This is a genomic window from Streptosporangium sp. NBC_01810 (assembly GCF_035917355.1).
In the GTDB taxonomy this organism is placed as follows: Bacteria; Actinomycetota; Actinomycetes; order Streptosporangiales; family Streptosporangiaceae; genus Streptosporangium.
Window position 1 is genome coordinate 627,972 of the sequence record NZ_CP109070.1, and the last position, 226,489, is coordinate 854,460.

Here is a 226,489-nt window from a genome sequence, read left to right on the forward strand (position 1 = left end):
TTCCATCGCGGTGGAGTTCCCGTCCGGCGGGGTGGAGTCCCGTCCGGCGGGGTGGAGTCCCGTCCGGCGGGGTGGAGTCCCGTCCGGCGGGGTGGAGTCCCGTCCGGCCGCGGCGGGGGGAGACGCCGGCCACCCGGTCGCGGCGTGTAGGGGGAATCACAGCCTACGATTTAGTAACTTACGCTACCGTAGGTTTATGGCCACGACCGTTACAGAAACGCTCGCCGAGTCCGTCAAGCCCCGCCTCCGCGGCTGGTTGCACGCCGGGGCGCTCCCCGTGGCACTCGTTGCGGGATTCGTCCTGGTCGCGCTGGGGCCCACCCCGCAGGCGAGGATCACCGCCGCGATCTACGCGATCACCTCCGGCCTGCTCTTCGGAATCTCGGCCACCTATCACCGGGGGGTGCTCTCCCCGCGGACGGAGGAGGTGCTCCACCGGCTCGACCACGCCAACATCTATCTGATCATCGCGGGCACCTACACCCCGTTCGCGCTGCTCGCCCTGGACGGTCAGGCCGGCGCGGTGGTGCTCGGCGTGATCTGGGCGGGTGCGATCGCCGGGGTGCTCTTCCGGGTGCTGTGGGTCGGTGCCCCCCGGTGGCTCTCGACCGCCCTCTACATCGGCCTCGGCTGGACCGCCGTCTTCGTGCTGCCGCAGCTCGTGGCGGGCGCCGGCGTGGTCGCGGTGGCCCTGCTCTTCCTCGGTGGGGTGCTCTACACGGTGGGCGGCGTCGTGTACGCCATGAAGCGGCCAGATCCCTCCCCCCGGTGGTTCGGCTTTCACGAGGTCTTCCACGCCTTCACCGTCGCCGCCTACCTGGTGCAGTACGTGGCGGTCTCCCTGGTGGTCTACGCGGCGGCGTAACGTGCCGCGCTGACGCGAATCCAGGATCCGGGCACCGGGAAGTGCGTAACGGCAGGCCGATTTGACTGATCTGTGGTCTCGGCAGGGGGGAACCCCGGGAAGGGAGACGGTCATACGAGAGGAGCTCGGGCCGCACGGTCCCGGCGCCCGGGTGTCCATGTCCAGCTTGCCGCTATACCGGAAAATCTTCATAAGAGTCGCCTCTGATGCGTAATCTCTCCGTGTAGATGCGTCAATGACGGGGGATCATCTCTTCGGATTACCCGTGGAGGGGACATGGACGTGCACGGCCGTCTCGCTCGTCATCTGCTCGTCGACGGCTACCGGCTGGTGCTGGACCTCGAACGGAGCCGAGGTTCCCGGCTCGTCGACGCCCGCACCGGCCGAAGCTACCTGGACTTCTACAGTTTCTTCGCCTCGGCCCCGCTCGGGGTGAACCCGTTCGACGACGACCCCGAGTTCCTGGCGCTGCTCGGCCACGTCGCCGCGAACAAGCCCGCCAACTCCGACCTCTACACCTCCCACCTCGCCGACTTCGCCGACACGTTCGCCAGGGTGCTCGGTGACCCCGAGCTGCCGCACCTGTTCTTCGTGGAGGGCGGATCCCTTGCCGTGGAGAACGCGCTGAAGTGCGCCTTCGACTGGAAGAGTCGTCTCAACGCCTCGCGGGGGCGATCCCCCGAGCTCGGCGGCAAGGTGCTCCATCTCACCCGCGCCTTCCACGGGCGCAGCGGCTACACGCTCTCGCTGACCAACACCGACCCGGTCAAGACAGACCGGTTCCCGAAGTTCGACTGGCCCAGGATCGAGGTGCCCGCGATCCACCTCGGGGACGTCGAGGCGGCCGAGGAGAGGTCCCTGGCCGCGGCACGGGCGGCCTTCGAGCGCCACCCCCACGACATCGCCTGCTTCATCGCCGAACCCATCCAGGGGGAGGGCGGCGACAACCACATGCGGGCGGAGTTCCTGCTCGCGATGGAGCGGCTCTGCCACGAGCATGACGCCCTTCTCGTCATGGACGAGGTGCAGACCGGCGCCGGGATCACAGGCACCCCCTGGGCCTACCAGCAGCTCGGCCTGAGTCCCGATGTCGTGGCCTTCGCCAAGAAGGTCCAGGTGGGCGGGATCATGGCGGGCCGCAGGGTCGACGAGGTGCCGGACAACGTGTTCCAGGTCAGCGGCAGGATCAACTCGACCTGGGGCGGAGGGCTGGTCGACATGGTCCGCTCCCGCCGGATGCTGGAGATCGTGGAGCGCGACGGCCTGATCCCGCGCGCGGGCAGGCTCGGCGCCGAGCTCCTTGAGATGCTGCTGGAGATCCAGGCCGACTTCCCCGGCCTGGTGGAGAACGCCCGGGGGCGCGGCCTGATGTGCGCGTTCGACCTGCCGGACGCCGCGGAGCGCGACCTGGCGGTGGCCAGGCTCAGGAAGGACGAGGGCGTGCTGGTCCTGCCCTGCGGCGAACGCTCGGTGCGGCTGCGCCCGGCGCTCTCGATCACCTCGGAGGAGCTGGCGGAGGGCACCTCCGCCATCGCCCGTGCCCTGGAGGCCTCCCGCCCGCCGAGGCGTACCGCCCGGCACGGCCTGACGCCTCCGAAGCGGTCCGGAGATGTCGTGCCGCCGTTCAGCAGTGCTGAGGATCCTCGCGCGCGGCCCGTTCCAGCCACAGATCGATCGCGGTGACCCGCGAGTCGACGCCGAGCTTGGCGTATATCCGGTTCACGTGATTCTTCACGGTCTTCTCGCTCAGAAACAGGTGCCGGGCGATCTGCCCGTTGGAGCGACCCGTCGCGATCAGTTCCATGACCTCGGTCTCGCGCCTGCTCAAGCCCGTCACGACTGTGGGTTCCGCGTCGAACGTGGCATCGTCGACTCTCATTCGGCCTCCGTGGTTGCAACACGGTCAGGTCGCCGAAACCCCCGATCCTACGGCGTAGCGATAGCTGCGAGCATAACCCGCAATATCCACTTTTGGTGGGTAAAGGGATTGGAAATACGGAACGGCCGGTCCCGAGGGACCGGCCGTTCTGATGGGGTGAGCGAGGGGACTTGAACCCCCGGCATCTAGGACCACAACCTAGCGCTCTGCCAACTGAGCTACGCCCACCATCGCCGCCGTGGCAGCACATGAAAAGTGTAGCGGTCTTTGGGAGTCGTTTCGTACCGGGTTTCGCGCGAACCGATCAAGATTTCTGCGTGGACACGCTCTCGGCCAGTTCCCTGGCGGTGGCGGAGTCGGGACCAGGCTGGGGCACGAAGACCGCCGCGCGGTAGTAGCGCAGCTCCCGGATGCTCTCCACGATGTCGGCCAGCGCGCGGTGACCGCCCTGCTTCTCGGGCGAGGCGAAGTAGACCCGTGGGTACCAGCGCCGGGCCAGTTCCTTCACCGAGGAGACGTCGATCATCCGATAGTGCAGGAAGGCGTCCACGGCGGCCATGTCACGGGAGAGGAACGACCGGTCGGTGGAGATGGAGTTGCCGCACAGCGGGGCCTTCTTCGGCTCCTTGATGTGTCCCTTGAGGTATTCGAGCACCATGGTCTCGGCCTCGGCCAGCGTGACGCCCTCGCTCAGCGCGTCCAGCAGGCCGGAGGCGGTGTGCATCTCCCGCACCACCTCCGACATCTGCTCGATGGACTCGGGAGGAGGCTTGATGACCACGTCCACACCCTCGTCAAGCTGGTTCAGCTCGCCGTCGGTGACCACGCAGGCCACCTCGACAAGCGCGTCACGGCCAAGGTCAAGCCCGGTCATCTCACAGTCGATCCAGACCAGCAGGTCACTCATAGCCTTCAGGGTAGTACTCACTTACGAGAGCTTGAATGACTTGATCACCTTGTCCACCGTTGAGATGCCGAGATTGTCCGGCACGGTGATGTAGGCCAGCGCCGGTCGGCTGCCCTCACCACGGTCGACGATCAGGAACGCGGCCCGCTCTCGCTTCCACTTCCAGCCGTTGGCCTCGGACTGCTCGGAGAAGTCCAGATCGAAGACGAACAGCCAGGCGTCCTTGCCGCTCACCTTGACGGCCTTGTCCTCGATGATCTTCCGGCGGTGCGGGGGGCTGTAGAAGTTGGGCTCCACGACCTGCAGTAGCGTCGCGGCGACCGAGCGCATGCTCTCGACACCCTGGTAGCCGTACTGGTCGGGAAGCTCGCCGGTCAGCACGTTGCCGACCCAGTTGCCGCCCTTGCCGTCGAAGTTCTCATGGGCGGGGGCGATGGCCGCGCTGGTCCAGGTGAACCCGAGCCCGCTGCCGATGCTGGGAGGGACCCGCCACGGTCCTGCGGGGACCTCGTAGGACAGGCCGGTCACCGGGTCGGTGATGCGCCCGTACACCGGCTGGGGCGGCGTGTTCTGCGATGGCCCCGGCCCGGGGGTCGGCTCCTGGCTGGGGGTCGGGCCGGGTTCCCGGCTAGCGGTGGGAGGCGGCGTACGGGGTGTGACGGGCTCGCCGGCGTTGTTCCTGCTGCCGGGGTTGACCAGATACATCGCGGCGACCACGATCACGACGATCAGGACCAGCGCGCCGCCACCGCCCAGGATCCACGGGAGCGGACCGCTCTTGCGCGGCGGTGGCCCGGACGGGTAGCCGTCGTACCGTGGGAGTGGCATCTGCGCCGTGTTGCCGTCCGGCTGCGCCGCGCCCGCCGGTTCCCGCTGTGCGGCCTGCCGGCTCCACTGGCCGGCCGGGTCCGTCCCCGCGAGCTCTCCCGGCGGGGGAGGCGGCCCCATCTGCTGGACACCCTGCCCTGCGGGGTGCGGCTGGGGGAGGGGGCCGGTCTGCGGTCCCTGCGGCGTGCCCTGCCCTGCGGGGGTATCCGCCTGATGGGTGGCGTCGGTCCATTGGTGGCCGTCCCACCACCGCAACAGCGGCGAGCCGTAGGGGTCGGGGTACCAGCCGGAGGGGATCTGCGTGGTCATGGCCGTCAGAGTAGTAAGAACGGCTTTGTACTGCATTGCGGACCTTGCGGACCACTCATGAACATTTGTAGGTGAAGGTGGCTCTGTCCTGGATCTTTTTGCCCTCGGGGACCGGTGAGAGCAGCGACAGGGTGATGGTCCCCTTGAAACTTCCCTCGCCCTTGACCGTCCAGTCCAGGCTTACCTGGTGCGAGGTCGCCCCGGACGCGGTCCGGTCGGTCTGCACGATCGGCTCCTTGCGGTCGCTCCGCTTCCACCGGTAGCGGACCTCCCCGCCCGCGCCGTTGGTGTACAGGACACCGGTGATCTTCACCGTGCTGTCGCATCCCTGGGTCTTCCTGGGGGCGCTGACGTCCACCCTCGTCACCTCCAGCGGTGTCGCCGAGCCGCGGAACAGCCAGAGCGCCAGCGCGCCCACGACCATCAGCGCGAGGATCGCCGAGGAGAGGATCGTACGACCACGACGCCGCCGGGCATGGGGGGCTGCGGCGGCCCCGAGCCTGTCGGAGGGCGGCTCGGTCTGCTGCTGGTCCCGGCCGGTCCGCCAGATCTGGGCGGCCGTGGTCTCGGCGGGCACCCCGGGACCGAAGCGCAGGACCACGTCCTCGGGCCGGTGCTCGCCGGTCCCCGGGGTTCGCTGCTCGCCGGTTCTCGGGACGTGGAGCAGTGTGACGATCTCCCCCTCGTCGGGGGCGGCCGGCACGGGTGGCGGAGGCCCTCCCGGATTGGGCGCCTCGTGTGTCGGCCACCGATGCAGGGTCTCCACGAGCCTGTCACGGGTCGTGAACCCGGACGGTAGCGTGTCGCGCCCGGCGAGCAGGGCGTCGCGCGCGGCGGGGAGTCCTCGGATGGAGGCCGTCGCCGCCACCCTCTCCAGCAGCCCCGCCGCCTCCCGGTCGGCTGAGGCCCAGGTGGCGGCCAGCCCTCGGGCGAGTGACGCCCAGGCGGCCACGTCCCGCTCCGGCGCGGGCGGGCGGCCGAGCAGCGCGTCGAGCAGCCCCCGCTCCGAGAGCAGCGCCGACCCGTCCGGGGCGATCACCACGGTGCCGGGGTGGAGCTCACCGTGGCTGAATCCGGAGGCGTGAACGGCCAGCAGTGCCCGTGCCGTCTCCATCAGGACCGTGGCCGCGCTGCCCGCGTCGGGCCGGGGTGATCCAGGTGCGCCGGACAGCAGGTCGCGCACCGTCGGGCCCGCCGGTTCCGAGGTGATCAGCCAGACCTCGTCCTGGGCCGTGATGAGGTCGGCGATCGGGACCAGCCCGGTCAGGCCGCTCTGCGTGAGCCTGCGGTCGGCGATCACGGCCGCGATCAGCCTCTCGCGGGCCGAGGGATCGGCGACCAGTCGCGGGTCGAATCTGAGCGCGCTTGCCTGCCGCCCGTCGGCCGCGACGGCCGACGACCAGATTCCCAGGTCGTCGGCCCAGGTACGACCGGTCAACCGGAATCCGGCGACGCCGCTCCGGTCAGTGTTCATGATCGTGCCCGCTCCCTGTCCTTAGCGGCGTTTCCTGTACCGTCCCGTCATGCCGCGCTTGACGGTCAGTGTGACCGGCACGGCACCGCTTGTCATCAGACCCAGCGCGAGGAACACCGCGGGGGTCACCGCGGCGGAGGGCAGGGGCGAGCCGGTGAGCTGGGGGGTTCCCTCGGGGGTCGGGGTTCCCGCAGAGGTCGTCCCGGAGGGTGAGGGGGCGGGGGTGGTCGGCCGCGTCCGGGTGGGGGAGGCCGTTGGCCGGGTTGGGGTCGGGGTGGCGGACGGCGGTCTGGTCGTGGGCCTGTCCGGATTACCCGGACTGCTGAGCGTGGAGCTCTCATCGGGGGAGGGAGACGCGGACGCCTTCCTGGTCGGCTTACTCGTCGGCCGCTTGGTCGGCCTCCTGGTGGGTGTCGCCGACGCCTTGGGTGTCGCCGACGCCTTGGGCGTCCTGGTGGGCGGCGCGGTGGGCGGCGCGGGCGGGAGGCCGGAGGTGCTGCCGCTCGGTGTCGGCGTCGCGGAGGGCGCGCCCGCGGTCGGTGACTCCGCGGGTTCGTCCGGCTCGTCGAACTCGTCGCCCTCGTCTCCGGGGAGCACCGTCTCCAGCGGGTCCGAGGGGGTCGGGTCCTGCGTGACGGCGGAACTCTGCGACTGGATCTTCGTGGTGCCGCCTGAGCCGACCAGTACCGCGCTTACCCCGCCGATCACCGCGATGCAGCCGACGCCAATGAGGATCTTGACACTCAGCTTGCCGAGCGAGGAGGTCCTTCCCCTCTTGCCGTCGAGCTCGGTCATGGCCAGCGAGGTGTCGGCCGCCGGGGCGGGGGCGTCCAGCGGGAACATCCCGGCCAGCAGCCCGACGATCCCGGCCAGGCGGCGGCGGCCGCGCTCCTGCCAGTCGGGGCCGTAGGCGTCGGCCGCCACCGCCTCCAACTCGGTGAGGAACGCGGAGGCGGTCGGCGGCCGGTCGGCGGCGTGCTTGGCCAGGCCGCGTTCCACCAGTCCCTGCAGGGCCGGGGGCACCTCCTCGACCGGCGGCGGCATGACCTGGTGCTGGCGGGCCAGCGCGGCGATGTTCGTGGCCCGGAAGGGGCGGGCGCCGGTCAGGCATTCGAAGAACACGACGGTGGCGGCGTAGACGTCCGTGGAGGGCCCGGCCGGTCCGCCCACCCACTGCTCGGGTGCCATGTACGGGGGAGTGCCCGCGGGGGCGTCGCCGTTGCCGGAGCGGACCGCGATGCCGAAGTCGACGAGCTTGCTCTTCCCGTCGGCCTCCACCATCACGTTCTCGGGCTTGAAGTCACGGTGCACCACGCCCGCCGAGTGCGCGGCGGCCAGCCCCATGAGCGAGCCCTTGAGCACGAGCAGCGCCGCCTCGGGGCCGGTCGGCCCCTCAGAGCGCAGCAGCGCGCGCAGGGCGACGCCGTTGATCAGCTCCATGACGATGGCCGCGCCGGCGCCGGTCTCGACGTAGTCGTACAGCCGGACGGAGTGCGGGCTCTTCAGGGTGTTGAGCACCCTGGCCTCGTGCCGGAAGCGCGCCACGAAGCCGACGTCGTTCCTGAGCTCGTCGGACAGATACTTGATCGCTACCAGGGCGCCGTCGGCATCGTGGCGCGCCATCACCACACGCCCCGCCGCGCCGGCGCCCAGCTCGCGGATCTCGGTGTATCCGGGGACTTGCCAGGCCGATGGCGTGCCGTACATAACGGTCTCCTCAGTTGTCTGGGCCCCCACCCATAACAGACGGACCGTAGCCTAGCCATAGAGAAACGTATTTCGCGCATTAATCGCGAATCGGTCTCGCGCCGTATGGCTGATCAGTGCGAGCGGCCGGACTTCGGACCAGGAGGCGCGCCCCGTGGCGTCGGCCTGTCGCGGAGGCTTAGCGAGCGGGCATGGTCCGCGACGCGATGTGCGCGGGGACGGTCAGGTCCCCGGTCATCGCGGGGTCGGGCTCGGGGGTTCCCCAGACCTGGTGGAGCGGCAGGACCCCCGCCCAGATCGGCAGCTCGTAGTCCTCCTCGTCGTCGATCGGCGGGCCCTGCCGCACCTTCACCGACGCCTCGGCGAGGGAGAGGGCGAGCACTGTGGTCGCGGCGAGCTCCTTTCCGGTGGGCGCGCGGCTGGCGTCCCACTGGCCGGGGGCCAGCTGCTCGGTGATGGCCCGCAGCCCGGCCAGGTGCTCCTCGCCGCCCGCCACCCGGCGGACACGGCCGTAGACCATGGCGCAGCGGTAGTTGAGCGAGTGGTTGAAGGCCGAGCGGGCCAGCACGACGCCGTCCAGGTGGGTCACCGTGACGCAGACCTCGTCCGCGTTCCGCAGGGAGGTGGCGCCGGTGGAACCGTGCAGGTAGAGGGTGTCGCCGATCCGGCCGTAACCGGTGGGGACGACCATGGGGAAGCCGTCGACCACGACGCCCAGGTGACAGACCAGCCCGGCGTCCAGCACCGCGTACAGGTCCTCGTGAGAGGTCAGGCCCCTGTTCTTCGAGCGGCCGAGGGTGGTACGGGGAGTCGTAGAGAGCATGGCACTAGTCTAAAGAGAAGTGGACATTCAGAATACGTCCACTTTCACGCACTTATAGGAGACCACTTTGCCGCGCCTCGCCGTCGACCTGCCCGTTTTGGTGGACCGCGACTCCGGCACGGCACTCGCCGTCCAGCTCGGCGACCGCCTCAGGGCCGCCATGCGCGACGGCACCCTCGCCTCCGGCGAGCGCCTGCCCTCCACCCGCTCCCTCGCCGGCCAGCTCGCGGTCAGCCGTACCGTCGTCACCGAGGCCTACCAGCAGCTGTACGCGGAAGGCTGGCTCGAAGGACGACACGGCTCCGGCACCTACGTGGCCGACATGGTGGTTCCCCCCGTGAACGAGCGCGCTCGCGGCCCCCTCGCTCCACCTCCCGCCGCCCTTCCAGGCCGGGACACCCCGCCAGGGGACGGAGAGCAGGTGATCGACCTGCGTCCCGGGCGGCCGTGGGTCCACGACTACGACAGGGCGGCCTGGCGCAGGGCCTGGCGCGGAGCCGCCGACCTGCCGCCGGTGAGCGACCCCGACCCCCGCGGGCTGCCAAGGCTCCGCGTGGCCCTCGCCGAGCACCTGCGCCGGACCAGGGCGATCCCCGTCGGGCCGGAGAACATCATGGTCACCCGGGGCACCGGCAACGGGCTCGACCTGGTCGCCGCCACCTTCCTGCGGCCCGGTGACCGGGCCGGCGTCGAGGAACCCGGCTACCGCGTCGCCAGGAACGTCTTCGCCGGGAGGGGAGCGGAGATCGTGCCCTGCCCGGTCGACGAGGACGGGATCGTCGTGGACCGACTCCCGGACGACCTGCGCGTCCTCTACACCACCCCGGCCCACCAGTACCCCCTCGGCGGCCGCCTGCCCATCCCGCGCAGGGAGCGCCTCCTCGCCTGGGCCCGCCGCACCGGCGCGATCCTCGTGGAGGACGACTACGACGCCGAGTTCCGCTACGACGTCGCGCCGCTGCCCGCCCTGCACGGCCTCGATCCCGAGCGGGTGGTACTACTGGGCAGCCTGAGCAAGGCCCTGACGCCGGACATCGGCGTCGGCTGGCTGGTCACCCGGCCGAGCCTCATCGAAGCCATCGCCCTGACCAGGGACAACCTGGCAGACCGCACCGGAGGCCCGGCCCAGCAGGCGGTGGCGGTGCTCTGCGAGAGGGGGGACCTGGACCGGCACCTGCGCCGGATGCGGCTGGAGTACGCGCGCCGCCGCGCCGTGGTCGTCGACATCCTCGGCTCCAGGGTCACCGGCGACACCGCGGGCCTGCACGTCATGGTGGAGCTCGCGGAGCACGCGGTCACACCCCTGGTCGAGGCCGCCCGCGCCCGCGGCGTGCTGCTCGACTCGATGGCCCGCCACTACCACGGGCCGCAGCTGCGGCACGGCCTGGTGATCGGTTACGGCTCCGCGTCGCAGGCGGACGTCAGGCGGGGCGTCTCGGTGGTCGCCGGGCTGATCGGGTGAGAGCGGCGTCTCGGTGGTCGCCGGGCTGATCGGGTGAGAGCGGCGTCTCGGTGGTCGCCGGGCTGATCGGGTGAGAAAGGACCGTTCCCACATCGCGGACGCGGTCAGGAGGACTGCAGGGACGTTCGCAGGCGGCCGTACGTCTTGAGCGCGCGGTCGGCGGTGGTGCGCAGCAGCGGGTTGGCCAGGACCGTGCCACGTGCCTTGCGCACCGGCACCCGCAGCATCCAGTGGACCCCGGCGCCGGGGCTCAGCCGGGCGACGCGGCCCTCCGAGACCTCGTACTCGCCGTTCTTCAGCTTCTCCTTGTACTCCTTCTCCCCTCGGCCCATGTCGATGACTCCGATCCCGGCCTCCGCGGCCTTCTCGGCCATGGCCAGGTGGTGAATCAGGCCGGGGGAGTACTTCGCGAAGGCGGTGTCGTAGGCGGGGAACCAGCCCGCGAGCGTGGTGCCGGTGCGCAGGCCGAAGTGCCCGGCGACCGGCTTCTCGTTCACGTACACCATGTCGAGGACACCGCCGAAGTGCTCGGTGTCGGTGGCGAGGAGCCGTTCGACCAGCTCCACGATCCATGGCCGGGCGAACCTGTCGTTGCGGCCGGTGCGGCGATACTGCTCGGTCTTCCAGCCGAGCAGGGTGCGCAGCGGCGCCAGGTCGGTGGTGGCGTAGTCGTGCCGGAGCGTCCCGGCGTCACGCTGGAGCTTGCGGCTCTTGTACGCCGTCGAGCGGTAGGTCTTGCCGGAGGTCACCTTGATCGTCTCGATGTACGACTCGAAACCGTCGCGGAGATCGATGATCGGTGAAGGGTGCCTGCTGTGCCCCGGCTGGAGCAGCGGCTGCCCCGCGATCAGGTGGTCGAACTCGTAGACGGCCAGACCACAGGCCCTGATCAGGCGCCGTGCGTCGATCTCCACGTCCTTGGCGTGGACCAGCCCCTGCGCGTCGGTCAGGCCCGCGGCCACGGGCATGCCGATCCCCATCGGATGGCGTTCGAAGGGGAAGAACCCCACCACGTCCTGTCCTTCGTACAGCACTGCGACCCGGACGCGCTCCTGCAGGGCGCCGACGGTGACTGTGAACTCCGGCGACAGGAACGGGCTGTCGAAAGCGGCGTCGGCACCCTGGAGAGTCCTCCAGCGGTCGATGTCGACCGGTCCGAGATCACGGGGCTGAACGATTGAGACGCGCATGAGCTCCTACTGGGATGTGCGGGGTCCCCTACGTCATCCTGTGCAGGATGCCGTAAAGCTCAAGCATGCTGGTAGGGACGTAATGTAACGATAAAGGATGGAAGGGATCCCCAGCGGTGGGATAGGCAACGTTTCGGGATCTCATTGTGGGGCTCCAGGTGGCGCCCCTGACCCGAGTGGCGTTCTAATGGGGGCCATGAGCACCCCTGGCATCGACTGGCTCCGCCTCGTCGGATGGATCGCCGCCAACGTCCCCGGCGCCGGCGAGCCCACCGGAGTCTCACTGATCGCCGGTGGCAGGTCCAACCTGACGTACGTCGTCGAGACCCCCGGGCGCCGTCTGGTGCTGCGCCGCCCGCCGCTCGGGCACGTGCTGCCGACCGCTCACGACATGAGGCGTGAGTGGCGGGTGATCTCGGCGCTCGCGCCGACCTCCGTCCCGGTGCCCGAGCCGGTCGCCTTCTGCGACGACCAGGACGTGATCGGAGCGCCGTTCTATCTCATGGCGCATGTGGACGGTGCGGCCGTGCGGAGCCAGGAGGAGGCGCGGGAGCTCACCCCCGAGCAGACCCGGAGACTGTCGGAGCGGCTGGCGGAGGTGCTCGCCGCGATCCACGCGATCGACTACCGGAAGGTGGGCCTGGCCGACTTCGGGCGCCCCGAGGGATACATGGCCCGCCAGCTGGAGCGCTGGGGACAGCAGTGGGAGCGGTCGAAGACCGGCGAGTTGCCCGCGTACGACCGTCTGGTGGCACTCCTTCGCGAGCGCCTGCCCGCCCGCTCGGCCTCGACGCTGGTTCACGGTGACTACCGGCTCGACAACACACTCGTGCGAATCTCGCCGGACCCCGACATCCTCGCCGTCGTCGACTGGGAGATGTCCACACTCGGCGATCCCCTGGCGGACCTCGGCCTCACCCTCACCTACTGGCAGGACCCCGGCGACACCGAGCGCGCCTCGATCCCGGTCGCGGCGGGCGTCACCGTGGCCCCCGGCTTCCTCACCACCCGCGAGTTCGCCGCCCACTACGCCAAGGTCTCCGGCGCGGACCTGTCCGACCTGGACTTCTACCTGGCCTTCGGCAACTACAAGCTCGCCGTCATCGTGGAGGGCATCCACGCCAGGTTCAAACAGGGCAAGACCGTCGGCGAGGGCTTCGAGCACATCGGCGCCGCCGTTCCCACGCTCGTCGACCGGGCACTGCGGGTCCTGGAGGGCTGAGTCTCCGGCGGTTGCGATCCCCGGCTGTACTGCGGGTTCTGGAGGGCTGAGTCGGCGGTCGCGGTCCCGCTGTACTGCGGGTCCTGGAGGGGCTGAGTCTCCGGCGGTCGCGGTCCCCGGCCGTTTCGGACTCGTGGCGGGGGTGTCGTACGACCCCGTGACCGGGGGCGTGCCGGGAACTACCGTTGACTTTCAACCGTCATGCAAGTCGTCATGGATACGCTGGCGACACGACCGGTAACGCTTGCCTGTGAACCATCTCAGGCCATCGTCACGCCCGTTGCCACTGTGGAACGCTACATTCGTTGACCTGCGAGGATTGAGGAATCGGTGATACCGACTAACGGACGGCACCAGCGACGGCGCCCGGCCTGGCCGGTCGCGCTGGGGGCGATGGCTGTAACAGCGGTGCTGGTGGTGGGCATTATCGCCTTTGCTGTCAAGCCGGATGTTCCTCGCGGACAGAGCATGACAATTCCTCCCACGCAGGCGGCGCCGACGCTGGAGGAACCACCCGCGGTCCAGGAGTGGCCACGCTGGGGCATCACCCACACCGAGTTCAGCGCCGACAACGAGGACGGCAAGGTCACCGAGGCCGCCTCCCACATGCTCAGCCGGGTTCCGCTGCTGCAGAACCAGCACATCATGGGCTGGGGCGCGGGCAATCCCGAGCCCGCGCCCGGCAAGAACGACTTCCGCGACCTCGACCGTCGCATCAGGTTCATGTCCAAGTCCCAGGCCATCCCGATCATCACGCTCTGCTGCTCACCCGACTGGATGAAGGGCGGCACCTCCGGCCGGACCGACTGGACGCAGCTGGAGACGGCGCCCCGGCGCGAGCACTTCGACGACTACGCGAAGCTCGCCGCGACGGTCGCCAGGCGCTACCCCACGGTCAAGCACTACATGGTCTGGAACGAGCTGAAGGGTTTCTGGAACAACGCCCAGAACCGCTGGGACATCGAGGGCTACACCGAGCTCTACAACAAGGTCTACGACGCGCTGAAGGCCGTCGACAAGGACATCAAGGTCGGCGGACCCTACGTGTCGGTCGGCAGCACCACCACTCCCGAACGGGGGGCGGAGATCCAGGGACCGTGGGGGAGCGTCGTCCAGCGTGACCTGGAGGCGGTCGAGTACTGGATCGAGAAGAAGAAGGGCGCCGACTTCATAGTCGTCGACGGAGCCTCGGTCACCAGGGAGGCCGGTGCCTACCCCGACGAGTTCACCGCCCTGGGCAAGTTCGGGGCCCTCACCACCTGGCTGCGGCAGAAGAGCGGCGACCTGCCGGTCTGGTGGGCCGAGTGGTACGTCGAGCCGGACAGCAGGAACTGGAGCGAGGAGCGCCGTATCGCCGTCCAGACCGCCGCGATGATGGAGTTCGCCACCAGCGGCGTCACCACCTCGCTCTACTGGAACCCGCAGCGCAAGTCCACCGGCGGCGACAACCAGGTCTGCCTGGGCTGCCTGTGGCACCCGAGCACCGGTGAGGAGATGCCCATGGCGGGCGTCCTGAGCGGCTTCGCCAAGTGGTTCCCCAACGGGACCAGGCTGGAGACGGTCACCTCCTCCAACGGGAAGGTGCGGGTCCTCGCCCAGGAACGTCAGCTCGTGATGGTCAACACCACCAACGCGGCCGCGAGCACCACCGTGGACGGCAAGCAGTTCCAGTTGAAACCGTACGAGATCAAGTGGAGCGAGCGCGTCGGCGCCTAGTCTCCGGTCGGACGGCGCCTCGCCGCATACGCCCGCGAGGCGCCGTCCGACGCTACGGCGCGATCCGCAGCGGTTAGGCGCTCTCCGGGCGGGCAGGGGAACGGGAGGGCCTGCGCCAGTCGGTGAACCAGCGCAGCAGCCACTCCACGGGCCCGTAGTGATGGCGGCTCAGCCACCACCGGCTCCACACGGCCTGGACCGCGAAGATGGCGATGCCGATCGACACGACGGAGAACGGGCTGAGCTGGTCGATCAGGCTCATCCCGTAGCCGGTGAAGATCAGTGAGCTGATCAGCGACTGTCCCAGATAGTTCGTCAGCGCCAACCTGCCGGGAGGAGCGAGCACCCCGGCCAGGCGCGGTGCCGCGGGGAGCAGGCGCAGCAGGGTGGCGGCGTAGGCCGCGGCCAGCAACGGCGCGGTGACCAGGTTCACCGACTGGCCGACCATGTGGTACGCGTGCCCACCGCCCGACCAGGTCGAGTGTGCGTAGACCACGGCCCCGGCGAGGCCGACGGTGAACCCCGACCACTGCAGCCGCCGCAGCGTCGCCGTGTGCCCGGACAGGTCCCTCAGCAGGCGCATCTTGCCCAGTGCCAGTCCGACCAGGCAGGCGGCGAGCACCGTGGGGCCCTGGAAGAAGACCCGCAGCACGAAGATCCTGGCGAGTTTGTGCAGGTGCTCGTTGATGATCATGGATGCGGAGCCGTGCAGGGCGCGGTCGGACATGGCGGCCTGGGCGGCGCTCTCGGAGACGGCCCCCGAGGCGTCGGTGCCCAGCGTCGCCAGCACGGCCAGCAACAGCGTCCCCACCGCCAGCGCCACGGTCAGCGCGACCGCGGAGATCATCGCGGTGCGCGGGGTGATCCGCCGCACCGCCAGCAGGACCAGCCCGACTATCGCGTACGTGGCCAGGATGTCACCGGGGAACAGCAGGATCCCGTGGGCGAGGCCGAGCAGGAACAGCCCTCCCAGGCGGCGCAGGAACCTGGGGGTGAAAGCCGTCGCCGAGGCGTGCGCCGAGTCGAGCTGGAGGGTGAAGCTGTAGCCGAACAGGAAGGCGAAAAGCAGATAGAACTTGTTCTCGAAGAACAACGAGACGATCCAGCGCACCTCCCAGTCGAGCGGCGCGGAGAACGACGGCGCCGCCAGCCCCGCCATCCGGTATCCGGAGGCGAGATAGGTGATGTTGACCACCAGGATGCCGAACAGCGCGAAACCACGCAGCGCGTCGACCGCCGCGATCCGCCGTCCCCCGGCCTGGGTGGAGGTCCCCGCCCGGCCAAGGGGTTCCCCAGCGAACATCCAACCGTCCTTCGACCAGGCTCTGAGACGTACGTCTCCCGGCAAACGGTGCCCAGTATGGCGCGGCGAGGCCGCGAGCCAAGAGACTTTGCTCTTTATTGAAGCTGGTACCCGATGACGATGAAGCGCTCCGCGATCACCGCCAGGGCCAGCACGAACGCGGGCACCGCGACGAACAGGATGCGCCTCCTGGCCCGCTTACCCCGGCCTCGGCCCCTCAGGCAGAACACCTCGTAGGTGAACAACGCGATCCAGGTCACACCCAGCGCGGCCAGGCCGACAGGCGTCCATGGCGAGGTCGGGTCGCTGCCGCCGAGCGGCACCCCGCGCTCGGGGATCTCGGTGCCCTCGGGGAAGGACTTCAGCGTGTAGACGGCGGCGTCTTCGCCGTTGAAAACACGTGTGACCTCCTTGCTGGCGTCCAGGGCGGCGCGGAACCGCGGGGCCCAGTCACGGGGGTAGCCGTGGTTGAGCTGCAGGTATCCGGCCTGCGCGCGGGTCGCCACCAGGTAGGTGTTGGGTGGTGACGCGCGAAGCTTGTCGATCACCGCGGAGATACGGGCCGGGTCCGGGTTCACCAGCGCCTGCTCGTAGGAGATCTTGTCGAAGTCCTGTTCGCCCCACGGGATGATGGGCGTGACCTCGGGGCCGAGCACCGGGCTCAGGTAGAGGACACGGGCACTGGGTTCGTCGTGGTCGTAGATGTAGCGCATCGCCGCGACCTCGCTCGCCGAGACTCGCTCGAACTGCTCGTTGCCGTATCTGGCGACCAGGAAGACCATCGCCAGCGCCATGGCGCACCCGGCGGCCAGCAGCAGTGAGATCCGGCGCGTCAGCTCCGGGTTGAACCGGATGTTGCGTTTGCGGATCGGCACCGTCTCCTCCGGCGCGTCCTCGGTGCCGGCGGGAAGGTTCGGGAAGAAGGCGTACGCGGCCAGGATGCAGGCGCCGGGCAGCGCGAACAGGTAGATCCGCAGGCCGATCTCGCCGCCGTAGTTCTGCAGCCCGAGCGCCAGCACCGGGACGCAGAGCAGCAGCAGGGCCGCGCGGTCGCCGACACCGCGCCGCACGCGGCGCAGCAGGCCGACGGCGGCCAGCGTCAGGATGACGCCGCAGATGCCGAGGCGGGCCATCAGGACGAGGGCGTGCCTGGGATCGCTGCCGTCGATCCGGTCACCGGTGTTGCTCTGCAGGTTCTGCAGGATCCGGCCCAGTCCGCCGAAGAGCTGGTCGATGTGCCCGCTCCAGAAGGTGACCGTCTGGTAGCTGATCCACGACAGCACGATCAGGCCGAGGAAGAACGGTAGCCCCCAGCTGAGCGAGGAGCGCCGGAGCAGGATCAGGCCGGTCAGCGCGCCGAGCATCATGAACGGCGTGATCTGGTGCGAGGCGGTCGCGGTGCCGAACAGGCCGATCAGCACGATCAGCATGATCACTCGGTCGTAGGCGCCCGTCGAGTGGGGCAGCTCACCGGGGGTCAGCCCGTCCAGGCGGGCCAGCAGCCGCCGGATGGGGCCCTTGGCCGGCATCGGTTTGTCGCGGGGCTCGACCTTGCCGAACCAGCGCAGCACGATCGCCACGAAGGCCAGGTAGATCGCGTACGTGAAGCCCTGGGAGGAGAAGTAGTCCTGGCCGATCCACTGGACGATGACGAACAGCAGGGCGGCGAACCAGCGGGCACGGGTGGTGGCGACCACCTGGCGCAGGATCAGCACGAACGGCAGCAGGTACAGCAGGTTCGACAGCAGCGGCGTCCACCGCATGATCGTCGCCAGGTCGGTGACCCCGGCGGCCTTGGTGACGAACGCCACCAGCGCGAAGAACCCCGGCCAGGCGAGGCGGGCGTCGAGGATCGCGGACGACTCGCCGGTGCGGTTGATGTACTCCACGAAGCCGGCGTGCACGTAGGCCGTGGGGAACCTGGCCTCGTCCGAGATCAGGGCCGACGCCCCGTGCAGGGCGAAGGTGATCGCCGCGATCTGGAAGAGCAGCAGGAACTTGCGGTCGGTGTTCTGCGCGATCGTGACGAAGAACGCGACGAGCATCAGCAGGATCGCGGCGAACGCGGTCAGCGGCATGGCCGAGATCAGGCCCAGGGCGTCGATCTTGGTCACGTCGACGCCCCGCAGCGGGCCCGGTGCCACGCGCAGGGCCAGCACGTACATGATCAGGCCTTCGACCGTGAGCAACGGCGGCAGCCACACCGCGGCCGACTGCATCACGGCCGTCATTCGCGACGGTCTGGCGGCGGCCGGAGCCGCCTGTCCCGAAATCCGCCGCGCGCTCTGCGGCTCCCGACGGCCCGTTGGAGCTCCCGGGGCCTCCGAAGCGGTCTCAGTGACCTCAGGGGCCTCAGAGGTCCCTGGAAGCAGGCTGGGCGTCGCGACGGCCCTTCTTCGCCGCTCCGCCGCCCCCACCGATCCCGCACCCACCGATCCCGTGCGTTCCGATCCCGTGCGTTCCGATCCCGTGCGTTCCGATCCCGTGCGTTCCGATCCCGTGCGTTTCGGCGTCGGACGGAGCGGTGCCGAGGGCAGACGCATCTCCGTCGTGGTGTCGATCTCGCTGTCGGAGGCGCCCTCGGCCGCCTCGACCTCGGGGGCGTCCGCCGTGGGCGGTGAGATCGGGCGTGCGGGGAGCCGGATGACGGCGGTGGTCTCCATGTCGTCGCCGTCGGAGGTGTCATCGGGAGCCCGGCCGGAGATCACGCCCGGTGGCGCACCCGGCGTATCCGGTGCGTCGTCCGCGTCTCCCGGGGCACTGTCGCCGCCGTCACGGTCTGCGCCCGGCGCTCCGCCGTCACGAGAGGCGTCGGTGGCCTCGCCGTCCCGGTCGGTACCCGGTGCGGCGGTGTCGGGAGTCTCGCCGTCGGGCGCCTCGTCCAAAACCTCCTGAGCCTCGGAGGACGCCGCGCCGGTGTGCTCGCTGTCGGACCCGTCGCGCGCTCCGTCCGAAGGCGCGGGGTGGGTGGGATCGGTCTCCCCGACCTCGGCGGTCTCCGTCGCCGGTGTCGTCGTCACGTCATTACCTGCCCGTTGCCTCACGTCTAACATCATGGCGGCTACGCGGACCGAGGTGCGACGGGCGAACACGGAGATACATCATGTTCGACTGCTTTGCGTAGACCGTTGAAGAGCAATACCGCGACCGGATTCCGCCCGGCGGCACCCGTACCGCCACCTGCGCTCCCGTGCGGGAGCATCGGCGAGGACGGAGAGAGAGACGAGCGCACCCGGGAGGGCGCCGGCCCGCGGGCCACGCCTCTCCCGGCTGGAGAGGCCGCTCACACCTGGCCGCGCACCCGGCGCAGACCATATCTCGTGCGCCTGACGACAGCGTAGCCCTTCGTCAGCATCCGTTCTTTCATGTAGATCAGCGGGACCTGGTTTCCCTCGACGGCCCGGCTGAACATTCTCATCGACGTGCCCTCGGCGATGGTCAGGCGCGGCAGCGCGAGCACGTCGTGCCGGTCGGCGGCGATGGCGTTGCTCACCGCGCAGGCGGCCCAGTAGCCGGCCCGCCGGACCTCGCGCCGCACCCGCGCGCTGGAGTAGCCGTACGGGTAGGCCATCGTCGAGACCAGGGAGCCGATCTTGTCTTCGAGCAGGGCCTTGTTGCGCCGCAACTCCTGACGGAGCTCGTCATCCGAAAGCTGGTCCAGCTGCGGATGGCTGTGGCTGTGGCCGCCGATCTCGATGCCGCACGAGGCCGCCTCACACGCCTGGCTCCACGACAGCATCGTGTCCAGTGGCCTGCCCGCCGCGTCCTTGCCCGCGTCGCTGACCCACCCGCTGGTCAGAAAGACGGTCGCGGGGAAGTCGTAGCGCTCAAGCAGGGGCAGCGCCTCGCTGTGGAAGTCGGCGTACCCGTCGTCGAAGGTCACCACCACCGGCCGCTCCGGGATGGAGCGGCCGTTGTTCTTGTGCAGCGAGGCGACCAGGTCGGCCACCGTCAGCGGCGTGAACCGGTTCTCCTTCAGGTAGGCCAGTTGCTCGGCGAAGGCCGAGGGGCGTACCGCCAGCGGCTTCGTCTCGGCGTTGGGCCGGTCGGAGACCGAGTGGTACATCAGGATCGGTACGCGGATCATGAACGCACCCGCTTCAGTCGAAGGGAACCGATGACGTAACCCCAGGCGGTCCAGGCGAGACCGACGACGATCGCACCTGCCCTGCCCAGGCCGGACAGATCACCCCGCAGCGCCTCGCCGACCCCGCGCAACGCGCCCAGCGGCAGCGCCTTCAGCACGTGCGCCCGCTCGCTCGACAGCCCGTCGCCCGCCCCCACGCTCTGGGTGACCAGCGCCTTGGACAGGCCCTCCGCGTAACACCGCGAGCGGAAGTAGGCGAAGGTGGCGCGCACGGCCGGCACCTTGTGGCCGATCACCGCGGCCGGTTCGAACAGCATCCCCGAACCGGGCATCCGCTGCGAGAGCCGGATGCAGAACTCGGTCTCCTCACAGCCCAGCGGGCGTGGCTTGCGCCCCTGCACGCTGCGCCCGATGCCGGTGTGGAACCCGCCGACACCGCCCACGACCTCCCTGCGGAAGGCCGCGTTGCCGCCCATGACGTTGCGGATCCGCGCCCGCTCCGTGGGCATGCCGCGATAGCTGCAGCCCACGGTCCAGTCGAACTCGTGGGGATACCAGCCGGGCCGGTGCCCGGTGCCCCACAGCGGCCTGGTCAGCCCGCCCACCCCCACGATGGTCGGGTCCTGGAAGCCCTCCTCCAGTGCTTCCAGCCAGCCAGGCTCCGCGACGGCGTCGTCGTCCAGGTACGCCACGATGTCGCCGGAGGCGGTCGCCGCGCCGGTGTTCTTGCCACCGGACAACCCCTTCTCCTGAGCGTTCTCCACCACGATCGCGCCGGGGTACTCCTTCTTCAGCTTCAGATGGAGGTCCGGGTTGTAGTCGACGACCAGGATGATCTCGTGCGGCCGGTGGCTCTGGTTCTCGACCGACTCGACGGCTGCTCGGATGTCCTCCCAGCGTTCCTCGGTGTAGACGCAGATGACGACACTGCTTCTCATGGCTACGCGGCGCCCTGGTCCGCCGCGCGGGAGGCGGCCGCCGGCTCGTGAACGACGGGAGCGGGGCTGCTCCGCCACTCGCGGATGATGGTCTTCAGCACCCGGATGCCGTCGCGGACGGCGTGCAGGTTGCTCTCGCCGTGGATGCGGCAGCGCTCGTGGCTGGGAACCTCGTGAACCTTGAGCCCGGCCTTGGCGGCGCGGACGTTCATCAGGGTCTCGATCTCGAATCCGTCGCAGTCGAGGTTGAGGACGTCCAGGTGGCGGGCCCAGAAGGCGTTGTAGCCGTAGCACAGGTCGCTGTAGCTGGTCCCGTACATCCTGTTGACCAGCGCGGTCAGCGTCTTGTTGCCGAACTTGCGGATGAACGTCAGGTCGTCGCTGCCGCCGCCGGATGCGTAGCGCGAGCCCTTGACGAAGTCGGCCCCGGTGACCAGCGCGCCCACGAACTGGATGATCTCGCGGCCGTCCGTGGACCCGTCGGCGTCGATCATCACGATGATGTCGCCGGTGCAGGCGGCGAATCCGGCCGAGAGCGCGTTCCCCTTGCCCTTGCCGGTCTGGCGGACCACGCGGATGTTGGGGCGCAGCTTCCTGGCCACGGCGATGGTGTCGTCCACCGAGTTGCCGTCCACCAGGACGATCTCGTCGATCCACTGCGGCAGCGTCGCGAAGACGTGCGGAAGGTTCTCCGCCTCGTTCATGGCCGGTACGACGACGCTGACGGTCGGGGAGATCGCCATGTTGGGGGTGATGGGGGTGAACCGCTCGATGGGCGGCACCGCCCTCAGGGGCGGCTTGTTGTTGTAGTGCTTGGCGACTTCGGGACTCATGGTGACGGATGTCCTTCCGGGCGGTCGGTCGTCGGGGGCGACTGGCGGACGGACCCGGGGCCATAGGCGATCGGAGGGATCGGGGGAAATGGCGAATGCGATGAGGGTTGCATGCGAGGGTCCTGGCGAATGGGTGCGGTGGTGGGAGCGGGTCTAACCCACTCCCCATGGTTCCTTGACGACCGGGGTGCTTGATTGGTTCTGCGCGGGGGAGCGCATACGGCCGAACCCCTTCAGCACACGGTCAGCAAGCCTGTACAGATGCGGGCGATCAGTAACGATCGTTCGTGCTTTGTTGACCGGGGTGCGGCCGATCCAGTGGACGGCGGCCGCGGGGGAGGGACGTGAGACGCGGCCCTCCGCGACGAAGAGGTCACCGCTCTTCAGCCAGCTCTTGTACTCGCGCCCGCCCTTGCCCATGTCGACCTGCCGCAACCCTGAGCCGGCGGCGTGCTCGGCCATGTGCAGGTGGTGCATGATGCCGGGAGAGTAGCGCGCGAACTCGGTGTCGTAGGCGGGGAACCAGCCGACCAGGGTCGTCGCGGTACGGAGGCCGAAGTGCCCGGCGACCGGCCTGTCTCCGGCGTAGACCATGGTCAGGACACCCGCGAAACTCTCGGACCTCTCCGCGTGCATCTCGTCGAGCAGCTGGACGATCCACGGCTGGGCGAAGCGGTCGACGCGGCCCGTCCTGCGGTACTGGTCGGACTTCCAGTTGGTGAGCGTGCGGAGCGTGCCAAGGTCGGACGAGTCCCACTCGAAGCGGATCTCGCCCTGCTCGCGGCCGAGCTTGCGCTCCTTGTAACGGACGGTCTTGAGGTTCTTCGGCGAGTTGGCCTTCACCTGCTCGATGTAGGTCTCGAAACCCACGCTGAGGTCCATCACCGGCGCCGGTCGCACGTCGGACTCGTACGCCGCGAACGTCGGCTGGCCGGGGACCAGGTGGTCGAAGTCGAAGACCGAGAGCTTGCAGGCGCGCAGCAGGGCACGGACGTCCAGGTCGAGGCCGGGGACGGAGATCAGTCCGTGGCAGGTGGTCAGGAAGCCCCCGAGAGGCTTGCCGATCCCGAAGCTGTGCCGTTCGTAGGGGAAGAATCCCACGATCTTGCCATCGTCCTGTATCACCGCGACGCGGACGTAGTCACGCAGGCGCCCCATGGCGAGCGTGAACTCCACGGAGAGAAAGGGGTTGTCCAGCGACGGATCCGCTACCTGCAACTCCCGCCATCGCGAGATCTCGGATTCCCCGAGGTCTCCCGGACGAACGATGACGATGTTCACCTTGACCTGACCCCCTGTTCGGTCTGCAAGCTCCCGCTCCCCCGATACAACACGCGTAGTACGTATATGAAACCGCCGAGCACCGCGATCGTCGCAACTCCGGCACGAGGCGACCACGCGTCAAAAGTGAGCATGGCAGCGGCCAGGAGAACGTTCACAACCAGGCTTGCCGCTGCCCCCACTGATAGTGCCGCAAGAGGGTCACGATCACGCAACAGTCCTACCACCGCGAAGCCCGGAACCACCAACAGGAACAGGGGAGTGAGAACCAGGCGTAACGGAGTGTCGATGTCGACCAAGGCGATCACGGCCCCCGCGACACATGCGAAGGTGAGTGCCCATTTGAGCACCCTGCGGTTGATCGACATCTCCGAAACTCCCGGTTGGTAATGACGTGACTGATCGCGCCTTCATGTGATCAATCACTCAGCATGGACGTCAATGCCGACGCTCGGCACCCGTCCATGGTTTACCGGATTCCTGAGAGAAGTCTCGGTGTTAGGTAAAACGAGATGCGGGAATCAGCCTATCTCCCCCTCGGAGCCTGCCCCGGCGGAGGGGGCCGGGGTCGGGTCGGGGGCCGGGTCCGGGGGAGGCGCGGAGGCGTCCGCCTCCAGGTTCTCCCAGGAGATCGCACATCCGGCGTTGCCTCCGGCGGACTTGAACGCGACGCGGCCCGCGCCGCTCTCCGAGGGGTCCTTGGCCGTGACCCAGATCACGGCTCTCGCCCCCGCCTTCAGTTGCCCCCGGGCGGGATGCACATCGAGCCCGCCGGAGGTGGTCGCCGACCAGGAGAGCGTGGCGTTGCGGGCCGCGAGCCGGATCTGCCCGGCGCCCTCTCCGATGTTCGACGGGCACGAGACGGTCAGCCGCCCGGCTGCGGGCGGCGGGGTGGTGGCGCGGGTGGTGGCGCGGGTGGCGCGGGCCGGCCGCGCGGAGGACCCGCGGGTCGGCGCCGGGCGCGCCGCGGTGGGGGTGGAAGCGGGCGTCCCGGTCGCCGGGGTCCTTCGCGAAGTGGGAGTCGGCGCGCTCTCCGTCTCCAGGTCCTCAAGGGGCAGGTCCTCAAGGGGCAGATCCTCCGGCGGCAGGTCGGGCGTCGGCTCCGGGCCGGGCTCCAGTGTGATCAGCGCGGGTTCCGTACCCGGTGCGGCCCCGGCGCTCCCCAACGCCCCGCCGGCCAGGCCCTGCCCGCCCACCACGGCCACCGCCCCGGTGGCCGCCAGCACGCACACCGCCGCCAGCAGCAGCACGGGCCCCCTGCGCTTTCGCTGCCTCCGCCGCTGCGCCGGCAGTACCTCGGTATACCGCCCGGCACCATCCGGGGGCGTTGCCACGCGCCGGGACCGGGGGCCCGCGGGGGACGCGGTCTCCCGGGTTCCGCGGCTTCCCTCGTCGCGCGCCCGCCGGCCGGCCGGCTCCTTCCTCACCGCCCGCCGGCGGCCCGGTGGCCGCTGCCCCGCCACCGGGAACCCGGCCCTGTCGAAGTGGTCGCCCTCGGCGACGACGGAGGCGCGCTCCTCGCGCAGTTCCGGGTTCACGCAGGTCTCGATCACCCGGCGGCGCAGGGAGAGCGGCGGATAGGCCGGCGGCACCAGGTCCAGCAGCCGCCCGGCCGAGACGTGCCGGTCCCTGCGCTCCACGCATACCTCGCAGCGGCCGATGTGGGCCGACAGCCGCCTGCGCAGGATCGTGGTGAGGGGCCCCTCCCACGAGTCGACCATCGCCGACAGGTCGGGGCAGTGCGCCCGGCCGACCTTGGCGAGTACCACGGCCGCCGCCGCGTTCTCCAGGTGGTCGCGGGCCCGGCAGAGCCTCGCCGTCACCTGCCGGGAGGTCAGCCCGAGCACCGCGCCGACCTCGCCGCCGCCGAGGTCGTGACGGAGCGAAAGCTCCAGCACCTCGCGTTCCTGCCCGCCCAGCTCCGCCATCGCCTCGTGGACCAGGGCGGCCAGTTCCCGCTCGCCCGGGTCGTCGTGGACGTCAGGAGGCGGTGCCGTCCTCCGCCGGCCGCCGCGCTCCGCGCCCGCGCACCGGATCCGTACGAGTGCGTACAGCCACGCGCGCAGGCGGCCGGGATCGCGCAGGCGGTCCACCCGGCCCTGGGCCGTGACCAGGGCGTCGTGTACGGCGCCGGCGGCGCTCTCACGGTCGCCCAGCAGTGAGTGGGCATAGTCGTGGAGACGTTCGGCATAGGAGTCGTAGAGGCTCGCGGGCGCCGTCGTGTCGGCGCGCCGCAGCGTCTCAACGAGTTGTTGATCGTCGGTTCGGCCGACGGTCGGCCATCCGGGCACGGACATTCCTCCCCGCGGGACGGGCTCGTTCACGGGCTTCGACACTCGCCCGTTCCAGGCCTCACACGCGTAGGACGTCACCTCCCCGCAACCGGTTGACCAGATGGGTCAATATCATGCCAACCTGGTATGACCTGGGAAAATTGGTGCAGCTGGTGCCAATGTGGCGCCGGCCGTACGCGATGGGGAGTCAGCAGTTGGGGGCGCAGAGCCGGCGCTTCATGCCCTCCAGGAAGAACTTCCTGACCTCCAGGACGTCCTTGGCGATGTACGCGTCACCGCCGGTCGCCTTGGCCAGGGCCTCCATCTGGCGCTTGCCCTTGGGGGCGTCGGGGCCGAACGCGATGATCAGGACGCTGACCGGCTTCTCCGGGTTGAACTGCTCCCTCAGCCGCTTCAGGATCTGCTGGTTGCCGATCCCCCCGTCCGGGTCGTCGTTGCCCGCCCCGTCGGTGAGGATCAGCACCGTGTTGATCTTGTCGCTCTGGTATTCGTCGGTCATCTGCCGGTAGGCGGCGGCGAGGGTGTCGTTGAGCCCGGTGTCGCCGGTCGCCTTGGCCTGGGCCCCGATCAGCTTCTGGTTGAGCACGTCCCTGCGCAGCACGCCGTTCATGTCCTCGGTGAGCGGGCCGACCGGGACCGTCTCGCGGTAGTCGACCCCCTGGCCGTCGAGATGCGTGGAGAACTCCCACAGTCCCAGCTCGCTCTTGGCGGGAAAGAGCTTCATGCCCTCGACGGCGATCCTGCTGATCGCCTGCATCCGGGTCATGCCGGTGCCGGGCACCGGCAGGGCCATGGTCCCCGAGACGTCCAGCAGGGTGACGAGCCTGGTGCCGAGCTTGATCCGGGACCAGGTCTGCGACATCCTCGCGACGGTCTTGCCGTCGGGCGGCTCGATCGCCTGCGGTGCCTTGGCCTGGAAGCCCGCGGAGCCGGAGATCGCCTTTCCGCCCTTGCCGTCCGGGGTGCGGAAGCCCTGATCCTGCAGGGTCTTTTTGGAGGACTCGCTGCCGAGCTCCTGCTGGAACGCCTCGGCGGCCTTGCGTACGGCGGTGTCCTTGGCGGTGATCACCACCGGGTAGTCGAGGTTGATGGTCCCCTCAGCCGGATAGAGCGGTACGGCGGGCACCTCGGGCTTCTTGACCTTGTTGAACGCCCAGACACCCTGCTCCGAGGCGATGCCCAGCGGGGCCTTGCTGCCCTTGACACCGAGGCTGGACAGCAGCGCGTCCTGGTCGCGGACCGTCGAGGTCGATCCCGACAGGTTCTTGAGCGCACCGACCAGCTGCTCCTCGCCCGCGCCCGAGGCCGTGGCCACCCCGGCGGCGGCCAGGAGCGCGCCGAGCCCGGCGGCGTTGAGCGAGGGGTCCAGCACCAGTACGCGCACCTTGCGGCCGGGGCCGTCGACGTTGGCCACGTTGGCGGCGTTGATCATGCCGCCCCAGCTGGCCTCGCCGAAGCTCTTCTTCAGGTTCGGTATCACCAAGCCCGAGGCCACCATGACGATGGGGGAGTGCGCGATGGACGCGCCGGCCTCCGGCACCTCCTGATTCCGTGCCCGCAGGTTCGTCACCCACAGCCCCGAGTCCGGGATCCACAGATCCATCGCGGCGGCCCTGCCGCCGGCCCCGCTCAGGGAGGAGGCCACGGTCGCCGAGGCGCCCTTGGTCACCGCGACGGTGGTGCACCTGCCCTCGACCTCGTGGGACGCCTTGTTGAAGCGCTCGGCGATCTGGGACAGGGCGGGCTGGATGTCCGGTGAGGCGGTGATCCGCAGTGGCAGCGCGTCACCCGCACACCCGCGGTCGCGGTTGATGACCACGAACGCGGCCACACCGAGCAGCACCGCGAGGGCGACGGAACCGGCCAGCGGGACCAGCACCCTGCCGTGCCCCCCACGCCTCCGCCTGGGCTGCGGCTCCTTGGAGGAGGTGTAGCCGCCCTCGAGATCATCCGTACGGTGACGTCCCACGATTCCCTCTTCGATGTCGATGTCAGGAAGCTAGCGGGTCACCCTATCGGGAGGTTGTCCGCAATGTTCACGGAACTGTACTGGGAACGGTTACTGTGGCAAAACACCCCTTTTGGTGCTGTTATCACCATACGTGTTTATATTGGCACCCTGTGTCCCAGTGGGGCGGCCTGTGGTCAATGGTGCCGGGATCGCCTGGTCGTCGGCGGGAGAGGTGCGCGTCAGTGGTGGCAGGAATGGCCGTGCCACGCCCTGAGCCCCTCCCGCACCGCCACCGCCGCCAGCAGCACCGCCATGGCGGGATCCACCCACCACCACCCGGCGGTGTTCAGCGCCAGCCCGGCCAGCACCCCCGTGGCGAGCAGCGCGCACATCAGGTTCTGCGTCCCCTCGCCCGCGGTCGCCGCAGAGTGCAGCCGGATGGCCAGTCGCCGCTTGGCCACCCCCAGAAACGGCATGCCGACCGCGCTGGTCGCCGTCACGGCGATCCCGAGCAGGCTCGGCACGGCCCGGTGGCCCGCGCCCAGGTCGTGCGCCACATGCAGCACCAGGTAGGGGGCCAGCAGCCAGAAGCTGATCGCCACCGCCTTGCGTGCCCGCTCCTCGGCGTGCGCGGAACCGGTCCTCGAACCGGTGAACCGCCAGACCACGATCAGGCTGGCCACCGCCTCCACCAGGGCCGACGTACCCCAGCCGATGAGGGCGACAGAGTGCGCTCCCAGTCCCGCGACGATGCCGAGCACGCTCTCCGCGCCCAGCCAGAGGAGGGTGGCCAGGGAGAGCGCGCGGGCCCGGTGGGCGTCGCGCAGCCACTCGGCGCTGGGCGCCGGCACAGTCTGGTCGGTCACGGCGACCTCCGAATCCCCGATCTACGGCATTCGGTAATCTAGCCGTCACGGAGTGTGGTCGTGCCGGGAAGCGGCAAAGCTCACCACCGCGGTGGCTTCTCCGCTCCCCGGCGTGCCCACGCGCTGTGATCGTGCCACAGGATGGGACCTGCCCAGCAGATCGTCGGAGGGAAACCCGTGCCGTTCACGCCCAGTCATGTGGCCGCCGTGCTGCCACTGATCTCCTCGGAGCGTATGCGCCGGTTGCTCGACCCCTGGGCACTCGCCCTGGGTGCCATGGTGCCCGATCTGCCGATCTTCTTCCCGTTCCTGCCCGACTACATGATCTGGCACTCCTTCGAGGGCGTCCTCACGATCGATCCGCTCGCCGTCGTCGTGTTGCTGGCGGTATTCCACCTGGTGCTCCGCGACCCGCTGACCGCGCTCCTGCCTCCCGGCCTCGCCGGGCGCGCCGCGGCCCTGACCCCCGGCATGTACGGATTGCGGCGGCTGCCCGCCGTGATCGCCGGAGGCGCGGTGGGCGCCCTCACCCACAAGCTCTGGGACTCCTTCACCCACTCCTACAGCTCCACCACGTGGGGCTGGGACTGGCTGGACACCCGGGTGGCGGACGTGCTTCCCCTGTTCCGCCTGCTGCAGTACACCTCCACGGTGGTCGGCCTGGCGGTCGTGCTCTGGTGGGCCTGGCGTGGCCTGTCCGGAATGGAACCCCGGCCGGTTCCCGAGCGGCTGGTCATTCCCGCCCGCGGGCGGATGGCCGTGTTCCTGGCCACCGCCCTGTCCATCCTGCTGGGCGCGATCGCCTGGCCCATCGCCTTCCCACCACGCGGCACGGCGGAGCTCGTGACGAGGCTGGGTGCGGGAGTGGTCGTCGGCTGCTCCGCCATGCTCCTCGTCCACGCGCTGATATGGCAGCTCAGGCGGGTCATGGCAGTATTCGAGGGTGCCTGAAGCCATCGACCCCCACCTGGCCGACCAGTTGGCCGACCAGTTGGCCGACTACGCCAACCTGCGTGACGTCGAGCTGCGCAAGAGCTTGGAGGCCGAGCACGGTCTCTTCATAGCCGAGGGGGAGAAGGTCATCCGCCGCGCCGTCGCGGCGGGCTATCCCGTGCGCTCCGTCCTGCTCACCCCCCGCTGGGCCGAGCCCCTCGCCGACCTCCTCGACACCCTCGAAGGGCGGGTCCACGTCGTGGACGACGCCGTCATGGAGGGCGTCACCGGCTTCCAGGTCCACCGAGGCGCCCTCGCCGCGATGGAACGCCTGCCCCTGCCCGCCGTCGAGGAGATCCTCTCCGGCGGGGCCGCCTCCCCGGAGAGAAGGTCCCCGGGCCGGGCCACCGGTCGTGATCTCGGACGGGTGGGCGCGGAGGCCGTGGGCCCCGGCGCCGAGGGCACCCCGCCCCGGCGCGTCCTGGTCCTGGAGGACCTCGTCGACCACGGCAACGTCGGCGCCATCTTCCGCTGCGCCGCCGCGCTGGGCGTCGAGGCGGTCGTCCTCTCGCCGCGCTGTGCCGACCCGCTGTACAGAAGGTCGGTGAAGGTCTCCATGGGTGCGGTCTTCGCGATCCCGTACGCGCGGATGACCGACTGGTACGCGGGCCTGGCCGAACTGCGCGAGGCGGGCTTCCAGACGCTGGCCCTCACCCCCGACCAGTCCGCCACGCCCATGGACAGGGTCACCATGGCCGACCGGGTGGCGCTCCTGCTCGGCTCGGAAGGGGACGGGCTCTCCTCCCGCTGGCTGCGCGAGGCCGACGAGCCGGTCTGCATCCCGATGAGCCCGGCGGCCATGGGCCTCGGCGTCGACTCCCTCAATGTGGTGGCCGCGGCCGCCATCGCCTGTCACGGCCTGATGCGCGCGGGCTGAGCCTCACGGGTCCGGGTCCCATAGGCAACCGGTGCTCGGAGTGGATGCCGTCCGGCAGGGGCGGGCAGGCTCACATGTCGCGGTGGAGACTTTCGGCAGGTCGAGCGACCTCGCCTCCGGTGCCGGCCCGGGCCTCTCGGGGGAGTCCCTGCTCGCTCGCCCAGGCCAGGAGCCGCGCCGCGGTCTGGAAGCGCCGGTCGGCGTCGGACTCGCCGAGGATGACGCCGATGAGGCGGTGGCCGTCACGGTCGGCGGCGAACGACAGGCAGTATCCGGCGGCGCTGGTGTAGCCGGTCTTGAGGCCCAGGACCCCGGGAGCCTTGCCGAGCAGCTTGTTGGTGTTGGTCCAGGAGTGTGCCCGGTGCACCTTGGACCTGGCCACGACATGGCGCCTGGCGGAGGCGATGGTCCGCAGCACCGGGTCGCGCAGCGCGATGTCCGCCAGCTTCGCCTGATCTGAGGCCGTGGAGTGGCCGGGTGCCGGCTTCGGCAGGCCGTCGGCGCTGGCGTAGGCGGTGTCGACCAGGCCCATGGAGCGGGCCGTGGCGTTCATCTTCGCCACGAACCTCGCGTTGCCGGGACCGTAGACGCGGGCCAGGGCGTGGGAGGCGTCCGCCCCGGAGGGGAGCATGGTCGCGTACAGCAGGTCCCTGACGGTCAGCCGCTCCCCGGCGCTCAGGGAGGCGTGGGCCGCGCCGTTCGACGCCGCATGCCGCACATCCGCCGCCTGGATCGTGACGGTGTCGTCCAGCCTCGCCTCCCTGAGCACGACGTACGCTGTCATGATCTTTGTCAGGCTGGCCACCGGCATCCGCCTGCCGGCCTGCTTGCTCAGGTGGACCGCTCCCGTGTCCGTGTCGTACAGGTACGCTGCCCGTCCCGGCACCGAGGGCACGGAGGCGGGCTTTTTCCCGGCGGGTGCGGGGCTGAAAGCCGCCGCGGCCGGTCCGGTGACCAGGGTGGATTCCGGGGAACCGGCGGCCAGGGCCGACGTCGGGGACGCGGTGGCCAGGGTGGCCGCGGCGACCAGCGCGGCGCGGGCGATGAGGCGGATTCCCCCGTGATGCATGCGAGCCATGCTGGCAGAGGCCACCGTCAATATGCGGAAGTTGGCGGTTTGGCGATGGAAAGTTGACATCGGCGGCGGGAAAGGAGGATCCCGCACGGCGGCGGGATCGGCGCGTGTCAGAAGGGTCGGGATCGGTGCGTGTCAGGTGGTGGCGGTCGGCCTGTCGGCCTCGCCGTGAACGTGCCGGCGACCACGCCCGGGGCGACCCACGGGAGTCAGGTGGTGGTGGCGGCGGTCGGCCTGTCCGCCTCGTCGCGGGCGGTCCGGCGACGGCGCCGGCGACGGCGGACGAGCCCGGCGACCAGCGCGACCGCCGCCAGGCCCGCCAGGGCCGCCAGGAGCGGCGACCGCATGGCCAGCTCCAGCCAGCCCCAGATCACCGAGTACAGGCCGAAGGACGTCACCGGCACCCAGGTCAGGCAGCCGAGCGCGCTGGCCACGACGTACCAGGGATAGGAGATCCGCAGCACCCCGGCCACCCAGGGCAGCGTGTGGCGCAGCCCGGGCACCCAGAAACAGGCGTAGACGGCGAGCGCGCCCCACTTCCTGACGACGTTCTCGACCCGCAGGATGTTCTCCTGGCCGATCTTGGTGCCCAGGCGGGAGGTGTAGAGCCTGGAGCCCAGGACGTGGCCGATCCAGTAGTAGGCCTGGAACGCGCCGAACAGGGCCACGCCACCGATGATCACCCAGAGCCACAGGGGCATGCCCAGGAAGGACGCGGAAGCGGGGTCGGGGATACCCACCACAACAGGTCGCACTCTGAACATCACCGCCAAGGTCGCTCCGCCTGCTTGACTTGATATTAGGGCAGGCTTACCTCATCCGTTGCGGCGGGAGTCCCCTTAGGCACGCGAACTGCAAGCGGACGTCAACTCCAGAGCAACCACCGTGGCATACACCTGGGGGTAACGGAGAAAGGTGTCTGTCATGGGTTCGCGTAGCAGTATGGCGCCGGTGGTGGCGAGTGGGACCGCGAGCGTCGTCAAGCTGCTCATCGCCACCCTTGCCTTCGCCGGAGCCTATCTGGGAGTGGAGACCGCGTACGGCACCCCCGCCAGGATGCCGGTCGGGCAGGAAGTCACGGCCGGCACGGCGACGCGGGCACCGGTGCGGACCGTGGTGCTCTCCGCGAGGTCGATGCCGACCACCACGGAGCAGGCCCCGGTGGCGGGTACGGTCACCACGGAGCAGGCCCCGGTGGCGGGTACGGTCACCGTTGGCGCGATCGACGCGTTCGGTCCCTGCGACAGGCCCTACCTGGCCCAGGGCGTGGTCGACAACGACGACCCCCGGGCCGCCGTCTCCTACGGCTGGCGCCTGGAGCGCTGGAGCTCGAAGACCCACCGCTGGTACGCCTACCTGAGCGCGAGCTCCGGCTTCACCGGAGAGAGCCAGACCGTCGAGTGGCAGCCCCGGATCATCAACAACCCCGGCTGGTATCGCGTCGTGCTCGTCGTCTCCGGTGACGCCCCGCTGCGCAGCGAGAGGTTCCTGGTCGGCTGCTGAGGCGGGTCAGCCGCCGAGGGAGCGCCGTGCCGCCTCCACCCACCGGCTCACGCCGACCCGCTCGGCCACCGCGAGGGCGTTCTCGTAGTGCGGCCGCACCGCGTCGGTGAAGCCCAGCCGCAGCGCCAGGTCGCCCAAGGTCAGGGCGACCGGCCAGAGTGCCACCACGCCGGTTCCGGCGCCCGCGATCCGGTCGGCGAACGGCTTCAGCGTGTCGTACGCCTCGATCATCCGCTCCCGGTCGTCCAGCAGCATGCCCGCCAGCGCCCGCCAGATCATCGCCAGCTCGTAGAGGAAGTCGGGGCGCACCGGCGTCTTCACCGCGATGACGGCCCTCGCGTCGCGATGGTGGCCCGCCGAGGCGAGGGCCACCGCGTAGGCGTCGAGTGTCCATTTGGCCCCGCGCTGGTGCGCCTCGGCCAGTGGCTCGACCATCTTGGCGGCCTGCCCGTTGACCAGGTTCAGGCAGAACGTGGTGATCAGCGGCAGGTCCTGGCGGCCCTCCAGCATGCCGGCCCTGGCGGTCAGCCTCGCCGCGTCGCGGTAGGCGCGCTCCGCCCCGGCGAAGTCACCGGCGATCATCAGGCGCTGCCCGGCGTACCAGGCGACCACGGCGGCCGGCGCGGGCAGGCCGTACTGCCTGGCCAGCTTCTCGGTGGCGGCCACGTGTGCGTCGGCTTCGGCGAACGCGCCCGAGGCGGCAGCGCACTCCATCAGCACGAGGTGGGCCAGTGCCTGCACCGAGATCTGCCCGGTCGCCCTGCCGACCTCCAGCAGCTCCCTGCCGATGACCTCGCGCTCGCCCACCGGCGTGATGCCGTACGACTGGCGCAGCCGCCCGCTCAGCGCGGTCGCCAGCAGGGCGGGGTCGCCGGACCGCCTGGCCAGTTCCTCGGCCTCCAGCGAGGCCTGCTCGCCCCGGGGAGTGGCCGACCCCTCCAGCTCCAGGGCGAGCGTGGCCAGCAGGCTCGCCCGCAGCGACTGCTCACCGGCGGGCAACTCGACCAGCGCCTGCTCGGCGACGTCGACGATCTCCCAGGCAGTACGGGTGAAGTCGCGGGCCATGCCCTTGTGCGGCACCGCCAGCGAGGCGGCCACCCGGGCGGTGAGCTCCAGGTTGCCCAGCGGCAGTGCGGCGTCCATCGCCTCACGCCGCCGCCTGCGGGCCGCGGCCATGTCGCCGCAGAGCGCCAGTGCCTTGATCAGCCGCAGGGTCAGCAGCAGCCGCTCCCTGGTGCTGTCGGGAGTGTGGGTGATGCCCGACCTGTCGAAGGCGGCGATGGCCTGCTCCCACAGGGTGGCGGCCTCGCGGTGGGCGAAGCGGCGCTCGGCCTGCTCGGCGGCGAGCCCGGCGTAGTGCACCGCCTTGATGGCGGTCTCGCTGGTGCCCGCCGAGTCGTAGTGGTGGGCCAGCGCGGCCACGTCACCGGGATTCCTGCGCTCGATCACCGCGGCCACCGCGGCGTGCATCCGGGAGCGGCGCAGGCGGGAGGCGTCGGAGTAAAGCGTGTCGCGGACCAGGTCGTGGTCGAATCGGAGCATGCCGGGGCCCGGTTCGGTGACCAGCCCGGCGAGCAGCGCCGCCTCCACCGCGTCGACCACGGCGTCCTCGTCGCCGGAGACGTCGACCAGCACGTCCACGTCGACGTCGCGGCCGATCACCGCGGCCTGCAGCAGGATCTGCTGGGCGGTCACGGGCAGCCGGGAGATCCGCCTCCGCAGCACGTCACGGACGCCCGACGGCACGCCGGAGATCACCTCGGCGGCCGTCGCGCGGTCGCTCACCGCTTCGGCGTCGAGCAGGCGCACCGTCTCGCGGACGAAGAAGGGGTTGCCGCCGGTGCGCTCGACGATGCTGTTGACCGCGTCCTCGTCGACCTCGCGCACGCAGGTCGCCCGGACCAGCTCGGCCACCGCCTTGGTGTCGAGCCCGGTGAGACCGACCCGGACGGGACCGAGCCTGGCCAGCGCGGCCAGCACGTCGGCCTGCTGGTCACTCAGCTCGCTGTCGCGGCAGGTCACCACCAGCAGCACCCGGCTGGTGGCCAGCAGGCTCGGCAGCGCGCGAAGCAGCGCCAGCGTCTGGTCGTCGGCCCAGTGCAGGTCCTCCAGGGTCAGCAGGATCGGCGTCTCCTTGGCGACGGCGGCGAGGTAGCCGCCCACCGCCCGGTGCAGCCGGAATCCGCCGGAGGCCTGGTCGTCGTCGGGCTCGGGGGCCGCGTCGTCCAGGAGCGGGGCCAGCAGTGCGGCGTACTCGCCCGGGCCGGCCGCGCTCACCAGGGTGCGCAGGATCTCCACCCAGGCCCATCCGGGGGGAGTGGCACTGCTGTCGGGGCAGGCCCCGGAGGAGATGCCCCACCCGTCGTCGGACAGCCGCATGTTGAGCTGGCGGACCAGCGTGGTCTTGCCGGCGCCCGCGTCACCGCTGATGATCGCGACCGTGAAGCGGCCGGTCCTGGCCGCGGCGGTGGTCAACCTGCTCAGCTCCGCGTCGCGGCCGACGAACGGCTCGGGCTCCAGCGGGGGGAGCTTCACCTGGGCCACCGCGGGCCTGGGCGGCCAGGTGTCGGCGGTCACCTGCTGGCGCTGCCTGGCCGGTGGCGGGGCGGTGAGCTGCAGACCCGGATCCTGGGACAGGATGTCGGACTCCAGCTTGCGCAGCGCGGGGCCGGGGTCGATGCCCAGTTCCTCGGAGAGGATCGTGCGCGCCCTGCGCAGCGCGGCCAGCGCCTCGCCCTGCCGCCCGCAGCGGTACAGGCCCAGGGCCAGCAGCCGCCAGCCCTCCTCGCGGAGCGGATGCTCGGTGGTCAGCGCCTCCAGGTCGGGCACCGCCTCCGCGGGCATGCCCATCCGCAGGCCGCTGTCGGCGTGCCGCTCACGGGCCACCAGGCGCAGCTCGGCGAGCCGGTTGACCTCGGCCTCGGCCCACGGCTGGTCGGCGAAGTCGGAGTACGGGGTGCCGCGCCACAGGCCCAGGGCCTTCTCCAGGCGGGGCCGCGCGGAGGTGGGGTCGTCACCCTCCAGCTGCTCTCCGGCGGTGCGGACCAGCGTCTCGAAGCGGAGCGCGTCGACCTGCTCGGGGGCGGCGCGCAGCGCGTAGCCCGAGGCCACGGTCACCAGCAGCCGGTTGGGGCCTCCGCGTGGACGGCCGGGCTCCAGCACCCTGCGCAGCCGGGAGATGTAGACCTGAAGGCCCGACTGCGCGCCCTTGGCGGCGTCGTCGTCCCACAGGTCGTACAGCAGGGAGTCGACGGGAACGACCTGCCCACGCGCGACGAGCAGGCGCGCCAGGACCGCACGTTGACGGAGCCCGCCCAAGTCGAGCTGGTCCTCACTGGAATGCGCCTCGACCGGGCCGAGAACTCGGAACGCCACCATGTCAGCCGCCACGCTATGTGGGCCTTCCAATCGCACACAAGGTATTTCCCAATCTAGCGGCTGATCGGCTCCTTTTCAGGGGCCGGTGCGGCGTTCTCACGCCGGCGCAGGAACGACCACGCGCCGAGCGCCAGTCCACCGAAGGGGATTTCGACAGTGTAGGTCCAGAACCCGAAAAGCAGCGCGGCGGCGGTGGCGGAGTCCAGCGGAGCACCGAAGAAGACCAGCGCGCCGACGGTTCCCGCCTCCATTATTCCCGCCCCGCTGGGAGTCACCAAGGCCGTGGTCAGAATGCGGGACAGGGCGAAGGCGGCGATCGACTGGGCCAGACCCGGGTAGGCGCCGGTCGCGTGCAGGCAGACGACCAGGATCAGCCACTGAAAACCCAGGAAGAAGACCATGCCCAGCGTCAGCCCGGCCCAGCGGCTCCGCACGATCTCGGAGGTGTCGGCCCGCAGCTTGGCCAGCGCCTCGGAGACGGCATGCTCGCCGGGGCGGATCCGGCCCGGGAACAGGCGGACGAGGGCGTCGAGGCCCCGGCCCAGGACGTCCGCGGCGCGGTCCCAGTAGAGCGCGGTGATCACCACGGCGACCAGCACCAGGATGGACACCGCGCCCGCCCAGCCGGCCCCGGTCACCGAGGGGCTGAGCGGCTGCCCGCTGATCAGCAGGGCCATGATGCCCACCGCGGGCAGCAGGAATCGGAACAGGGTGTTCCAGATGCCGCTGGTCAGGGTGGAGACCACGACGGCCCGGATGGGGAAACCCCAGCCCCTGGTCATCGCGAACGTCATCGCCACCCCGGCCGCGCCGCCGAAGGGGAGCAGGTTGCTCACCGCGCTGCCGCTCGCGTTCAGCGTCAGGGCCTGCAGGTGGGTCAGGCCGGGCAGGGAGGCGGTCAGCACGAACGTGTAGGCCAGCAGGCTGAGCAGCCAGACGCCGGCCATCAGCGCGATCCCTCCGGGGCTCAGCGCGGCGAACTGGGCACCGATCTGCGACCAGGAGACGTGCTTGCCCGTCAGGGTCGCCACGACCTGGGGCATGAAGATCACGAGTGTGGCGGCCAGCGCCAGCGACGCGACCGACAACCCGATCTGGAGCAATCTGCTCTTCACGTAACACCCCCGATCCAGTGTGCCGCTCCCGGACTCATCCTCGGGGAGGAATTTCGAACGGGTGCCTCAGGCGGGAGCCCAGGGGGGCGTCCCGCCTGACGTACCACTCGGTGCCGAAGACGAGACGGTAGAGGGGCTGGGGGATCTTGAGCATGACTCCGAGCGTGCGGGTGTCGGCGCCGGTGGCCTGGGAGGCGTGGGCGGCCATGCTCGCCCGCTTCTGGCGGGCGAAGCGCCGCACGCCTACCCGGTGAGTGATCACCTCGCCGGGGGAGTAGGCCCGTTCGAAGGCACGGATGTCGAGTTGCGGGTAGAACCTCTGGACGAGCCGCAGCCCTCGCAGCAGGGGGTCGCGGTTGACCGTGGCCTCCAGCACGATCGGGGTCTTCGCGATCTCGGCGGCCCGGCCGCCGACCCGGTGCACCTGGACGTGGTCGGGGTGCCCGTAGCCCCCCGCCGGATCGTAGGTCGTCAGCAGGTCGGCCCTCTCCTCGGTGAGGATGGCGGCCAGCCGCCGGGCGGCCTCCTCCGTGTCGGCGTCGATGAAGGCGTTGTCCGGCCTGTCGTCGGCGATCCCACCGTCGGGAGCCAGCCCGGAATCTCCGTAGCCGAGGTTCACCACCCGGGCGCAGCCGAGCGCGGCCGCCGATTCGTACAGCTCGGCCATCCGGGCGGCGCCCAGCGCCTCACCGGGTTCGAGGTCGGCCTGGCCTCGTTCACCCGAGGTCGCCACGACGAGCACCACCCGGTGCCCCTCGGCGGCGAGCATCGCCATGGTGCCCGCGGTCAGCAGGGCCTCGTCGTCGGGATGGGCGTGAAAGAACACCGCTGTCTTGACGTTGCCGATCAGGCTGGACTCCGTTCGCGGGGGTTGAGCGCGCCCTCGGGGGCACACCGGCATGATCTCACGCGGGTCTACGCTGGCATCGTGAGGATCCTCCATGTCAGTGACTGTTACCTGCCGCGCCTCGGAGGGATCGAGGTGCAGGTCGCCGATCTGATCCGGATGCAGCGGGAGGCCGGTCACCATGTCGAGGTGGCGACCGCCACCCCGGGGGAGCCTCTCCCCGGAGTGCACAGGATCGTCGCGGGACTCCCCTTCGACCTGCCGGTCCACCCGTTCGGGGTGGGCCATCTGCTCCGCCTGATGAGGGCACGGCGCCCCGAGGTGGTGCACGTGCACACCGGCGCGGTCTCGCCGTTCGCCTGGATGGGGGTGCGGGCGGCGACGCGGGCGGGGCTGCCCCTGGTCGTCACCGTGCACAGCATGTGGGACCCGGTCACCAGGGCGATCTACCGGGGGCTGCGGCTGCTGTTCGGATGGCACCGCTGGGGGCTGGTGGGCACCGCGGTGAGCGAGGCGGCCGCCCTGCCGATCCGCGCGGTGGCCGGGCCCGGCGTACCGGTGTACGTGGTCTCCAACGGCCTGGACGTCTCCGGCTGGCGCGCCGCGTCCCCTGCCGCCGATTCCGCCGGTGCGGATTCCGCCGGTACGGGTTCGGTACGGTCCGACCCGGTGCATGTCGTCGCGGTGGGGCGGCTGGCGCCCCGCAAGCAGCCGATCCGCCTGCTGCGGCTCCTGCGGGAGGCCCGTGCCCTGGTGCCTCGGGAAACGCCGATGCGGGCCACGGTCGTCGGGGACGGTCCGGCCCGATCACGGATGGAGCGCTATCTGAGGGCCAACGGCATGACCGGCTGGGTCTCGCTTCCCGGCCGCTACAGCCGCGACCAGATCCGCGAGCTGCTCGCCGCGACGGACGTGTTCGTCGCCCCCGCGCCCCGCGAGTCCTTTGGACTGGCGGCGCTGGAGGCCAGGTCGGCGGGGGTGCCGGTGGTGGCACGCGCGCAGAGCGGGGTGGCCGACTTCGTCCGGCAGGGCAAGGAGGGGTTGCTCGGGCGGAGCTTCGACGACCTGGTCACGTCGGTGGCCAGGCTGGTCCGCGACCGCGAGCTGCGCGAGTCGATCGCGGCGAACAACCGGGAGACCGAGCCCGTCCGCAGCTCCTGGCCCGCGGTGCTCGAAGGCTTCGAACGCTGCTACGAGCAGGCCCGCGCTCGCGGGGGCTGACGGGGGTGCGTCAGGCCCGGGGCGGGGGGAAACGTGCAAGATCCCTGCTGTGCGGTGGCGGGGCCCGGGAGGTGTTCGGTACGGCCGCCGCGCCGCACTGCCCCCCGCAGGCGGAGCGGCGGCCGTACCGGGAGTGCCTCCTGTCGGAAAGGAGGCACGGTTCCGGTTACGAACAGGCGGCGGCGAGCTTGGTGGTCGCCTCCTGGATCTTCGTCCCGAGCGTCCCGAGGGTCGAGGCCGAGGCGGCCGGGTCGTTCGGGTCGATCTTGATCGCCCCGAACGAGGTGGAGAGGTCGGTGAGCGCGCTGGCCAGATCGCCGTCCGCGGTGTCCGCCAGAGCCTTGAGGTCGGCGGCGAGCTTGGCGGTGGCGTCGTTGAACTTGCCGAGGTCACCGGCGCCCGCCGTGGCGGCGGTGCTGTAGTCCGTGAAGATCTTCGACCACGTGGCCTCGGTGCAGATCGTGGCGTTGGTGGACGACCCGCCGCAGGCGGCGGTCATCGATATGAGAGCGGCTCCCGCAGCGGCGACGGCGATACGGCGGGGGGAAAGGGCGCGGAACATTTCTGCCTTTCATTGCATTTCGTGACAGGTAGCACGGTAAGCATAGGGACTTGCGCGCCACTTTCACGGCACTTACAGAAGTGACTCAAGTGACTTGATGTGATTCCGTCCTCGCGGTGGGTAAGAGCGGGGTATGGCTGAGGTGATCGTCGAATCCGGTTCCGGTCAGCACTCGCTCAAGCGGGTCATCGGGCGCAGGGTTCTGCTCCTGTTCGTGGTGGGTGACATCCTCGGCGCGGGGATCTACGCGCTGGTCGGGAAGGTCGCGGGCCATGTCGGCGGAGCACTGTGGGTGCCCTTCCTCGTCGCCTTCCTGCTGTCGGCGCTGACGGCGACCGCCTATGCCGAGCTCGTCGGCAAATATCCGCAGGCCGCGGGCGCTGCGCTTTATGTGAATAAAGCGTTTAATATCCCCTTCGTCACCTTCATTGTGGCGTTCGCGGTGATGATGAGCGGGATCACCTCGGCGAGTGCCGCCGCGCGGGCCTTTGGCGGCAACTACCTCGCGGAGTTCGTCACGCTGCCGGTCGTCGTCGGCGCGTTCATCTTCCTCGGCCTGGTCACCCTGGTGAACTTCGCCGGCATCTCCGAGTCCATCAAGGTCAACGTGGTGCTGACGATCATCGAGGCGTTCGGCCTGCTGGTCATCATCGCGATCGGGATCTACGCCCTGCTGTCCGGGGACGGCGAGCCGTCACGGGCACTGGAGTTCCATCCGGCCAACGGCGCCTTCCTCGGCGTGCTGGGAGGCACGGCCCTCGCCTTCTACGCACTGCTCGGTTTCGAGGACTCGGTCAACCTCGCCGAGGAGGCCAGGAATCCGCAGCGTGACTTTCCCCGGGCGCTCTTCGGCGGCCTGGCCGTCGCGGCGATCGTCTACCTGGGGGTCGCGTTCACGGCGACCATGCTGGTCGACACCAGGACGCTGACCACCTCGTCCGGCCCGCTGCTCGAAGTGGTCAAGGTCGCGGGGCTGGCGTTCCCGCCCAAGCTGTTCGCTCTGATCGCGTTGCTCGCGGTGGGCAACACCGCACTGATCAACATGCTCATGGCCTCGCGCCTGGTCTACGGCATGGCGCGTGCGGGGATCGTGCCGCGGATCTTCGCGTCGGTCCATTCGACGAGGTCCACCCCGTGGGTGGCCATCGTCTTCACCGTGGGGGTCGCGGCGGTGCTGGTCGCCACCGGAGACGTGAGCGACCTGGCCGACACCACGGTGCTCCTGCTGCTCTGCGTCTTCACGATCGTCAATGTGGCCGTGCTGGTTCTGCGCGGGGACCGCGTGGAGCACGAGCACTTCCGGGCGCCGAGCTGGATGCCCGCCCTGGGGGCGGTGGTCTGTCTCGTCCTGGCGCTGCCGGTCACCGGCAGGGGAGGGGACGTCTACCTTCGCGCGGGGACACTGCTCGCGATCGGGATGATCCTCTGGTTCGTCAACCGGCTCTTCCTGTCAGAAGGGCAGCGCTCGCCCTGAGGGGGTGCGGAGGTCGAGGTGCGGAGGTCGAGGAGGGGCGGGTTCCCGGCAGGGACACCGTCTGTTCCAAGCCGGCGACCTTGTGGTGGCGCGGGGGGACTCAGGGAGACTCCGCGGGGGGACTCAGGGAGACTCCGCGGGGGGACTCAGGGGGACTCCGCGGGGGACTCAGGGAGACTCAGCGGCGGAGCACGAAGGCTCTCTCGTCGTCGCCGGTGCCGACCGAGCCCACCGCCCACAGCGCGTCGGTGCCCGGCACCCGGGTGAGACCGGTGCCGCCGATGTCGTCGGTCCCGTCGTACTGCTGGGTGGCGGTGTAGGCGCGGAACAGCGGACCGTACTCACGTGACCAGGTGGTGCCGTCGAAGTGAAGGATGAGCACCTGCCCCGCATGATCGGCGTCGATGCCGCTGATCCACAGGTCGCCGGGGCCGGAGGCGGTGACGCCCTGCAGGACGCCGCGCGAGACCGGCACCTCGACCCGGGTCCAGCGGCTTCCGTCCCAGCGCATGACCAGCGGCTGCGCCTTGTTCACCTCCGGCCGCGGGCCCGGGGCGGTGGAGATCTCTCCGACCGCCCACACCTCTGTCGGAGAGACCTGCCAGACCCGGTTGAGCCTGCCGCCGGGGATCCGGGGCGTCTCCGTCTCCTCCCACGATTCCCCCGCACCGTGCCAGACCAGCGGAGTCCTGGCCTCGTCCGTCCCCACCACCCAGACATGCCCCTTCCTGAAGGTGATCGCCTCAAGGGTGCCCTTCTCGATGCTCAGCGCGTTGTGGAACGCGCCGTCCCTCCACTCCACGACGACCGCCCCGGCGGGGCCGTTGGCGGCGAACCAGGCGGTGCCGCCGCTCGTCGCGACATCCGCCAGCCGGTAGTCCTCGGCCACCCCGAAGGGCCGGTGCGTGGTCCACGCCCGCCCGTTCCAGTGCGCGGCGAACGGGCTTGAGCCGTTGCCCACCACCCACACGTCGTCGGGACCGCCCGCGCTGACCCCCTCCAGGTGATAGGCGTCGGCCTCTCCCAAGGGCACCTGCCGCCAGTGGCTCCCGTCCCAGCGGAGGATCGCGGGCGTGCCCTCCCGATCCTCCGCGCTGTCCTGGTAGCCCACGGCCCATGCGTCACGGGGCCCGGTCGCCGCCACGTCGAGCAGCGCCGTGCCGCCCGACAGCTTCGAACTCCCCGCCTCCGCCGCCCACTCGGTGGACGCGGGGACCACCGCGTTCGCCGAGGGGCTCGCCGCGGGGTCCTGGGCGGCCGGGCCGGGAGAGCCGATGGCCGGCGGAGCCTGGCCGGCCGGGCCGGGAGAGCCGGTGACCGGCGGAGCCTGGCTCTGGGACGCGGGGCTCTGGGAGACCGTACGGTTCGGCGCCGGGGTCGCGGTGGGTTCGGGCGCCGTCCGGCCCGCGCCGCACGCGGCGATCAGGAGCGTTCCGACGACCATGACCGCCACCGGGCGCAGCTGCAACATGCCGTCATTGTTCCTTATATCACCATCGATGGGCGGTATCCGCCGGGATGGGAACCGCTTGTTCGGCCTGACCTCGCCGGCTCAACCTCGCCGGCCCGACCTCGGTGTTCGAGATGTTCCCCACCGTGGCCGAGGCGCTGGAGGCGGCCTGAGGCGGGGGTTCGCGCGACGTGCGACCAGCGCGAGATCAACGGGAACCGGCGGCGGTCCGGCACGCCTGAGGACCGGTGCTCTCGCCGACAAAGGCGTCGAAGAGCCGTTCGCGGTCGATCGCGGTCGTGATGAACGTCCGGCTGCCGACGGCGGGCAGCGCGCCCCACGCGCCGCCCTCCTCCCGGATCATCCCGACCTCCGCCCAGCAAAGGCCACCGTGTCGCCGCGGTTTCGGCGGGAGCTGGAGACGATCATCTACGCTCCGAGTGTGATCCACCGAGGGGAGAGGGGACTTCCATGGCCGAGGAACCGTCGAAGCTGGCCGGCCTGCTGTACGAGATCGGGTTGCTCAAGCGCTACAAGCGCACCGGCTGGCTGGTCGCGGGAGTACGTGACCCCGAAAGCATCGCCGACCACTCCTTCCGGACAGCGATCATCGCAAGTGTGATCGCCGCGCTGGAAGGCGGTGACCCCGAGCGCGCGGCCTTCATGAGCCTGTTCCACGACACGCAGGAGACGCGGGTCACCGACATTCCCTACCTCGCCAAGCGCTACCTGAAGGCGGTATCGAACGAGGAGGTCACAGCCGACCAGGTGCGCGGTCTCCCCGGGCCCGTGGCGGAGATGGTGAGCGGCGCGATCGGCGAGTACGAGGAGAAGACCAGCCTCGAAGCCGTCTGCGCCCGTGACGCGGACAAGCTGGAGTGCCTGATCCAGGCGATCGAGTACCGCGAGCAGGGTCATCAGAACGTGCAGCCGTGGATCGACAGCTCTCTCGCCGCGCTGAGGACACCGTCCGCCAAGCGTCTCGCGGACGAAGCGCTCGGCACGGGATCGCTGGAGTGGGTGACAAGCGTTCTCAACGGGGAGCGGGATACCTGACGCTCGCCACCCGTACGAGAGGGGAGGGCGAATACCGGTCGGTCACAGCGGTCGGGCGGGTCCGGCCCGGTCGTACCGGCCCCCGCTGGAGGAGAGCCGGCGCGTCGCCGGGTTCATCTCGTTCTGAACCCGTCCTCCGTTCATGGGCGTTCTCCTGTCCGGAGCTCTGACCGGCTCCGGGCGAGAACACAGCGGTCCTTCGCGGCCGTTCGAAGTTCTCGTCCGGCCGATTTCCGGGACAGGTCAGGCGGCGGCGTGTTCCCGGCGGAGCTGGACGCCGCCGGCACGGCCCTCGCGCTCGCGGAGGATGGTGCGGAGCACCCGAAGGCCGTCGCGGACGGCGTGCAGGTTGCTGACGCCGTGGATCCGGCTGCGCTCGTGGCTGGGGACCTCGCGGATGACGAGTCCGGCCTGGGCGGCGCGGATGTTCATCAGAGTCTCGATCTCGAAGCCGTCGCAGTCGAGGTCGAGCGCGTCGAGGTGGCGGGCCCAGAAGGCGTTGTAGCCGTAGCACAGGTCGGTGTAGCGGGTGCCGTACAGCCGGTTGGTCATCTTGGTCAGCACCGTGTTGCCGAGCGAGCGGATCGGGCTGATGTCGTCGGATCCTCCGCCGGGAGCGCAGCGCGAGCCCTTGGCGAAGTCGGCGCCCTCGACCAGCGCGGTCACGAAGGCGTGGATCTCCTTGCCGTCGGTCGATCCGTCGGCGTCGATCATGACGATGATGTCACCGGTCGCGGCGGCGAAACCCTCGGTGAGGGCGTTGCCCTTGCCTTTCCCGGTCTGCCTGACGACGCGCAGTCCGGGACGGAGGGCCTTGGCCACGGCCACCGTGTCGTCGACGGAGTTACCGTCGACCAGGATCACCTCGTCGATCCAGGATGGCAGGGTCGCGAAGACGTGGGGCAGGTTCTCAGCCTCGTTCATGGCGGGGACGACCACACTGACGCTGAATGCGAAGGGGGCGCTGTTCATGCCCACAAGGTCTACCGAACCGCCTGCAGAACGCTTGAAAGCCCCTTGCAAGCCCGTCCGGGACGGAAGGCCGGTCGCCCCGACCTTCCTCTGAGGGTACGGGGAAGGTCTCTTTGCCGACGGTCAGAAAGGGAGTGCACGACCCGAGGGGCTGCGCAGATCGAGCGGTACCGGCCTGCGGGGGGGACGGGGGCGTTGCACGACCAGGATCCTTTTCACGGTGCCGCTCCATTCTGGGCTGGATCACCGGGTGTTACCCATGCCAGCCCCAAGAATCACCTATCTCCGTATCACATGAAGAACACTGGCCACACGCTCCGCGGCCGTGGCGACGTCCTCCGCGTTACCGATGCGCCCGGCCCAGGACAACCAGAACCACCACTCGCCGTCGGCCTCGTGGGCGGCGAGCACGTCCTCGGTCCTGGCGGGTGCCATCGGGTTGATCACGTGGAGCCTTGGATAAAGCCCCGCCGCCGACCGCAGGCGTACCTGGAAGGCGTGCGCCTCCAACTGGACGGCCAGCCGCCGCAGGTGGTCGACGGCCTCGCCGCGTTCTGCCATCATCCGGATCACTCCTGGAGGACACTCGTGACTTGCTTCTTTGCAGAGTGCGGTTTCGCGGCACTTGAGGCAATCGGTCCTTCCGCAAACCCCCCCAGGATCAGTGGAATAGACCGGAAAGTCGTTGATGTTCCGTTGAGAAACCGCGAATAACGGGAATCCGGCGCACGGATGCGTTTACGCTGTGGTGCGCCCTTGTTAATGTTGTGTAAACAGCGACCGGGAGAGGGGCGCCGTGGCCCGAGGTGAGCACTCGCCCGCATGTGCACGACGCTGGCGCGAGCAGGCGGCGTCCAGGCAGTGGACCCCCTGGCAGACCGCGCAGGCCATCCATGGCTGCTGCGGGGTGAGCCTGCTCAAGGCGCACCGTCTGGCCAGGGGATGGTCGGCCAGGCAGTCCGTTCAGGAACTGGAGGAGCTCTGTGAGCGCCAGGACCTGGGCGAGGCGCGGGCCAGCATCGACCTGCTCAACGCCTGGGAGAACAACCGGGCCAGACCGCGCCCGCAGACCATAGATCTGCTAGCCAGACTGTACCGCGCCAACGCCGTCAGGCTAGGCCTGGCCGGAGACTACTGCGAGGACGGCGGAGGCGCCAAGGTCGTGGTCGTCTCCGGCGGCGAGGGACGCCCGCCCTACCAGGCCGAGGAGCGGGAACGGTCCGAAGACGACATCGAGCGACGGGCGCTGTTCCACCACGCTCTGCTCGGCTCGCGGTCGGTGATGACGGGCCGGCTGCTGGCCGAGGTGGAGCGGACCCGCCAGGACCTGGACCGTACGCTCGCCATCGCCACCGTCTCCGAGGAGCAGCTCGACCGGCTCGACGAGCAGGTGCTGCGCTACCGGCGCGAGTACATCAGCAGCGCGCCGGTGCCGATGCTCTACCGGCTCATGCTGGAGCTGTCGGACGTCAGGACGCTCTCCCTGACCCGTCAGCCCGCGATGGCCCAGCGCCGCCTGCTCAACGCCACGGTCATGCTGGCACTGCTGTCGGCCGACGCGCTGATGAAGCTCGGCGACACCCGCCAGGCCCACGCCTGGTACAACACCGCGCGCACCGCCTCCGACGACATGGGCGACGTGCGGCTGCGCGCCCTGGTCCGGGCGCAGCAGGCGATGCTGCCGTACTACTACGGAGACCTGGCCGAGACCGTGCGGCTGGCGCGCGAGGCCAGGATGCTCGCGGGGAGCGCGCCCAGTTCCCCGGCGGCGCTCGGCGCGGCGGCCGAGGCGCGGGCACTGGCCCGGATGGGTGAGCACAAGGCGGCCAGGGTCGCGCTGGCCGAGGCGGAGCGGATCTTCGCCAGGATGCCCCCCGAGGGCCACGACCACCTGGCCTTCCGCTTCTCCGAGCGGCGGCTGCAGTTCTACCGGATCGGCACCCTGATCGAGCTGGGTGAGGACGTCGACTGGAAGCCGGGGCCCACGAGCCCTTCGGAACCGTACGCCATCGACCCGGTGCTGATCCTGCTCGACCAGGCCGCGCACCTGGTCCGCGACGGCAAGGTCGACGACGCCTGCCACCTGGCGGAGAAGGCACTGCTCCAGGTGCCGCTGGAGCACCGCACCTCCATCGTGCTCAACCGCGCGCGGGCGCTGCTGTCGGAGGTGCCGCAGACCAGGCACAGGGCGGCGGCGGTGCGCCGCCTGAACGACCTGGTCACCGGCGCGGCTCTGGTCAGCTGATGGGGTCGCTCGCCGAGGAGGCGTTCACAGTCCTACGGGAGGTCTGCGAGGATCTCGGCATCGACCACAGGGACGCGGAGCTGCTGCGGGTGCGCAGCAACGCCGTCTTCAAGCTGCGCAGCGAGATCGTGGTCAGGATCGCCACCGCGCCCAACGCGCTGACCCGGCTGCCGCTGGTCCTCGCGGTGGCCCGCTGGCTCGCCGAGCAGGGTTTCCCCGCGGTGCGCCCGGCCGACGAGATCTCCGAGCAGCCCGTGGTGCACGAGGGCAGGGTCGTCACGTTCTGGCACTACGTGCCGGCCAGCGGCCGCCCCACCACCACGGAACTGGGTGAGATCCTGCGCAGCCTGCACCTGCTGCCGGTGCCGCCGGTGGCTCTGCGGCGTTTCGTCGACCCGTTGTGCGAGGTGCGCCGCGCTGTAGACCGCTCAGAAGAGCTCACCCTCAGCCAGCGGGCCTGGCTGCGCGACCGCATCGCGGAGCTGACGGAGCGCTGGCTGGACCTCGGCGTGGACGACGAGCCGGTGCTGCTGCACGGTGACGCCTGGATCGACAACCTGCTGCGCTGCACGGACGGTCATGTGGTGCTCTGCGACTGGGACGGCGTCTCGGTCGGCCCCCGCGAGTGGGATCTGGTCCACACCTACCACGGCCAGCGGCGCTTCGGGCTGACCGCCGCCGACGTGGACGCGTTCGCCGACGCGTACGGCAGCGACCTGCGTTCCTGGCCGGGATACTCCACTCTCATGGAGGTCAGGGACATCTACGCGGTGGGCATCCACATCCGCAACGCCGCCGCGGATCCCTTCTCCCGGCGCGAATTGCCCCGCAGGCTCGATTCCCTCACCCGGGGTGAACAGCATGCTCGCTGGTACATGGCCGAACCCGCTAGTGTCTCCCAATAAAGACCTTCAAACGGGGGCAGAACATGCCAAAGGTCACGCTTCGCAATACCTTTCACGTCCGCAACACCCCGGAGGTGCTACGGGCCCACCTGAGCCGGCCGCAGAGCTACATAGGACTCTCGCCCATGGTGGTCGCGGTCAAGGACGTCGAGCAGGGGGAGGCCGAGACCCGTTACACCTCGGTGGAACGCTTCAGGTTCCTCGGCTTCGTCAAGTACGACAACATGATCAAGGTGACGTTGCGGAACACAGCGCGGACCGTGGAGGGCGAGGTCGACAGCCCCGGTGGGGTGCGCATGGACTACCGGTTCACCCTCAGTGAGAAGGACGGGGGCACCGAGGTTGAAGACATTCTCGTGGTGCACGCCTGGGCCAGGCCGCTGCTCGGCTACGCCGCGAAGAAGGCCCGCGAGGTGCAGCTCGCCCGCGCCGGGATCCTGGCCGCACGCCTGGGCGCCGCCTCCTAGACTCCGTCGGCCGGGGCGGGACGGGTGAGGGCGCCCACGGTCACCGGGAAGGTGATGGCGATCCTCGGCGCGTTTCTGCCGGGAGACGTGAGGCTGACGCTCACCGAGATCTGCCGCCGGGCCGAGCTGCCTCCCGCCACCGGTCACCGGCTGGTCAAGGAGCTGGTGGAGGGCGGCTTCGTGGAGCGGCTCCCCGACGGCTCCTACCGGGTCGGGATGCTCCTGTGGCGGATCGGCGCCCAGGCGGCGGAGCCGCGGGAGCTACGGGAGCTCGCCCTGCCGTACATGGAGGACCTCTACGCCGCGACCCGCGAGAACGTGCAGCTCGCGGTGCTCCGCGACGACCGGGCGCTGTACCTGGAGCGACTGCGCGGGCCCACCTCCGTGCCGATCGTCTCGCGGGTGGCCGGAGGACTGCCGCTGCACGCGACCGGGGTCGGCAAGGTCCTGCTGGCCTTCGCGGACCCGGAGACGGTGGAGCGGGTGCTCGCCAGGGAGCTCACCCCGCACGCGCCCAACACGGTGGTGGACCCCGCGCGGCTCCGTACCGAGCTGGAGGAGGTCCGCCGGACCGGGATCGCCTGCACGCAGGAGGAGATGTCGGTGGGCACCTGCTCGGTCGCGGTGCCGGTACGGGGGGCGGGCGGCCGGGTGGTGGCGGCGCTGTCACTGGTGGCCTGGCGGCACAACGCCGACCCGCGCCGGCTGGCACCCGCCGTGCTGACCGCGGCCGGGGCCCTCTCCCGGGACCTCGCCGCCCTCCGAAGGTGACGGGTTTCCGCTGACAGGTTTCCGGTGATGGGTTTCCGCTGAACGGAAGAGCGGCGCGTGCGGGGGTGAACCGTGCGGAATGCTCGACGCATGCGAACTCAGGTCGGGATCGTCGGGGCGGGCCCCGCCGGGCTGCTCCTCTCCCATCTGCTCCATCTGCGGGGCATCGACTCGGTGGTCCTGGAGGCACGGAGCAGGCAATACGTCGAGCAGCGCGTGCGGGCCGGGGTGCTTGAGCAGGGCACGGTGGACGTGCTCAACGAGGCGGGCGTCGGCGACCGGATGCGCGCCGAGGGACTGCCGCACCACGGCATCGAGCTGCGGTATGGCGGGGCCGGGCACCGCATCCCCTTCGAGAGGCTCGTCCCCGGCCGGGCCATCACCGTCTACGGCCAGCAGGAGGTCGTCAAGGACCTCGTCGCCCGCAGGCTGGCCGACGGAGGGAGGATCCTCTTCGACGTCCCCGACGTCGCCCTGCACTCGCTGGAGAAGGATCCCTACCTCACCTTCCAGGGCGAGCGCCTCGACTGCGACGTCATCGCCGGGTGCGACGGCTTCCACGGCGTCTCGCGGAGGTCGATCCCCGAGGGCGTCCTGTCGGTCTTCCAACGGGACTATCCCTTCGCCTGGCTCGGCGTCCTCGCGCGGGTCCCTCCGTCGGCCAAGGAACTGATCTACTCCCATACCGAGCGGGGCTTCGCGCTGCACAGCATGCGCTCCGAGGAGATCAGCCGCTTCTACCTGCAGGTTCCCCCGGACGCCTCGCTCGACGACTGGCCGGACGAACGGATCTGGGCCGAGCTTCGGGCACGCCTGGAGACGGTCCCCGGGTTCACGCTGGCCGAGGGGCCGATCATCTCCAGGGACGTGTCGGCGATGCGCTCGTTCGTCGCCGAGCCCATGCGCCACGGCAACCTCTACCTCGCCGGGGACGCCGCCCACATCGTGCCGCCCACCGGAGCCAAGGGGCTCAACCTGGCGGTCGCGGACGTCCGGCTGCTGACCGCAGCCCTGGCCGAGTTCTACGCGACGGGCTCCGCGGACCTGCTGGACGCCTACTCCGACAGCTGCCTGAAGCGGGTCTGGCGCGCACAGCACTTCTCCTGGTGGATGACCACGCTGCTGCACACCTTCGACGCCGACGACGCCTACGGGCGGCGCCTGCAGATCTCGCACCTCGACTACGTCACCTCCTCAGCGGCCGCCGCGACCACGCTCGCGGAGAACTACGTCGGCCTGCCCTTCGACTTCGGAGCCCGCCCGTGACCCACCCAGATCCGCACCCGCACCACCTCACCCCCGGCTATCTCAGCACCCTGCTCCGCGCCCCCTCGTACCCGCCGGTGCGACCCGCCCTCGACCCGGAGGCGGCGGAGCTGCTCGACCCGGTCTACGGCCATCGGCCGGTCGGGCCGCTGGACCACGACCTGACCAGGCAGCACGCGGGCGAGCCGATCGGCGAGCGCGTCATCGTCACGGGCCGGGTCCTCGACAGCCGGGGCCAGGCGGTGCCGAACACGCTGGTGGAGGTCTGGCAGGCGAACGCCACCGGCAGGTACGCCCATCCGGTGGACCGGCACCCGGCCCCGCTCGACCCCAACTTCACCGGTTTCGGCCGCTGCCTGACCGACGCCGAGGGCCGCTACCGGTTCGTCACGATCAAGCCGGGTGCCTACCCCTGGCGCAACCACCCCAACGCCTGGCGTCCGGCGCACATCCACTTCTCGATGTTCGGCGCCGCCTTCACCCAGCGGCTGATCACCCAGATGTACTTCCCCGGCGACCCGCTGTTCGCCTACGACCCGATCTTCCAGTCGGTCCCGGAGCCCAAGGACCGCGAGCGGCTCATCTGCGCCTTCGACCTTGACGTCACCGAGCCCGAGTGGGCACTCGGCTACCGCTGGGACGTCGTGCTGGGCGCGACCCCGTTTGAGGAGGAGTGATGTCGCAGACCCCGTCGCAGACCGTGGGGCCGTTCTTCTCGTTCGCCCTGTCGTACGCCGAGGGACCCCTCGTCGTGCCGGCGGACCATCCGGACGTGATCGAGTTGCGCGGCCGGTTGCTGGACGGCGCGGGCGAGCCGGTGTCCGACGCGCTGCTGGAGATCTGCCAGCCGGGGTTGTTCGGCCGCTGCGAGACCGAGGCCGACGGCTCCTACCACTTCCGCACGGCCAGACCCGACGGCTACATCCCGCTGCTGATCTTCGCGCGCGGCCTGCTCAAGCCGGTCTGGACCCGGATCTATCTCACCGCGGAGGCGCCGTTCCCCGCCGAGGTGGATCCGTCACGCCGGAGCACGCTCGTCGCGGTGCCCGAGGGGGAGCGGGCCTACCGGTTCGACGTCCGCCTCCAGGGGGACGGCGAGACGGTGTTCTTCGCCTACTGATCCCGGTGCTCGCCGGGGCGGACGAGGCCGTGCTCGTAGTCTCGCGCTCAACCAGCGGGCTCCTCCCCGGTGGCCCGTGTCGTCAGCGGGAACGAGGCACTGACGCGGTAACCGCCGTCCGGCAGAGGTCCGGTGGCGAGCCGCCCGTGGAAGAGCGCGACCCGCTCCCGCATGCCGATCAGACCGTGCCCGGCGCCCCGGGGTCCGGTATGGCCGTGGCGGGGGCCGTCGTCGACGACCTCCAGGCTGAGCGTGCGAGGCCGATGGGAGACGGTGACCGTGACGCGTGCGGGACCCGCGTGCTTGAGCGTGTTGGTCAGCGCCTCCTGGATGATCCGGTAGGCCGACAGCTCCAGCCCGGCCGGGAGCGGCCGCGCCTCGCCCTCCACGGCCAGCTCCACCTCCAGGCCGGCGCCGTGTACCTGCTCCACCAGGTCCTCCAGCCGGGCCAGGTTGGGCTGCGGGGCCAGCTCGTCCTCGTTGGAGTCGGTACGCAGCAGGCCGAGCATGCGGCGGAGCTCCTCGACCGCCTCTCGGCCGGCCTCCTCCACCACGGTCAGCGTCTCGCGTTCGACCAGCTGGTCGGGGCGGAGCATCAACCTGGCCGCGCCGGCCTGCATGACCATGACGCTGACGCTGTGGGCGACCACGTCGTGCAGCTCGCGGACGATCCGGGTGCGCTCCTCGGCCACGGCCTTGCGGTCGAGCAGCTCGCCGCGTTCCCGTGCCTGGATCGCGACCTGCCGGTGCCGCCACACGGCGAGGCCCGTGCCGCCGGCGATCGAGGTCATCACCACGGCCACCGCCAGGTCCCGGGGGATGGAGGGATGGTCGCCGGCCAGCATCATCGACCCGACGAAGAGCCCGGTGACCACGAGCCCGATCGCGATCCTGGGATCTCGCGGGGGAGTCTCGCTGACCAGGGTGAACAGCAGGATGAGCTGGACGTGGAACTGCCAGGCGGCGGAGAGGTCGCCGAGGTGCGCGAAGCTCACCGCGCTCACCAGCGAGTAGACGGCCAGGATCGTGAGCGGGGCACGGCGCCGTACGAGCACCAGGCCCGCCGCGGCCAGCACCGCCGCCGGCAACCACCAGGACTGCTCATGGCCGAAGGCCGACGTGCGCTCGCTGAGCTCCTCGGTGAGGCCGAACGCGGCCGTGACCGCCGCGATCAGCCAGTCGACGGCGCTGGGCGCGAAACGGCGACTCATGACGCGAGGGCAGGGGGGTGCGGCATGACGTGAGGGTAAGGGGCGGAAAGGAGGCCTGACATCCCTCTGGGGGTGGATTGCGGTTCAAGGCGGGCCCTGATGCGGGGGCCCCGATACCGGTCCTCTGATATCGGTCCTCTGATATCGGGGTCCCGATACCGGGACCCTGATAGGGCCCGCCCTACCGTCGTCGGTCCTCGTGCAGGTCAGGGGGCCGGTGCGGTGGGTTTCCCCGGAGGGGTGGCGTCCCCCTGCCCCGGGGGCCCTACGGGATCACTCAGGGGTGGCCGGGGGCTCTCTCCGATATTCCGGGACCTTGATCGTCGCCATCGTTGAGGCATGGGAAGTCAGGCGCTCACCGGATCCAGGATGATCTTCGGCGGCTACGCGGCGATCGGTGCCGGGGCCGTCACGATGCTCGGGCTGCACGTGGTCACCGGCCTGGACCCGGTGCACACGGTGATCAGCGAGTACGCGTTCGAGGCGGACGGCTGGCTGCTGCTCCTGTCGCTCACGCTCTTCGCCGCCGCCGCGACGATCATCGGGACCATGCTGGCCCGGCGGGGCGAGGACCGGGCCGCCGCCCTGCTGGTCGGACTCTGGGGCCTGTGCATGCTGCTGATCGGCGCCTTCCCCACCGACGAGCCCGGCGTGCCGCTGTCGATGTCCGGTGGCATCCACAGGTACGCGGCGTTCGTGGCCTTCCTGACGATGCCGATCGCCGGACTGCTCCTGGTCAGGCGGCACGCGGCCGGCCCGTACGCCCGCGCGATCCGGCTGCTCAGCCTGGCCTCCTTGGGAGTGCTGGTCCTGGTGGTCCTCCCGTACGTGGTGCGGATGGCCGGCTTGGACCTGACGGGCGACGACATCCCCGCCGGGGTGACGCAGCGGCTGGTGGTGGGCTTCGAGGTGGCGGTGCTGGCCATGCTGGGCCTGGTGGCCGGAACCGGATACGGCCGTACCCGCCGCCCGCTCCCGGTGACCGCTCGCGCCTGACCCCTCGCGATCCGGGGTGATGTGCTCCTGGTCCTGGGGTGACGTGCTCCCGGCCTTGGGGGATGCGCTCCCGGTCCTGAGGGCGGCCGGAGCGAGAGGGGCCTGCCGCCGACCGACGACCCCGCCGCTACTTTCCTGACTTTTCATTATTTGTCGTACGGCTGCCCTACGCTCCGGAAGCGTCGATCAACAGAGAGGGTGGAGCATGGCCGCGCGGAGCACTTACCTGGAACTGTCCGAGGACGGCGGGAGCTCGCACAAGTTCTACGAGGTGGTGCTCGACGGAACCCAGGTGACGATCAGGTACGGCCGCATCGGCGAGTCCGGCCAGTCCAAGATCTCGGCCTTCGCCAGCGAGGCGAAGGCCGAGGCGGCCGCCGCGAAGAAGATCAACGAGAAGGTCCGCAGGGGTTACGCCCCCGCGGTTCAGGGGGTGCGCCAGCGCCGCGCGGTCACCCGGCGCAGTGTGGAGAGCGCCCGCTCCACCGCCACCCAGGCGCCGGTGCTCTGGCGCTTCGCCAGCGGCGCGGCGGCGTTCGGCATCTTCGTCGACTCCGAGCGCTGCTGGGTCGGCAACCAGCGCGGCGATGTCTACACCGTCACCCACGGCGGCACCGTCACCGGTCGCTTCCGGCTGCCCGACGGGGTCAAGTGCATCGTCGGCGACGACTTCTGGATCTACGCGGGCGCCGACGACGGCAAGGTCTACGACCTCGGAGGCAAGGTCCCGAGGGTCGCGTACGAGATCGCCGAGGACGTCGACATCTACTGGCTGGACATCCACGACGGCGTGCTGGGCGTCTCCGACCGGGCGGGGCGGATCACCACGATCGACCACGAGGACGAGTTCCAGTGGGCGCGCAAGGGCAGGGGCGACTCGGCCTGGATGGTCCGCTGCGACGACGAGGCCGTCTACCACGGGCACTCCACCGGGGTGGCCCGCTACGACGCCGCCGACGGAGCGCCGGTCTGGGAGACGCCCATCAACGGCGCGGTGCTGTTCGGCTGGCAGGAGGCCGGATCGGTCTACGCGGGAACCTCGCGCGGCGCCGTGCACCGGCTGCGCAAGTCGGACGGCGCCGGCCAGGCGGTCTACCGCTGCGACGCCACGGTCTTCTCCTGCGCCACCGCCCCCGACGGCCGCTACGTCTTCGCCGGTGACAACCACTCCTCGATCTACTGCTTCGACCAGGGCGGCGAGCGCCTGTGGAAGCTGGCCACCGGCTGCGGCTCCGCCTTCTCCATGCAGTACCTCGACGACCGCCTCTACATCGTGACCACCGACGGCACCCTGGCCTGCATCGACGCGAGTGAGGAGGCGATCAGCGCGGCCCAGGGGGGTACCGTCCCCAAGCCCGTCGACGTCAAGGCATCGGCCGGGCTGGCGGTGGTGGAGCCCACCACCGTGCTGGAGACCGTGGTGCTCGACACGGTCTCGCACACCGGCGACGGCGTGGTGGTGGAGTGCTTCCGCGAGGGCGAGCGGCTCAGGGTGCGGGTGGTCAGCGAGGGCTACGACGTGCGGCGGAACGTGCAGTTCCCCAAGGGCGTGCGCGAGGTCGGGGCCCGCTACCTCGTCGAGGGCGTCCGCTTCTCCGAGAGGGGCGGTTTCTACCGCGCGTACGGCGACATCAGGCGCCTGCTCTGACCGCGAGGGCGAGGCGGCCGGTTCCCCACCCGGCCGGTCCCCTGGCTAGGCACTTGTCGGCCGCGGGGTTCACGATGTCGCGCGCCCCGCTGTAGACCCACTGCTGGGTGGCCAGCAGTGGGTCTACAGCGGGGCGCCCACCCGGTACGGATCAGGGGCGGCCGCCGGAGCCGTCGAGCCCGGCGCGGCGCAGGGCGTCGGCCATCGCGCCGCTCGGCGCGTTACGCTGCCGACCCCCGCGGTCTTGCCGCTGCCGGTCGCCGCGCCCCTGCCCGCCGCCTTGGCCGCCACTCTGCCCGCCGCCTTGCCCGCCACTCTGCCCGCCGCCCCGCTTGCCGCCGCCGTCACCCTGGCGCTGACCCCCGCCGCCCTGCTGGTCGCGCTGGTCGCGCGGTCCTCGCGGGCCGGAGGGCTTGACGTCGTCATCCAGTCGCAGGGTGAGCGAGATGCGCTTCCGCGGGATGTCGATGTCGAGCACCTTCACCCGGACGATGTCACCGGGCTTGACCACCTCGCGCGGGTCCTTGACGAAGTTGTGCGACAGCGCCGACACGTGCACCAGGCCGTCCTGGTGCACGCCGACGTCGACGAAGGCGCCGAAGGCCGCCACATTGGTGACCACGCCCTCCAGCAGCATGCCGGGCGAGAGGTCGGAGAGCTTCTCCACGCCCTCCTTGAAGGTCGCCGTCTTGAAGGCCGGGCGCGGGTCACGGCCCGGCTTCTCCAGCTCGGAGAGGATGTCGGTGACGGTCGGCAGCCCGAAGGTGTCGTCCACGAACTCCTGCGGGCGCAGGGTCCGAAGCACCGTACCGTTGCCGATCAGGGTCGTGATGTCGCCGCCGGTGCTCCGCAGGATGCGCCGCACCACCGGATACGCCTCCGGATGCACGCTGGAGGTGTCGAGCGGGTCGTCGCCGCCGCGGATGCGCAGGAAGCCCGCGCACTGCTCGAAGGCCTTCGGGCCGAGCCTGGCCACATCCTTCAGCGCCTTGCGGGAACGGAACGGGCCGTTGGCGTCGCGGTGCTGGACGATGTTCCCCGCGAGCCCGGAGGTGATGCCCGAGACCCGGGCGAGCAGCGGCGCCGAGGCGGTGTTGACATCGACGCCGACCGCGTTCACGCAGTCCTCCACCACGGCGTCGAGGGAGCGGGAGAGCTTGGTCTCGGCGAGGTCGTGCTGGTACTGGCCGACGCCGATCGACTTGGGGTCGATCTTGACCAGCTCGGCCAGCGGGTCCTGGAGCCGCCGGGCGATCGACACGGCGCCGCGCAGCGACACGTCCATGCCGGGCAGCTCCTGCGAGGCGAACGCCGAGGCGGAGTAGACCGAGGCGCCGGCCTCCGACACCACGATCTTGGTCAGCCCGGGGATCAGCTTCACCAGCTCGCCCGCGAGCTTGTCGGTCTCGCGCGAGGCGGTGCCGTTGCCGATGGAGACGAGCTCCACGTCGTGCTTCTTCGCCAGCGCGGCGAGAGTGGCCAGCGACTGGTCCCACTGGCGGCGCGGCTCGTGGGGGTAGATCGTGTCGGTGTCCAGCACCTTGCCGGTCGCGTCGACCACCGCGACCTTCACGCCGGTGCGCAGCCCCGGGTCCAGCCCCATGGTCGCGCGGCTCCCGGCGGGCGCGGCGAGCAGCAGGTCGCGCAGGTTGGCGGCGAACACGCGGACCGCCTCCTCCTCGGCGGCCTGCCACATGCGCGTCCGCAGGTCGATGCCGAGGTGGACGAGGATGCGGGTGCGCCAGGCCCAGCGGACCGTGTCGGCCAGCCACGCGTCGGCGGGCCGTCCCCGGTCTACGATGCCGAAGCGGTGCGCGACGCGGCCCTCGTAGGTACCGGTGGGCTCGGGCTCCGGCTCCAGGGTGAGGCCGAGGATCTCCTCCTTCTCCCCCCGGAACATCGCCAGGATCCGGTGCGAGGGCAGCTTGGTGAACGGCTCGGCGAAGTCGAAGTAGTCGGAGAACTTGGCACCCTCCTCCTCCTTGCCCTCGCGGACCGCCGCGACCAGGCGTCCCTTCGTCCACATCCGCTCGCGCAGCTCACCGACCAGGTCGGCGTCCTCGCCGAACCGCTCGACCAGGATCGCGCGGGCACCGTCAAGCGCGGCGGCGGTGTCGGCCACCCCTTCGCCGACGAACGCCGCCGCCGCGGCCTGCGGGTCGACCGACGGGTCTGCCAGCAGGCCGTCGGCGAGCGGTTCGAGCCCCGCCTCCCTGGCGATCTGCGCCTTGGTCCGCCGCTTGGGCTTGTAAGGAAGGTAGACGTCCTCCAGACGGGCCTTGGAGTCGGCTGCCATGATCTGTGCCCGCAGGGCGTCGTCGAGCTTGCCCTGACCGTCGATCGATTCCAGGATCGCGGTGCGTCGCTCCTCCAGCTCCCGCAGATAGCGCAGCCGCTCCTCCAGCGTGCGCAGCTGCGTGTCGTCGAGCATCTCGGTGGCTTCCTTGCGGTAGCGGGCGATGAACGGCACGGTGGCACCGCCGTCGAGCAGGTCCACCGCCGCCCGCACCTGTCGCTCGCGCACACCCAGCTCTTCGGCGATCCGCTGATGAATAGACGTGGTCACGATCTCTCTTCCTTCTTGATGGCGGTCCCCAAGCTACCGCCTCACTCCCCGGCGGGCCGGAGGGCTGGGGGACCAATCACGCGAGAGCCGGAAAAGAACCGGGTGAGAGCCCGGCGCGCACGGTCACCGGCCGCCTTCGAGATCGGTGTCGGGGATCCAGGAGCCGTGGATCCCCCCGGGGACGCGCCGGGGCAGCTCGACCGTGGCGATGGGGGCCGCGGCGATGTCCCCGGCGTCCAGCACCAGCAGTTCCGAGGTGTCCCTGGCGAGGTCGCCGACCACGGTGAGCAGGTAGCCGTCGTCCTCGCGGGTGCCGCCTGCCGACGGTACGAAGACCGCCTCGCCCGGCATTCGGTCGCGGCCGGTGGGGGCGATCCGCCGGGTGCCGGTCGCGCGGTCGTACTTGACGATGGCGTGGTCGGTAAGGTCGGAGCAGGGGAAGGCGACCGCGTAGTGGTAGCGGTTGAGCCGGCCCACCACTTCCACGAGGCCTCCCAGCCGCCGCGGTCGGTGCGGGGACCCTCCACGACGATCCGCCCGCCGGCGCCCTCGTAGGCGTTGGCGACGTGCAGCAACGCGCCGGGCTCGACGTCGTACCAGGTGACGGTGGCGGGGCCGGTGCGGGGCATGACACCGATGCGCGGCGCGTAGGTGTCGCTCCATCGGTAGGGGATGCCGGACGGCTCGGACGGGTCGAACACCACCGACAGGTCCATCCGGATGACGTGGTTCTCGGTGATGCCGAAGTCGTGCATCAGGGACGGTCCCGCTCCCTCGATCACCTCGGTCCGGATGATCTTTCCCTCCGCCGAGGCGACGTAGTAGATCAGGTGGGGCGGGAACGGGGAGTACGCGAAGAAGTGCAGCTCGCCGGTGACCGGGTCCTCCTTTGCGGAAGTAGCGGCCGGACAGCTCCGGCGGCAGGGTGCCCCGCACGGTGAGCTCGCGCGAGGTGATCTCGTCGGCGACGGGGGCGAAGTGGCCGGCTGATGTAGGGCTTGGCGTTCATGCGTTGCTCCTTGCGGTGTGGGAGGTGGTGGTGCGAGTGGAGGGAAGGGCGAGAAGGGGGATCGGGGAAGTCGCCCCGTGACCGCCTGCGGATTCTGGCCGGGGCGTATCGCGGGTGGGCCGTCGGCGATCCACACCGCTACCTGCTGTTGCAGGGGGTGCCGCTGCCGGGCTACACCGCGCCGGTCGACACCGTGCTGCGGGCACGGGCGACCCTGGGCCCGTTCCTGAAGGTCTTCACCGACGGGAGGCCAAGCCCGGCGGTCCTGCCCGTCGTGGAGCAGATGGAGGTGTGGGCGCGCAAGGAGCCGGCCGTCGCGTCATGGGTGGCCCAGGAGGGAGGGGTGCCCGAGGGCGAAGGCGGCGGAGCCGCCGGGCGGGCCCTGGCCGGGGCGGTCCTCGCCTGGTCCCTCATGCACGGCGTGGTCAGCCTGGAGGTCGCCTCGCAGTTCGGCGGCATGGGCCACGACCCGCGCATCCTCTTCGAGGCCCAGGTGGAGACGCTCGCGGACTCGTTCGGTCTCGGCTGACCGGGAGCGGCTGCCTCAGCCACCGCCGGGCGTTGCTCGGACACGCCCGCCGAGCATTGATTGCGGACGGGCGCGGTGTGACTACCGCTTTCTTTCGGTCGCGGCGAGTTTCTCGAGCGCGGGGCCCGTGAGCCGGTACCTCTCCCATTCGTCGAGAGGTTCCGCGTCGAGCGACCGGTAGAAGTCGATGGCGGGGGTGTTCCAGTCGAGCACCGACCATTCGAATCGGCCGTAGCCGCGTTCCACACAGATGCGGGCCAGCTCGGCGAGCAGTTCCCTGCCGTACCCGCCACGCCGGTGCTCGGGGTGGACGAAGAGATCTTCGAGGTAGACCCCGTGCGTGCCGGTCCAGGTCGAGTAGGAGACGAACCAGATCGCGAACCCCGTGACCTTGTCCCCGTCGGTGGCCATGTGGCAGAACACGCTGGGAGAGGGGCAGAAAAGCGTCTCGCGGAGCAGATCCGGGGTGTTCTTGACCTGGTCCGGCGCTTTTTCGTACTCCGCGAGGCCGTGGATCATGTCGATGATCGCCGGGATGTCGTCCGGCGTTGCGGGGCGAATCATGCTCGCAGTCTAGGGGCGGGGTACGGAAGGGCCGGGCCCACAAAGAGGATTTTTAGTAATAAAACGTGCTATATGACGCGGTGTGGCTGTACGGGTGGCTCCTCCCGTAAATTGTCTGCTGATCGAAGTGCAGGTCGTTGAGAGAGGCGGGTCACCATGTCGACAGAGCCCACGGGGGAGCGGTTGGCGGAACTGAGGCAGGCGTTCGCGGCCATCGACGCCGACGGTGACGGATTCATCACGGAGGCCGAGTTCCGCGGGCACTTCCCCGACCTGCCCGCGGAGGCCATCGGGTCGCTGAACCGGGACGGCGACTCCGACGGTGACGGCCGCTTCTCGTTCGAGGAGTTCGTCCGCCTGGTCTCCCGCGGCTGAGCCGCCCGCCCGCTCTCCTCGGGGAGCGGGCGTGTCCGGCTCGCGCCCCCGTCACAGGGCTGATCGCCGGAGGGCCGTCGGGATCAGCGTGAGACGGTGACGCTCTCGCCGGAGAGTTCGCGCAGTGACTCCTCGACCGTGGAGTTGATGGGAAACGCATCTCGCAGTCTGGTCAGATCGAGCAGACGGCTGAGGAATCCGTGCACGCCGACGAGGCGCAGCCAGCCCTTCCGCTCGTAGGCGCGCCGCAGGCTCGTCAGCAGCACCCAGATACCCGTGGAGTCGCAGAATCCCAGCCTCGTCGTGTCGACGACCAGACAGACATGGCCCCGCCTCATGAACTCCGCGAGCCGCTCCTCCAACAGCGGAGCCGAGGATTTGTCCAGATCGCCGACCAGGGTCACTACGGAGAACTGGGGATGTGTGTCCACGGTGACGGAAAGCCGAGTCATATCGCCCCGCTGTCTACGGCAGTTGGAGACAGCGCCCTGTCGGGAGCCGTGCAAGGACCGGTGCCATTGACACCACCGTACGCCCGTGGCTTGTGACAGTTCAACGGGTGAATGCGAACCGCCGGATGTCAGGACACCACCCGACGCGAAGTGGGACCTGCTCAGGGAGGCGCTGTTTGTCCATTCCGCAGTGTGTTCGGCGGTCGTCGGTGGGAACCCGGTCACCGTCCGCGGGCGGGGCGGCCTGCCCTTCCACGGCCTCGTGGGGACGGGAAAGGGCGGGCGGCCCCGGTGATCGCGGAGACGGCACAACGGGCTGTCACGCGAACGTGACTCCGTTCCAAGCGTGCTTGCCAGGCCCTACGAGGCGGACAACGAGTTCGTGGCCGGCTGCCCTGCCGTGAGCGTCTGCCGCAGTGGCTTGCCGACGCTGGGCGCCGAGGTGATTCCTTCCGGCGCTTCCTGGACGTCCACCGGGTTGATCCGGCAGCCGTGCTCGTCGTGGTGATCGGCATCGGCGTCGTCGAACCACACGCCGCCGTCCGCGAGATAGCGGAAACGGATGGGCTGCCGTGCGGGGACGGTCAGGCTCACCTGGTAGGTGCCGTTCTCCTTGCGTTGCATGGGATGGGCGTAGGGGTCCCAGCCGTTGAAGTCGCCGACCAGTGAAACCCCCCCGCCGGCCGGGCTCTCCGCTATGGTGAAAGTCAGCTTGACCTGGCCGTTCTTGGTCGGCTTACCGCGCTTGATCACTGAAATCCTCCTGACATCACTGTCTCCGTGCGTAACGTGCCGTGATCTCGGTTGCGGAAAGACGTGAAGATCACGCCAACTACCGGATCGCGCCGACAGGGACGTGACGCGACCGGGAGGCCGACGCCCGGTCACGGCCGAGCCGTCGATCCCATATGGATCGTTACCGCCCGTAGCGGCGGGACAACCCGGGCAAGCTGACTTTTGATCGGCATCACGTCCGACCTTGACCCGGGCATGGCGGTTGGCCGATCCACGGTCGGAGACGGGTCGGGCGTCGGCCAGGATGGTGGGGTGGACATAAGGCCGATCTCCCCGTCGTCGCTGGTGGCGGAAGTCGTTGACAGGGTCGCCGTGGAGCCCGGCGACTCCTGGGTGCGCGTCGCACTCGACGGAGCGCCGGCGGCGCGGCCGGGGGATCTCGCCGACGCGCTGGCCGACCCGCTCCGGCTCCGCGGCCGGGAGGTGCTCCGGGTCTCCTCCGCCGACTTCCTGCGCCCGGCCTCGCTCCGCTTCGAGTACGGCAGGACCGACCCCGACTCCTTCTACACCGACTGGTTCGACTACAAAGGGCTGGTCCGCGAGGTCCTGGGGCCGCTCGCTCCCGGCCGGTCGGGGAAGGTGCTGCCCACGCTGTGGGACAGCGTGGTCGACCGGGCCACCCGCGCACCCTACGTCACCGTCCCCTCCGGCGGGGTGCTGCTGCTGGACGGTCCCCTGCTGCTGGGCAGGGGGATGCCGTTCGACCTGACCGTGCACCTGAGGCTCTCTCCGGGCGCGCTCGCCCGGCGCACCCCGGACGAGGAACGCTGGACACTGCCCGCCTACGCGCGCTATGAGGCGGAGGTCGCACCGGCGCAGGTCGCCGACATGGTCGTCCGCGTCGACGATCCGAGACATCCGGCCCTGGTCACAGCGCCGTGAGCCGTCTCGTGGCAGGGCGGGCCGGACACGAAGGCTGGACACGAAGGCTGGACACGAAGGCTGGACACGAAGGCTGGACACGAAGGCTGGACACGAAGGCGGGGCGGGAACGAGGGACGGACACGAGGGCCGGACACGAAGGCGGGGCGCGTCCCCCGACACGCCCCGCCTTTGGATCATCCAGCGGCTCAGCTAGACGCCCGCGCGCGAGGGCATCCTGCCCTCGGAGTACGTGCCGTGGAGCATCTCCTGCTCCGTCGGCCGCATCTCGTCGTGGTGCTCCTCCATGCGCAGCGCGAGCCCGATCCCGAAGAAGGTGGGCGCCCACTCACCGATGAAGATTCCCCACCGGTCCGCCCGGTCGATCCCCGCCTTCTCCGCCGAATTCGATGCCAGCCACGCCGCGAAAGACAGGCCGACCGAGGCGATTCCGGCGATGTACATCGCGCTGGACTTGACGCCCATCTTGTGAAGCGTACTGATCATTTCATCCCCCTGATGGTGGTTCGCTCTTATGGTTACCCAGGGAGACTGTAGATAACCAGTTGTGACGAACCACAGGTAGATGCTTCTCCTGGCCTGTGAGTGCGCTGCTCCGCTCACTCCTCGCCGAGACGTTTGAGGAGGCCTTCACGCCTGGCGTCGAGCTCACTGACGAGGATCTCCTGCTCGTCGGCCTGGTTGATCATCATTGATCGCTCGACGGGGTCGGTGGGGCCGACCTCTCCGACCTGCCGACGCATCTCGGCGACCTCGTTACGCAGTCTCTCCAGATCCTCTTCGACCTGCCGTAGTTCTTCCTGAAGGCTCATTTGCTGTCCATACCCCTGCTTTCGGCCTCGACTCCCGACCTTGGTCGTCTCGCCGGGCCCGTCACTCCCACTCCGCGACCACCGGTGATCCAGGCGCCTCTCCGTCGCGACGGGAACCTGACCGGGCCGGCCGGTGTACCTCCCGCATGAGACGAATTCTTGTCGGTCAAGTGGTCAGTCATCGTCCTGGTCGCCGTGGTGGTCCCGGCCGTGGTCGTCCCGGTCGTTTCTGTCGTCCCGGTCATCCCGGTCGTCCCGGTCATCCCGGTCGTCCCGGTCGTCCCGGTCGTCCCGGTCGTCCCGGTCGTCCCGGTCGTCCCGGTCGTCGTCGTCCCTGCCGTTGGCGGCACGGTCGTCGTCGGTGTCGTCGTCCGCGACCTCCCGGTCCTGCTCCAGGATCGCGCCGGTGGTGGCGTCGACGTCGAAGTCGTGCTCGACATCGCCTTCGCGGAGCTCGACCTCCCAGTTGGCGGGCGTCTCGTCGCCGTCGAACTCGACCTTGACGAGCTTGGCGCCGGGCACCTTCTCCTGAGCGATCCTGACGGCCTCGTCCCGCGAGATCCCGGCCTCCTCCTCGCCGGGCGCGGGAGTCGCGGGGGTGCTCTCGGTGCCGGGCGTCGGATTCACCGGCGCGGGAGTCGTCGCACTGCCGCTGGGGGCCGGGGTGGGCGTCGTGGTTCCGGCGGAGGCGACCGCGCCACCTCCGGCGATGACGGCGAGGAGTCCGGTGGCGGCGATGGTGAGTTTCGTAGTGTTTCGCATGTCCCCGAGCTTGCCGGGGACCCCGTTAGCGCCACGCTGCGCCAACCCTAAACGCAGGTTAAGGTCCGCCGAACCGGTTCGGCGGACGCTCTCGCCCGCCGCGGGGGAGAGCGGGCCGAGCCCCTCGCGGGCCGGCAGGCCATGAGGGCGGCAGGCCGTGCCGATCACTGGGGCCGGGCTGAACCTGGCGGGTCGGGATGTTCTCCATGACGACACGTACGCTCTCGCTTCGGGGCAGTAGCGTCGGCGAGGTTTTGGAGGTGGGGTTCCTGGGTTAGAAATGAGCTGTAAAGGAAGATTTGTCGGTATATGCACATGCGATTGCAAGTGCAGACGCAAGTGCGCGTCCAGTAGGGCTGTGTGATTCACGCCGTATATGTGAAAGTGTGGCACCGTAGGAAGGTGCGACAGGGAGCCGACATGGCCAGACAGACCGCCGAAGACAGCGGCGCGCAGGGCGGCGTTCTCACCTACGCGGGTGGTGGTGGTCCCACCGTCCTGCGGATTCTTCTCGGTGCCCAGCTGCGGAGGCTGCGCGTCGCCAAGGAGATCACCCGAGAGCAGGCCGGTTACGCCATCCGCGCCTCTCATGCCAAGATCAGTCGGCTGGAGCTCGGGCGGGTCGGTTTCAAGGAGCGCGATGTCGCGGATCTGCTGACGATGTACGGGGTGACCGATACCGAGGAAAGGGCCTCGCTGCTGACCTTGGCCCGTCAGGCCAACGCCCCCGGCTGGTGGCACAAGTATGGCGACCTGCTCCCCAGCTGGTTCGAGGTCTACGTCGGGCTCGAAGAGGCGGCCTCGACGGTCCGGACCTATGAGGTGCAGTTCATCCCCGGCCTCCTACAGAGCCCCGAATACGCGCGGGCCGTCATCATGCTCGTGCACGGTGGCGCCTCGGCGGGTGAGGTCGACCGCCGAGTCTCGCTCCGTATGGCCCGTCAGAAGCGCCTGACCAGGCCGGATGCTCCGACACTCTGGGCCGTGATGGACGAGGCCGTGCTACGGCGACCCATCGGTGGGCCGCAGGTGCTGCGCGCCCAGATAGACCACCTGCTCGAAATCATCGAGCTGCCCAACGTCAAACTGCAGATCATGCCGTTCGACCGGGGCGGCCACGCCGCGGCGGGTGGACCGTTCTCCATCCTGCGCTTCCCCGGGCGGGACCTGCCCGACGTGGTCTACCTGGAACAGCTCACGAGCGCCCTCTACCTGGACAAGCTCGACGAGATCGACCACTACATACAGGTCATGGACCGCCTGTGCATTCAGGCCTACTCCCTCGCCGAGAGCAAGAGGTTCCTCGGGGACCTGCGTGAGGAGCTCTCGGGCTGATGCCCGGCACGTGGGTCACTGCCCGCCGGCGTCGGCCCGATTTGATGGGTTTTGAGAAGGATTGTGACGCTTGACGGCTTGAGTCCGCCTTAATTGTCGATCAGATGATATGTCGTTTCATGATCTGAACTGCTGGCTGCTCGTCTACCATTCGGGAAAGAGTGGTGAAGGCGAGGATATGACTGAGCGCGAGCAGGCTTCACCGGGAATCGACCCCACGATCCCGAGTGTGGCCCGTATGTACGACTACTACCTGGGAGGCAAGGACAACTTCACCTCCGACCGGGCTGCCGGCGACAGGATCATTGAGCTTGTCCCCAACGTGAAGGACGTGGCGCGTTCCAACCGCGCCTTCCTCGGGCGCACCGTGCGGCATCTCGCCGCCGCGGGGATCCGCCAGTTCATCGACATCGGCACGGGCCTGCCGACGCAGGAGAACGTGCACCAGGTCGTCCTCCGCGAGGCGCCCGACTCCCAGATCATCTATGTCGACAACGATCCCATCGTGCTCGCGCACGCCCGCGCGCTGCTCGCCGACAACCCGCAGACCACCGTGATCCCCGGGGACCTGCGGGAGCCGGATGTGATCCTGGATCACCCGGACGTCCGCGAGCGCATCGACTTCGACCAGCCGGTCGCCGTCCTCATGGTCTCCATCCTGCACTTCGTCGCGGATGACAAGGAGGCCGCCGACATCGCCACCTCCTTCGGGCGGCGGCTGGCCTCGGGCAGCCACGTGGTGATCTCCCACGTCACCTCCGGCGACCTCAGCGAGGAGCAGGTCCGTCAGGGGCGTGCTGTCTACGGCACGACCACCGCGGGCGGCGTCTTCCCCCGCACCCTCACCCAGATCCGCGAACTGTTCGACGGGCTGGAGGTGCTCGAACCCGGTCTGGTGCCCGTCTACGACTGGCGGCCCGACCCGAGTGACGTCGTCATCGCGCCGGGAGCCGGTGCCGTCACGGTGGGCGCCGTCGGCCGGGTTTCCTGACCGGTGACCCACCCACATTCCGAACCTTTGCCACCCGGCACGGCAAGGTCCAGTGGATGGACCAGGCACCGGAGTACACCCCCCATCTCCGTCGGGGAGTCGTGGACCGTGAAGTCCCGTCAGGGAGTCTGCCTGATCAGGCAAACCACTCTCGGTTCACCCCCATTAGAGGCATGATCGCGTGTCACGTCGAGCTTTCATGTTCAGTAGATGTGCGAGCCACGGTATTTCTGTCAGAGATTTTTTATCTAGCACTACTAGAGTCGGCGGGATGTCCATAAGCGGCCTAGCGAGAAGCCGCTCCCCTCAGGGGCGGAGGAGTCACAAAGGGAGCGTCGTGAGCGCGACGACATCGGCTGATCGTCACGGTCGCCCGCGAACCGGTCGAGACGGAGGGCGAACTTTATCCCTGAATGAAATGGATGCGGCATTGCCTGTGGATTCGCCGGTCCGTAGCATCCGTCACATGTCCATCACGCGTGAGTTCGCCTATGCCTCGTCCTCGCGTCCCGCTGACGGCGAGTGCGTGTGGTACCGCTCCAAGGGTGACGTCTTCGACCTGATCCGTACGGGCAGCGATGGGGACTTCCGGTATCACGCCTTCCACGCCCGCGACGGCCGCTATCTCCAGGCGTTCGCCTCCTGGCAGGACGGCATGGAATGGATCAGGGAGCGCGTCGAGAACGAATAAGACAAGCCAGAGGTCAGGCACGATCGGGCGCGGCAGCTGGGAGGTGGAGGAGGCGCTGATCCAGAACGGGGTGTCCAGGGCCAGCACGCCCAGTAGCAGGTCCGCGCCGCCGACCCGGAACTCGCCCCGGGGGTAGCACATGGGCGAGCTGCCGTCGCAGCAGCCGCCGGACTGGTGGAACATCAACGGGCCGTGTCGTTCGTGGAGCACGGTCAGCAGTTCCTCGGCGGTGGGGCTGAGCCGCACCCGCTCCACTCGGAGCGGGCCTCGTCCTCCGAGTCGAAGGTCGTCACCGAGACGACCGGCCCGAAGATCTCCTCCTGGAAGACGCGCATGTCGTTGCTGCCCTTGAAGATCGTCGGCTCGATCTCGGCCCCCAGGGCCGGGAAGCTGACATCTCAAGTCCGGCGGCTCCGGCGGGCGGGACACTCCCGGCAGGCGTTGCCTGCCTTACCCGCCGTTCGTCTCCCGCGATGCCGTCCCCGGGCGGCTGGACGACGGCTGGGGCGTCCGGGTGGCGGGGGAGATCAGGAGGCAGCCGCCACCGGGCGTGAAACCCTGGCCGGTCCCGGTGCGGGTTCTACGGCTGTTCCAGGCAGGGAGCATCGGAGATGCCCACCGAGAGTTCCTTGCCTGAGGCGCCCAGCACGCGGATGGAGTTGGTGTCGCCGAAGTAGGCGACCTCGGCTGCGGCGTCGCAGATCTCCTTGGCCGTGGCCGACTCGTCGTCGGTCAGGGAGGTCTCGATCGACACCGAGGTACACTGCCCCGCCACGGTGACCGACCGGACCCTCTCCTGTCGTACGTGCTGCTCGACCTTGTCGGCGACCTCCCCGCAGGACGCCTCGGCGGGCGGCGCCGTCGTCTGAGCGTTCCCGCTCGGACTGTCCGCGACGGGCGCGTCGTCCTCCCCGCCGCCACACCCGGACAGTAGGAGAGCGGCTGCGGCCACCAGGATCAAGTGCCTACCAGAAGTCATGAACGTGACGGTATGTCCGCCCCCTTGCGGGCCACTTTCCGGCGAACAGCGACGCGCCCTCCAATCTGCGGGGTCATCATCAGGGCATGGTCGTAGGGCTCGTTCGAACCCTTCATCCAGCCCTTCGCGAGAAGCGCCGACTCGACGGCGTCCTCGAAGACCTTCTCTTGATGCACGAGGGCACGATCACTTGCCCTTCTCCGAGTTTTGATCACTGTGAGCATCTGGAGGGTTACGAAATTCGGTCGAAGACCTGCGAGACGCCTGGTCGTACAGTGAAGATATGGGCGTGTTGACTGTTGATCTCGATGCCAAGGCGGAGAAGGCTCTGAACGAGCTGACTTCCGATGGCCGTTCGGCGACCGAAGCCGTTCGCGAAGCGCTCGTCATCGCTCAGCGTCTCCACCGTATGGAGTGGGCCCGAGTCGCAGCCAAGAGGCTGGCCAACGACCCCGCAGACAGGGCCGAAGCGGAAGCGATCATGAGAGACACGGAGCACCTGCGTGCGTGGTGACGTGTATCGGCTGCGTGCTCCTCGTGACGCGATGGCCCATGAGTAACGAGGTGAGCGTTTCCCGGTAATCCTCCAGTCGGACTTCTTGGCTCATCTCCCCACCGTGCTCATCGCCCCGACCTCGGCGAGTGCGCCTCCCGCCCTTTTTCGCCCCGAGGTCGAACTCCTCGGCAGGTCGCGTCCACGGATGTGGTGTACGAGCATCCGAATCCGGTAGGCCGGTCACGGTGGAAAAGCGTGGCGTCGTCCGTGGGGAAAAGCGCGGCGAGGGTGGCGGAGTGGTTCAGGGCCGCTCGTCGGTGTCGCGTCGTGCGGGGTCGAAGGTCAAAAGCGCGCCGAGGACCGTGGAGTGGCCCCAGACCGCCCATCGGTACGGGTCCGCCGCGGTGCGGAAGGGTTCGGGGCCGCTCCTCGCCGCTGCTCGCCGCCGCCTCGTGCGGGGCTCTCGCCGTGCGGGGTACGAAGGTCCGCGGGGCGTCCGGTCACGGGTCGCCCTCGGCTGGGCGCGGGGACGAATCGGGCCTTCCACCACGAAAAGCGGCCCACCCGAGGGGGTGGGAGTGGCGCCTTCCTTGATCGGGGTGAATCCGCACGCCCCCAGCGTGCCAACTCATCCAGATCATGGAAAATCCCCGATCGTCACCACCACGGCCCCGCCTCCACGCCCGCCATGACCCGCTTTGCCCCCTCCCGGAGCTCCACCGGCCCGCCCCCCTGTCACCCACACCCGGCCAATGCCCGCCACCACCCCGCACGATGCGTTACCGGTGAGCGGCCCCCAACCACTCCACGGCCCTCGCCGCGCTTTTGACCTCCCACCCCGCACGATGCGACACCGGTGAACGGCCCCACACCACTCCACCACCCTCGCCGCGCTTTTCCCCACGTGCTACGCCGCGCTTTTCAATGGCGATCAGCCAGGCGCGACGCAGGTACCGATCTCAAACACTCGTACACCACCTGCGCGGACGCGACCCCTCGGCAAGCAGACGTGGATCATGGTCGAGCAGACCATGGCTGTCGCCCCACACCGCCTGGGTGACTTCGCGGGACGTCTGGACCCAGCCGAGATCGAAGAGGTCGATGACGCCCTGCACACCGTCCTTGGCATGCTCCAGTAGAGAGGACGCGGAGCACAACGAGCCTGCTTCCTCTGTCGTGATCTCACACGAGCCGGGATCGTGACAGAGGAAGTAGGGTGTCAGCCTTGGTGGCCGCGGTCGAACTCGTTGGCCTTCACGCCGTTGATGAAGGCATCCCACTCGGCGGGGGTGAAGAAGAGCTTGGGGCCTTCGGGGTCCTTGGAATCGCGTACGGCGATCAACTCGGGGTGCTCGGCCTTGTGGCCGGGAGCGTCGACGACATCCTTGAGTTCCGCGACCTCAACGCAGTTTCCGCCGTTGTCGCCGGTCCAAGTTGACTTACGCCATTGAGCTCTTCTCAGGTCCATCTTTCCTCTGCCGTCCTTTTGATGAGGTCTATCGACATGCGTAGCGGCAACGCCTCGGTCCTGATGGACTCAAACTTCCGGATGGCGTAGCGGACTTCTTCGTGATCATTGACGGTGAGTCCATGTAGAGCCGTGTCCACGTACGCTACATCGATTCCACCATCAAAGGTCGCGATGGTGAACCCGCTGAGCAGACCCGGATGCATCCCGTGGGGAATCACCTGGATGCTAAGCGCGGGACTGATTATGGAACACAGATACTCCAGTTGCCCTCGCATGTCCTTGGGTTCGCCTATTGGTCGATAGAGAACGGCCTCATCGATGACGCACCGGAAGATCGGAGGCTGTGGGTCCTCCCGGGTGAGGATAGCCTGACGTTCCAGGCGGGCTCGTAGGGCTACCTCGTCGCCATGCATTACCACGCGGGCGTAAGCCTCGGTCTGAAGCAGCCCTGGAACCAGAAGAGGTTCGTAGGCGCGCAGTTCGGTTGCCTCTGGTTCCCTTGCCCTCCACTTACCGAACCACGACGGGAACTGTTGTGCTTTTCGCCAGTCGAGAAGGCGGCGGAGGGCGCCGCCCGTGTTGAGGACCTTGTCGCAGGCGTCGGCGAACTCGGGGCTGGCCGGAAGCTGGCCGGTCTCCACCCCGCTGATCAGGGACTCGCTGAAGTGGATCTTCTCGGCCAGCTGACTCTGGGTGAGCCCCGCCGCTTTCCGGTAGTGCTTCAGCTCTCGGCCCCATATTGCCTGAGGTGTGTAGAGGTCGATCACGATGCCCTCCTTGCCGGAATTCAACAACGGCCGTGCGAATCCCCAACGCTCGTCGATGGTAACCGTTCGACTACCAAGCGTAGCCATATCGCGGCACGCTGGCCATATGGATTCCAAAGAAGAAGGGGAGACCGGAAAAGAGGCTCTCAAGGCGTACGCGGCGCTGATCGAATATCGCTACACGCTGGACCCTTCCCTGGCCGTGCTGGGGGAGAGATGGATGCCGTGCGAAACGCGAAACGTGGCCTCCGCCCGCCGATTCGTCCGGGACATCGCCACCGACTGGAACGCGTCGGAAGACACCCCGGAAATCGCCGAACTTCTGGTCTCCGAACTCGTCACCAACGCGATCGCATACGGCTCGTCGGACGTTCCGGACCCGACCGTCATCCGCATCAGAACCACCAGGGAGAAAGAATTGATGACCGTGGACGTCTACGACTCCTGCATAGCCGTCCCCCGAATGAGGCAGGCCGACCACCTGGCGACCTCCGGCAGGGGCCTCACCATCGTCGAAGACCTCTCCCACAACTGGGGCTGGACCCTCAACCCCTACGGAAAGTCCGTCTGGTTCCAGTTGGTGGCATGGCCCTGAGGCTATGGAGATTGGAGGCGGTCACTTTTCGAAGTGACCGCCTCCAGGAGCCGAGTTCATGCTTGGTGTGTATGACTCGTTGACCCCTTCTCGGTGATGTCTCGTCGCGGAGCGTGTAGTTCGCGTGGGTGGGGTGGGCGTCTTGGGAAGCCTTTAAGTGGATCGTGCTGGACGAGTCGCGGGAGCGGATCGAGCGGCTGCTGCCGAAAGTGGGGCGGCAGTGCCGCCCCCGGACCGTAAGCGAACGGCCCCGTCGGCGCACCCCGCACGGCTCCGGGCCTGGTACGCGTCGATGATTGAGCCAGGAGTTCAGGGTATGAGCAGGACGCGGCCGAGCTGGGAGCGGCTTTCCATGATCCGATGCGCTTCGGCCGCCTCGTCGAGTGGCAGCCGGGCGTGCAGCCTGGCACGTAGTCTCCCCTCGACCGCGTGCCGGGTGACCTGGTCCATGTCCTCGCGCGCTTGTTTCGGCGCGGCGGCGCGCCAGGCGAGCAGCGAGAACGCGGCTGCCGATCTCATTGCGAAAAGGCTGGTCAGCGGGATATCGGTTGCCTCGCCGCCGGCCGCTCCGTAGACGATGGCTCGGCCGAACGGTGTCAGAAGGTCGAGGCTGCGTAGCAGGATGCGGCCGCCGACGGAGTCCAGGACGACGTCGACTCCTCCTGGTGCGGCCTCGCGCACCCGCTCGGGCCAGTCCTCCGCGGAGTAGTCGACGGCCACGTCGGCGCCGAGCGTGCGGGTGAAGTTCAGCTTGGCGGGGGAGCCGGCCGTGGCGATCACGGTGCCGGCGCCAGCGATCTTGGCGAGTTGCACGGCCAGATGGCCGATACCTCCAGCGGCGGCGTGGACGAGCACGGTCTCGCCGGGCGACAGCCGGGCGGCGCGCAACGTGCCCAGCGCCACGGGGGCGCCCATCGGCAGCATGCTCGCGGTGGCGTCGCCGACTCCCTCCGGTACGGGCGCGAGCCACCCGGCGTCGGCGAGGACGTGGTCGGCGAAGGCGTCCTCGGCCAGCGTGGCGACCCGCCGGCCGGTAAGGGCGGGGTCGACGCCCGGCCCCACCGCGTCGACCGTGCCGACCACGTCGCCGGTGAGCACGGCGGGCAGATCTCCATGGAACAGGTCGCCGCCGCGGCCGGAGTCGGTAACGGTGTTCCACCGTTTCGGCAGCCGGATGGGGCTGATGGTCGCGCTGATGCAGGAGCGGGCGTACGCCCTGGAGGAGGCCGTGGCGAGTGGACCTCCGCCGCTGGGGCCCGGCGCCCCGCCCGAGGAGCGGCTGATGGCCTTTCTGGACGCGATCGTCGACGTCGTCGGCCGCAACAAGGGGCTCCTCGCGGCGCTCGGCCACGCCGCCACGGCGGCGCCCAGGCCGGAGTGGAAGGAGCACGGCGAGCACCGGGACGAAGCCGGCGACCACCCCGTCTACCGGTTCTGGCACGGCCACACCAGCGCACTGATCGCCGCGCGGCGCCCCGACCTGGACGGAGAGCTACTGGCGCACATCCTGCTGGGCAGCCTCCAGAGCGAACCGGTCCTGCGACTGCTGGAGCGCGGAGAGACGATGCGGCTGGCCGCGTCGCTGCGTGTCATGGCCTCTGGGATGCTCACGGTCCCTGCCCCCTCCTGAGGCGGGGTGGGAGAACACCTCAGGCCGGCGGCGCGAGCGTTCCGGTGGCGAGGGCGTGGGTCAGGGCGGTGGCGGCGGTCTGGCCCGAGGTGGTCAGCTCCCGGAGTTCGGCCTCGAAGGTGAAGATCTCGCGGAAGGTGTCGCCGTACCTTCGCTGCTCCTCGACCGAGAGGCGCGGCACCTGGGCGCGGCGCGGGTCGAAGCGGGTGGAGCCGGACTGGGTGCCGGTCGTCGCGCCCGGGGAGAGAGCCCGGACGAAGCCCGCGAGGAAGAACGGGTCCAGCCGGTCGGGGTCGGGGCGCAGCAGGACGAGCCGGGGGCCGAGCAGCAGGCCGGGCTCCTCGATCACCCGGGTGGCCAGGCCGCCGCTTCCGATGGCGGCGACCACGTCTCCCGGCTCGATCCTGATCCGGCCCTCGGGGTGTGTGCGCGTCTCCACCGTGCCCCCGTCCAGGACGTGCTGGTCGATCAGCACCGGATCGCCCGAGCCGTCGATCTCGAAGCGCCCCGCCTGCCAGACGGCCAGCGCCCCGATCCGCTCCAACTCCGCCAGTGTGACGGAGGGCAACTCCTGGCCGGTGCCGGGGACGGCCTCGGGGACAAGGGTGGCGAGCCGCCCGAGCCGCTCGGCCAGGCGCTCGCGGAGCAGGAGGTAACCCTCCGCCGAGACCTGCTCCTCGGTGCCGAGATACCGGGAGGGGGTGACGTCGACGTCCTCGTCGACCAGCTCGATGATCGGGACCGTCCGGCTCTCGCCCGGCCTGTCGATGTCGAGGTCGGGATCCGCGCGGAACTCGCGCCACCGCTCGGCCACCGCGTCGAGGCTTCCCAGGTCGGCCTCGGCCATCAGGACACGGGAGGGGGTGCGGTCGTCGGCGGTGGGCTTGCGCAGCACCCAGATGTGCACGGGCAGCGCGGTGCCACCCGATGCGACCTTCGGGGGGAGGCCGATGACGGCCCGCAGGGTCCCGCGCCGCAGCAGGTTGCTGCGAATGCGGCGGCCCGAGCGGCGGTTGGCGGCGATCGCGGGCATCAGCAGCACCGCGACGCCGCCCGGCGCCAGGTGGGCGAGCGCGTGCTGGACCCAGGCCAGCTCGGACTCCATCTTGGGCGGCAGCCCGTACTCCCAGCGCGGGTCGCTCGTCAGCTCGTCGTATCCCCAGTGGCGCTCGTTGAACGGGGGATGGCACACGACGGCGTCGACGGTCAGGTCAGGCCAGGCGTCCTGGCGCAGCGAGTCGCCCGCCCTGACCTCGCCGGCGGCCTCCGGTGCACCGCCCGCCTTCGCCTTCGCCTTGCCGCCCGCCTTCGCCTTGCCGCCCGTCCGCTTCCCGACGCCCGCCGGAGCCTCGGCGCCCGCTCCGGCCAGTGCCAGGCGTGACTGCGCCAGCCGGGCCAGGGAGTCGTCGTACTCCTGCCCGTACGCGCGCCGCCCCGAGGCCGCCGCGGCGAGGAGGACGCCGAGACCGCAGGCGGGGTCGAGGACGGACCGGGCCTCGGGCCCCGACAGGTGGGCCATGAAGCCCGCGATCTCGGCGGGTGTCTCGGCCAGACGGCGTGAGTGGACGTCGGCGTAGCGGTCCAGCAGGAAGCGGATGGCCTGGGGGCTCCCCTCCTCCTCGGCATATCGCCTGATGAGCTCCCACGCGGGGGCCGGGACGGTGCGGGGCCTGCCCTGGCCGCGCAGGAGCTCGGTGGCCTCGGCGACGACCTCGCCGAGCCTGAGGTCGTCGCCGGCGGCGCGGACCTGCTGCCAGACGCGCTCGCGTAGCGGGAGCTCGGCCACCTTGCCCTGCTGGAGCAGCCACGCCTCGACGGCACCGAGTGAGAAGGTCGGGCTGGTCGCCGTCCCGCCCACGGGCTCGGGGAAGTCCTCGTGCCGTCGCCGCCAGTTGCTCACGGCCGCGCGGCCGACGCCGGCCATCCGCGCGATGTCGGCGGCGGTGACGCTCGCCTCGTCCCCTGCCATCGCCAGCCTCCGTTTTCCCACGTCAGCTCATTTGACATGTGGACGACAACTTATCTCACAGCGTTGACGGGCGTCGATCGGCGGCATCGAGTACGTGTATTTGGTTCACGTGACGGGGGTGCCGGGCGTAAAAGGACCTGCGAATTGTCGGTGGGGCAGGCAAAGATGACCCCATCATGGTTATCCACCAGTCTCTCCCGTTCACCGCCACGACGTCCCCGAGCGGCGACATCGTGATCTTCTACGTCGGCACCGAGCCCCGGATGACACCGGAGCAGGCACTCGCGTTCGCCGACCAACTCCGTGACCTCGCGGCCGGCGCGTCGCGCTCCGGCCGCCGGGAACCCCGGCCGGCGGACACCGGATGTCCTGACCGTGCCATGGCGTATTCACGATAATCCCTTTCACTCTACGTGGTCATTGCGTAACGTTCTGCCTGTCGTGGCTTCCGGAAAGGGGTGCCACCTCATCGATTCGCCGTGCTCCCGACGCCCGATGCCCAGGGTGCTCCCAGACGCGTCGAAGTCAGACATGGAAGGACGAACATGCAACCCTTCGAGCTCCCTGACTTCTACCTGCCGTATCCGGCCAGGCTGAACCCCCACGTGGAGACCGCGCGCGAGCACACCAGGGCCTGGGCGCACGACATGGGCATCCTCGATCCCGACCTCGGCATCTGGGACGAGGGCAAGCTCGACGCCATGGACTACGGCCTGCTCTGCGCCTACACCCACCCCGACGCGCCCGCCCCCGAACTCGACCTCATCACCGACTGGTACGTGTGGGTGTTCTTCTTCGACGACCACTTCCTGGAGACCTTCAAACGCAGTGGTGACCTGGCCGGGGCCAGGAAATACCTCGACCGGCTGGCGGCCTTCATGCCGGTGCACCCCACCGGGCCCGCTCCCGAGCCGGAGAACCCGGTGGAGCGCGGCCTGGCCGACCTGTGGGCCCGCACCATCCCGGCCATGTCCGCCGACTGGCGGGCCCGGTTCGTCGAGAGCACCAGGAACCTCCTCGACGAGTCCATGTGGGAGCTCGCCAACATCAACGCCGGACGCGTCGCCAACCCGATCGAATACATCGAGATGCGGCGTAAGGTCGGCGGCGCCCCCTGGTCGGCCAACCTGGTCGAGCACGCCGCGGGCGCGGAGGTCCCGGCCGTCGTCGCCGCCAGCCGGCCGATGCGCGTGCTGAGGGACACCTTCTCCGACGGGGTGCACCTGCGCAACGACCTCTTCTCCTACGAGCGGGAGGTCGGCGACGAGGGCGAGCTCAGCAACGGGGTGCTGGTCTTCGAGCGCTTCCTGGGCTACGACACCCAGCAGGCGGCCGACGCGATCAACGATCTGATCACCTCCAGGCTGCATCAGTTCGAGAACACCGCCCTCACCGAGCTGCCCTCCCTCTTCGAGGAGCACGGCCTGGACCTGAAGTCCCGCATCGACGTCCTCGCGTACGTCAAGGGGCTCCAGGACTGGCAGTCGGGTGGCCACGAGTGGCACATGCGCTCCAGTCGCTACATGAACGGTGCCTCGCAGGCGTCCCCGGCCGCCCCGGCCCTCCTCGGTGGTCCCACGGGCCTGGGCACCGCGGCGGCGCGCGTCAGGCTGGCGCCCGGCATCACGGGTCCGGGCGGGATCAGGAGCCACACCCACGTCCCTCTGCGGAAGGTGGGGCCGGTGCCGCTGCCCGAGATCTACATGCCGTACACGGCCAGGATGAACCCCAACCTGGACAGCTCCCGCCGCCACACGGTGGAGTGGGCGCGCGAGATGGGGATGTTCGAGCAGCTGCCCGGCTTCCCCGGTCTGGCCATCTGGACCGAGCACAAGCTCGACGGCTACGACTTCGCCATCTGCGCCGGGGCGATCAACCCGGACGCGCCCGGCCCCGAGCTGGACATCTCGACGTTCTGGCTCACCTGGGGGACCTACGCCGACGACTACTTCCCGGTGGTGTTCGGGCCGCGACGCGACATGATCGGCGCGAAGGCGTTCAACAAGCGGCTGTCGGCGTTCATGCCGCTCGACCTCTCCGCCACCCCGCCGCCGGCCAACCCGATCGAGCGCGGGCTGGCCGACCTGTGGTTCCGTACGGCGGCCCCCATGTCGGAGAACGCGCGCGCCAGGTTCCGCCAGGCTGTCGAGGACATGACGGAGAGCTGGCTGTGGGAGCTGGCCAACCACATCCAGAACCGGGTTCCCGACCCGGTCGACTACATCGAGATGCGCCGCAGGACCTTCGGCTCCGACCTCACGATGAGCCTGTCCCGGCTGGCCCACGGCCAGTCGGTGCCGCCCGAGGTCTACAGCACTCGGACGATGCGCGGGCTGGACGATTCGGCCGCCGACTACGCCTGCCTGGTCAACGACCTGTGCTCCTACCAGAAGGAGATCCAGTTCGAAGGCGAGCTGCACAACTGCGTGCTGGTCGTTCAGGACTTCCTCGACTGCGACCTGCGACAGGCGGTCGACATCGTCAACGACCTGATGACGTCCCGGATGCATCAGTTCGAGCACATCGTCGCCACCGAACTCCCCGCCCTGTACGACGACTTCGACCTCGACGAGGAGGCCAGGAAGACGCTCGACGGATACGTGACGGAGCTGCAGGACTGGATGGCGGGCGTCCTGCTCTGGCACATGAAGACCCGCCGCTACGACGAGTCCGAGCTGCACTATCCGCCGGCGACGACGCGGCCGGTCGGCGCCCCCACCGGGCTCGGCACCGCGGCCGCTCGCCTCGGGGCGGCCGCGCACGGATACCTCGCGGCGAGCCTTTGAACCCCGATTGAACCCCGACGCGGCCGAGAGCGTGCCCTGGTCTCCCGCCTGGCCGCCTTCGAACCTTCCTTCCGCTGCCGGTGGATCCCGGTGAGAACACGCGGCACGAGTATGCCCGTGTCCGAGGCCGGACACGGGCATGGGTACGGATCAATCGCCGCCGAGATGGCGATCACCGCGAAGTACAGGCCGGTGCGGGCGCCGATGGTGTCACCCACGCCCACCGCGGGCGGATTGGCGGGGTAGAACAGGAACGGCACCAGCACGACGGTGACGAACCCGCCGCCGGCCACCAACGCCGAGGCGGCGCGGATGCCGAACCCGCCGATCCGTCCATAGGCGAGGGCGAACGCCACGGCGAACAACCTGCCGATCGCCACTCCGAACAGGCCGATCGCGACGGCCAGACCTGAGGTCTGCTGAATGATACGTGAGACTATTTCCGGCTCGGCGGCCGCTGCCTCGTGCGCGTGCTGCCCCTCGAACGCGATGGCCAGGCTCACCTGGGGCTCGCCGAAGATCCAGGCGAACACCAGGGCAAGCGCGGCCGATACGAGCCCGACGAGCATTCCGCGCAGCAGCAGTGCGCGCATCGTCATAGCACGTCCCGTCTGCTGGTCAGTGACAGGGGAAGCCGAGGAGATGCCGGCCGTCGTGGACGAACTCATGGACGAACTGACCGCCGAACACGGAGAACACACCCTGCTCGGCTCCGACGAAGTAGAGGAGAAGGAGCGACAGCACCGCACCGAAGATCGCCCAAGGGAGGATTTCGCGGAGGGGGATCTGGAGGGGCCGGGGGAGTTGTCAGCGCAGATGGCCGTCCGCTCCATCGCCAAGGCATGCGAGGCCTACAAACGCGACAAGACCATCAAGCCGGCCTTTCGGGAGCTGGGGGCGGTCGCCTACGACCAGCGCATCCTGACGTGGAAGGGTCCTGAGGCGGTCAGTCTCCTCACCCTGAGCGGCCGGGTCGTCGTGCCCCTTCTCTACCGGGGCCGGTGGCTGAACAGCGCGGGAGCCGTCCTGCGGGGTCAGGCGGATCTCGTCTACCGCGACGGGGTGTTCTTCCTCGCCGTGGTCGTCGAGGTCCCCGCACCACCCCCAGGGGAGGAGCCGAAGGAGTGGTTGGGGGTGGATCTGGGCATCGTCAACCTCGCCACCGACTCCACCGGTAAGTCCTACAGCGGCAAGGGGGTACGGGCGGTGCGGCGGCGCAACGCCCGGCTGCGGGCCCGGCTCCAGGCCAAGGGCACCAAGTCCGCCAAGCGGCTGCTGAAGAGGCGCCGCAGTAAGGAGTCGCGGTTCGCCCGCGACGTCAACCACGTCATCGCCAAGCAACTGGTCGGCAAGGCCAAGGACACCCGCGCCGGGATCGCCCTCGAAGGCATCCGGGAGCGGGTCACGGTTCGCAAGGCTCAGCGTGCCGACCTGCACTCGTGGGGTTTCCATCAGCTACGGACGTTCGTGGCGTACAAGGCCGCCCTGGCCGGGGTGGCCGTACGGCTGGTGGATCCGCGCAACACCTCCCGCACCTGCCCCGGGTGCGGCCACCTCGACAAGTTGACAGTGGCATGCCGGCTCAGATCCGACCGATTCCGCTCGCTGTCGCAGTCAGGTTAATGACAATGTACGGTTCGAGTCCGGTTCCGCCTATGGGCCATAAGAAAACCAAAGGCATCTGCAGACGCCATCCCCTGCTCACCATTCGGAGCCGCCGCGTGACGATCCGTTTGATCTTGGTCTGTCATGGTCCCACCGTCGCGCTCTCCCGGGCGTCCTTCTCGGCCGACGAACCGCTCACCGAACGAGGCGGACACGCGGCCGGGAACGGGTGGGAGTCCGCGGCGACGGCCTGGTGCAGCCCCGCCGCCGCGGCCAGGGAGACCGCGGCGGCGCTCGGACTGGACCCGTCGATCGAGCCCGCGTTGCGCGACTGCGACTACGGGCGCTGGCGCGGCCGCGGGCTCGCCGAGGTCCAGGCCGCCGAACCCGAGGCGATCCAGGACTGGCTCACCGATCCCGCCGCCAGGCCGCACGGCGGGGAGTCGATCGTGGATCTGATCGAGCGGACCGGCGACTGGCTGGCGGGCCTGTGGCGGGATTCCTTCCACGGTCGCGCGGTCGCGGTGACGCACGCCGCGGTCATCCGGGCCGCGCTGGTGAACGTACTCGCCGCACCTCCCGCCTCGTTCTGGCGCATCGACGTCCCGCCGCTGGCCCGGGTTCAGCTCACCGCGCACCACGGCCGCTGGCAGCTGCGCGCGACCGAGCCTGACCGGCCGCCGGCCTGACGAAGAGCCACGACCTCAGGCACACCGGGCAGCGCGGTGGTGAGAGAACCCGCCGTGCGGCCCGACGTCCAGCACGGCGGTTGCGATACCGGGCTCGACCGGCGGCCTGGCGAGCGGGGCAGCGGCCTACCTGGCCGGGTCGGATCCGGCCCGGTCGGATCCGGCCGGGTCTGATGCGGCTGGGTCTGATTCGGCGGGTTCGCCGGGTTCACACAGGTGCGCGAGGAGATCGTGGTACCTCGGGGCGCGCAGCAGGTCGGTCACGCTCAACGCGCGGCCGAGGCGGGCCCCGACGCGGGACGTCAGGCGCACGCTGCCCAGCGAGGATCCTCTCTCCGCGTAGAAGTCGCTGTCCGGGGCCGGTGACCTGCCGGTGATCCGCTGCCATTCCTGGGCCACCACCGCATCGAGCTCGGCAGGAGCGGCCGCTACGGACGCGACCGCGTCGCGTGCGGCGGTAGAGGCGGGGACGGAGGTGGAGACGGCGTCGAGGACGCGCGTGGCGAAGTCGCCCACGTCCGTGGCCGTGATGGATCCGATCGGCTAATCGCACAGGCTCCTCTCGCCGTCGGTATTAAAGATTTCATGAAAAAAATCCATACAGCCGGATAGCGCTGTTCAGGGGCATCCGAAAATGCTGGCCAAAATCCGACGAGCCCGGGTTTTGGTACGGCCTTCTCCTTCCACCTCTGGTGGAGAGTGTCCGCTCAGAGGCAGCCGACGTGGGTACCGGGCAACGAGAGGTTCGACTATGCCGTCCAGGGGAGTTCACGCCCGGCCGCGGGGGAGCGCCGTGACAGGGGGCGCCGGCGCCCACGGATTCCCCCGGTCGCGATGCCGGAGGTGAAGGACGACCGGCCGTCCGACGCGTCGCTGGCCGGTCTGACCGTCATCAGCGGGCTCGTGGACGCGATCAGCTACGTGGGCATCGGCCAGGTGTTCATGGCGAACATGACAGGGAACCTGCTCATCCTCGGCTTCGCCGCGGGCGACCCGTCCCAGTTCCCGCTCGTCGCGACGGCCATCGCCGTGGTGGGCTTCTTCCTCGGGGCAGGGCTGGCCGGGCGGCTCACCGACAGGGTGTCGAACGTCCGCCGCAGGATGGTCCTCGCCATGGTCATAGAGACCAGCCTGTTCGCCGTCACCACGGTGGGCTCGTTCCTCCTGCCCACCACCCAGGCAGGCCGCTACCCGCTGATCGTCGCCCTGGGACTCGCCATGGGAGGACGGAACACCGTCGTGCGCCGCCTCAAGATCCCCGACATCAGTACGACGGTGGTGACCGGCACGTTGACCAACCTGGCGGCCGATTCGGTGCTCGGCACCGGAAAGCGCACGCGGGCCCGCCGGCGCGCGGGGGAGATCGTCGCGCTCGTCCTCGGCGCCTGGGTGGGGGTCCTGCTGCTGCGACACTTCGGGTTCAACGCCACACTGGTGGTGCTGACCGTCCTGATGGCCCTGATAACCGCCCTCTACACCTGGCGTACCTCACCGGCGCGTGCCCGCTGACCCGCTACAGGTCTTACCGGTCTCTTACTGGTCGCGGAAACAGGCTAGGTGGAAGGCAAGTGATCTGCTGGAACCCGCCCCTAGCGGAGCGCTCTGGCCAGCGGTGTGTCCGCCGTCGGGTCCAGCGGCGCCGTCAGCATGAACGGCATCTGCGCCATGAACCTGGGCCTCTCGCCCAGGTGCTCCTGCGCGGCGTGCACGGTCAGCGGATGCACCAGGTAGGCGTCCCCCGGCAGGCCGGTCGCCGGCGCCACCGGCCGGTCCTGGCTGGCCGCATCCACCAGCGCGCCCGCGCTCACGTAGTCGTACACCTGCTCGCCCGGCGCGCCCGCGCTCACGTGGCCGTGCACCTGCTCGCTCAGCGCTGCGAGGCTGTCGCGCTGTGACCCCGCCCTGACTCGGGTCGGTGCGTCCAGCTCGCCGACCTCCGAGAACAGCATCAGCACCAGGAAGGTATGCGAGCGGGCGGTCACCCCCCAGCTGCCGTCGGGGCGCGGCACATTGGCGTCCAAGTGCCAGCCGCGGTCGTTGGCCGGTGGCCGCCGCGGGAACCGGATCGGGATGTTGCCCGCCGCCCCGCGCGGCTGCCAGCCACCCTTCCCGCACACCGCGTCCAGCCCGGCCGCCAGCGCGGGCGACCTGACCAGCTCGCCGAACGGCCCCTGCCCGGTCAGGTCCGCGGCCCACACCACCGGCTCGCGCCAGCCCTCGGGCTCATTCGGTGACAGGCCGATCTGCTTCCACAGCAACGCCTGCGCCGCCTCACCCTGTTCGCGCGAGCCGATCGTCAGCTTCACGAAGCCGTCGCGCACGAACGACTCGACCTGCTCCTCGGTGAAGATCTCCATACCGGCCACGCTACTTCGGGCCGCAACTGCTTTTCGCGGTCGATCACCGGCATTACGACTTCCGATCGTCCGCCTGCGGGGGCCCGCAGCCCAAGTACGGCTCGAAGGGGCAGCGGATTGACATGAACCCAGATACCGAGCAGTGAGTGGGACGAGTCGCAACAGATGAGAGAACTCATCTCACGGTGTCCGCGAGGGCCTCGGTCAGGTGCCGACATAGGCCGCGAGGTGCTCGCCGGTGAGGGTGGAGCGAGCGGCGACGAGGTCGGCGGGTGTGCCCTCGAAGACGATCCGGCCGCCGTCGTGGCCGGCGCCGGGACCGAGATCGATGATCCAGTCGGCGTGCGCCATGACCGCCTGATGGTGCTCGATGACGATGACCGACTTGCCGGAGTCGACGAGCCGGTCGAGCAGGCCGAGCAGTTGCTCGACGTCGGCGAGGTGCAGGCCGGTGGTCGGTTCGTCGAGGACGTAGACGCCGCCCTTGTCGGCCATGTGGGTGGCCAGCTTGAGCCGCTGCCGCTCGCCGCCGGACAGCGTGGTGAGCGGCTGGCCGAGGCTGAGGTAGCCGAGTCCCACGTCGGCGAGCCGGTCGAGGATGGCGTGCGCGGCCGGCGTGCGCGCCTGGCCGGCGCCGAAGAACTCCCCGGCCTCGGTCACCGACATCGCGAGCACCTCGCTGATGTCGCGGCCGCCGAGGTGGTACTCCAGCACCGATGCTTGAAACCGCTTGCCCTCGCACTCCTCGCAGGTGGTGGCGACGCCGGCCATCATCGCCAGGTCGGTGTAGATGACGCCGGCGCCGTTGCAGTTGGGGCAGGCGCCCTCGGAGTTGGCGCTGAACAGCGCCGGCTTCACGCCGTTGGCCTTCGCGAACGCCTTGCGGATCGGGTCGAGCAGTCCGGTGTAGGTCGCCGGGCTGCTCCGCCGCGAGCCGCGGATCGCGCCCTGGCCGATCGAGACGACACCCGCGCCGACGGGGATCGATCCGTGGATCAGCGAGCTCTTGCCGGAGCCGGCGACGCCGGTGACGACGCAAAGGACGCCGAGCGGGATGTCGACGTCGACGTCGCGCAGGTTGTGGCGGGTGGCGCCGCGGATCTCCAGCGTGCCGGTGAGGGTGCGCACCGTCTCCTTGAGGGTGGCCCGGTCGTCGAGGTGGCGGCCGGTGATGGTGCCACTGGCCCGCAGTCCCTCGATGGTGCCCTCGTAGCAGATGGTGCCGCCTGCCGTACCGGCGCCGGGGCCGAGGTCGACGACATGGTCGGCGATCGCGATGGCCTCCGGCTTGTGCTCGACGACGAGCACCGTGTTGCCCTTGTCCCGCAGCCGCAGCAGCAGGTCGTTCATCCGCTGGATGTCATGGGGGTGCATGCCGATGGTGGGCTCGTCGAAGACGTAGGTGGTGTCGGTGAGCGAGGAGCCGAGGTGGCGGATCATCTTGACGCGCTGCGCCTCACCACCCGACAGTGTGCCCGAGGGCCGGCCGAGCGAGAGGTATCCCAGTCCGATCTCCACGAACGAGTCGAGGGCGTGCCGCAGCTTGACGAGCAGCGGTGCGACCGACGGCTCGTCGAGGCCGCGGACCCATTCGGCGAGGTCGCTGATCTGCATCGCGCAGGCGTCGGCGATGTTGATGCCCTTGATCCGCGAGGAGCGGGCCGCCTCGCTGAGCCGGGTGCCGTCGCACTCGGTACAGGTGGTGAAGGTGACCGCCCGGTCCACGAACGCCCGGATGTGCGGTTGCATCCCCTCCCGGTCCTTGGAGAGGAAGGACTTCTGGATCTTCGGAATCAGCCCCTCGTAGGTGAGGTTGACGCCGTCGACCTTCACCTTCACCGGTCCCTTGTAAAGGAAGTCGTGGAGTTCCTTCTTGGTGTACCGGCGGATCGGTTTGTTCGGGTCGACGAAACCCGACTCGGCGTAGACCCGCACCGTCCAGAAGCTGTCGGACTTCCAGCCGGGGATGGTGAACGCACCTTCGGCGAGCGACTTGGAGTCGTCGTAGAGCTGGGTGAGGTCGAGATCGGAGACCGTGCCCCGGCCTTCGCAACGCGTACACATGCCGCCAATGCGGGTGAAGGCTACTCTCTCGGCTTTGCTGGCGCCGCGCTCGACCGTGATCGCACCGCTCGCCCGGACCGTGGGGACGTTGAAGGAGAACGCGTTGGGCGAGCCGATGTGCGGCTGCCCGAGCCGGCTGAAGAGGATGCGCAGCATCGCGTTGGCGTCGGTGGCGGTGCCGACGGTGGAGCGGGGGTCGACGCCCATCGGCTGCTGGTCGACGATGATCGCGGTCGTCAGCCCGTCGAGTACGTCGACCTCGGGCCGCGCCAGCGTCGGCATGAAGCCCTGCACGAAGGTGCTGTAGGTCTCGTTGATCATCCGCTGCGACTCCGCGGCGATCGTGCCGAACACCAGCGAGCTCTTGCCCGATCCGGAGACGCCGGTGAACACCGTCAGCCGGCGCTTCGGGATCTCGACGCTGACGTCCTTGAGGTTGTTCACGCGCGCGCCGTGTACGCGGATCAGATCGTGGCTGTCGGCAACGTGCGGCGCAGGCGACTGCGTGTCCGTCCTCGTGGCCATGCTCATCGTGTCTCCATCTGTTGGGCGGGGCCGCCTTCGCGGTCTCCGTCGGTGTGGCTTGGTTCGATCTGAGCAGCTTCGAGCAGTATGTCTGGTTCTCCTTCGCCGGTGCGGTCGCGGCGACTGTCCGCTGTCCACCTGATCGGCGCTGCCGGCTCAACTCTGGGCGACATCCGGACAGCCGTTGGAGTTCGGGACACTCCCGCAGCTGTCCGGCCTGATCCGCGAAGGGAAGGGGCTTCCTCTATGTATCGAACACGCGTCCCCGTTCGTGTCACCTCTCCGGGGAGAAACCGGCCCGACAGGGGAGGGTGCGGGTGGTCCGGCCGGCGGTGCCGTTAGCCGCCCATCTCGTCCCACCGGTCAGAAGACCTGGAGGCCCAACTTTGTACACCGGTGGTGTGCCGGCGTCCAGGAACGCCTCCAAGTACACCGGTGGTGTGCCGGCGTCCAGGAACACCTCCGACTCGGCCGGGAGGAGGCGTTCGTCCGGCCGACGTCAGGAGCTCGTGAGAATGACGAGTTGCCGGGTCGCTCGGCTCATCGCGACATAGCGGTCGACCGCTCCTTCGATGCCCTTGCCGAACGCCTCGGGGTCGACGAGGACGACCAGGTCGAACTCGAGCCCCTTCGACAGCTCCGGGGTCAGCGACCGGACGCGGGGCGTCGCCCGGAACGTGGGATCACCGATGACGCAGGCGATCCCGTCGGTATGCGCGGCGAGCCAGGTGTCGAGGATCGAGCTCAGATCCGAAGCAGATCCGTGTACGACGGGGACGTCGCCGCTGCGGATGGAGGTCGGCACGTTGGCGTCCGGGAGCACGGCCCGGATGACCGGCTCGGCTTCCGCCATGATTTCCTCCGGCGTCCGGTAGTTGATGCTCAGGGAGGCCAGGTTGATCCGGTCGAGCCCGATCCGCTCGAGCCGTTCCTGCCACGACTCCGTGAACCCGTGCCTGGCCTGGGCACGATCGCCGACGATGGTGAAGCTCCGGGACGGGCACCGCAGCAGCAACATCTGCCACTCCGCGTCGGTCAGTTCCTGAGCCTCGTCCACGACGATGTGCGCGAACGGGCCGGCGAGCAGGTCCGGGTCGAGGGTGGGCAGCTCGGACTCGTCAACCAGATTTCGCTGGAGGTCCTCTCGGCGCAGTTGCGTCACGAGGCCTTCGCCGTCGTCATCGGCCTCGATCAGGGCGTCGACGACCTGGGCCATACGCTCGCGTTGGGCGGCGAGAGCGGCTTCCTGCCGGCGCTTGCGTCGTGACGCCTCCGGGTCGCCGAGCCGCTGCCGTGCCGCGTCCAGGAGCGGCAGGTCGGACACCGTCCAGGCCTGGGCGTCCCCGCGCTGCAGCGTCCGAATGTCATCGGGGCTGAGCCAGGGAGCGCACATCCGCAGGTAGGCGGGTACCGACCACAGGTCTCCGACGAGGTCGGCCGCTTCGAGCAGCGGCCACGCGCGGTTGAAGGTCGTGAGCAGCTCCCTGTTCTGCAGCAGCGACTTGCGGAGCAGGCCGGCCGAGGCGTCGCCGTCGTCAGCCGAGGCGTCGTCGTCGTGCTTGTCCATCAGGATCGTGAGCAGTTCCTCCCAGATCTGGTCGCGCGCCTCGTTGTGCGGAGTGCCGGGTTCCGGTGCTTCGAACGCCTCGGCCCAATCGTCGGCGCTCAGCCAGATGTCGGACCAGTGGGTCGTGACCGTCATCCCCTTGGTGGGCGGGTTCTCGTAGAACCTGACGGCCGGCTCGATCGCCTTCACCAGGTTCGCGGACGACTTCAGGAGGGCCACGTCCGGGTCGGCCTCGATCGCTGCTGCGGCTCCCTCGGCGACGAGGTCCCGCAGGGTGCAGGTCTGCACGCCCTCCTCTCCGAGGCTGGGGAGGACGTCGGCGACGTAGGCCAGGTAGGGCTGGTGCGGACCGACGAACAGCACGCCACCCCGGCGGTGACCGAGGCGAGGGTCGGAGTAGAGGAGGTAGGCGGAGCGGTGCAGAGCGACGACGGTCTTCCCCGTGCCCGGACCGCCGTCGACGACGAGAGCGCCGCGGGATCCCGCGCGGATGATGGCGTCCTGGTCGGCCTGGATGGTGCCGAGTACGTCTCGCATCCGGGCCGACCGGTTGCTGCCCAGGCTGGCGATGAAGGCGGACTGGTCGTCGAGTGCGGCGTGCCCGACAAACCCATCCAAGGCGAACACCTCGTCCCAGTAGTCGCTGATCCGGCCACGGGTCCAGCGATACCTGCGGCGGATTGCCAGCCCCATCGGGTTGGCGTGGGTGGCTCCGAAGAACGGCTCAGCCGCGGGGGAGCGCCAGTCGAGCAGCAGCCGACGACCCGCGCTGTCGGTAAGGCCAAGTCGTCCGACGTACACGGGCTCGGGGTCGTCTGCGCTGACCATGTGTCCGAGGCACAGGTCCAAACCGAAGCGACGCAGGGCGCGCAGGCGAGCGGTCAGCCGGTGGACCTCCAGGTCCCGGTCCATCGCCTGCCGGCCTTTGCCGCCGGGCGCCTTACGCTCGGCAGCGAGGCGGTCGGACAGGTCGGCGATCGACTGCTCGAGGCTCTCCGCGATGGCCGCGAAGTGCTGCTCATCGCCGGCGATCAGCGTCGGGTCGGCCTTGGGCGCGAGGTGGTCGGGAAGGTCAAACGCGCTGGTGGTCAGGGGATTCATGTCATTGGCTCCGATCTGAGGTCGCTTGCGACATTGCGCGCAGCAAGGCGTCTGGACCGGCGTGACGAACCTGGCGGCCATGACGGGCAACGCTCCGTCTGACGTGGACCCCGTGGCCGTTGTCGGTCCAGGTCGCCAGGGTTTGCAGGGTCTCGTCTTCTGGGTCCTGGCTCGACGATCCCGCGTGGTTCACGCGGGCACCGGCGGCCTTTCCCGGCTGACCGCGTCGAGCAGCAGCTTCGCGGCCACCGTCGCCCCGTCGGTGCGGATCGTGCCGGCCACTGCCCTTGCTCGTGCGCGGGTCTCGGGGGTCAGGGCCGTTCTGAGCGCGGCCGACAGGGACTCGGCGGTCGGAGTCGGACCGTCGTGTGCCGCGCCGATGCCCAGGTCGGCCACCCGGCCGGCCCAGTACGGCTGGTCCACCGCCTGGGGTACCACCACCTGAGGCGCGCCGGCCCGGGTGGCCGTCGTCGTGGTGCCCGCGCCGCCGTGGTGCACGACGGCGGCCACCCGGCCGAACAGTGCCTGCTGGTTGACCTCGCCGACGACGAAGCAGTCGTCCCGGTCGTCGATCAGGGCCAGGTCGGCCCAGCCGCGGGCCACGACCGTGCGGCGGCCCTGCGCTCGGATCGCCTCGATGGCCACCCGGGCGACATCCGTCGATGTGCGCATGGGCATGCTGCCGAAGCCCACGTACACCGGTGGTGTGCCGGCGTCCAGGAACGCCACCAACTCGGCAGGGAGTGGGTGAACGTCGGGCAGGATCCACGCGCCGGTCTGGACGACGTCGAGGTCCGGCGTCTCCTGCCACGGGTCCAGGATCGGGTCCGTCGCCAGCCACGGCCGGTCGCCGATGACGTAGTCGCGGACGTTGTCCACCGGTGGCAGGCCGATCGACGCCCGGTTCGTGTTGAGCGCCGCACCGAACAGCGCGTTGATGCTCTGGGCGTCCAGGTCCCACAGCACCCGGTTGTCGGTCACCTCCGGTGGGAACGGCCGGCCCGGATACGCCAGCGGCGGGTGGTGCGGCGACGGCAGGGTGAGCTGCTGGAAGGTCACGGACACGGAGTGGATGCCCAGTTTCTCGGCCACCGACCGCGCGCCGGCCGCGGCCGGCATCACGCCGGTCGCCACCAACGCATCGCATCCCTCGGCCGCCGCGGGGACCGCGTCGAACTGGCCGGCGATCAACTCGGCCGCGCGCTGGGGCAGGGATGACGGCGGCGACGCCCCGGTCGTCAGCGCGCGCGCCGACTGGCCGACCGGCACCAGCGGCACGCCGACACCGGCCAACCGCTGCGCGAAGTCCTCGTCCGGCGGCGCGCACACCCGCACCTCCGCGCCGAGTTCCCGCAACCGCACCGCGAGTCCCACCAGCGGTTCGACGTCCCCGCGCGACCCGTACGTCGACAACAACACACGCATTTCGCGTCCCCCGTTTCCGTAGATTCTGGCCTCGGCCGACGATTCTGCGGCACGACCCGGGTCTTGTGGCAAGCCCCCCGGTGCGCTATACGTTGAGAGTGGAAAGGAGTGGGTACTCCCCTTTCCCTCCCGGATGGATCAGGGCTGACCATTGGCGAAGGCGGCCATCAATCGCCGCCGAGGTCGGCCAGGCCGATGTCGCTGTCGGGTAGTTGCTGGATGTCCGGGTGGGCGCGCAGGCCGTCGAGCATGAGCGCCAGGTAGCGGTCATCGCCGCGCAGTCAGGGGTCAGCGAGGCCACGGTCACAGCGGGCACATCGAGCTGATGTTCCAGCCCGAGCTGGTCGTACGCCGCTCCACGGGCTCGGGCCCGCTGGTCAACCGCTGGAACGGCACGGAACGCCCAGCCTCGCGGGCCGGGCGTCCGGTGACGAGCGTGCCGCTCAGATCCGGGAGGTGCGGCGGCGGAGCGGGTGTCCGCCCAACCGGCCTGCCAACCGGCCCGTGACCCAGGCGGCGAACCCTCCGGCGAGCAGCACTCCCGCGCTCGTCGTTGCCGCTGGCGATGTTGCTGACCTGCCAGCCGCCGGTCCGCGAGCGGGTCGTCCAGATCGAGGCGGTCTGGCCGTCGGCCGCGTCGGCCTGGGTGGCGAAGAACGCGAACCGGGAGACCTCCGCCGACTGGCCGGCGACGAAGGCGGGATTGAGGTGGTTGACGGCCACGGTCTGCTCGGTCACCTTCGCGGTGATCGGCGCCACCGCTCTGGTGTCGGCCCCGGGCGGGGCTCCCTTGGTGGCGAAGAACCTGCCGAGCGTTCGCTGGACGTCCGGGGCCGAGGCGGCGGCGCGGGCGGCCGCCCCGTCGCCGGCCCCGGGTGGTGCGGCCTGCACGGCCGCGGCCTCGGCCGGGCTCTGGGGGGTGGGGTCGCCGGCGGCCGCGTGGGCGACGGCGGGGGCGAGCAGGAGGGATCCGGCCAGGGCGAACCGTTGTGATGCGCTTCATAGGAGCCTCCTCACGCGCCGATGTAGTTGAGGGAGTGGGTCCAGGAGAAGGACCCGTTGCCGACGTAGTAGTTGTAGCTCGCCCAGTTGTAGCGGGAACTCGACTGCCAGGGATCACCCCAGTAGACCCATGATCCGCTCTGGTCGTAGCCGTAGATGGTGTGCATGTGCCCGCCGCCGGAGGACCACTGGATCCGGGTCAGCACCGGCCGGTTGGCGTTCATCTCCCTGATCACCGCGCTGTAGGTCAGGTAGTCGTAGACATAGTTGCCGGGCGAGATGCCGATCTGGCGGAAGGCGTTCTGGTCGTTGGCCAGGGTGGCCTGGTTGTTGGGGCAGCTGGAGTTCATCGAGCGGTTGAAGGCCAGGTTGCAGAACTGGTTCTGGCTGTAGTTGTAGCCGTAGTAGGCGGCCACGGTGTTGCCGGCGGCCGCCCAGCACCAGTTGGTGTACTGCTGGGCCTGCATGGTGATGTTGAGGCGGTAGGCGGCCGCGGCATGGGCGCCGAGGGTGGGCGGCGCCAGCCAGGCCACGGTCGTCAGCACGAGCGCGAGGGCCGTGCGCCGGAACCTGCCGGGCGAGAGGTAGGGCATGTCGAGCTCCTGAGGGGGAGAAGCCGATGCTGTTGAAGGGATGGTCGGCCCGATACAGCGGCCGGGCAAGACACGGCCGATCACCCGGCAGGGGTGGTGTGAACGTGGACGTGAAGCACGCCACAAGAGCGCCGCCCCGCGGTGACAGCATGGTGAAAATCTGTGAACATTCACACATGTCAGATGATCGTGAACTCCGGGCCGCGCTACGTGACGGACCTTTTCACGTCGCGCTGCGCGTCGCGGTCCAGGCGCGCGGCCTGACCCTGAACCGGCTCCGGCACCGCCTGGGAGAGCGCGGCCTGCGGGTCGGGACGACGAGCCTGAGCTACTGGCAGCAGGGCCTGCGCCGGCCCGAGCGGCCCGAGTCGCTGCGTGCCGTACGCGCGCTGGAGGAGATCCTCATCCTGCCGCCGCGTCGGCCGGGTCCGCCGCGACGGGCCGGCCGCCCTGGTGGTGGCCGAGCTGCTGTTCGACCGGGCGCTGCGGACCGGGGAGACCCAGATGATCCGCTACGAGATGCCGGGGAGACCCAGATGATCCGCTACGAGATGGCCGATCCCAGCGGCGCGGAGGCCGGGGAGTACGAGCGGGGTTTCCGCTTTCCCACCGGCCAGTACATGCTGCGGGTCGGCTTCGACCCCGCGGCGCTACCGGTCCGCATCCACCGCTTCGCCCGCCGCGGCCTGGGCGCCGACGAGCACGATCGCGGCGAACTCACCCTCAACGCCCAGCACGCCGTCCATCTCGTCGCCGGCCCCCTCCAGGCCGGCCTGGTCGGCGTCCAGTGGGACTGGGGCTGACCCGTACCTTCTGGTGCCGGGGCTCTCGCTTCCCCTCGTAGGGGCGATGAGGACGCCATACCGGCTCAAGCAAGGCGAGGAAAAGCTCACGTTGCGACCCCTCGTAGGAGGGCTATGAGAACCGGTTCGAGAACCTCGTGCGCCGATCCGGTCTGCCGCCGATCCGGTTCCACGACCTTCGGCACTCGGCGGCGTCGCTGATGCTGGCGGCGGGCGTGGCGATGAAGGTCGTGTCGGAGACGCTCGGTCACAGCAAGTTCTCGTTCACCGCGGATGTCTACACGTCGGTGATCCCGGAGGTCGCGGAGGCGGCGGCGGCGACGGTGGCCATGATTCCGCGCCGTCCCCGGCAGACCGGCAGTTGACTCGATGGTCTGGCAATGGTCTGCCAGGCCACTTGTGGATCATTGTCGTACCTAGCGCACCCTATAAAAACTTGATGTCGAGCCACTGCCCCGAGATAAAGGATCCTGCCACGTCCACCAGTCCCCGACCACACTCGCAAGGGTAAACGAACTCACAGACCTACCAATGAACCGCCCTGACCTGCGGCTCTGCTGCCGCAAGCCGCGGGCTTGAATACATGAAGAATGATCAGCCGTAGATAGCCGCTGGCATTCGAGCGCAGTCGAATAAGATACAAGAGGCCCTATTGGGGACTAGCGGGTTTTCAAGAGGACCGCGTTTCAGGCGCCGACAGGGCCTTCTACTGAGCCGATCATGTGCGCCCAGTAGAACTGGAGGTGAAGCCGTGACATAGCGGCTGATCTGCATGTTCGTAAGCTCGTCGTCGCTTGCCGGTGAAAGTCCGGTCCGGGTAGCTGCCAGGAGGCCCGGTAGCAGGCTGGCGGCTTCGTCTGGAAACGGGCGGGGTCGAAGCCCAGCGTCAAAAGCCCTTAAGGGGGAGCGACGATGCGGTCCGTAGCATGACGCGAAGCCTGCGGCGTCGTTACTCAGCCGTCTTCGGACGGGACAAGGGAGAGCCGAGCCCCTCGTGATCGGGGTGAAGGCCATGGAAGCGGCGAAGAGCCTGGAAATTGCAGCCGCGAAGAACTCCCCGGCGTATGGGGCGCGGAACGTATCGATAGTGACGGCGGGAACTGGGGAGGCCCTCCCCGGCCCGGTGACCTGCGGAAGGTGTTACCGGAGCGTGGCGTCCTATAACCGGTCAACGCCGGGAAGTGGATTGCTGGCCGGGTGGGCGTCGGAGGCGGCCGTAGTACTGCTTGAGCCGACCGGACAACATAACCGGCGGTGAGGGAAGGGCCGCTACTTCGTCGATGCATATTGAGGTGGAGGAGGGGCTCGGTGAGTGCCGTTTTGGCTATTCCCGCCGCCGTGGGGCCGCGTGTTCCGCGTGATCCGGTCCGCGCCTTGCAGCATGTGCTCTACCGGGCGGCCAAGGCCGATCCCGGACGTCGGTTCCACGCGCTCATGGACAAGGTCTATCGCAGAGACGTTCTGGAGCGCGGGTGGGTCATGGTGCGCAGCAACAACGGCGCACCGGGCATCGACGCGACCACGCTGGCCGACATCGAGGAGTACGGGATCGTCCGGCTTCTTGAGGAGTTGGCCGCGGAACTTCGGCAGGGCCGGTATCGGCCATTGCCCGCGCGCCGGGTGATGATCCCCAAGCCTGGGCTGAAGGACGAGTACCGGCCGTTGTCGATTCCCGCTGTTCGGGATCGGATCGTGCAGGCCGCTGTGAAGATCGTGTTCGAACCGGTCTTCGAGGCGGACATGGCTGATTGCTCATTCGGGTTTCGCCCGAAGCGCTCAGCACACGATGCTCTGCAAGTGCTCATTGAGGAGCAGGCGCGGGGCCGCCGGTGGGTGGTCGAGACGGACATCGCCAACTGCTTTTCGGCGATTCCGCACGATGAGTTGATGCGTGCGATCGAGGAACGCGTCTGCGATCAGTCGCTCCTGAAGCTCCTGCGGGTGATTCTGCGCGCCGGGGTGATGGAGGACGGACAGATCCGGCGAGAGGTCACCGGCACGCCACAAGGCGGCGTGGTTTCACCCGTCCTCTGTAACGTCTACCTGCACCGATTGGATCGGGCGTGGGACGAGGCGGACGGCGTGCCGGCCCGCTATGCCGACGACGCGATCGTGATGTGCTGGTCCCGCGGTCAAGCCGAGCGGGCCCTGGCCCGCCTGACGGAGCTGCTGGCGGCACTCGGTTTGGAGCCGAAGGCCGCCAAGACCCGCATCGTGCACCTGGAGGTCGGTGGGGAAGGCCTGGACTTCCTGGGCTTTCACCACCGGCTGGTGCGCTCACGCGGGTTCAACGGGAAACGGCCGTTCGTTTTCCTCGCTCGCTGGCCCTCAGACAGGGCGATGCAACACGCCCGCGACCGGATCCGTGACCTCACGGACGGCCGCAGGCTGCTGCTTCGCACCGAAGCGATCACCAAGGAGGTCAACCTGTTCCTGCGGGGATGGGCTGGCTATTTCCGGTACGGGCATTCTGCCCGGCGCTTTAGCAAGATCAGAGAGTTCGCCTGGATGCGCCTGGCGCTGTTCCTCAGCCGAAAACACCGGCGCAGCCGGAGCTACGGCCGGGGCGTGCTGAAACGCTCGCTCAGCGATCTCGGCTTGATCAGCCTGTATGGAATCGTCGTCGCGCCCAGGGCGGGCAAGCCCTGGCGGGAAAGGCCGAATGCCGGCGGTGAACGACGTCGGTGAGCCGTGTGCGGGAGAACCGCATGCACGGATCGAGGTGGCGGGGGTTGGAAACGGAGCGAAGAACCTGGTCACGGCCACTGGGGTGGCACACCCGTCCGGGAAACCGACGGAAGGAAGGCCCCAGGCCCTCCCGCCAGGAGAAGCCACCGCGCCAGCCCCCGACCCTACAAGTTTTGGGACTATCGGCGTTATGCGCCGATGTAGGTCAGGTGCGGGTCGGTGAAGAAGGCCCGGACGATGTCGGGGCGTTTCTGTAGCCGGTGCATGCCGCTGTGCATGGCCGCGGCCAGTTCGTGTTCATCGGCGACCGCCTCACGAGCCACCCGGGCCTTGATGTTTTGGTTGACCCACTCATCAGGGTTGAGATCGGGGGCGTAGGCGGGCAGGAAGAACAAGCGCAACCGGCCGCCGGTACGTGCGATGAAATCACGCACCGCGGCGGCGGCGTGGATCGAGGAGCCGTCGACGACCAGGAAGATCGGCCCGATGACGGTGCGCAGCAGCTGCGCGCAGAACCCGAGAAACGCCCAGCGGTCCATCGAGCCGTGCCACAGCCGGTAGCGCAGCGTGCCGTCCGCGGCGACCGCCGAGAACATCTTCACCGACCGGCGCTGCGCCCCGGCGCACACCACCGGGGTCTGTCCGATCAGTCCCCAGGTGGTCCCGGCGCGGTGATCGACGCGCATGCTCATCTCATCGGCGAACAACACCAGCGCCCCCCGTGCCCGGGCCAGGCGACAGATCTGCGGCAACAGCACCGTCGTCCACCGGGTGACGGCCGCCGGATCACGCCGCCATGCCCGATAGGCCGGGCGTTGCGGCGACAGGCCCAGCCCGCGCAGCAACCTCCCGGCCGCCGCCACCGACAAACCGATCCCGAACCAGGCCGCGATCACCAACGCCACCAGCGCCCGCGTCCACAATGCCACCGCCGTCCCCAGTACCTGACGGGGGGTGACATCACGCACCACCGCCTTGACGCTCTGCTCCTGCCCAGGCGTCAGCCGCCGCGGCCGACCCGGCGCCTTCTTGATCCGCAGCGCCTCGTCACCACCTGCCCGGGCCTGGCGTTTCCACCGAAACACCGACTCACGGCCCACCCCCAGCGCCTCGGCCACCCGATCCGGTGACATGCCCTCCTCCAGCAACCGGAGGGCGAAAACCTTCTCCTCGAACGTCGCTCTGCGACCTTTTCTCGCCATACCCCCAGCATGCGCCTGCCGGAACTCGATCTCCCACCGCTACCCAACACGTACCAAAACTTACGATCGGCTCAGTATACCTGCGCGGGATAGGGCTGAAAAGTTCGCCCGGACATTCTTTCCGGCATGACAACACCGGTTAAGTGCACGGAGTGCGACGGGCGCGGCTGGAAGATCGTCACCCGTCGTGGATGCGTGGCGGCCATGGGCCTGCGCCTGGAATTCTCGGCACACGAGGACTGCATCTACTGCGGCGGTACGGAACAGCTCGTCGAGATGTTCGAGTGGGAGGTGTTCACCACCTCCGGCGGAACCGACGAGCTCGGGCCGTGCGGGGTCAGCTCGGGGCAGGCCACGGCGATGGACACGCTCCGCACGGAGATGCGTCGGATGGAGTCGCCCGCGACGGTGTGGGGCCGCATCAGCCACCGGGTTCGCGACTTCAGCGCCGTGCAGGATGACTGGTCGCGACAGGTGCTCTTCCACGCGACCGTGGACCCGGCCGGGTCGGTGCGTTTCGAGCGGCAGGAATCATGAGCGGGAATCCTCCTCGGCGAGGAGTGTCGTGCATGGCGCATCATCTCGTACCAGCTGCCCCCGGATGTGTGTCTTTGACCTGGAATAGGGCGCGGCGTTTCGGGCGGGTTCGGGTGGCGGCCTGGACCTGTCATGAGCACCGGGTGACGTTTTACGAATTGTGCGATGCGGGCGGTCTGTCATTCATCCGCAAGACGGTTCAGGACAGAAATCGCAGCGCCGTGCTGCATAGTGAGGCGTGGTCGCCTGCTCAGGCGCGGGTGGTGTGGATCAGGATTCTGGCGGGGCTGGCCAGGTAGCCGCCTGTCGCTGCTGCGCCTCCTGACAGGGCTGCCCTCAGCCGGTACTGTGCTTGTGCAGACAAGTGGAAGAGTGATCGGGCGGTTAAGATGAGCAGGGATTTCGCCCCTCCGAAGTATGCCCAGGTGATGGGCACGATTCAGGAGCGCATCGAGGCCGGGCAGTACGCGGCCGGTGACATGCTGCCCTCCGAGACGCAGCTCGTCCGGGAGTTCGGGGTGGGCCGCACGACGGTGGTTCGGGCGCTTCAGACGCTGGCCATGCAAGGCTGGATCGAGCGTGAGCACGGCCGCGGCTCGTTCGTGAAGGGCCGTCCCGAGAGCGCCGCCGATCGCATCCGGCCGGGCCTGGCGGTGGCCGAGCAGCCCGAGAGCGATGACATGGTGACCGAGGTGGCCCGTGTTCCGGCTCCCCGCCACATTGCTCATCTCCTCAACGTTGAGGACAAGACGCCGGTGATCTCGCGTCGGCGCGTGGCCGAGCAGGGGGGCCGGCTGTCGGCGGTGGAAACCCTGTGGTTCCCGCTGGAGATCGCGTTGGGCACCGACGTCGACAAGCCCGAACCGCTGGCGCGCGGGGTGCGTCATCACCTCCAGGCGGTCAAGCACCTGCGCTTCGATCACATCACCGAGCGGCTGACCGCGCGTAACCCGACCAAGGAAGAGGCGGAGTTGCTCGGCTCCTCCAAGCCTGTCCTCGGGGTGCTGGCCACCGTGCATGACGCCGCTGGGAGCGTGCTCCTGGTGATGAGCGTGGCGCTCCCTGGTGACCTACACGAACTCCAGGATGTCTACCCGGTGAGTTAAGCCTTCTCCACCTGCCTCACTCATTCACTTGTGCGGACAAGTGGGAGTGGGCTACTCTCAACTCAAGCGGACAAGTGAACAACCGGACATCTGGTTGCCGCTGGAAGAGAGGAACCTTTATGGCCATCCAAGGCCCCATCCCGATCAGCTTCACGCAGGTCTTCCCGCACGGCTGCTACATCGTCGGCGAGGTCGAGCAGGTCAAGGACTTCGACGCCTCCAGCAAGGGGCGCACGGTCTACGCCAAGGACAAGAACACCGGCGAACTCGTCTGGCAGGTCGCCGTCATGGACGCCGACCCCACCGTTAAGGCCGGCCAGAAGACGGTGGCGGTCAAGATCCTGTCCCCGGTCCAGCCGGTTCCCCCGGCCGCGCTGCCGGGCCTGCCGTTCGTACCGGTCGAGTTCGACGGCATGACCGCAACCCCCTACGTCGGCCAGAGCACCGGCCGCCTGGCCTGGTCGATCCGGGCAACCGCGATGCGGACTCCCCGCTCCGCGACAGCTCCCGCTCGGCAGAGCGCTCCGACCTCGGCCAAGGAGACAGCCGGTAAGGACGTGGCCGCGTGAGTGAGCACCAACCCTACACCCGTGCCTCGATCTCGCTCGATGCGGACGGTACCCGGCTCGACATCTCGTTCCGTACCCCGGACCTGTCGGTCATGGCGCTGGGTGCCGGGAACGGGCGGCCGTTCCTGAACCTGTCCACCGCACAGGCACAGGTGGTGATCTCCACCACCGGCGGCGGACCGGTCACCGAACGGGACGTGACCCTCGCCCGGCGGCTCGCCGACGCCACCGCGTGCTACCTCGCCGACTGCGAGCGCCTGCACACCGAACAGTCCACCAACCCCGACCAGGCCGAGCAGGGCAAGGCGGCCTGACACGTAAGCGGGGCCGCCAGAAGCGCCAACTTCCGGCGGCCCCTCGGTTCTCCCCAGACGCGAATCAAGAGAGGGCTCAAGCCTAATGTTCAGAAAACTGCCCGGCGACGAGGCACAGCACCTCGTCTCCACCACCCCCGATACCGCCGTCGTCTTCCGCCCGGCCGTCCTCCGCACCCCGGCGATCCTTACGATTCTGATCTTCACGTGGCGGCTGCTGGCCGGTGCCCTGCGGCTGCTGTGGCGCCACCCCATCGCCTCGGCCGTCGCCCTCACCCCCGGCGCGCTCACCTACTTCTACGGCTGGCGCTGGGGCGTCGTCCTCACCGTCCTGGTCCCGCTCGGCCTCACCGCCTGGTGCCTGCTCGCTCGTCCCTCGTTCCTTCGTCTGTTGGGCTGGCGGCTGCTGGCCTGGTGGCGACTGGTGTGGATCTACCGGCGGCACTGGCAACCGGTAATGATCATCTCCGGGCTCGGACGACACTTACGCGGCCGGGACTACCTGCCCCGCCTCGTCCGCGTCACCTGCACCTCGTGGGCCGACCTGGTCACGGTGCGGATGCTCACCGGGCAGGCGGTCAAGGACTGGGCTGAGCGCACCGACCATCTCGCCCACGGGTTCGGTGCTCAATCCTGCCGGGTCTCCATCGCGCGCTCTGGCCGGCTACTGCTCGTCTTCCCCCGGCGTGATCCCCTGGCCACTCCGCTTGCGGCCGTACCGGTCCCGGCTGAGGCATCGGTGGGGCCGGTGGAGGTCGGCACATGCGAGGACGGCAAACCCTGGCTGCTGAAAGTCCACGGCACTCACGTCCTGGTCGCCGGGGCTACCGGGGCGGGCAAGGGCTCGGTCATCTGGTCGACGATCCGCGGCCTACTGCCCGCCACCCGCGCGGGCCTGGCCCAAGTGTGGGCGCTGGATCCCAAACGGATGGAACTGTCCTACGGACGCGACCTGTTCGGCACCCGCTACGCCGCGAGCCCGGCCGACTGCGCCGACCTCCTCGAATCCGCCGTACAGATCATGCAGGAGCGGGCCGACCGCTACGCCGGACTCCAGCGCTCCCACACTCCTTCCGTCGATGACCCGTTCGTCCTGGTGGTGGTCGACGAGGTGGCGTTCCTGACCGCCTACCAATCCGACAAGGGGTTGAAGCTCCGTATCTCCGCTGCCCTGGCGACGCTCACGACACAGGGCCGCGCGGTCGGGTTCGGCGTCCTGGCCGCTCTCCAGGACCCGCGCAAAGAGGTCATGAACATCCGCAACCTGTTCCCCGACAAGATCGCGCTCCGCCTCGACGAGTCCGAGCAGGTCGACATGGTCCTCGGCGACGGCGCACGGGACAGGGGCGCGCTGGCCGACCACATCTCGCCGATCCCCGAGCAGGGGGCCGGTATCGGCTACGTCCGGTTGGAGACCTCACCCGATCCGATCCGGGTGCGCGCCGCGTACGTCTCCGACTCCGACATCCGCGCGATGGCGCTGGAGGTGGCCGCGTGAGGGTCTGCTTCTACGGCACCGACGAGGAGATCACCCGCGTGTGTAAGCGCCCCATCCTGGCCGTCTTGGGAACCGGTCACGCTCAGCCCGTCCTGGCCTTCGAACTGTTCAACATCGAGGTCAGTGCTGACCCCTACCAGACCACGTTCCGGCTGTCGGCTGACCTGTCCGAAGTGGAGAGGGGCGAGCGTGACTGAGCTGGCCTACATCCTCGACGGCCTGCGCTGCTCGGCCTGCGGCGCGGTCAACACGCTGTGGCTGGACCTGCTGCGCGGCCTGGTCGAGTGCCGCGAGTGCGGACAGGGTGCGTTCCTCGACCTCGACCACGACCACGATGGGGAGGACGTGTGAGCAACCCCAACGAGCGCGGCCTGTCGCGTGCCGAGCGTCAGAGAATGCCGCTCGCGCTGGACGTGGCGGTGGAGATCGCCAGGCACAACGGCGTGTGCATCCGGCCGGTGGTCCTGCGTCGGCTGGACACTCACACCGGGCTCACCGAGGACGTCAACGTGCCTTGCGGGGCCACCATGGACGCCAAGTGTCCCTCCTGCGCTCGGCGTAACCGCTACCTGCGGATGGCCCAGTGCCGGGAAGGCTGGCACCTGGAAGCCGAACCCTCGACGACTCCGGATGAGCCCAACGAGGAACAGCTTTGGCTGGTGGAGTTCCGCGCCGACATGCAGGCCCAGCGCGATGCCGCGGAAAAGGCCGGCGACGACACCGGCGACCTGGACGCGATCCTCGCCGGGCTCGATGCCGAGATCAACGAGGCCGGAATGCGGGGCAACCTGCTCGGCCGGACCACCGCCAAGCGCAACCGCTCGACCCGGCGGCGCCAAGACGCCCCCGACCTGCCCAAGAAGATCCGGCAGAACACCACGCTCGGGCGTACCTTCACCGGCTCGGACGGGGCCGTCTACCGGCCGTCGCTGTTCGTCACCCTCACGCTTCCCTCCTACGGGAAGGTGCGCGACGGCGTGCCCATCGACCCGGACACCTACGACTACACGCGGGCCGCGCGAGACGCGCTGCACTTCTCCAAGCTCGTCGACCGCTTCGTGCAGAACCTGCGCCGGGTCTCGGGCTATGACGTGCAGTACTTCTCCTCCGTCGAACCACAGAAGCGGCTCGCTCCTCACCTGCACATGGCAATCCGCGGCACCATGCCACGCGCTGAGGTCAAGGCGATCGCGGCTGCGACCTATCACCAGGTGTGGTGGCCGTCCGTCGATGAAATCAAGTTCGACGGCGACCACCTTCCGGTGTGGGCTGAGCGTTCCCCACGGGAAGACGGCACCTCCTACCCGGACGGACAGGACGGCGACTACCTCGACCCCGCTACCGGGGAACTCCTCCCGACCTGGCACGAGGCACTCGACCAGCTCGGCAACGATGACGAGGCCGAACCGCTGCACGTGGTCCGCTTCGGCACTCAGGTCGACGTTCAGGGCATCCTCGGCGGCACCCCGGATGCCGACCAGTGCATCCGCTACCTGAGCAAGTACCTGACCAAGAGTCTCGGTGACACCCTCGACCCTGACAACCCGGCCCAGCGAGCGCATGCCGCCCGGATGGTCGAAGCACTCCGTCACGAACCCTGCTCCCCGGCCTGCCCGAACTGGCTGCGCTACGGCGTGCAGCCCAAAGGCGCCAAGCAGGGCATGACTCCGGGCCGGTGCCGGGGCAAGGCGCACAAGCCCGAGCACCTCGGCTACGCGGGTCGGCGCGTCCTGGTCTCGCGCAAGTGGTCGAACAAGACCCTGTCCGAGCACAGGCGCGACCGGCGCACCTGGGTCATGGAAGCGCTCGGCCTGGCCGACGAGGTCCCCGATCCGCACCGCTACGTCTGGAAGCCCGTCCCGGCCGGTGACGGCGACGTTCCCTCCCTGGCCCTGCGGCTGCTGCGCATGGTCGCCGAACGCCAGCGCTGGCGAGCGACCCTGCTGGCCCTGCAAGCCAAAGCGACCGGACAAGACCCTTCGGCAACGAGGGAGGCGGCGTGAGGAAGAAGGACGACGACAAGCTCATGACCGTTCCCGAGATCCTCGACAAGCTCGGCGGGGTCTCTGCCCGGACCCTCTACCGCTGGCGCGAGATCGGCAAGTTCCCCCGCGGCCTGCGACTGCCCAACGACGAGATCCGCCTCCACCGCAGCGAGTTCGAGGCATGGCTTGAAACCCTCCGGGAGGCGGCGTGAACACCTCGTACAAGGTCAAGTTCTGGGACATCCGGACCAACACGAAGTCCCAGGGGCAGGGCAAGAAGCCGCGCATCGTCTCGCACACCGTCCGCTGGACCGTGGGCAATCGGGAGAAGTCCGCGACCTTCAAGACCAAGGGGCTGGCCGAGAGCTTCCTGTCGCAGCTACGGCAGGCGGCCAAGAACGGTGAGTCCTTCGACCTGGCGAGTGGTCTGCCGACGTCGATGGCCGAGGCGAAGGACGCGCGCACCTGGTACGACTTCGCCGTGGCCTACGTGCATGCCTGGTGGCCCCATGCGGCGGCCAAGTCCCGTGAGGGCATGACCGATGCGCTGGCCAATGTCACTCGCGTGCTCATGAACGATCTGCCCGGCCGACCTGACGACGAGATCATCCGGCGGGCACTGCGAGAGTTCTCCTTCCTGCCGGAGGAGCGTCGCCCGGTTCCCTCGCCGGAGATCGCTCGTGCTGTGCGGTGGCTGGAGGCGGCTTCGCTGCCCTTGAACGCCCTGGAGGAGGCCAAGCACACGCGGGCGGCTCTGGAGGCCCTGGCGCTCATGCTGAACGGCAAGGCGGCGGCCGTCTCGACCTACCGGCGCAAGCGAGCGGTCTTCCATCACGTGCTTGAGTACGCGGTCGAGCTGGAGGAGCTTCCGGCGAATCCGCTGCACAAGGTCAAGCTCCGCAAGGCGAAGTCCGGGGGTGAGATCGATCGGCGTTCGGTGGTCAACCCGGCTCAGGCCCGTGAGCTGCTGATCGCGGTGACCTACGTGGGCCGGTCGCGGGGGCTGATGCTCGCTGCCCTGTTCGCCTGCATGTACTTCGGCGGCCTGCGTCCGGGGGAGGCGGCGGGGCTCCGGAAGAAGGACTGTCACCTTCCGGCGTCCGGCTGGGGAGTGCTCACCCTGGAGAAGACCAAGCCGCAGAGCAACAAGCGGTTCACCGACTCGGGGGAGACCCACGACGAGCGCGGTCTCAAGCACCGGGCCGAGAAGGAGACGCGGTCGGTGCCGATCCCGCCGGAACTGGTGGCCATCCTGCGTGACCACATCGACCGTCACGGCGTCGCCGCCGATGGCCGGCTTTTCCGGACCCGTACGGGCGGGCTGATCTCCGGGTCGGCGTACGCCAAGGTCTGGAAGGAGGCTCGGACGTACGCCTTCACCCCCGACCAGGTCGCCTCACCTCTGGCGGGCAGGCCGTACGACCTGCGGCACGCGGCGGTCTCCCTCTGGCTCAACGCCGGGGTGCACGCACCGGAAGCGGCGGAGCGGGCGGGGCACGGGGTGGACGTGTTGCTCAAGGTCTATGCCAAGTGCATCGACGGCCAACGCGAGGTGGCCAACCAGCGCATCCTGGCCGCGCTCGTCATGTGAGGCCCACTCTGCGCCACGACAGGACCCCGGGACACCTCGGGGTCCTTCGTCGTTCCGGCCCCGGAATCCTTCCGCGAACCCGCGGAACCGCCGGTCCCACCTGGGAAAACAGGGCCGGATCCATTCCGCGTACGTTCCGCGGCCGGTGGCATACGGCTGCTTTTGGCTACCTGCGGCTGCATGAGGGGTGTGGGCCGAAGAGGGCAAGCCGGACCGGTTGCCGGCGACCTACCATCGCACCCACGGCATCCGGTACTTCCACGGCTGCTATTCCCTGGGTGATGACCAGCTGTGGGGTGTGGTCCGCGAGCGAAAGGGCGGCGATCACAGCCTGGCGGCGCTGAAGTCGATCCGGGCGGCCCGTCCGGACGGCGCCCCCATCTATGTGATCTTGGACAATCTGTCCGCGAACAAGACCCCCGCCATTCGTGCCTGGGCCAGGAAGAACAAGGTGGAGCTGTGCTTCACCCCGACCCAGGCGTCCTGGGCCAACCCGATCGAGGCCCAGTTCGGGCCGCTGCGCACCTTCGTGATGGCCAACTCCAACCACCCCAACCACACCGTGCAGACCCGCGAACTCCACGCCTACCTGTGCTGGCGCAACGCCAACGCCCGCCACCCCGACGTCCTAGCCGCACAACGCCGCGAACGCGCCCGCATCCGCAGCGAACGCCAGCAACGCTGGGGACGCCCACGACCCCAAGCTGCCTGATCACACCCGGCGAACGTTCAGGGACAGCGCTGTAGCCGTTGGAGGCTGCGCCTACTTTCGCACGCGGAAGCGGAGCATGGTGACGGCGCCCGACTGGGTATTGCTGAAAGGTTCCAGGTCGATCCTGCCGAGGCCTGGAGGCGAGAAACGGACACCGTCGCCGAGCAGCAGCGGTAGGACATACACCAGGATCTCGTCGACGAGCCCGCGCTGCAGACACTGGGCGGCCACATCGGCACCGAGGATCTCCAGGTTCTTGCCGCCCGCGGCGCTGCGTGCCGTGGCAACGGCTTCCTCAAGTCCACAGGTGAGGAATGTGACGGCAGGGTCCGGCTCGGCGGGAGGATTGTGGGTGAGGACGAACTGTGCTCCCCCGTCGTAGCTGGTGTCCTGGTCGGCCATACGCTTGCCGACCTCGTAAGTACCCCGGCCGATGAGCATGGCGCCCGTGGCCGCCATGACCTCCGGGACCGTATCCGCAGTCATGTACTCGAAGATCCAGTCCATCGCGTGGCCAGGACCGGCGATGAAGCCGTCCAGCGACATCACCCTGTTCACGACCACCTTGCCAGTGACGGTGCCTACATCACTCATACGTTTCTCCAAGGATCTTGGAAACCGAGGTCGGATCTTAGTTCGGCCCGGCGGGGAGGGCAAGGGCGAGAGTTGCACGCGCATCCGCGGTGGCGCAACGCGAACAAACCGGCACCCGGATGTGCTGGCCCGCAGTGTCGCGAACGTGCTCGGGTACGGCGTGAACGACACCGCCGGTGAGGTCGCCCTCGGTCCCGGACTGAGTGACCAAACCCGGTGATCGTTTGTGGTCAGCGCACTAGAAGTGCACTGAAGATCTTGGTTTGAGTGGATATCGGCGCGGAGCAGGCGCCCCGGCGGCTTATGCAGTGGCGGGGTTCAGTGCCCAGGCGCCGCCTGTGTGGGTGAGTCCGAGGTTGATGAGGCGGCGGAGGTTGAGTGCGGCAGCGCGGTTGTGGAGCCAGATGTTGTTCTTGAGGACGCCGCGGTAGGGAACGCGACGGTTGCCTTTGGCGACCAGCCAGGCGATGGCGCGTTCGACGGGTGGTCGCCAGCGGCGGTACTCCTGCTGCCATCGCTGACTGGTGGCGGCCTGCTGCCGGGCGGTTTTGAGGAGGTCATAGTGGGGGTGGACGTTGAAGGTGCGTCCGGTCTTGGACGTGGTGCAGCGTTCGCGCAGTGGGCAGGTGCGGCACAGGATCTTGAACTGGGCCTGGCGGTTACCACCTGCCAGCGGGCGGCCGAGGGTTTTGGTGTGGCCTGCCGGGCAGGTGACGCGGCCGGTTTGGGTGTCGACCTGGAAATCGTCGGTGGTGAAGCCGCCGGGGACGGCTTGGCGTAGCGGCGGCGGCTTGATCACCAGGGTGTGGCCGTCGGCTTGGAGGGTCTGTCGCAGGTCGCCGGTGCCGTAGGCGGTGTCGCCCAGTACCGTCAGGGCATCGTCGTCGCCGGCGAGGAGGCTTCGGGCGACGGCGGCCTCGTGGTTGTCCGCGCCGCTGCCCGCGGTGAGGGCGACCTCGGTGAACAGCCCCGCCTCGGGCTCGAACGCGGCATGTGCGCGAAAGCCGTCCTGGTGGCGGGTGCGGTTCTTGTGGATGTGGCGGGCCTCGGGGTCGACCGTGGACACGATGCGGTCGTGGGCGGTGCGCCGGGCGATCCGCCATCGGCCGTCGGAGCCGTCGGCGGGCTCGACGTCTTGTCCTGCGACCAGTGCCAGCAGTCCGAGGGCGCCTGCCGCCGTCTCGCCGAGCGGTTGGCCGGGCACGTGAGCGATGAGATTAAGGGCGTCGGTGACCAGGGCGTCGACCAGTGTGTCCCGCGCCTGCTGGTCGTTCCAGGCGATCTTCGGCTTGCCGGGGTCGGTGTAGTCGTGGGCGGTGCACCACTGGGCGGCGACCGGCTCGGCGCCGGGGACGTCGCGGATGACCCGGCGGATCGCGGCGATGAGCTGGGTGACGGTGTCCTGGGTGGCGACCGCGTCGTCCAGCACGGTGGAGTCCAACGCCCGGCGCTGCCTGCCTTTGAGGACGCCGGTGGCCGCGACGACTTCCTGACCTTGGTGAACAGCCGGTTCGGATCGGCCGAGCGCTGCAGGCGCCGTCGGAAGTAGGTCAACAGCGACGGGTCGAACGCGGTGTCGTACAGACCCAGGCCGCAGGCGGCCTTCCACCTCAGGTCACAACGCAGTTCCTGAACCGTCTCGAAGTCCGACAGCCCGTGCAGGCTCTGCAGGACGATCACTGTGGCGAGCACCTGCGGCGGCATGCTCGGCCGCCCGTTCGCCGAGGGATACATGTCCGTGAACATGTCTGCTGGGAACAGCGTCTGCCGATGTTCGGCCAGGAACGCGAAAACGCTCCCGGCTGGGATCAGCTCCCGGCAGGTCTGCCACACATCCGGCCCTACCGGTTCTCCAGCCCATTCACCCTGCACGCAACGAGTCTGGCCCCGAATCATCCGAGGCGGGACCAGAACGCAAGATTTTCAGTGCACTTCTAGCCAGCGCATTCTGGCTGCGCTCACTGTGTGAGACATCGTAAGAACACCATGATCGCGAAGGGTCCCGGCTCACACCGGGGCCCTTCGCTGTGTCGGAAGATGATCATTGTTCGTGAATGCGGTGATGCCACCATCCGCCGAAGCGCCATGGGTAATAACGCGCCCAAGGGTCTGGGATGGTCCGGCGGTAGAACTCCTCGTCCAGCCGCGTCACGATTCGTGAAAGCTCCGCCTTGGCTGGGGATCGAAGGCGTCGCAGGGCGTATTCCAGCGTGTTCCGGGCCTCTGCCGGGTCGCAGCAAGGGCAGTTCGCTTCGGGCAGATAGAGGTAGCGGCCGGGCTGCCGGAGGAACCGTTCGTATTCGGCGAAGGCACCGACGATGGCTCCAGGCCTCAGACGCTGGAGCTCGATTCGTGCGATGGCCGCACAGGTCCGGCTGGAGACGCCGGGAATCTTGGGGGCTGGGCGATAGCGTCGGCGATTCGCCCACACTTGCGCATGGAGGATGCTCGGCCGCTTACGCGGCATCGGCCTTTCGGGTCGTCATGGAGCGCATCGTGCCACACCTCGACATCACGAACCACCCCGCGGCGCGGCTCAGAGGGCTCGGAATCCTTCCGCGAACCTCCGGAACTCCCGGTCCCACCTGGGAAAACAGGGCCGGGTCCATTCCGCGTATGTTCCGCGACCGGTGGCATACGGCTGCTTCCGGCTACCTGTGGCTGCCTGAGGGGGTCAGGCCGCGGACAAGCAAAAGACCAGGTCAGCGCGTGGACGACCTGGTCTTGGTTGCGCACCCTGCAGGATTCGAACCTGCGACCGTCGGATTAGAAGTCCGGTGCTCTATCCAGCTGAGCTAAGGGTGCTCCCGCTTAATTGTGCATGATCCTGGGAGTGCCCATGTATCGGTTTTGGGGCTGTGTCGCGAGGATCACTCTGTGGCGTCTCGCCCTCCCCGGAGAGAACGGCCTCCGGGCCGCCTCGGCTCGGGCGGCCGAAGCGGGATTCCGGCTGTTCGGGGTGGGGGAACCGCGCTGGACGAGGGGGCCTTCTCCCCGATGACCTGCCGCTCTCCTGCTGCTCTCCTGCCGGGCGTGGCAGCGGGTGTCCGGTAGGTGGAAGGCTTCCGGGTGTTCCATCTGATGGGGAACGGTCTGCCCGAATCGTCCCCGCGAGAGGGCGGAGCGGTCTACGCTCGGGTGGCATGTTCGCCGTCACGACCCAACAGGAGATTCCCCTTCTGGGCGGTGATGTCACCGACGGGGTGGTGCGGGTCGGGGACACCGTCCGCCGGCCCAGCCGGGCCTCCACGGCTTCGGTGCACGCGCTCCTGCGGCACCTGGAGCGTTACGGGTTCGAGGGTGCGCCCCGGGCGCTGGGCGTGGACGAGCGGGGCCGGGAGGTGCTGAGCTATGTCGAGGGCGGCTCCGCGGCCAGGCCGCTGCCCGGGTACGCGCTCAGTGGGGAGTCGCTGGCCGCGCTGGCGCGGCTGCTGCGCGGTTTCCACGACGCCGCCGAGGGGTTCGTCCCGCCGAGGGAAGCCGTCTGGGAGACCGGGTCCAACGACGACGAGGCCCCGAGGCTGATCGGGCACTGCGACGTCAATCTGGACAACGTGATCTTCCGTGACGGGCTGCCGGTCGCGCTGATCGACTTCGACATGGCCCGGCCGACGACCCGGCTCTTCGACGTGGTGACCACGCTGCGGCACTGGGCGCCGATCGCCGACCCCATCGATCTGGAGCCGCTCCAGCGTCGCCTTGAGGTCGGGCCCCGGCTCCGCCTGTTCTGCGACGCGTACGGGCTGGCGCCTCGCGATCGGCGCCGGCTGCTGGATCTGGCCCGGCTCCGCTTCGACCGCTCGTACCAGGTGATGCGTGCCAGGGCCGAGGGCGGGAGCGGTGGGTGGGTCCGGATGTGGGCCGGTGGGGTGGGGGTGCGCATCCGGCGGGCCCGGGTGTGGCTGGAGACCCACCAAGATGAACTCCATGAACATCTCATTTAGTCGACTAATTGCCAAAGTGGGACTAAGGGGACCTGGGGTAGCCGAAGGGGTGGGGATGCTCGCCGGGGTCCTGATCGACGCCGTGCTCGCCGATCCCCGGCGCGGGCACCCGGTCGCGCTGTTCGGCACCGCCGCCGCCGAGGTGGAGAGACGGGTGTACGGCGACGGCCGGGCCAGGGGCGTTCTGCACGTCGCCCTGTGCGTCGTCCCGGTGGCGTTGCTCGGCCATGCCGCGACCAGGCCGCGCGACCCGATGGTGCGGGCCGCGCTGACCGCGGCGGCGACCTGGGCGGTCCTCGGCGGCACCACGCTGGGCCGCGAGGGTGCGGCGATGGCCGCACTCCTGGAGGACGGCGACCTGGACGGGGCCCGGGAGAGGCTGTCTCATCTGTGCGGGCGGGATCCTGCCGTGCTGGAGGCACCCGGGCTCGCGAGGGCCACCGTCGAGTCGATCGCGGAGAACACCTCCGACGCGGTCGTGGCACCGCTGTTCTGGGGGGCGGTGGCCGGGGTACCAGGCCTGCTCGCCTACCGGGCGGTCAACACGCTGGACGCAATGGTCGGCCACCGCAACGCGCGTTACGAGCGCTTCGGCTGGGCCGCGGCCCGGCTCGACGACGTCGCCAACTTCGTACCGGCCAGGATCACCGGGCTGCTCGCCGTGCTCGGCGCCCCTGTGGCGGGTGGTTCGACGCGGCGGGCGGCGAGGGTGCTGCGCAGGGACGGCCACCGCCACCCCAGCCCCAACGCGGGCCGCTGCGAGGCGGCCTTCGCGGGCGCGCTGGACCGTACGCTCGGCGGGGTGAACCTGTACGGCACCAGGGTGGAGCACCGGCCCGAGATGGGCGACGGGCCCGAGCCCTCGGTCGCCGACATCCGCAGGGCCGTACGGCTGGCGCGGGCGGTCGGCCTGGCCGCGGCGGGGCTCGCCGTGCTGGCCGCCGTGCGCGGATCGTGCGGGAGGAAAGGGTGAAGGGGGCGCTGCTGGTCGCCGGGACCACCTCCGACGCGGGCAAGAGCGTCGTCACCGCCGGGATCTGCCGCTGGCTGGCCCGCCAGGGGGTACGGGTCGCGCCGTACAAGGCGCAGAACATGTCGCTGAACTCCTTCGTCACCGCCGACGGCGCCGAGATCGGCCGGGCACAGGCGATGCAGGCCGCCGCATGCGGGCTGGAACCCAGTGCGGACATGAACCCGATCCTCCTCAAGCCGGGCAGTGACCGGCGCAGCCAGGTCGTGGTGATGGGCAGGCCGATGGCCGAGGTCGACGCCATGGAGTACTGGGACGTCAAGGAGCGGCTCCGCCAGGTCGCGGTGGACGCGCTGGAGCGGCTGCGGGCCTCCTACGACGTGGTGGTCTGCGAGGGCGCGGGCAGCCCGGCGGAGATCAACCTGCGCGCGGGCGACATCGCCAACATGGGCCTGGCCCGTGCCGCGAACCTGCCGGTCGTCGTGGTCGGCGACATCGACAGGGGCGGGGTCTTCGCCTCGCTGTACGGGACCGTGGCGCTGCTGGAGCCCGCCGACCAGGCGTTGATCGCCGGGTTCGTGATCAACAAGTTCCGGGGGGCGCCCGAGCTCCTCGAACCGGGTCTGGACATGATCAGGGAGCTGACCGGCCGCGAGGTGTACGGGGTGCTGCCCTGGCTGGACGGCCTCTGGCTGGACGTCGAGGACTCCCTGGCCCTGGACAACCGGCCCGCGCTCGGCGCGCGCGCCCCCTATGGCAGGCAGACCCTGCGGGTGGCGGTGGTACGGCTGCCGAGGATCTCCAACTTCACGGACGTGGACGCGCTGGCCTCCGAGCCCGGGGTGACGGTCCGCTACGTGACCTCGCCGGGCGAGCTGGACGATGCCGATCTGGTGGTGCTGCCCGGCTCCCGGGCCACGGTCTCCGACCTCGCCTGGCTCCGCGCCACCGGCCTGGCCGAGGCCCTGTCGGGACGGGCCGTGCTGGGCGTCTGCGGCGGCTACCAGATGCTCGCCAGGACCATCCGCGACGACGTCGAGTCGGGGGCGGGCCTGGTCGAGGGGCTGGGACTGCTGCCCGCCTCCGTGGAGTTCGCCGAGGACAAGACGCTGGGCCGCCCGGTGGGTTCCGCCTACGGTTGCCGGGTCGAGGCGTACGAGATCCACCACGGCGTCGTGACGGCCGACGGCGGCGAGCCCTTCCTGGACGGCTGCCGGGACGGCTCGGTGTGGGGCACCACCTGGCACGGCGCCCTGGAGAACGACGACTTCCGCCGGGCGTTCCTCGCCGACGTGGCCGCCGTCTCCGGTCGCGACTTCATCCCGGCCCCTGAAGTGTCGTTCGCCGCCCTGCGTGAGGAGCGGCTGGACGCGCTCGGCGACCTGATCGAGCGGAACGTCGACACCGGCGCCCTGCTCCGGCTGATGGAGGCCGGGGCACCTTCGGGCCTGCCTTCGCTGCCGCCGGGCGCCACCCGGCACGAGACCCCGTACCTCTCACGGGGCGGATCCGCCATCGGCTACAGATGATCTTCGTGTGGTGGTCGGCCTTCACCGGGATCGTCAGCCGGTGGCGGAGGGGGCTTCTCGCCTTCCCATGCGAGGCGATCGCGGGCGGCGGCCCGGCGAGGCGGCGGAGGGTGGCTTCTCGCCTTCCCGCGCGAGGCGATCGCGGGCGGCGGCCCGGCGAGGCGGTGATGTTCCCGCCCTTTTCCCGCGGGGAATCCAGCGGGGAATCCAGCGGGGAAGGGGAGATGCCTCCCTCGCCGGGTAAAATTGACATTTCCCCCGCAAGATCCGATGGGGGAGGTCTGAGAGGTCGACGATGGTCCGCATCATCGTGCTGTTCTTCGTCATCGCCGTGGTGGTGCTCTGCGTGCTCGCGATGGTCCGCGCCTCCTCGGCTTCCAAGGCTTCCAAGCCTGCGCCTGAGAACCCCCGCGAGATTCTCAGGCGTCGTTACGCGGCCGGTGAGATCGACGAGGACGAGTACCTCCGCCGGATGTCGGGTCTCTCCCAGGAGTGGTAGGCCCGTTTCCTAGGGGTTCCGGACTCAGACCGACATGGGTCAGGCCGTGGGCGTGGGGGTTGGCTGGTTTGCGGTGATCCAGGTGTCGATCTCCTCCCACTGGTCGAAGAGCCACCGGATCTGGCTCTCGCGGTCGCGCGGTACGTCGGCGGCCTGGATCCGCCACCACTTGGCCTTGACCTTGGCGCTGACCGGGAGGCGGCGCCAGACGTCCTTGAGGGTGACCAGGTCGTCGAGGCCGGTGTGCGCGACGAAGACCACGTCCGCCTCGGGGCAGGCCTCGATGGCGGCGATGGCCCCGTTGGGCCGGGGCGCCATCAGGTGCTCCAGCCGGCGGGCCCGCGCGGCCTCCTCGGACAGGCCCTTGCGCTCCAGCCGGAGAATGGCCCGCCAGCGGCGCCTGGGGGTGAAGTTGCCGCCCTCCGGGAAGATCACCAGGGCGTCGTCGGCGTCCATGCCGGAGGCCAGGCGGCGGATCTCGCCGAGAACGCCGCTCTCGGTCGCCTTGCGGGGGACGAAGGCGTTGGGGAGGCGGTTGATCACCACGTCCAGTGAGGGGTCGAGTTGCAGGGCGGCCTTCATCACGATCCTCGGGCGCCTGCCGTATCGGGTGAGAAGGTGGTGGACGAGCAGGAACGAGTCGCCGGGGCCCGCGTGGCGCGAGAGCACGACGACGGGGCGGGTGAGGCGCCGGGAGAGCTCGTCGGAGGTCGGTGCCGGCTCGTCGATCTCGACGCTCAGGCGGAAGATCCGCACGGCTGCCCCGTACACCTTGGACAGGAGCCACCGGATCAGCGCGTAGTGCCGCTCCTGGTGCTCGTCGCGGTGGAGCCATCCACCGAACCCGCTCGCCACCCAGAGGCCCAGGCAGGCGACCAGGGCCATCGACTCCAGCGCCAGCCACGCCACCGCGAACCAGACCAGCCGGGTGCCGCGCCGCTGCGGGGGCGGCAGGCGCAGCGAGGCCGCGGCCACCACCAGCAGCCAGATCGGAAGCGTGATCACCGCGACCACGGTGAGCACGATGACGAGCGGGGCCAGGATCAGACGGCGGATGATGCGAGGAGGCAGCACGAGCGGCTCCTGCTGTGTGGCTCAGGTGGACGCGTGCCGGGCCAGATAGTCGGACGAGGCCCGGTACGCCCGTTCTATGTATCCAGATATATGCGATATATCCCGATAACGCAGCTGGGCGAGATCCATTCCCGGGCGGGCCTCGCCACCCGACGGCATGACGTGGACCTCGATGTCACCCGGCAGGGTGGCCATCTCCTCGGCGAAGCGGTGCCGCCTGGCGATCTCGAAGGCGGTCATCCCAACCTCCCAGGGGCGTCTCGGCGCCACCAGCGGACGCTCGATCCTGCCCACGTGCAGGACGTAGACCCGGCGGGCGCCCAGCGCGACCGCGCGGCCGACGGGGATGCTGTGCACCAGCCCGCCGTCGAGGAAGTGTTCATTGCCGATGCGGACCGGAGGCAGCAGTCCGGGGACGGCGCAGGAGGCGAGCACCGCCTCGACCAGGGGCCCCTCGGTGAACCAGTGCGCGGTGGCGCGCTCGACCGAGGCGGCCACGCACTGGAACGGCACCTCCAGCTCCTCGATCCGGGAGACGGGGAGCGTCCTGGTCAGCAGGTCGCGCAGCGGCTGGCCGGAGTGCAGGTGGGTGCCGGTCCTGGCAAGGGTGGACAGCCGGGTCATCCACGACCCCGCGAACGCGGTACGGACCACGTTCGAGCCCCACAGCGTGGTCAGGCGCGCGACCGCGTCACCGGAGGAGGCGGCGAGCACGACACCGTTCAGCGCGCCCACGGACGTGCCGACGATCACGTCGGGCTTGATACCCGCCTCGTCGAGCGCCCGCAGCATGCCCACCTCGTGAGCGCCGAGGACGCCCCCGCCACCGAGGACGAAGGCGGTGTCCACGCTCATCGACTCTCCTTGGACGGGCAGGGAACGCGGCACGGTGCCGCGCGATTCGTCATCAACGACCTCACGATAGACCGCGCCGGGGACCGGTACGGCCCGCGCGGCGCGAGTTCCGGGCTCGCGTACCGGAAGGGGAGGGCGCGCGGCCCGGTCACGATGGGGGAGTGGGGTGCTCCCGGGGTCCGGATCCGTACGACGGTGGGGAGAGGACGCGGTCCGGTGCCGGGTGAGTCGTCAACGGTGTCACGACGGATCGGCGGAGCGGGTTCCGGATCCGGGCAAGGAAAGGGCGGCCAACTGTCGGGATCCGGCCATGGCCTCCGCACCGGCGGGCGGGCACGATCGAGTGCATGACAGCGGTGGTGGAGACCGAGGGGCTCACCAAGTTCTACGGCGTGCGCCGGGGGCTTGAGGATCTCGACCTGGAGATCCGGCCCGGGGAGGTGTTCGGGTACCTCGGCCCGAACGGCGCGGGAAAGACGACCACGATCAGGCTGCTCCTGGATGTCATCCGCCCCACCAGGGGCCGGATGACGGTCCTCGGCCACGATCCCCGAGACGCGGGCGTGCGGAGCCGGATCGGCTACCTGCCCGGCGAGCTGGCCCTGGAGGGCAGGGAGAAGGCGAGAGACTACCTCGCCTTCCTCGGCACGGTCCGTGGCGGCCTGCCCAGGGGACGGATCGAGGAGTTGGCCGAGCGGCTGGAGGCCGACCTGGCGGTGCCCATGGGCAAGCTCTCCAAGGGCAACAAACAGAAGGTCGGGCTCATTCAGGCGTTCATGCACGAGCCGGAGTTCCTGATCCTCGACGAGCCGACCAGCGGGCTGGACCCGCTGGTGCAGCAGGAGTTCCTGGCGATGGTCCGCGAGGTCCGCGCCTCGGGCCGTACCGTGCTGATGTCCTCCCACGTGCTGGCCGAGGTCGAGCACGTCTCCGACAGGGTCGGCATCGTGCGGGCCGGCAGGCTGGTCACGGTGGAGGACATCTCCGCGCTCCGGGAGAAGGCGGTGCGCCGGGTGGAGTTCCACTTCGACGCGCCGGTGCCCCGGGAGGCGTTCGAGAACCTGCCCGGCGTGCGGGACCTGCGGGTGGAGGGGGCCGGGGTGCGCTGCACCATCGACGGCCGCCCGGACGCGCTGGTCAAGGCGGCGGCGAAATTCACCGTGGTGCACATGGTCAGCGCCGAGCCCGACCTCGAAGAGATCTTCCTGACCTACTACAGCGAAGAGGAGGCGCCTCATGCCCGCGCTGGTGTCGAAGAGCCTGCGTGACTACCGTCGTCCGTTGCTCGGCTGGACGATCGGGATCAGCGCGTTCTTCGGGCTCTATCTGGCGTACTACCCGACCATCGTGAGCAGCCCCGAGCTCTACGGGCAGGTGGCGCTGACCAAGTTTCCCGGGGCGATGCGCGACCTCATGGGCGGTCTGGAGGACGGCTTCACCAGTGGCCCCGGTTACCTGCAGACGCTGGTCTACCAGCTGTTCGGGCCGCTGCTGTTCATCATGTGCGCCGCGGTGATCGGCAACCGGGCGATCGCCCAGCCCGAGGAGTCGGGCACGCTGGAGCTGACCCTCACCCTCCCGATCACCCGCAGGCGGCTGGTCCTGGAGCGCTTCGCCGCCCTCGCCCTCGCCCTGTTCGGCGTGGCGGCGGTCACCTTCCTCGTCGTGCTCGGCCTGGCCACGGCCGTCGGCATGGACGTTCCGGCCGACCGGATCCTGGCCGGTCACACCGGCGTCTTCCTGCTCGCCCTCTTCTTCGGCACGCTCTGTCTGACGGTCGGCGCGGTGACGGGCCGCAGGGGGATCGCCCTGGCGGTGGTCGGGGTGGTCGCGGTGGCCGGCTACGTGGTCGAGACCATGGGCAGGGACGTGGGCGGGGTGTCCTGGCTGCGCTGGATCTCGCCGTTCCACTACTACCTCGACGGACGGCCGATCCAGCAGGGATTTCCCGCGTGGGAGTATCTCGTGCTGGTAGGCGCGATCGTCGCGCTGGTCCTGACCGCGATACCGGCCTTCGACAGGCGTGACGTGGGAGTCTGATGGACGATCTGCTCGGCGGCCATCTCCGGATGTTGAGGGAGGCGGCCGCCACCGGCAGGCCGCCCGGCCGGGCCGAGCTGGACGACTGCCGTGCCGCCGGTGCGCTGGCCGCCGAGCGGGGCGTGTCCGTCCGGGCCCTGGTCGAGGCCGCGCTGGCCATGGCCGAGTCCGTGAGTCCCGCCCCGCTCCCGGCCCTGCGGCGTACGGTCTCCGCCTTGATGGAGGGGTACGAGAGCGCTCAGCGGTCCGCGTTGCGCCAGGAGGAGGCCGCGCGCCGGGAGTTCGTCGACGACCTGCTCCAGGGGCGTGTCCACCGGCTCGCCGAGCGGGCCGAGCACTTCGGCCTCCGCCTGGCCGAGACCTACCTGGTCGCCGTCGCCCGTCCCGCCGCCGACGCGGGTGGCGGGTTGGGCGAGGGGACGGCCCGGCGGATCGAGGACGCGCTGGTCGCCCGGTTCGGCTCGCACAACGTGCTGGTCGCGGTCCGGGACGGGACGCTCGTCTGCGTGGCGCCGGGCGGCCTGGCCGCCGCGACCGGCGAGTTCACCCACCACGTCCGCCAGACGTTCGCGCCCGGCTGGCGGGTCGGCCTTGGCAGGGCGCACCGAGGTCCAGGCGGGGTGGTCGCCTCCTACCGCGAGGGAGCCAACGCCATCGAGCTCGGCGACCGGCTGGGGCTGCGCGCCCCCGTGCTGAAAGCCGCCGACCTGCTGGTCTTCCCGGTGCTGCTGCGGGACCGGGCGGCCATCGAGGACCTGGTGACGACGGTGCTCAGCCCGCTGCTTGAGGCGCGGGGCGGTCCCGAGCCGCTGCTCGGCACGCTGGAGGCGGTCTTCGCCGCCCAGGGCAACCAGACCGCAGCCGCGCGCAGGCTCGGCGTCAGTACCCGGGCGGTGACCTACCGGCTGGAGCGGATCCGCCGCCTCACCGGGTTCTCACCCGACGACCCCACCCAGCGCTTCACCCTGGAGACGGCGGTATTGGGCGCCCGGCTGCTGGACTGGCCCGCCCAGCCGCTGCGCTGACCGCTCCCGCCGTACGCGGAGCCCCGGCGGCCCTTCACCGAGGAGGGCGGCGATCCCGGTCGACGCCGGATGCGGGGCCAGCGGCCAGGGCCACCGGCCGGATGCGGGGCCACCGGCCGGATGCCGAGGGCGCTCAGGGGATCAGCAGCACCTTGCCGGTCGTACGGCGGGATTCGAGGTCCTCATGGGCGCGGGCGGCCTCCGCCAGCGGGTAGCGGTGGGAGACGTGCACCCGGAGCCGCCCGTCGGCCACCCAGCCGTAGATGTCGGAGGCCCGCCAGACGAGCTCGTCGCGGGTGGCGATGTAGGCGTTCAGGGTGGGGCGGGTCAGGAAGAGGGAGCCGTGCCGGGCGAGGATCTGCGGGTCGACGGGTGGGACAGGGCCGCTGGCCTGGCCGTACAGCGCCATCATGCCGCGTGGGCGCAGCGAGGCGATGCTCTCGTCGAAGGTGGCCGCGCCCACGCCGTCGTAGACGACGTGCACGCCGGAGCCGGTCAGCTCGCGGACCGCGTCGGCGAAGCCCCGGTAGCGGAGCACCTCGTCGGCGCCCGCCTGGCGGGCCAGGACCTCCTTCTCCTCCGTGGAGACCGTGCCGATCACCCGGGCGCCGCGCAGCTTGGCGATCTGGGTGAGCAGCAGGCCCATGCCTCCGGCGGCGGCGTGCACCAGCACATCGTCACCGGCCTTCACCTCGTAGGCGGAGTGGGTCAGGTAGTGCGCCGTCAGCCCCTGGAGCGTGACGGCCGCCGCGGCCTCGGGCGTGACCCCCTCGGGTACGGAGAGCAGTTTGGAAGCGGGCACCGTGACCCTGGAGGCATAGCTGCGCGGTACGGACGCCCAGGCGACGGTGTCGCCGACGGCGACGTCGTGCACGTCCTCGCCGACCGCGGCGACGGTGCCCGCGCCCTCCTCACCGGGAACGAAGGGCAGGGAGAGCGGGTAACGGCCCATCCGGTGGTAGACGTCTATGAAGTTCACGCCGGAGGCGGCGACGTCGATCAGGACGTCCCCGGGGTTCACCTCGGGGTCCGGGTAGTCGTCGACGTAGGCGAGAACCTCGGGGCCGCCGGTGGCGGAGACGACTATGGCGCGCATCGTGCTGAACTCCTTTGATCGGTCGGTGTCCTGATCGTCCCCGCCCTTGGGCGGGTCACTCAGGGTTGCCCGGTGGCGGCGGGGCCGCGCAGTGTGAAGTTGTCGAACGCGGTCCTGAGCACGGCGTCGCTGTTCTCGCCCACCCGGACGATCACGCCGACCAGCCCGTTGGGCAGCGGATCGGGGTCGAGGAAGGACTGCGTCCGCTCGCCGTTGACCCACATGATGAGCTGCACGCCCCCGTCGGCCCCGGTGCACTCGGCCTCGACCCTGGCGGCCTTCCCCTTGGGCAGGTCGACCTTGACGGGTTTGGTGAGCTCGCCCCCGGAGCTCTTGACGGTCTTGCGGATGCGGGCGTTCCCAGCGGTGTCGAGCAGGAACTCGTACCGGGTCGCCTTGTTGTCGTCCTCGCCCCGGCAGAACAGTCCGTACTCGCCCATGCCGATGCTGCCGGAGCGGATCGTGATGTCGGTGCCGAGCAGGATCCGGCCCGGCGTGACCGGGGTGGGGCTGGCTGTCGGGTCGGGGGTGGCGGGAGGTGCGGGCACGAAGGGGATCGGGGCCTGCTCCCGCTTGACGGGGGAGTAACCGCTGACGTCGATGGCGTAGTAGCCGTCGGGGGCGTAGCCGTAGGTGCCGGTGAGCGGGTTGTAGGCGCCGCCGCTCCAGCCGGTTCCGCTCTGGGTGAAGTCGTCCTGGTAGAGCAGGGCGAGGTTCTCCGGGGGGCCGCTCGGGGAGAGCAGGAGACTCAGGCCGAGCGCGCCGCCCACCAGCAGGGCCGCCGCGGCCGCCCCGATGACCAGCTTGCGCCGCCTGGCCGAGCGTTCGCGCGAAGCGGCCCCGAGGTCGCCCTGCGGCTCCAGGAGGGTGTGGCCGGGACCGTAGTGGAAGGCGCCGGGCGCGGTGTGGCCGGGACCTGCCTGCGGGGCGCCGGAGATCGTGCGGCCGTCCTGGGCGGATATCGCGGGGTGGTCCCGGCCGGGGTCGGGGGAGGGCCCGCCGGGTGCGCCCGCGGGTCCGGCCCAGGGGGCGCTCTCGTACGTTCCCGGCGTTCCCTGCCAGGAGGTCTGAACCGAGTGGGCGGCCTGCTCGGGTGCGGCGGAGCGGCCCACCAGATGGTCGAGGAGCTGCTGGGAGGTGGGCCGGTTCCGCGGGTCCTTGGCCAGGGCGTAGGTGACCAGCTCGTGCAGCGTGGGCTCCATGCCCTCCAGAGTGGGCTCGGTGTTGAGCACCTGGTACAGCACCGCGGGCAGTGCCTCGCCGCCGAACGGCGCTCGCCCACTCGCGGCGAAGGCCATCAGGCAGCCCCACGAGAACACGTCGCAGGCGGCCGAGACCGGCTCGCCGCGCAACACCTCGGGCGCCATGTAGCGGGGGGTGCCGAGGATCTCACCGGTCCCGGTCATCCCGCTGAGCGTGTCCAGCGCGCGGGCGATGCCGAAGTCGATCACGCGGGGGCCGACGGGGGAGAGCAGCACGTTGGAGGGCTTGAGGTCGCGGTGCACCACCCCGGCGGCGTGAATGGCGGTCAGCGCGGTCGCCACACCGACGGCCAGCGCGTCGAGGCTGGAGCCGCGGAGCGGCCCGCCGGACTCCACGGCCTCCTCCAGGTTGGGGCCGGTGACGTACTCGGTGACGACGTAGAGCTGGTCACCGTCGAGCGCAGCCTCGATGACCGCGGCCGTGCAGAACCTGCGGACCCGCTGTGCCGAGTCGGCCTCCCGGCGGAAGCGCATTCGGAACCGCTCGTGCTGGCTGTACTCCGAGTTGATGACCTTGATGGCGACCTGTTGCCCGTCGGGGGACTCGCCGAGATAGACCGTGCCCATCCCGCCTCGGCCCAGCCTGCTGAGCAAGCGGTACCGGCCTATCTGCAGGGGTTCGTCGGGACTGAGGTCGCTCACCTTTGTACCTAACCGCATAAGCCATCACAGGAGTGATTCAGCCTATCGATCTCTTGCCACTCGCCAGCAGTCGCAACAGCGGCAGGTCCACTTTTTCCAGGCCGTCCACGGCCAGTACGCCCTCCCGGCCGTCCACGGCCAGTACGCCCTCCCGGCCGTCCACGGCCAGTACGCCCTCCCGGCCGTCCACGGCCAGTACGCCCTCCAGGCCGTCCACGGCCAGTACGCCCTCCCGGCCGTCCACGGCCAGTACGCCTTCCCGCGCCACGCCGCCCGCGACCGACACCACCTGGCATCCGGCCGCGCGGGCCGCCGCGAGCCCGGTCGGACTGTCCTCCACCGCCACGCACTCGCCGGGGTCGACGCCCAGCCCGGCGGCCGCCCGCAGGTAGGGGTCCGGCAGCGGTTTGCCGCGCGCGGTGTCCTCGGCGGCCACGACCAGGGCGAACCGCTCGGCCCCGACGGTCTGGAGCACCATGTCCACGATGCGCCGGGGGGAGGCGCTGACCAGCGCCGTGGGTACGCCGCCCGCACCCAGGTCGTCCAGTAGCCGGATCGCGCCGGGCAGCGGCGTCACCCCGCCCGCGATCCGCTCGGCGAAGGCGTCGGTGAGCCGTGCCCCTACCCGTTCGACGGTGTCCGCTTCGGCGGTGTCCGCTCCGCCCGGATACGTGCCGTCGCCCCCGGTGGGCGGGCCGCCGGGGAGCGCGGACGCGTCGCCCCCGGTCGGCGGGCCGCCGGGGAGTGTGGACGGATCGGGTGCGATGGGCGGGCCGTCGGGGAGTGTGGACGCGTCGGGTGCGGTGGACGAAGCGCGTCGTACGAGGTGGGCGGCCACGTACTCGACCGGGCGGCCGAGCAGGTGGCCGACGTCGGTCTCGGCCAGTTCCAGACCCAACTCCGCGGCGACCGCCGCGCACGCCTGCCACCACATTCCCTCGGTGTCCACGAGGGTGCCGTCCATGTCGAACAGGACGGCGCGGAGCTTATCCGACACCCGCGGGATCCTCCGACCCCTCGGATGCCTCCGGCTCCGACGGCTCCGACGACTTCGGGGACTCCGACGACTTCGGGAGCTCCGACGGCTCTGAGGAATCCGGGAGAGTGGGAGCGGGGGCGGTGCGCGCCGCGACGAGGACGGGCCGCTGCACGAGGGTGACGTCCACCCGGGTGCCCGGCGCCAGCCGTACCGCGTCGTGTCCCGGTACGTCGCTGAGCACCTCCAGCTCGCCCAGTCGCACCCGCAGCCGCGCGACCGAGCCGCGGAAGGAGGAGGCCACGATCGTGGCACTTCCCTCGGGGGAGGGCGTGACCAGCACCGCCTCGGGGCGGACCAGCACATCGACGTCGGAGGCGGAGGGCAGCGGGCCGTCCACGGGCATGAGCCGCCCCAGGACCGTGACCTCCTGGCCGGAGAGCCGGCCGGGCACGTGGTTCATCGCGCCGACGAACTCCGCCACGAACGGGGTGGCGGGCCGGTCGTAGACCTCGGACGGGGGGCCGCACTGCTCCAGCCGCCCGGCGCGCAGCACCGCGACCCGGTCGGCGACCGACAGGGCCTCCTCCTGGTCGTGGGTGACGAAGATGGTGGTGATGCCCAGTTCGAGCTGGAGTCGGCGGATCTCCTCGCGGAGCGTGACGCGGACCTTGGCGTCCAGCGCCGACAGCGGCTCGTCGAGCAGCAGCACGCGCGGCTCCAGGGCCAGCGCCCTGGCCAGGGCGACGCGCTGCTGCTGGCCGCCGGAGAGCTCGTGCGGGTAGCGCTGGGCGTGCGCCGGCAGGCCGACCAGCTCCAGCAGTTCGGCCGCCCGCGCGTGCCGTCTGGCGGTGGGCACCTTGCGGACCCGGAGCCCGAAGGCCACGTTGTCCCTGGCGTTGAGGTTGGGGAACAGGCTGTAGGACTGGAAGACCATGCCCGCGTCCCGCCGGTTGGCGGGGACCCCGGTGATGTCCTTGCCGTCCACCAGCACCGCCCCGGCGTCGGGGTGCTCGAAACCGGCGACGCAGCGCAGCGCCGTGGTCTTCCCGCAGCCGGAGGGGCCGAGCAGGGCCATCAGCTCGCCCTGCTCCACGGTGAGGTCCAGGCCGTCCAGTGCGACAGTACGGCCGAACGCGCGGCGCAGTCCCCGGAACTCGACGGTCATCGGCGTTTCCTTCCCGCACCCGAGAGGGTGAGCAGCAGCAGCCAGATGAGGAGCAGGCTGATGATCGACAGTGCCACGGAGAGCTGCCCGTCGTTCCCCGAGATGGTGACGATCCAGACCGGGAAGGTCTGGTAACCGAGCAGGGCGGCGACCGTGTACTCGCCGAGCACCAGCGCGAGGGTGAGGAACGAGGCGCTGGCGATGGCGGAGCGGATGTTCGGGATGATCACCCGGAACAGCACGTACGGCCACGAGGCACCCAGGTTGCGGGCCGCCTCCACCAGGGTCCGCACGTCGATCGCGCGCAGCCCGGCGTCCAGCGACCGGTAGGCGAACGGCAGCGTCAGCACCACGTACGCCAGCACCAGGACGATCGGGAACCTCTCGTCCTGGATGGTGATCAGCGTCGCCCAGAGCGGGGTGGCGGCCAGCGCGTCGATGCCGCCGCGTAGCGCCGTGCTGATGCCGACCACGTAGGTGATCGGCGGCACGACCAGCGGGAGCGTGGCGATCAGCTCCAGCACCGGCCCCAGCCTCGGCGAGCCGAGCCGAACGGCCAGCATCGCCGGCAGGGTCAGTAGCAGCACCGCGACGATGGTGGCGGCGGCCAGCCCGAGGGAGAGCAGCAGGCTGGGAAGGAAGCCGGGCGCGGACAGGATCCGCCCGTAGGCGGCGAGCGAGAAGCCCTGCCCCTCGGAGTGGACGGTGAACCAGAACGACACGGCCATCGGCACGACGAAGTAGAGCGCCGCGACGACCAGCACGATCCCCCGCCAGGCCCGCCGCTGCCCGGGGCGGGCGCCGGCGGGCCGAGGGGTGCCGGGAGTGACGTCTGGCAGGGCGGCTACCGCAACCATCGGGAGCTCCTCTTCTGCAGCGGCAGGTAGACCGCCATCACCAGCAGCGCGATGACGATCATGTCGAGGCTCAGGGCGAGCGCGATGTTCTCGTAGCCGATGAGGACGTCCCCGGTGAGCGCGTCGGCGATCTGCAGGGTGACCAGCGGGACCGTGCTGCCGACCATGGCGGCGGCGGTGGCGTAGGCGGCGAACGCGCCGCCGAACAGCAGGACGACACCGCCGAGCAGCGCGGGTGCCAGCACCGGAACGCCGACGTAGCGCCAGAACTGCCAGGTGGTGGCGCCGTTGTTCTGCGCCGCCTCCCGCCACTGCGGGCGCAGGCCGTCCAGTGCCGGGGTCACGACGAGCACCATCAGCGGCACCGAGAAGTACAGGTAGACGAGGGCCAGGCCCCAGAAGTTGTACAGCGTGCCGGGGGCGATGCCCAGCACGGTGGTGAGCACTCCCGAGTTGCCCAGGGTGGCGATCCAGATGAAGGCCAGTGGCACGCCGCCGAAGTTGGCCAGCACGCCGGAGAAGGTCAGCACCGCATCGCGCAGCGCCGTGAAGCGGGAGGTGATCACGGCCTGGGCCAGGAACGTCCCGAGGACCGCGGCGACCACCGCCACCACCGCTGACAGTTGCACGCTGCTGAGCAGGGCGTTGAGGTAGGCGCCCTGCAGGCTCCGGGACAGGTTGGCGGTGCCGATGGACGACACCTTGGTCGCCGGGTCCTTGACGGTGAACGCCCCGACGAGCAGCGTGACCGCCGGGATGCCGAACGCCACGGTCACCACGACCAGCAGCGGCAGGGCGCCCAGCCAGTTCCTGGATCGGTCGCGGCCGCCGCGCGGGGCGGCGGCCGTGACCGTTGGGACCGTCATCCCGAGACCGCGGCGCCCCAGCCGTTCGCCAGGACCTCCTTGGCCTTGTTGACCTGTGCCTCCGTCGGGAAGGCGGGCTCACCCTCGACCGGCGGCAGGTTGGCCTCGGCGGCCTTGTCGACCGAGCCGTCGGCCTGCATGGCGGGCAGCAGGACCGGGCGGGCGAAGCCCCCGAGATAGAGGTTCTGGCCCTCGGTGCTGTAGAGGAACTCCTGCCACAGGCGCGCGGCGGCCGGGTGCGGGGCGTCCTTGTTGATGGCCTGGGCGTACAGCTGGAAGTACTTGCCGTCGGTGGGGATGACGGTCTTCCAGTCGAGGCCCTTCTCGGCCATCTTGGGGGCGTATGCGGAGTTGTTGTAGTCCCAGTCGATGCTGATCTGGGTCTCGCCCTTCTCGATGGTGGCCGGGGTGGTCTCCACCGGGTTGAAGTTCCCGACGTCCTTGAGCTTCTTGAAGAAGTCCAGGCCGGGCTGGATGTCGTCGAAGGAGCCGCCGTTGGCGAGGGCCGCCGCGTACACGCCCGCGAACGCCGAGCCGGACTTGGTCGGGTTGCCGTTCAGGGCGACCTTGCCCTTGTACTCGGGCTTGAGCAGGTCCGCGTAGGTCTCCGGGCACTTGGCGATCTTTTTGGCGTCGCAGCCGATGGAGATGTAGCCGCCGTAGTCGTTGAACCAGAGGCCGGAGGGCTCTTTCTGGTTCTCGGGGATCTTGTCCCACGTCTGGACCTTGTACGGCGCGAACAGGCCCTCGGCGGCGCCGCTGATCGCGAAGGACTGGCCGATGTCGAGAACGTCGGGGGCGCGGTCCTGGCCCTTGCGGGTCTTCACCGCGTTGATCTCGTCGGCGCTGGAGGCGTCGGGAGTCTCGCTCTCGATCTCGATGCCGTACTTCGCCTTGAACGCCTCGATGATCTTTCCGTAGTTGGCCCAGTCGGGCGGGAGGGCGATGACGTGGAGCTTGCCCTCCTTCTTGGCGGCCTCGACGAGCTTGTCCAGCCCGCCGAAGTCGGCGGCGGAGGTGGCGGTTCTGGCGTCCACGCCGGCTGCGGAGCCTGTGTCGGAGGCGGCTCCTGACGGGGCGGACGTGCCGGGGGCGGCCCCGCACGCGGTGGCTCCCACCAGGAGGATAGCGGCCAGGCCTGCAAGGCGAACTCGGGATGCGATCACTGTGTCTCCCAAGGGGGTGTCGCGCAATATTTCACGAAAGTAGATGAACTTGTACAAACAAGCTAGACCTCGTATGCCGTGAATAAGTTGCTGTTTGATGAACGCGCGGAGTACGTGGGTGAAATGCGAGAACCGCAGCTGTGTGGGTGATTCAGGGGTGTTTAGGGTGGAGGTTGGTCCCGTCGGTCGGTGCGCGCAGCGAAGGAGTGCGCCATCGCGCCCGGTACCGGGAACGGGGCCGGATGCCAGGTCGGGTGCAAGGCCGGATGCCAGGTCGGGTGCCGGGCCGGGAACGGGGCCGGGTGCCGGGTCGGATGTCGGGTTGGACACGAGGGCGGTTTTGAGGAGCGAGGCGAGATTGCGCGGTCACCGGACGTTCGCGGGTGTCCTGGAAGGAGCGCGAGTGTTGGAAGGCGTGTGGGCAGGGCTCCTGCCGTTCGGGGGCGCACGGGAAAGGGCACGGGCGTGACCCCCCGTTACCTGGGCATCGCGGAGAGGCTGCGCGACGCGATCATGCGAGGCGAGTACGCCGTGGGTGCCCAGCTGCCCTCCGAGGCCGAGCTGGCCACCTGCTTCGCGGCCTCCCGGGGCACGATCCGCCAGGCCGTCGCGGTGCTCGCCACCGAGGGCCTGGTCGGCTCCCGGCAGGGGGCCAGGCGCATCGTGCTTGGCCGCGAGCGCAGTCAGAGCTTCGCCGAGCTGCACAGCTTCGCCCAGTGGGCGCGGACGCTGGGCTACCGGGTCAGCGGGCAGGTGCTGCAACAGTGTCACAGGGGTGCCGACGCCACCGAGGCGGCACGGCTGGCGCTCCAACCGGGCGAGCCGGTGCTGTCGGTGCTGCGGCTGCGCTCTTTGGAGGGGGAGCCGGTGATGCTGGAGCGCACGATCTACGCCGGTTGGATCGCCTCGGCCGTCGAGCGGATCGAACCCGACTGCGAGTCGATCACCCAGGCCCTCTACGACAGCGTCGGTCTTGTCTTCGCCTACGGCGAGCACCTCATCGACGCGGTGGCCGCCGGTGCGCAGGACTCCAGGCTGCTGGTCGTGCGCAGGGGCAGCCCGCTGCTGCGCCAGCGCCGGGTCACCACCACCCACGAGGGCCGGCCCGTCGAGTGGTCCGACGACCGTTACCGTGCGGGCAGTGTGACCTTCAGTATCCGCAACTCGGTGGACGCCAACCCGCTCGTACGGCAGATGGGCGACTTGCGCCCCACTCGATAGGAACGTATGTTCGATATAGCGGGCCCGTCTTCCCCCGGGCACTCATCCGAAGCCCCGGGGAGAAGAGGCGTCTTGAACCGACTCTATGGTGATCCTGTCGAGGTGTGGACCCGCGATGGACACCCCGTCCAGTTCGTCTGGCGCGACCGCCTCTACACGGTCCACCGGGTCCTCGATCACTGGGTTGTCGCGCGAGAGTGGTGGAAGGTCTCCGACAGCGATCCGGGCGAGCGCCGGTTCTGGCGGACCGAGGCCGCCACCGGCGGTCAGGTCGGCACCTACGAGCTCCGGTTCGACACCGCGGGCGAGGGCTGGCTGCTGATCAGGGCGTGGGACTGACTTCCAGTTCCAGGTCTCGGCCATGCCCCAGGGCCACGCCCCGCCTCGACCTCCGGCACGCTCCGGACGATTCACCGGAATCCGGCGCCGGTGCCTGGCGCCCGCGCTCTGGAACCTGGTGATCTGCCGGACCGTCGCCGCGCACAGTAGTGCGGCGATCGCGACGGCGGTCAGCTCGGTCAGGCCGAAATCGGTCAGGCCCGTGCTCGCCTGGGACGCGCCCGGCCAGAGCCGCACCAGCACCAGCGTGAGCGCGGCCAGCCAGCTCAGCCACCAGGCGGCGAGCAGCACTCTCCAACGCGGGCGGCGGTCGGCCGGTGGGCGGGAGGCCCGCCACAGCCGGTCGACCAGCACGGCGGGCGCGACGAGGTTGACCACCGGCACGAACCAGCTCGCCAGGACGGGGACCACCGTGGGTCGGTCGGCGTACTGCCGGGCGCGAAGCAGCCAGTTCAGGTACGCGACGACGGCGGCGATCGCGGCCGCGACGAAGAACATGATCAGGATGGCGAAGACCGTCACCGCGCCGAAGACCGCGTCGGCGCCGGGGGCGTGGGGGTCGCCGCCGAGTTTCGAGATCTCCAGGACGAGGCGCCGGCCACGGGCCTGTTCGAACACCGCCAGGGCGGCGGTCGCGATCACCAGTGTGGTGAGGGTGAAGTAGACGGCCGAAGCCGACCTTTTCTGTAGAGATGGGATAGAGCGCATGTATATCTCCCCCCGCCATGCGCTGAGGACCTGCCCTTTTTCTATCCCGTCAGCTCTTTCGCTAATCAGCCAACTCGGCCCACTCTGTCCCCCTGGCCAACTCGGCTCACTCAGCCCACTCTGTCCACTCGGCTCGCCCTGTCCCCCTGGCCAACTCGGCTCACTCAGCTCACGATGCCCGACTCCCACGCCCACGCGGCGATCTCCACCCGGTTCCTGACACCGAGCTTCGTCTGGATGCTCCCCAGGTGCGTCTTCACCGTCGACAGCGAGACGAACAGCTCGGCGGCGACCTCCTGGTTGGTCCGCCCCCTGGCCACCAGGCGTACGACGTCCAGCTCGCGCTCGGTGAGGGGCTCGCGGGGCGACCGGAGGGCGGCGGCCCGCGGGTGGGCCAGGTGTTCGAGCAGGCGCACGGTCACCGAGGGCGACACCAGCGCGTCCCCTGCCGCCGCGGCCCGGATCGCCTCGATGAGCAGGGTCGGTCCGCTGTCCTTGAGCAGGAAACCGGTCGCTCCGGCGCGCAGCGCTCCGTAGACGTACTCGTCCAGGTCGAAGGTCGTGACGATGACCACCCTCATCGGGTTGGGCACCCCCGGTCCCGCCAGGATGCGGGTGGCCTCCAGGCCGTCCAGCCTGGGCATCCGGATGTCCAGCAGGCAGACGTCGGGCCGTAGTCTCCGCGCCAGCTCGACGGCCTCGGCCCCGTTGGCGGCCGTCGCCAGGACCTCCATGTCCTGTTGGGCGTCCAGAATCATCTGGAACCCGGTCCGCACCAGTTCCTGGTCGTCAGCGATGAGCACCCGAATCGTCACCCGATGGATTCTGCCAGCTCGGCGCCGGGTCACGGTCGGGCATTCACTGACAAAACCAGCCGGTGGCGGACGGGTCCGGATCTCAGAACAGGGCGCCAGGTGAAGGGGACGGTCCGTGGACGAGCCCGCGTGAGCACCATGGGGGAACGCGTCAAGGGAACGGGTCGGGGGAACGCGTCGGATGGTTTTTTCTCCCTGCCGGTGATCGGGGGCCGGGGAAAGGCACTACTGGGTGTGGATGATCCAGAAGCGCGATTCACCGCGTTGTACGACCGGCACTATCGCAGCGTGCTCGGCTACGCGCTGCTGCGTGCCGAGAGACAGGCGGCCGAGGACATCGCGAGCGAGACGTTCCTGATCGCCTGGCGGCAGCTGGAACGCCTGCCCGAGTCTCCGCTGCCGTGGTTGCTCGGCATCGCCCGTAACCTGCTGCGCGCGCAGCGGCGTTCCGGGCTGCGGAAGCGGGCACTGGCCGACCGGCTGGCCGAACTGGCCCCGGCGGGCGATGTGGCCGAGCAGATCGCCGAGCGCGAGGCCGCGCTGGCGGCGCTCGCCGGTCTGTCCGAGCAGGACGTCGAGGCCGTGGTCCTGGCCAGCTGGTACGGCCTCGCCCCGGCCGATGCCGCCAGGCTCGCCGGATGCTCGGCCCGCGCCTTCACGGTCCGCCTGTACCGCGCACGCCGCCGCCTGTCCCAGGCGCTCGACCTCACCTCACCGACCCCGTGCGGCACCGCGCCGCGTCCCACCCCGGGTTCCCGGCCCGGGGTCCCCGAACTGGAGGTATCCGATGAACGACGTTGACGAGCGCGTCCGCGCGCTACGCCCGGACGCCCTCACCGAGGACGCCCACCGGCGCCGCCGTGAGGCCGACCTCGCCCGCGCCTTCGCGGAGGCCGGGCCTCGGTCCCGCACCACGTCCCGCCACCTGTTCCGTCCGGGGTTCCGTCCGGGGTTCCGTCTCACGCCGAGGGTCGCACTGGTCGGCGCTCTCGTCGGGCTGGCCGCGGCCGTGACGGTGCCGGCCGTCGTGACGGGGACGATCGGGTTGCGGGGACCGGGAGGCGGCCGGACCGCCGAGCTCGTCTACCCGGACCGGACCTCCACCGGATCTCCCGCCGCGACGCCCGGCACACCGGTGGTCACGCTCGACGCCCGGTCGTTCCTGCTGGCCGGTGCGGAGACGGCGGCGCGTGAGGCCGCCCCGAAGGGCCGGTACTGGTTCGAGCGCACCCGGACCTTCGAGCCGGTCGGGTCCGGTGCGGTCGTCGCCCACACCGACGAGTTCTGGCACGACGGCCGGAGTGGGCGCAGCTCGTCCAACCAGGACGTCCAGGTCACCTTCGAGACCGCATCCGATGAGGCGGCGTGGAAGGCCAAGGGATCCCCGTCCCTGTGGCCCGGCCCGAAGACCGAGGACTTCTCCATGGTCCTGGGAATCGGGATCGGCGCCAAGACGCTGAACCTGGGGGAGGAGCAGAAGCTGCCCGGCGACGTCGAGGGGCTTGAGCGCTGGCTCCGTTCGGCGCACCGCGAGGGACCGTTCGCGGACTTCGCCTTCGAAGGGGCGCGCCACCTGCTGTCCATGCCGACGAACGCGGCCACGCGCGCCTCGATGCTGCGCATCCTGGCCGCCCAGCCGGGACTCGTCCTGAAGCGGGGCGTCCTCGACCCGATCGGCCGCACGGGCACCGCGGTCACCACGGCCAACGGCCACCGCACCCTGGTCATCGACGAGTCGGGCGCGCGCCTGCTGGCCTTCCGCTACGACGGTCCGGACGAGAAGCCCCGAGCGGGCACTGCCAACTCCGTGTTCATCCCCGCCCGTAAGGGCTTCAAGGTCGCCTACGAGAGCTCCGGCTGGGTCGGGGAACTCGGCATCAGGAAGTGATCTTTCGCCCGCCGCCCAGGAGGGGGCGGCGGGGCGCCCGTCGGGTCCGTCGGGCACGCCACTCCAGCGGGGGCGGGTGGATCAGCCCAGGACCAGGTCCCGGATCGTCCGCAGGGAGGTCTCGTCGCGGGGGCCCATCACCAGAAGGTTGCTCACCGGGCTCCTGCGCCACGGCTCCAGGCGTTCGCGGATGCGGCCCACCGGGCCGACCAGGGAGATGCCGTCGGCCAGCTCGTCGGGGATCGCGTTGAACGCCTCGTCCCTGCGCCCGGCCGGATAGAGCGCCTGGATCTCCTCGGCGGCCTCGGCGTAGCCCATCCTGCCGATGATGTCGGCGTGGAAGTCACGGCTCTTGGCGCCCATGCCGCCGATGTAGAGGGGCAGCATCATCTTCACCCCGTCCAGCGCCGGCCTGACGTCGTCGGTGATCAGTGTCATGACCATGGCGGCGATGTCGAAGTCAGGCCCGGCGCCGGCGAGCGAGGGGCCGTACATCCGCTCCATCTTCTCGGGGAACACGAAGAGCGGCAGCCGTCCGCCGGTGAGGTGATCGAGGGTCATCGCGGTCGCCGCCGGTTGAAACGACTCGGGGATACGTCGCGGTCTTCAACGTCATCGCGGTCATCGCGGTCATCGCGGTCGCCGCCGGGGTCCTGGCGGAGATCTGCACCACGGATGTGCCCAGTTTGATGCGGGACGTCCGCGCGCCGTACCAGGCCAGAGGGGTGAAGGCGTCGCTACCGTAGGCTTCCGTGGTCCAGACGGACTCGTACCCCAGCCGTTCCGCGGCCTGGACGAGTTCGGTGGCGTCGTCGGCGCCGCGCTGCCAGTAGCCGAGGTTCAGGCCGAGCTTCAGGTCGGTACTCACCGGGTCTCCTCGCAACGCTGGCCGGACACGCCCCGTGATTAGAACACGTTCTATATTGGTCGGTCGAGTGTGAGGTGTCGAAATTCGGTCTCCCGGGAAGCGTCAATCTGTGCTCTATGCAGCTCGCAAGCTCCTCTCCCTGATCTTCCTCCTTGCCCTCGCCGCCGCGGGAGCGATCCCGGCCGTGGCGCACGCGGCGGGGCGGCCCAACATCGTGCTGGTCCTCGTTGACGACCTGGATGCGGGGGATCTCCAGAAATTTCCCAACATCTCAAACCTCCTTGCCCGGGGCGGCACCAGCTTCGACAGGTTCTTCGTGCCGAACTCCTGGTGCTGCCCGTCGCGCGCGTCGATCATGCGTTCCCAGTACGTGCACAGCCACGGCGTGCTGACCAACACCGCCCCCGAGGGCGGCTTCACCAAGTACTACACGACCGGCCTGGAACGTTCCACGCTCGGGACGTGGATGAAGGCGGCCGGATACCGCACCGGCCTGATGGGCAAGTACCTCAACCACTACCCCGGTGGCGCCACCGCCGCCACCTACGTGCCACCCGGCTGGGACGAGTGGGACGTGCCGGTGCGCAGGCTCTACGAGGAGTACGGCTACACGCTCAACGAGAACGGCGCGCTGCGGGCCTACGGCTTCGCACCGGAGGACTACCTGGCCGACGTGCTCAGCGCGAAGGCGGGGGCGTTCGTCTCCCAGCCGGGCGACGACCCGTTCTTCCTCTACCTCGCCCCGATCGCCCCGCACAACCCGGCCAACTACGCCCCCCGGCACGAGGCCGCCTTCGCCGGAGCGACGGCCCCGCGCACCCCGTCCTTCAACCAGCCGGATGTCAGTGCCGAGCCACTCTGGCTCAGGTCGCTCCCGCAGTTCGACGCCAGGAAGGTCCAGAAGATCGACCGGCACTACCGCGACCGGCTCCGGGCGATGCTCGGCGTGGACGACATGGTGGGCGCCCTGGTCGAATCCCTCAGGGTCTCCGGCAAGCTGGAGGAAACGTATATCTTTTTCGCCTCCGATAACGGGTTCCACCAGGGCCAGCACCGGCTCGCCCAGGGCAAGACCGCCCCCTTCGACGAGTCGATCAGGGTGCCGCTCCTGGTCCGCGGCCCCGGTGTGCCGGCGGGCGGCGTCATCGGCGACATGGCCTCCACGGTGGATCTGGCCCCGACGTTCGCCCAGCTGGCCGGTGCCACGCTCCCCGACTTCGTCGAAGGCCGCTCCCTGCTGCCGCTCCTGCGGGGCCGTACGCCGCCCTCATGGCGCCAGAACGTGCTGCTGGAGTTCTACCGCCCGACCGACCCGGGTTCGGCCCGTCAGACTCCGGTCCCGGCCTACCAGGGCATGCGGACCGCCTGGCACACCTTCGTCCGCTACTCCACCGGCGAGTATCAGCTCTACGATCTCGCCGCGGATCCCTACCAGCTCAGAAACCTCGCCGCCGAGACCCCGCTCTCCGTGATCGCCCAGTTCAACCAGCAGCTCGACGCGCTGGTCTCCTGCTCGGGCGCCACCTGCAGGTCAGCCGACTCGGCCAAGCCGCCCGTGCTGCCCGTCAGGCCCCTCTTCCTCGGTCCGTGGGGACCGTGAGATGCCGGGGTAGGCCCGTCGCAGATGGGCCTCGACGGCGGCCGATGCCCCCGCCGCGTCCCCGGCGGCGACGGCCCGGTGGATCTCGCGGTGATCGGCCATGAGTCCCGCCGTGTCGCCGAGGCGCTCGACCGCCTCGATCGAGTAGCGGCGGAGCGAGTCACGCAGGGAGAGCATCATCGCGGTGGTCAGCCTGTTGCCCGACGCCTCGGCGATGGCCAGGTGGAAGGCCGTGTCGTGCTCGACGAACTCCTCGGCGGTCGTCGCGGCGTCCATCCGCTCCAGCGCGCCGATCAGCCCCGACAGGTCGGCCCCTCGGGCGGCGGCGTGCGAGGCGGACCACTGCTCGATCATCAGCCGGGCGTCGAGGATTTCCTCCAGCGACAGGTTCGAGAGCCCGAGGTGGAGTCTGAGCAGGTCGCTCAGGGCGTCCGCGGGCCTGGAAATGAGGAAGGCTCCCGCGTCCGGGCCCCGCCCGACCTGCGAGGACACCACGCCCAGCGTCTCCAGTACCCGCATCGCCTCGCGTACGGACGACCGGCTCACCCGCAGCTGCTCGGCGAGTTGCCGCTCGCCGGGCAGGCGGTCGCCGACCGTGAGCCCGTCGTCCGCGATGCGCCGCTCGATCTGGGCGATCACGTCCTCGAACGCCCGGGTGCGCCGGACCGGCTGCCAACCGCTCAAGAGAGCCTCCTCCTCTTGTGGGGGAATATGGTCAGACCATACTGTGGTCATACCATTGAGTGTAAAGGAGTGCCGTGCGCGTCGCCCTGTTCATCACCTGCGTGAACGACACGCTCTTCCCCGGTACCGGGCGGGCGGTCGTCACGCTGCTGCGCCGTCTCGGATGTGACGTCGACTTCCCGCGGGCGCAGACCTGCTGTGGCCAGATGCACGTCAATACGGGATACCCCGAGGAGGGCAGGCGGCTCGCGCGGCACTTCGTGGACGTCTTCGCCGAGTACGACGCGGTCGTCGCGCCGTCGGGGTCGTGCGCCGCGATGGTCCGCGAGCAGTACCCGCGCCTCGCCCGCACCCCGGCCGTACCCGCCTCGATCACCGCCGGGGCCCCTGCGGATCTGATCACCGGCACCCTCACCCCCTCCGCCGAGGAGACCGCGGCTCCCGGAGCGAGGGAGCGGCCCCGGCCGGGTTCCTTCGCCGAGGAGGTGGCGGCCACGGTGCCAAAGGTCCACGAACTCTCGGAGTTCCTCGTCGACGTCCTCGGCGTCACCGATGTCGGCGCCTACTTCCCGCACCGGGTGACCTATCACCCGACCTGCCACTCGCTGCGCGCCCTCCGCCTGGGGGATCGGCCCACCCGACTGCTTGAGCAGGTCAGGGGCCTGGAGCTGGTCCCGCTCCCCGGAGCGGACGAGTGCTGCGGCTTCGGCGGCACCTTCGCGGTGAAGAACCCGGCGATCTCCGCCGCCATGTGCGCGGACAAGGTGCACAATGTCGCGACCACCGGCGCCGAGGTGCTGTGCGCCGCCGACAACTCCTGCCTGATGCACATCGGCGGCACCCTCAGCCGCCAGCGCACCGGCGTACGGATCATGCACCTCGCCGAGATCCTCGCCGCCACGGAGACCGGCGATCACGGGGTGGTGCGCGGATGAGCGGGGGCGCCACGTTCCTCGGCATGCCGGCCTTCCCGGTGAACGCCGCGGCCGCCGTGCAGGACTCGCAGCTCAGGTACAACCTTCGCAAGGCCACCCACACGATCCGCGGCAAACGGGCCCTGGCGGTCGGCGAGCTTCCCGACTGGACCGAGCTTCGCCGGGCGGCCAAGGAGATCAAGGACCACACCCTGCGCAACCTGGAGCGCTACCTGGTGCGCATGGAGGAGGCGGTCACCGCGGCGGGCGGTCACGTCCACTGGGCGGCCGACGCCGAGGAGGCCAACAGGATCGTCGCCGACCTGGTCAAGGCCACCGGCGAGACCAGCGTGGTCAAGGTCAAGTCGATGGCGACCCAGGAGATCGGCCTCAACGAGGCGCTCGAACTCGAGGGCATCACCGCGTACGAGACCGACCTGGCCGAGCTGATCGTCCAACTCGGTGACGACTGGCCCTCGCACATCCTGGTCCCGGCGATCCACCGCAACCGCTCGGAGATCCGCGAGATCTTCCGGGAGAAGATGGCCGACTGGGGCCGTGCCGCGCCGGAGGACCTGACAGACGAGCCCCGCGCCCTCGCCGAGGCCGCCCGGCTCCACCTGCGCGAGCGCTTCCTTTCCACCAGGGTCGCGATCTCCGGTGCCAACTTCATGATCGCCGAGACCGGCACGCTGGTGGTGCTGGAGTCCGAGGGCAACGGGCGGATGTGCCTCACCCTGCCCGAGACGCTGATCAGCGTGGTCGGCATCGAGAAGCTGCTGCCGAGCTGGCAGGACCTGGAGGTCTTCCTCCAGTTGCTGCCCAGGAGCTCCACCGGCGAGCGGATGAACCCCTACACCTCCACCTGGACGGGCGCGGCCGAGGGGCAGGAGTTCCACCTGGTGCTGCTCGACAACGGCCGTACGGACGTGCTGGCGGACGAGATCGGCCGCCAGGCGTTGCGCTGCATCCGCTGCTCGGCCTGCCTGAACGTCTGCCCGGTCTACGAGCGGGCCGGAGGTCACGCGTACGGCTCGGTCTATCCGGGACCGATCGGCGCGATCCTCACCCCGCAACTGCGCGGCACCGCCTCGGAGCTGGACGCGTCGCTGCCGTACGCCTCGACTCTCTGCGGCGCCTGTTTCGACGCCTGCCCGGTCGCGATCGACATTCCAGAGGTCCTGGTCCATCTGCGTGGCAGGGTCCGCCACCCGCGCGTCGAGCGCCTGGGCATGCGTGCCGCCGGATGGGTGTTCAACCGCCCCGCGCGGCTGGCACGCACCCAGCGGCTCGGTGGCCGCCTGCGCAGGTTCGTCCCCGGGCGCCTGCCGGGCCCGCTGTCGGCCTGGACCGACACCCGTGACATTCCCGACATTCCTTCTGAGTCATTCCGTGACTGGTGGGACCGTACAGACGGAGGCGTCAAATGAACGCTGCGGGCAGCAGGGAGCGGATCCTGTCGCGGATCCGCTCCGCGGTGGCCGGGGCCGGCGAGGTCGAGATCACCCGCGCCTACCGCACGTCACCGGACCCGGCCGCCGCGGCGGGCCTGGTGGGGTTGCTCGCCGAGCGCGTGGCCGACTACCGGGCCGTCGTGCACGTGGTGGACGAGGGCGAGGCGGCCGCGACGATCGCGGCGGCGCTGGCCCGCCGGGGCGCCACCCGGCTGGTCGCCCCCGACGGGCTGCCGCCCGAGTGGGCCCCCGGCGAACCGGTCACCGACGACCCGCCGCTGAGCGCGGCCGAGCTGGACAGGGTGGACGGGGTCGTCACCGGGTGCGCCGTGGCGATCGCGGAGACGGGCACGATCGTGCTGGACACCGGCCCCGGGCAGGGACGCCGGGCGCTGACCCTCCTGCCGGACTACCACCTGTGCGTGGTGCGCGCGGAGCAGATCGTGGCCGGTGTTCCCGAGGCCGTCGGCAGGCTCGACCCGTCCAGGCCGCTGACCTGGATCAGCGGTCCCTCCGCGACCAGCGACATCGAGCTGAACCGGGTGGAGGGCGTGCACGGCCCGCGCACGCTGGAGGTCGTCGTCATCCGCTGACCCGGAAGGACATCCTCCGGTCGGAGGCCGGGAGGGCGCACCGGGCTCCGAAACACCGGTACGGCCGTGCTGGACGCCTCCCGCGTGTCCGGCTAACGTGCCAGGGCGTGTGATCCACATGGGCCGACCCGCGGGGGAGCGTCGCCCGCCGCGGTCGATCCGATCCTCGTCATCTGTCGGGTCAACGGAAGAAAAGACAGAATTTACCGATCCGTTACCTGTTCATGCGGTGTCAAAATCGGATATCGTCGCGAGTCGCTACTGCGTAGTCCCAGGTCAAGGTCATTGGAGTCCGGTTTCCATGATATTTAGCGAGGGGCCTGCCGGATTTACCCGGCAGGTGAATTGCTTCCCTGCTACGGTTCCGATGTCTGAAGCGGTCAGGGCTTGGCCGTCGCCTGCCTCCCCCGAGGGAAGCGAGAAGCCGCTCTCCTCGGGGAGCGGAGGAGTCACGAAACCGCCGCTGCTGCTCATCGGGCAGGGCTCGCACAACGACAGCGGATCCGCTGAATTCGGCAGGTTCATCCACCGGCTCCGTTGTCGTCTGGATCAGACGGCGGCCGACGTCTCCGGCGGCTACATCGCCAAGGCCAGGCCGCGCCTCAGCGACTCCGTCGCCTCGCTGGTCGGGCGCGGGCACCACCGAATGGTGGCCCAGCCCATGAGTCTCACCGGCGGCGTGTGGCTCGGCACGGACATTCCCGCCGCGATGGCCCGCGAGCGGGAGAGGCATCCCATGCTCACCTGCGACTACGGTCGTCCCCTGGGCTCCGGCCCCCGCATCCTCGCGCTGCTCGCCGAGCGTCTGGCCGACGCCGCCGCCGAGGTCGCCAGTCTCCGGCTGGTCCCCGCCGCCGCCGGGCCGCTCGACGAGGAGCCCGAGCACATCGAGATCGGCGAGACCGCCGTCGTCCTGGTCGGTGACGGCTCCACCAGCCCCGAGACGAACGCCGACGTGCACCGGGTCTCCCGGCTCTTCTGGGAGACCCACGCCCACGAGTACATGACCGTGGAGACGGCCTTCGTCTCCCTCACCCCGCCCGGCGTCCCCGGCGGCATCGAGCGCTGCCGACGCCTCGGCGCCAAGCGCGTGATCGTCGTGCCCTACCTGCTGTTCGCCGGCGGTCTGCTCGACCGTGTCTGGGCTCAGGCCATGGCCTACGCCGCCGGCCACTCGAACCTGGACGTCCGCTGCGCCGACGTCATCGGCGACTGCGAGGGCCTGGCCGACGTGGTCATCGAGCGCTACGAGGAGGCGCTCAGCGGCATCGCCTGGTGATCCGGTGACCCCTCGATGGCTCTTTCGTGTTTTTTCGGAAATGCTGTTCTCGGGGGAGACTGGAGCGCATGACCATGCTTGAGGAGACCATCGCGGCGATCCGCCCCGCCGACCCGGCGGCCGTCGCCGAGGCCCGAGCCCACCAGGACCGCCTGACCAAGCCCAGGGGCGCGCTGGGCGTCCTGGAGGACGTGGCGGTACGGCTGGCCGGGGCCGCGGCGGTCAGCCCGCCGCCGCTTCCGGTCCCCGCGGCTTTGGCGATCTTCGCCGCCGATCACGGAGTCCACGCCAGGGGCGTGACCCCGTGGCCGCAGGAGGTCACCCTGCAGATGGTCGGCAACTTCCTCGCGGGCGGCGCCGTGGCCAACGCCTTCGCCGCCCAGGTCGGTGTCTCGGTGACGGTCGTCGACGTCGGTGTGGCCGCCGACCTCGACCCAGCGCCCGGTCTGACGATCAGCAAGATCGCGTACGGTACGGCCGATCTGTCCCGAGGGCCGGCGATGACCCCCGAGCAGACGGTCGCGGCCCTGGAGGCCGGGATCGCGCACGCTCGCGACCTCGTCGACGGAGGTGCCCGCTGCCTGATCACCGGAGACATGGGCATCGCCAACACGACCGCCTCGGCCGCGTTGATCTGTGCGTTCACCGGGCACGAGGCGGCGGCCGTGACCGGCAGGGGCACCGGTATCGACGGCGAGACCCTGGAACGCAAGATCGAGGTGGTCCGCGAGGCACTCCGGGTGAACGGCCTGGAGCGCGAGCCGGGTGCCGTCTCCCCGGTGTCCGCCCTGGAGACGCTGGCCGCGGTCGGCGGCCTGGAGCACGCGGCGATCGCCGGGTTCGTCCTCGCCGGGGCCGCTCTGCGGGTGCCGGTCATCCTGGACGGTGTCATCGCGGGGGCGGCGGCACTGGCGGCGGCGGCACTGGCCCCCGATGTCGTCGACCACTGCGTGGCCGGGCACCGCTCGGCCGAGCCCGGTCACGCCGCGGCCCTGGAACACCTGGGCCTGCGCCCCCTGGTGGAGCTGGAACTCCGACTCGGCGAGGGCACCGGCGGCCTGCTCGCCCACCCGCTCGTCTGTGCCGCAGCCAGGGTGATGCACGAGGTCGCGACCTTCGATTCCGCCGGTGTGACGGACAAGGAAGCCTGACCTGCGGAAGGCTTGAACCCGACCGGTTGACAACAGTCAGCCCTCTCTTGACACCTGTTAACACAGGCGCAGCAAAGAGAGCGCCATTAGCCGGTAGGTTTACCTCTTAAGCACGCCATGATTCACAATTCCTCGTGAACGGGAGATCGGTCGCAATGTCGCCCTACCTGCTCGGCTTGCGTCTCTCCGGGCGGCGGGTGCTCGTCGTGGGCGGCGGGCGCGTCGCCCAGCGGCGGGTGCCGGCGCTGCTCGACGCGGGCGCCCTGGTCACCATCGTCTCGACGAGCGTCACGCACGCCCTCGACGATCTCATCGCGACAGGCCGCGTGACCTGGGAGACCAGGCGCTACCAGGCCGGCGACGTCGACGGGGCCTGGCTGGTGCAGGCCTGCACGGACGACCACGAGGTGAACGCCGCCGTGGCCGAGGAGGCCGAGGCGAAGCGGATCTGGTGCGTGCGCGCCGACGACAAGGACGCCTCCGCGGCCTGGACCCCCGCCAGCGGCAAGGTGGACGAGATCAGTGTGGCCATCACCGCCGGAGGCGATCCCCGGCGCGCCGCCGGGATCAGGGACGCCGTCGTGGGAGCCCTCAGGGACGGTACGGTCGACGCCCGGCGCAATCGCACCAAGCCCGTGGGCGTCGCCCTGGTCGGCGGCGGACCCGGCGACCCCGGCCTGATCACGGTCCGTGGGCGGCAGTTGCTGGCCCAGGCCGACGTGGTCGTCGCCGACCGTCTCGCTCCGCAGGCCCTGCTCGACGAGCTCTCCCCGGACGTCGAGCTGATCGACGCCGCGAAGATCCCCTACGGCCGCTACATGGCCCAGGAGAGGATCAACGAGCTGCTGATCGAGCACGCCAAGCAGGGCAAGTTCGTGGTCCGGCTCAAGGGAGGCGACCCGTTCGTCTTCGGCCGAGGCGGCGAGGAACTGCTCGCCTGCGCCCGCGAGGGCATCCCGGTGGTCGTGGTCCCCGGCATCACCAGCCCGGTCGCGGTCCCGGCCGCCGCCAACGTGCCCGTGACGCATCGCGGTGTCAGCCAGGAATTCCACGTGATCTCCGTACACGTCCCGCCGGGCGACGAGAGATCCACGGTCGACTGGCCCAATTTGGCCAGATCCGGCGGCACGCTGGTGCTTATGATGGCGGTCGAGCGGATCGGGGTGATCGCCGAAACGCTGATTCATGATGGACGTTTGCCGGAAACTCCCGTATTGGTGGTACAGGACGGTACCCTTCCGACCCAGCGCGCTCTTTACGCCACGCTGTCCACCGTGGCGGAGCGCGTAAGCGCGGCTGAGATTCGGCCACCTGCGATCGTGATCGTCGGCGATGTCGTGAAGGTCGGCCAGGAGATCGAGATGGTTCGAGCGGAGCAAGTACCGTGAAATCGGCTTCCAGCAGGCCCCCCCATTCAGGTGGCGGCCGTGACCCTCGCCTCGCCGGCACCCCCCCGGAGCCACTCGACGACACCCCGTCGGATGACCAGGAATCCCCCGGCGAGCAGACGGTGACCTTCGGCGCCATCCGTCCGGACGACGACGCCGCCTCCATCCGCGCCCGCACCCGGCCCTCCGCCGGTGCGGCCGGTCCCGCCGCGCCCTCCGGCGGAACAGCGGGTCCCGCCACGCCTCCGGGCAGGAAGGCCGGTCCAGCCGCCCCGGGTGGGGCGGTCGGTCCAGCCGCCCCGCCTGCTTCCGCGGAGGCGATGGCGGCCTTCCACGCCGCCGCGGCTGCCGCCCAGGCCACGATCGCCGCCATCACCACCTCCCGGGAAACGGTCAACCCCACCTCCGCCGGCGCCCCGGGCGGCCGTCCCTCCGGTGCCTCCCGCAGCGGTCCCGGTACGGCCTCGTCGGGCACTGGTACGGCCTCGTCCGGCCCTGGTACGGCCTCGTCGGGCCCTGGTACGGCCTTGACCGGCCCTGGTACGGCCTCGTCGGGCCCTGGTACGGCCTTGCCCGGTGCGGCCCCCGGTCCGAGCGCCTCCCCGGCCGCCTCCCGCGGCGGTGCCCCCGCCCCCCAGAAGGCTCCCCGCGGCGGTGCCCCCGCCCCGCCGAGTGCTCCCCGTGGAAGCGCTCCCACCCCGCCGGGGGCGGCCCCGGGGCAAGGCGCCCATCCTTCCCCCGATGCTTCGCGTGGCGGTGGCCCTGCCACCGCTCCTCCCGGTGTCCCTCCGAGGCCGGGTGCTCCCGCCTTCCAGGGGGGTTTTGCGAGCGCTTCTCACGGGGACGATCCCGCCATCGGTTCTCGCGGTGCGATTTTCCGTCCGGGCCCCGCTTCCCAGAGCGTTCCCCGTGCCGGTGGTGGCCCCGTCGCACCTTCTCCCGGTGCTCCTGTTCCCCAGGCCGGTCCCGGTGCGCTCTTTCGCCCAGGTGCCCCCGTTCCCCCGAGCGCTCCCCGTGCCGGTGATCTCGGGGGTGGTGCTTCGAGTTCCGCCCCCGGGGAAGGTGCCGGGATCTCCTCCCGTACGGCGAATGACGGCTTTTCCCCCCGGTCCGAGGACGGGCGGCCACGCGCCGAGGCCACCGCTCCGCCCCTTCGGGTGAGCAGACCCCAGGAAAAGCAGAAGGAGCCCGAGAAGGACGCCGAGTCCGACGAGGTCGTCGTCCTCCTCACGGATGACGGTGAGACCGGGGACGCGCCCCGTGAGGGGCATCGCGACGGGTCGGAGAACGGAGCGAAGAGCAACGCCGGGATGCCGGGCGCCGGCGGAGCCGAGGATGGCGGCGAGGTCGGAGAGCGGGCCCTGACCGGCGACGGGGCTCAGCGCGACGCCGAGCCCGCTGAGATCGATGAGCGGACTCCGCGGGAGAGCGAGACCGGTGGGACCGGTGGCGCGGCCCGAAGTGATGGCGAGCCCGCCGAGACCGGCGACGAGACTCATGGCGACGAGACTCATGTCGATGAGGCTCACGGTGAAGAGACTCATGGCGACGAGGCTCACGGTGAAGAGACTCATGGCGATGGCGATGGCGAGGCCGGAGCCGAGGTCCTGGACGGGGCCGGCGACGCGGACGAGAACGACGAGGACGGCGGGAGCGGGAAGGCCGGAGGCGGGAAGGACGCGGGGTCGCCGGGCGACCGGACGCGGGAGACGCCGCTTCCCGACGCCGTCTCCGAGGCCCTGAGCAGCGCGCTCACCGCCGTACGTGCCGGTGTCACCGATCTCGGCTTCGGCCTGGACATCCCCGGCGCCGAGGAGGCCAGGCGGGTCCAGAGTGAGATCCTGGCCCAGCTCGACGACTACGTGATCCCCCGCGTCCACACGAGCACCGCGCCCGCCCTCGTCGTGGTCGCGGGCTCCACCGGCGCGGGCAAGTCCACGCTCCTCAACACACTGGCCAACGCCAGGGTCAGCGCGACCGGCGTGCGCCGTCCGACGACCGGAACGCCTGTCCTGGCCTGCCACCCCGACGACCACGAGTGGTTCGCCAAGGGCGACATGCTCGGTAGTCTCCGGCGGCTGAGCGAGCCCGACCCCGAGGCGGCCTCCGGCGGCCTCGTGCTCGTCTCCACCGAGCGCCTCCCTCCCGGCGTGGCACTGCTCGACACCCCCGACATCGACTCGGTGGTCGAGGAGCACCACGAGATCGCCCACCGCATGCTCGACGTGGCCGATCTGTGGATCTTCGTCACCACCGCCGCCCGCTACGCCGACGCCCCGGCCTGGCGGCTGCTCCGCCTGGCCAAGGAACGCGGGGCCAAGCTGGCCATCGTGCTCTCCAGGGTGCCGTCCAAGTCCAGAGAGGTGATCACCAAGCACTTCGTCAGGATGCTCACCGAGTACGGTCTCGGAGAGGTCGACCGGTTCGTCGTCAACGAGGGCAAGGTCACCGACGGCATGCTCCCCGACCACGAGGTGAGCGAGCTGCGCCTCTGGCTGACCGAGTTGTCGGTTGACGAGCGGCGTCGAGAGCAGGCCGTACGGGCCACCCTGGACGGGGTGCTGAACAGCTTCCGCACTCGTGTCCCCGCCCTGGCCAAGCAACTGGAGATCCAGGTCGCCTTCCGCAGGGATCTCCGCGCCGACGTGGAGAGCGCCTATGCCCAGGCGCTGGTCGAGATCGACGAGAGCACCGGCGACGGCTCGCTGCTCCGGGGTGAGGTTCTCGCCCGCTGGCAGGACTTCGCCGGTTCTGGCGATCTCATGCGTACCCTCCACCTGCGCAAGCCCGGCCGCTTCGCGGGCAAGGCGAGCCATCAGGCACCCGAGCGGCTCAGCGCGCTGAAATCCGCGCTGCGGACGGGATTGGAGTCGGTGGTCGTCTCCGCGGCGCAACGGGCCGCGGAGGAGGCCGCCTCGCGTTGGTCGAACCGTCCGGGCTCGCAGGGGGTCCTGGCGGTGGCCTCCGATCTCGGTCGCGCGTCCGACAATCTTCCACGCAGGGCCGGCAGGACCGTCGCGGCCTGGCAGGAGCACATCATCGAGCTGATCCGCACCGAGGGTGTGACCAAGCGATCGGTGGCCAGGGTGATCTCGTTCGACGTCGAGTCCCTGGCACTGATCCTGACCATCGGGCTGCTCGGTTACGGCTCCTCGGAGGTACGGAACGGCGCCGGCGCGCTGCCGCAACGGCTGGTACACGCACTGCTCGGCGCTGAGTCGCTGCGCAACATCGGGGTGAAGGCCCGGAGCGATCTCCGCGCCCGGATCGGCATGCTCTTCGACGACGAGACGGCGCGTTACATCCAGGCTCTCGACAGTGCCGGCATACCGGATGAATCCGCCGCTACTCGCCTTTACCAGGCAACGTACAACCTTGAGGTCGCCCGATGAGTGTTGGCACCACCCAGTCAGGCCAAGGCCTCGGCAGCCGGCTCGCCGCGCTGGCTCGGATCGTGGAGCTGGGGGCGGGCAGGGTCGAGCCCAAGCTCCTCACCGAGTCGGGGCAGCTGCTGCTGCGCGCAGGTGACAGGCTCAAACTCTCCTCGGACCACACGGTGGTAGCGCTCGCGGGGGGTACGGGCAGCGGCAAGTCGACACTGTTCAACTCGATCTCCGGCTTGGAGCTGTCGCCGACGGGAGTGCGCCGCCCGACCACGGCCCGTACCCACGCCTGCGTCTGGGGCCTGGACGGCGCCGGACCACTGCTCGACTGGCTGCAGATCCAGTGGCGCCACCGCTTCGCGCGGGCCAGCGCCCTGGACCGCGGGGAGAGCCGGCTGCACGGGCTGATCCTGCTCGACCTGCCCGACCACGACTCCATCCGGGCGCTGACCGACACCGAGGCCGACCGGCTGATCCAGATCGCCGACCTCGTCGTGTGGGTGCTCGACCCGCAGAAGTACGCCGACGCCTCCACGCACCGGCGCTACGTGACCGATCTGGCCGGGCATGAGGCGGTGACGATCTTCGCGCTCAACCAGTCCGACCGGCTGGAGGAGGAGGAGCTGACCGAGTGCGTCGCGGACCTGGAGGACCTTCTTTACCGCGAGGGGGTCGAGCATCCCGTGGTCGTCACCACCTCGGCGATCACGGGCACGGGCGTGGACGACCTCAAGGCCGTCCTCGCCGAGACCGTGTCCAGGCGCAGGGCCGCGACCCAGCGCCTGGAGGCCGACCTCGACCGGCTGACACTCCGCCTGGCGAAGGTCATGCCCGCCGACGGTACCTTGGCGCCGCCCTCCTCCATTGACGACGCCCGCCGGATCGGCCTCACCGATGCCCTCTGCGACGCGGCCGGAGTCCCCGCCGTCGGCGAGGCGATGGAGAACGTGTACGCCGCGAGGTCCGGTGAGTGGATCGGCTGGCCCTACACCCGCTGGGCGGCGAAGCTCCGCCCTGATCCGCTGAACAGCCTGCGCCTGGGCGACCTGCGAGACGAGATCCGCGGCCTGACCGGTGGTTCGGTCAGCGCGCAGCCGGCCGAGGTGGACACCGCCGTCCACGCCCTCGCCGACGGCCTGACCTCCGGCATGCACGAGGCGTGGCAGAACGGGGTCAGGGACGCCGCGCGCTCCCGCTCGGCGCAGCTGCCCCAGGTGCTGTCGGAGGAGCTCTCGGAGGTCGCACCACGCCTGGACAGGGTTCCTGGCTGGTGGCGGTTGCTTCTCGCCTGGCAGTACCTGCTGGTCCTGCTCTTCGTCGCGGGCCTCGCCTGGGTCGGCGCGGCTCTGGCCTACGGCGTGTTCGGCGCGGGGAGGCCGCCGGCGGGGCTGGAGCTGTTCGGCGACGTCGCCTCGCTGCCGTGGGTGGGACTGATGATGTTCTCCGTACTCGGGCTCGGGTTGCTCACCGCGGTGGCCAGCCGCAACTTCGTCGTACTCGGCGCCGGCAACGAGCGTGACGCGCTGGAGCGTGAGATGCGCCGCAGGGTCGCCGGGCTCGCGGAGAGCATGGTGATCGAGCCGGTGGAGCGCGAGCTGACCCGCTATAACGAGTTCTACTCGGCCATGCGGGGCCTGCGAGGCTGATTCCCACCGCCCGGGTACGCGTGACGCCGGCTTGTCCACAGCTTGGCCGCGTGTCCGATGGTTGTCCCCAGAGCGTGATTCGGTTACTCGCGAGGGGAACGGCTCGGGCCATCGTGTCTTTCATGCCGCCGGCACTCGGCCGGCTCTCATGGGAGGCACGATGAACGACATCCATGTCACGCTGACCGGTAATGTCGCGGCCACGCCGCGCCAGCACACCTTCCCCGACGGCTCCCGGGTCACCTCGCTCAAGATCGCCTCGACGAGTCGTTACTTCGATCGGGAGAACCAGCAGTGGCGCAACGGCGAGACGACCTACTTCGGCGTCCGTTGCTTCCGCGGGCTCGCCGACAACGTCGCCCAGTCGGTCCAGCTGGGCCAGCCCGTCGTCGTTCAGGGACGGTTGCGGATCCGCGAGTTCACCCACGAGGGCGAGCGCCGATTCATGCCCGAGGTGGAGGCCAACTCACTCGGACACGACCTGCGCTGGGGGCTCGGGAGCTTCAGCAAGCCACAGCGCGGCGGCCCGGTCGCGGCGCTGGGCAGCGCGGAGCGGAGCGAGCTCGACCGCGAGACGTCCGACTGGGCCATGAGCGGTGGCGCCCCCGTGGACGCGGTGGCTCTCGGCGCCTCCTCCCCGCTGAAGGTCGGGCTCGACGACGAGCGGGCCGCGCCGACCGGCGGGCCGGCCGAGAGTGGTGCGATTCACGGAGACGCCGCTGAGGCTGCCTCAGGTGCGGTGGATCACGACTCCGCCGGGGAGAAAACGGAGGAGGGAGGGGCCGTGACCAGGAGAAGGAAGGCGGTGAAGGGAGCCACGAAGCGCGGAGACGCCGCGGGGGCCGACGACTCGGCTGCGGGGGGCGCCGGGGAGGAGACGGCCGGGGCAGTGCCGGGCGCGGCGAAGGTCCGCCCAGAGGTGAGTGATGAGACGCCCTGGCCGATGCGGGAGCGTGTGGCGGCCTGAGCCGTTTCCCGCCGGGAGGCCCGGGACGCGGGCCTCCCCACCCGATCGGCCATCCGAGGCCGGAGAGGTGTGCGGAGAAAACGTTCGAGACGGGCGGGAGATCGAACTTCGGGCAGAGGAATGAGCACGGGTCCGGGCAGAGGAATGAGCACGGGTCCGTGCAGAGGAAGAACACGGGTCCGTGCAGGGGAAGAACACGGACAGATGGACAGGGGGTGGGCACAGATTCGAACGGAAGATTTCGAACGGAAGATTTCGGACGGAAGATGAGGACGGGCGGGCGTCCGATGAAGGGGGACTTCGCAGGGGCAGGATGTCTGACGGGGTACAAGGCCTCGCACGGAAAGGGGCCTGGTGCGAGCGGAGTGAGGGGGGACCGGCCGGGCATGGTCGGTGTCTCGCCGCGGAGACGCGGAGGCGCGGAGAGGCCGAGATAACCAGCCGATGGTCTTGCCCGTGTCAGATGCCCAAGACACCTGTTAGGTCCAGGTCACGCCCCGCAGCATGGCTTGCTCCTTTCCCACACGGCCCGCTCGCGAGCGAGCGGTTTCCAAAACGTAGGTCAACCGGTGGGCTGGCCCACTCCGTCAAAGGTAGCGGTTCCCATCGCGCGTCGCACACTCCGCAACTATTGTGTTACACATCGTTAGTCGGAGAGGGGGACGACATGGCGGCTCCTAGTCACACCTCGGTCAAACCGCGCGACGGCATGACACCCTTGGTCGACCGCTGGCCCTTGCTCGGACAGCGTCGCCCGCTGGTCGGCTACCTCTGCGGGGTAGTGGCGCTGGATCTCGCCGCGATCGTGTTCTTCGTGGTATCCGGTGTTTTCCGCTGGTCCGATGTGCTGACCTTCACCGCGCTGATGGCGTGTGGAGCCGTGTGCATCGAGGCGACCCGGAGGCTTGGCATGCCGGCCGGCGTCCACCGGGACCTGCTCTCCGCCTGGTGGCTGCCCGCCGCACTGCTCCTCCCGCCGCTCTACGCTCTTCTGGCGCCCATTCCGCTCCAGTTCCTGCTGCAGAGGCGGGTGCGTGCGACGGTTGTCTACCGGCGGGTCTTCAGCTCGGCGGCGATCGGCCTGGCCGGATGTGCGGCCTCCCTGCTCTTCCACACCGCGGTCGGCGACCTGAGCGCGCTGACCAGAGGCGATGGGGGGCCGATCCTGGTGGCCGTCGGCTGCGCGGTCCTGTTCACGGTGATCAACACCGCGCTGATCGCCATCGCGGCGCACACCGCCGACCCCGACAGTCGCTGGCGGGAGGTCCTGTGGAACCGGGAGAATCTGCTCCTCGACGTCGTCGAACTCTGCCTCGGCGTCACCATCTCCATCACCTGCGGGCTCAATCTGGCTCTGCTGGTCCTGGCGTTGCCTCCCGTGGTGCTGCTCCAGCGCAGCCTGCTTCACGCCCAGCTTCAGGCCGCGGCCCGCACCGACCTCAAGACCGGCCTGCTGAACGCCGCGGCCTGGCAGCGAGAGGCCGACACCGAGATCGTCAGAGCGCGTCGCACGGGTGAGACACTCGCGCTGCTGATCGTCGACATCGACCACTTCAAGAGGGTCAACGACACCTACGGTCACCTGATCGGCGACCAGGTCCTCGTCGAGGTGGCCGACACCATCCGCAGCCAGCTGCGCGACTACGACGTGGTGGGCCGGTTCGGCGGTGAGGAGTTCGTCGTCCTGCTGCCCAGAGCCGACGTGACAGAGGCCCGCAGGGTTGCCGAGCGGCTGCGCTCCCGGGTGGGACGGATGGCGGTCCCGGCCGACGACAACATGATCACCGTGACCATCTCGGTCGGTGTCGCGATCATGAGCGTGCACGGGGACGACCTGATCGAACTGCTCGCCGCGGCGGACCTCGCCCTCTACCGAGCCAAGGAGCTCGGCCGCGACCAGATCTGTCTGTCGGCCACCATCGTGCCTCCGGCCCGCAGGCCCGGATCCGAGGCCGCCCCTAGCTGAACTTTCCAGGCCCTAAACTAAAGGCATGCCGGAGTACATCTACACACTGCAGCGCGTGCGCAAGGCGCACGGCGACAAGGTCGTCCTCGACGACGTGACGCTGTCGTTCCTACCGGGTGCCAAGATCGGTGTCCTGGGCCCCAACGGCACCGGAAAGTCGACGCTGCTGAAGATGATGGCGGGCCTGGAGCAGCCGTCCAACGGCGACGCCCGGCTCATGCCCGGCTTCACCGTCGGCATGCTCCAGCAGGAGCCCCCCCTCAACGAATCCAAGACCGTCCTCGGCAACGTCGAAGAGGGTGTCGCCGAGACCAAGGCGATGCTCGACCGCTTCAACGAGATCGCCGAGCTGATGGCCACCGACTACAGCGACGAGCTGCTCAACGAGATGGGCAAGCTTCAGGACGCCCTCGACCACCGCAACGGCTGGGATCTCGACAGTCAGCTGGAGCAGGCGATGGACGCCCTCCGCTGTCCCCCGCCGGACGCCGAGGTGACCCAGCTCTCCGGTGGAGAGCGTCGCCGGGTCGCCCTCTGCAAGCTGCTCCTGGAGCAGCCCGACCTGCTCCTGCTCGACGAGCCCACCAACCACCTCGACGCCGAGAGTGTCCAGTGGCTCGAGTCCCACCTGGAGAAGTATCCGGGCACCGTCCTGGCCGTCACCCACGACCGCTACTTCCTGGACAACGTGGCCACCTGGATCCTGGAGCTCGACCGCGGCCGTTGCCACCCGTACGAGGGCAACTACTCCACCTACCTGGAGGCCAAGGCCGCGCGGCTCAAGCTCGAAGGTCAGAAGGACGCCAAGCGCAAGAAGCGCCTGGAGGAGGAGCTGGAGTGGGTCCGCTCCAACGCCAGGGCCCGCCAGACCAAGAGCCGGGCGCGCCTGCAGCGCTACGATGAGATGGCCGCCGAGGCCGACAAGTACCGCAAGCTCGACTTCGAAGAGATCCAGATCCCGCCGGGCCCGCGTCTGGGCACCACGGTCATCCGGGCCGAGAAGCTCACCAAGGGCTTCGAGGAGCGCGTCCTGATGGAGAGCCTCTCCTTCGACCTGCCGCGTAACGGCCTCGTCGGCATCATCGGCCCGAACGGTGTCGGCAAGACCACTCTGTTCCGGATGATCACCGGTGGTGAGACGCCGGACAACGGTGCGATCATCGTCGGTGACACCGTCAAGATCTCTTACGCCGACCAGAGCCGGGGAGGGATCGACCCGGCGAAGAACGTCTGGGAGGTCGTCTCCGACGGGCTCGACTACATCAAGGTCGGCCAGGTCGAGATGCCGTCGCGCGCCTACATCGCCGCGTTCGGGTTCAAGGGCCCGGACCAGCAGAAGAAGGCGGGCATCCTGTCCGGCGGAGAGCGCAACCGGCTCAACCTGGCGCTCACCCTCAAGCAGGGCGGCAACGTGCTCCTGCTCGACGAGCCCACCAACGACCTCGACACCGAGACGCTCTCCAGCCTGGAGAACGCGCTGCTGGAGTTCCCCGGCTGCGCGGTCATCACCTCGCACGACCGGTGGTTCCTCGACCGCATCGCGACCCACATCCTGGCCTGGGAAGAGGGGTCGAACTGGTTCTGGTTCGAGGGCAACTACGCCGACTACGAGAAGAACAAGATCGAGCGTCTGGGCGCCGACGCGGCCCGGCCGCACCGCGTCACCTACCGTAAGCTCACCCGCGACTGACCCCGCCTCGCCGCACCTGACGCGGGCCGCGTCAGGTGCGCTCCCGGTCGCGACCGCACGATCCGACGAGCTCCCGGTGCCCCCGCCGTACGACGGGAACCGGGGGCTCGCTACGGTTCTGGGTGTGTTTGGACAGAGCATCGCGGACGAGGTCGGCCATGGCCACCGACACGTGTTCCCCAGGGCTGTCAGGTTCGCCGACATCGACTCGCTGGGTCATGTCAACAACGTGCGGTTCCTCGACTATCTGGAGGACGCGCGGTCGGGGATGTTCTACATCGACCCCCAGCGCGAGGGAAACGCTCCTTTCGCCGGACTGGTGATCGCCCGGCATGAGATCGACTACCGGCGCCCCCTCACCTTCCGTCCCGACCCGGTCCGGGTGGAGTCGTGGGTGACGAAGGTTAGTCCGGTGCGGTTCACCCTCGCGTACGAGATCCGCGACGATGACGAGATCTTCGTCAAGGCCCGCTCGGTGCTCGTGGCCTACGACGTGGAGAGTGCCTCTCCCCGGCGGCTGAACTCCGGCGAGCTCGCCTACCTGCGCAGGTTCACCGCGGGCTGAGGCCCTTCCAGGAGCGAGGCCGGCCTCCTGACCCGAGGCCCGTCCGCCGGAAGCCGTCAGACCTCGGGGGCCTGCAGCCAGACCGCGGTGTCCGGCAGGAGCAGGTGGCCTTCCACCGGGGTGCTGCCGATCAGGACACGGTCGTGCGGCGGCAGTCGCACCGGCGCGGAACCACAGTTGATGACGCAGATCAGGGAACCCCGGTTGAGGACGAGGGCGTCCTCCGGGGCCTCCTGCCAGCTGATCTCTTCGGGCAGCGTGCCACGGAGGGCTCGGCGGACGCGCAGGGCCTCCTGGTAGAAGCTCAGCGTCGAGCCGGGGTCGCTCGACTGGCGCTCGGCGGAGAGCACGGCCCACTCGACGGGCTGGGGCAGCCAGGACCGTGTTCCATCGGGCGAGAAGCCGTACGGTTCGGCCATGCCGGACCAGGGGATGGGAACCCGGCAGCCGTCGCGGCCGGGCAGCTCTCCCTTGGAGCGGGCGAAGATGGGGTCCTGGCGGGCCTCCGGGGGAAGACTCTTCACCTCGGGGAGGCCCAGTTCCTCCCCCTGGTAGAGATACGCGGAGCCCGGTAGGGCGAGCATGGCGAGCAGCGCCGCGCGGGCGCGGGCCAGGCCCGTCGTGGAATTGGTCAGGCCGTCACCGTACCGGGTCACGTGGCGGACCACGTCGTGGTTGGAGAGCACCCAGGTGGGAGCGGTCACGGCGGCCAGCGTGTCATCGATGATCTTCTTGAACGCGGGCCCGGACCAGGGGGCCTCCAGCCAGGCGAAGTTGAAGCTCTGGTGGAGCTCGTCGGGGCGAAGGTAGAGCGCGAGATCCTCGACGGAGTCGGTCCAGACCTCGCCGACCGCCACCCGCTCGCCGTCGTAGGAGTCGAGCACCTTGCGCCAGGCGCGGTAGACCTCGTGCACCTCGGGCCGTCCCCAGATCGGCGACTCGGCCTTGAACGCCTGGTCCTGCGGCGGGGTGTCCGGCAGCTCCTCGGCCTTGTACAGGCCCATCGCCACGTCGATCCTGAACCCGTCCACCCCCCGGTCGAGCCAGAACCGCAGCACGTCGAGGAACTCGGCGTGCACCTCGGGGTTGCGCCAGTTGAAGTCAGGTTGTTCCGCGGCGAAAAGGTGCAGGTACCACTGCCCGTCGGAGGTCTTGGTCCAGGCCGGGCCGCTGAAGGTCGACTGCCAGTTGTTGGGAGGCAGATCACCGCCGTCACGGAAGATGTAGCGGTCGCGTCCCTCGCCGAGCAGCGCGGCCTGGAACCACGCGTGAGCCGAGGAGCTGTGGTTCGGAACGATGTCCACGATCACCCGGAGCCCGAGGCGATGCGCCTCGGCGACGAGCTCGTCGAAGTCGGCGAGCGTGCCGAAGAGGGGGTCGACGTCACGGTAGTCGGCCACATCGTAGCCACCGTCGGCCATGGGGGAGCGGTAGAAGGGGGTCAGCCAGATCGCGTCCACACCGAGTTCGGCGAGGTACGGCAGGCGCTGCCGGATGCCGGGCAGGTCGCCGACACCGTCTCCGGAGGCGTCGGCGAAGCTGCGAACGTAGATCTCGTAGACGACGGCATCACGCCACCAGGGGGATTCCATGTGCTTTGGACTGCCCCCGCTTGACGATTTTTATGCGTCAGGGGCGTTGATCATGCTGCTCGCCGCGTACACGAGATAGTCCCAGAGACGTTTCTCCAGGTCCTCGGGGAGTTCCAGGGAGATCACCGCGTCGTGCATGTGCCTGAGCCAGGCGTCGTGCTCGACCGAGCGGATGACGAACGGGTTGTGCCGCATCCGCAGGCGCGGGTGGCCTCGCTGTGCGCTGTAGGTGTTGGGGCCGCCCCAGTACTGGATGAGGAACAGGCGTAGTCGCTCTTCGGCCCCGTCCAGGTCATCCTCGGGATACAGCGGCCGTAGCACCGGATCGGCCGCCACTCCCTGGTAGAAGTGGTGCACGAGACGTCTGAAGGTCTCTTCGCCGCCGACGGCGTCGTAGAAGGACTGGGATTCCCCGGGGATAACGGACACGTCCCCAGCCTAATCGACGTCAGCCGGCGATCGGGATTTCGGCGTGGTCGAGGGCGGACTTGACCCGGATGCGGAGCTCGCGGGCGACCTCCGCCTGCCGGGAGGGGATGGTCTTGACGCTGACCCTGAAGATGACGGCGGTTTCGGAGATCTGCTCGATGCCCCAGACCTGCGGCTCCTCGACGATGATGGAGTCGCGGAAGGCGAGGTCGTTCCACATCTCGTCGGCGACCTGCTTGAGCAGGTCGCGGACCACGGGGATGTCGGAGGCGTAGGCCACGGGCACGTCTACGGTGGCGCGAGACCAGCCCTGCGACGCGTTGCCGACGCGGGTGATGGTGCCGTTACGGATGTACCAGACCCGGCCGTCGCTGTCGCGCAGGCGGGTGATGCGCAGGGTGACGGCCTCCACGGTGCCGATCGCGGTACCCGCGTCGATCACGTCGCCCACGCCGTACTGGTCCTCCAGAAGCATGAACATGCCTGCGATGAAGTCCTTGACGAGTTCCTGGGCGCCGAAGCCGACCGCCACGCCCAGAATGCCGACGCTGGTCAGCAGGGGGGCGATGGGGACGGAGAGCCGATCCAGGACGGTCAGCACGGCGGTGCCCAGGATGATGATCGAGGCGACCGGCTTGAGCACGGAACCGATGGTCTCGGCCCGCTGTCTGCGCCGCTCGGCCACGATCGCGTCGAGGCCCTCGGGGGTCACCGCCTCCCTGCCGCGCAGCCGTCCCGCCAGGGACGCACGCTCGGCGGAGGCCTTCCGCACCACCCGGCTGATCAGCCGGTGCGCCACGTTGCGCAGGAGCAACGCGATGATCACGACCAGCGCGATGGCGATCATGCCCGCGATCACGGGGGCCGCCCAGCTCACGGGTACGATCATCTGCACGAAGTCGCAGATCATCCCTCCGCCGTTCCCGCAGCCCTTTGTCAATCCCGCGCTCATGTCGATGAGTTCCTCGACCACGACTCCGGGGCCGGGGGTCGGGGTGACGCTGGTGCTGGGGGTGGTGCTGGGGGTTGGGCTGGGGCTGGGGATGGGCGTGGGGGAAAGCAAGAACACGGAGTGGATCCCTCTCGGATCGGATCGACGGGTCAGACGGGCGAGTCATGCGACCTACCCATATTGCCGATCGAACCGGCCTCCGTCACATCACGCCGGGGAAGACGGGGACATTCGGATCTGGGGCCGCGGGGGCGGACCCGGATGCCCCGGTGACGGGCGGCCCGGACGGGACACGCACCCGGAAGCGTGTCCCGTGCCGTTCCCGAGGGGGATCCCTCCTACTCACCGCCCGGACGAGAGACCAGGCGGCAGCCTTTGCCTTACAGCAGTTCGTGGCTTCGGCTCGGGCGAGCCTCAGCGGTTCCGCCGGTGGAGGCCCGCGCGTGTCAGGCCGGTGGTCCTTCGTGGGACGCGGCGCGGTTGAGCGGTCCGGCTCGGACGATTCGGAGCCGACGGGGTGACCAGCGTCCGAGGACGCTCCGCACCGGTCCCCCCGTCGGCTCCGCCGGGCCGTGGTAGGCGCGGCGCGTCGGGCAGGTGAAGCCCTCCGCGCCGCTCACCTCATTCCCCTACCGCGGCGAGTACGCGTGCGACCTTGGTCGCGGCACCGGCGGGGTCCTCCACCGTGTGCATCCGTTCACCCCAGGACCACCAGTAGTACCAATCCCGGTGGCTGGGGGCGGCCTGTGCTCGGCAGGTGACGTTCTCCGCCAGGCTGGTCGCCTTCGGATTGATCACACGCACGAACGCGCGGCCGGAGTGGGTCCGCACCACACGGGCGTGCAGCCCGCGGCAGTCAAGCTCCGTCACCAGTCGCTCCAGGTGCCGGAAGTCGTCTTCACCCACCTCGCCCCTCCTCGTGGTTTTGGTTCGCCGGCACCGAATCGTGTTCGCTTGATCACGCCTTCGGTGCTGCTCGCCAAAGATGACTCACAGTGGCCCCATGGGTCAATTCAGGGAAAACCCAGTTCAGGGTGGGCGTTGTGCCAAGTAGGTTGAAAGAAACAGTCCGCCGGGGGACGATTCTTAGCCGACGGCTTTATTAGCACGTTCCGGATGAGTCAAACGTGGTCCATCATTCTCGGTAGGCGTAGTGCGACGAATAGATCACACTGTGTCAATGGAGAGAGGACCGGTCGGGACTAAGTGTGCCAGCCAGCCCAGCTGGCCGCGAGAGAGGGGCCGGTATGTCCGGCAGGCAGCACAGGGAGACAGAGCTGGCACGGCAGGTCCGGGCCCGTGGCCTGGCCGTCGGGAAGTCCTCGGCGCAGATAGCCGGGGAAATCTACGAGAAATGCAATTCGCAATTCGGGACTACCCGGGTTAAAGGTCACCGCCTTGCCCATGGTGTCGCCCTCGCGGACGTCATCGAACAGATACGGGCGCTGTTCGAACGCGACGGCAAGTCGGCCCCTGGCATCGGTGAGACGCTCCTGTCCGCGTACGAGAGCGGATTGAAGCGGCCCGGTCCCGAGTACCTGCACTACCTGTGCTCCGCCTACCGGGTCGAGCCGGCCTCCCTCGGGTACGACGGCCCGTGCATCTGCGGCCACGGCCACAGAATGCCCGGTGTCGTCCGAGGCGATCTCCAGGATGGAAGACCCGACACATCCCCTGATCCGCGCGAGCTGCTGATCCAGCCGATCGGCTTGGAACTTTCCGCGGATGGGAGCGAGGAGGACGAGAACGTGTTACGGAGGACACTCTTACAGCTCCTGGCCGGCAGCGGCATCGCGCTGGACGGACAGGTGCTCGGATCAGTGGAGAGCATCCGCAGACGGATGGACGACACGCTGGTTTCGGCCACCGTCTCGCCCGCGATGCTCGACCAGTGGGAGGAATCCACCATCGGCTTCGGCCGTCAGTACATGAACACCCCCCCGCTCAGGCTGCTGTGCGACGTGATGCTGGAGTTCAGTGCGGTGCGCAAGGCCATGGAGCGGCGCCAGCCGGTCGACCTGCAGGAACGGCTATGTCGCATGGCGGCCCAGCTGGCCGGTCTGAGCGGAATGATCATGGTCAATCTCGGCGACCACAGGCTTGCCCGATCCTTCTTCAGGACCGGCAGGACCGCCGCGGACGAGACCGGCGACCGTGCGCTGAGAGCGTGGGTCACGGCCAGGGAGGCTCTGGTCCCGCTCTATTACGGTGACCCGCGCGAGGCGCTCAACCTCGCGAAGAAGAGCCGTGACCTGGCCGGGCAGACGCCCTGCGCGGCCCAGGCCATGGCCCCGGTGGTCGAGGCCCGTGCGCTGGCGATGATGTCGGGCACGGGCAAGAAGGACGTGGTCGACCAGGCGAAGCGGGCGCTTTCCCGGGCCAGGGTCGCCTTCTCCCAGATGGCCGCCGCGGACCAGGACGACGCCACCTTCGGCTACACCGAGCGACAGCTCTACTTCCACCAGGGAGACGCGCTGGTCAAGCTCGGGCAGGCGATGGAGGCCGACCTCATCCTGGAACAGGCGCTCACCAAGTACGGCCCGACCGACTGGCTCGACCCGACCTTCATCAAGTTCGACCGTGCCCAGTGCAAGATCCTTGAGGGTGATGTGGACGAGGCGCTGGACATCGCCCAGCGCACGATCTCGGGTCTCGATGAGGCGTGCAGGCCCGACATCCTCATGCAGCGCGCCCACGAGGTGGGCAGGCAGGCCGAGGTGAAGGCTCCCGGGCATCCCAAGCTCAAGGTCTACCTGGAATCGCTGCGCGGTCGCGGCGCGTGGCCGGAGGACTCGGTGGCCGGCGGGGGTGGCAGTTGAGGCCGAGGCTTCGGCGTTATCGCTGGTCCGACATCGAATCCGTCTGGGCACTCCACCAGATATGCCTCGCCCAGGTCGGCCTCGCGCCAGGGGACGGTGTCTACTACGAGGACGATTTCCCCAGGATCCACGAGATCTACCTCGCCGACCGGGGAGAGTTCCTCGTGGGTGAGACCCCTGCCGGGCGTATTGTCACGATGGGCGGGCTCCGTCGCGTCGACGACCAGACCGCGGAGATGTGCCGCATGCGGGTTCATCCGGAGTTCCAGCGTCGTGGGTTCGGCGCCCAGATGGTCGTCGCGCTGGAGGCGCGGGCGATCGAACTCGGCTACGTACGGCTTCGTGGGGATACCACCCTGAGTCAACCGGCGGCGATGGAGCTCTACCGCAAGTTCGGGTGGCGCGAGGTCCGCAGGGAAGAACGAGGGGGATCTGTGGTGATTTATGGAGAAAAAGATCTAATGGCCGCTATGTCCACATTAATGAAGTGACCTGAACTTAGGCCGCTTCACTATTCGGCATTGCCAATTCGTGAAATATTCGAATAATTGTTCTTTGTGTCTATCGCCGTCCTCGGGTGAGTGCGATGAAAAAGATCATTGTTCACAAATTTGGCGTGTCCAGGCTCGGTGGCATTGCCAGCGCCATCCACAAAGGGTGAGATTCTCCCCGGCCGGGGGAATCGTTCTCTGCCGACCGCGGCCCTCGATCTTCGAGATCGAGGGCCGCGCCATACGGTATTTCCGGGTTTGCCCGACGGTCGCATCACCCCAGCCGGGTGACGCGGGAGACGACTTCCCGTAGGTCCGGGGGCTCCAGGCTGTCGGGGAGCTCGGCCATCTCCTCCGTTGAGAACCAGCCGAAGCCCAGGTAGGTGGTGTCCTCCTCCGCGCTGAGCGACCCCGGGCTCACCTCGGGAGTGCCCTCGAACCTGGCCAGGTAGAACCGTTCGGTCTTGGCGTAGTGGACGCCGAGCCAGTGGAAGTCCCGGCGTACCGGCACCCAGCGGTCCACCACCGCCTCGCCGGGCAGGCCCGTCTCCTCCGCGAGTTCCCGCCGTGCCGCGTCAAGGGGGGGCTCGCCCGGGTCCATGCCGCCGCCCGGTGGCTCCCACAGGCGTCGGCCGCCGACGGTGTCACGCCAGTGCATGAGAAGCACCCGGCCAGAGGAGTCCACGCAGATCACCCGGGCAGCGGGCCGGTCGTTCGGCTGAGGGGCGTCCATAGGTCAGGGACGCTACCATCGCCGCCCCGTCCGGGGGATCCGTGCGGACTCCGCCGGCCGGGGGACCCGTGTCCGGGTGGCTCTTCCCACCTCCTGGCTCGCCGCGTGCCGACCGGCTGGGTGTGGCACCGGGATTCGCTGTACTCTGCCCAGGTCAGGTGGAAGTACCTTACGATCCGACCGCTCCAGCTCAAGGGTGAAGGCATGAGTTCCAGGGCCGAGTTTGTGTTGACGCTGTCCTGTCCGGACCGTCCTGGCGTGGTGGCGGCGGTCTCCGGTCTCCTGGCCGGACGGGGCTGCAACATCATCGAGAGCCAGCAGTTCGGTGATGCCGTGACCGAGCGGTTCTTCATGCGGGTGCAGTTCGCCTCTCCGTTGCCCGATGGGGAACTGCGCGAGGCCTTCGCCGCGCTCGCCCCCGAGTTCGGCATGGATTTCAAGCTGCGGGAGGCGTCCGTCAAGCCGCGTGTGCTGGTGATGGTCAGCAAGTTCGGCCACTGCCTGAACGACCTGCTCTACCGGACACGCTCGGGCCTGCTCGACATCGAGATCGTCGCGGTCGTCTCCAACCACCCGGATCTGCGGCCGCTGACCCAGTCGTACGGCATCGACTACCATCACCTGCCGGTCACGCCCGAGACCAGGTCCAGGCAGGAGGCGGAGGTGCTGACCCTCGTCGATCACTACCAGGCCGACCTGGTGGTGCTCGCCCGCTACATGCAGGTGCTGTCCGAGGACCTCTGCGTCAAGCTCGCGGGCAACGTGATCAATATTCACCACTCGTTCCTGCCGTCGTTCAAGGGCGCCAAGCCCTACCACCAGGCGCACTCCCGTGGCGTGAAGCTGATCGGCGCGACCGCGCACTATGTGACCGCCGACCTCGACGAGGGCCCGATCATCGAGCAGGAGGTCGCCCGGGTCAACCACACCCACTCCGCGGACGACCTCGCCGCCATCGGCCGCGACGTCGAGTGCCAGGCCCTGGCCCGTGCCGTCCGCTGGCACACCGAGCAGCGCGTCCTGCTCGACGGCCACAAGACGATCGTCTTCCCCCGCTAGCGTCCCGTTTCCGCCTGTCGCCCGGCGGGTGTCCGAAGGCCAGGTTGCCGGATCGCACCACCTCCTCGCTCGCGTGGCTCACGCCGGAGGAGCGCCCCCGCTCCCCCGGGGTGTCCTTGCCATGCCCGCTGGTGTGTTCGGGTTTCTGTCTCTTGCTCATGTCCAGAACCTCATGGATTCGCTGGTTATCAGCAGATTCTCGGCAGCGGGTCGCCGACCAGCAGGTCGACGATGCGGGTGCCCCCGAAGGAGGTCCTCAGCAGGACCAGCCCCGGCGGGTCGTCGTTGATCCGTCCGATGATCGCCGCGTCGGAGCCGAGTGGATGGGAGCGGAGGGCGACCAGTGCCGCCTCGGCGGCCTGTTCGGCCACCACCGCGACCATCCGGCCCTCGCAGGCGACGTAGAGTGGGTCGATCCCCAGCAGTTCGCACGCCCCCCGCACCACCGGGCGGACCGGAACGGCGTCCTCGTCGAGTACGACGGCGACCTGCGAGGCCCCGGCTATCTCGTTGACGATCGTCGCCACCCCACCGCGGGTCGCGTCGCGCAGGCAACGCACCGCGCCGTCTTCGCAGGCGTCCAGCAGCAGGCCGGTGAGGGCGTTGAGCGGTGCGGTGTCGGAGCACAGGTCGGCTTCGATGTCCAGCTCTCCCCGGGCCAGCATGACGGTGATCCCGTGCTCGCCGATCGGCCCGGACACGATGACCACGTCACCCGGCCGCGCGGCGGCGACGCTCAGCCGGATGGGCCGCTCCAGTGTCCCGATGCCGGAGGTGGTCACGTAGCAGCCGTCGGCCTTGCCCCTCTGCACGACCTTGGTGTCGCCGGTGACGATCCACACGTCCGCCACCCGCGCGGCCTGGGCCATCGAGGCGGTGATGCGCCGCAGGTCGGCGAAGGGAAAGCCCTCTTCCAGGATGAATCCGGCCGACAGGTAGCGGGGGCGGGCCCCGCACATGGCCAGGTCGTTGACCGTGCCGTTCACCGCGAGGTCGCCGATGTCGCCCCCGGGAAAGAAGAGCGGCGTCACCACGAACGAGTCGGTGGTGAAGGCGAGCCCGTCGGTGACCGCGCCGTCCTCCAGGGGTTCCAGCATCGGGTTGCGGAACGACTCCAGGAACACCGCCTCGATCAGGGTTTGCGTGGCCTTGCCGCCCGCGCCGTGCGCCAGGGTGATGAGCTCCTCCCGCACGCGCGCCCTGCGGCGCCGTACCCGCTCGATCCGGTCCAGGACCTGCTGCTCCCGGTCGGATGTGTCGGGGCCGCCTGCCTTTCTCGTCCGGTCCAGGACCCGCTGCTCCCGGTCGGATGTGTCGCCGCCCGTCTTTCTCGTCCGCTCCAGGACCCGCTGCTCCCCACCTGGCCCCTCGCCCGGCCCGGCGTAGCCCTCTCCGTCGTTCACCTCCGAGTCGCCTCCCTGACGCGCTCGCGCGAGAACCGGCCGAAGTTGTAGTACGCCGCGCAGGCGCCCTCGGACGAGACCATGCACGTGCCGATCGGTGTCTCCGGGGTGCACGCGGTGCCGAACACCTTGCACTCCCAGGGCTTGAGCACTCCCTTGAGCACCTCGCCGCACTGGCACGCCTTCGGGTCGGCCACCCGCCCGCCGGGAATCTGGAAGATCCGCTCGGCGTCGAAGGCGGCGTACCGTTCGGTGACCCTGAGGGCCGACTGGGAGATGAAACCCAGCCCGCGCCACTCGAAGTACGGTCGCAGCTCCATCACCTGATTGATGACGTGCAGAGCTTTGAGGTTGCCGTCCCACGGGACCACCCGGGAGTACTGGTTCTCCACCTCCGAACGTCCCTCGGCCAGTTGCGCGAGGAGGCGGTAGACCGTGTGCAGTAGGTCCAGCGGCTCGAAACCGGCCACCACCAGGGGCTTGCCGTAGACACGGGAGATGAACTCGTACGGCCGGCAGCCGATCACGGTGGAGACGTGGCCGGGGCCGATGAACCCGTCCAGGCGCAGGTCGGGGGAGTCCAGGATCGCCTTGATCGCGGGGATGATCGTCACGTGGTTGCAGAAGATCGAGAAGTTCTCGATCCCCTCGGCCTCGGCACGCAGGACGGTCATCGCCGTCGAGGGTGCCGTGGTCTCGAACCCGATGGCCATGAAGACCACGCGCCTGCCGGGATTCTGCCGGGCGATCTTCAGCGCGTCCAGCGGGGAGTACACCAGCCGGATGTCGGCGCCCCGCGCCTTGGCGTCGAGGAACGAGCCGTTACCGCCGGGCACCCGCATCATGTCGCCGAACGACGTCATGATCACATCTGGTTGCTCGGCGATGTGGATGGCGTCGTCCATCCGTCCCATGGGGATGACGCAGACCGGGCAGCCGGGGCCGTGCACCAGCGTGACGGCCCCTGGCAGGTAGTCCTCCAGGCCGTGCCTGTAGATCGTGTGGGTGTGCCCGCCACACACCTCCATGAACTTGTAGTCGCGGCCCGGCTCGCAGAGTGCGGTGATCCGCGCGGCGAGCATCCGGGCCTTCTCCGCGTCGCGGTACTCGTCGACGAAACGCATCAGCCCTCACCCCTCTTCGATCATGGATTCTCGGAGGGCCGCGATCTCGTCCTCGTACGCCTGGCCGATGCTTTCCAGGAAGTCGAGCGCGGCCCTGGCCTCCACCTCGTCGATCTTCGACAGCGCGAACCCGACGTGGATGAGGATCCAGTCGCCCGGCACGATGAACTCGCCCTCAAGCAGGCCGATGTTGATGGCGCGCTTGACGCCGCTGACATCGACCATGGCCAGGTCAGGACGGTCCGACAGGATTTCCACGATCTCCCCGGGAATTCCCAGGCACATGAGCGGCCTCCGCCATCTGGATGGATTCGAGGACGAGGTCGTCGCCGCCCTCGGTGTCGATATCGGTGCCGCCGCACCCCGCACAGACGGTGAAGGGGTCGACGGAGGCGGACGTACTGCCGCAGGAGCGGCAGGTCATCCGCACGGGGACGATGACCAGGTCCACCTGGGCGCCCTCGGCCACGGACCCGTCGGCGATCGCGGAGAACGCCTGGTTGATCACCGGTTCGGTGATGCGAAGCAGGGCACCCGCGTGCACTCGCGCCCGCCGCACCCGCCTGCCGTCCGCGCGCTTCTCCACCGCGGTGAGGATCGCCTCGGCGATCCCGAATTCATGCACGACTGTTCCCTCTCATTCGAGTTCGATCTCCCGGTGTCCGGACGCGTCACATACTGCGCATCCTCAGATAGCGCTTGATGTCGGGAAGCGTCACGTAGAGCAGTGCGGCCACTCCCGCCAGCGCCGCCCCGGCCAGAACGCGTTTCAGCATGTCCGTTCCTCCTCGTGCCCCGCGGTGGCGAGCGCCATCGCGATCTGTTGCCCGGCCAGTTCGACGACGAGGTCCGCCGCCCTGCCGACGGCGTCCGAGACCGGCGCGCTGAGCTCCATGCCCGGCGAGGTGTCGGCGGGCTGGCAGCCGACGAGCAGGACGCGGCCGGCCCCGCCGCCGAGCGTGTTCACCAGCGACAGCACGGTCTCGGGTGTCATCGAGTGCGCGTCGGCGAAGGATCCCGGCACCTCGCCCGCCGTCGGTTCGAGGACGTACAGGGTGCCGGGCGGGCCGTCGCGGGATACCGCGTCGATGAGGATCGTGCTGTCGTAGCCGCCGCCGGTCAGCTCGTAGGCCAGATGGATTCCCCGGATGCCGAAGTCCCGCAGCTCGACCTCGTCGGGCAGGTCGGCGTCCGCCAGGCGCCCGGCCACCGCGACCCCGAAGCCGTCGTCGCCGAGGAAGACGTTCCCCACACCGGCCACCAGGATTCTCATGCGCCGGCCTCCCCGTCGAGTGCCGCCCCCGGAGGCGACCCCTCCGAGGCCTTGCCGCCTGGGAGTGAGTCGCCTGGGAGTGGGTCGTCCGGGAGCGGCTCGACCTCGTCGGGGGCGAAGTAGAGGAAACGGCCGTGCGATCGGTGCAGGTCGGCGCCCGGGTCCTCCTCCAGGGTGACGGCCAGGTGGTGGGCGCCGTCGAGATCGAGGAGCACCGCCTCGACGTGGGCGGTCCTGCCGGTCAGGAACATGTCATGGGCGTCGGCGCGCCGCCTGCCGGGAACCAGCCGGACCCTGCTGCCCCTGGATACGGCCACCCCGCAGACCGTCACGCTGTCGGTCTCCGGCGAGACCGTGGCATCGCCCGCGGGGTCCCACCAGGGCGTGGGAACCTCCGGCCGACTCCAGGGATCTCCCTCCTGCCCCGGAGGCTTGGAGGGCTGCGGGCCCGTGGTCGCGTCCACCGAGCGGATCGCACCGTGCAGCCGTTCCACCAGTTCGGGGGGCATGCCGCTGACCATGTCGATGAGCTCGGCCACCCGGGGGTCGGTCGCCCGTGCCTCCCGCGTCTCCTCGTCGGTGAGGGTGAGCGTGCGGAGGTGGAGCATCTCGTCGATCTCGGTGGAGTCGAACAGGGTGCCCGGACTCTCCGGGGCGATGTCCGGGTGGTCGTAGAGGATGATCGGCGAGGAGAGCATCACGTCCCGGTGGCCGGGCTCGCCCACGAGTACCGGCCAGGTGTGCTCGTTGCGGCAGGTCTCCACGGCCGGCCGCGCCCATTCCGGCGGGTCGAGCAGGGAGACGAAGGCCCCGGCGGTCACCGCGATGAGCAGGTGCGCCGAGATCAGCGAGTGCCGCAGCGCCTGCTCGCGCGGCGCGCCCAGCGGTTTCCAGTCGTCGGTGTTCTGCACCCGGGCACGCAGCTTGACCAGCTCGTAGGGGCCGGGCACCAGTTCGGCGGAGACCCTGAGCTCGGCGTGGAGCGGCAGGTGTTCGGAGACGACGCGTCCCACGACCTCTCCGGACGATGCCACGATCGGCTCGATCACGCGGTCTCCGGGAATCCGTACCTCGATCACCCGCTCGGGGGCGTCGAGCAGGCCGGCGACGGGGAGCACCGTCTCCAGCTCCCGCTCGGTCGCCTCGTCGAAGCTGAGGTAGGTCCGCTGGCCGTTCCGCAGCTGCTGGACCGGCCAGTAGCCGTCGTCCTCGGCACGCTCGACGCTCCGCGTTCTGAGGTGAAGGAAGCGCAGGCTCAGGTGCGCCACGGCGTACGTGGCCCCCTCCAGGAGGCATTCGGTCACGCTGGCCGGGTGCTCGGCGGTCGCGGTGAACCCCGGCGGGACGAGCACTCCGAACTGCCAGCGCACCTGGTTCTTGGCCGCCGAGGCGCGGTAGGGGTAGAGCAGGTAGCCCTCGTACAGCACCGCGTCCGCCACCCGCCGGGCGATGTCCATCGGCACGCTCATCGCCGCGCCTCCTTGAGCAGTAGTTCCAGGGTCTCGTCCCAGGTCGCCAGGGCGCGGGCGGACTTGAAGCCGCTGAGTTCCCGGAGCGTGTCGCGGCGCAGCCGCAGCCACCCGGAATCCGGGAAGTAGCGGTCCATCAGCTCCCGCCACACCGCCACCGGCAGCCGGCAGCGGGCCTCGCAGTGCCACGGCACCTGGCTCACCGAGAAGCCGCCCGGCGCCCTGGCGAACACGGTGCCGCTGAAGAGCATGAGCATCGGGATCTCGCCCTCGTCCAGCGCGGCGAAGTATCTGCCCGCGGCCACCTCCAGGTCGTAGCCGCAGGGCACCGGAACGTCGATCTCGGTGCTCCGGGTGAACGCCGGGACCATGACCGAGACGTTGGCGAACTGCAGGGGCTTCAGCGTGTCGCCCCACCGGGCCGGGTCGCCGAACAGGTCGCCGAGCAGCCCCGCCTCGGCTCCGCCGTAGCGCCTCAGCTGCGGCTCCACCCGGATCTGGCAGTGCAGCGCGATGGTGTGCACCCCGTCGGGGGAGGGGTCGGTGACGCGCAGCCGGAAGACGAGCGTCGGGAAGGCGGCGTACGCCTCCGCCCGGATGTCCACGCAGCCGAACGCGAGCTCAGCCACGGCCGTCACCGCCCAGGACGGGCGCGAGCGCCGCATCGGCGCTGTCAACGGGCGGCACGGTTCGGCTGCGGCCGCGCAGGTCGGCGAAGAAGCCCTCGATGGCCGCCCGCGCCTCCTGACCGCCGTCGAAGCCCTTCCAGTGCAGCCGCACCAGGCCGACCAGCTCGTAGCAGGTGTCGATCGGCACCAGGTGGCAGGCGAAGCCTCCGTCGGGACGGCGGTCCACCAGGAGTGCCTCCACGTCGGGCTGGACATCGGCCATCGCCGGGTTGGCCGCCAGGACGCGCTCCCACGTTTCCAGCGGCAGCAGCGACTCGGTGGCGCCCGCCGGGCTCGGGTAGAACGCGACCGTCTGGTCCAGCGCGGAGTTGCGGAAGAAGAACGCCGTGCGGACCGGGATCTGCATCTCGTCCCAGTCGGCCGTGCCCAGCAGGAACCGCGGGGCGTGAAGGTAGCGCCGGGGGACGGACCGGTAGCGCGCCCGGCCGCTCGTATCGCGGGTGAACAGCAGATGGCAGGCCCGGCAGGCGCACAGCAGTCCCCGGGTCTCCACGTTCACGACGTGGCCGTGCTCCTCGCCGGCGGGCACCGCGCACAGTTCGCACAGCGTCACCGGCGGCCCGTCCCCGCTGGGCGGCTCGCGGAACCTGCGCAGCCCGATGGTCGTCACGAGACCGGCTCCGACGCCGGTGTCCGCTCCGGAACCGGGCACGGGCCGGGCGCGCGGCGCTGGATCTGCAACAGCTCCGGGCGGTCGTCGGTCACCCCTTCGACCTCCACCCCGGACACCTCGGGAGCGGCCTGGCCGATGGCCCGCTCGATGGCGTCGGTCACGGTGAGCCGCGAGGACGGGCAGCCGTGGCAGGTGCCCTCCAGGCGGAGTCGCACGATCCCGTCCTCGCCCACACCGAGCAGCTCCACGCCGCCCTCGTGCGACCCCAGATAGGGCCGTACGCCGTCCAACGCCTCGCGAACGCGTTCGGCCGTGCTCAGCGGGTGCAGGTCGTGCAGCACCAGCAGGCCGGACACGAGCGGGTCGTCGACCAGGTGGCGCAGTACCTCGGATGCCTCGGCCTCGGTGACGATCTCGACGACGCGCTCCAGACCGGCGCCGTACAGCTCGACGAGGGCCCGTACCAGGTCCTCGGCCTTGGCGCGGGTCACGGCGTCGCTCAGCGTGCCGAGGTCGGCGATCAGCGCCTCGACGCGATCGCCGGTCACCCGGATGTCATGGGCTTGTGGCATCTGCCCAGGCCCCCTTTCCGACCCCGGGGAGCGGTCGGCCCCCCGGCCGCCGCTGGATCAGGTGGTGTCGAAGGCGTGTGGGGTGTGCAGCCTGCGGAGCTCCTCGCCGCCGCCGAGGTACATGTGCACCCCGCACGGCAGGCACGGGTCGAAGCTCCGCACGGTGCGCATGATGTCGATGCCCTTGAAGTCCGCGGGCGGGTTCTCCTCGAAGATCGGTGTGTTCTGCACCGCGTCCTCGTAAGGTCCCGGCGTGCCGTGTACGTCGCGGACGCTGGCGTTCCAGGGGGTCGGCGGATACGGGTGGTAGTTGGCGATCTTCCCGTCCCTGATCACCATGTGGTGGGAGAGCACGCCCCGCACGGCCTCGGTGAAGCCGCAGCTGATCGCCTCGTCGGGAACCGTGAACGGCTCCCAGGTCTGGGTGCGGCCCGCGCGCACCTCGGCCAGGCCCTGCTCGACGAAGTAGAGCGCGCACGCCGCCGCGTAGGCCTGGAAGTAGGTGCGGGCCCGGTTGCGCTCCAGGGCGTTGGACAGCGGCTGGCCGTTGTGCTCGGGGATCGTCCACTCGAACGTCTTCTCCGGTTTCAGCGCCGTCCGCGGCAGGTTGATCTGCACGCTGTGACCGGTGGACCTGACGTAGCCGATGTCGACCCTGCCGGCCAGCGCCGTCGCCCAGAGCCTGGCGATGGGGCCGCCGCCGGTGTCGAGCGCGAGCGTGTTCTCCCCGTCGAACCAGCGGGGTGACATGACCCAGCTGTACTTGTCGCCGAAGTCGCGCTTCTGCGGGTGCGGGATGGTGTGCTGGTTCCACGGGTGCCGGATGTCGATCGGGTTGCCCAGCGGGTCGTGGGTGACGAACGGCTCCTGGCCCTGCCAGTCGTCGTAGTAGGAGCTGCCCAGCAGGATCCGGATGCCGAGGTTGATGTCGACCAGGTCGTTGGTGACGAGCCTGCCGTCGACGATCACCCCCGGCGTGACGAACATCTCGCGGCCCCAGTCGCCCATGTTGCGGTAGGTGTAGTCGCAGTGCTCGGGGTTCTGGAAGCTTCCCCAGCACCCCAGCAGCACGCGCCTGCGGCCCACCTCCTCGTAGCCGGGCAGTGCCTGGTAGAAGAAGTCGAACAGGTCGTCGTGCATGGGCACGACCCGCTTCATGAACTCCACGTAGCGCATCAGCCGGGTCAGGTAGTCGGTGAACAGCTGCACCGTCGCGACGGTGCCCACCCCGCCCGGGTAGAGCGTGGAGGGGTGCACGTGCCGGCCCTCCATGAGGCAGAACATCTCCCGGGTGGTGCGGCTCACCGCCAGCGCCTCGCGGTAGAACTCGCCCTCCAGCGGGTTCAACGAGCGCATGATGTCGGCGATGGTCTTGTAGCCGTGATCGGCCGCGTGCGGTGCCTCGGTGCGCTCGGCCATCGCCAGCACGCCGGGATTGGTCTCGCGGACCATCTTCTCGCAGTAGTCGACCCCCACCAGGTTCTCCTGGTAGATGTTGTGGTCGAACATGTACTCGGCGGCCTCGCCGAGGTTGACGATCCACTCGCCCAGGGCCGGGGGGCGCACCCCGTAGGCCATGTTCTGCGCGTAGACCGAGCAGGTCGCGTGGTTGTCACCGCAGATCCCGCAGATGCGGCTGGTGATGAAGTGGGCGTCGCGCGGGTCCTTGCCCTTCATGAAGATGCTGTAGCCGCGGAAGATCGACGAGGTGCTGTAGCACTCGGCGACCTGCCTGTTCTTGAAATCGATCTTGCAGTAGATGCCGAGGCTCCCGACGATCCTGGTGATGGGGTCCCAGGCCATCTCCACGAGTTCCGGGTTCTGTTCCGATGTCGTCATGTCAGCTCCAGGGCGCCTTGTAGCCGGTCAGCAGCTCGCGCCCCTTGTGGCGCCACTTCGGTTCCTTGTCGACGGTCTTGGAGGTGATGCCGCGCAGGGCCCGGATGACCGTCCCGTACGCGCCGCTCACCGTCGAGGAGATGAGGGCGCCGGGCGGCTCGTCCATGAACGGCATGAACTTGTCGGGGAAGCCCGGCATCGTGCAGGCGATGCAGATGCCCCCCACGTTCGGGCAGCCGCCGATCCCGTTCATCCAGCCGCGCTTGGGGACGTTGCACCTGACGACCGGCCCCCAGCAGCCGATCTTCACCAGGCACTTCGGCGAGCCGTACTCGGTGGCGAACTGCCCCTGCTCGTAGTAGCCGGCCCGGTCACAGCCCTCGTGGACGGTCTGGCCGAACAGCCACGTCGGTCGCAGCGCCTCGTCCAGCGGGATCATCGGCGCCTGCCCGGCGACCTGGTAGAGCAGGTAGAGGAGCGTCTCGGAGAGGTTGTCCGGCTGGATCGGGCAGCCGGGCACGTTGACGATCGGCAGGCCCGCCTTGGACCTCCAATCCCAGCCCAGGTAGTCGGCGACGCCCATGGCCCCGGTCGGGTTCCCCGCCATCGCGTGGATGCCGCCGTACGCCGAGCAGGTGCCCGCGCACACGATCGCGGTCGCCTTGGGTGCGAGCCGGTCCAGCCACTCGCTGGTCGTCATGGGCTGGCCGGTGTCGGGGTTGTTGCCGAATCCGCACCAGTACCCCTCCTGCTTGATCGCCTCGTTCGGGATCGAGCCCTCGACGACCAGCACGAACGGATCCAGCTCACCGCGATCGGCCTTGAAGAACCACTCGATGAAGACGTCCGCGCCCTGCATCGGCCCGGACTCGAAGTCGATCAGAGGCCAGTGCACGGCCACCTTGGGAAGTCCGGGAAGCGCGCCGAGCACGATCTCCTCGATGCTCGGCTGCGTTGCCGCGGTGAGCGCGACGGAGTCGCCGTCGCAGCTCATCCCGGCGTTGATCCACAGTATGTGGACGATCGGTTCCTGCCGGTCCGGAGATCTTCTGCCTGCCGTATCCGTCGGCGCTGTCATGACGCCTCCCCAACTCCTGGTGGATGTCTGTGGAACGTGAAGGGGGAGGGAGCCATCGCGGGTCCTCAGCCGGGGTCGTGCGTCCGCGGGGTCAGTGCGTGCCGGATGAGTTCCCGCAGGACGTGGTAGAGGGTGGTCTGCGCCTCCTGGATCCGGTGTACCGAGGAGGAGGGGACGACGAACAGGTGGGCCAGAACTCCCAGCTCGGACAGTTCGGTCAGCCTGCCACCCCCTCCGCCGGCCAGTCCGACGGTGAGCATGTCCCGGCGGGCCGCCTCCTCGAACGCCCGGACGACGTTGGCGGAGCCGCCGCTCGTGGACAGGCCGACGGCGATGTCCCCCGGCCGGCCAAGCGCCGCGAGCTGCCTGGAGAAGATCACCTCGAACCCGACGTCGTTGGAGAGCGCGGTGACCACGGCGACGTCATCGGTCAGACAGAGCGCGGGCAGGGCCGGGCCGTGCTGGGGGTGCAGGAAGGCGGAGGCCACCTCCTGGGCGTCGGTGCTGCTCCCGCCGTTGCCGAAGCTGAACAGCCGGCCGCCGGAGGCGAACCGCTCGGCCATCTCCCCGGCGCATGCCGACAGCTCCGCCGCCGACTCCTCACCCACCCGCCGGCGCAGCCGCACGATCTCGCCGATCTTCTCCAGGGCCGACCGCCGGGCCTCGGTCTCCGCCTCCGCCGTGCCGGGCCCGGTCCGGTCCGGATGGTCGTGGTCGTGGTCGTACTCGTGGTCGCACTCGTACTTGTCGAGGAAGGGGTACAACCCCCGCGTGCCCTCCATGGGCGTTCCGTCAAGCGTGCTCATCGCCGTCCCTCCGCCCTTCGTTCCCGTGCGCGATCACGGCGATGGCCTCCCTGGCGTGTACGAGAACGGTGTCGCCCACCATCGGGTCGACCAGCGCCACGCTCACCTCTTCGAGGACTCCGCCCGCGTCGACGATCGCCAGCTCTGCCTCCAGCAGTCTGACCACCCGCACCGGCAGTGCCTGGTCGGAGCAGGTGATGCAGACACCGGCGGTACAGTCCTCGGGCCCGTTCACCGGGTCGCCCCTCTCATGGGTGGGCCGAGCCGGTCGAAGAACACGTGGACCAGCTCCCACAGCAGGTGGTACGCGGTGACGTGGACCTCCTTGACCACGGCCGGGTCGTCGGACGCGATGACCAGGACGTGGTCGGCCATCTCGCCGTCGTGTCCCTCCCTGTGTCCCTCCCTGTGCCCCTCTCCGTGGCCTTCGCCGCCGGTCAGGGCGATGGTCAGCAGGCCCAGTTCCCCAGCGGTCCTCAGGCCGCGCCGGACGCTCGCGCAGCGGCCGTCGCGGGAGATTCCAAGGGCCGTGTCGGAGGCGTCCGCCCAGTGGCGCACCTGGTGGGCGAAGACCTCGGCGGCATCCTCGCCGCTCTCGCCGACGCCGACCGTCGCGGTGTCATTGCCCAGTGCCACCGCCGCGAGCGCCTTCTTGCCCACGATGACCGGGTGCATGAACTCGACCGCGACGTGCGCCGCGTCCGAGCCCGCGCCGCCATCGCCGAAAACGATCAGCTTGCCGCCGAGGTGGAACCTGGCGGCCATGGCCCGGGCGGCATCCGCGATGCGCTCCACGTCGCCCGCCAGAGCGCGCCCGGCGTGCTCCCGCCGCGCGAAGGCCGCGATGACCGCCGCCTCCGTGACCGGGGCGATGGCGGATGGTTTTTGGGTACTTGGTGTGACAGGCATGTCAACGCTCCGTATTTTTCACGGTAACCGATACGTTACGGTTGGCCGTTTCAGGGCCGACACCCCTGGCTCGACAACCAACGGCAAAGCTCTGATCATCGACGTAACCTTCCCGTCCAGATCATGTGAGCCCTGGGGCGCCCCCGCCATGCGCGGGAAGGATGGCGGGATGGGCACGGGGTGGGCGCGGGTCCGCGTCAGGATCAGGGTCGAGGGGATCGTGCAGGGGGTGGGTTTCCGCCCTCATGTCCACTCCCTGGCCCGGCGGCTGGAGTTGTCGGGGTGGGTGGGCAACGACGACCATGGCGTTTTCATCGAGGCCGAGGGGGTGCCCGGCGACGTCGCGCGCTTCCAGGAGGAGCTGCGAGATCAGGCCCCGCCGCTGGCGGCGATCCACCGTATGACGGCCAGCGCGATACCGGCGCGCGGGGATCGCGGATTCCGCATCGCGGCCAGCCGAGGCGGAGACCAGCGGGTCACCCTTATCTCACCCGATGTCGCGACATGTGATGACTGCCTGGCCGAGCTGTTCGACCCCGCCGACCGGCGCTACCGGCACCCCTTCGTCAACTGCACCAACTGCGGGCCGAGGTTCACCATCATCCGGGACGTCCCCTACGACCGGCCCGCCACCACGATGGCCACCTTCGCCATGTGCGGAGAGTGCGAGAGGGAGTACCTCAACCCGGCGGACCGCAGATTCCACGCCCAGCCGATCTGCTGCCCGGCCTGCGGCCCGGTCCTGCGCCTGCTGGACGGCGGTGTTCACCACGGCGGTGTTCACCACGGCGGTGTTTCCCGGGGTGACAGCCCGTATGTCCAAGGTTCTGATGGCGATCCGATCGTGGCGGCGGCGGAGGTGTTGCGGGCGGGCGGCATCCTGGCGGTCAAGGGGCTCGGCGGGTATCACCTGGCGGTCGACGCCGCGGACGAGGAGGCCACCAGGACCCTCCGGTCCCGCAAGCGCCGCGAGGACAGGCCGTTCGCGGTCATGGTCCCCGACCTGCGCGCCGCGCACGCACTCTGCGAACTGGACGCCGAGGGCGAGCGGCTGCTCACCGGCCCGTGGCGCCCGATCGTGCTGCTGCCCCGCCGTCCCGGCGCCGCGCCGGCCGGAGCCGTGGCCCCGGGTGACCGCACTCTCGGCCTCATGCTGCCGTACACGCCGATCCACCACCTGCTCGCCACCGAGTTCACCCGGCCGTACGTGCTCACCAGCGGAAACCTCTCCGATGAGCCCATCGCCCACCGCGACGGCGACGCGCTCGTCAGGCTCGCCGGGATCGCGGACGCCTTCCTGACGCACGACCGGCCGATCCACATCCGCGCCGACGACTCCGTGGTCCTCGTCGCGCGAGGGCGGGCGCTACCGCTGCGCAGATCCCGGGGATACGCCCCCGAGCCACTGCGGCTCTCGCCGCCCGCCCGGCGACCCGTGCTCGCCTGCGGTGCCGAACTGAAGAGCACGTTCTGCCTCGCGAGGCAGGGATACGCCTTTGTCTCCCACCACATAGGCGACCTGGAGAACTACGAGACGCTGCGCTCCTTCACCGAGGGGATCGAGCACCTCGGGCGCCTGCTCGGCATCACCCCCGGGCTCGTCGCCCACGACCTCCACCCCGAGTACCTGTCCACCAAGTACGCCCTCGACCTGGACTCGGTGGACCTGACCGGGGTCCAGCACCACCACGCGCACATCGCCTCCTGCCTGGCCGACAACGCCGAGAGCGGTCCGGTCATCGGGGTGGCCTTCGACGGCCTCGGTTACGGCACCGACGGCACGATCTGGGGTGGCGAGATCCTGGTGGCCGACCTCGTGGACTTCACCCGCGCCGGGCGCCTGGCACCGGTGCCGATGCCAGGCGGTACCGCGGCGATCAGGCAGCCCTGGCGGATGGCGGCCGCCCACCTGAAGGCGGCGTACGGCGCCGCGCTACCCGAGGATCTGCCGGTCAGGAGCCGCCAGGGCACACGCTGGGAGGAGGTGCTCGCCGTGGCCGAAGCCGGGACGAACTCCCCCCTCACCTCCAGCGCCGGCCGCCTGTTCGACGCGGTGGCGGCGATCCTCGGGCTCCGCGACACCGCCGGATACGAGGGACAGGCCGCGATCGCCCTGGAACAGCGGGCAGACCCCACCGAGAGCGACGCCTACCCGGTGCGGATCCTCGACGAGGGGGCGCTCCTGACGATCCAGGTCGCGGACCTCATCCGGGCGGTCACCGAGGAGACCCGCGCCGGGGTGGTCCCGACGCTCGTCTCCGCACGCTTCCACAACGGGCTCGCCGCCGTCACCGCCGCGGCGTGCGCGAGGGTCCGCGAGAGCACCGGGATCGGCACGGTCGCCCTGTCCGGCGGGGTCTTCCAGAACCGCCTGCTGCTTGACGGCCTCGCAGGCGCCCTCGGGCTCGGAGGCTTCCGGGTCCTCACCCACCGCGCCGTACCCCCCAACGACGGCGGCATCAGCTTCGGCCAGGCCGCCGTGGCAGCGGCACGCGACGCCCTCGGCCTGCTCTGACACAGGGCCTGACGAGAGGCGCCGAAGTCAGGGGCGGGGTACGTCCCGAAGTGCCAGAGGTCGCACTCCGGGTCCTTGCCGGCGTAGTCGCGTGAACCGCTTTCAGGAGGTCAGACAGGTGTGGTGGGCGAGGAAGGTCAGCTGGTCGGCGGCCAGCTCGATGGTCTTGCTCACCGAGCGGGCCCCGTGACCGGCCTCCATCTCGTTGCGGAGCAGGATCGGCCGGTCCGAGGCCTGGGCGTGCTGCAGGGCGGCGCACATCTTCCAGGCGTGCAGCGGATGAACCCGGGTGTCGGACTCGAAGACCGTGAACAGCGTCGCCGGATAGCGCTCCCCCTCCCGCACACGGTGGTAGGGGGAGTAAGAGTGCAGCCAGGCGAACTCGTCGGGCTTCTCGGCGGAGCCGTACTCGACGTTCCACGTCGCGCCCAGACCGAACAACTCGTAGCGGATCATGTCGAGCAGCGGCGCCGAGCAGACCACCGCGGCGTACAGCTCCGGGCGCTGGGTCAGGGCCGCGCCGACCAGGAGGCCGCCGTTCGAGCCACCGGAGATGGCCAGTTGCGAGGGCGTGGTCACGCCGGTGGCGATCAGATGCTCGGCCGCCGCGTGCAGGTCGTCGAAGACGTTCTGCTTGTGGGAGAGCATCCCGGCCCTGTGCCACTCCTCGCCCTGCTCGCCGCCACCGCGCAACTGGGCGATGGCGTACGTGCCTCCCGCCTCGACCCAGCTCAGGATGGACGCCGAGTAGCCGGGGGTCATCGAGAGCCCGAAACCGCCGTAACCGTACAGGACCGTGGGGCGCGGGCCCTCGGCGCCAGGGCGGGAGATCACCAGCATGTGGACCTCGCTGCCGTCGGCGGAGTGATAGGTCACCTGCTCGGTGTTGACGGCGGGCACCTCGACGGCGCCGGGGGAGGCCGCCCAGAGGGTCGTCTCGCCGGTGCGGGCGTCATAGCGCTGGATGCTCGGCGGCGTGGTGTTGTCGGTGTAGCCGAACCACGCCTCGTGGCCGCCCTCCGGGCGCTCGCTGATGCCGCCGATGGTGCCCAGGCCGGGCGTCGGCACATCTCCGACGCGCTCACCGGTGGCCAGGTCGTGCACCGAGATCTCACTGATCGCGTGGCGGGTCCAGCCGACGAGCATGACCGGCCGGTCGAGGTCGTCGAGGATCGCGAAGTCCGTCAGCACGGCCTCGGGGTCCTGTGGGATGAGGTCGCGCCAGTTCTCGAACCGAGGGGCGGACGGGTCGGTCACGCAGACGCGGGCGCGCGGGGCGTCGCGGTCCGTGAAGACGTACAGGCGGCCGTCGCGGCCGAAGTGCAGGGCCGTTTGGGCGTCGACGTCCTGCTGGACGACGACCAGGTCGGGGGAGGAGGGGGAGGAGGCCTCCAGGTCGGCCACCCACAGGTCGTTGCGCGGCGCCGTGCCCCGGGAGGCGGAGATCTGCAGCCGGCGGCCGTCGCGGGAGACCGCCACGCCGTAGTAGTTGGTCTTCTCCAGGCCCTCACCGAAGATCAGGACATCCTCCTCGGTGGAGGTGCCGACCCGGTGCAGGTAGACCCGGCGGTGGAACTGCTCCTCCCCCTCGGGCACCTCGGTGGCGGGCAGCCTGCGCACGTAGTAGAAAGCCTCGCCGCCGGGCAACCATGCCACGGGGGAGTAGCGGCAGCGGTCGATCGGCCCCTCGATGCGGTCGCCGAACGCGATGTCCATCAGGTAGAGGCTGGACTCCTCGTCGCCGCCCACCGAGACCTGGTAGGCGAGCAGGCGGCCCTCCTTGTCGGGCTGCCAGGAGTCGAGGGTGGTCAGTCCGGTCGAGTCGAGTGCCATCGGGTCGAGCAGCGCCCGCTCGGTGCCGCCGGAGTCGACGGTGTAGAGCACGGCGTGCTCCTGCTCCGGGGTGCGCCTCATGAAGAACCGCCGCTCCCCGCGCCACGTCGGCGCGCCGACCGAACCGGACCTGAGCAACTCCGTGATCCGAGTCTTGAAACCCTCGCGCCCGGGGAGGATGTCCAGTTCGGTCTCCAGCAGCCTCGCCTGCCCCACCAGCCAGTCCTTCGTCGCCGGATCGTTCGGGTCCTCCAGCCATCGGTAGGGATCGGGAACAGGCACCCCGTGAAGCTCCTCGACGAGCTCAACACGGCTGGCTGGAGGGTACGGCTGTCGCGTCATGGCTGGAACACTACGACCTCCGGAGGACAGAACGCGGGCATTGCGCGAGGGGCGTACCTGATCTTCGCCAGGAGGAGTTAAGAACTAGTAATGCGGGCATAAAACGTATCAGGCTTCTCTCCAGTCATTTATGGGTGGCGGGAACCGTGACGCAGCAGCCAAACTTGGTGAAGGACGGTGCCGTGGTGAGCATCCGCTGGGCCGTCCGGCGGAGGTCCTCGTGACGGAAGCGCCCGGGCCCCAGGAGGGGCCGCCAGCCGGGGCACGCGGTGGCGTGCCCCCCCAACTGACACGTCCTGTGGCGGGAGAGGCCCGCTGATGCGCCAGGTCCTGCTCTTGAACGCCACCTACGAACCGCTGACCACCCTGTCCCTGCACCGGGCCGTCGTGCTCGTGCTCAGGGAGAAGGCGGACGTCGTGCACCGCGACGGGCGGGGCGCCGTGTTCCGCTCGGCGAGTCGCACGCTCGACGTTCCCTCGGTGATCAGGCTTCGGAGATATGTCCGGATTCCTTACCGGTCGCGGATCCCGCTGACCCGGACCGCGTTGATGCGCCGGGACGACTACCGATGCGCCTACTGCGGCCAGCGGGCCGAGACCATCGACCATGTCATCCCGCGCTCGCGAGGCGGTCCCCACACCTGGGAGAACTGTGTCGCGTCGTGCACGACGTGCAACCACCGCAAGGCCGATCGCATGCTGGAGGAACTGGGGTGGACGCTCAGCGTCGCCCCGGTGGTGCCACGCGGCGTCCACTGGCGGTTGATCGGCGCGCACATCGTCGGTGACCCCCAGTGGGCGCCCTACCTCGCGGAGAGCGCGGCCTGAAAGGACGGCGCCGCCGCGATCGTGCCGTACGGCACGATCGCGGCGGCATGCCCGTTGGCGGCGGTGATCCCCGGTCGGCACAATCATGGTCATGACATGGACCTTCACCTCCGACATCGAGGCGTACGCGGGGACGGCGGAGCCGTGGTTGCTGCGGGATCCGGTTCGCAACACCGTCCCCCTCACGGTCCTGCGCGCCGTACGGAGTGGTCTGTGGGGCGATGACGTGCTGCTGGGCAGGCTGGAGCGCGACGGCCGGATCGTGGCGACCGCGATCCAGACACCTCCTCACCCCCTCCTGCTCCCGACCATCCCAGCCGACGCCGTGCCCGAACTCGCCACCGGCCTGATCGAGATCGAGAGGGCGATCCCAGGGGTGAGCGGGCCACTCCCGCTGGCCGAGGCGTTCGCCGCCTCCTGGTGGCGGCCCGAGGCCAAACGCCGTGCCGAGCGTCTCTACCGGCTCGACGCGCTGCTGCCCCCCGACCCTTGCTCGCGGGGGGCTTCCCGGGTGGCCGGCACCGACGACCTCGACCTCCTGGTCCGGTGGGGAGAGGAGTTCCAGTCCGAGGCCGAGGGCGTCGCCCCCGTCGACCTGACCCCGCTGGTGGCCAGCCGGATCGCCAGGCGGGAGCTGGTCGTGTGGGAGGCGGACGGGCGGCCCGTCGCGTTCGCCGGGGCCTCCTCGCCCGTCGGTGGAATGTCCCGGGTCGGTCCCGTCTACACGCCCGCGGAGTTTCGCCGGAAGGGCTACGGCACCGGGCTCTCCCACGCGGTGAGCGCCAAGGCGCTCACCGAGGGCGCCGAGGAGGTGCTGCTCTTCACGGACCTGTCCAACCCCACGTCCAACTCGATCTACCAGGCGATCGGCTACCGGCCGGTGGCCGACTACGTCTCCATCACCTTCGCCTGACCTTCCGCGCCGTGTCCTTCTCACCCGCCCGGAGAGACAGGGGGCCTGGGGCACGGGTGCTCGGCGAGCGAGCCGGGTAACCTTGGGGTCATGCCCCGATACGACTTTCGCTGCCGCGCCTGCGGGTCCACCTTTGAGATCTCCCGTCCGATGGCTCGCTCCGGTGAGCCCGCGCTCTGCCCCGAGGGCCACGACGACACGGTCAAGCTGCTGTCCACCGTCGCCGTGACCGGAGGCTCCGCGAGCTCCTCGGCCGCGCCCCAGCCCTCCGGCGGTGGCGGCGGCTGCTGCGGGGGCGGCTGCTGCGGCTGACCACACCGGGATCTGTCACCCGGATCGGTTCGCACCGCCGGGTGACAGCCCCCGAGAAGCCGGCTAAGCCCTACTTATGCACTTATGCGGCGCGCTTGCCCTGGAAGGGCAGGAATCCCTCGGCTCGGTGCGGGCGGGCCTGTACGAAGGTGGGTTCGGTGGCGACGATCCGGTCGAACCGGAACGCCCGGATCGCGTGGCGCATGCGGCACATGCCGACGAGATACCAGTATTCGCGGTGGACCATGCAGGTCACCGGGTCGACGTCGCGGACTGTGACCCGCCCGGAGACGTCACGGTAGTGGAGACGGATGACGAGGCCTGAGGTGATGGCGTTGGCGATCGTCCGGGCGCGGTCGGCGATCGGGGCGGGCATCGGCTCGGTGAGGGTCGTCAGGGTGGTGGCGACGACGTCGTTGTCGATCTCCATCTGCTCGAACGCGTGACGCAGGCCGCTGCGGGCGGCGCCTGCCTGCGGACCCGACCCCAGATGCGCCATCGACAGGGCGAGGGCGGCGATCTCGGCGGCCGTCAGCGGGGCGGTGGGCTTCATGACGCTAGTCATACCCAGATAATACGTCTGAGCACTGACATTTTTTCGAACTTCCTATCGGGTAAGGCATCTCTACCCGATAGGAAGCCCAGGTCAGCGTGACAGCTGCGACAGGTCGCGCGAGGCGCCGGTGGAGGCGGAGGTCGTGAGCGCGGCGTACGCCTGCAGCGCGGCGCTCACCGGGCGCTGGCGGTCGCGCGGCCGGTAGCCGCCCAGGTCGGCCAGGAGCCTCTCCCGGCGCGCGGTCAGTTCCTCCTCGGAGACCTTCAGCCCGATCGAGCGGCCGGGGATGTCGATCGCGACGAGATCGCCGTCCTCGACGAGCGCGATGGTGCCGCCCTCGGCAGCCTCGGGGGAGGCATGACCGATGGACAGGCCGCTCGTGCCGCCTGAGAAGCGGCCGTCGGTGATCAGCGCGCAGTCCTTGCCCAGCCCCTTGCCCTTGAGGAACGAGGTGGGGTAGAGCATCTCCTGCATGCCGGGCCCGCCCTTCGGTCCCTCGTAGCGGATCACCACGACGTCACCGGCCTTGACCCTGTTGTTGAGGATGCCCTCGACCGCGTCGTCCTGCGACTCGAAGACCACGGCCGGGCCCTCGAACCTCCAGATCGACTCGTCGACCCCGGCGGTCTTGACGATGCAGCCCTCGGTGGCGATGTTGCCGTAGAGGACGGCCAGGCCGCCGTCGCGGGTGTAGGCGTGCTCGACGTCACGCACGCAGCCCTCGGACCGGTCGAGGTCCAACTCCTCCCAGCGGGCGCCCTGGGAGAAGGGCTTCACGGTGCGGACGTTGCCGGGGCCCGCGTGCCACAGCTCAAGCGCCTCCGGCAGCGCACCCGGCGACTGCGGGTCCCAGGCGTCGAGGTAGTCGCCCAGGGTGCCGCCGTTGACCGTGTAGGCGTCGCGGTGGAGCAGGCCCCCTCGGTCGAGCTCGCCCAGGATCGCCGGGATGCCGCCGGCGCGGTGGACGTCCTCGACGTGGTACTTCGCCGTGGCGGGGGCGACCTTGCACAGACAGGGCACCCGCAGCGAGATCTCGTTGATCTCCTTCAGCCCGAAGTCGACTTCGGCCTCGCGGGCCGCCGCGAGGATGTGCAGGATCGTGTTGGTCGAGCCGCCCATCGCCACGTCCAGCGCCATGGCGTTCTCGAACGCGTCCTTGGTCGCGATGGCGCGCGGCAGGACCGTCTCGTCGTCCTGCTCGTAGTAGCGGCGGGTGATCTCCACGAGCCGGCGCCCGGCGTCCTCGAACAGCTTCCTGCGCGCCTTGTGCGTGGCCAGGATCGTGCCGTTGCCCGGGAGCGCGAGGCCGATGGCCTCGGCGAGGCAGTTCATCGAGTTGGCGGTGAACATGCCGCTGCACGAACCACAGGTCGGGCAGGCGTTCTCCTCCATCTCCAGCAGTTCGGCGTCGGAGACGGCGTCGTTGGCCGCGGCGATCATCGGGTCGATCAGGTCGAGCTTCCCGTTGGGGGTCTTACCCGCCTCCATCGGACCGCCGGAGACGAAGACGGTGGGGATGTTCAGCCTGAAGGCGGCGAGCAGCATGCCCGGAGTGATCTTGTCGCAGTTGGAGACGCAGATCAGCGCGTCGGCACAGTGCGCGTTGACCATGTACTCGACCGCGTCCGCGATCAGCTCGCGGCTGGGCAGCGAGTACAGCATGCCGCCGTGACCCATCGCGATGCCGTCGTCGACCGCGATCGTGTTGAACTCGCGCGGGATCGCCCCCGCCTCGCGGATCGCGCCGGCCACAACGTCACCGACCTCGCGCAGGTGGACGTGCCCGGGGACGAACTGGGTGAAGCTGTTGGCCACGGCGATGATCGGTTTCCCGAAGTCCTCGCCGGCTACGCCCGTCGCCCGGAGTAGGGCCCGGGCCCCGGCCATGTTCCTGCCGTGAGTGACCGTACGAGACCTGAGGGCGGGCATGAGGCTTCTCCCATCATCGAAACCGTGGTCTATGAATGGTACGGCCACCGCTCAGCGCGTGAGACGACTGCCCATGCCATGAGAGATCAGGTCCGTGACCACACTTTCCGCGAACACCGTCGCTTCGCGGACACCGTGTTGGGAGAGGCCGGTGAGGACGGCCGAGGTCAGTTCTCCGGGTAGCGCGCGGGCAGGACCTGCCCGGCGACCTCGTAGATCCTTTCGATTTCGGTGTCGGTGAGTGAGCGTTCCCGCTTGGTGATCCATTTACGGACACGACTACCGTCGAACACGTCGACCTCGCGGACGTTGAGGACCTTCCAGGGGATGGCCGGGCCGTAGATCGCCAGGGACGGCACGATCGTGATCTCACGGCCGAGCTCCGCGCCGATCAGCTCGGCGGCCTGGGACGCCTCCCAGCGCGCCTCGTCGAGACGGGGCTTCTGGTTGAACGGGCCGTGGAACAGCTTGCGGTGCGACTGGACGCGGACGGGCAGGCGCTTGTCCCACTTCTCCGAGTCGACCGCGTAGACGCCGGTGGGACCCACGACCAGGTGGTCGATCTGGGCCTCGCTACCGGGGATCGCGCGGGCGTGCAGGGTGCGGTAGCCCCCGCGCTCCAGCCGTTTCAACTGCATCTCCGTCCGCCGCTCCGCGACCGAGGAGCGCCGCCAGGCGGGCACCGACGAGCTGGAGCGGGCATGCAGCACCGTGTCGACGATCGCGGCCACCACGGCGGCGGTGAAGCCCAGCTGCCAGCTGGCCAGCAGGACGGCCGCGAGCACGCCCACGCCGACCGCGACGAGAACGCGCCGGCGCAGGTGGCGGTACTTGGGGTGGTCGAGCAGGCTGCGCAGCGCGGCGCGCTCGACGGGTGCGTACGTAGACGCTGGTGCGGCGGGTCGAGACGTCGGCCGGTCCTCGGCCTGTCGGTCACTGACCCAAATCGGTGACGTAGTGTTACCGTCTTCTGGTACCTGACCGGAATCCACGTAACTCACGGTAGCTGACGTCCTCGGGGGGTGCCTAGTATTGCGTATCTCATACTTTTGTGACCACCGTCACCCGCTTGACACTGCTATGAACCGGGTATCTACGGGCTTCCACTCTGGATAACCGCGCGCTCTGCGCCTACTGTGCGGGGCGTGGCTCACATTCACGACCTTAACGCCCTGGAGCAGGCGGCAGCCGTGCGGCGCAGGGAGATCTCGCCCGTCGAGATCACCGAGCACTACCTCGACCGGATCGCCCGCCTGGACTCCCAGATCGGCGCGTACGTAACCGTGACCCCCGAACTCGCCCTGGAACAGGCGCACAAGGTCGAGGCGAGGGTGCTCGCCGGAGACGACCCCTCTCCCCTGGCCGGAGTGCCGATCCCGATCAAGGACCTCAACCTCGTCAAGGGCGTGCCGATCCACTTCGGCTCGGCCACCTACGAGGACTTCGTCGCGCCGGTGGACGACAGCGTGGTCGAGCGGCTCAGGGACGCTGGGACGATCATGCTCGGCAAGACCGCGACACCCGAGTTCGGGCTGCCGTGCTACACCGAGACCTCCGTCTCGGCGCCCAGCCGCACCCCATGGGACCCCTCCCGGTCGGCGGGAGGGTCCAGCGGCGGCGCGGCGGCCGCGGTCGCCGCGGGCCTGGCCCCCGCCGCGCAGGGCAGCGACGGTGCCGGGTCGATCCGCATCCCCGCCTCGGTCTGCGGGCTGTTCGGTATCAAGCCCTCCCGGGGCCGGATCAGCTTCGCGCCGATAATTCCAGACCTGGCCGGCCTGTCGACCAACGGCCCGATCGCCAGGACCGTCGCCGACGCCGCCGCGCTGCTCGACGTGATGGCCCACCACAACCCCGGCGACCTCTACCACGCGCCGCCGCCCGGACTCGGCTCCTTCAGCGCGTACGTGGGCCGCGACCCCGGCCGCCTGCGGATCGCCCGCTACGCCGAGCCGCTGGTTCCCGGTGTCGTCGTGGACCCCGAGGTGCTCGACGCCTACGAGCACGCCTCGGCGGAGCTGGCGGCGCTCGGACACGAGGTGGTCGACATCGCCCCGCCGTTCGGGCCGGACCTGGTGCCGCAGTTCGTGACGCTCTGGTACGCGTTCTCCTGCATGCATCCGGTCGATCCGACCAAGCAGGACAGGCTCCGGCCGCTGACCGCCTGGCTGCGCGAGCGCGGCTTCGCCACCCCGGCCCCCGACTTCCTGCAGGCCCAGTCGGCGCTGCAACTCGCCACCCGGTTCGGCCTGCTGGCGACCGACCCCTATGACGCGGTGCTCACCCCGACCGTGACGCAACCGCCCAGGCCCGTGGGCTGGTTCGAGGACGTCGACGATCCCGAGGAGACCTTCGAGCGGATGAAGCGGTTCGCCGCCTTCCCGGCCATCTACAACGTCAGCGGTCAGCCCGCGGTCAACCTGCCGCTGCACTGGAGCGCGGACGGCCTCCCGATCGGCGTGATGCTGGCCGGCAGGTTCGGCGACGAGGGCACCCTGATCTCCGTGTCGTCGCAGATCGAGGCCGTACGCGGGGGTTTCTGGGGTGAGCGCAGACCCGCCGTCTGGTAGTCCTCGACGGGCCGCCGACCTGGGGTTACTTTTGAGACATGGACAGCGCGATCGAGGTCCTGGGCTTTCTCATCGGGGTCTCCGGCAGCCTGTTCCTGCTCATCGTCCTGCTGGTGACGATGCCCGGCAGGATGCGCGACAGGGCGGCGAGGAGCACGTCGGCGGGTGCGATCTGGCTGGGGGGGCCGTTCGGCAGCGAGCGCGGGATCACCGACACCGTTCTCGTGCTGACGGAGCGGCGTCCGAGCCTGCCTCCGGCGCCAGAGGCGGACTGGGTCTCGCTCGCGGAGACCGCCGAGCCTGGACGGCACACCGGCGGAGCGTCGGCGGCCTGGTGAAGCCCGGCGAGAGCCGGTGAAGGCGAGGTACGGAGATGCTGACCCTGACCTCGACACAGGGAGACGACATCCGCGGGGCCCTGCGCACGGCGGAGCGGCTCACCGGGCTGCGCTTCGCCGCCTACCTCGGGCCGGCGATCGGCCCGCGCCGTCACTTCTCCGAGCGGCTGCACGCCGCGCTGGGAGAGGAGGCCGACAGGGCGGTGCTCGTCTTCGTGGACCATCGGGGGAGGGCACTGGAGATCGTCACCGGTTCGCGGGCCAGGGCCTGGCTGCCCGACGCCGAGTGCCGCGCGACCGCGATGTCGATGGCCGCGATCCTCGGCCTGGGCGATCTGGTGGGCGGGCTGGTCACCGGAGTCCTGCTGCTGGCGGACCGGGCGTCGCGGCGCGGATGATCCGTTCGCGCTGAGCGAAGCTGATTTTCCCGGATAATCGGGCTCGTGCTGAGGATCAGGTGGGATGCGCTGCTGGGTCGCTCTGCTGAGAGGTCCACGGCGGCGCGGGAGCCCGATGTGATCATCGGCTACGTCCAGGAGGCATTCGCCGATGCCCGGGCGAGGGTCCGCAGGGAGGATGAGACGGCGGTCATCCTGCTGGTCACGACCGGCGCGGCCGCCGGTGCCGTCGTCGTCGGGCTGCTGAACGGGTACTGGAGACCCGGCGAGCTGTCCAGCAAGATCGAATGGCTCTGGTGGGCCGGCATGTTCTTCTGGCTGATGGGGATCCTCATGCTCGTCGGAGCCCTCTACCACCGTATCGCGGGGCTGGCGGGCAGGACGCTGGAGAGACGCCGTTTCTATCCCGGGGGGTTCGTCGGCCAGGTACGGCCGGGACCGAGGTCCGGCGACAGGGTCGATCTGCTCGTCCTGGAGATCAGGAGGCTCAGCGCCGTCGGAGACGCCAAGCGGCGCTACATCCGGCGGGGCGTCTGGCTGATGCTGATCTCCATCACGTGTTGCGCGCTGTCGGTGTTCGTCAGCCGGCTACTCTGATCCGGCCCCGCCATCAGAGCCGATTCAGGGCCGATTCAGGGCTGGAGAAGCCTCACCAGATGGTTGCTGATGTCCGTCAGCAGCGTCGAGGGCGCCACCGGGGCGCTCGCGACGGCGGAGAACAGGGCCGGTAACCCCGGCAGGGGGAAGCCGTCGTCACCGGACGCCTCAGCGCCCACGTCGTTCTTGGCCAGGATGGTCCGGCTGCGCTCCCAGGCCTCGGTGACCTCCTCAGGAGAGGGCACACCGAACCCGTGGCCCACCGGAGCGGCGTGGCGCAGCCGAACCAGCGGGGTCTCGGCGAAGGCCAGTGCCACGCCGGCACGCAGGGCGAGGTCGTCGCGGCGGTCCGCTCGTACCCAGTCCATCGCGGTGCAGGGGGTGCGGCAGTCGGCCACGCAGGTGGCCAACGCCCCGGCGACCTGGCTGTGCTGGCGGTCGAAGTAGGCACGCCACCCTTCGGCGGGCTCTCCCGCCACGCGCAGTGTCCGGTTGGCCGCCGACTGCTCGGCCTTCGTGTGGTCGCACTCGCGCTCGCCGATCACCCCGAACCTGCTGCCCGGCGCGGTCAGGCCCTCCGGCCAGCGCGCCGGATCACCGGCGTTGCCGAGCACCGGCTCGAAGGCGAGCAGCGGGAGATACTCGCTGGCGATGTGGACGGCGGCGACCATGGGGCTCAGCTCGCGACGGTGCCACCTGACCGCTATGACCTCCAGCAGCAGCTCGTACGCGGGACGCAGCGACTCCAGCGCGCCACGTGGCTGCTCGCGGGGCGTCTGCGGCATGGTGCAGGCCCGAGCCCGCCGCCGCAGGTCGCTCGGTACGGTCCGTGCCTCGGCGGCGAAGTCCTCAGCGTCGAGCGAGAGCAGTCGCTGGCCGAACTCGCAGGCCGCTTCGATGTCGCCCGCGTCCGCCACGACACCGGAGGCGAGGGCTCCGACATCACCGAAGGCATACCTCCTGGCCAGGGAGATGAGCAGATCACGTGCCGATTCCACGGGATTACCCTCTCTTGACTTTCTTCCCGGGGCCGGTGCCCGGGGCCTCCACACCCACCGAGGATTCGACAACCGGCGAATGAAGGGACTGCTGTCGATACGGAGCCGGACACGGGGCGTTTCTTGCGGTTAACACCTATCTCTACCAGTGTTCGCCTCGAGGTGCTCAGGGCCGCGTGGCCCCGGCGGCCCGTGAAGGCGTGCCGGACGGATACCCCTCGCCGTCACGGCGAGGGGTATCCGTCCGGTCTCCGCGGGGGTCAGCTCGCGGAGGCGTCCTTGGCCTGGGCGCGCAGGGCGCGGCTGGTACCGTCGGCGCCCTCGAGCAGCAGCCGCCGCAGGGCGTGCGGCGGCTGGTCGGACGAGATGAAGTCCTGGGTCCTGGCAACCGTCTCGGGCAAGATGGCCAGAGCCGGGTAGCAGCCGTTGGCGAAGTTCTGGGCGCTGTCGGAGGTCCAGGACTTCCAGATCCTGCCGATCTCCTCGAAGTACTTCGCCACGTACGGCTCCAGCAGCTCCGGATGGCGCGGATCCATGAAGCCGACGATCGTCGAGCGGAGCAGCGCGCCGCTCAGCTTGCCCTCGGTGATCGCCGTCCAGGCGTTCACCTTGCCCTGCGCCGTCGGGATCGAGGCACGGGAGAGCGCGGCGGAGCGCTCGCCCGCCGCGGTGGCGTCGCGCAGCAGCTCCTGAGCGATGTCCTCCTCGCCGAGCAGGCCACCGGAGACCAGGGCGCCGGTCAGTGTCCAACGCAGGTCGGTGTCGACGGTGAGGCCGTCGAGCACGGTCTCACCGTCCAGCAGCCCCTTCAGGAACGCCAGGTCCTCGGTGGAGGTGGCCGTGGCCGCCAGTGCGTTCAGGTAGGCGAGCTGGTGGTCGGAGCCGGGCCCGGCGCCCACGACCAGGTCGCGCAGCGCGGAGGTCAGCCGGGCCATGCCCTGGTCGCGCCAGGCGGGGTCGGCGTACTGCTGGATGGCCAGGCGGGTCTGGCGGAGTACGGTCTGGGTGACCGTGATGTCGGTGATCGACTTGACCCCGGAGACGACCAGGGCGAGGTAGTCGCGGGCGGACATCTCGGCGTCGCGGGTCATGTCCCAGGCGGCCGACCAGCACAGTGCACGGGGCAGGGACTCGGTGAACTTGCCGATGCCGCCGTTCACCACGGTCTGCAGCGACCGCTCGTCGAGCCTGACCTTGGCATAGGTCAGATCGTCATCGTTGATCAAGATCAGATCCGGCTGGACCTCGCCGACCAGCTCGGCCACCGCCGTGCGCGCACCGACCACGTCCAGCTCGACCCGCCTCACGCGGACCAGTTCGTCGTCCCGCAGGGAGTACAGGCCGATGGCCACGCGGTGCGAGCGCAGCGTCGGGTAGTCGGCAGGGGCCTCCTGGAGCACCTCGAAATCGCTGAAACGGCCCTCGGGGTCGGTGGTGAACGACGGGCGCAGCGTGTTGACCCAGGAGGTCTCCAGCCACTCCTTCGACCAGGAGGACAGGTCGCGCCCCGAGGTGTGCTCCAGCGCGCCGAGCAGGTCCGCGAGCGTGGTGTTGCCCCAGGCGTGCTCACGGAAGTAGTCGCGGACCCCGGCCAGGAAGTTGTCCAGCCCCACGTAGGCGACGAGCTGCTTGAGGACCGAGGCGCCCTTGGCGTAGGTGATCCCGTCGAAGTTGACCTCGACCGCGTGCATGTCGACGATGTCGGCGGCGATCGGGTGGGTCGAGGGCAGCTGGTCCTGGCGGTAGGCCCAGGACTTCTCGACGTTGGCGAAGGTCGTCCACGCGCCCTGGCCCCAGCGGGTGGCCTCGGCCTGGCAGAGCACCGAGGCGTAGGTGGCGAACGACTCGTTCAGCCACAGGTCGTCCCACCAGCGCATGGTGACCAGGTCACCGAACCACATGTGCGCCATCTCGTGCAGGATCGTCTCGGCGCGGCGCTCGATCATCGCGTCGGTGACGCGCGAACGGAAGACGTAGTCCTCCAGGAAGGTCACGCAGCCCGCGTTCTCCATCGCCCCGGCGTTGAACTCGGGGACGAAGAGCTGGTCGTACTTCCCGAACGGGTAGCGGACGTCGAAGACCTCGTGGAAGAAGTCGAAGCCCTGCCGGGTCACCTCGAAGATGTTCTCCGGGTCGAGGTGTTCGGCGAGCGAGGCCCGGCAGTACAGGCCCAGCGGGATGCCGTCGTGCTCGGAGGTCACCTTGTGGTACGGCCCGGCGCACAGGGCGGTGATGTAGGTCGACATCACCGGGGTGGGCGGGAAGTGCCAGCGCTTGGCCGCCTGGAGCGCGCCGTGCTTGCCGTGGTACTCCGCCAGCTCCTCAGCCGAGTCGGGCGCCGCGTTGGAGATGACCTCCCAGTGGGACGGCGCGAGCACGGTCAGCTCGAAGGTGGCCTTCAGGTCGGGCTGGTCGAAGCAGGCGTACATCCGGTGCGCGTCCGCGGTCTCGAACTGGCTGTACAGGTAGACACTCTTGTCGACCGGATCGACGAAGCGGTGCAGGCCCTCGCCGGTGCGGGTGTAGGAGCAGTCGGCGTCCACCTGCAGTTCGTTGCTCTCGGCCAGACCCGGCAGCGGCAGCCGCCCGGTCTCCGGGTCGTAGCCGCTCGGGTCCAGTTCGACGCCGTTCAGGACGGCCTTGCGCACCTTCGCGCCGGCCAGGTCGATGAATGTCTCGGCACCCGGGCGGGTGCTGGTGAAGCGGACCGTGGTGACGCTCTCGAAGCGCTCCTCACCCTCGGTCAGGTCGAGCTCCACCGCATAGGACTGCACGCTGAGCAGCCGTGCGCGCTCGCGCGCCTCGTCACGGGTCAGATTGCCTGCCACTACCGCTCCCTCTTCACAACTTCCCCCCGCTCCGTTGCTAAGGGGTGACTGAATCCTGCCACGTAAGGCCACGACGCGCGGCGTTGGAACAGCCTGCGGGTTGATCACTAGATCTGAGGATAAAGCTGCATGTCAAGGTATTAATCCACCCTTGGAATAGGGAACTCTGCCGTCCGAGTTGTCGCTACCGACGAAGCCTTACGACCAGGAAGCCGAGAAGATGACTGAGCGAACCCCCGTTGACCTCTGGTTTGATCCCTTCTGCCCGTTCGCGTGGATGACCTCTCGGTGGCTGCTGGAAGTGGAGAAGGTGCGGCCGATCGAGCCGCGCTGGCACATCATGAGCCTCAACGTGCTGAACGAGGGCAAGGAGGTCCCGGACGGATACCGCGAGATGATCGCTCTGGCCATCGGCCCGGTCCGGGTTGTCACCGCCGTGCAGGAGAAGTGCGACTCCGAGACGGTGGGCCGCCTCTACACCGAGCTTGGCACCCGCTTTCACAACCAGGGCAGGGCCAAGGAGCTTGACACGCTCCGCGAGACCGTCGAGGAGGCCCTGGAGGCCGCCGGGCTCGACCGCGCGTTCGCCGACGCGATGGACTCCGAGGAGTTCGATGAGGCCCTGCGCGCCTCGCACAACGACGGCATCGAGCGGGTCGGCCAGGAGGTCGGCACCCCGGTGATCTCGGTCGAGGGCGTCGCCTTCTTCGGCCCGGTCATCTCGCCCGCGCCCAAGGGCGAGGACGCCGGCAAGCTCTGGGACGGGGTACGCCTGGTCGCGGCCACCGACGGATTCTTCGAGCTCAAGCGCTCCAGGGACCGGCGCCCGATCTTCGACTGATCCGCGGCTCAATCCTCTCCGCCTTCCCTGCCTTCCCCGCCTTCCCCGCCCGCCGCGCGCGACCGCGGTGGGCAGGGAAGGTGGGGAGGGCAGGGTGTGTCAGGCCGCACCTGCGCCGTAGGCCGGGAGCCGGAAGACGTCAGACCAGGTGCCGTGACCAGTGGAATCACGACTGAGCTCTCGGGTAACGGTGATCTCCGTCCGCTCGCCGCACCCGCCGCGCCCTCGCGAAGGAACGGCACGCACGCAAGGATGAGAGGCATGCGTCACCTTTATCTGAACGGAGCCTGGCAGCCCTCCGCGTCGGGCGAGAGCATCGACGTGATCAATCCGGCGACCGAGGAGCTGATCGACAGGGTGCCCGCCGGGGTGCCCGCCGACGTCGAGGTCGCCGTGGCCGCCGCACGCGAGGCTTTCCCCTCCTGGTCCACGACGCCCCCCGCCGAGCGAGGCCGGATCCTCGCCGCCGCCGCCGAGCTGATACGAGAACGCTCCGATCAGATAGCCAGGATCATCGCCACGGACATGGGCGCGCCGTACGGCGTGGCGATGAGGGTGCAGACACTGATGCCGGCCGGGGTGCTGGCCTCCTACGCCCAACTGGCCGAGACCTACGACTTCGAGGGCGGGCAGGTCGGCAACTCCCGCGTCTTCAGGGAGCCGGTCGGGGTGGTCGCCGCCATCACCCCCTGGAACTACCCTCTCCACCAGGTCGTCTGCAAGGTGGGCGCCGCGCTCGCCGCGGGCTGCACCGTCGTGCTGAAGCCCAGCGAGGTGGCGCCGCTGGCGGCCTTCGCGCTCGCCGGGATCCTCGACGAGGTCGGGTTGCCCGCCGGGGTCTTCAACATGCTCAGCGGCTACGGCCCGGTGGTGGGTGAGGCCCTGGTCACCCACCCGGAGGTGGACATGGTGTCGTTCACCGGCTCCACCGGGGCCGGGCGCCGGGTCGCCTCGCTCGCGGCCGAGACGATCAAGCGGGTGGCCCTGGAGCTCGGTGGCAAGTCCGCCAGCCTGGTCCTGCCGGACGCCGATCTTCCGGTGGCGACCGAGGCGACGGTGGCCAACGCCTTCCTCAACTCCGGCCAGACCTGTTCCGCCTGGACCCGCATGATCGTCCACCGGGACCAGTACGACGAGGCGGTCCTGCTCGCTGTCGAGGCCGCGCGGAGATACACGGTCGGCGACCCCTTCGACGAGGCGACCCGGCTCGGCCCGCTCGTGTCGGCGGCCCAGCGTGACCGGGTGGTCCGCTACATCAACCGGGGCCAGGAGGAGGGCGCACGGCTGGTCGCCGGAGGCACCGACCGGCCGATGGATCGCGGTTTCTACGTCGAGCCCACCGTGTTCGCCGGGGTGGAGCCGGGGATGGTGATCGAGCAGGAGGAGATCTTCGGCCCGGTCCTCACGATCATCCCCTACACCCGGGGTGAGGACGAGGCCGTCGCCATCGCCAACGGCACGCGGTACGGCCTGGCCGGCGCGGTGTGGGCGGGTGGTGAGCAGCGCGCGATCGAGGTCGCGCGACGGCTGCGCACCGGCCAGGTGGCGATCAACGGTGGCCGGTTCAATCCGCGAGCCCCCTTCGGCGGCTACAAGCAGTCGGGCCTCGGCCGCGAGCTGGGTGAGTTCGGCCTTGAGGAGTATCTGGAGATCAAGGCAATCCAGCTCTGAGGGCGTCGGGCGAGGACCTCCGCACCCGACCCGGGCAGCCCCACCGGGGCAGGGTGCCTGGAGCAGGTGCCGGACGCCACCCCGGTCTGGGGGGACGCACCCACGTGCCGCCCCACCGGATCAGGGTGCCTGGAGCAGGACCTTCCTGGCGGCGTCCTTGGCCAGCCGGTCCACGTAGAGCATGCCGTCGAGGTGGTCGGTCTCGTGCTGGAAGCAGCGTGCCAGCAGGCCGCGGGCACTGACCCGGATCGGTCGCCCCAGCCGATCCAGGCCGCTTATCGTCACGCCGGCGGCCCGGGGCGTTCTGGCGTAGAGCGGGGTGCCGGTCTCGCGGCTGGGAACGGAAAGGCAGCCCTCCTCGTCGAGGACCTCGGAGTCGTCGTCCACGGTCAGCTCAGGGTTGATCACGTGCCCCTTGCGGTTGCTGCAGTCGTAGACGAAGATCCTTTTCGACACGCCGATCTGCGGGCCTGCCAGGCCGACGCCCTGCGCGGCGTACATCACGTCGAACATCTCGTCGATCATGCGTCGCAGATCACGGTCGAAGTCGGTGATCGGCTCGGCGGGCGTGCGCAGGACGGGGTCACCGACCACTCGGATGTCACGCATGTGAGGTTCTCTCTTGTAAGGGTTGTGTGAGCATAGGGACTGTTACTCTAGCCGGGGCCGAGTGAAGCCGCCCGCGCACACCTGCGAAACTGTGTGAGTGCGCGTCTACATCGGTGCCGACCATGCCGGCTATGAGCTCAAAAACCACATCGTCTCCTGGCTGAAGGAGCACGGCCACGAGGTCGTGGACTGCGGTCCCTCCTTCTACGACGCGGAGGACGACTACCCGCCGTTCGTGCTGCGCGCGGCCCAGGGCGTCGTGGAGGACCCGGGCAGCCTGGGGGTCGTCATCGGCGGTTCGGGCAACGGCGAGCAGATCGCGGCGAACAAGGTGCGCGGCGTCCGCGCCGCCCTGGCCTGGAGCGAGGAGACCGCCAGGCTCGCCCGCGAGCACAACAACGCCAACGTCGTCGGCGTCGGCGCGCGGATGCACACGGAGGAGGAGGCGACCCGGTTCGTCGAGGTCTTCCTCAACACCTCGTACTCCGGGGCCGAGCGCCACAACCGCCGGATCGCACAGCTCACCTCGTACGAGACCATCGGCCAGCTCCCGCCGCTGCCGTAGTCCTCACCGCTTGCGCGTGGGCTCCTTGTGGGGCGTCTCGTCGCGCAGGGGACGGCGGTCCGCGCTCTCCTGCTGCTCGGGTGTCGGGCGCGAGACGTCTCGCGCCCGCATCGCGGTGATCGCGGTGATCTGCAAGCTCTGCAGTGCCATGCCGCAACCATAACCCGCCAGGCCCGTCCTGCCCGCCAGGCCCGTCCGGGCGGGCCCACTCCGGGGCCGTCCTGATCCGGACGCGGTCTGATCCAGCCAGGCTTGATCGGCGGGCCGGGTACGCGGCCCGGCCCGACCTGATCGGCGGGCCGGGCAGCTGCGGCCGTGCTCAGAAGACGTGGTCAGAAGACCGTGCCGCCCCAGGGGGCGGGATCCCACGACATCGCGGTGGACAGCTCCCGCAGGGCCCCGGCGCGCGACTCGCGTACCGCCCCCGCCGCCCGCAGCGCCGCCAGCGGGCGCCCGCCCAGATAGGCCGCGCCCAGCACGGAGACGGGCAGCGCCAGGTCGGCCGGGTCGTCGCAGGGCAGGCAGCGGGCGCCGGAGGTGTCGGCGGTCAGCCGCCAGCGGCGCGCGTTCCATCGGCACACGTCGTCCTCGACCTCGATCACCACGTCCACCGGCGCGGAGTAGCCGCGGGCCGGAAGGGCCCGCTCGACGTCCACGACGCGGATCCACAGCTCGTCCAGCCAGCGCGCGTGAAGCATGCGGGGTTCGGCCAGCAAGTGGATCAGCGGGTCGTCCGAGGGACGGTTCCCGGCGGTGACCTGCGAGACCAGGTCGCGGTCCAGGACGTGCCGCCAGAGCAGCGCATAGGCGGCGGGATCGAGACCGAACAGCTCCTTGACCTGCAGTTCGCCGTCAGGGATGTCGTCCTCGGTCCAGCTCTGCCTGATCCTGAAGAGCGCGTAGCCCCGCGGACCGGCGTCGTCCTCGACGATCACGGCGCGCAACGGTCCGGCGCCGCCCTGGTCGGCCTCGTGGTCGGTCAGCGTCGAGTCCCAGCGCGCGGGCGTGCGGGCGTACAGTCCCGGACGCTCGTCGAGCGCCGACTCGTGGACCTTCTCGAAGGTGGCCCTGGCGTCCGCGGGCCTGACGACGCGCAACCGCAGGCCCGGATCGACGGGGGCGTGCCGGGTGAAGGCCGCCCTCGCCGTGGGGATCCGGAAGACCAGGCCGTCCGCGGCCCTGCCGTAGCCGTAGCGCCCGTAGATCGCGGCTTCGGAGGCGTAGAGCGCGGCGACCGCCTCACCCCGCTCGTGGAGGTCGGAAAGCTGGCGGGTCATCAGCGAGGAGAGGACGCCCCGGCGGCGATGGGAGGGCAGCACGCCGACCGCGGTGACGCCGCCGACCGGGATCGGGCCGCCGGGTACGGTCATGGTGAAACTGCACACCGCCGTGGTGCCCACGAGCAGATCGCCGTCGAACACCCCGAGCGAGCGGTCGAACTCGGTGACGCCCCTGTACAGCTCCCCCCGGTGCGGGGGGATGGGGGCGCCGAACGCCTCCTCATCGACGGTCATCCAATCGGACCAGTCGGCTTCGGTGATCGGACGCAGGCTAAGAGTCATTTTTCACACGGTAGATGGGACAAACAGTTCCGGCCAGCTAATATCCACGCTTAGTGATCAAGGCATTGGTCAAGTTGGCCGCCTAAAGGGGGGATAGCCAGATACAGTCAGGCGCATCATGAGTTCCCGTCCGGTGCCGCTGCTCCCCCCGGCGCTCCGTGCATTCCTGGTCCGCATCCCGCTTCTCGTTCCCATGGTGCGTCTACTGCGCCGCGGCCCCCTGGCGCGCGACCGGAACCTGCTCATCACCCTGATCCTGCTGACCCTGTTGATCGGTGTGCTGGCCGCGAAAGTGTCCATGGAGTGGTTCTCCCCGGCTCTCATGATCCCGATCACCCTCATGGCGGGCCTCCAGCTCCGGCTGAACAGCCTCGTCAAGCTGCTGTGCGCGGTCGCGGCCTCGCTGATCTACGTGGCCGTGGTGCGCGGGGTGGACTACATCGGTCCCGGCCTGCTGGTCACCTTCGGTTTCACCGCCGTGCTGGCCGCGCTGATGGCCCGCACCCGGGGCAAGCTCGGCGTGCAGGGCCTGCGCGGCGACGCGATGCTGCTGGAGCTGCGCGACCGCCTCAAGAGCCAGAGCGACCTGCCCCCGCTGCCCAAGGAGTGGGGCTCCAAGGTGGTGCTCAAGCAGGCCGGAGGATCCTCCTTCGGAGGCGACTTCCTGGTCTCCATCCGCGAGGGTGACACGATGGAGCTCGCCCTGGTCGACGTGTCGGGCAAGGGCGTCGACGCGGGTACCCGGGCGCTGCTGCTGTCGGGCACCTTCGGCGGGCTGCTCGGCTCGGTCGACGCCTTCCTGCCCGCCTGCAACACCTACCTGCACCGCCAGCGCGAGGCCGAGGGCTTCGTCACCGCGGTCCACCTCCGGCTCAACCTCGTGACGGGCGAGTACGTCATCACCTCGGCCGGTCACCCCCCGGCGGTCAAGTACGAGTCGGGCGCCGGAACGTGGCGGGTCTCCACGGCCAAGGGAGTAGTCCTCGGCGTCGTACCCGACCTGCACTGTGAGACGGACCAGGGGATGCTCCGCAAGGGGGACGCGCTCATGCTCTACACCGACGGCCTGATCGAGCAGCCGGGGCGCGACATCGACGCGGGCCTCGACCGCCTGCTGGGGGAGGCCGAGCGCCTGGTGCCCTCCGGGTTCCGCGACGGTGCCCGTAACCTGGTCGCCTCCATGTCGGCGGGCCACAACGACGACTGCGCCCTCATCCTCATCTGGCGCCCTTGAGGCGCGGAAGGCGTCAGAGCCATCCGAAGTCGTCGGCGATGCGTACCGCGTCGAGACGGTTGCGCGCCTGGGTCTTGCACATGATCCGGGACAGGTGGTTGCGGACCGTTCCCACGGAGAGGAACAGCCGGTCGGCGATCTCGCTGGACCTGGCGCCCCGCGCGACCAGCCGGAGCACGTCGAGCTCCCGGCGGGTCAGCGGGTTGTCCGCCGATCTCAGGGCCGCCACCGCGAGTTCGGAGTCGACCGTGCGGCGGCCGGCCGCGACCCGGCGGACGCCGTCGGCCAGCTGCCCGGGGTCGACCTCCAGGCTCATGAAACCGAGCGCGTGGACGGCGAAGGCGCGGCGGACCTGGCCCGGGTTCGGGGCGCGGGACAGCAGCAGGACACTGCAGCGGGGAGCCTCCTCGTGCAGCCGGAGGGCGGTGGTGAAACCGTCGATCCCCGGCAGGTCGAGGTTGATGATCGCCGTCTCGGGTGCGTGTCGCAGGACGGCGGGGACGACGTCCTCACCGTCGGCCACGTCGGCCACCACCTTCATGTCGCTCTCGCTCTCCAGCGACGCCACCAGCCCGCGCCGTATCAGGGGGAGGTGCTCGGCAACCAAAATCCCGATCAAAACGCTCCGATCTCTCGCCCTCACCTTCATCAAAGAGTGATCGCGTGATTGCTGAATGTCAACAAAATGTGGTCGATCGCCAAAATGTGGGCAAGTGACTTGATGGGGAACGTGGCCGCGACGGAGGCGTGCAGGCCGGATACTTCGGCTAATCTCTTATGGGGCATTGTCGGGGAAACCGCGATGGGAGTATGAACCTGTGAGCTGGCTCTCCGTGGTCGGGGTCGTCGTCTTCCTCGTGGGACTGATGGTGTCGATCGGGCTGCACGAGATCGGCCACCTGGTGCCGGCCAAGCTGTTCGGCGTCAAGGTCACCCAGTACATGGTCGGTTTCGGCCCGACGATGTGGTCGCGACGCAAGGGCGAAACCGAGTACGGGATCAAGTGGCTCCCGCTGGGCGGCTACATCCGGATGATCGGCATGCTGCCGCCCAGGCCGACCGATGCCCCCGGCAAGGTGCGCTCGGTCTCCACCGGACCGTGGCAGGGCCTGATCGAGAACGCGCGTGACGTGGCGCTGGAAGACGTGCGACCGGGCGACGAGAACCGGGTGTTCTACCGCAAACCCTGGTGGCAGAAGGTCATCATCATGTCCGGCGGCCCGGCGATGAACTTCGTGCTGGCGTTCATCCTGTTCGGCGTCGTGCTCATGGGGTTCGGCATCCCCGTGCAGAAGACCGAGATCGCCTCGATTCCGCAGTGCGTGAAGACCGCCGCCGACTACGCCAAGAACCGGGAGTGCACCGCGGCCGACAAGCCCAGCCCGGCCAGCGTGGCGGGGCTGAGGCCGGGGGACGTCATCGTGTCCGTGGCCGGCAGGCCCGCCACGAGCTGGGACGCCGCGACGCGGGCCATCCGAGACCACGGCGCGGGGCCGACCGCGATCGGCATCAGGCGTGGGGGGCAGGAGCTGACCGTCAACGCCGATCTCATCGCCCAGGACCGCGAGTCGCTGGACGAGCCCGGCAAGATCGAAAAGGGCGTCGGATACCTCGGGGTCAGTCCGAAGGTCGTCATAGAGCAGCAGGGTTTCGGCGCCGTGGCCGAGCACATGGGAGACCTCACCTCGGCCACCGCCTCCGCGCTGGTCAAGCTCCCCGAGAAGATGGTGGGCGTCTGGCACGCCGCCTTCTCCGGTGACGAGCGTGACAAGAACGGCCCGATCGGCGTCATCGGCGTCAGCCGCATCGGCGGTGAGATCGCCGCCTCCGCGATCCCGCTGGAGAACAAGATCGTCGTCTTCATCAACCTGCTGGCGGGCTTCAACCTGGCGATCGGCCTGTTCAACCTGATCCCGCTGCTTCCGCTGGACGGCGGCCACATCGCCGGTGGCCTCTGGGAGGGCCTCAAGCGCGGCTTCGCGCGCGTCGCCCGCCGCCCCACCCCCGGCCACGTCGACATCGCCAAGGCGCTTCCGCTCACGTACGCGATCGCCTTCCTGATGGTCATCATGGCGGGCCTGCTGATGTACGCCGATCTGGTCAACCCGGTCCGCCTGTCCGGCTGATCGTCTTCGGGCGGGGCGCCGCAGGCCGCCCCCCGCAGGAGTTAGGGTGGCGCCGTGAACGAGGGGACGCCCGGAGCAGTGATCGATGTGGCCCTGTTCCGGCTCCGCCGGATCTGGTCGCGGCCGCTGCGCGCGCGCAAGGCCGAAGAGTCGCAACGGCCGGTGCCCATGTCGAACGTGATGGTCGTGCACGCCGTGCACAAGCTGAGCCTGGACGTGTCCGAGGTGACCGTGGGGGCCGTCGCCGAGCAACTGGACGTCGACCCCTCCACCGCCAGCAGACTGGTCAACGACGCGATCGGCGCGGGGTTCGTGGAGCGCGAGGAGTCGGTTGTGGACGCCAGACGGGCCCGGCTCGTGCTGAGCGAGCGGGGCCGTCGCGTGCTGGAGGCGGTGGTCCGCCATCGGCGCACCTACCTGGACAGCCTGATGGCCGACTGGGACGAGCAGGACCGCGAGGCTTTCGCCCGGTTCCTCGCCCGTTTCGCCGAGGCCGCCATCGCCCGTCCGGCGAACCCGGCCAACCTCGACCGGGTGATCGCCGAGACGCTGGCGGAGACCTCCGCCCCCGGCTGAACGGATGGCTTGTCCTGGATGTAATTGTTTGCTCGTAAGGTGACTCCGGTGAAGGTGATCGGGGGATACGAGCTCATGCGTGAGCTGGGCCGGGGCGGTATGGGCGTGGTGCACCTCGCCACCACCCCGGCCGGTGGTCTGGCCGCGGTGAAGGTGCTCCACCCGCAACCGGCCCGGGACCCGGCCTTCCGGCGGCGCTTCGACCGCGAGGTCACGGCGGCGCGCAGCGTGGCCAGGTTCTGCACCGCTCCCGTGCTCGACGCCGGGATCGAGAAAGGCGTGGCCTACCTCGTCACGGAGTACGTGAAGGGACCCGACCTGGCGCAGGCCGTACGCGAGCAGGGGACGCTGACCGGTGCCAACCTGGAGGCGCTCGCGGTCGGGATCGCCACGGCTCTCCATGCCATTCACGGGGCGGGGGTGATCCACCGCGACCTCAAGCCGTCGAACGTGCTGCTGTCACCGCTGGGCCCGCGCGTGATCGACTTCGGTATCGCCCAGCTCGTCGACAACCAGAGCCTGACCAGCCAGACGATCATGGGCACGCCCGCCTTCATGGCCCCCGAGCAGGTGCGCGGCGAGCCTCCGGCGAGCCCGCCGAGGGCATCGTGGTCAGCTCCAGCGGCGTCTACGCGGCACCGGACACGGCCAAGCCCGTCCAGGTCGGGTTCCGCTCGTTCGACCTCGGCCCGGCGAAGGGCTGAGCGGTGCGGTTCGGCGTGCTGGGACCGCTGCAGGTCCTTGAGGGCGACCGTGACCTCACGCCCGGACCCGCCAAGCACCGCGCGCTGCTGGCCGCTCTGCTGCTGCGGCGAGGGCGGGTGCTGACCGTCGACCGGTTGATCGCCGAGGTGTGGGGCGAGGAACCGCCCGCTTCGGCCGAGCCGGTGCTGCGGGTGTACGTGAGCGCGCTGCGCAAGGTGGTGGACGGGATCCGGACCGTGCCCGGAGGCTACCTCCTCGACGTCGACCCCGACCAGGTGGACGCGCACAGGTTCGAGCGCCTGGTGCGCGCGGGCAGGCGGGCCAGGGACGCGGGCCGGACCGCCGAGGCGGCCGACGAGCTGCGTGCCGCCCTGGCGCTCTGGCGGGGACCCGCGCTGGCCGGTATCGACTCGGGGCGGCTGCGGCGGGCCTATGCCGTACCACTGGAGGAGGCGCGGCTGACCGCGCTCGAAGAGCGTGTCGAGCTGGACCTGGCGCTCGGCCGCGGCGCGGAGTTGACAGGGGAGCTGCGCGCGCTCGTGGCCGCGTATCCGCTGCGGGAGCGGGTATGGGGGCAGCTCATGCTGGCGCTCGACCAGGCGGGACGCAGGCCGGAGGCGCTGAGCGCCTACCAGGAGGCGCGGCGGTTGCTGCTCGACGAGCTCGGCCTGGAACCCGGTGCCGAGCTGCGGGAGGCGCACGAGCGGGTGCCGGCCAAAGGTACGCCTCCGAGAGCCGTGCCGAACGAGATGCCGCCGGACGTCGTCGATTTCACCGGGCGAGAGCGCGTGCTGGACTGGATCCGCGGGGCCGTGCAGGCCGTCGGTAGCGCCCCTGTCCACCTGGTGCTGCACGGCCCGGCGGGAGCGGGCAAGTCCGCGATGGCGATCCACGCGGCTGGCGCGCTCGATTTCCCCGACGGACGGCTTTACGCCTCGCTCAGGGCCAGGACGTCGGGTGCGGTGCTGGAGGACCTGCTGCGCTCGCTCGGCTGCCCTTAGGGGGCCGTACCCGCCGAGCCGCCCGAGCGGGTCCGTCTCTACCGCAGCATGGTGGGCGGGCGGCGGCTGCTGGTGGTGGTGCTGGACGACGCGGCCGACGAGGCACAGGTGCACCCGCTGCTGCCCACCGGGCCCGGCTGCCTGACGCTGGTGACCAGCCGCTCGCCGCTGCTCGGCCTGGAGGCGGCGCGCGCCTGTGAGCTCGAGGTGTTCGATCCCGGCGAGTCCGTGGCGATGCTGGCCCGGGTGGTGGGCGAGCAGCGCGTGCGGGCCGAGCCGCAGGCGGCGGCGCGGATCGCGGCACTGTGCGGTGGGCTGCCGCTGGCGCTCAGGATCGCCGGGTCCAGGCTGGCTCGGCGGCCGAACTGGACACTGAAGCACCTGGCGGGACGACTTGAGGACGAGCGCGGCCGCCTCGACGAGCTCAGCGCGGGCGATCTGGCCGTACGGAGCAGCCTGGCGCTCGGTTACCACGCGCTCTCGGATCGGGAACGCCTGCTGTTGCGCCGCCTCGGCGCGCTGTCCGCGCCCGACTTCGCTCCGTGGGCGGCCTCCGCGCTCCTCGGCGCGCCCGCCGATCGGTTGCTGGAGGCGCTGGCCGAGGCGGGCCTGTTGCAGGTGCGCGGGCTCGACGCGACCGGCAGGGAGAGGTACGGCTGGCACGATCTGACCAGGCTTTATGCCGCTGAACGCCTCGCTGAGGAGGAGGGTGCCCCCAAAGGAGTCCTCGCCGTGGCCGTCCGGGAGATCCTTGACCGCACCCGGCGGGCCAGGGCGCTGCTCCTGCCCGCCGAGCCGGGCTCGGGTCAGACCCTGGCCCATACGGCGGAGCAGGCCATGGTCCTTGCGACCACGCAGCTCAGGGAGTCGGCCCGCCGACTGGCCTTCTACCTGACGCCCTTCTTCGAGCTCGGCGCGCACCGCGAGGACTGGCGTGCGGCCGCGGAGATCGGCCTGCGGGCCGCGAGGCGTATGGGCCACCGCCACGGCGAGGCGCTGCTGTTGCGGTCCACGGCGGACCTGCACCTGGTGGAGGGCCGTCCGGTGGAGGCGGCCGGAGCCCTCCAGCGGGCGCTTCCGCCGGCGGAGGCGGGACTGGACCAGCGGCGGCCTGCCGAGGCGCGTGAGCGGGCCGAACGCGGTCTCGGCCTGCTCAGGCGGCTGGGGGATCGGCTGCCCGAGGCCGCGGGACTGGTGGTCCTGGCCAGGGTGGCCATGGTGGAGGGACGCCCGATGTCGCCCGCGGGGCCGCGGAGGAGGCGCTCGGGACGTTTCGCGAGCACGCGGACCGCCGGGGGGCGGCGCGGGCGCTGCTGACCCTGGCCATGGCTCTTCTGGACCTTGATGAGGTAGATGGGGCAGTTGATGCGATAACAGGTGCTATGGGAGAGTTTGACGCTCTCGGTGACAGGCGTGGCCTCGCCGGTGAGTCCGGTGAGTCCGGTGAGTCCGGTGAGTCCGGTGAGTCCGGTGAGTCCGGTGAGTCCGGTGAGTCCGGTGAGTCCGGTGAGTCCGGTGAGTCCGGTGAGTCCGGTGAGTCCGGTGAGCTCGCCGAGCAGGGCGAGGTGATCGCCAGTAGGGAGGTCAAGGCCGGCGGTGCCGACCTGACCGTGCAGATCACCGGTCTCAAACGGCAGGGCCGGCTCTCCACGCTGACCTGGACGGTCACCAACAAGGGCGACGAGCGCTGGCAGATGAGCAGCGACATGGGGGACACCCCGGGCGGCCTCGGCCTGACCGTGGCGGGGGTCAGCCTGGTCGACCCGGTCAACGGCAAGCGGTACACCGTCGCGCGCACGGGCAAGTATCCCAGGGCCAAGTGCCTGTGCTCCGACTACGACGTGTTCACCGAGCCGGGTGAGGTGCTGCCGCTGCACGCCACGTTCGCCGCTCCGCCACCGGACGTCACGAAGATCAATCTGGACCTCAAGGTGCTGGGTGTGTTCACCGATGTCCCGATCTCCTGAGCGTCTCGCGGTCCTCGCGCTCACGTTCACACTGGTGGTGGCCCCGGCCGTGGTCGCGTGGGCCGATCCGGAGGACACCGCGGCCGATGTGGAGGACATCGTCGCCCCTGTCGAGGACATCATCGCCGAGGTGGAGTCGCTCGACGGCGCCGAGAGCGAGTCGAAGCGGGGTGAGCAGGTCACCGTGGCGCTCACCAGCGACGTGCTGTTCGCGCTTGACCGGGCAGTGCTGACGCCGCAGGCACGGCAGCGACTGCGGCGGGTCGCCGAGAGGATCCAGGCCGAGTCCGCGGGCGGGGTGGTCAGGATCGAGGGGCACACCGACGACCAGGGAGCCGACGCCTACAACGACGCGCTGTCACTGCGGCGGGCGCGGGCCGTACAACAGGCACTTCGGCAGCAGGTATCCCATGTGACCTTCCAGGCCATGGGCTTCGGCGAGCGGCGGCCCAAACTGCCCAACGTCGTTCAGGGGCGGCCGGTGAAGGAGAACCAGGCGAAGAACCGGCGAGTGGAGATCGTCTTCAATGCCAAGCGGTGATCCTGGTCCGGCGCACCGGCGCACCGGCGCACCGAGATCTGCTCCGTCATGCTCGACGCGGGATGTCAAACAAAGGGGCGGGAGAGGCCGCGCCCGAAGTGGTTTCCTTCCCGGCCCGTGTCCGGAAGATCTTTCCCACCTTTGCGATAGTTGCGCGTCGTCCTTCGCCCCGTATCGTCCCCAACAGTGATCCCGATTGTGCGAGGAAGGATCGGCATGGCCGACGATGTGGTGCGACGTGTTTTCCAGTCCGTCGACTCGTTCGACCCCGACGAGTTCGTGCGGTTGCTGGCCGAGGACGCCACGTTGGTGTTCGGCAATGCCGAGCCGACGACGGGACGCGAGGCCATCGCCGCCGGGTTGCGGGTGTTCTTCTCCACCATCGGCGGCCTGCGGCACCGGATCGTCAGAAACTGGCAGGTGGACGCCGACATCATCGCCGAGACCGAGGTGACCTACCGGCGGCTCGACGGCAAGGATGTCAGCGTCGTAGCCGTATCGATCTGGCGCACCCGCGACGACGGTCTGATCTCGGACTACCGCATATTCGTCGACCTCGCACCCGTCTACATGGTCTAGGTATGCTCCCTCGCGCCACGCGGGAGGCAGGGCGAGGTCTGTCGGCCCCGGGTGCTCCCTCGCGTGGGAGCACCCGGCCTGGTCGTGTCTCGTCAGCCTTTGGCCCCTGAGGTGCGGAGGGGGAGGTGCCCGAGAAATCGCAGGTCAGCGCGTCGTGGCATTAGTACATCGAGATGTGCGGGTGGTCGTAGTGGTTGGCGGTGACGCCGCCGCGGTTGGACATGACCCTCCAGCCGGAGCCGTGGTTGATGCGCTGGCGCCAGATCACGTACTTCACCCCGAGCTTGGACTTGTTCTTGATGGCCCAGGCGGAGATCTCGTCGCCGAGCCGGATGTTGGCGGCTGTGGGCATCGTGCCGCCGGCGCTCATCATGAAGTCGCAGGCGCGGCCGAGGGGGTGCTCGCCGCCGTCGTTCGCGGACCGGTAGCAACCGACGGCGTACGGGAGGTTGAAACGCCTCTTGAGGGCCTCACGCATGATCCGGGTCCGGTCGGTGATGTTGTCGGCGCCGGTGGGGAGTTGCGGGGCCCAGCTGCCGTCGGAGCGGCGCCCGGAGCCGACGGGGGCGAGCCGGTCGAGCCTGTTCTTGATGTCCTTGATCAGATCTTCGAGCTCGTCGCGCTGGGTCTGCATCTCCCTGGCCTCCTCACCGATTTCGTCGGTGAGTCTGGCTGTCGTCTCGGTTGCCCTCTTCCTGCGTTCGAGGCTCTCGGCGAAGCCCTGCAGGTGCGCGCTCTGCTGGGCGGTGAGCTGCTCCATCACCGCGGTTCCGCCCATGTCGTCGGAGAACAGCAGCGCGGGCAGGCCCCCGGTGCTGCTCTGGTAGCGGAGCTGAACTATGGAGTCGACCTGCTTTTCCGCCTCGGCGTAGAGATCGGAGGCCCTGGCCAGGTTCTGCTTGGCGACGGTCTCGGCCTTCTGCGCTTTCTTGAGGGACTCGCGCTTGGCCGCGTAGGCCTCGATCAGTCCGTCCACCTTCTTGTTGATCTTGGCCAGCTCGGCACGGAGCTTGGCCTCGGTCGGCTTGGGCTCCGCGCTTCCCGCGGTGGGGGCACCGAGGGTGAACGCGGCGATCAGGCTCAGGCAGAGGACCAGAGTCGCATGCCGACGGAACGTGGGGGACGGAGCCGCCACGAACTCTCCTCTCCTTCCGCCTACCGGGTTAGCTGACGGGTTCGGGCTGGAGGACGCCCTTCCACCGAAGTGGTTTCACCCCAGGTGCGGTGGTTCCCCGGCTCCCGGGCGATGCGCCTGGGATTAGGCATATCGGCTGTTGCAGCCGATGTGGGAAGGATAGTAGTGGTAAACACAAGGTCGCGCGACCTCAAGACGAGACCAATTAGTGATTAATTCGTGACAGCAGAGCGCAGAAGGTGTGCTGCCTCCTCGGGCAGCACGTCGTTCACGAAGGCGCCCATGGCCGACTCGGAGCCGGCGAGATATTTCAGCTTGTCCGGCGCGCGACGGATGCTGAACAGCTCCATGTGCGCGTACGACAGGTCACGACCGGTGTTGACCGGCGCCTGGTGCCAGGCCGCGATGTAGGGCATGGGCACGCCGAACAGCCCGTCGAGGCGGCGGAGCACGTCGGTGTAGAGCGGTCCGAACGCCGCGCGCTCCACGGGCTCCAGCCCGACCAGGTCGGGGACCTGCCGGTGGGGGTAGAGATGAACCTCCACCGGCCAGCGCGCCGCGGCCGGGACGAACGCCGTCCAGTGCTCGTTCGAGGCCAGGCGTCGTCGCGGAGGTCGAAGTAGAACAGCTCCCGGCCGTCGGCCAGGTGGGTGATCGTACGCTTCATCGGCCGATGTTCTCGCTCTCCAGCTGCGGCTCTGTGATGATCAGCTCCCCCACCGAGGCGGCGAGTTCCTCGCGGGCCTCCTCGGTCAGGCTGGAATCGGTGATCACGATGTGGGCCTGGGCCAGCTCGGCGATCGTGCTGATGCCGACCGTGCCCCACTTGGTGTGGTCGGCGAGCACCACCAGGCGGTGCGCGGAGGCGATCAGCTCGCGGTTGGTCTCGGCCTCCAGCAGGTTGGGTGTGGTGAACCCGGCGCGGGCGCTCATCCCGTGCACGCCGAGGAAGAGGGTGTCGACATGGAGTCCTCGGATCGCCGAGACGGCGACCGGGCCGACCAGCGCGTCGGAGGGGGTGCGGACCCCGCCGGTGAGCACGACCGTGCGGTCGGCCTTGGGGGAGCGGTGGAAGACGTCGGAGATTCGGACCGAGTTGGTGATCACGGTCAGCTCGGGCACGTCGACCACGTGGTGGGCGAGCGTCCAGGTCGTGGTGCCCGCGGAGAGCGCGATGGCGGTGGCGGGCCGAACGAGCCGGGCGGCCTGCTGGGCGATCATCTCCTTCTCCGCCTGCCGGCGCGCAGACTTGGCGGCGAAGCCCGGTTCCTCGGTCGAGCCGGGTCCGGCGGCGGTGGCGCCACCGTGGACCTTCTCCACCAGTCCGCGCTCGGAGAGCACCTCAAGGTCGCGCCGGATCGTCATGTCGGACACCCCGAGCTCTCGGACGAGATCGGCGACCCTGACTCCGCCCCTGCTCCGCACCCTCTCCAGGATCGCCTGCTGCCGCTGCTGGGCGAGCATTGACTCACTCCCTTTAATTCACCAGATTCCACCAAAATACCACGGCGAGTACTGTTGAATTGTGGTGGTCGCCTGCTCACAGCCGCTCAAGCTCCGCCATGATGTTCGCTCTCGCCGTCTCCTCCAGATCGGCGATGTGGAAGATCACCGGAAGGTCGAGCAGCGAGCGCAGCACCGCGGCCCTGCCGGACCTGAAAGCGTCGTCAGGCACGAAGGCGTACTCCTCACGCACGGCGGCCGCGTAGGCGGCGTAGGCCTCCGGTGACGCGCCCAGGATCGCCAGGTCCGCGTCGGACAGCACGGCCCCGTCCGAGTCGCCCGGTGCGGGGGCATGTGTGACGGTCAGCCTGACCAGCCGGGTGACCGTGGCCACCGCCTCAGGGGACAGCCCCGTCTCCGGCAGCGCGCGCTCGGCCAGGATGGCGCTCCGCTCCTCGTTGTCGCCACGCCGCGGGTCGTAGACGGCGTCGTGGAACCAGGCCGCCAGCCGTACGAGGTCCGGGTGCTCGGCGTGGGAGGCCAGGATGTCGATGTGGGCGAGCACGGCCTCCAGATGGGTGGTGGTGTGATATCTGCGGTGCGGCTCGTCGTAACGAGTGATCAGTTCGCGGCCGAGGGGCTCGGCCTCGGGGCCGGTCAGGGACCGCCAGCGGGCCATCAGCTTCTCGCTCATGGGGGCGAGCCTAGAACCTGGCCGACGAGCCTGGAACCTGGCCGACGAGCCTGGAACCTGGCCGAAAGGGAGGACCCACGACTCCGCCCGTCAGGTTCAAGGCGGACACGCCCGCAGGAGGCGCGGATCGTCAAGGTTGGGGAAACGCACTCACCGGAGCAGGGCGGATCGTGGTTCGGGCCTTGTGCGCCGGGCGTCGTGGGAGGAACGTGAAGGTCTGAATCGGTGGCATCGCGTCTCGCGCGGATCAGGAATCACGGAGGCCGGCACTTGCGGGACCTGGAAGAACCTGAAGGAAGGGGTGGCCGGCATGGCCAGAAGATCGCGTAAGGGCAAGGCCCGCAAGAAGCACAAGGCCAACCACGGCAAGCGGCCGACCGCTCGCTAGCCCTGTATTCCGCACGTGACCCCGATTGACCTGGGGTGATTACCCGCTGCACTGGATCATATATAGCTGCTGACCTGCGACGACGCGGCACGTGCGGAAAACGAGGCTAGCCGCGTACCTGATCTCTCAGGGCAGTACAGCCGGCCGTTCGGTCCGGGCACGAGACCATCCCGGTCTCGCGGATGGGAGCGGACGGGGACGGACGGTCAGGCGCGGCGGCCCCAGGAGGCCAGCAGCCGGGTCTGCGCGTCGGTGTCGGAGGGCACCTTCCGGTGCTCTCCGACCTGGTGCTCTCCGGTGGCCGACGCCTGCCGGTAGCCGGGTCCCGCGTCGGCGAACCAGGTGGCGCAGGCCGTGACCAACTCCGGGTCGAGCCGCTCGTCGGCACCGATGGCACGGGCCAGGTCCCATGTGTGGATGAGGGCGTCGGCGAACAGTTCGGTGATGTACTCCCTGCCGGGCACGTCGCCGAAGGGCAGGTGGACGATGCGGTCGAGGACCCGGTGACCGGCCGCCGCCTGGAGGGCGGGCACGGCCGAGGTGTCGAACGCCTTGATGGGGTCGTCGCCGAGCAGGTCGCCCTCGAAGGCGTCGCCGATCTCCGCGGTTGTCCGCCCGGCCAGTAGTTCGGGTGCCCACAGGTTCTCGCCGACCACGTGGTTGACGAGGGCACGCACGTCCCAGTCGACACACGGTGTCGGGTTCTCCCACTGGTCGGGGCCGATCCGGTGGACGAGAGCGCCGAAATCGTCCAGCGCGCGACGGTAAGCCTCGGGTATGTCGATGGTCATGATGCCCTCCCGATGCCCTCCTGGGTTGTCTCCCGGCTCTCATCTTGACCGTAACCCCTGGACCGCCAGTAGTCATCGCGTCGATGGGCGGGACCGGCCCGTCCGGGGCGCATCCGACCGGATGGCTTCACCTTTCGGTCATCTCAGCGCCAGAGGGGGTTCATGGTATCTCGTGAGGATTTGTCCCATGCGCACCACGACCTTCAGCCGAGCGGCCGTCGCCGCGGCCACCGGCCTGATCCTTCTGCCCGCGGCCGCAACCCCGGCCGCCGCCGAATCCGGCCCCCGGGGCATCGAACTGACCTTCCTCGGCCGCCACACCACCGGCACCGTCGCCGCCGGCGCCTCGGAGATCACCGCGTACGACGCCAAGACCCGTCGGGTGTTCGTCGTGAACGCGCAGGCCGGAACCGTTGACGTGCTCGACATCCGTGACCCGCGCAAGCCGCGCACGGTCGCCACCCTGGCCACCCCCGGGGCCAACAGCGTCGCGGTACGCGACGGCCTGGTCGCCGTCGCCCAGCAGGCCGCTGTCAAGACCGACCCGGGCACCGTCGCCTTCTTCGATGCTCGGAGCGGGAAGAAGCTCAGGCAGGTGACCGTCGGCGCGCTGCCCGACATGGTGACCTTCACCCCGGACGGGCACCGGGTGGTCGTGGCCAACGAAGGGGAGCCGTCCTCCTACTGCGAGGGGGAGAAGGCCGACCCCGAGGGCTCGGTGAGCGTCGTCGATCTGAAGCGCTGGACGGTGCGGACCGCGGGGTTCCAGAAGTTCGATGCCGAGCGGCTACGGGCCAAGGGGGTGCGGATCACCGGTCCCGGGGCCACCGCCGCCCAGGACCTGGAACCCGAGTACGTCACGGTCGACGGCGACACCGCGTACGTGACCCTCCAGGAGAACAACGCGCTCGCGATCGTTGACCTGAAGCGGGTGACGGTCCGCGACGTCGTCCCGCTGGGACTGAAGGACTGGTCGAAGAGCGGCTTCGACGCCTCGGACAGGGACGGGAAGATCGACATCAGGCCCAGGCCGGTGAAGGGCCTCTACCAGCCCGACGGGATCGTGCACTTCCGCGACCGCGGGCGCACCTACCTGGTCACCGCGAACGAGGGCGACGGGCGTGACTGGGGCTGCCACGCCGACGAGGTCAGGGTGAAGTCCCTGAACCTCGCGATGCCCGACGCGGAGAACCTCAAGAAGGACGGCGAGCTCGGCCGGCTGAACGTGGCCGTCGACTCGCCCAGGGACGCGAGCGGCGCCTACACCGAGCCGCACGCGTTCGGTGCCCGCTCGATCTCGATCAGGTCCGCCTCGGGAGAGCTCGTCTGGGACTCGGGCGACCAGTTGGAGCAGCTCGTCGCCAAGGAGCTGCCCGCCGCCTTCAACGCCGACAACGAGGCGAACGACTCCTTTGACAGCCGCAGCGACAACAAGGGCCCCGAGCCCGAGGGGGTCACGGTCGGTGAGGTGCGCGACCGCACCTACGCCTTCGCCGGGCTGGAGCGGGTCGGCGGGATCGTCGTCTATGACGTCGACAACCCGCGGGCGCCGCGCCTGGCCGGGTACGTCAACACCCGCGACTTCGCCGGATCGGTCGCGGACGGCACCGCCGGGGACGTAGGCCCCGAAGGTGTGCTGTTCATCTCCGCCTCCGACAGCCCGACCCGCCACGCGCTCCTGGTGGTGGGCAACGAGGTCAGCGGTACCACCGCGATCTACGAGGTTCGCTGAGCCGCGCGGCCGGAAGGACACGCCGCACACCAACCGGCCCGTTCCCACGCCGAGCACGTCACCGGCACGGGAACGGGCCGGTGACGTTGCCGGTCTGACCGAACGGCCGTGGGGCGCGGGCAGGACCGGGAGTGATCCCGGCACCGCGCGGCGAAGCGGCGACCCACCCGAAGCCGCGTACGCGGCAGGCGGGAGACTCGGCCCTCCAGGGGGGAGAGGATATCAACGCAGCCGCTGCTCGATCCAGACGATCTTGCCCTTCGGGGTGAGGCGGGAACCCCAGCGGTGGGCGAGCCAGTTGATGAGCTGCAGGCCGCGACCGGTGTCGCTGGTGGTGGACGCCTCCCGCATCATCGGCTCGGACGCGGAGCTGTCGGACACCTCGCAGACCAGCGTGGGCCCACGAAGCAGGCGTAGCTCGACCTCACCCTGGCCGTGCTCGACCGCGTTGGCGACCAGCTCGCTGACCATCAGCTCGGTGTTGTCGCACAGGGCGTCGAGTCCCCAGCCTCCGAGTGTGGCCCGGACGAAGCGGCGGGCCTGTGCGGCGGAGCGGCGGTCGGTCGGCAGCGACGTCTCGACGAACTCCTTCTTCGTCAGCTCGGACACCCTGGCCAGCAGCAGGGCGATGTCGTCGCGCTCGTGTCCCGGACGCTGGGCGCCGATCGTGAGATCGCAGACCTCCTCCAGGTCCTGGTCATGGCCGGAAAGCAGGCCGCGCAGCGCGCTGATGCCCTCATCGATGTCCCGGTCACGGCTCTCCACCAGGCCGTCGGTGTAGAAGGCGAGCACGGTGCCGTCGGGGAGCGTGAACTCCCGCATCTCGGCAGGCTCGTTGCCGATGCCCAGGGGCAGTCCCGGTGGTAACTCCAGCAGTTCGGTCTCGCCGCCCGGCCGCACCAGAATCGGCGGAACGTGGCCCGCGCAGGCTATCGCGCACCGCCGCGTGACCGGGTCGTAGGTGGCGTACACGCACGTGGCGATCTGGCTGGCGTCCAGGTCCTGGCTCATCAGGTTGAGCCGGAACAGCACGTCGGCAGGGCTCAGGTCCAGGCTGGCCAGCGTGCGGGCGGCCGTGCGGAGCTGGCCCATGGTGGCGGCGGCCCTGACGCCGTGCCCCATCACGTCGCCGACGACGAGGGCGACCCGGCAGCCGGGCAGCGGGATCACGTCGTACCAGTCGCCGCCCACCCCGACCAGATCGCTGGCGGGCAGGTAGCGGGAGGCTATCGTCAGGCCCAGCGGCTGGGAGAGGTCGACGGGCAGCAGGCTGCTCTGCAGGGTCAGCGCGGTACGGCGCTCACGGTTGTAGAGCCTGGAGTTGTCGAGGCAGACCCCGGTTCTGGCCGCCAGCTCCTCGGCCAGGTTGACGTCCTGTTCGTCGAAGGGCTGGCTGGTGGGTCTGCGGGTGAAGATGACGAAGCCGAGTACCCGGCCGCGCGCCTTCAGCGGCACCACCAGGAACGAGCTGTCCTCCAGCACCTTCGACACCGAGTCGCGCTTCCAGAAGCGCCCGATCTCCTCGGCCGTCCGGCGCCCCAGGCGGGGGTAGAGGATCGGGTTGCCGGTGGCCATGCACCGGGCGTAGGGGGTCCATGACTCGTAGACGGCCACCTCGTCCACGGGGAACGCGCTGGCGTACACGCCGGGGGAGGGATCGGCCACGCCGACCGCGATCCGCCGCACCAGCGCCGAGCCGTCGGTGGTCTGCTGGGGGAACTCCCCCTCGGTCACCAACCGCTCCTGTACCAGGATGCCGGCCGCGTCCGCGAAGCGCGGCACGGCGACGTCCATCAGCTCCCTGCCGGTCTCGAACATGTCCAGTGTGCTGCCGATGCGTTTGCTGGCGGCGTTGAGCAGGGACAGCTGCTCGTGCATGGATGCGGGACTGCCCATCCGGAACCCTGGCGTCGCTGGATCTTTGGTGACGAAACGGGACTTCACTCGCTCCACCGGGGTGTGGGAACCGGCGTCCACCAGGTTGCCAGTTCGAGGTCTTCTGCGATGGCATTGGCGCCGTTGTATCCGGGGGCCGCGGAGACCGAGCCGCCGGGGTGGCTGCTGGCGCCACAGAGATAGAGGCCGTCGATGGGGGTGCGGTACCGGCCCATCTCGGGGATCGGCCGGTTGCCGCCCAGTTGGGACGGCTCGTAGGCCCCCACATGATGGCTGCCGCGCACCATGTTGACGCAGTGCCGCTCGATGTCGAGCGGTGAGAAGACCCGCCTGCCGAGGACGGCGCCCCCCGCGAGGTTGGGGGCGTACTCGGCCCACTCGGCGAGCAGCCGCTCACCGACCTCCTCGCGCCGCAGATCCCAGTTCGCCGCGTCGCCGCCGAGGTCGTACGGGGCCCATGGCCACCAGAAGGCCACATGTTTGCCGCTCGGCGCGTATGAGGGGTCGAACAGTGAGGGACACGCGCCGTTGCCGGCCAGCCGGTCGGGCAGCTGCCCCTGGTGGATCTGGTCGAAGGTGCGGCCGAGCTGCTCGCTGTCGTCGGCGCCGAGCACGACGAGGAAGGCCCGGTCCACGTCGGGCTCGAACTCGGTGGCCCGGTAGTGCGGTGCCTCGTCGAGCGCCAGGTGGAGGGTGACGAGGCTGTGCCCGGCCCACTTGTACTCCTCGATCTTGGCCGCGATCTCCGGGCCGAAGTTCTCCGGGCCCGCCAGCCGAACGGTCTGAGGGGCGTCCACCGCACTGGCCACGAACCGGCGGGCGGTGAGGACGTCGCCGCTCGCCAGCTCCACCCCGGTGGCCCGCCCGTCGCCGACGAGGATCCGCTCGACATGGGCGCCGGTCACCACGGTGCCGCCGTGCTCCTCGATGACGGCGCGCAGCGCGCTCGCGACGTTCCCCGCACCGCCCACGGGTACGCCGAGCCGGGCGATGCGCGACAGCAGCCGGGGGAAGAATCCGCCGGTGCCGGGCACGTCCTCGATGGAGATGGCGTGCAGGAAGGACTTGAACAGGACCCTGACCTGGTCGCTCTCGAAGTTCCTGTCGACGGCCTCGTACAGCGAGAGCGGCATATAGCTCATCAGGTCGCGGCCCAGATCGCCCTTGAGCCGCTCGGCGAGCACCGGTGGCGGTAGCGGGCCGGAGTACAGGAACCCGTTCATCAGGTCCCTGGCCGCCTCGGCGTAGCGCTCGTACAGTTCCAGCCAGCGCTTGGCGTCGGCCTTGGAGAACCGGGCGAAGGACTCGGCGGTGCGTTTGGGGTCGGTGTAGACCGTGATCGCCCGGCCGTCCCGGAAGATCGTGGCGTGCTGGGTCTCGGGATAGACGTAACTCAGACCGTATCGCTGGAGCTCCAGATCGGCGGGGACCGGTCCCTCCTCCAGGAAGTGGTAGCTGCTGTGGGTATTGTGCCGGAACCCCGGAAGCGTGAGCTCCTGGGTGCTGCAACCACCGCCGGCGACGTCGTTCCGCTCGACGACCGCAACCGACAACCCCGCCTTCGCGAGGTAGGCGGCACAGGTGAGGCCGTTGTGGCCTCCGCCCACGATGACGCCGTCGAACTCCGACACGTTCCCTCCAGGGCGCTCTGACTGCTGGTATGGAGGATTGTAAAGAATGATCTATATACGAACCTCGTGTTTAACAGAGATTCGTTGATATTTCCACATGGACTAGGCCTTAGGGGTGCTTAGTCGATGAAATAGCCATAGTGGCCGCACCGGGAACTCCCCGGAGACCGGATGGTGAGCTCCCGGTGCGTGCCGGGTTACAGGGAGGGCAACCCGGCCAGGGCCGTGTCGATCCGATCCTGCGACAGCGAGAGGTCCTCCAGCCGCCCCGACAGATAGCGGTCGTAGCCGTCCAGGTCGAAGTGTCCATGCCCGCACAGCGCGGTCAGCAGGACCTTCTCCTCACCCGTCTCCCTGCAGCGCAGCGCCTCGGCGACGACCTCGGCCAGCGCATGGGCGGCCTCGGGGGCGGGGACGACCCCCTCGGACCTGGCGAAGCACAGCCCCGCCTCGAAGCAGTCGTTCTGGCCCATGGCCACCGCCTCGAACATCCCCAGCTCGTACAGGTGTGACAGCAGCGGGGACATGCCGTGGTAACGCAGCCCGCCCGCGTGGATGGGATCGGGGACGAAGCCGTGGCCCAGAGTGTGCATCTTCAGCAGTGGGGTCAGCCCCGCGGCGTCGCCGAAGTCGTAGGCGTAGACGCCCCTGGTGAGTGACGGGCAGGCCTCCGGCTCGACCGCGCGGATCACCGGGGCCATCCGCCCGGCCAGCTTCTCCCGCAGGAACGGGAAGGCCAGCCCGGAGAAGTTGGAGCCACCTCCGGTGCATCCCACGACCACGTCCGGTGCCTCACCGAACGCGGCCATCTGCTCGATCGCCTCCTCGCCGATCACCGTCTGGTGCAGCAGCACGTGGTTCAGCAGGCTGCCCAGCGCGTACCGGGTGTCCGGTTGGGCCCCCGCGGCCTCCACGGCCTCGCTGATCGCGATGCCAAGGCTGCCCGGCGAGTCGGGGTCGTGGGCCAGCGTCTCGGCGCCGTACGCGGTCACCGGGGACGGGCTCGGGTGCACGGTCGCGCCGTAGGCCCGCATCAGGCTCCTGCGGCCGGGTTTCCCCTCGTAGGAGACACGGACCATCCATACCTCGCACTCCAGGCCGTACTGCGCGCAGGCGAACGCCAGCGCCGAGCCCCACTGGCCGGCCCCGGTCTCCGTGACCAGTTTCCCGACCCCCTGGCGCGCGTTGTAATAGGCCTGCGGGACGGCGGTGTTCGGCTTGTGCGAGCCGGAGGGTGAACCGCCCTCGTACTTGTAGTAGATCCTCGCGGGGGTGCCGAGGGCGCGTTCGAGCCTGCGAGCCCGGATCAGCGGTGTGGGCCGCCAGAGCCGGTAGACGTCGCGGACGCTCGCGGGGATCGGGATGAACCGTTCGGCGCTCGCCTCCTGATCGATCAGCTCCACCGGGAACAGCGACGTGAGATCGTCGGGCCCGACAGGCCGTGAGGTGGCCGGATGCAGGATCGGTGGTGGCGGGACCGGGAGGTCGGCCACGATGTTGTACCAGTTGCGGGGGATACGGGACTCGTCGAGCAGGATTCGGGTGGCCTCGGTCATCGGGCGCCTCCACATGTCGGATCCACTCAGTGCCGCTCTCATCACCCACCGTAGTTCAGCTCGCGTGCGACGTCCCGGTTCCTCGCGACACCCGCCGTCACCGAGGCCACGACGGCCGGATCGATGCCCGGAGAGAGAATCCGCTCGCCTGAACACGCCCGCCACGCGGAGAATCCATCATTCATGTAACGACTCTGAAGGCCGGGAAAGGTCCGGAAAAGCAGCAGGGCCAGCTCACCCACAAGGGGTTTGAGCTGGCCCTTCGCCATTCGGAGCGGACGACGGGAATCGAACCCGCGTAGCCAGTTTGGAAGACTGGGGCTCTACCATTGAGCTACGTCCGCGCGAAGCGGCTTCAGTCTGGTCTAGACTTCATCCGTTCGTCAGGGCGTAAGCGTACCGGAGTTCCGGAGCGTGCGCGCACTCGACCTACCGGGGTGTGGCGCAGTTTGGTAGCGCACCTGCTTTGGGAGCAGGGGGCCGCAGGTTCAAATCCTGTCACCCCGACATATGCCGGGCATCGGTTTCGACCGGTGCCCGGTTTCTCGTTGTACGGGGTGCGAGTTTTCGGCCACGCGAGAGGGGCGGGGCACGCGGACGTGTGCGGGGAGGATCGCCTCACGGTGCGGGAGCCATGGTGCGGGAGCCATGGTGCGGGAACGTCAGTGGTGGGCGCTGAAGAGGGCCCAGACGGCCTTGCCGCCGCAGTTGAGGTAGTCCCAGCCCCAATCCTGGCTGTAGGTCTCCACGATGTAGAGGCCCCGGCCGTTCTCCGAGATGAAATCCGGTTCCTTGGGGGTCGGAATCTCGTCGCTCGGGTCCGTCACGGCCAGGAGCACATGGGGGGAGAGGCGCAGCAGGACGAGCGTGATCGGGGTGTTCTCCGGTTGCCCGGGCGGACACAGCGCGTAACGGACCGCGTTGGTGACAAGTTCCGAAACCACTAGCGCTGCGTCATCGCTGAGTTCTGCCAGTCCCCAGTCGTGAAGCGTCGAGCGCGTCACGTCCCGGGCGGTCTTCACCGAGTCTGCCTGGCTGGGCAGGGGACACGCGGTGGCGTCGGAGTGGTTGACCCCGAGCAGCTCGTCAAAGCCGATTTCGCAGGTCGCCTGCAGGTAGTCGGCAGCCGATTTTGGCTCCTCCACCATCCTGCCGGTACCTCCCGCTGTCATCGTGAGTCTCCGTACCGCTTGAGAGTTTTCAGAGCTTGTGCACCATAAGCCCAATATGCACTAAACCATCATGGGTCACCGGAACGTCTGCTGCAAGACCCAAATGCACGTGCAGTTGCAATGTGCAGCAGCATGGGGGTTAGGTCGGCGACTTGGCGAATTGGGCAGGGAGTTGAGACCTTGTCATAGCGGCCGGAAGTAGTGACACTGTGTGCGCTGGCCCAAGTAGAGAGGGAGGCGAAGTGGCGCAGCTTCAACCGGGATCAGGTCCCACAGCTCTGCGTATCCTCTTAGGCTCCCAACTGCGTCGTCTGCGCGAGGCCAAGGGGCTCTCGCGAGAGGAGGCAGGCCATCTGATCCGCGGATCCGAATCCAAGATCAGTAGGATGGAGCTCGGCCGGGTTGGTCTGAGAGAACGCGACGTGGCGGATCTGCTCACCTTCTACGGGGTGGAGGACGAGCGCGCTCGGTCGGCGATCATGGACTTGCTGCTCAGAGCCAACGAACCCGGTTGGTGGCACCGGTTCAACGACCTGCTGCCCTCATGGTTTCAGACGTACGTCGGCCTGGAGGAGGCAGCCTCCCGGATCCGTACGTACGAGGTGCAGTTCGTGCCCGGCCTGCTGCAGACGAAGGAGTACGCCAGGGCGATCGTCACCGCGGGGAGCGCAGGCATCGCGCCCGACGAGATCGCCCGCCGCGTCGACCTGCGGATGGAGCGCCAGCAGGTGCTCAAGCGGTCCGACGGCCCGTTCTTCTGGGCCGTCATCGACGAGGCCGCGCTGCGGCGCCCCATCGGCGGTGCGGACGTCATGCGGGGCCAGTTGGAGCACCTGCTCGATCTCATGCGGCGGACGAACATCACGATCCAGGTGATGCCCTTCAGCTTCGGTGGCCACAGCGCGGAGGGCGGCGCCTTCAGCGTGCTCCGCTTCAACGACAGCGAGCTTCCGGACGTCGTCTACGTCGAGCAGTTGGCCAGCGCCCTCTACCTGGACAAGCGCGAGGACGTCGACCGCTACAGCGAGGTCATGGAGCGGCTGTGCGCGGTCAGCACCACCCCCGGCGAGACGAACGACATCCTGAGGCGGATCATCAAGGAGGAGTGAGCGGCCGTTGGTCGCTCCATGGTGCCGCTCTGCCCTAGACTGGCCTGCGGCGCTGAACACCCGCCGCAGTGGAGCGTGCCCTAATCTTGCACGTCTCGATGGCTGTGCCAAGTGCCACTCATGTGGGCGCGGCGCGAGAGCTTGCCGCGGTAGCCGCTACGACTTGGCGCGCCCGCGATCACTCGAAGTTTGATCAAGGAGACGACCCCGTGAAGACCGCTGTGGAGGAGCTCAGCCCGACCCGGGTAAGGCTTACCGTCGAGGTGCCGTTCGAGGAGCTCGGCGAGAGCCTGCAGGCGGCGTACAAGAAGGTCGCGCAGCAGGTGCGCGTTCCCGGGTTCCGCCCCGGCAAGGTTCCGGCCCGCATCATCGAGCAGCGGTTCGGCCGCGCGGTGGTGCTGGAGGAGACCCTCAATGACGCGGTGCCCAAGCTGTACGGCCAGGCCGTCGACGAGAGCGAGATCTTCCCGGTCAGTCAGCCGGAGATCGAGGTCACCAAGATCGAGGACGGTCAGCAGGTCGAGTTCACCGCCGAGGTGGACATCCGCCCCCAGTTCGACGTCCCCGACTACCAGGGCATCGAGGTGACCGTCCCGGTCTCCGAGGTCTCCGACGCGGACGTCGACGTCCAGCTGGACGGCCTGCGTCAGCGTTTCGCCACGCTGACCGGCGTCGAGCGTGCCGCTGCCTCCGGCGACTTCGTCGTCATGGACCTGGCCGCCGCGATCGACGGCGTCAACATCGAGGAGCAGCAGGCCAACGACGTCTCCTACGAGGTCGGCGCCGGCTCGGTGCTGCAGGGCCTGGACGACGCACTGGTCGGCCTGTCCGCCGGTGAGACCAAGGAGTTCACCACCAACCTGGTCGGCGGCGAGAACGCCGGCGAGGAGGCCGTGGTCACCATCACCGTCAAGAACGTCAAGGAGAAGGTCCTCCCCGAGCTCGACGACGAGTTCGCCCAGCTCGCCAGCGAGTTCGACACCCTTGACGAGCTCAAGGCGAGCATCAGCGGGCAGGCCCGCCGCAACAAGCTGATCGACCAGGTCGTCCAGGCCCGTGAGAACGCGCTCGACGCCCTGCTCGGCAAGATCGACATTCCGCTGCCGGAGAGCGCGCTCAAGGCCGAGGTCGACAATCGCAAGCACAATCTTGAGCACCAGATCGCCGACAGTGGCCTGAGTAAGGAGGCGTTCTTCCGCCTCTACCAGACCACCGAGGAGGAGCGCCTCGCCGAGTTCGACGAGAGCGCCGCCAAGGCACTCAAGACGGGCTTCGTCCTCGACAAGATCGTCAAGAGCGAGGAACTCGGCGTCAGTGAGCAGGAGCTGACCAACTTCGTGGTGCGCCGCGCCATGCAGATGAACGTCGCGCCCAACACGCTGGCTCAGCACCTGGCCGACAACGACCAGCTCACGCTGGCCATGGTCGAGATCGTCCGGGACAAGGCCAAGAGCGTCATCGGCGACGCCGCGAAGGTGACCGACGAGGCGGGCAACGAGGTCGACCTCAAGGCCATCTACACCGAGATCAACGGTGAGGAGCCCGCCGCCGAGGAGGCCCCCGAGGCCGACGCCCCCGAGGCCGACGACGCGAAGTAGTCCCAGGCTGAGAGAGGGCGCCATCGAGCGCGCCCGACGCCCCCGCCGCGCTCCGCGTGACGGGGGCGTTCGCGTGCTCCCGGCTCCGGCCGAGGCCTGCGGTGCCGCTCGTCCGGGGCCGCAGGCCTCGGACGAGCCGAGGGCGATGTGGGGGGTGAGTGCGCCGCAGAGCGCTGCCTGACGGTCTCCGGTATTCCTTCGGCTCTCCCGACCTCCAAGGGGACTCGCGGGCTCCTGGGCCCGCTGAGGGCCGCGATCTTCCTCTCTTCGGCCCCGGAAGTGTCGTGCGTCCCTCCTTCGCGGCTCCCCGCGACCCGCTTCCGGCCTTCGCACACGGCCCCGTGAGCTCCGACGCGCCGTACGGACTCCGGTTTCCGAGCCTTTACCAGGGGGCGCGGCGGGAGGTTCCAGGCACGGCGAGGAGGCGGCGGCCAGCATGCGCCGTCAGCGAACAGTGCGTTGAGGGGGCATGTCCGGTAGGCCGCGCGCGTTAAGGTCACAAGCAAAGCCAATCGATTACGACGCATCGGAAGGTGACGCTGTGACCAGCCCGCCGACCTTCTACCAGCCGACCGGCTCCGGGCCCGAGTCGATGAGCCAGCCGAACGGCTCGTTCAGGCTCGAAGACCAGCTCTACCAGCGGCTGCTGCGTGAGCGAATCATCGTGCTGGGCACCCAGGTCAACGACGAGATCGCCAACCGAATCTGCGCCGAGCTGCTTCTGCTCGCCGCGGACGACTCAGAGCGCGACATCTGGCTCTACATCAACTCGCCAGGCGGTTCCGTGACCGCTGGTATGGCGATTTACGACATGATGGAATACGTGCCTAACAATGTGTGCACGGTCGCGATGGGTCTGGCCGCTTCCATGGGCCAGTTCCTGCTCTGCGCCGGTGAGCGGGGCAAGCGTTACGCCCTGCCGCACGCCCGCATCATGATGCACCAGCCATCCGGTGGTATCGGCGGTACCGCAGCCGACATCGCCATCCAGGCGGAGCAGATGCTCTACGTCAAGAAGACCCTCGCCGAGCGCATCGCGTTCCACACCGGTCAGAACCTGGAGCAGATCGAGGCCGACTCCGACCGTGACCGCTGGTTCACGGCCGAGGAGGCCAAGGACTACGGCTTCATCGACCAGGTCGTGCGCAGCGCTCGACAGGTGCCCTCCACGGGCGCCGTCTCCTGAAGGGGCACAAGGTGAGTGAGTTGATCCGGCCGGGAGACATCAACGGCCGCTACGTTCTTCCGTCCTTCACCGAGCGCACGTCCTATGGCATGCGGGAGATGAACCCGTACGCCAAGCTCTTCGAGGACCGCATCATCTTCCTCGGCGTGCAGGTGGACGACGCGTCGGCCAATGACGTCATGGCGCAGTTGCTGACCCTGGAGTCGCTCGACCCCGACCGTGACATCAGCATCTACATCAACTCGCCGGGTGGTTCTTTCACCGCCATGACGGCGATTTACGACACGATGCAGTTCGTCCGGCCGGAGATCCAGACGGTCTGTCTGGGGCAGGCGGCCTCGGCGGCGGCGGTCCTGCTGGCCGGCGGCACGCCCGGCAAGCGCTTCGCCCTGCCGAACGCCCGCATGCTGATCCACCAGCCCTCCACCGAGGGGGGCGGCCAGGGAAGCGACATCGAGATCCAGGCGCGTGAGATCCTCAGGATGCGCGCGCAGATGGAGACCATCATCGCTCAGCACTCGGGCAGGGCGCCGGAGGCGGTCCGCAAGGACATCGAGCGGGACAAGATCCTTGACGCTGTGGAGGCCAAGGAGTACGGGCTGATCGACGACATCATCCCGTCCCGCAAGAAACTCGCGAAGGCCGTAGCCTCCTAACGAGGCATATCGCACCGGAACCGTGCCGAATCAGGCACGTTCCGGTGCGACTCGCCGCTAGGGGGCTCACTGAGGGCTCAGAAGACGGTAACGTCGAAACCTAAGCGGGATGACTTTTCGATCGGGTATCGGGCCGGTCGGAAGAAACGGACCGCGGCAGCCAGGGCGGTCCCACGCAAAGGAGTATCTGGGGTGGCACGCATCGGCGACGGGGGAGACCTGCTGAAGTGCTCTTTCTGTGGAAAGAGCCAGAAGCAAGTCAAAAAGCTCATCGCCGGACCCGGCGTATACATCTGCGACGAGTGCATCGACCTCTGCAACGAGATCATCGAGGAGGAGCTCAGCGAGTCCTCTGAGCTCAAGTGGGACAGCCTTCCCAAGCCGAGGGAGATCTACGAATTCCTCGACGCCTACGTCATCGGTCAGGACCAGGCGAAGAAGGCTCTCTCCGTAGCGGTCTACAACCACTACAAGCGGGTGCAGTCCGGCGAGCGCGGGCGTGACGACGGCATTGAACTGGCCAAGTCCAACATCCTGCTCCTGGGCCCGACCGGTTCCGGTAAGACGCTGCTCGCACAGACGTTGGCGAAGATGCTGAACGTTCCGTTCGCCATCGCCGACGCCACAGCCCTGACAGAGGCGGGCTACGTGGGCGAGGACGTCGAAAACATACTGCTCAAGCTGATCCAGGCCGCCGACTACGACGTCAAGAAGGCCGAGACCGGCATCATCTACATCGACGAGGTCGACAAGATCGCTCGCAAGAGCGAGAACCCGTCGATCACCAGGGACGTCTCCGGTGAGGGCGTGCAGCAGGCCCTGCTGAAGATCCTGGAGGGCACGACCGCGAGTGTGCCGCCGCAGGGCGGCCGTAAGCACCCGCACCAGGAGTTCATCCAGATCGACACCACCAACGTGCTGTTCATCTGCGGTGGGGCCTTCGCCGGCCTCGAAAAGATCATCGAGTCCCGGATCGGCCGCAAGGGCATCGGTTTCAACGCCATCATCCGTTCCAAGGAAGACATCGACAGCTCAGACATCTTCGGGGACGTCATGCCCGAGGACCTGCTGAAGTTCGGCATGATCCCCGAGTTCGTCGGCCGGCTTCCGGTGATCACGAGCGTTCACAACCTTGACCGTGAGGCGCTCATCCAGATCCTCACCGAGCCGCGCAACGCCCTCGTCAAGCAGTACCGTCGCCTGTTCGAGCTGGACAACGTCGAACTCGAGTTCACAGACGACGCGCTTGAGGCGATCGCGGACCAGGCGATCCTGCGCGGCACCGGTGCCCGCGGCCTTCGAGCGATCCTGGAGGAGGTCCTCCTCTCGGTGATGTACGAGGTGCCGTCGCGGCAGGACGTGGCGCGCGTCGTCATCACCCGCGAGTCGGTGCTCGAACACGTCAACCCCACGCTCGTGCCACGTGACCAGCTCAACAAGCAGCAGCGGCCGCCGCGCGAGAAGTCCGCGTGATCCAGCCCGGATAAACCGGTTCGTACGGCTGACGCCCCCGCAGGGAGATCCTGTGGGGGCGTCGCTGTTCTCGGCGGTTTCCGGAGGGTCGGCCGGTGGGGTCGATGGCGTGGCGGAGCTCGCAAGGATGTGAACATGTCGCAAGTCTTCGGCTGGGGGACATCGAGTGCGCGGACATCCCTAGACTTGGACATCGTGACGACGCCAGAGCTGCCCACCCAGTACACACCTGCCGACGTGGAGACCCGGAGCTACGAGCGCTGGGTATCGGAGGGATACTTCACCGCTGACCCGAGCGGCGAGCGCGAGCCGTACAGCATCGTCCTGCCTCCGCCGAACGTGACCGGTGTCCTGCACATCGGCCACGGACTCGACCACTCGATCCAGGATGCGCTGACCAGGCGCGCTCGGATGCGCGGCCAGGAGACGCTCTGGCTGCCAGGCATGGACCACGCCGGTATCGCCACCCAGAACGTCGTCGAACGCGAGATCGCCAAGGACGGCCTGTCCCGGCACGACCTCGGTCGCGAGGCGTTCGTCGAGCGGGTCTGGCAGTGGAAGGAGGAGTCCGGGGGCCGGATCCTCGGCCAGATGAAGAAGCTCGGCGATGGCGTCGACTGGTCGCGCGAACGCTTCACCATGGATCCCGGGCTCTCACGTGCCGTTCAGACGATCTTCAAGAAGCTCTTCGACGACGGGCTCATCTACCGCGCCGAGCGCATCATCAACTGGTGTCCACGCTGCCTGACCGCGCTGTCGGACATCGAGGTCGAGCACAGCGAGGACGAGGGCGAGCTCGTCTCGATCCGCTACGGCGACGGTGACGACTCCATCGTGGTCGCCACGACCCGGGCCGAGACGATGCTCGGTGACACCGCCGTGGCCGTGCACCCCTCCGACGAGCGCTACGCGCACCTGATCGGAAGGGAAGTGGAGCTACCGCTCACCGGGCGCCTCATCCCGATCGTCGCCGACGAGCACGTCGACCCGGCCTTCGGTACCGGGGCGGTCAAGGTCACCCCGGCGCACGACCCGAACGACTTCGAGATCGGACGGCGCCACTCGCTGCCGTCCCTGACGATTATGGACGAGCGCGGTGTGGTCACGGCCCACGGCCCGTTCCAGGGGCTCGACCGCTTCGAGGCCAGGCCCGCGGTGGTGGCCGCGCTACGCGCCGAGGGCCGGATCGTGGCGGAGAAGCGCCCCTACCTCCACTCCGTCGGGCACTGCTCGCGCTGCAAGACCGTGGTCGAGCCACGGCTCTCACTTCAGTGGTTCGTCAACGTCTCGCCCCTGGCGAAGGCGGCGGGCGACGCGGTCCGTGACGGCCGGACGAAGATCCACCCGCCGGAGCTGGCCAAGCGCTACTTCGACTGGGTCGACGACATGCACGACTGGTGCATCTCCCGGCAGCTGTGGTGGGGACACCGCATCCCGGTCTGGTACGGCCCCGCCGGCGAGGTCGTCTGCGTGGGCCCGGACGAGCAGGCACCCGATGGCTATGTCCAGGACCCCGATGTCCTCGACACCTGGTTCTCCTCTGGGCTGTGGCCGTTCTCCACCCTCGGCTGGCCAGACAGAACACCGGAACTGGCGAAGTTCTATCCGACCTCCGTTCTAGTGACCGGCTACGACATCCTGTTCTTCTGGGTGGCCCGGATGATGATGTTCGGTGTCTACGCGATGGACGGCGAGCCGCCGTTCCGAACCGTGGCTCTGCACGGCATGGTCCGGGACCAGTACGGCAAGAAGATGTCGAAGTCGTTCGGCAACGTCGTCGACCCGCTCGACTGGATCGAGCGCTTCGGCGCCGACGCCACCCGTTTCACCCTGCTACGCGGAGCCAACCCCGGCTCCGACGTGGCGATCAGCGAGGAATGGGCAGGGGGGTCGCGTAACTTCTGTAACAAGATCTGGAACGCGACCCGCTTCGCGCTGATGAACGGTGCCGTGACGGGTGAGCTTCCGCTTGCGGAGCTGACCGCTGCCGACAGGTGGATCCTGTCCAGGCTCCAGGAGATCGTCGCGTCGGTGGACGCCGCGTTCGAGGACTTCGAGTTCGCCAAGATCTCCGATCTGCTCTACCACTTCGCGTGGGACGAGGTCTGCGACTGGTACGTGGAACTCGCCAAGATCCAGATCGCCTCAGGGCAGGAGCACACCCGGCTCGTGCTCGGCCATGTCTTCGACTCGCTGCTCCGTCTGCTCCATCCGCTGGTGCCGTTCGTCACCGAGGAGCTGTGGCGAGCGGTCACAGGGGACGAGTCGATCGTGGTCGCGCCATGGCCGACGGTCCAGGAGTCGCTGCGTGATCCCTCGGCGGAGGAGGAGATCATCGCGGTGCAGGGGCTGATCACCGAGGTGCGCAGATTCCGCTCCGATCAGGGCCTCAAGCCAGGGCAGCGGGTCGCCGCGCACCTCTCACTCGCCGGTACGGCTCTGGCCTCCCACGAAGGGGCGATCCGGTCGTTGCTCCGGCTCGACCAGCCGTCCGATTCGTTCGCCGCGACCGCCCGTCTCGATGTGAGCGGGGTCGTCGTGGAGATCGATACGGCGGGAACGATCGATGTGGCCGCTGAACGTAAGCGCCTGGAAAAGGATCTCGCGGTGGCGCGTAAGGAGGCGGCTCAGGTCGCCGCCAAGCTCGGCAATGAGCAGTTCATGGCCAAGGCACCGGACGATGTGGTGACCAAGGTGCGATCCCGTGCCGCACAGGCCGACCAGGACATCGCGCGGTTGCTCGCTCAGCTGGCGGCTTTGCCGGCGAGCTGACGGGCCGATGGCCTGAGTTCAGATGGCCTGAGTTCAGAGCGGTACGAGGGTTCTGACCGGTGGGTTGGGAAGAGAACGGCCCTGGTCAGGGAGACGGGTCGAGCTGAGAACCCGGAGTCTCTTGACTCCGGGTTCTCGTGTTTGAGAGCTGGGGTCTCAGGGAAGGCCTAGTCGTTACCAGGAAGTTGGTCATGGTGCCCCTAGGGGGCTGCTAGAGTTCTTCAAGCAGGGCAGGAGTCCTGCGCCCCCTCTGAAAATCTGAGAATCAGGCGTGTCTGCACGAATTGGACACTGGCCGGATGTTGGAGTAAGTTAGAGGGGTTGCCCTGGAAACAGGGTGGTCGCAATCCTAGCGGATTCGGCGGGTTGGGGTCGATGGTCGGAAAACCGGCAATTTGACACGAACCCGGCAGATCTAATAAGATGGTGACACGGAATGGAACGCCCTGAAGTCTGGGACACCGCGAAGGCGGGTCCGCGGACGACGGTGTACGCGTCCGTTTCTTGAGAACTCAACAGTGTGTTAAAAGCCAGTGCATGAAGCACAACCCTGTCCGACCTGCCCTTTGGGGTGGGAGGACGGATTCCTTTGGTTGAACATCCATCATGTGAGATGGGTGCTTTCAGCCGGGAGCAACTGTTCAGACATTGTTTGGAGAGTTTGATCCTGGCTCAGGACGAACGCTGGCGGCGTGCTTAACACATGCAAGTCGAGCGGAAAGGCCCTTCGGGGTACTCGAGCGGCGAACGGGTGAGTAACACGTGAGTAACCTGCCCCTGACTCTGGGATAAGCCCGGGAAACTGGGTCTAATACCGGATACGACACCTCCCGGCATCGGGTGGGTGTGGAAAGTTTTTCGGTTGGGGATGGACTCGCGGCCTATCAGCTTGTTGGTGGGGTAACGGCCTACCAAGGCGACGACGGGTAGCCGGCCTGAGAGGGCGACCGGCCACACTGGGACTGAGACACGGCCCAGACTCCTACGGGAGGCAGCAGTGGGGAATATTGCGCAATGGGCGAAAGCCTGACGCAGCGACGCCGCGTGGGGGATGACGGCCTTCGGGTTGTAAACCTCTTTCAGCAGGGACGAAGTTGACGTGTACCTGCAGAAGAAGCGCCGGCTAACTACGTGCCAGCAGCCGCGGTAATACGTAGGGCGCAAGCGTTGTCCGGAATTATTGGGCGTAAAGAGCTCGTAGGTGGCTTGTCACGTCGGGTGTGAAAGCTTGGGGCTTAACTCCAGGTCTGCATTCGATACGGGCTGGCTAGAGGTAGGTAGGGGAGAACGGAATTCCTGGTGTAGCGGTGAAATGCGCAGATATCAGGAGGAACACCGGTGGCGAAGGCGGTTCTCTGGGCCTTACCTGACGCTGAGGAGCGAAAGCGTGGGGAGCGAACAGGATTAGATACCCTGGTAGTCCACGCTGTAAACGTTGGGCGCTAGGTGTGGGGACCTTCCACGGTTTCCGCGCCGTAGCTAACGCATTAAGCGCCCCGCCTGGGGAGTACGGCCGCAAGGCTAAAACTCAAAGGAATTGACGGGGGCCCGCACAAGCGGCGGAGCATGTTGCTTAATTCGACGCAACGCGAAGAACCTTACCAAGGCTTGACATCGCCCGGAAACACTCAGAGATGGGTGCCTCTTCGGACTGGGTGACAGGTGGTGCATGGCTGTCGTCAGCTCGTGTCGTGAGATGTTGGGTTAAGTCCCGCAACGAGCGCAACCCTTGTTCAATGTTGCCAGCACGCTCCTTCGGGGGTGGTGGGGACTCATTGGAGACTGCCGGGGTCAACTCGGAGGAAGGTGGGGATGACGTCAAGTCATCATGCCCCTTATGTCTTGGGCTGCAAACATGCTACAATGGCCGGTACAGAGGGTTGCGATACCGTGAGGTGGAGCGAATCCCTAAAAGCCGGTCTCAGTTCGGATTGGGGTCTGCAACTCGACCCCATGAAGTCGGAGTCGCTAGTAATCGCAGATCAGCAACGCTGCGGTGAATACGTTCCCGGGCCTTGTACACACCGCCCGTCACGTCACGAAAGTCGGCAACACCCGAAGCCCGTGGCCCAACCAGCTTGTCTGGGGGGAGCGGTCGAAGGTGGGGCTGGCGATTGGGACGAAGTCGTAACAAGGTAGCCGTACCGGAAGGTGCGGCTGGATCACCTCCTTTCTAAGGAGCATCGGCTGCGGTCGTCTTCGGGTGGTCGTGGTTCAGGTCGTGTCTGCAGGCGTATGTTCTGCACACGGCGCGCTCATTAGTGGAGCGCTGGCTATTCGGTTCGGCGGGATCGCTGATCGGTTAGTACCGCCTTGGTTCTTCGGAGCTGGGGAGTGGGAACGGCGGTTGCGGGGTTTCGCTGGGGTGAACACACTGTTGGGTCCTGAGGAAACGGACTTTGAGGTGGGCCCGCTTGCGGCGGGCTTGCTGTCTGTTTGGGCCTCATGCGGGACCGATCATCTGTCATACCGGCTCGTTCGTGGCGCACCGTGGGTGCGACCCGGGTGGGTGTTGGTGGCGGGTCTGGTCTGGTCGCTGTTTGTTGTTTGAGATTTGCATAGTGGACGCGAGCATCTTTGTGGCCAAGTTTTTTAGGGCACACGGTGGATGCCTTGGCATCAGGAGCCGATGAAGGACGTGGGAGGCTGCGTTAAGCCCCGGGGAGTCGCCAACCAGACTTTGATCCGGGGATGTCCGAATGGGGAAACCTAGCACCAGTCATGTGGTGTTGCCTCCGCCTGAATGTATAGGGCGGTTGGTGGTAACGCGGGGAAGTGAAACATCTCAGTACCCGTAGGAAGAGAAAACAAATAGTGATTCCGTGAGTAGTGGTGAGCGAAAGCGGATCAGGCTAAACCGTAGGCGTGTGATAGCCGGCAGGCGTTGCGTTTGCGGGGTTGTGGGACCCTCTGGGAGGGGCTGCCGTTCCTCCGGACAGTAAGAAATCCTTTCGATAGCCGAAGCTTCTGGGAAGTGGCGCCGTAGACCGTGAGAGTCGGGTAGGCGAAATCGGTTGGACTGTTGGAGGGGATCCCAAGTAGCACGGGGCCCGAGAAATCCTGTGTGAATCTGCCAGGACCACCTGGTAAGCCTAAATACTCCCTGATGACCGATAGTGAACAAGTACCGTGAGGGAAAGGTGAAAAGCGCCCCGGTGAGGGGTCGTGAAATAGTACCTGAAACCGTGTGCCTACAAGCCGTAGGAGCGTAAACATTCTTCGGAGTGTTTGTGATGTGACTGCGTGCCTTTTGAAGAATGAGCCTGCGAGTTATGGTGTGTGGCGAGGTTAACCCGTGTGGGGGAGCCGTAGCGAAAGCGAGTCTGAATAGGGCGTTTGAGTCGCATGCTGTAGACCCGAAGCGGAGTGATCTAGGCATGGGCAGGTTGAAGCGCGGGTAAGACCGCGTGGAGGACCGAACCCACCAGGGTTGAAAACCTGGGGGATGACCTGTGTTTAGGGGTGAAAGGCCAATCAAACTCCGTGATAGCTGGTTCTCCCCGAAATGCATTTAGGTGCAGCGTTGCGTGTTTCTTGCCGGAGGTAGAGCACTGGATGGCTAATGGGCCCGACAAGGTTACTGACGTCAGCCAAACTCCGAATGCCGGTAAGTGAGAGCGCAGCAGTGAGACTGCGGGGGATAAGCTCCGTAGTCGAGAGGGAAACAGCCCAGACCACCGACTAAGGCCCCTAAGCGTGTGCTAAGTGGGAAAGGATGTGGAGTCGCAGTGACAACCAGGAGGTTGGCTTAGAAGCAGCCATCCTTGAAAGAGTGCGTAATAGCTCACTGGTCAAGTGATTCTGCGCCGACAATGTAGCGGGGCTCAAGTACACCGCCGAAGTCGTGGCATTCACACGTATACTGAGCCTTTGTGGTTTAGGTGTGTGGATGGGTAGGGGAGCGTCGTGCGGCCGGTGAAGCAGCGGAGTGATCCAGCTGTGGAGGCTGTGCGAGTGAGAATGCAGGCATGAGTAGCGAATCAGAAGTGAGAAACTTCTGCGCCGGATGACCAAGGGTTCCTGGGGCAGGCTAATCCGCCCAGGGTAAGTCGGGACCTAAGGCGAGGCCGACAGGCGTAGTCGATGGACAACGGGTTGATATTCCCGTACCCGCTACGATGCGCCAATACTGAATCCAGTGATACTAAGGGTCCTTAACCCCTCCGAGCCTTCGGGTTTGGGGTGAGGGTGAACGCCTGGCCTGAATTGGTAGTAGGTAAGCGATGGGGTGACGCAGGAAGGTAGCCCAGCCCAGGCGATGGTAGTCCTGGGGTAAGCATGTAGGACGTGTTGTAGGCAAATCCGCAGCACATTAAGTCTGAGATGTGATGCCGAGCCGATTGTGGCGAAGTGGGTGATCCTATGCTGCCGAGAAAAGCCTCTAGTGAGTGTCGTGGCGGCCCGTACCCTAAACCGACTCAGGTGGTCAGGTAGAGAATACTAAGGCGATCGGGTGAACTGTGGTTAAGGAACTCGGCAAATTGCCCCCGTAACTTCGGGAGAAGGGGGGCCTTCGCTGGTGATGAGTTTTGCACTCTGAGCTGGTGGGGGTCGCAGAGGCCAGGGGGAAGCGACTGTTTACTAAAAACACAGGTCCGTGCGAAGTCGTAAGACGATGTATACGGACTGACGCCTGCCCGGTGCTGGAACGTTAAGGGGACCGGTTAGTCGCACGTGTGTGGCGAAGCTGAGAACTTAAGCGCCAGTAAACGGCGGTGGTAACTATAACCATCCTAAGGTAGCGAAATTCCTTGTCGGGTAAGTTCCGACCTGCACGAATGGCGTAACGACTTCCCCGCTGTCTCAACCGCAGACCCGGCGAAATTGCACTACGAGTAAAGATGCTCGTTACGCGCAGCAGGACGGAAAGACCCCGGGACCTTCACTATAGCTTGACATTGGCGTTTGGAACGTCTTGTGTAGGATAGGTGGGAGACGGTGAAGCTATCACGCTAGTGGTGGTGGAGTCATTGGTGAAATACCACTCTGGTCGTTTTGAACGTCTAACTTCGGTCCGTGATCCGGATCAGGGACAGTGTCTGGTGGGTAGTTTAACTGGGGCGGTTGCCTCCTAAAGAGTAACGGAGGCGCCCAAAGGTTCCCTCAGCCTGGTTGGCAATCAGGTGTCGAGTGTAAGTGCACAAGGGAGCTTGACTGTGAGACCGACGGGTCGAGCAGGAGCGAAAGCTGGGACTAGTGATCCGGCGGTGGCATGTGGAAGCGCCGTCGCTCAACGGCTAAAAGGTACCCCGGGGATAACAGGCTGATCTTCCCCAAGAGTCCATATCGACGGGATGGTTTGGCACCTCGATGTCGGC

204 protein-coding genes, 4 tRNA genes, 2 rRNA genes, 9 pseudogenes and 1 riboswitch (1 of these 220 running past the window's edge) are annotated in these 226,489 nt (G+C 69.2%); of the genes and pseudogenes, 106 read left to right on the forward strand and 113 right to left on the reverse strand.

Annotated elements, in window-relative coordinates; all coding sequences use genetic code 11:
• Positions 1-196: 196 nt before the first annotated feature.
• Positions 197-865 carry a PAQR family membrane homeostasis protein TrhA gene (trhA, locus tag OIE13_RS02895; protein ID WP_326643416.1) on the forward strand — a complete coding sequence of 223 codons (669 nt, stop codon included), beginning with the start codon at positions 197-199 and terminating at the stop codon, positions 863-865.
• Positions 866-1,141: 276 nt separating this feature from the next.
• Positions 1,142-2,548: an L-lysine 6-transaminase gene (gene lat / locus OIE13_RS02900; RefSeq protein WP_326643414.1), complete on the forward strand. Its 1,407-nt coding sequence runs from the start codon at positions 1,142-1,144 to the stop codon at positions 2,546-2,548.
• Here the strand turns inward: lat and OIE13_RS02905 are convergent.
• The 7 genes from OIE13_RS02905 to OIE13_RS02935 all read right to left on the reverse strand — a co-directional run bounded on the left by OIE13_RS02905 (position 2,490) and on the right by OIE13_RS02935 (position 8,792).
• Complete coding sequence (locus OIE13_RS02905) at positions 2,490-2,744, reverse strand: helix-turn-helix domain-containing protein (RefSeq protein ID WP_326643412.1); 255 nt, start codon at positions 2,742-2,744, stop codon at positions 2,490-2,492. The two genes, lat and OIE13_RS02905, sit on opposite strands and share 59 nt — an antisense overlap.
• A 152-nt stretch (positions 2,745-2,896) precedes the next feature.
• Positions 2,897-2,972 (reverse strand) — tRNA-His (locus OIE13_RS02910).
• Between the two features lie 76 nt (positions 2,973-3,048).
• Positions 3,049-3,651: an oligoribonuclease gene (gene orn / locus OIE13_RS02915; RefSeq protein WP_326643410.1), complete on the reverse strand. Its 603-nt coding sequence runs from the start codon at positions 3,649-3,651 to the stop codon at positions 3,049-3,051.
• Positions 3,652-3,672: 21 nt separating this feature from the next.
• Positions 3,673-4,788 carry a DUF2510 domain-containing protein gene (locus OIE13_RS02920; protein WP_326643409.1) on the reverse strand — a complete coding sequence of 372 codons (1,116 nt, stop codon included), beginning with the start codon at positions 4,786-4,788 and terminating at the stop codon, positions 3,673-3,675.
• A 55-nt stretch (positions 4,789-4,843) separates the two neighbouring features.
• Positions 4,844-6,262 carry a hypothetical protein gene (locus OIE13_RS02925; RefSeq protein ID WP_326643407.1) on the reverse strand — a complete coding sequence of 473 codons (1,419 nt, stop codon included), beginning with the start codon at positions 6,260-6,262 and terminating at the stop codon, positions 4,844-4,846.
• Positions 6,263-6,283: 21 nt separating this feature from the next.
• Positions 6,284-7,969: a serine/threonine-protein kinase gene (locus OIE13_RS02930; RefSeq protein WP_326643405.1), complete on the reverse strand. Its 1,686-nt coding sequence runs from the start codon at positions 7,967-7,969 to the stop codon at positions 6,284-6,286.
• 178 nt (positions 7,970-8,147) lie between these two features.
• Positions 8,148-8,792 (reverse strand): pyridoxamine 5'-phosphate oxidase family protein, encoded by a 645-nt coding sequence (locus OIE13_RS02935; protein WP_326643403.1) that lies wholly within the window; start codon positions 8,790-8,792, stop codon positions 8,148-8,150.
• Positions 8,793-8,859: 67 nt separating this feature from the next.
• Here OIE13_RS02935 and pdxR point away from each other — a divergent pair, with 67 nt between their 5' ends.
• Positions 8,860-10,254 (forward strand): MocR-like pyridoxine biosynthesis transcription factor PdxR, encoded by a 1,395-nt coding sequence (gene pdxR, locus OIE13_RS02940; protein WP_326643401.1) that lies wholly within the window; start codon positions 8,860-8,862, stop codon positions 10,252-10,254.
• A gap of 104 nt (positions 10,255-10,358) precedes the next feature.
• Here the strand turns inward: pdxR and OIE13_RS02945 are convergent, their stop codons facing one another.
• Positions 10,359-11,444, reverse strand: coding sequence for a GNAT family N-acetyltransferase (locus OIE13_RS02945; RefSeq protein WP_326643399.1), 1,086 nt, complete (start codon positions 11,442-11,444; stop codon positions 10,359-10,361).
• A 196-nt stretch (positions 11,445-11,640) separates the two neighbouring features.
• On the opposite strand from OIE13_RS02945, the gene OIE13_RS02950 reads away from it, so the two are divergent.
• Together OIE13_RS02950 and OIE13_RS02955 are read left to right on the forward strand one after the other, a co-directional pair.
• Entirely contained in the window at positions 11,641-12,666 is a 1,026-nt protein-coding gene (locus OIE13_RS02950; RefSeq protein WP_326643397.1) for a phosphotransferase family protein, read from the forward strand.
• Between the two features lie 468 nt (positions 12,667-13,134).
• A complete protein-coding gene (locus OIE13_RS02955; RefSeq protein ID WP_326643395.1) occupies positions 13,135-14,382 on the forward strand; it encodes a GH39 family glycosyl hydrolase in 1,248 nt (415 codons plus the stop codon).
• Between the two features lie 73 nt (positions 14,383-14,455).
• On the opposite strand, the gene OIE13_RS02960 is transcribed toward OIE13_RS02955, so the two are convergent.
• The 9 genes from OIE13_RS02960 to OIE13_RS03000 all read right to left on the reverse strand — a co-directional run bounded on the left by OIE13_RS02960 (position 14,456) and on the right by OIE13_RS03000 (position 27,935).
• Complete coding sequence (locus tag OIE13_RS02960) at positions 14,456-15,685, reverse strand: DUF418 domain-containing protein (RefSeq protein WP_326643393.1); 1,230 nt, start codon at positions 15,683-15,685, stop codon at positions 14,456-14,458.
• Positions 15,686-15,780: 95 nt separating this feature from the next.
• A complete protein-coding gene (locus OIE13_RS02965) occupies positions 15,781-18,705 on the reverse strand; it encodes a hypothetical protein (protein ID WP_326829485.1) in 2,925 nt (974 codons plus the stop codon).
• A 263-nt stretch (positions 18,706-18,968) separates the two neighbouring features.
• Positions 18,969-19,772 carry a polysaccharide deacetylase family protein gene (locus OIE13_RS02970; protein ID WP_326643389.1) on the reverse strand — a complete coding sequence of 268 codons (804 nt, stop codon included), beginning with the start codon at positions 19,770-19,772 and terminating at the stop codon, positions 18,969-18,971.
• The gene (locus OIE13_RS02975; protein ID WP_326643387.1) at positions 19,769-20,710 is read right to left on the reverse strand and encodes a glycosyltransferase family 2 protein; all 942 of its coding nucleotides are present in this window, start codon (positions 20,708-20,710) and stop codon (positions 19,769-19,771) included. The genes OIE13_RS02970 and OIE13_RS02975 overlap by 4 nt, the downstream gene beginning before the upstream one ends.
• A gap of 2 nt (positions 20,711-20,712) precedes the next feature.
• On the reverse strand, positions 20,713-21,543 hold the full coding sequence (locus OIE13_RS02980; RefSeq protein WP_326643385.1) for a glycosyltransferase family 2 protein: 831 nt from the start codon (positions 21,541-21,543) through the stop codon (positions 20,713-20,715).
• A gap of 153 nt (positions 21,544-21,696) precedes the next feature.
• Positions 21,697-22,824 carry a GNAT family N-acetyltransferase gene (locus OIE13_RS02985; RefSeq protein ID WP_326643383.1) on the reverse strand — a complete coding sequence of 376 codons (1,128 nt, stop codon included), beginning with the start codon at positions 22,822-22,824 and terminating at the stop codon, positions 21,697-21,699.
• A gap of 521 nt (positions 22,825-23,345) precedes the next feature.
• Entirely contained in the window at positions 23,346-25,115 is a 1,770-nt protein-coding gene (locus tag OIE13_RS02990) for a sigma factor (RefSeq protein WP_326643381.1), read from the reverse strand.
• A gap of 190 nt (positions 25,116-25,305) precedes the next feature.
• Positions 25,306-27,087, reverse strand: a complete 1,782-nt coding sequence (locus tag OIE13_RS02995; protein ID WP_326643379.1) for a substrate-binding and VWA domain-containing protein — start codon at positions 27,085-27,087, stop codon at positions 25,306-25,308.
• Between the two features lie 221 nt (positions 27,088-27,308).
• A complete protein-coding gene (locus OIE13_RS03000; RefSeq protein ID WP_326643377.1) occupies positions 27,309-27,935 on the reverse strand; it encodes a hypothetical protein in 627 nt (208 codons plus the stop codon).
• Between the two features lie 141 nt (positions 27,936-28,076).
• Between OIE13_RS03000 and OIE13_RS03005 the strand changes: the two genes are divergently transcribed.
• Both OIE13_RS03005 and OIE13_RS03010 read left to right on the forward strand, forming a co-directional pair.
• On the forward strand, positions 28,077-28,886 hold the full coding sequence (locus OIE13_RS03005) for a DUF4184 family protein (protein WP_326643375.1): 810 nt from the start codon (positions 28,077-28,079) through the stop codon (positions 28,884-28,886).
• Positions 28,879-29,805: a TrmH family RNA methyltransferase gene (locus tag OIE13_RS03010; RefSeq protein WP_326829486.1), complete on the forward strand. Its 927-nt coding sequence runs from the start codon at positions 28,879-28,881 to the stop codon at positions 29,803-29,805. The genes OIE13_RS03005 and OIE13_RS03010 overlap by 8 nt, the downstream gene beginning before the upstream one ends.
• A 70-nt stretch (positions 29,806-29,875) precedes the next feature.
• Here the strand turns inward: OIE13_RS03010 and OIE13_RS03015 are convergent, their stop codons facing one another.
• Together OIE13_RS03015 and OIE13_RS03020 are read right to left on the reverse strand one after the other, a co-directional pair.
• A complete protein-coding gene (locus tag OIE13_RS03015) occupies positions 29,876-30,874 on the reverse strand; it encodes a D-alanyl-D-alanine carboxypeptidase family protein (protein ID WP_326643371.1) in 999 nt (332 codons plus the stop codon).
• A 215-nt stretch (positions 30,875-31,089) separates the two neighbouring features.
• A complete protein-coding gene (locus OIE13_RS03020; protein WP_326829487.1) occupies positions 31,090-31,644 on the reverse strand; it encodes a DedA family protein in 555 nt (184 codons plus the stop codon).
• A 160-nt stretch (positions 31,645-31,804) separates the two neighbouring features.
• Between OIE13_RS03020 and OIE13_RS03025 the strand changes: the two genes are divergently transcribed.
• Positions 31,805-32,383 (forward strand): hypothetical protein, encoded by a 579-nt coding sequence (locus OIE13_RS03025; RefSeq protein ID WP_326643367.1) that lies wholly within the window; start codon positions 31,805-31,807, stop codon positions 32,381-32,383.
• A 6-nt stretch (positions 32,384-32,389) separates the two neighbouring features.
• On the opposite strand, the gene OIE13_RS03030 is transcribed toward OIE13_RS03025, so the two are convergent.
• From OIE13_RS03030 to OIE13_RS03040, 3 genes are read right to left on the reverse strand one after another with little or no spacing between them, the layout of a single operon-like run.
• Positions 32,390-35,773, reverse strand: coding sequence for a BTAD domain-containing putative transcriptional regulator (locus tag OIE13_RS03030; RefSeq protein WP_326829488.1), 3,384 nt, complete (start codon positions 35,771-35,773; stop codon positions 32,390-32,392).
• A 41-nt stretch (positions 35,774-35,814) separates the two neighbouring features.
• The gene (locus tag OIE13_RS03035; RefSeq protein ID WP_326643363.1) at positions 35,815-36,876 is read right to left on the reverse strand and encodes a lysylphosphatidylglycerol synthase transmembrane domain-containing protein; all 1,062 of its coding nucleotides are present in this window, start codon (positions 36,874-36,876) and stop codon (positions 35,815-35,817) included.
• 34 nt (positions 36,877-36,910) lie between these two features.
• Complete coding sequence (locus tag OIE13_RS03040; protein ID WP_326829489.1) at positions 36,911-37,819, reverse strand: PIG-L deacetylase family protein; 909 nt, start codon at positions 37,817-37,819, stop codon at positions 36,911-36,913.
• On the opposite strand from OIE13_RS03040, the gene OIE13_RS03045 reads away from it, so the two are divergent.
• A complete protein-coding gene (locus OIE13_RS03045) occupies positions 37,805-38,944 on the forward strand; it encodes a glycosyltransferase family 4 protein (RefSeq protein ID WP_326643359.1) in 1,140 nt (379 codons plus the stop codon). The genes OIE13_RS03040 and OIE13_RS03045 overlap by 15 nt on opposite strands.
• A 166-nt stretch (positions 38,945-39,110) precedes the next feature.
• Here the strand turns inward: OIE13_RS03045 and OIE13_RS03050 are convergent, their stop codons facing one another.
• Positions 39,111-39,506, reverse strand: a complete 396-nt coding sequence (locus OIE13_RS03050) for a hypothetical protein (protein WP_326643357.1) — start codon at positions 39,504-39,506, stop codon at positions 39,111-39,113.
• A gap of 133 nt (positions 39,507-39,639) precedes the next feature.
• Here OIE13_RS03050 and OIE13_RS03055 point away from each other — a divergent pair, with 133 nt between their 5' ends.
• The gene (locus OIE13_RS03055; RefSeq protein WP_326829490.1) at positions 39,640-40,980 is read left to right on the forward strand and encodes an APC family permease; all 1,341 of its coding nucleotides are present in this window, start codon (positions 39,640-39,642) and stop codon (positions 40,978-40,980) included.
• Positions 40,981-41,158: 178 nt separating this feature from the next.
• Here OIE13_RS03055 and OIE13_RS03060 read toward each other — a convergent pair whose 3' ends face one another.
• Positions 41,159-42,451 carry a hypothetical protein gene (locus OIE13_RS03060; RefSeq protein ID WP_326643353.1) on the reverse strand — a complete coding sequence of 431 codons (1,293 nt, stop codon included), beginning with the start codon at positions 42,449-42,451 and terminating at the stop codon, positions 41,159-41,161.
• 187 nt (positions 42,452-42,638) lie between these two features.
• Positions 42,639-42,794: a hypothetical protein gene (locus OIE13_RS03065; protein WP_326643351.1), complete on the reverse strand. Its 156-nt coding sequence runs from the start codon at positions 42,792-42,794 to the stop codon at positions 42,639-42,641.
• Positions 42,795-42,901: 107 nt separating this feature from the next.
• Between OIE13_RS03065 and OIE13_RS03070 the strand changes: the two genes are divergently transcribed.
• Positions 42,902-43,486, forward strand: coding sequence for an HD domain-containing protein (locus OIE13_RS03070; protein WP_326643349.1), 585 nt, complete (start codon positions 42,902-42,904; stop codon positions 43,484-43,486).
• A gap of 243 nt (positions 43,487-43,729) precedes the next feature.
• Here the strand turns inward: OIE13_RS03070 and OIE13_RS03075 are convergent, their stop codons facing one another.
• Complete coding sequence (locus tag OIE13_RS03075) at positions 43,730-44,458, reverse strand: glycosyltransferase family 2 protein (protein ID WP_326643347.1); 729 nt, start codon at positions 44,456-44,458, stop codon at positions 43,730-43,732.
• Between the two features lie 279 nt (positions 44,459-44,737).
• Positions 44,738-45,022 (reverse strand): hypothetical protein, encoded by a 285-nt coding sequence (locus OIE13_RS03080; protein WP_326643345.1) that lies wholly within the window; start codon positions 45,020-45,022, stop codon positions 44,738-44,740.
• Positions 45,023-45,254: 232 nt separating this feature from the next.
• Between OIE13_RS03080 and OIE13_RS03085 the strand changes: the two genes are divergently transcribed.
• The 7 genes from OIE13_RS03085 to OIE13_RS03115 all read left to right on the forward strand — a co-directional run bounded on the left by OIE13_RS03085 (position 45,255) and on the right by OIE13_RS03115 (position 51,232).
• Positions 45,255-46,703, forward strand: a complete 1,449-nt coding sequence (locus OIE13_RS03085) for a helix-turn-helix domain-containing protein (RefSeq protein ID WP_326643343.1) — start codon at positions 45,255-45,257, stop codon at positions 46,701-46,703.
• A complete protein-coding gene (locus OIE13_RS03090; protein ID WP_326643341.1) occupies positions 46,703-47,608 on the forward strand; it encodes a phosphotransferase enzyme family protein in 906 nt (301 codons plus the stop codon). The genes OIE13_RS03085 and OIE13_RS03090 overlap by 1 nt, the downstream gene beginning before the upstream one ends.
• A 23-nt stretch (positions 47,609-47,631) precedes the next feature.
• Positions 47,632-48,075 (forward strand): SRPBCC family protein, encoded by a 444-nt coding sequence (locus tag OIE13_RS03095; protein ID WP_326643338.1) that lies wholly within the window; start codon positions 47,632-47,634, stop codon positions 48,073-48,075.
• A gap of 24 nt (positions 48,076-48,099) precedes the next feature.
• The gene (locus tag OIE13_RS03100; protein WP_326643336.1) at positions 48,100-48,846 is read left to right on the forward strand and encodes an IclR family transcriptional regulator; all 747 of its coding nucleotides are present in this window, start codon (positions 48,100-48,102) and stop codon (positions 48,844-48,846) included.
• 90 nt (positions 48,847-48,936) lie between these two features.
• A complete protein-coding gene (locus OIE13_RS03105; protein WP_326643334.1) occupies positions 48,937-50,112 on the forward strand; it encodes a 4-hydroxybenzoate 3-monooxygenase in 1,176 nt (391 codons plus the stop codon).
• A complete protein-coding gene (gene pcaH, locus OIE13_RS03110) occupies positions 50,109-50,789 on the forward strand; it encodes a protocatechuate 3,4-dioxygenase subunit beta (protein ID WP_326829491.1) in 681 nt (226 codons plus the stop codon). The genes OIE13_RS03105 and pcaH overlap by 4 nt, the downstream gene beginning before the upstream one ends.
• Entirely contained in the window at positions 50,789-51,232 is a 444-nt protein-coding gene (locus OIE13_RS03115; RefSeq protein ID WP_326829492.1) for a protocatechuate 3,4-dioxygenase subunit alpha, read from the forward strand. Before pcaH ends, OIE13_RS03115 begins: the two co-directional genes overlap by 1 nt.
• A 47-nt stretch (positions 51,233-51,279) precedes the next feature.
• Here the strand turns inward: OIE13_RS03115 and OIE13_RS03120 are convergent, their stop codons facing one another.
• On the reverse strand, positions 51,280-52,443 hold the full coding sequence (locus OIE13_RS03120) for a sensor histidine kinase (RefSeq protein ID WP_326643328.1): 1,164 nt from the start codon (positions 52,441-52,443) through the stop codon (positions 51,280-51,282).
• Positions 52,444-52,782: 339 nt separating this feature from the next.
• Here OIE13_RS03120 and OIE13_RS03125 point away from each other — a divergent pair, with 339 nt between their 5' ends.
• Both OIE13_RS03125 and OIE13_RS03130 read left to right on the forward strand, forming a co-directional pair.
• A complete protein-coding gene (locus OIE13_RS03125; RefSeq protein WP_326643326.1) occupies positions 52,783-53,439 on the forward strand; it encodes a DUF998 domain-containing protein in 657 nt (218 codons plus the stop codon).
• 205 nt (positions 53,440-53,644) lie between these two features.
• Entirely contained in the window at positions 53,645-55,087 is a 1,443-nt protein-coding gene (locus OIE13_RS03130) for a WGR domain-containing protein (RefSeq protein WP_326643324.1), read from the forward strand.
• Positions 55,088-55,238: 151 nt separating this feature from the next.
• Here the strand turns inward: OIE13_RS03130 and OIE13_RS03135 are convergent, their stop codons facing one another.
• The 3 genes and pseudogenes from OIE13_RS03135 to OIE13_RS36540 all read right to left on the reverse strand — a co-directional run.
• On the reverse strand, positions 55,239-57,653 hold the full coding sequence (locus OIE13_RS03135) for a Tex family protein (protein WP_326643322.1): 2,415 nt from the start codon (positions 57,651-57,653) through the stop codon (positions 55,239-55,241).
• 123 nt (positions 57,654-57,776) lie between these two features.
• Positions 57,777-58,139: a carotenoid oxygenase family protein gene (locus tag OIE13_RS03140; RefSeq protein ID WP_326643320.1), complete on the reverse strand. Its 363-nt coding sequence runs from the start codon at positions 58,137-58,139 to the stop codon at positions 57,777-57,779.
• A 29-nt stretch (positions 58,140-58,168) separates the two neighbouring features.
• Positions 58,169-58,771: pseudogene (locus OIE13_RS36540) on the reverse strand (carotenoid oxygenase family protein); the annotation flags it as partial.
• Here OIE13_RS36540 and OIE13_RS03145 point away from each other — a divergent pair.
• A complete protein-coding gene (locus OIE13_RS03145; RefSeq protein ID WP_326643318.1) occupies positions 58,661-59,191 on the forward strand; it encodes a TetR-like C-terminal domain-containing protein in 531 nt (176 codons plus the stop codon). The pseudogene OIE13_RS36540 and the gene OIE13_RS03145 sit on opposite strands and share 111 nt — an antisense overlap.
• Positions 59,192-59,272: 81 nt before the next feature.
• On the opposite strand, the gene OIE13_RS03150 is transcribed toward OIE13_RS03145, so the two are convergent.
• Positions 59,273-59,755 carry a GNAT family N-acetyltransferase gene (locus OIE13_RS03150; protein ID WP_326643316.1) on the reverse strand — a complete coding sequence of 161 codons (483 nt, stop codon included), beginning with the start codon at positions 59,753-59,755 and terminating at the stop codon, positions 59,273-59,275.
• 156 nt (positions 59,756-59,911) lie between these two features.
• Here OIE13_RS03150 and OIE13_RS03155 point away from each other — a divergent pair, with 156 nt between their 5' ends.
• Complete coding sequence (locus OIE13_RS03155; protein WP_326643314.1) at positions 59,912-60,130, forward strand: EF-hand domain-containing protein; 219 nt, start codon at positions 59,912-59,914, stop codon at positions 60,128-60,130.
• A gap of 83 nt (positions 60,131-60,213) precedes the next feature.
• Here the strand turns inward: OIE13_RS03155 and OIE13_RS03160 are convergent, their stop codons facing one another.
• The gene (locus OIE13_RS03160; protein WP_326643312.1) at positions 60,214-60,561 is read right to left on the reverse strand and encodes an STAS domain-containing protein; all 348 of its coding nucleotides are present in this window, start codon (positions 60,559-60,561) and stop codon (positions 60,214-60,216) included.
• A 381-nt stretch (positions 60,562-60,942) separates the two neighbouring features.
• Positions 60,943-61,335 carry an isoamylase early set domain-containing protein gene (locus OIE13_RS03165; protein WP_326643310.1) on the reverse strand — a complete coding sequence of 131 codons (393 nt, stop codon included), beginning with the start codon at positions 61,333-61,335 and terminating at the stop codon, positions 60,943-60,945.
• Between the two features lie 294 nt (positions 61,336-61,629).
• On the opposite strand from OIE13_RS03165, the gene OIE13_RS03170 reads away from it, so the two are divergent.
• On the forward strand, positions 61,630-62,259 hold the full coding sequence (locus tag OIE13_RS03170) for a uridine kinase (protein WP_326643309.1): 630 nt from the start codon (positions 61,630-61,632) through the stop codon (positions 62,257-62,259).
• A 192-nt stretch (positions 62,260-62,451) separates the two neighbouring features.
• Here the strand turns inward: OIE13_RS03170 and OIE13_RS03175 are convergent, their stop codons facing one another.
• The 3 genes from OIE13_RS03175 to OIE13_RS03185 form a co-directional block, all read right to left on the reverse strand.
• Positions 62,452-62,745 (reverse strand): hypothetical protein, encoded by a 294-nt coding sequence (locus OIE13_RS03175; RefSeq protein WP_326643307.1) that lies wholly within the window; start codon positions 62,743-62,745, stop codon positions 62,452-62,454.
• 113 nt (positions 62,746-62,858) lie between these two features.
• Entirely contained in the window at positions 62,859-63,071 is a 213-nt protein-coding gene (locus OIE13_RS03180; protein WP_326643305.1) for a hypothetical protein, read from the reverse strand.
• A 174-nt stretch (positions 63,072-63,245) separates the two neighbouring features.
• Positions 63,246-63,833 carry a PepSY domain-containing protein gene (locus tag OIE13_RS03185; protein ID WP_326829494.1) on the reverse strand — a complete coding sequence of 196 codons (588 nt, stop codon included), beginning with the start codon at positions 63,831-63,833 and terminating at the stop codon, positions 63,246-63,248.
• Positions 63,834-64,253: 420 nt separating this feature from the next.
• On the opposite strand from OIE13_RS03185, the gene OIE13_RS03190 reads away from it, so the two are divergent.
• The 3 genes from OIE13_RS03190 (at position 64,254) to OIE13_RS03200 (ending at position 66,850) form a co-directional block, all read left to right on the forward strand.
• Positions 64,254-65,168, forward strand: coding sequence for a helix-turn-helix domain-containing protein (locus tag OIE13_RS03190; protein ID WP_326643301.1), 915 nt, complete (start codon positions 64,254-64,256; stop codon positions 65,166-65,168).
• 178 nt (positions 65,169-65,346) lie between these two features.
• Positions 65,347-66,159 (forward strand): SAM-dependent methyltransferase, encoded by an 813-nt coding sequence (locus OIE13_RS03195; RefSeq protein WP_326829495.1) that lies wholly within the window; start codon positions 65,347-65,349, stop codon positions 66,157-66,159.
• A 466-nt stretch (positions 66,160-66,625) separates the two neighbouring features.
• Positions 66,626-66,850 (forward strand): hypothetical protein, encoded by a 225-nt coding sequence (locus OIE13_RS03200; RefSeq protein WP_326647130.1) that lies wholly within the window; start codon positions 66,626-66,628, stop codon positions 66,848-66,850.
• Between the two features lie 48 nt (positions 66,851-66,898).
• Here the strand turns inward: OIE13_RS03200 and OIE13_RS03205 are convergent.
• From OIE13_RS03205 to OIE13_RS03220, 4 genes and pseudogenes are all read right to left on the reverse strand, one after another.
• Positions 66,899-67,105, reverse strand: a pseudogene (locus OIE13_RS03205) (DUF779 domain-containing protein); the annotation flags it as partial.
• Positions 67,106-67,113: 8 nt separating this feature from the next.
• Positions 67,114-67,227, reverse strand: a pseudogene (locus OIE13_RS03210) (aldehyde dehydrogenase family protein); the annotation flags it as partial.
• A gap of 203 nt (positions 67,228-67,430) precedes the next feature.
• On the reverse strand, positions 67,431-67,829 hold the full coding sequence (locus OIE13_RS03215; protein WP_326643298.1) for a hypothetical protein: 399 nt from the start codon (positions 67,827-67,829) through the stop codon (positions 67,431-67,433).
• Complete coding sequence (locus tag OIE13_RS03220) at positions 67,826-68,005, reverse strand: hypothetical protein (protein ID WP_326829496.1); 180 nt, start codon at positions 68,003-68,005, stop codon at positions 67,826-67,828. The genes OIE13_RS03215 and OIE13_RS03220 overlap by 4 nt, the downstream gene beginning before the upstream one ends.
• 107 nt (positions 68,006-68,112) lie before the next feature.
• Between OIE13_RS03220 and OIE13_RS03225 the strand changes: the two genes are divergently transcribed.
• Positions 68,113-68,343 carry a hypothetical protein gene (locus OIE13_RS03225; RefSeq protein ID WP_326643295.1) on the forward strand — a complete coding sequence of 77 codons (231 nt, stop codon included), beginning with the start codon at positions 68,113-68,115 and terminating at the stop codon, positions 68,341-68,343.
• A gap of 935 nt (positions 68,344-69,278) precedes the next feature.
• A pseudogene (locus OIE13_RS03230) lies at positions 69,279-69,464 on the forward strand (type II toxin-antitoxin system PemK/MazF family toxin); the annotation flags it as partial.
• Positions 69,465-69,544: 80 nt separating this feature from the next.
• Here OIE13_RS03230 and OIE13_RS03235 read toward each other — a convergent pair.
• On the reverse strand, positions 69,545-69,793 hold the full coding sequence (locus tag OIE13_RS03235; protein WP_326829497.1) for a DUF397 domain-containing protein: 249 nt from the start codon (positions 69,791-69,793) through the stop codon (positions 69,545-69,547).
• Positions 69,784-70,563, reverse strand: coding sequence for a helix-turn-helix domain-containing protein (locus OIE13_RS03240; protein ID WP_326829498.1), 780 nt, complete (start codon positions 70,561-70,563; stop codon positions 69,784-69,786). Before OIE13_RS03240 ends, OIE13_RS03235 begins: the two co-directional genes overlap by 10 nt.
• 106 nt (positions 70,564-70,669) lie before the next feature.
• Between OIE13_RS03240 and OIE13_RS03245 the strand changes: the two genes are divergently transcribed.
• Positions 70,670-71,158 carry an ATP-binding protein gene (locus tag OIE13_RS03245; protein WP_326829499.1) on the forward strand — a complete coding sequence of 163 codons (489 nt, stop codon included), beginning with the start codon at positions 70,670-70,672 and terminating at the stop codon, positions 71,156-71,158.
• 309 nt (positions 71,159-71,467) lie between these two features.
• Here OIE13_RS03245 and OIE13_RS03250 read toward each other — a convergent pair whose 3' ends face one another.
• Positions 71,468-72,256, reverse strand: coding sequence for a quinone oxidoreductase family protein (locus OIE13_RS03250; protein WP_326643290.1), 789 nt, complete (start codon positions 72,254-72,256; stop codon positions 71,468-71,470).
• 52 nt (positions 72,257-72,308) lie between these two features.
• Here OIE13_RS03250 and OIE13_RS03255 point away from each other — a divergent pair, with 52 nt between their 5' ends.
• Complete coding sequence (locus OIE13_RS03255) at positions 72,309-72,788, forward strand: hypothetical protein (RefSeq protein WP_326643288.1); 480 nt, start codon at positions 72,309-72,311, stop codon at positions 72,786-72,788.
• 19 nt (positions 72,789-72,807) lie between these two features.
• Here OIE13_RS03255 and OIE13_RS03260 read toward each other — a convergent pair whose 3' ends face one another.
• On the reverse strand, positions 72,808-74,778 hold the full coding sequence (locus tag OIE13_RS03260) for an HsdM family class I SAM-dependent methyltransferase (RefSeq protein WP_326829500.1): 1,971 nt from the start codon (positions 74,776-74,778) through the stop codon (positions 72,808-72,810).
• Between the two features lie 155 nt (positions 74,779-74,933).
• Between OIE13_RS03260 and OIE13_RS03265 the strand changes: the two genes are divergently transcribed.
• Both OIE13_RS03265 and OIE13_RS03270 read left to right on the forward strand, forming a co-directional pair.
• Complete coding sequence (locus tag OIE13_RS03265) at positions 74,934-75,155, forward strand: hypothetical protein (protein WP_326643285.1); 222 nt, start codon at positions 74,934-74,936, stop codon at positions 75,153-75,155.
• Between the two features lie 147 nt (positions 75,156-75,302).
• Positions 75,303-77,543, forward strand: coding sequence for a family 2 encapsulin nanocompartment cargo protein terpene cyclase (locus OIE13_RS03270; protein WP_326643283.1), 2,241 nt, complete (start codon positions 75,303-75,305; stop codon positions 77,541-77,543).
• Here OIE13_RS03270 and OIE13_RS03275 read toward each other — a convergent pair.
• On the reverse strand, positions 77,438-78,142 hold the full coding sequence (locus OIE13_RS03275; RefSeq protein WP_326829501.1) for a CbtA family protein: 705 nt from the start codon (positions 78,140-78,142) through the stop codon (positions 77,438-77,440). The genes OIE13_RS03270 and OIE13_RS03275 overlap by 106 nt on opposite strands.
• 19 nt (positions 78,143-78,161) lie before the next feature.
• Entirely contained in the window at positions 78,162-78,287 is a 126-nt protein-coding gene (locus OIE13_RS03280) for a CbtB domain-containing protein (RefSeq protein WP_326643279.1), read from the reverse strand.
• On the opposite strand from OIE13_RS03280, the gene OIE13_RS03285 reads away from it, so the two are divergent.
• Together OIE13_RS03285 and OIE13_RS03290 are read left to right on the forward strand one after the other, a co-directional pair.
• The gene (locus OIE13_RS03285) at positions 78,246-79,166 is read left to right on the forward strand and encodes a transposase (RefSeq protein ID WP_326830261.1); all 921 of its coding nucleotides are present in this window, start codon (positions 78,246-78,248) and stop codon (positions 79,164-79,166) included. The genes OIE13_RS03280 and OIE13_RS03285 overlap by 42 nt on opposite strands.
• A gap of 98 nt (positions 79,167-79,264) precedes the next feature.
• Positions 79,265-79,837, forward strand: coding sequence for a histidine phosphatase family protein (locus OIE13_RS03290; RefSeq protein ID WP_326643276.1), 573 nt, complete (start codon positions 79,265-79,267; stop codon positions 79,835-79,837).
• A 126-nt stretch (positions 79,838-79,963) separates the two neighbouring features.
• On the opposite strand, the gene OIE13_RS03295 is transcribed toward OIE13_RS03290, so the two are convergent.
• On the reverse strand, positions 79,964-80,353 hold the full coding sequence (locus tag OIE13_RS03295; RefSeq protein WP_326643274.1) for an acyl carrier protein: 390 nt from the start codon (positions 80,351-80,353) through the stop codon (positions 79,964-79,966).
• A 318-nt stretch (positions 80,354-80,671) separates the two neighbouring features.
• On the opposite strand from OIE13_RS03295, the gene OIE13_RS03300 reads away from it, so the two are divergent.
• Positions 80,672-81,346 carry a YoaK family protein gene (locus tag OIE13_RS03300; protein WP_326643272.1) on the forward strand — a complete coding sequence of 225 codons (675 nt, stop codon included), beginning with the start codon at positions 80,672-80,674 and terminating at the stop codon, positions 81,344-81,346.
• Positions 81,347-81,426: 80 nt separating this feature from the next.
• Here the strand turns inward: OIE13_RS03300 and OIE13_RS03305 are convergent, their stop codons facing one another.
• From OIE13_RS03305 to OIE13_RS03330, 6 genes are all read right to left on the reverse strand, one after another.
• A complete protein-coding gene (locus OIE13_RS03305) occupies positions 81,427-82,194 on the reverse strand; it encodes a phytanoyl-CoA dioxygenase (protein WP_326643270.1) in 768 nt (255 codons plus the stop codon).
• Positions 82,195-82,398: 204 nt separating this feature from the next.
• Positions 82,399-84,789: an excinuclease ABC subunit UvrA gene (locus tag OIE13_RS03310; RefSeq protein WP_326643269.1), complete on the reverse strand. Its 2,391-nt coding sequence runs from the start codon at positions 84,787-84,789 to the stop codon at positions 82,399-82,401.
• 493 nt (positions 84,790-85,282) lie between these two features.
• Positions 85,283-87,451: an RNA polymerase recycling motor ATPase HelR gene (gene helR, locus OIE13_RS03315; protein WP_326643266.1), complete on the reverse strand. Its 2,169-nt coding sequence runs from the start codon at positions 87,449-87,451 to the stop codon at positions 85,283-85,285.
• A gap of 189 nt (positions 87,452-87,640) precedes the next feature.
• Entirely contained in the window at positions 87,641-88,876 is a 1,236-nt protein-coding gene (locus OIE13_RS03320) for a glycosyltransferase (protein ID WP_326643265.1), read from the reverse strand.
• Positions 88,877-89,179: 303 nt separating this feature from the next.
• Positions 89,180-89,767, reverse strand: a complete 588-nt coding sequence (locus OIE13_RS03325) for a hypothetical protein (protein WP_326643264.1) — start codon at positions 89,765-89,767, stop codon at positions 89,180-89,182.
• A gap of 122 nt (positions 89,768-89,889) precedes the next feature.
• Positions 89,890-90,471, reverse strand: coding sequence for a papain-like cysteine protease family protein (locus OIE13_RS03330; RefSeq protein WP_326643262.1), 582 nt, complete (start codon positions 90,469-90,471; stop codon positions 89,890-89,892).
• A 176-nt stretch (positions 90,472-90,647) separates the two neighbouring features.
• Here OIE13_RS03330 and OIE13_RS03335 point away from each other — a divergent pair, with 176 nt between their 5' ends.
• The 3 genes and pseudogenes from OIE13_RS03335 to ltrA all read left to right on the forward strand — a co-directional run bounded on the left by OIE13_RS03335 (position 90,648) and on the right by ltrA (position 93,962).
• On the forward strand, positions 90,648-91,274 hold the full coding sequence (locus OIE13_RS03335; protein WP_326643260.1) for a hypothetical protein: 627 nt from the start codon (positions 90,648-90,650) through the stop codon (positions 91,272-91,274).
• 125 nt (positions 91,275-91,399) lie between these two features.
• Positions 91,400-91,639 (forward strand): annotated as a pseudogene (locus OIE13_RS03340) (tyrosine-type recombinase/integrase); the annotation flags it as partial.
• Between the two features lie 943 nt (positions 91,640-92,582).
• Positions 92,583-93,962, forward strand: a complete 1,380-nt coding sequence (ltrA, locus tag OIE13_RS03345) for a group II intron reverse transcriptase/maturase (protein WP_326829502.1) — start codon at positions 92,583-92,585, stop codon at positions 93,960-93,962.
• 188 nt (positions 93,963-94,150) lie between these two features.
• Here ltrA and OIE13_RS03350 read toward each other — a convergent pair whose 3' ends face one another.
• Positions 94,151-95,164, reverse strand: coding sequence for an IS630 family transposase (locus tag OIE13_RS03350; RefSeq protein WP_326829503.1), 1,014 nt, complete (start codon positions 95,162-95,164; stop codon positions 94,151-94,153).
• Between the two features lie 126 nt (positions 95,165-95,290).
• On the opposite strand from OIE13_RS03350, the gene OIE13_RS03355 reads away from it, so the two are divergent.
• The 11 genes and pseudogenes from OIE13_RS03355 to OIE13_RS03405 form a co-directional block, all read left to right on the forward strand.
• Positions 95,291-95,701: a hypothetical protein gene (locus OIE13_RS03355; protein WP_326829504.1), complete on the forward strand. Its 411-nt coding sequence runs from the start codon at positions 95,291-95,293 to the stop codon at positions 95,699-95,701.
• A gap of 389 nt (positions 95,702-96,090) precedes the next feature.
• The gene (locus tag OIE13_RS03360; RefSeq protein ID WP_326829505.1) at positions 96,091-96,807 is read left to right on the forward strand and encodes a GntR family transcriptional regulator; all 717 of its coding nucleotides are present in this window, start codon (positions 96,091-96,093) and stop codon (positions 96,805-96,807) included.
• A 119-nt stretch (positions 96,808-96,926) separates the two neighbouring features.
• Positions 96,927-97,376 (forward strand): plasmid replication, integration and excision activator, encoded by a 450-nt coding sequence (locus OIE13_RS03365; protein ID WP_326829506.1) that lies wholly within the window; start codon positions 96,927-96,929, stop codon positions 97,374-97,376.
• Positions 97,373-97,690, forward strand: a complete 318-nt coding sequence (locus OIE13_RS03370; protein WP_326829507.1) for a hypothetical protein — start codon at positions 97,373-97,375, stop codon at positions 97,688-97,690. The genes OIE13_RS03365 and OIE13_RS03370 overlap by 4 nt, the downstream gene beginning before the upstream one ends.
• 85 nt (positions 97,691-97,775) lie before the next feature.
• Positions 97,776-99,188, forward strand: coding sequence for an FtsK/SpoIIIE domain-containing protein (locus tag OIE13_RS03375; RefSeq protein WP_326829508.1), 1,413 nt, complete (start codon positions 97,776-97,778; stop codon positions 99,186-99,188).
• Positions 99,185-99,385, forward strand: coding sequence for a hypothetical protein (locus tag OIE13_RS03380; RefSeq protein WP_326829509.1), 201 nt, complete (start codon positions 99,185-99,187; stop codon positions 99,383-99,385). Before OIE13_RS03375 ends, OIE13_RS03380 begins: the two co-directional genes overlap by 4 nt.
• Entirely contained in the window at positions 99,378-99,539 is a 162-nt protein-coding gene (locus tag OIE13_RS03385; RefSeq protein ID WP_326829510.1) for a hypothetical protein, read from the forward strand. The genes OIE13_RS03380 and OIE13_RS03385 overlap by 8 nt, the downstream gene beginning before the upstream one ends.
• Positions 99,536-101,191, forward strand: a complete 1,656-nt coding sequence (locus OIE13_RS03390; RefSeq protein WP_326829511.1) for a replication initiator — start codon at positions 99,536-99,538, stop codon at positions 101,189-101,191. Before OIE13_RS03385 ends, OIE13_RS03390 begins: the two co-directional genes overlap by 4 nt.
• Before the next feature lie 23 nt (positions 101,192-101,214).
• The gene (locus OIE13_RS03395) at positions 101,215-101,385 is read left to right on the forward strand and encodes a helix-turn-helix transcriptional regulator (RefSeq protein ID WP_442816059.1); all 171 of its coding nucleotides are present in this window, start codon (positions 101,215-101,217) and stop codon (positions 101,383-101,385) included.
• Complete coding sequence (locus OIE13_RS03400) at positions 101,382-102,764, forward strand: tyrosine-type recombinase/integrase (RefSeq protein ID WP_326829513.1); 1,383 nt, start codon at positions 101,382-101,384, stop codon at positions 102,762-102,764. The genes OIE13_RS03395 and OIE13_RS03400 overlap by 4 nt, the downstream gene beginning before the upstream one ends.
• A 190-nt stretch (positions 102,765-102,954) precedes the next feature.
• Positions 102,955-103,476, forward strand: a pseudogene (locus OIE13_RS03405) (transposase); the annotation flags it as partial.
• Positions 103,477-103,527: 51 nt separating this feature from the next.
• Here the strand turns inward: OIE13_RS03405 and OIE13_RS03410 are convergent.
• From OIE13_RS03410 to OIE13_RS03420, 3 genes and pseudogenes are all read right to left on the reverse strand, one after another.
• Complete coding sequence (locus tag OIE13_RS03410) at positions 103,528-104,070, reverse strand: dihydrofolate reductase family protein (RefSeq protein WP_326829514.1); 543 nt, start codon at positions 104,068-104,070, stop codon at positions 103,528-103,530.
• Between the two features lie 301 nt (positions 104,071-104,371).
• Positions 104,372-105,942, reverse strand: a pseudogene (locus OIE13_RS03415) (IS1182 family transposase).
• Positions 105,943-106,801: 859 nt separating this feature from the next.
• A tRNA-Arg gene (locus tag OIE13_RS03420) sits at positions 106,802-106,875 on the reverse strand.
• 338 nt (positions 106,876-107,213) lie between these two features.
• Here OIE13_RS03420 and OIE13_RS03425 point away from each other — a divergent pair.
• The 4 genes from OIE13_RS03425 to OIE13_RS03440 all read left to right on the forward strand — a co-directional run bounded on the left by OIE13_RS03425 (position 107,214) and on the right by OIE13_RS03440 (position 111,012).
• On the forward strand, positions 107,214-108,014 hold the full coding sequence (locus OIE13_RS03425; protein WP_326643258.1) for a phosphotransferase enzyme family protein: 801 nt from the start codon (positions 107,214-107,216) through the stop codon (positions 108,012-108,014).
• A gap of 55 nt (positions 108,015-108,069) precedes the next feature.
• Positions 108,070-108,987 (forward strand): cobalamin biosynthesis protein, encoded by a 918-nt coding sequence (locus OIE13_RS03430; protein ID WP_442811644.1) that lies wholly within the window; start codon positions 108,070-108,072, stop codon positions 108,985-108,987.
• The gene (locus OIE13_RS03435) at positions 108,984-110,513 is read left to right on the forward strand and encodes a cobyric acid synthase (protein WP_326829515.1); all 1,530 of its coding nucleotides are present in this window, start codon (positions 108,984-108,986) and stop codon (positions 110,511-110,513) included. The genes OIE13_RS03430 and OIE13_RS03435 overlap by 4 nt, the downstream gene beginning before the upstream one ends.
• Positions 110,514-110,808: 295 nt before the next feature.
• Positions 110,809-111,012 (forward strand): SHOCT domain-containing protein, encoded by a 204-nt coding sequence (locus tag OIE13_RS03440; protein ID WP_326643252.1) that lies wholly within the window; start codon positions 110,809-110,811, stop codon positions 111,010-111,012.
• 39 nt (positions 111,013-111,051) lie between these two features.
• Here the strand turns inward: OIE13_RS03440 and OIE13_RS03445 are convergent, their stop codons facing one another.
• Together OIE13_RS03445 and OIE13_RS03450 are read right to left on the reverse strand one after the other, a co-directional pair.
• Positions 111,052-112,086 (reverse strand): 1-acyl-sn-glycerol-3-phosphate acyltransferase, encoded by a 1,035-nt coding sequence (locus OIE13_RS03445; RefSeq protein ID WP_326643250.1) that lies wholly within the window; start codon positions 112,084-112,086, stop codon positions 111,052-111,054.
• Positions 112,087-112,107: 21 nt separating this feature from the next.
• Positions 112,108-112,941 carry a patatin-like phospholipase family protein gene (locus tag OIE13_RS03450; protein WP_326643248.1) on the reverse strand — a complete coding sequence of 278 codons (834 nt, stop codon included), beginning with the start codon at positions 112,939-112,941 and terminating at the stop codon, positions 112,108-112,110.
• Positions 112,942-113,288: 347 nt separating this feature from the next.
• Here OIE13_RS03450 and OIE13_RS03455 point away from each other — a divergent pair, with 347 nt between their 5' ends.
• Genes OIE13_RS03455 through OIE13_RS03465 form a run of 3 tightly spaced genes read left to right on the forward strand, consistent with a single transcriptional unit; the run spans position 113,289 to position 116,006 of the window.
• Positions 113,289-114,209 carry an ABC transporter ATP-binding protein gene (locus tag OIE13_RS03455; protein ID WP_326643246.1) on the forward strand — a complete coding sequence of 307 codons (921 nt, stop codon included), beginning with the start codon at positions 113,289-113,291 and terminating at the stop codon, positions 114,207-114,209.
• On the forward strand, positions 114,178-114,981 hold the full coding sequence (locus OIE13_RS03460) for an ABC transporter permease (protein ID WP_326643244.1): 804 nt from the start codon (positions 114,178-114,180) through the stop codon (positions 114,979-114,981). Before OIE13_RS03455 ends, OIE13_RS03460 begins: the two co-directional genes overlap by 32 nt.
• Complete coding sequence (locus OIE13_RS03465; protein ID WP_326643242.1) at positions 114,981-116,006, forward strand: PucR family transcriptional regulator; 1,026 nt, start codon at positions 114,981-114,983, stop codon at positions 116,004-116,006. Before OIE13_RS03460 ends, OIE13_RS03465 begins: the two co-directional genes overlap by 1 nt.
• A gap of 133 nt (positions 116,007-116,139) precedes the next feature.
• On the opposite strand, the gene OIE13_RS03470 is transcribed toward OIE13_RS03465, so the two are convergent.
• Genes OIE13_RS03470 through OIE13_RS03500 form a run of 7 tightly spaced genes read right to left on the reverse strand, consistent with a single transcriptional unit; the run spans position 116,140 to position 123,910 of the window.
• Entirely contained in the window at positions 116,140-117,102 is a 963-nt protein-coding gene (locus OIE13_RS03470) for a quinone oxidoreductase family protein (RefSeq protein ID WP_326643240.1), read from the reverse strand.
• A gap of 59 nt (positions 117,103-117,161) precedes the next feature.
• A complete protein-coding gene (locus tag OIE13_RS03475) occupies positions 117,162-119,006 on the reverse strand; it encodes a serine/threonine-protein kinase (RefSeq protein ID WP_326829516.1) in 1,845 nt (614 codons plus the stop codon).
• 37 nt (positions 119,007-119,043) lie between these two features.
• Positions 119,044-120,003, reverse strand: coding sequence for an HAD family hydrolase (locus OIE13_RS03480; RefSeq protein WP_326829517.1), 960 nt, complete (start codon positions 120,001-120,003; stop codon positions 119,044-119,046).
• The gene (locus tag OIE13_RS03485) at positions 119,993-121,150 is read right to left on the reverse strand and encodes an ABC transporter ATP-binding protein (RefSeq protein WP_326643234.1); all 1,158 of its coding nucleotides are present in this window, start codon (positions 121,148-121,150) and stop codon (positions 119,993-119,995) included. Before OIE13_RS03485 ends, OIE13_RS03480 begins: the two co-directional genes overlap by 11 nt.
• A complete protein-coding gene (locus OIE13_RS03490) occupies positions 121,147-122,007 on the reverse strand; it encodes an ABC transporter permease (RefSeq protein ID WP_326643232.1) in 861 nt (286 codons plus the stop codon). The genes OIE13_RS03485 and OIE13_RS03490 overlap by 4 nt, the downstream gene beginning before the upstream one ends.
• Positions 121,995-122,873: an ABC transporter permease gene (locus OIE13_RS03495; RefSeq protein WP_326643230.1), complete on the reverse strand. Its 879-nt coding sequence runs from the start codon at positions 122,871-122,873 to the stop codon at positions 121,995-121,997. The genes OIE13_RS03490 and OIE13_RS03495 overlap by 13 nt, the downstream gene beginning before the upstream one ends.
• Positions 122,870-123,910 carry an ABC transporter substrate-binding protein gene (locus OIE13_RS03500; RefSeq protein ID WP_326643228.1) on the reverse strand — a complete coding sequence of 347 codons (1,041 nt, stop codon included), beginning with the start codon at positions 123,908-123,910 and terminating at the stop codon, positions 122,870-122,872. Before OIE13_RS03500 ends, OIE13_RS03495 begins: the two co-directional genes overlap by 4 nt.
• Before the next feature lie 594 nt (positions 123,911-124,504).
• Between OIE13_RS03500 and OIE13_RS03505 the strand changes: the two genes are divergently transcribed.
• The gene (locus tag OIE13_RS03505) at positions 124,505-125,260 is read left to right on the forward strand and encodes a GntR family transcriptional regulator (RefSeq protein WP_326643226.1); all 756 of its coding nucleotides are present in this window, start codon (positions 124,505-124,507) and stop codon (positions 125,258-125,260) included.
• A gap of 6 nt (positions 125,261-125,266) precedes the next feature.
• A complete protein-coding gene (locus OIE13_RS03510) occupies positions 125,267-125,599 on the forward strand; it encodes a DUF6504 family protein (RefSeq protein WP_326646868.1) in 333 nt (110 codons plus the stop codon).
• A gap of 126 nt (positions 125,600-125,725) precedes the next feature.
• Here the strand turns inward: OIE13_RS03510 and OIE13_RS03515 are convergent.
• Together OIE13_RS03515 and OIE13_RS03520 are read right to left on the reverse strand one after the other, a co-directional pair.
• Positions 125,726-126,307 (reverse strand): annotated as a pseudogene (locus OIE13_RS03515) (DUF4328 domain-containing protein); the annotation flags it as partial.
• Between the two features lie 164 nt (positions 126,308-126,471).
• A complete protein-coding gene (locus OIE13_RS03520; RefSeq protein ID WP_326643224.1) occupies positions 126,472-127,122 on the reverse strand; it encodes a response regulator transcription factor in 651 nt (216 codons plus the stop codon).
• 234 nt (positions 127,123-127,356) lie between these two features.
• On the opposite strand from OIE13_RS03520, the gene OIE13_RS03525 reads away from it, so the two are divergent.
• Both OIE13_RS03525 and OIE13_RS03530 read left to right on the forward strand, forming a co-directional pair.
• Positions 127,357-127,923, forward strand: a complete 567-nt coding sequence (locus tag OIE13_RS03525; protein WP_326643222.1) for an RNA polymerase sigma factor — start codon at positions 127,357-127,359, stop codon at positions 127,921-127,923.
• A complete protein-coding gene (locus tag OIE13_RS03530) occupies positions 127,910-129,010 on the forward strand; it encodes a hypothetical protein (RefSeq protein ID WP_326829518.1) in 1,101 nt (366 codons plus the stop codon). The genes OIE13_RS03525 and OIE13_RS03530 overlap by 14 nt, the downstream gene beginning before the upstream one ends.
• A gap of 81 nt (positions 129,011-129,091) precedes the next feature.
• Here the strand turns inward: OIE13_RS03530 and OIE13_RS03535 are convergent, their stop codons facing one another.
• Both OIE13_RS03535 and OIE13_RS03540 read right to left on the reverse strand, forming a co-directional pair.
• Positions 129,092-129,571 (reverse strand): LLM class flavin-dependent oxidoreductase, encoded by a 480-nt coding sequence (locus OIE13_RS03535; protein WP_326829519.1) that lies wholly within the window; start codon positions 129,569-129,571, stop codon positions 129,092-129,094.
• Positions 129,471-129,878 (reverse strand): LLM class flavin-dependent oxidoreductase, encoded by a 408-nt coding sequence (locus tag OIE13_RS03540; protein ID WP_326829520.1) that lies wholly within the window; start codon positions 129,876-129,878, stop codon positions 129,471-129,473. The genes OIE13_RS03535 and OIE13_RS03540 overlap by 101 nt, the downstream gene beginning before the upstream one ends.
• Positions 129,879-129,987: 109 nt before the next feature.
• On the opposite strand from OIE13_RS03540, the gene OIE13_RS03545 reads away from it, so the two are divergent.
• Complete coding sequence (locus tag OIE13_RS03545) at positions 129,988-131,478, forward strand: sulfatase family protein (RefSeq protein ID WP_326643215.1); 1,491 nt, start codon at positions 129,988-129,990, stop codon at positions 131,476-131,478.
• Here the strand turns inward: OIE13_RS03545 and OIE13_RS03550 are convergent.
• Positions 131,410-132,162 (reverse strand): FadR/GntR family transcriptional regulator, encoded by a 753-nt coding sequence (locus OIE13_RS03550; RefSeq protein ID WP_326643213.1) that lies wholly within the window; start codon positions 132,160-132,162, stop codon positions 131,410-131,412. The genes OIE13_RS03545 and OIE13_RS03550 overlap by 69 nt on opposite strands.
• Positions 132,163-132,236: 74 nt before the next feature.
• Here OIE13_RS03550 and OIE13_RS03555 point away from each other — a divergent pair, with 74 nt between their 5' ends.
• From OIE13_RS03555 to OIE13_RS03610, 12 genes are all read left to right on the forward strand, one after another.
• Positions 132,237-133,097, forward strand: a complete 861-nt coding sequence (locus tag OIE13_RS03555; RefSeq protein WP_326829521.1) for a (Fe-S)-binding protein — start codon at positions 132,237-132,239, stop codon at positions 133,095-133,097.
• Positions 133,094-134,506 carry a lactate utilization protein B gene (locus OIE13_RS03560; protein ID WP_326643209.1) on the forward strand — a complete coding sequence of 471 codons (1,413 nt, stop codon included), beginning with the start codon at positions 133,094-133,096 and terminating at the stop codon, positions 134,504-134,506. The genes OIE13_RS03555 and OIE13_RS03560 overlap by 4 nt, the downstream gene beginning before the upstream one ends.
• Positions 134,503-135,123 (forward strand): LutC/YkgG family protein, encoded by a 621-nt coding sequence (locus OIE13_RS03565; RefSeq protein ID WP_326643207.1) that lies wholly within the window; start codon positions 134,503-134,505, stop codon positions 135,121-135,123. Before OIE13_RS03560 ends, OIE13_RS03565 begins: the two co-directional genes overlap by 4 nt.
• Before the next feature lie 367 nt (positions 135,124-135,490).
• Complete coding sequence (locus tag OIE13_RS03570; protein WP_326829522.1) at positions 135,491-136,402, forward strand: sirohydrochlorin chelatase; 912 nt, start codon at positions 135,491-135,493, stop codon at positions 136,400-136,402.
• Positions 136,403-136,470: 68 nt separating this feature from the next.
• A complete protein-coding gene (gene cobT / locus OIE13_RS03575; protein WP_326643203.1) occupies positions 136,471-137,553 on the forward strand; it encodes a nicotinate-nucleotide--dimethylbenzimidazole phosphoribosyltransferase in 1,083 nt (360 codons plus the stop codon).
• Between the two features lie 155 nt (positions 137,554-137,708).
• A complete protein-coding gene (gene cobA / locus OIE13_RS03580) occupies positions 137,709-138,941 on the forward strand; it encodes a uroporphyrinogen-III C-methyltransferase (protein ID WP_326643201.1) in 1,233 nt (410 codons plus the stop codon).
• 1,157 nt (positions 138,942-140,098) lie between these two features.
• Positions 140,099-142,333 (forward strand): dynamin family protein, encoded by a 2,235-nt coding sequence (locus OIE13_RS03585; protein WP_326829523.1) that lies wholly within the window; start codon positions 140,099-140,101, stop codon positions 142,331-142,333.
• Complete coding sequence (locus tag OIE13_RS03590; RefSeq protein ID WP_326643197.1) at positions 142,330-143,970, forward strand: GTP-binding protein; 1,641 nt, start codon at positions 142,330-142,332, stop codon at positions 143,968-143,970. Before OIE13_RS03585 ends, OIE13_RS03590 begins: the two co-directional genes overlap by 4 nt.
• Positions 143,971-144,130: 160 nt before the next feature.
• Positions 144,131-144,937, forward strand: coding sequence for a single-stranded DNA-binding protein (locus OIE13_RS03595; protein WP_326643195.1), 807 nt, complete (start codon positions 144,131-144,133; stop codon positions 144,935-144,937).
• Positions 144,938-145,604: 667 nt separating this feature from the next.
• Positions 145,605-146,903, forward strand: coding sequence for a GGDEF domain-containing protein (locus OIE13_RS03600; RefSeq protein ID WP_326643194.1), 1,299 nt, complete (start codon positions 145,605-145,607; stop codon positions 146,901-146,903).
• 25 nt (positions 146,904-146,928) lie between these two features.
• The gene (gene ettA / locus OIE13_RS03605; RefSeq protein WP_326643192.1) at positions 146,929-148,593 is read left to right on the forward strand and encodes an energy-dependent translational throttle protein EttA; all 1,665 of its coding nucleotides are present in this window, start codon (positions 146,929-146,931) and stop codon (positions 148,591-148,593) included.
• A 124-nt stretch (positions 148,594-148,717) separates the two neighbouring features.
• Positions 148,718-149,158 (forward strand): acyl-CoA thioesterase, encoded by a 441-nt coding sequence (locus OIE13_RS03610; RefSeq protein WP_326643190.1) that lies wholly within the window; start codon positions 148,718-148,720, stop codon positions 149,156-149,158.
• Positions 149,159-149,214: 56 nt separating this feature from the next.
• Here OIE13_RS03610 and OIE13_RS03615 read toward each other — a convergent pair whose 3' ends face one another.
• The 4 genes from OIE13_RS03615 to OIE13_RS03630 all read right to left on the reverse strand — a co-directional run bounded on the left by OIE13_RS03615 (position 149,215) and on the right by OIE13_RS03630 (position 153,037).
• Positions 149,215-150,750 carry a glycoside hydrolase family 13 protein gene (locus tag OIE13_RS03615; protein ID WP_326829524.1) on the reverse strand — a complete coding sequence of 512 codons (1,536 nt, stop codon included), beginning with the start codon at positions 150,748-150,750 and terminating at the stop codon, positions 149,215-149,217.
• A 30-nt stretch (positions 150,751-150,780) separates the two neighbouring features.
• Positions 150,781-151,179 (reverse strand): globin, encoded by a 399-nt coding sequence (locus OIE13_RS03620; RefSeq protein WP_326643187.1) that lies wholly within the window; start codon positions 151,177-151,179, stop codon positions 150,781-150,783.
• A gap of 19 nt (positions 151,180-151,198) precedes the next feature.
• Complete coding sequence (locus OIE13_RS03625; protein WP_326643184.1) at positions 151,199-152,248, reverse strand: mechanosensitive ion channel family protein; 1,050 nt, start codon at positions 152,246-152,248, stop codon at positions 151,199-151,201.
• A gap of 504 nt (positions 152,249-152,752) precedes the next feature.
• A complete protein-coding gene (locus OIE13_RS03630) occupies positions 152,753-153,037 on the reverse strand; it encodes a hypothetical protein (protein WP_326643182.1) in 285 nt (94 codons plus the stop codon).
• Positions 153,038-153,378: 341 nt separating this feature from the next.
• Between OIE13_RS03630 and OIE13_RS03635 the strand changes: the two genes are divergently transcribed.
• Together OIE13_RS03635 and OIE13_RS03640 are read left to right on the forward strand one after the other, a co-directional pair.
• Positions 153,379-154,950: an XRE family transcriptional regulator gene (locus tag OIE13_RS03635; RefSeq protein ID WP_326643180.1), complete on the forward strand. Its 1,572-nt coding sequence runs from the start codon at positions 153,379-153,381 to the stop codon at positions 154,948-154,950.
• Positions 154,947-155,441 carry a GNAT family N-acetyltransferase gene (locus OIE13_RS03640; protein WP_326643178.1) on the forward strand — a complete coding sequence of 165 codons (495 nt, stop codon included), beginning with the start codon at positions 154,947-154,949 and terminating at the stop codon, positions 155,439-155,441. Before OIE13_RS03635 ends, OIE13_RS03640 begins: the two co-directional genes overlap by 4 nt.
• Before the next feature lie 274 nt (positions 155,442-155,715).
• Here the strand turns inward: OIE13_RS03640 and OIE13_RS03645 are convergent, their stop codons facing one another.
• Entirely contained in the window at positions 155,716-156,174 is a 459-nt protein-coding gene (locus OIE13_RS03645; protein WP_326643176.1) for an NUDIX hydrolase, read from the reverse strand.
• A 204-nt stretch (positions 156,175-156,378) separates the two neighbouring features.
• Here OIE13_RS03645 and purU point away from each other — a divergent pair, with 204 nt between their 5' ends.
• Complete coding sequence (gene purU / locus OIE13_RS03650; RefSeq protein ID WP_326643174.1) at positions 156,379-157,233, forward strand: formyltetrahydrofolate deformylase; 855 nt, start codon at positions 156,379-156,381, stop codon at positions 157,231-157,233.
• Positions 157,234-157,421: 188 nt separating this feature from the next.
• On the opposite strand, the gene hypE is transcribed toward purU, so the two are convergent.
• The 15 genes from hypE to OIE13_RS03720 all read right to left on the reverse strand — a co-directional run bounded on the left by hypE (position 157,422) and on the right by OIE13_RS03720 (position 169,008).
• Entirely contained in the window at positions 157,422-158,636 is a 1,215-nt protein-coding gene (hypE, locus tag OIE13_RS03655) for a hydrogenase expression/formation protein HypE (protein WP_326829525.1), read from the reverse strand.
• A complete protein-coding gene (hypD, locus tag OIE13_RS03660) occupies positions 158,633-159,760 on the reverse strand; it encodes a hydrogenase formation protein HypD (protein WP_326643171.1) in 1,128 nt (375 codons plus the stop codon). Before hypD ends, hypE begins: the two co-directional genes overlap by 4 nt.
• 6 nt (positions 159,761-159,766) lie before the next feature.
• Complete coding sequence (locus tag OIE13_RS03665; protein ID WP_442816037.1) at positions 159,767-160,018, reverse strand: HypC/HybG/HupF family hydrogenase formation chaperone; 252 nt, start codon at positions 160,016-160,018, stop codon at positions 159,767-159,769.
• Complete coding sequence (locus tag OIE13_RS03670) at positions 159,993-160,385, reverse strand: hydrogenase maturation nickel metallochaperone HypA/HybF (protein ID WP_326643168.1); 393 nt, start codon at positions 160,383-160,385, stop codon at positions 159,993-159,995. The genes OIE13_RS03665 and OIE13_RS03670 overlap by 26 nt, the downstream gene beginning before the upstream one ends.
• Before the next feature lie 46 nt (positions 160,386-160,431).
• Positions 160,432-160,536: a DUF6893 family small protein gene (locus OIE13_RS36545; protein WP_442811641.1), complete on the reverse strand. Its 105-nt coding sequence runs from the start codon at positions 160,534-160,536 to the stop codon at positions 160,432-160,434.
• Positions 160,530-161,033, reverse strand: coding sequence for a hydrogenase maturation protease (locus OIE13_RS03675; protein ID WP_326643166.1), 504 nt, complete (start codon positions 161,031-161,033; stop codon positions 160,530-160,532). Before OIE13_RS03675 ends, OIE13_RS36545 begins: the two co-directional genes overlap by 7 nt.
• Positions 161,030-162,502 carry a hypothetical protein gene (locus OIE13_RS03680; protein WP_326829527.1) on the reverse strand — a complete coding sequence of 491 codons (1,473 nt, stop codon included), beginning with the start codon at positions 162,500-162,502 and terminating at the stop codon, positions 161,030-161,032. The genes OIE13_RS03675 and OIE13_RS03680 overlap by 4 nt, the downstream gene beginning before the upstream one ends.
• Complete coding sequence (locus tag OIE13_RS03685; RefSeq protein ID WP_326643162.1) at positions 162,499-163,131, reverse strand: DUF6084 family protein; 633 nt, start codon at positions 163,129-163,131, stop codon at positions 162,499-162,501. Before OIE13_RS03685 ends, OIE13_RS03680 begins: the two co-directional genes overlap by 4 nt.
• Positions 163,124-163,801 carry a DUF5947 family protein gene (locus OIE13_RS03690; RefSeq protein WP_326829528.1) on the reverse strand — a complete coding sequence of 226 codons (678 nt, stop codon included), beginning with the start codon at positions 163,799-163,801 and terminating at the stop codon, positions 163,124-163,126. Before OIE13_RS03690 ends, OIE13_RS03685 begins: the two co-directional genes overlap by 8 nt.
• Complete coding sequence (locus tag OIE13_RS03695; RefSeq protein WP_326643158.1) at positions 163,798-164,376, reverse strand: NifU family protein; 579 nt, start codon at positions 164,374-164,376, stop codon at positions 163,798-163,800. The genes OIE13_RS03690 and OIE13_RS03695 overlap by 4 nt, the downstream gene beginning before the upstream one ends.
• Positions 164,377-164,433: 57 nt before the next feature.
• Positions 164,434-166,215 carry a nickel-dependent hydrogenase large subunit gene (locus tag OIE13_RS03700; RefSeq protein WP_326643155.1) on the reverse strand — a complete coding sequence of 594 codons (1,782 nt, stop codon included), beginning with the start codon at positions 166,213-166,215 and terminating at the stop codon, positions 164,434-164,436.
• A 1-nt stretch (position 166,216) separates the two neighbouring features.
• Positions 166,217-167,293 carry a hydrogenase expression protein HypE gene (locus OIE13_RS03705; RefSeq protein ID WP_326643153.1) on the reverse strand — a complete coding sequence of 359 codons (1,077 nt, stop codon included), beginning with the start codon at positions 167,291-167,293 and terminating at the stop codon, positions 166,217-166,219.
• Positions 167,294-167,358: 65 nt separating this feature from the next.
• Positions 167,359-168,099, reverse strand: a complete 741-nt coding sequence (locus tag OIE13_RS03710) for a D-sedoheptulose-7-phosphate isomerase (protein ID WP_326643151.1) — start codon at positions 168,097-168,099, stop codon at positions 167,359-167,361.
• Positions 168,086-168,334, reverse strand: coding sequence for a HypC/HybG/HupF family hydrogenase formation chaperone (locus OIE13_RS03715; protein ID WP_326643149.1), 249 nt, complete (start codon positions 168,332-168,334; stop codon positions 168,086-168,088). Before OIE13_RS03715 ends, OIE13_RS03710 begins: the two co-directional genes overlap by 14 nt.
• Positions 168,331-169,008, reverse strand: a complete 678-nt coding sequence (locus tag OIE13_RS03720; RefSeq protein WP_326643147.1) for a D-sedoheptulose-7-phosphate isomerase — start codon at positions 169,006-169,008, stop codon at positions 168,331-168,333. Before OIE13_RS03720 ends, OIE13_RS03715 begins: the two co-directional genes overlap by 4 nt.
• A 169-nt stretch (positions 169,009-169,177) precedes the next feature.
• Between OIE13_RS03720 and hypF the strand changes: the two genes are divergently transcribed.
• A complete protein-coding gene (hypF, locus tag OIE13_RS03725; protein WP_326643145.1) occupies positions 169,178-171,523 on the forward strand; it encodes a carbamoyltransferase HypF in 2,346 nt (781 codons plus the stop codon).
• 102 nt (positions 171,524-171,625) lie between these two features.
• On the opposite strand, the gene OIE13_RS03730 is transcribed toward hypF, so the two are convergent.
• A complete protein-coding gene (locus tag OIE13_RS03730; protein WP_326829529.1) occupies positions 171,626-173,698 on the reverse strand; it encodes a prolyl oligopeptidase family serine peptidase in 2,073 nt (690 codons plus the stop codon).
• A gap of 318 nt (positions 173,699-174,016) precedes the next feature.
• Between OIE13_RS03730 and OIE13_RS03735 the strand changes: the two genes are divergently transcribed.
• From OIE13_RS03735 to OIE13_RS03745, 3 genes are all read left to right on the forward strand, one after another.
• Positions 174,017-174,526, forward strand: a complete 510-nt coding sequence (locus tag OIE13_RS03735; RefSeq protein WP_030917850.1) for an HNH endonuclease — start codon at positions 174,017-174,019, stop codon at positions 174,524-174,526.
• Between the two features lie 91 nt (positions 174,527-174,617).
• Complete coding sequence (locus tag OIE13_RS03740) at positions 174,618-175,439, forward strand: GNAT family N-acetyltransferase (RefSeq protein ID WP_326829530.1); 822 nt, start codon at positions 174,618-174,620, stop codon at positions 175,437-175,439.
• Between the two features lie 90 nt (positions 175,440-175,529).
• A complete protein-coding gene (locus OIE13_RS03745; RefSeq protein ID WP_326643139.1) occupies positions 175,530-175,751 on the forward strand; it encodes an FmdB family zinc ribbon protein in 222 nt (73 codons plus the stop codon).
• 82 nt (positions 175,752-175,833) lie between these two features.
• On the opposite strand, the gene OIE13_RS03750 is transcribed toward OIE13_RS03745, so the two are convergent.
• The 3 genes from OIE13_RS03750 to OIE13_RS03760 form a co-directional block, all read right to left on the reverse strand.
• Entirely contained in the window at positions 175,834-176,316 is a 483-nt protein-coding gene (locus OIE13_RS03750) for a helix-turn-helix transcriptional regulator (RefSeq protein ID WP_326643137.1), read from the reverse strand.
• Between the two features lie 81 nt (positions 176,317-176,397).
• Complete coding sequence (gene ilvD, locus OIE13_RS03755; RefSeq protein ID WP_326643135.1) at positions 176,398-178,236, reverse strand: dihydroxy-acid dehydratase; 1,839 nt, start codon at positions 178,234-178,236, stop codon at positions 176,398-176,400.
• Positions 178,237-178,403: 167 nt separating this feature from the next.
• Positions 178,404-179,228, reverse strand: coding sequence for a nuclease-related domain-containing protein (locus OIE13_RS03760; protein WP_326643132.1), 825 nt, complete (start codon positions 179,226-179,228; stop codon positions 178,404-178,406).
• 153 nt (positions 179,229-179,381) lie between these two features.
• Here OIE13_RS03760 and OIE13_RS03765 point away from each other — a divergent pair, with 153 nt between their 5' ends.
• Genes OIE13_RS03765 through OIE13_RS03780 form a run of 4 tightly spaced genes read left to right on the forward strand, consistent with a single transcriptional unit; the run spans position 179,382 to position 182,136 of the window.
• Positions 179,382-180,803 carry an amidase gene (locus OIE13_RS03765; protein ID WP_326643131.1) on the forward strand — a complete coding sequence of 474 codons (1,422 nt, stop codon included), beginning with the start codon at positions 179,382-179,384 and terminating at the stop codon, positions 180,801-180,803.
• A 38-nt stretch (positions 180,804-180,841) separates the two neighbouring features.
• The gene (locus OIE13_RS03770) at positions 180,842-181,141 is read left to right on the forward strand and encodes a hypothetical protein (protein ID WP_326643129.1); all 300 of its coding nucleotides are present in this window, start codon (positions 180,842-180,844) and stop codon (positions 181,139-181,141) included.
• A gap of 35 nt (positions 181,142-181,176) precedes the next feature.
• Positions 181,177-181,539 carry a DUF5130 family protein gene (locus OIE13_RS03775; protein ID WP_326643127.1) on the forward strand — a complete coding sequence of 121 codons (363 nt, stop codon included), beginning with the start codon at positions 181,177-181,179 and terminating at the stop codon, positions 181,537-181,539.
• A 45-nt stretch (positions 181,540-181,584) separates the two neighbouring features.
• Positions 181,585-182,136, forward strand: coding sequence for a hypothetical protein (locus tag OIE13_RS03780; protein ID WP_326829531.1), 552 nt, complete (start codon positions 181,585-181,587; stop codon positions 182,134-182,136).
• Positions 182,137-182,171: 35 nt separating this feature from the next.
• On the opposite strand, the gene OIE13_RS03785 is transcribed toward OIE13_RS03780, so the two are convergent.
• Together OIE13_RS03785 and pepN are read right to left on the reverse strand one after the other, a co-directional pair.
• The gene (locus OIE13_RS03785) at positions 182,172-183,134 is read right to left on the reverse strand and encodes a hypothetical protein (RefSeq protein WP_326643123.1); all 963 of its coding nucleotides are present in this window, start codon (positions 183,132-183,134) and stop codon (positions 182,172-182,174) included.
• Positions 183,135-183,394: 260 nt separating this feature from the next.
• On the reverse strand, positions 183,395-185,962 hold the full coding sequence (gene pepN, locus OIE13_RS03790; protein ID WP_326829532.1) for an aminopeptidase N: 2,568 nt from the start codon (positions 185,960-185,962) through the stop codon (positions 183,395-183,397).
• A gap of 220 nt (positions 185,963-186,182) precedes the next feature.
• Between pepN and OIE13_RS03795 the strand changes: the two genes are divergently transcribed.
• Both OIE13_RS03795 and OIE13_RS03800 read left to right on the forward strand, forming a co-directional pair.
• Entirely contained in the window at positions 186,183-186,803 is a 621-nt protein-coding gene (locus OIE13_RS03795; protein WP_326643119.1) for a mycothiol-dependent nitroreductase Rv2466c family protein, read from the forward strand.
• 261 nt (positions 186,804-187,064) lie between these two features.
• Positions 187,065-188,474: an aldehyde dehydrogenase family protein gene (locus OIE13_RS03800; protein WP_326643117.1), complete on the forward strand. Its 1,410-nt coding sequence runs from the start codon at positions 187,065-187,067 to the stop codon at positions 188,472-188,474.
• Between the two features lie 120 nt (positions 188,475-188,594).
• On the opposite strand, the gene def is transcribed toward OIE13_RS03800, so the two are convergent.
• On the reverse strand, positions 188,595-189,083 hold the full coding sequence (gene def / locus OIE13_RS03805) for a peptide deformylase (protein WP_326829533.1): 489 nt from the start codon (positions 189,081-189,083) through the stop codon (positions 188,595-188,597).
• A gap of 97 nt (positions 189,084-189,180) precedes the next feature.
• On the opposite strand from def, the gene OIE13_RS03810 reads away from it, so the two are divergent.
• Complete coding sequence (locus OIE13_RS03810; RefSeq protein ID WP_326643113.1) at positions 189,181-189,648, forward strand: ribose-5-phosphate isomerase; 468 nt, start codon at positions 189,181-189,183, stop codon at positions 189,646-189,648.
• Positions 189,649-189,651: 3 nt separating this feature from the next.
• On the opposite strand, the gene OIE13_RS03815 is transcribed toward OIE13_RS03810, so the two are convergent.
• Positions 189,652-189,798: a hypothetical protein gene (locus OIE13_RS03815; RefSeq protein ID WP_326643111.1), complete on the reverse strand. Its 147-nt coding sequence runs from the start codon at positions 189,796-189,798 to the stop codon at positions 189,652-189,654.
• A gap of 182 nt (positions 189,799-189,980) precedes the next feature.
• The gene (locus OIE13_RS03820) at positions 189,981-191,210 is read right to left on the reverse strand and encodes a GNAT family N-acetyltransferase (RefSeq protein WP_326829534.1); all 1,230 of its coding nucleotides are present in this window, start codon (positions 191,208-191,210) and stop codon (positions 189,981-189,983) included.
• Between the two features lie 118 nt (positions 191,211-191,328).
• Between OIE13_RS03820 and OIE13_RS03825 the strand changes: the two genes are divergently transcribed.
• A complete protein-coding gene (locus OIE13_RS03825; RefSeq protein ID WP_326643108.1) occupies positions 191,329-192,444 on the forward strand; it encodes a PP2C family protein-serine/threonine phosphatase in 1,116 nt (371 codons plus the stop codon).
• Between the two features lie 13 nt (positions 192,445-192,457).
• On the opposite strand, the gene OIE13_RS03830 is transcribed toward OIE13_RS03825, so the two are convergent.
• Complete coding sequence (locus tag OIE13_RS03830) at positions 192,458-193,051, reverse strand: response regulator transcription factor (protein WP_326643105.1); 594 nt, start codon at positions 193,049-193,051, stop codon at positions 192,458-192,460.
• A gap of 211 nt (positions 193,052-193,262) precedes the next feature.
• On the opposite strand from OIE13_RS03830, the gene OIE13_RS03835 reads away from it, so the two are divergent.
• The 8 genes from OIE13_RS03835 to OIE13_RS03870 all read left to right on the forward strand — a co-directional run bounded on the left by OIE13_RS03835 (position 193,263) and on the right by OIE13_RS03870 (position 199,939).
• Positions 193,263-194,570, forward strand: coding sequence for a M50 family metallopeptidase (locus tag OIE13_RS03835; protein ID WP_326643103.1), 1,308 nt, complete (start codon positions 193,263-193,265; stop codon positions 194,568-194,570).
• Positions 194,571-194,624: 54 nt separating this feature from the next.
• Positions 194,625-195,146, forward strand: coding sequence for a MarR family winged helix-turn-helix transcriptional regulator (locus OIE13_RS03840; RefSeq protein ID WP_326643101.1), 522 nt, complete (start codon positions 194,625-194,627; stop codon positions 195,144-195,146).
• Between the two features lie 48 nt (positions 195,147-195,194).
• A complete protein-coding gene (locus OIE13_RS03845) occupies positions 195,195-195,974 on the forward strand; it encodes a serine/threonine-protein kinase (RefSeq protein WP_326829535.1) in 780 nt (259 codons plus the stop codon).
• Entirely contained in the window at positions 195,866-196,852 is a 987-nt protein-coding gene (locus tag OIE13_RS03850) for an AfsR/SARP family transcriptional regulator (protein WP_326643097.1), read from the forward strand. Before OIE13_RS03845 ends, OIE13_RS03850 begins: the two co-directional genes overlap by 109 nt.
• Before the next feature lie 48 nt (positions 196,853-196,900).
• Positions 196,901-198,169: an NB-ARC domain-containing protein gene (locus OIE13_RS03855; RefSeq protein ID WP_326829536.1), complete on the forward strand. Its 1,269-nt coding sequence runs from the start codon at positions 196,901-196,903 to the stop codon at positions 198,167-198,169.
• 65 nt (positions 198,170-198,234) lie between these two features.
• Positions 198,235-198,819, forward strand: coding sequence for a hypothetical protein (locus tag OIE13_RS03860; RefSeq protein ID WP_326829537.1), 585 nt, complete (start codon positions 198,235-198,237; stop codon positions 198,817-198,819).
• Positions 198,803-199,360 carry an OmpA family protein gene (locus OIE13_RS03865; RefSeq protein WP_326643095.1) on the forward strand — a complete coding sequence of 186 codons (558 nt, stop codon included), beginning with the start codon at positions 198,803-198,805 and terminating at the stop codon, positions 199,358-199,360. The genes OIE13_RS03860 and OIE13_RS03865 overlap by 17 nt, the downstream gene beginning before the upstream one ends.
• Before the next feature lie 216 nt (positions 199,361-199,576).
• A complete protein-coding gene (locus tag OIE13_RS03870) occupies positions 199,577-199,939 on the forward strand; it encodes a nuclear transport factor 2 family protein (protein WP_326643094.1) in 363 nt (120 codons plus the stop codon).
• 160 nt (positions 199,940-200,099) lie between these two features.
• Here the strand turns inward: OIE13_RS03870 and OIE13_RS03875 are convergent, their stop codons facing one another.
• From OIE13_RS03875 to OIE13_RS03895, 5 genes and pseudogenes are all read right to left on the reverse strand, one after another.
• Positions 200,100-201,074, reverse strand: a complete 975-nt coding sequence (locus OIE13_RS03875; protein WP_326643092.1) for a coiled-coil domain-containing protein — start codon at positions 201,072-201,074, stop codon at positions 200,100-200,102.
• A 3-nt stretch (positions 201,075-201,077) separates the two neighbouring features.
• A riboswitch (cyclic di-AMP (ydaO/yuaA leader) is annotated at positions 201,078-201,214 on the reverse strand.
• A gap of 72 nt (positions 201,215-201,286) precedes the next feature.
• Positions 201,287-201,679 (reverse strand): annotated as a pseudogene (locus tag OIE13_RS03880) (galactose-1-phosphate uridylyltransferase); the annotation flags it as partial.
• Between the two features lie 58 nt (positions 201,680-201,737).
• Positions 201,738-202,538 (reverse strand): DeoR/GlpR family DNA-binding transcription regulator, encoded by an 801-nt coding sequence (locus OIE13_RS03885; RefSeq protein WP_326643090.1) that lies wholly within the window; start codon positions 202,536-202,538, stop codon positions 201,738-201,740.
• Positions 202,539-202,614: 76 nt separating this feature from the next.
• Positions 202,615-203,211: an HD domain-containing protein gene (locus tag OIE13_RS03890; protein WP_326643088.1), complete on the reverse strand. Its 597-nt coding sequence runs from the start codon at positions 203,209-203,211 to the stop codon at positions 202,615-202,617.
• A 594-nt stretch (positions 203,212-203,805) separates the two neighbouring features.
• A complete protein-coding gene (locus OIE13_RS03895) occupies positions 203,806-204,390 on the reverse strand; it encodes a TIGR03086 family metal-binding protein (RefSeq protein WP_326643086.1) in 585 nt (194 codons plus the stop codon).
• Positions 204,391-204,577: 187 nt separating this feature from the next.
• Between OIE13_RS03895 and OIE13_RS03900 the strand changes: the two genes are divergently transcribed.
• Positions 204,578-206,122, forward strand: a complete 1,545-nt coding sequence (locus OIE13_RS03900) for a choice-of-anchor I family protein (RefSeq protein ID WP_326643085.1) — start codon at positions 204,578-204,580, stop codon at positions 206,120-206,122.
• A gap of 222 nt (positions 206,123-206,344) precedes the next feature.
• Here OIE13_RS03900 and OIE13_RS03905 read toward each other — a convergent pair whose 3' ends face one another.
• The 5 genes from OIE13_RS03905 to OIE13_RS03925 form a co-directional block, all read right to left on the reverse strand.
• Complete coding sequence (locus OIE13_RS03905) at positions 206,345-208,018, reverse strand: ATP-binding SpoIIE family protein phosphatase (protein ID WP_326643083.1); 1,674 nt, start codon at positions 208,016-208,018, stop codon at positions 206,345-206,347.
• Between the two features lie 44 nt (positions 208,019-208,062).
• Positions 208,063-209,649: a phytoene desaturase family protein gene (locus OIE13_RS03910; protein WP_326643081.1), complete on the reverse strand. Its 1,587-nt coding sequence runs from the start codon at positions 209,647-209,649 to the stop codon at positions 208,063-208,065.
• A 197-nt stretch (positions 209,650-209,846) separates the two neighbouring features.
• Positions 209,847-211,205 carry a TrpB-like pyridoxal phosphate-dependent enzyme gene (locus tag OIE13_RS03915; RefSeq protein WP_326643079.1) on the reverse strand — a complete coding sequence of 453 codons (1,359 nt, stop codon included), beginning with the start codon at positions 211,203-211,205 and terminating at the stop codon, positions 209,847-209,849.
• A 41-nt stretch (positions 211,206-211,246) separates the two neighbouring features.
• Positions 211,247-211,390, reverse strand: coding sequence for a hypothetical protein (locus OIE13_RS03920; RefSeq protein ID WP_326643077.1), 144 nt, complete (start codon positions 211,388-211,390; stop codon positions 211,247-211,249).
• A gap of 88 nt (positions 211,391-211,478) precedes the next feature.
• Positions 211,479-211,549 (reverse strand) — tRNA-Gly (locus OIE13_RS03925).
• Between the two features lie 89 nt (positions 211,550-211,638).
• Here OIE13_RS03925 and OIE13_RS03930 point away from each other — a divergent pair.
• Positions 211,639-211,712: transfer RNA gene (locus OIE13_RS03930), tRNA-Pro, on the forward strand.
• Positions 211,713-211,867: 155 nt separating this feature from the next.
• On the opposite strand, the gene OIE13_RS03935 is transcribed toward OIE13_RS03930, so the two are convergent.
• Entirely contained in the window at positions 211,868-212,377 is a 510-nt protein-coding gene (locus OIE13_RS03935) for an ATP-binding protein (RefSeq protein WP_326642785.1), read from the reverse strand.
• 242 nt (positions 212,378-212,619) lie between these two features.
• Between OIE13_RS03935 and OIE13_RS03940 the strand changes: the two genes are divergently transcribed.
• The 8 genes from OIE13_RS03940 to OIE13_RS03975 all read left to right on the forward strand — a co-directional run.
• Positions 212,620-213,486 carry a helix-turn-helix domain-containing protein gene (locus OIE13_RS03940; protein ID WP_326642784.1) on the forward strand — a complete coding sequence of 289 codons (867 nt, stop codon included), beginning with the start codon at positions 212,620-212,622 and terminating at the stop codon, positions 213,484-213,486.
• 209 nt (positions 213,487-213,695) lie between these two features.
• On the forward strand, positions 213,696-215,084 hold the full coding sequence (gene tig, locus OIE13_RS03945) for a trigger factor (RefSeq protein ID WP_326642783.1): 1,389 nt from the start codon (positions 213,696-213,698) through the stop codon (positions 215,082-215,084).
• Between the two features lie 541 nt (positions 215,085-215,625).
• Positions 215,626-216,270, forward strand: coding sequence for a ClpP family protease (locus tag OIE13_RS03950; RefSeq protein ID WP_030917742.1), 645 nt, complete (start codon positions 215,626-215,628; stop codon positions 216,268-216,270).
• Positions 216,271-216,281: 11 nt separating this feature from the next.
• On the forward strand, positions 216,282-216,926 hold the full coding sequence (locus OIE13_RS03955; RefSeq protein ID WP_326642780.1) for an ATP-dependent Clp protease proteolytic subunit: 645 nt from the start codon (positions 216,282-216,284) through the stop codon (positions 216,924-216,926).
• Positions 216,927-217,118: 192 nt separating this feature from the next.
• Positions 217,119-218,399 (forward strand): ATP-dependent Clp protease ATP-binding subunit ClpX, encoded by a 1,281-nt coding sequence (clpX, locus tag OIE13_RS03960; RefSeq protein WP_030917736.1) that lies wholly within the window; start codon positions 217,119-217,121, stop codon positions 218,397-218,399.
• A gap of 135 nt (positions 218,400-218,534) precedes the next feature.
• Positions 218,535-221,171, forward strand: coding sequence for a valine--tRNA ligase (locus OIE13_RS03965; RefSeq protein ID WP_442811637.1), 2,637 nt, complete (start codon positions 218,535-218,537; stop codon positions 221,169-221,171).
• A gap of 649 nt (positions 221,172-221,820) precedes the next feature.
• Positions 221,821-223,344 (forward strand): 16S ribosomal RNA (locus tag OIE13_RS03970).
• A gap of 408 nt (positions 223,345-223,752) precedes the next feature.
• Positions 223,753-226,489 (forward strand): 23S ribosomal RNA (locus tag OIE13_RS03975); it runs 389 nt beyond the window's last position.
• The 16S and 23S rRNA genes sit together here, the layout of an rRNA operon.

What these genes read in the sequence shown, in the direction of transcription:
- OIE13_RS03095 (WP_326643338.1), top strand. Translation starts at nt 47,632, where the DNA reads ATGCCAAAGGTCACGCTTCGCAATACCTTTCACGTCCGCAACACCCCG.
- OIE13_RS03535 (WP_326829519.1), bottom strand. Translation starts at nt 129,571, where the DNA reads ATGACCCTCGATCACCTCACCGGCGGACGGCTGCCGCTCTTCGTGTTC.
- OIE13_RS03320 (WP_326643265.1), bottom strand. Translation starts at nt 88,876, where the DNA reads ATGCGTGTGTTGTTGTCGACGTACGGGTCGCGCGGGGACGTCGAACCG.
- OIE13_RS03870 (WP_326643094.1), top strand. Translation starts at nt 199,577, where the DNA reads ATGGCCGACGATGTGGTGCGACGTGTTTTCCAGTCCGTCGACTCGTTC.
- OIE13_RS03365 (WP_326829506.1), top strand. Translation starts at nt 96,927, where the DNA reads ATGGCCATCCAAGGCCCCATCCCGATCAGCTTCACGCAGGTCTTCCCG.
- OIE13_RS03440 (WP_326643252.1), top strand. Translation starts at nt 110,809, where the DNA reads ATGGTCCGCATCATCGTGCTGTTCTTCGTCATCGCCGTGGTGGTGCTC.
- OIE13_RS03570 (WP_326829522.1), top strand. Translation starts at nt 135,491, where the DNA reads ATGTCTGAAGCGGTCAGGGCTTGGCCGTCGCCTGCCTCCCCCGAGGGA.
- OIE13_RS03645 (WP_326643176.1), bottom strand. Translation starts at nt 156,174, where the DNA reads ATGGACGCCCCTCAGCCGAACGACCGGCCCGCTGCCCGGGTGATCTGC.
- OIE13_RS03530 (WP_326829518.1), top strand. Translation starts at nt 127,910, where the DNA reads ATGAACGACGTTGACGAGCGCGTCCGCGCGCTACGCCCGGACGCCCTC.
- OIE13_RS03915 (WP_326643079.1), bottom strand. Translation starts at nt 211,205, where the DNA reads ATGACCGAGGCCACCCGAATCCTGCTCGACGAGTCCCGTATCCCCCGC.
- OIE13_RS03935 (WP_326642785.1), bottom strand. Translation starts at nt 212,377, where the DNA reads ATGACAGCGGGAGGTACCGGCAGGATGGTGGAGGAGCCAAAATCGGCT.
- OIE13_RS02970 (WP_326643389.1), bottom strand. Translation starts at nt 19,772, where the DNA reads ATGATCCGCGTACCGATCCTGATGTACCACTCGGTCTCCGACCGGCCC.
- OIE13_RS03310 (WP_326643269.1), bottom strand. Translation starts at nt 84,789, where the DNA reads ATGAGCATGGCCACGAGGACGGACACGCAGTCGCCTGCGCCGCACGTT.
- OIE13_RS03145 (WP_326643318.1), top strand. Translation starts at nt 58,661, where the DNA reads ATGCGTTGCTCCTTGCGGTGTGGGAGGTGGTGGTGCGAGTGGAGGGAA.
- OIE13_RS03695 (WP_326643158.1), bottom strand. Translation starts at nt 164,376, where the DNA reads ATGCCACAAGCCCATGACATCCGGGTGACCGGCGATCGCGTCGAGGCG.
- OIE13_RS03075 (WP_326643347.1), bottom strand. Translation starts at nt 44,458, where the DNA reads ATGAACAGCGCCCCCTTCGCATTCAGCGTCAGTGTGGTCGTCCCCGCC.
- OIE13_RS03330 (WP_326643262.1), bottom strand. Translation starts at nt 90,471, where the DNA reads ATGCCCTACCTCTCGCCCGGCAGGTTCCGGCGCACGGCCCTCGCGCTC.
- OIE13_RS03300 (WP_326643272.1), top strand. Translation starts at nt 80,672, where the DNA reads ATGCCGGAGGTGAAGGACGACCGGCCGTCCGACGCGTCGCTGGCCGGT.
- OIE13_RS03470 (WP_326643240.1), bottom strand. Translation starts at nt 117,102, where the DNA reads ATGCGCGCCATAGTCGTCTCCGCCACCGGCGGCCCCGAGGTTCTCGCC.
- OIE13_RS03920 (WP_326643077.1), bottom strand. Translation starts at nt 211,390, where the DNA reads ATGAATGATGGATTCTCCGCGTGGCGGGCGTGTTCAGGCGAGCGGATT.
- OIE13_RS03090 (WP_326643341.1), top strand. Translation starts at nt 46,703, where the DNA reads ATGGGGTCGCTCGCCGAGGAGGCGTTCACAGTCCTACGGGAGGTCTGC.
- OIE13_RS03115 (WP_326829492.1), top strand. Translation starts at nt 50,789, where the DNA reads ATGTCGCAGACCCCGTCGCAGACCGTGGGGCCGTTCTTCTCGTTCGCC.
- OIE13_RS03705 (WP_326643153.1), bottom strand. Translation starts at nt 167,293, where the DNA reads ATGACAGCGCCGACGGATACGGCAGGCAGAAGATCTCCGGACCGGCAG.
- OIE13_RS03015 (WP_326643371.1), bottom strand. Translation starts at nt 30,874, where the DNA reads ATGCATCACGGGGGAATCCGCCTCATCGCCCGCGCCGCGCTGGTCGCC.
- OIE13_RS03235 (WP_326829497.1), bottom strand. Translation starts at nt 69,793, where the DNA reads ATGGACCTGAGAAGAGCTCAATGGCGTAAGTCAACTTGGACCGGCGAC.
- OIE13_RS03050 (WP_326643357.1), bottom strand. Translation starts at nt 39,506, where the DNA reads ATGTTCCGCGCCCTTTCCCCCCGCCGTATCGCCGTCGCCGCTGCGGGA.
- def (WP_326829533.1), bottom strand. Translation starts at nt 189,083, where the DNA reads ATGCGTGACATCCGAGTGGTCGGTGACCCCGTCCTGCGCACGCCCGCC.
- OIE13_RS03595 (WP_326643195.1), top strand. Translation starts at nt 144,131, where the DNA reads ATGAACGACATCCATGTCACGCTGACCGGTAATGTCGCGGCCACGCCG.
- OIE13_RS03130 (WP_326643324.1), top strand. Translation starts at nt 53,645, where the DNA reads ATGGCCGCGCGGAGCACTTACCTGGAACTGTCCGAGGACGGCGGGAGC.
- OIE13_RS03900 (WP_326643085.1), top strand. Translation starts at nt 204,578, where the DNA reads ATGCGCACCACGACCTTCAGCCGAGCGGCCGTCGCCGCGGCCACCGGC.
- OIE13_RS03700 (WP_326643155.1), bottom strand. Translation starts at nt 166,215, where the DNA reads ATGACGACATCGGAACAGAACCCGGAACTCGTGGAGATGGCCTGGGAC.
- OIE13_RS03600 (WP_326643194.1), top strand. Translation starts at nt 145,605, where the DNA reads ATGGCGGCTCCTAGTCACACCTCGGTCAAACCGCGCGACGGCATGACA.
- OIE13_RS02945 (WP_326643399.1), bottom strand. Translation starts at nt 11,444, where the DNA reads ATGCGCGTCTCAATCGTTCAGCCCCGTGATCTCGGACCGGTCGACATC.
- OIE13_RS03105 (WP_326643334.1), top strand. Translation starts at nt 48,937, where the DNA reads ATGCGAACTCAGGTCGGGATCGTCGGGGCGGGCCCCGCCGGGCTGCTC.
- OIE13_RS03410 (WP_326829514.1), bottom strand. Translation starts at nt 104,070, where the DNA reads ATGAGTGATGTAGGCACCGTCACTGGCAAGGTGGTCGTGAACAGGGTG.
- OIE13_RS03355 (WP_326829504.1), top strand. Translation starts at nt 95,291, where the DNA reads ATGACAACACCGGTTAAGTGCACGGAGTGCGACGGGCGCGGCTGGAAG.
- OIE13_RS03025 (WP_326643367.1), top strand. Translation starts at nt 31,805, where the DNA reads ATGGGTTCGCGTAGCAGTATGGCGCCGGTGGTGGCGAGTGGGACCGCG.
- OIE13_RS03750 (WP_326643137.1), bottom strand. Translation starts at nt 176,316, where the DNA reads ATGACTAGCGTCATGAAGCCCACCGCCCCGCTGACGGCCGCCGAGATC.
- OIE13_RS03275 (WP_326829501.1), bottom strand. Translation starts at nt 78,142, where the DNA reads ATGACGATGCGCGCACTGCTGCTGCGCGGAATGCTCGTCGGGCTCGTA.
- hypD (WP_326643171.1), bottom strand. Translation starts at nt 159,760, where the DNA reads ATGCGTTTCGTCGACGAGTACCGCGACGCGGAGAAGGCCCGGATGCTC.
- OIE13_RS03225 (WP_326643295.1), top strand. Translation starts at nt 68,113, where the DNA reads ATGGGCGTGTTGACTGTTGATCTCGATGCCAAGGCGGAGAAGGCTCTG.
- OIE13_RS03430 (WP_442811644.1), top strand. Translation starts at nt 108,070, where the DNA reads ATGCTCGCCGGGGTCCTGATCGACGCCGTGCTCGCCGATCCCCGGCGC.
- OIE13_RS03055 (WP_326829490.1), top strand. Translation starts at nt 39,640, where the DNA reads ATGGCTGAGGTGATCGTCGAATCCGGTTCCGGTCAGCACTCGCTCAAG.
- hypF (WP_326643145.1), top strand. Translation starts at nt 169,178, where the DNA reads ATGGGCACGGGGTGGGCGCGGGTCCGCGTCAGGATCAGGGTCGAGGGG.
- OIE13_RS03270 (WP_326643283.1), top strand. Translation starts at nt 75,303, where the DNA reads ATGCAACCCTTCGAGCTCCCTGACTTCTACCTGCCGTATCCGGCCAGG.
- OIE13_RS03865 (WP_326643095.1), top strand. Translation starts at nt 198,803, where the DNA reads ATGTCCCGATCTCCTGAGCGTCTCGCGGTCCTCGCGCTCACGTTCACA.
- OIE13_RS03020 (WP_326829487.1), bottom strand. Translation starts at nt 31,644, where the DNA reads ATGTTCAGAGTGCGACCTGTTGTGGTGGGTATCCCCGACCCCGCTTCC.
- OIE13_RS02980 (WP_326643385.1), bottom strand. Translation starts at nt 21,543, where the DNA reads ATGAGTCCCGAAGTCGCCAAGCACTACAACAACAAGCCGCCCCTGAGG.
- orn (WP_326643410.1), bottom strand. Translation starts at nt 3,651, where the DNA reads ATGAGTGACCTGCTGGTCTGGATCGACTGTGAGATGACCGGGCTTGAC.
- OIE13_RS03200 (WP_326647130.1), top strand. Translation starts at nt 66,626, where the DNA reads ATGTCCATCACGCGTGAGTTCGCCTATGCCTCGTCCTCGCGTCCCGCT.
- OIE13_RS03150 (WP_326643316.1), bottom strand. Translation starts at nt 59,755, where the DNA reads ATGATTCGCCCCGCAACGCCGGACGACATCCCGGCGATCATCGACATG.
- OIE13_RS03360 (WP_326829505.1), top strand. Translation starts at nt 96,091, where the DNA reads ATGAGCAGGGATTTCGCCCCTCCGAAGTATGCCCAGGTGATGGGCACG.
- OIE13_RS03180 (WP_326643305.1), bottom strand. Translation starts at nt 63,071, where the DNA reads ATGAGCCTTCAGGAAGAACTACGGCAGGTCGAAGAGGATCTGGAGAGA.
- OIE13_RS03885 (WP_326643090.1), bottom strand. Translation starts at nt 202,538, where the DNA reads ATGCTCGCCCAGCAGCGGCAGCAGGCGATCCTGGAGAGGGTGCGGAGC.
- OIE13_RS02975 (WP_326643387.1), bottom strand. Translation starts at nt 20,710, where the DNA reads ATGAGAAGCAGTGTCGTCATCTGCGTCTACACCGAGGAACGCTGGGAG.
- OIE13_RS02955 (WP_326643395.1), top strand. Translation starts at nt 13,135, where the DNA reads ATGACAATTCCTCCCACGCAGGCGGCGCCGACGCTGGAGGAACCACCC.
- OIE13_RS03565 (WP_326643207.1), top strand. Translation starts at nt 134,503, where the DNA reads ATGAACGCTGCGGGCAGCAGGGAGCGGATCCTGTCGCGGATCCGCTCC.
- lat (WP_326643414.1), top strand. Translation starts at nt 1,142, where the DNA reads ATGGACGTGCACGGCCGTCTCGCTCGTCATCTGCTCGTCGACGGCTAC.
- OIE13_RS03815 (WP_326643111.1), bottom strand. Translation starts at nt 189,798, where the DNA reads ATGGCACTGCAGAGCTTGCAGATCACCGCGATCACCGCGATGCGGGCG.
- OIE13_RS03775 (WP_326643127.1), top strand. Translation starts at nt 181,177, where the DNA reads ATGCTGACCCTGACCTCGACACAGGGAGACGACATCCGCGGGGCCCTG.
- OIE13_RS03635 (WP_326643180.1), top strand. Translation starts at nt 153,379, where the DNA reads ATGTCCGGCAGGCAGCACAGGGAGACAGAGCTGGCACGGCAGGTCCGG.
- OIE13_RS03190 (WP_326643301.1), top strand. Translation starts at nt 64,254, where the DNA reads ATGGCCAGACAGACCGCCGAAGACAGCGGCGCGCAGGGCGGCGTTCTC.
- OIE13_RS03175 (WP_326643307.1), bottom strand. Translation starts at nt 62,745, where the DNA reads ATGATCAGTACGCTTCACAAGATGGGCGTCAAGTCCAGCGCGATGTAC.
- OIE13_RS03730 (WP_326829529.1), bottom strand. Translation starts at nt 173,698, where the DNA reads ATGACGCGACAGCCGTACCCTCCAGCCAGCCGTGTTGAGCTCGTCGAG.
- OIE13_RS03455 (WP_326643246.1), top strand. Translation starts at nt 113,289, where the DNA reads ATGACAGCGGTGGTGGAGACCGAGGGGCTCACCAAGTTCTACGGCGTG.
- OIE13_RS03855 (WP_326829536.1), top strand. Translation starts at nt 196,901, where the DNA reads ATGGTGGGCGGGCGGCGGCTGCTGGTGGTGGTGCTGGACGACGCGGCC.
- OIE13_RS03080 (WP_326643345.1), bottom strand. Translation starts at nt 45,022, where the DNA reads ATGATGGCAGAACGCGGCGAGGCCGTCGACCACCTGCGGCGGCTGGCC.
- OIE13_RS02925 (WP_326643407.1), bottom strand. Translation starts at nt 6,262, where the DNA reads ATGAACACTGACCGGAGCGGCGTCGCCGGATTCCGGTTGACCGGTCGT.
- OIE13_RS03375 (WP_326829508.1), top strand. Translation starts at nt 97,776, where the DNA reads ATGTTCAGAAAACTGCCCGGCGACGAGGCACAGCACCTCGTCTCCACC.
- OIE13_RS03825 (WP_326643108.1), top strand. Translation starts at nt 191,329, where the DNA reads ATGAGTTCCCGTCCGGTGCCGCTGCTCCCCCCGGCGCTCCGTGCATTC.
- OIE13_RS03350 (WP_326829503.1), bottom strand. Translation starts at nt 95,164, where the DNA reads ATGGCGAGAAAAGGTCGCAGAGCGACGTTCGAGGAGAAGGTTTTCGCC.
- OIE13_RS03335 (WP_326643260.1), top strand. Translation starts at nt 90,648, where the DNA reads ATGTCAGATGATCGTGAACTCCGGGCCGCGCTACGTGACGGACCTTTT.
- OIE13_RS03185 (WP_326829494.1), bottom strand. Translation starts at nt 63,833, where the DNA reads ATGCGAAACACTACGAAACTCACCATCGCCGCCACCGGACTCCTCGCC.
- OIE13_RS03820 (WP_326829534.1), bottom strand. Translation starts at nt 191,210, where the DNA reads ATGACTCTTAGCCTGCGTCCGATCACCGAAGCCGACTGGTCCGATTGG.
- OIE13_RS36545 (WP_442811641.1), bottom strand. Translation starts at nt 160,536, where the DNA reads ATGCTGAAACGCGTTCTGGCCGGGGCGGCGCTGGCGGGAGTGGCCGCA.
- ilvD (WP_326643135.1), bottom strand. Translation starts at nt 178,236, where the DNA reads ATGCCCGCCCTCAGGTCTCGTACGGTCACTCACGGCAGGAACATGGCC.
- OIE13_RS02950 (WP_326643397.1), top strand. Translation starts at nt 11,641, where the DNA reads ATGAGCACCCCTGGCATCGACTGGCTCCGCCTCGTCGGATGGATCGCC.
- OIE13_RS03795 (WP_326643119.1), top strand. Translation starts at nt 186,183, where the DNA reads ATGACTGAGCGAACCCCCGTTGACCTCTGGTTTGATCCCTTCTGCCCG.
- OIE13_RS03155 (WP_326643314.1), top strand. Translation starts at nt 59,912, where the DNA reads ATGTCGACAGAGCCCACGGGGGAGCGGTTGGCGGAACTGAGGCAGGCG.
- cobT (WP_326643203.1), top strand. Translation starts at nt 136,471, where the DNA reads ATGACCATGCTTGAGGAGACCATCGCGGCGATCCGCCCCGCCGACCCG.
- trhA (WP_326643416.1), top strand. Translation starts at nt 197, where the DNA reads ATGGCCACGACCGTTACAGAAACGCTCGCCGAGTCCGTCAAGCCCCGC.
- OIE13_RS03710 (WP_326643151.1), bottom strand. Translation starts at nt 168,099, where the DNA reads ATGAGCACGCTTGACGGAACGCCCATGGAGGGCACGCGGGGGTTGTAC.
- OIE13_RS03450 (WP_326643248.1), bottom strand. Translation starts at nt 112,941, where the DNA reads ATGAGCGTGGACACCGCCTTCGTCCTCGGTGGCGGGGGCGTCCTCGGC.
- OIE13_RS03120 (WP_326643328.1), bottom strand. Translation starts at nt 52,443, where the DNA reads ATGAGTCGCCGTTTCGCGCCCAGCGCCGTCGACTGGCTGATCGCGGCG.
- OIE13_RS03735 (WP_030917850.1), top strand. Translation starts at nt 174,017, where the DNA reads ATGCGCCAGGTCCTGCTCTTGAACGCCACCTACGAACCGCTGACCACC.
- OIE13_RS03125 (WP_326643326.1), top strand. Translation starts at nt 52,783, where the DNA reads ATGGGAAGTCAGGCGCTCACCGGATCCAGGATGATCTTCGGCGGCTAC.
- OIE13_RS03720 (WP_326643147.1), bottom strand. Translation starts at nt 169,008, where the DNA reads ATGCCTGTCACACCAAGTACCCAAAAACCATCCGCCATCGCCCCGGTC.
- OIE13_RS03490 (WP_326643232.1), bottom strand. Translation starts at nt 122,007, where the DNA reads ATGGTTGCGGTAGCCGCCCTGCCAGACGTCACTCCCGGCACCCCTCGG.
- OIE13_RS03305 (WP_326643270.1), bottom strand. Translation starts at nt 82,194, where the DNA reads ATGGAGATCTTCACCGAGGAGCAGGTCGAGTCGTTCGTGCGCGACGGC.
- OIE13_RS03890 (WP_326643088.1), bottom strand. Translation starts at nt 203,211, where the DNA reads ATGAGCGAGAAGCTGATGGCCCGCTGGCGGTCCCTGACCGGCCCCGAG.
- OIE13_RS03615 (WP_326829524.1), bottom strand. Translation starts at nt 150,750, where the DNA reads ATGGAATCCCCCTGGTGGCGTGATGCCGTCGTCTACGAGATCTACGTT.
- OIE13_RS02935 (WP_326643403.1), bottom strand. Translation starts at nt 8,792, where the DNA reads ATGCTCTCTACGACTCCCCGTACCACCCTCGGCCGCTCGAAGAACAGG.
- OIE13_RS02920 (WP_326643409.1), bottom strand. Translation starts at nt 4,788, where the DNA reads ATGACCACGCAGATCCCCTCCGGCTGGTACCCCGACCCCTACGGCTCG.
- OIE13_RS03060 (WP_326643353.1), bottom strand. Translation starts at nt 42,451, where the DNA reads ATGTTGCAGCTGCGCCCGGTGGCGGTCATGGTCGTCGGAACGCTCCTG.
- OIE13_RS03590 (WP_326643197.1), top strand. Translation starts at nt 142,330, where the DNA reads ATGAGTGTTGGCACCACCCAGTCAGGCCAAGGCCTCGGCAGCCGGCTC.
- OIE13_RS03495 (WP_326643230.1), bottom strand. Translation starts at nt 122,873, where the DNA reads ATGACGGTCCCAACGGTCACGGCCGCCGCCCCGCGCGGCGGCCGCGAC.
- OIE13_RS03265 (WP_326643285.1), top strand. Translation starts at nt 74,934, where the DNA reads ATGGTTATCCACCAGTCTCTCCCGTTCACCGCCACGACGTCCCCGAGC.
- OIE13_RS03860 (WP_326829537.1), top strand. Translation starts at nt 198,235, where the DNA reads ATGGGAGAGTTTGACGCTCTCGGTGACAGGCGTGGCCTCGCCGGTGAG.
- helR (WP_326643266.1), bottom strand. Translation starts at nt 87,451, where the DNA reads ATGAATCCCCTGACCACCAGCGCGTTTGACCTTCCCGACCACCTCGCG.
- cobA (WP_326643201.1), top strand. Translation starts at nt 137,709, where the DNA reads ATGTCGCCCTACCTGCTCGGCTTGCGTCTCTCCGGGCGGCGGGTGCTC.
- OIE13_RS03675 (WP_326643166.1), bottom strand. Translation starts at nt 161,033, where the DNA reads ATGAGAATCCTGGTGGCCGGTGTGGGGAACGTCTTCCTCGGCGACGAC.
- purU (WP_326643174.1), top strand. Translation starts at nt 156,379, where the DNA reads ATGAGTTCCAGGGCCGAGTTTGTGTTGACGCTGTCCTGTCCGGACCGT.
- OIE13_RS03395 (WP_442816059.1), top strand. Translation starts at nt 101,215, where the DNA reads ATGACCGTTCCCGAGATCCTCGACAAGCTCGGCGGGGTCTCTGCCCGG.
- OIE13_RS03195 (WP_326829495.1), top strand. Translation starts at nt 65,347, where the DNA reads ATGACTGAGCGCGAGCAGGCTTCACCGGGAATCGACCCCACGATCCCG.
- OIE13_RS03905 (WP_326643083.1), bottom strand. Translation starts at nt 208,018, where the DNA reads ATGGGCAGTCCCGCATCCATGCACGAGCAGCTGTCCCTGCTCAACGCC.
- OIE13_RS03965 (WP_442811637.1), top strand. Translation starts at nt 218,535, where the DNA reads ATGTCGCAAGTCTTCGGCTGGGGGACATCGAGTGCGCGGACATCCCTA.
- OIE13_RS03465 (WP_326643242.1), top strand. Translation starts at nt 114,981, where the DNA reads ATGGACGATCTGCTCGGCGGCCATCTCCGGATGTTGAGGGAGGCGGCC.
- OIE13_RS03215 (WP_326643298.1), bottom strand. Translation starts at nt 67,829, where the DNA reads ATGACTTCTGGTAGGCACTTGATCCTGGTGGCCGCAGCCGCTCTCCTA.
- OIE13_RS02960 (WP_326643393.1), bottom strand. Translation starts at nt 15,685, where the DNA reads ATGTTCGCTGGGGAACCCCTTGGCCGGGCGGGGACCTCCACCCAGGCC.
- OIE13_RS03740 (WP_326829530.1), top strand. Translation starts at nt 174,618, where the DNA reads ATGACATGGACCTTCACCTCCGACATCGAGGCGTACGCGGGGACGGCG.
- OIE13_RS03425 (WP_326643258.1), top strand. Translation starts at nt 107,214, where the DNA reads ATGTTCGCCGTCACGACCCAACAGGAGATTCCCCTTCTGGGCGGTGAT.
- OIE13_RS03680 (WP_326829527.1), bottom strand. Translation starts at nt 162,502, where the DNA reads ATGAGCGTGCCGATGGACATCGCCCGGCGGGTGGCGGACGCGGTGCTG.
- OIE13_RS03065 (WP_326643351.1), bottom strand. Translation starts at nt 42,794, where the DNA reads ATGATCCGGGAGGAGGGCGGCGCGTGGGGCGCGCTGCCCGCCGTCGGC.
- OIE13_RS03005 (WP_326643375.1), top strand. Translation starts at nt 28,077, where the DNA reads ATGGGACCTGCCCAGCAGATCGTCGGAGGGAAACCCGTGCCGTTCACG.
- ettA (WP_326643192.1), top strand. Translation starts at nt 146,929, where the DNA reads ATGCCGGAGTACATCTACACACTGCAGCGCGTGCGCAAGGCGCACGGC.
- OIE13_RS03770 (WP_326643129.1), top strand. Translation starts at nt 180,842, where the DNA reads ATGGACAGCGCGATCGAGGTCCTGGGCTTTCTCATCGGGGTCTCCGGC.
- OIE13_RS03560 (WP_326643209.1), top strand. Translation starts at nt 133,094, where the DNA reads ATGAGCGGGGGCGCCACGTTCCTCGGCATGCCGGCCTTCCCGGTGAAC.
- OIE13_RS03510 (WP_326646868.1), top strand. Translation starts at nt 125,267, where the DNA reads ATGTTCGATATAGCGGGCCCGTCTTCCCCCGGGCACTCATCCGAAGCC.
- OIE13_RS03040 (WP_326829489.1), bottom strand. Translation starts at nt 37,819, where the DNA reads ATGGAGGATCCTCACGATGCCAGCGTAGACCCGCGTGAGATCATGCCG.
- OIE13_RS03245 (WP_326829499.1), top strand. Translation starts at nt 70,670, where the DNA reads ATGGATTCCAAAGAAGAAGGGGAGACCGGAAAAGAGGCTCTCAAGGCG.
- OIE13_RS02930 (WP_326643405.1), bottom strand. Translation starts at nt 7,969, where the DNA reads ATGTACGGCACGCCATCGGCCTGGCAAGTCCCCGGATACACCGAGATC.
- OIE13_RS02905 (WP_326643412.1), bottom strand. Translation starts at nt 2,744, where the DNA reads ATGAGAGTCGACGATGCCACGTTCGACGCGGAACCCACAGTCGTGACG.
- OIE13_RS03895 (WP_326643086.1), bottom strand. Translation starts at nt 204,390, where the DNA reads ATGACCATCGACATACCCGAGGCTTACCGTCGCGCGCTGGACGATTTC.
- OIE13_RS03070 (WP_326643349.1), top strand. Translation starts at nt 42,902, where the DNA reads ATGGCCGAGGAACCGTCGAAGCTGGCCGGCCTGCTGTACGAGATCGGG.
- OIE13_RS03800 (WP_326643117.1), top strand. Translation starts at nt 187,065, where the DNA reads ATGCGTCACCTTTATCTGAACGGAGCCTGGCAGCCCTCCGCGTCGGGC.
- OIE13_RS03485 (WP_326643234.1), bottom strand. Translation starts at nt 121,150, where the DNA reads ATGACCGTCGAGTTCCGGGGACTGCGCCGCGCGTTCGGCCGTACTGTC.
- OIE13_RS03745 (WP_326643139.1), top strand. Translation starts at nt 175,530, where the DNA reads ATGCCCCGATACGACTTTCGCTGCCGCGCCTGCGGGTCCACCTTTGAG.
- OIE13_RS03460 (WP_326643244.1), top strand. Translation starts at nt 114,178, where the DNA reads ATGCCCGCGCTGGTGTCGAAGAGCCTGCGTGACTACCGTCGTCCGTTG.